This is a genomic window from Falsiroseomonas sp. CW058, from assembly GCF_050563535.1.
In the GTDB taxonomy this organism is placed as follows: Bacteria; Pseudomonadota; Alphaproteobacteria; order Acetobacterales; family Acetobacteraceae; genus Falsiroseomonas.
Genome location: NZ_JBNXUO010000002.1, coordinates 54226 through 270154, shown reverse-complemented (window position 1 = coordinate 270154; position 215929 = coordinate 54226). Strand labels below are relative to the sequence as shown.

Annotated in this window: 226 protein-coding genes and 3 tRNA genes (2 of these 229 running past the window's edge); 102 read left to right on the top strand and 127 right to left on the bottom strand. The window is 72.9% G+C overall.

Annotation, left to right across the window (positions count from 1 at the left end; genetic code table 11):
* The 10 genes in view from accC to ACK8OX_RS03110 are tightly spaced (at most 32 nt apart) and all read left to right on the top strand, a layout consistent with a single transcriptional unit that may run on beyond the window.
* Positions 1–791, top strand: partial view of an acetyl-CoA carboxylase biotin carboxylase subunit gene (gene accC, locus ACK8OX_RS03155; RefSeq protein ID WP_430662466.1) — the 3' portion only. 553 nt of this gene lie to the left of the window's left edge; only the last 791 of its 1344 coding nucleotides appear in the window; its start codon lies beyond the left edge, outside the window; the stop codon is at positions 789–791.
* Complete coding sequence (pxpB, locus tag ACK8OX_RS03150; RefSeq protein ID WP_430662465.1) at positions 788–1444, top strand: 5-oxoprolinase subunit PxpB; 657 nt, start codon at positions 788–790, stop codon at positions 1442–1444. The genes accC and pxpB overlap by 4 nt, the downstream gene beginning before the upstream one ends.
* On the top strand, positions 1441–2430 hold the full coding sequence (locus ACK8OX_RS03145) for a biotin-dependent carboxyltransferase family protein (RefSeq protein WP_430662464.1): 990 nt from the start codon (positions 1441–1443) through the stop codon (positions 2428–2430). The genes pxpB and ACK8OX_RS03145 overlap by 4 nt, the downstream gene beginning before the upstream one ends.
* Complete coding sequence (locus tag ACK8OX_RS03140) at positions 2427–2834, top strand: acetyl-CoA carboxylase biotin carboxyl carrier protein (protein ID WP_430662463.1); 408 nt, start codon at positions 2427–2429, stop codon at positions 2832–2834. Before ACK8OX_RS03145 ends, ACK8OX_RS03140 begins: the two co-directional genes overlap by 4 nt.
* On the top strand, positions 2831–3670 hold the full coding sequence (locus ACK8OX_RS03135; protein WP_430662462.1) for a LamB/YcsF family protein: 840 nt from the start codon (positions 2831–2833) through the stop codon (positions 3668–3670). The genes ACK8OX_RS03140 and ACK8OX_RS03135 overlap by 4 nt, the downstream gene beginning before the upstream one ends.
* Before the next feature lie 19 nt (positions 3671–3689).
* Positions 3690–4433, top strand: coding sequence for an SDR family oxidoreductase (locus tag ACK8OX_RS03130; RefSeq protein WP_430662461.1), 744 nt, complete (start codon positions 3690–3692; stop codon positions 4431–4433).
* A 7-nt stretch (positions 4434–4440) separates the two neighbouring features.
* Complete coding sequence (locus ACK8OX_RS03125) at positions 4441–5145, top strand: amino acid ABC transporter permease (protein ID WP_430662460.1); 705 nt, start codon at positions 4441–4443, stop codon at positions 5143–5145.
* Positions 5142–5900 (top strand): amino acid ABC transporter permease, encoded by a 759-nt coding sequence (locus tag ACK8OX_RS03120; RefSeq protein WP_430662459.1) that lies wholly within the window; start codon positions 5142–5144, stop codon positions 5898–5900. The genes ACK8OX_RS03125 and ACK8OX_RS03120 overlap by 4 nt, the downstream gene beginning before the upstream one ends.
* 3 nt (positions 5901–5903) lie before the next feature.
* Positions 5904–6659 carry an amino acid ABC transporter ATP-binding protein gene (locus tag ACK8OX_RS03115; RefSeq protein ID WP_430662458.1) on the top strand — a complete coding sequence of 252 codons (756 nt, stop codon included), beginning with the start codon at positions 5904–5906 and terminating at the stop codon, positions 6657–6659.
* 32 nt (positions 6660–6691) lie between these two features.
* Positions 6692–7534, top strand: coding sequence for an ABC transporter substrate-binding protein (locus tag ACK8OX_RS03110; protein WP_430662457.1), 843 nt, complete (start codon positions 6692–6694; stop codon positions 7532–7534).
* A gap of 92 nt (positions 7535–7626) precedes the next feature.
* On the opposite strand, the gene ACK8OX_RS03105 is transcribed toward ACK8OX_RS03110, so the two are convergent.
* The 7 genes from ACK8OX_RS03105 to ACK8OX_RS03075 form a co-directional block, all read right to left on the bottom strand.
* Entirely contained in the window at positions 7627–7893 is a 267-nt protein-coding gene (locus ACK8OX_RS03105; RefSeq protein WP_430662456.1) for a hypothetical protein, read from the bottom strand.
* Positions 7890–9188: a DUF2254 domain-containing protein gene (locus ACK8OX_RS03100; RefSeq protein WP_430662455.1), complete on the bottom strand. Its 1299-nt coding sequence runs from the start codon at positions 9186–9188 to the stop codon at positions 7890–7892. The genes ACK8OX_RS03105 and ACK8OX_RS03100 overlap by 4 nt, the downstream gene beginning before the upstream one ends.
* A complete protein-coding gene (locus tag ACK8OX_RS03095) occupies positions 9185–10291 on the bottom strand; it encodes a YetF domain-containing protein (RefSeq protein WP_430662454.1) in 1107 nt (368 codons plus the stop codon). Before ACK8OX_RS03095 ends, ACK8OX_RS03100 begins: the two co-directional genes overlap by 4 nt.
* Positions 10292–10650: 359 nt before the next feature.
* Positions 10651–10727, bottom strand: a tRNA-Pro gene (locus ACK8OX_RS03090).
* Positions 10728–10788: 61 nt separating this feature from the next.
* A complete protein-coding gene (locus ACK8OX_RS03085) occupies positions 10789–11223 on the bottom strand; it encodes a MerR family transcriptional regulator (RefSeq protein ID WP_430662453.1) in 435 nt (144 codons plus the stop codon).
* Positions 11220–11609, bottom strand: a complete 390-nt coding sequence (locus tag ACK8OX_RS03080; protein ID WP_430662452.1) for an integration host factor subunit alpha — start codon at positions 11607–11609, stop codon at positions 11220–11222. The genes ACK8OX_RS03085 and ACK8OX_RS03080 overlap by 4 nt, the downstream gene beginning before the upstream one ends.
* 97 nt (positions 11610–11706) lie before the next feature.
* Positions 11707–12081 (bottom strand): YraN family protein, encoded by a 375-nt coding sequence (locus ACK8OX_RS03075; protein ID WP_430662451.1) that lies wholly within the window; start codon positions 12079–12081, stop codon positions 11707–11709.
* A gap of 37 nt (positions 12082–12118) precedes the next feature.
* Here ACK8OX_RS03075 and ggt (ACK8OX_RS03070) point away from each other — a divergent pair, with 37 nt between their 5' ends.
* Entirely contained in the window at positions 12119–13804 is a 1686-nt protein-coding gene (gene ggt, locus ACK8OX_RS03070; protein ID WP_430662450.1) for a gamma-glutamyltransferase, read from the top strand.
* 65 nt (positions 13805–13869) lie between these two features.
* Positions 13870–14343 carry a CreA family protein gene (locus tag ACK8OX_RS03065; RefSeq protein ID WP_430662449.1) on the top strand — a complete coding sequence of 158 codons (474 nt, stop codon included), beginning with the start codon at positions 13870–13872 and terminating at the stop codon, positions 14341–14343.
* A gap of 13 nt (positions 14344–14356) precedes the next feature.
* Here ACK8OX_RS03065 and ACK8OX_RS03060 read toward each other — a convergent pair whose 3' ends face one another.
* From ACK8OX_RS03060 to ACK8OX_RS03030, 7 genes are all read right to left on the bottom strand, one after another.
* A complete protein-coding gene (locus ACK8OX_RS03060) occupies positions 14357–15157 on the bottom strand; it encodes a M48 family metallopeptidase (RefSeq protein WP_430662448.1) in 801 nt (266 codons plus the stop codon).
* A gap of 29 nt (positions 15158–15186) precedes the next feature.
* The gene (locus ACK8OX_RS03055; RefSeq protein ID WP_430662447.1) at positions 15187–16242 is read right to left on the bottom strand and encodes an ABC transporter ATP-binding protein; all 1056 of its coding nucleotides are present in this window, start codon (positions 16240–16242) and stop codon (positions 15187–15189) included.
* Positions 16229–17272, bottom strand: a complete 1044-nt coding sequence (locus ACK8OX_RS03050) for an ABC transporter ATP-binding protein (RefSeq protein WP_430662446.1) — start codon at positions 17270–17272, stop codon at positions 16229–16231. Before ACK8OX_RS03050 ends, ACK8OX_RS03055 begins: the two co-directional genes overlap by 14 nt.
* A gap of 1 nt (position 17273) precedes the next feature.
* A complete protein-coding gene (locus tag ACK8OX_RS03045) occupies positions 17274–18188 on the bottom strand; it encodes an ABC transporter permease (protein WP_430662445.1) in 915 nt (304 codons plus the stop codon).
* 2 nt (positions 18189–18190) lie between these two features.
* On the bottom strand, positions 18191–19174 hold the full coding sequence (locus ACK8OX_RS03040) for an ABC transporter permease (RefSeq protein ID WP_430662444.1): 984 nt from the start codon (positions 19172–19174) through the stop codon (positions 18191–18193).
* A gap of 59 nt (positions 19175–19233) precedes the next feature.
* Positions 19234–20820, bottom strand: coding sequence for an ABC transporter substrate-binding protein (locus tag ACK8OX_RS03035; RefSeq protein ID WP_430662443.1), 1587 nt, complete (start codon positions 20818–20820; stop codon positions 19234–19236).
* Between the two features lie 96 nt (positions 20821–20916).
* The gene (locus ACK8OX_RS03030) at positions 20917–21990 is read right to left on the bottom strand and encodes an AI-2E family transporter (protein ID WP_430662442.1); all 1074 of its coding nucleotides are present in this window, start codon (positions 21988–21990) and stop codon (positions 20917–20919) included.
* A 116-nt stretch (positions 21991–22106) separates the two neighbouring features.
* On the opposite strand from ACK8OX_RS03030, the gene otnI reads away from it, so the two are divergent.
* The 3 genes from otnI (at position 22107) to ACK8OX_RS03015 (ending at position 24913) form a co-directional block, all read left to right on the top strand.
* Positions 22107–22883, top strand: a complete 777-nt coding sequence (otnI, locus tag ACK8OX_RS03025; protein WP_430662441.1) for a 2-oxo-tetronate isomerase — start codon at positions 22107–22109, stop codon at positions 22881–22883.
* Between the two features lie 11 nt (positions 22884–22894).
* Positions 22895–23785: a 2-hydroxy-3-oxopropionate reductase gene (locus ACK8OX_RS03020; RefSeq protein WP_430662440.1), complete on the top strand. Its 891-nt coding sequence runs from the start codon at positions 22895–22897 to the stop codon at positions 23783–23785.
* A gap of 255 nt (positions 23786–24040) precedes the next feature.
* On the top strand, positions 24041–24913 hold the full coding sequence (locus tag ACK8OX_RS03015) for a helix-turn-helix domain-containing protein (protein WP_430662439.1): 873 nt from the start codon (positions 24041–24043) through the stop codon (positions 24911–24913).
* A gap of 209 nt (positions 24914–25122) precedes the next feature.
* Here ACK8OX_RS03015 and ACK8OX_RS03010 read toward each other — a convergent pair whose 3' ends face one another.
* The 3 genes from ACK8OX_RS03010 to ACK8OX_RS03000 all read right to left on the bottom strand — a co-directional run bounded on the left by ACK8OX_RS03010 (position 25123) and on the right by ACK8OX_RS03000 (position 27859).
* Positions 25123–25674 carry a DUF2497 domain-containing protein gene (locus ACK8OX_RS03010; RefSeq protein WP_430662438.1) on the bottom strand — a complete coding sequence of 184 codons (552 nt, stop codon included), beginning with the start codon at positions 25672–25674 and terminating at the stop codon, positions 25123–25125.
* Positions 25675–25677: 3 nt separating this feature from the next.
* Complete coding sequence (locus ACK8OX_RS03005) at positions 25678–27087, bottom strand: TolC family outer membrane protein (protein WP_430662437.1); 1410 nt, start codon at positions 27085–27087, stop codon at positions 25678–25680.
* Positions 27088–27160: 73 nt separating this feature from the next.
* Entirely contained in the window at positions 27161–27859 is a 699-nt protein-coding gene (locus ACK8OX_RS03000; RefSeq protein ID WP_430662436.1) for a protein-L-isoaspartate O-methyltransferase family protein, read from the bottom strand.
* Positions 27860–27964: 105 nt separating this feature from the next.
* On the opposite strand from ACK8OX_RS03000, the gene ACK8OX_RS02995 reads away from it, so the two are divergent.
* The 3 genes from ACK8OX_RS02995 to ACK8OX_RS02985 all read left to right on the top strand — a co-directional run bounded on the left by ACK8OX_RS02995 (position 27965) and on the right by ACK8OX_RS02985 (position 28922).
* Positions 27965–28035 (top strand) — tRNA-Cys (locus tag ACK8OX_RS02995).
* 123 nt (positions 28036–28158) lie between these two features.
* A tRNA-Asn gene (locus ACK8OX_RS02990) sits at positions 28159–28233 on the top strand.
* Between the two features lie 59 nt (positions 28234–28292).
* Complete coding sequence (locus ACK8OX_RS02985; RefSeq protein ID WP_430662435.1) at positions 28293–28922, top strand: HAD hydrolase-like protein; 630 nt, start codon at positions 28293–28295, stop codon at positions 28920–28922.
* A gap of 13 nt (positions 28923–28935) precedes the next feature.
* Here ACK8OX_RS02985 and ACK8OX_RS02980 read toward each other — a convergent pair whose 3' ends face one another.
* The 3 genes from ACK8OX_RS02980 to phnF all read right to left on the bottom strand — a co-directional run bounded on the left by ACK8OX_RS02980 (position 28936) and on the right by phnF (position 31546).
* Entirely contained in the window at positions 28936–29547 is a 612-nt protein-coding gene (locus ACK8OX_RS02980; protein WP_430662434.1) for a hypothetical protein, read from the bottom strand.
* Positions 29548–29654: 107 nt separating this feature from the next.
* Entirely contained in the window at positions 29655–30794 is a 1140-nt protein-coding gene (locus ACK8OX_RS02975) for an alpha-D-ribose 1-methylphosphonate 5-triphosphate diphosphatase (protein WP_430662433.1), read from the bottom strand.
* Positions 30795–30799: 5 nt separating this feature from the next.
* The gene (gene phnF / locus ACK8OX_RS02970; RefSeq protein WP_430662432.1) at positions 30800–31546 is read right to left on the bottom strand and encodes a phosphonate metabolism transcriptional regulator PhnF; all 747 of its coding nucleotides are present in this window, start codon (positions 31544–31546) and stop codon (positions 30800–30802) included.
* Between the two features lie 95 nt (positions 31547–31641).
* Here phnF and phnG point away from each other — a divergent pair, with 95 nt between their 5' ends.
* From phnG to ACK8OX_RS02930, 8 genes are read left to right on the top strand one after another with little or no spacing between them, the layout of a single operon-like run.
* Positions 31642–32124, top strand: a complete 483-nt coding sequence (gene phnG, locus ACK8OX_RS02965; RefSeq protein WP_430662431.1) for a phosphonate C-P lyase system protein PhnG — start codon at positions 31642–31644, stop codon at positions 32122–32124.
* Positions 32121–32690, top strand: coding sequence for a phosphonate C-P lyase system protein PhnH (gene phnH / locus ACK8OX_RS02960; RefSeq protein WP_430662430.1), 570 nt, complete (start codon positions 32121–32123; stop codon positions 32688–32690). Before phnG ends, phnH begins: the two co-directional genes overlap by 4 nt.
* A 3-nt stretch (positions 32691–32693) precedes the next feature.
* Complete coding sequence (locus tag ACK8OX_RS02955; protein ID WP_430662429.1) at positions 32694–33797, top strand: carbon-phosphorus lyase complex subunit PhnI; 1104 nt, start codon at positions 32694–32696, stop codon at positions 33795–33797.
* Positions 33794–34645: an alpha-D-ribose 1-methylphosphonate 5-phosphate C-P-lyase PhnJ gene (locus ACK8OX_RS02950; RefSeq protein WP_430662428.1), complete on the top strand. Its 852-nt coding sequence runs from the start codon at positions 33794–33796 to the stop codon at positions 34643–34645. The genes ACK8OX_RS02955 and ACK8OX_RS02950 overlap by 4 nt, the downstream gene beginning before the upstream one ends.
* Positions 34642–35400 carry a phosphonate C-P lyase system protein PhnK gene (gene phnK / locus ACK8OX_RS02945; protein WP_430662427.1) on the top strand — a complete coding sequence of 253 codons (759 nt, stop codon included), beginning with the start codon at positions 34642–34644 and terminating at the stop codon, positions 35398–35400. Before ACK8OX_RS02950 ends, phnK begins: the two co-directional genes overlap by 4 nt.
* A complete protein-coding gene (gene phnL, locus ACK8OX_RS02940) occupies positions 35397–36095 on the top strand; it encodes a phosphonate C-P lyase system protein PhnL (RefSeq protein ID WP_430662426.1) in 699 nt (232 codons plus the stop codon). The genes phnK and phnL overlap by 4 nt, the downstream gene beginning before the upstream one ends.
* The gene (locus ACK8OX_RS02935; RefSeq protein ID WP_430662425.1) at positions 36092–37234 is read left to right on the top strand and encodes an alpha-D-ribose 1-methylphosphonate 5-triphosphate diphosphatase; all 1143 of its coding nucleotides are present in this window, start codon (positions 36092–36094) and stop codon (positions 37232–37234) included. Before phnL ends, ACK8OX_RS02935 begins: the two co-directional genes overlap by 4 nt.
* A gap of 31 nt (positions 37235–37265) precedes the next feature.
* Positions 37266–37937, top strand: coding sequence for a DUF1045 domain-containing protein (locus ACK8OX_RS02930; RefSeq protein ID WP_430662424.1), 672 nt, complete (start codon positions 37266–37268; stop codon positions 37935–37937).
* Here ACK8OX_RS02930 and phnN read toward each other — a convergent pair.
* Positions 37876–38454 carry a phosphonate metabolism protein/1,5-bisphosphokinase (PRPP-forming) PhnN gene (gene phnN / locus ACK8OX_RS02925; protein WP_430662423.1) on the bottom strand — a complete coding sequence of 193 codons (579 nt, stop codon included), beginning with the start codon at positions 38452–38454 and terminating at the stop codon, positions 37876–37878. The genes ACK8OX_RS02930 and phnN overlap by 62 nt on opposite strands.
* A 79-nt stretch (positions 38455–38533) precedes the next feature.
* Here phnN and ACK8OX_RS02920 point away from each other — a divergent pair, with 79 nt between their 5' ends.
* Together ACK8OX_RS02920 and ACK8OX_RS02915 are read left to right on the top strand one after the other, a co-directional pair.
* Positions 38534–40321, top strand: coding sequence for a gamma-glutamyltransferase family protein (locus ACK8OX_RS02920; RefSeq protein ID WP_430662422.1), 1788 nt, complete (start codon positions 38534–38536; stop codon positions 40319–40321).
* Positions 40322–40369: 48 nt separating this feature from the next.
* Positions 40370–40753 (top strand): hypothetical protein, encoded by a 384-nt coding sequence (locus ACK8OX_RS02915; RefSeq protein ID WP_430662421.1) that lies wholly within the window; start codon positions 40370–40372, stop codon positions 40751–40753.
* Positions 40754–40759: 6 nt separating this feature from the next.
* On the opposite strand, the gene ACK8OX_RS02910 is transcribed toward ACK8OX_RS02915, so the two are convergent.
* The 3 genes from ACK8OX_RS02910 to ACK8OX_RS02900 form a co-directional block, all read right to left on the bottom strand.
* The gene (locus tag ACK8OX_RS02910) at positions 40760–42442 is read right to left on the bottom strand and encodes a thiamine pyrophosphate-dependent enzyme (protein ID WP_430662420.1); all 1683 of its coding nucleotides are present in this window, start codon (positions 42440–42442) and stop codon (positions 40760–40762) included.
* A gap of 69 nt (positions 42443–42511) precedes the next feature.
* Positions 42512–45691, bottom strand: a complete 3180-nt coding sequence (locus ACK8OX_RS02905; RefSeq protein ID WP_430662419.1) for an efflux RND transporter permease subunit — start codon at positions 45689–45691, stop codon at positions 42512–42514.
* A 26-nt stretch (positions 45692–45717) separates the two neighbouring features.
* Positions 45718–46839: an efflux RND transporter periplasmic adaptor subunit gene (locus ACK8OX_RS02900; protein ID WP_430662418.1), complete on the bottom strand. Its 1122-nt coding sequence runs from the start codon at positions 46837–46839 to the stop codon at positions 45718–45720.
* 302 nt (positions 46840–47141) lie between these two features.
* Between ACK8OX_RS02900 and ACK8OX_RS02895 the strand changes: the two genes are divergently transcribed.
* Together ACK8OX_RS02895 and ACK8OX_RS02890 are read left to right on the top strand one after the other, a co-directional pair.
* The gene (locus ACK8OX_RS02895; RefSeq protein ID WP_430662417.1) at positions 47142–47396 is read left to right on the top strand and encodes an Lrp/AsnC ligand binding domain-containing protein; all 255 of its coding nucleotides are present in this window, start codon (positions 47142–47144) and stop codon (positions 47394–47396) included.
* Positions 47397–47521: 125 nt separating this feature from the next.
* Complete coding sequence (locus ACK8OX_RS02890; RefSeq protein WP_430662416.1) at positions 47522–47791, top strand: hypothetical protein; 270 nt, start codon at positions 47522–47524, stop codon at positions 47789–47791.
* 38 nt (positions 47792–47829) lie between these two features.
* On the opposite strand, the gene ACK8OX_RS02885 is transcribed toward ACK8OX_RS02890, so the two are convergent.
* From ACK8OX_RS02885 to ACK8OX_RS02875, 3 genes are all read right to left on the bottom strand, one after another.
* Entirely contained in the window at positions 47830–49326 is a 1497-nt protein-coding gene (locus ACK8OX_RS02885; protein WP_430662415.1) for an amidase, read from the bottom strand.
* A 105-nt stretch (positions 49327–49431) separates the two neighbouring features.
* Positions 49432–51039 (bottom strand): gamma-glutamyltransferase, encoded by a 1608-nt coding sequence (gene ggt, locus ACK8OX_RS02880; protein ID WP_430662414.1) that lies wholly within the window; start codon positions 51037–51039, stop codon positions 49432–49434.
* 99 nt (positions 51040–51138) lie between these two features.
* A complete protein-coding gene (locus tag ACK8OX_RS02875) occupies positions 51139–51900 on the bottom strand; it encodes an SDR family NAD(P)-dependent oxidoreductase (RefSeq protein ID WP_430662413.1) in 762 nt (253 codons plus the stop codon).
* A 132-nt stretch (positions 51901–52032) separates the two neighbouring features.
* On the opposite strand from ACK8OX_RS02875, the gene ACK8OX_RS02870 reads away from it, so the two are divergent.
* Both ACK8OX_RS02870 and gpt read left to right on the top strand, forming a co-directional pair.
* Positions 52033–52371, top strand: coding sequence for a tRNA-binding protein (locus ACK8OX_RS02870; protein WP_430662412.1), 339 nt, complete (start codon positions 52033–52035; stop codon positions 52369–52371).
* Positions 52372–52388: 17 nt separating this feature from the next.
* Positions 52389–52877, top strand: coding sequence for a xanthine phosphoribosyltransferase (gene gpt / locus ACK8OX_RS02865; protein ID WP_430662513.1), 489 nt, complete (start codon positions 52389–52391; stop codon positions 52875–52877).
* Positions 52878–52904: 27 nt separating this feature from the next.
* Here gpt and ACK8OX_RS02860 read toward each other — a convergent pair whose 3' ends face one another.
* Positions 52905–53453 (bottom strand): DUF4142 domain-containing protein, encoded by a 549-nt coding sequence (locus ACK8OX_RS02860; RefSeq protein ID WP_430662411.1) that lies wholly within the window; start codon positions 53451–53453, stop codon positions 52905–52907.
* 95 nt (positions 53454–53548) lie between these two features.
* A complete protein-coding gene (locus tag ACK8OX_RS02855) occupies positions 53549–54859 on the bottom strand; it encodes a hemolysin family protein (protein WP_430662410.1) in 1311 nt (436 codons plus the stop codon).
* A 109-nt stretch (positions 54860–54968) separates the two neighbouring features.
* Here ACK8OX_RS02855 and ACK8OX_RS02850 point away from each other — a divergent pair, with 109 nt between their 5' ends.
* The 6 genes from ACK8OX_RS02850 (at position 54969) to ACK8OX_RS02825 (ending at position 59089) form a co-directional block, all read left to right on the top strand.
* A complete protein-coding gene (locus ACK8OX_RS02850) occupies positions 54969–55412 on the top strand; it encodes a DUF3429 domain-containing protein (protein WP_430662409.1) in 444 nt (147 codons plus the stop codon).
* 62 nt (positions 55413–55474) lie between these two features.
* Positions 55475–55771 (top strand): hypothetical protein, encoded by a 297-nt coding sequence (locus ACK8OX_RS02845; RefSeq protein WP_430662408.1) that lies wholly within the window; start codon positions 55475–55477, stop codon positions 55769–55771.
* A gap of 63 nt (positions 55772–55834) precedes the next feature.
* Positions 55835–56677, top strand: a complete 843-nt coding sequence (locus ACK8OX_RS02840; protein WP_430662407.1) for a MurR/RpiR family transcriptional regulator — start codon at positions 55835–55837, stop codon at positions 56675–56677.
* Positions 56678–56781: 104 nt separating this feature from the next.
* Positions 56782–57411, top strand: a complete 630-nt coding sequence (locus ACK8OX_RS02835; RefSeq protein ID WP_430662406.1) for a bifunctional 4-hydroxy-2-oxoglutarate aldolase/2-dehydro-3-deoxy-phosphogluconate aldolase — start codon at positions 56782–56784, stop codon at positions 57409–57411.
* 21 nt (positions 57412–57432) lie between these two features.
* Complete coding sequence (locus ACK8OX_RS02830) at positions 57433–58083, top strand: RraA family protein (protein WP_430662405.1); 651 nt, start codon at positions 57433–57435, stop codon at positions 58081–58083.
* Between the two features lie 70 nt (positions 58084–58153).
* Complete coding sequence (locus ACK8OX_RS02825; protein WP_430662404.1) at positions 58154–59089, top strand: sugar kinase; 936 nt, start codon at positions 58154–58156, stop codon at positions 59087–59089.
* Here the strand turns inward: ACK8OX_RS02825 and ACK8OX_RS02820 are convergent.
* Genes ACK8OX_RS02820 through ACK8OX_RS02785 form a run of 8 tightly spaced genes read right to left on the bottom strand, consistent with a single transcriptional unit; the run spans position 59052 to position 68595 of the window.
* Entirely contained in the window at positions 59052–59528 is a 477-nt protein-coding gene (locus tag ACK8OX_RS02820; protein ID WP_430662403.1) for a GNAT family N-acetyltransferase, read from the bottom strand. The genes ACK8OX_RS02825 and ACK8OX_RS02820 overlap by 38 nt on opposite strands.
* Positions 59529–61028: a M81 family metallopeptidase gene (locus tag ACK8OX_RS02815; RefSeq protein WP_430662402.1), complete on the bottom strand. Its 1500-nt coding sequence runs from the start codon at positions 61026–61028 to the stop codon at positions 59529–59531.
* Positions 61029–61030: 2 nt separating this feature from the next.
* Positions 61031–62269, bottom strand: coding sequence for an allantoate amidohydrolase (locus tag ACK8OX_RS02810; protein WP_430662401.1), 1239 nt, complete (start codon positions 62267–62269; stop codon positions 61031–61033).
* On the bottom strand, positions 62269–63567 hold the full coding sequence (locus tag ACK8OX_RS02805; RefSeq protein WP_430662400.1) for an ArgE/DapE family deacylase: 1299 nt from the start codon (positions 63565–63567) through the stop codon (positions 62269–62271). The genes ACK8OX_RS02810 and ACK8OX_RS02805 overlap by 1 nt, the downstream gene beginning before the upstream one ends.
* An 8-nt stretch (positions 63568–63575) precedes the next feature.
* Entirely contained in the window at positions 63576–65177 is a 1602-nt protein-coding gene (locus ACK8OX_RS02800) for an ABC transporter ATP-binding protein (protein WP_430662399.1), read from the bottom strand.
* Positions 65174–66019: an ABC transporter permease gene (locus ACK8OX_RS02795; RefSeq protein ID WP_430662398.1), complete on the bottom strand. Its 846-nt coding sequence runs from the start codon at positions 66017–66019 to the stop codon at positions 65174–65176. Before ACK8OX_RS02795 ends, ACK8OX_RS02800 begins: the two co-directional genes overlap by 4 nt.
* Complete coding sequence (locus ACK8OX_RS02790) at positions 66016–67002, bottom strand: ABC transporter permease (RefSeq protein ID WP_430662397.1); 987 nt, start codon at positions 67000–67002, stop codon at positions 66016–66018. Before ACK8OX_RS02790 ends, ACK8OX_RS02795 begins: the two co-directional genes overlap by 4 nt.
* A 3-nt stretch (positions 67003–67005) precedes the next feature.
* Positions 67006–68595: an ABC transporter substrate-binding protein gene (locus ACK8OX_RS02785; protein ID WP_430662396.1), complete on the bottom strand. Its 1590-nt coding sequence runs from the start codon at positions 68593–68595 to the stop codon at positions 67006–67008.
* A gap of 87 nt (positions 68596–68682) precedes the next feature.
* On the opposite strand from ACK8OX_RS02785, the gene ACK8OX_RS02780 reads away from it, so the two are divergent.
* Together ACK8OX_RS02780 and ACK8OX_RS02775 are read left to right on the top strand one after the other, a co-directional pair.
* Positions 68683–69714: a histone deacetylase family protein gene (locus tag ACK8OX_RS02780; protein ID WP_430662395.1), complete on the top strand. Its 1032-nt coding sequence runs from the start codon at positions 68683–68685 to the stop codon at positions 69712–69714.
* Between the two features lie 47 nt (positions 69715–69761).
* Positions 69762–71267: a YifB family Mg chelatase-like AAA ATPase gene (locus tag ACK8OX_RS02775; protein ID WP_430662394.1), complete on the top strand. Its 1506-nt coding sequence runs from the start codon at positions 69762–69764 to the stop codon at positions 71265–71267.
* A gap of 10 nt (positions 71268–71277) precedes the next feature.
* Here the strand turns inward: ACK8OX_RS02775 and ACK8OX_RS02770 are convergent, their stop codons facing one another.
* The 5 genes from ACK8OX_RS02770 to ACK8OX_RS02750 all read right to left on the bottom strand — a co-directional run bounded on the left by ACK8OX_RS02770 (position 71278) and on the right by ACK8OX_RS02750 (position 74819).
* Positions 71278–72321, bottom strand: coding sequence for a beta-ketoacyl-ACP synthase III (locus ACK8OX_RS02770; protein ID WP_430662393.1), 1044 nt, complete (start codon positions 72319–72321; stop codon positions 71278–71280).
* 23 nt (positions 72322–72344) lie between these two features.
* Positions 72345–73412, bottom strand: a complete 1068-nt coding sequence (gene plsX / locus ACK8OX_RS02765) for a phosphate acyltransferase PlsX (protein WP_430662392.1) — start codon at positions 73410–73412, stop codon at positions 72345–72347.
* Between the two features lie 55 nt (positions 73413–73467).
* On the bottom strand, positions 73468–73668 hold the full coding sequence (gene rpmF, locus ACK8OX_RS02760) for a 50S ribosomal protein L32 (RefSeq protein ID WP_430662391.1): 201 nt from the start codon (positions 73666–73668) through the stop codon (positions 73468–73470).
* 114 nt (positions 73669–73782) lie between these two features.
* On the bottom strand, positions 73783–74283 hold the full coding sequence (locus ACK8OX_RS02755; RefSeq protein ID WP_430662390.1) for a YceD family protein: 501 nt from the start codon (positions 74281–74283) through the stop codon (positions 73783–73785).
* The gene (locus ACK8OX_RS02750) at positions 74280–74819 is read right to left on the bottom strand and encodes a ubiquinol-cytochrome C chaperone family protein (RefSeq protein WP_430662389.1); all 540 of its coding nucleotides are present in this window, start codon (positions 74817–74819) and stop codon (positions 74280–74282) included. The genes ACK8OX_RS02755 and ACK8OX_RS02750 overlap by 4 nt, the downstream gene beginning before the upstream one ends.
* Before the next feature lie 94 nt (positions 74820–74913).
* Between ACK8OX_RS02750 and ACK8OX_RS02745 the strand changes: the two genes are divergently transcribed.
* On the top strand, positions 74914–75471 hold the full coding sequence (locus ACK8OX_RS02745) for an outer membrane protein assembly factor BamE (RefSeq protein ID WP_430662388.1): 558 nt from the start codon (positions 74914–74916) through the stop codon (positions 75469–75471).
* A 22-nt stretch (positions 75472–75493) separates the two neighbouring features.
* On the opposite strand, the gene ACK8OX_RS02740 is transcribed toward ACK8OX_RS02745, so the two are convergent.
* The 10 genes from ACK8OX_RS02740 to rpiB all read right to left on the bottom strand — a co-directional run bounded on the left by ACK8OX_RS02740 (position 75494) and on the right by rpiB (position 83768).
* Entirely contained in the window at positions 75494–76672 is a 1179-nt protein-coding gene (locus ACK8OX_RS02740; protein ID WP_430662387.1) for an MFS transporter, read from the bottom strand.
* The gene (thiL, locus tag ACK8OX_RS02735) at positions 76672–77631 is read right to left on the bottom strand and encodes a thiamine-phosphate kinase (RefSeq protein WP_430662386.1); all 960 of its coding nucleotides are present in this window, start codon (positions 77629–77631) and stop codon (positions 76672–76674) included. Before thiL ends, ACK8OX_RS02740 begins: the two co-directional genes overlap by 1 nt.
* Before the next feature lie 34 nt (positions 77632–77665).
* Positions 77666–78160 carry a transcription antitermination factor NusB gene (gene nusB, locus ACK8OX_RS02730; RefSeq protein WP_430662385.1) on the bottom strand — a complete coding sequence of 165 codons (495 nt, stop codon included), beginning with the start codon at positions 78158–78160 and terminating at the stop codon, positions 77666–77668.
* Positions 78157–78633, bottom strand: coding sequence for a 6,7-dimethyl-8-ribityllumazine synthase (gene ribH, locus ACK8OX_RS02725; protein WP_430662384.1), 477 nt, complete (start codon positions 78631–78633; stop codon positions 78157–78159). The genes nusB and ribH overlap by 4 nt, the downstream gene beginning before the upstream one ends.
* Positions 78630–79748, bottom strand: a complete 1119-nt coding sequence (gene ribB, locus ACK8OX_RS02720) for a 3,4-dihydroxy-2-butanone-4-phosphate synthase (RefSeq protein WP_430662512.1) — start codon at positions 79746–79748, stop codon at positions 78630–78632. Before ribB ends, ribH begins: the two co-directional genes overlap by 4 nt.
* Before the next feature lie 2 nt (positions 79749–79750).
* The gene (locus ACK8OX_RS02715) at positions 79751–80362 is read right to left on the bottom strand and encodes a riboflavin synthase (RefSeq protein WP_430662383.1); all 612 of its coding nucleotides are present in this window, start codon (positions 80360–80362) and stop codon (positions 79751–79753) included.
* A 3-nt stretch (positions 80363–80365) separates the two neighbouring features.
* The gene (ribD, locus tag ACK8OX_RS02710; RefSeq protein ID WP_430662382.1) at positions 80366–81463 is read right to left on the bottom strand and encodes a bifunctional diaminohydroxyphosphoribosylaminopyrimidine deaminase/5-amino-6-(5-phosphoribosylamino)uracil reductase RibD; all 1098 of its coding nucleotides are present in this window, start codon (positions 81461–81463) and stop codon (positions 80366–80368) included.
* 2 nt (positions 81464–81465) lie between these two features.
* Complete coding sequence (gene nrdR, locus ACK8OX_RS02705; RefSeq protein ID WP_430662381.1) at positions 81466–81918, bottom strand: transcriptional regulator NrdR; 453 nt, start codon at positions 81916–81918, stop codon at positions 81466–81468.
* Between the two features lie 90 nt (positions 81919–82008).
* A complete protein-coding gene (glyA, locus tag ACK8OX_RS02700) occupies positions 82009–83310 on the bottom strand; it encodes a serine hydroxymethyltransferase (protein WP_430662380.1) in 1302 nt (433 codons plus the stop codon).
* Positions 83307–83768, bottom strand: coding sequence for a ribose 5-phosphate isomerase B (rpiB, locus tag ACK8OX_RS02695; protein WP_430662379.1), 462 nt, complete (start codon positions 83766–83768; stop codon positions 83307–83309). The genes glyA and rpiB overlap by 4 nt, the downstream gene beginning before the upstream one ends.
* Positions 83769–83993: 225 nt before the next feature.
* On the opposite strand from rpiB, the gene ACK8OX_RS02690 reads away from it, so the two are divergent.
* From ACK8OX_RS02690 to ACK8OX_RS02680, 3 genes are read left to right on the top strand one after another with little or no spacing between them, the layout of a single operon-like run.
* The gene (locus ACK8OX_RS02690) at positions 83994–85310 is read left to right on the top strand and encodes an O-acetylhomoserine aminocarboxypropyltransferase/cysteine synthase family protein (RefSeq protein WP_430662378.1); all 1317 of its coding nucleotides are present in this window, start codon (positions 83994–83996) and stop codon (positions 85308–85310) included.
* Complete coding sequence (hemB, locus tag ACK8OX_RS02685; RefSeq protein ID WP_430662377.1) at positions 85307–86371, top strand: porphobilinogen synthase; 1065 nt, start codon at positions 85307–85309, stop codon at positions 86369–86371. The genes ACK8OX_RS02690 and hemB overlap by 4 nt, the downstream gene beginning before the upstream one ends.
* Positions 86371–86664 (top strand): hypothetical protein, encoded by a 294-nt coding sequence (locus ACK8OX_RS02680; RefSeq protein WP_430662376.1) that lies wholly within the window; start codon positions 86371–86373, stop codon positions 86662–86664. The genes hemB and ACK8OX_RS02680 overlap by 1 nt, the downstream gene beginning before the upstream one ends.
* 12 nt (positions 86665–86676) lie before the next feature.
* Here ACK8OX_RS02680 and wrbA read toward each other — a convergent pair whose 3' ends face one another.
* From wrbA to ACK8OX_RS02660, 4 genes are all read right to left on the bottom strand, one after another.
* Positions 86677–87315, bottom strand: a complete 639-nt coding sequence (gene wrbA / locus ACK8OX_RS02675; RefSeq protein ID WP_430662375.1) for an NAD(P)H:quinone oxidoreductase — start codon at positions 87313–87315, stop codon at positions 86677–86679.
* 59 nt (positions 87316–87374) lie between these two features.
* Positions 87375–88352, bottom strand: a complete 978-nt coding sequence (locus ACK8OX_RS02670; protein ID WP_430662374.1) for a Bug family tripartite tricarboxylate transporter substrate binding protein — start codon at positions 88350–88352, stop codon at positions 87375–87377.
* A gap of 86 nt (positions 88353–88438) precedes the next feature.
* Positions 88439–89278, bottom strand: coding sequence for an alpha/beta fold hydrolase (locus tag ACK8OX_RS02665; RefSeq protein WP_430662373.1), 840 nt, complete (start codon positions 89276–89278; stop codon positions 88439–88441).
* Positions 89279–89288: 10 nt separating this feature from the next.
* The gene (locus ACK8OX_RS02660) at positions 89289–90497 is read right to left on the bottom strand and encodes a CaiB/BaiF CoA transferase family protein (RefSeq protein ID WP_430662372.1); all 1209 of its coding nucleotides are present in this window, start codon (positions 90495–90497) and stop codon (positions 89289–89291) included.
* Between the two features lie 108 nt (positions 90498–90605).
* Between ACK8OX_RS02660 and ACK8OX_RS02655 the strand changes: the two genes are divergently transcribed.
* The 4 genes from ACK8OX_RS02655 (at position 90606) to ACK8OX_RS02640 (ending at position 96776) form a co-directional block, all read left to right on the top strand.
* Complete coding sequence (locus ACK8OX_RS02655; protein WP_430662371.1) at positions 90606–92117, top strand: aldehyde dehydrogenase family protein; 1512 nt, start codon at positions 90606–90608, stop codon at positions 92115–92117.
* 173 nt (positions 92118–92290) lie between these two features.
* Positions 92291–93493 carry a glycosyltransferase family 2 protein gene (locus tag ACK8OX_RS02650; protein WP_430662370.1) on the top strand — a complete coding sequence of 401 codons (1203 nt, stop codon included), beginning with the start codon at positions 92291–92293 and terminating at the stop codon, positions 93491–93493.
* Between the two features lie 47 nt (positions 93494–93540).
* A complete protein-coding gene (locus ACK8OX_RS02645; protein WP_430662369.1) occupies positions 93541–95985 on the top strand; it encodes a penicillin acylase family protein in 2445 nt (814 codons plus the stop codon).
* 5 nt (positions 95986–95990) lie between these two features.
* Positions 95991–96776: an arginyltransferase gene (locus ACK8OX_RS02640; RefSeq protein WP_430662368.1), complete on the top strand. Its 786-nt coding sequence runs from the start codon at positions 95991–95993 to the stop codon at positions 96774–96776.
* 29 nt (positions 96777–96805) lie between these two features.
* Here the strand turns inward: ACK8OX_RS02640 and ACK8OX_RS02635 are convergent, their stop codons facing one another.
* The 3 genes from ACK8OX_RS02635 to recO form a co-directional block, all read right to left on the bottom strand.
* Positions 96806–97018, bottom strand: coding sequence for a hypothetical protein (locus ACK8OX_RS02635; RefSeq protein ID WP_430662367.1), 213 nt, complete (start codon positions 97016–97018; stop codon positions 96806–96808).
* 140 nt (positions 97019–97158) lie between these two features.
* Positions 97159–99393: a DNA topoisomerase IV subunit A gene (gene parC, locus ACK8OX_RS02630; protein ID WP_430662366.1), complete on the bottom strand. Its 2235-nt coding sequence runs from the start codon at positions 99391–99393 to the stop codon at positions 97159–97161.
* 40 nt (positions 99394–99433) lie between these two features.
* Complete coding sequence (gene recO, locus ACK8OX_RS02625; RefSeq protein WP_430662365.1) at positions 99434–100180, bottom strand: DNA repair protein RecO; 747 nt, start codon at positions 100178–100180, stop codon at positions 99434–99436.
* Positions 100181–100349: 169 nt separating this feature from the next.
* Between recO and ACK8OX_RS02620 the strand changes: the two genes are divergently transcribed.
* On the top strand, positions 100350–100934 hold the full coding sequence (locus ACK8OX_RS02620; RefSeq protein WP_430662364.1) for a YcbK family protein: 585 nt from the start codon (positions 100350–100352) through the stop codon (positions 100932–100934).
* 18 nt (positions 100935–100952) lie between these two features.
* On the opposite strand, the gene era is transcribed toward ACK8OX_RS02620, so the two are convergent.
* The 7 genes from era to folK all read right to left on the bottom strand — a co-directional run bounded on the left by era (position 100953) and on the right by folK (position 107343).
* On the bottom strand, positions 100953–101897 hold the full coding sequence (era, locus tag ACK8OX_RS02615; RefSeq protein ID WP_430662363.1) for a GTPase Era: 945 nt from the start codon (positions 101895–101897) through the stop codon (positions 100953–100955).
* Positions 101894–102598: a ribonuclease III gene (rnc, locus tag ACK8OX_RS02610; RefSeq protein ID WP_430662511.1), complete on the bottom strand. Its 705-nt coding sequence runs from the start codon at positions 102596–102598 to the stop codon at positions 101894–101896. Before rnc ends, era begins: the two co-directional genes overlap by 4 nt.
* 83 nt (positions 102599–102681) lie before the next feature.
* On the bottom strand, positions 102682–103434 hold the full coding sequence (gene lepB / locus ACK8OX_RS02605; RefSeq protein WP_430662362.1) for a signal peptidase I: 753 nt from the start codon (positions 103432–103434) through the stop codon (positions 102682–102684).
* Positions 103435–103524: 90 nt separating this feature from the next.
* Positions 103525–103947: a holo-ACP synthase gene (gene acpS / locus ACK8OX_RS02600; protein WP_430662361.1), complete on the bottom strand. Its 423-nt coding sequence runs from the start codon at positions 103945–103947 to the stop codon at positions 103525–103527.
* A 37-nt stretch (positions 103948–103984) separates the two neighbouring features.
* Positions 103985–106231, bottom strand: a complete 2247-nt coding sequence (locus tag ACK8OX_RS02595) for a RelA/SpoT family protein (protein WP_430662360.1) — start codon at positions 106229–106231, stop codon at positions 103985–103987.
* 70 nt (positions 106232–106301) lie between these two features.
* A complete protein-coding gene (gene rpoZ / locus ACK8OX_RS02590; RefSeq protein ID WP_430662359.1) occupies positions 106302–106700 on the bottom strand; it encodes a DNA-directed RNA polymerase subunit omega in 399 nt (132 codons plus the stop codon).
* 133 nt (positions 106701–106833) lie between these two features.
* Positions 106834–107343: a 2-amino-4-hydroxy-6-hydroxymethyldihydropteridine diphosphokinase gene (folK, locus tag ACK8OX_RS02585; RefSeq protein ID WP_430662358.1), complete on the bottom strand. Its 510-nt coding sequence runs from the start codon at positions 107341–107343 to the stop codon at positions 106834–106836.
* A gap of 83 nt (positions 107344–107426) precedes the next feature.
* On the opposite strand from folK, the gene ACK8OX_RS02580 reads away from it, so the two are divergent.
* A complete protein-coding gene (locus ACK8OX_RS02580) occupies positions 107427–108053 on the top strand; it encodes an NYN domain-containing protein (protein ID WP_430662357.1) in 627 nt (208 codons plus the stop codon).
* A complete protein-coding gene (locus ACK8OX_RS02575; protein WP_430662356.1) occupies positions 108050–108697 on the top strand; it encodes a uracil-DNA glycosylase in 648 nt (215 codons plus the stop codon). Before ACK8OX_RS02580 ends, ACK8OX_RS02575 begins: the two co-directional genes overlap by 4 nt.
* Before the next feature lie 13 nt (positions 108698–108710).
* On the opposite strand, the gene ACK8OX_RS02570 is transcribed toward ACK8OX_RS02575, so the two are convergent.
* Both ACK8OX_RS02570 and ACK8OX_RS02565 read right to left on the bottom strand, forming a co-directional pair.
* A complete protein-coding gene (locus tag ACK8OX_RS02570; protein WP_430662355.1) occupies positions 108711–109274 on the bottom strand; it encodes a glutathione peroxidase in 564 nt (187 codons plus the stop codon).
* The gene (locus ACK8OX_RS02565) at positions 109267–109938 is read right to left on the bottom strand and encodes a sulfite oxidase-like oxidoreductase (RefSeq protein WP_430662354.1); all 672 of its coding nucleotides are present in this window, start codon (positions 109936–109938) and stop codon (positions 109267–109269) included. The genes ACK8OX_RS02570 and ACK8OX_RS02565 overlap by 8 nt, the downstream gene beginning before the upstream one ends.
* A gap of 142 nt (positions 109939–110080) precedes the next feature.
* Between ACK8OX_RS02565 and ACK8OX_RS02560 the strand changes: the two genes are divergently transcribed.
* Positions 110081–110791, top strand: a complete 711-nt coding sequence (locus ACK8OX_RS02560; RefSeq protein WP_430662353.1) for a type 1 glutamine amidotransferase domain-containing protein — start codon at positions 110081–110083, stop codon at positions 110789–110791.
* 34 nt (positions 110792–110825) lie between these two features.
* On the opposite strand, the gene smpB is transcribed toward ACK8OX_RS02560, so the two are convergent.
* A complete protein-coding gene (gene smpB, locus ACK8OX_RS02555) occupies positions 110826–111311 on the bottom strand; it encodes an SsrA-binding protein SmpB (RefSeq protein WP_430662352.1) in 486 nt (161 codons plus the stop codon).
* 3 nt (positions 111312–111314) lie between these two features.
* Positions 111315–112193, bottom strand: a complete 879-nt coding sequence (dapA, locus tag ACK8OX_RS02550) for a 4-hydroxy-tetrahydrodipicolinate synthase (RefSeq protein ID WP_430662351.1) — start codon at positions 112191–112193, stop codon at positions 111315–111317.
* A 125-nt stretch (positions 112194–112318) separates the two neighbouring features.
* On the opposite strand from dapA, the gene ACK8OX_RS02545 reads away from it, so the two are divergent.
* From ACK8OX_RS02545 to ACK8OX_RS02525, 5 genes are read left to right on the top strand one after another with little or no spacing between them, the layout of a single operon-like run.
* Positions 112319–114286, top strand: coding sequence for a transglycosylase SLT domain-containing protein (locus tag ACK8OX_RS02545; protein WP_430662350.1), 1968 nt, complete (start codon positions 112319–112321; stop codon positions 114284–114286).
* A complete protein-coding gene (locus tag ACK8OX_RS02540) occupies positions 114283–115125 on the top strand; it encodes an alpha/beta fold hydrolase (RefSeq protein ID WP_430662349.1) in 843 nt (280 codons plus the stop codon). Before ACK8OX_RS02545 ends, ACK8OX_RS02540 begins: the two co-directional genes overlap by 4 nt.
* Positions 115122–115568: a phosphatidylglycerophosphatase A family protein gene (locus ACK8OX_RS02535; RefSeq protein ID WP_430662348.1), complete on the top strand. Its 447-nt coding sequence runs from the start codon at positions 115122–115124 to the stop codon at positions 115566–115568. The genes ACK8OX_RS02540 and ACK8OX_RS02535 overlap by 4 nt, the downstream gene beginning before the upstream one ends.
* Positions 115569–115605: 37 nt before the next feature.
* Positions 115606–116097, top strand: coding sequence for a CinA family protein (locus tag ACK8OX_RS02530; protein WP_430662347.1), 492 nt, complete (start codon positions 115606–115608; stop codon positions 116095–116097).
* A gap of 9 nt (positions 116098–116106) precedes the next feature.
* Entirely contained in the window at positions 116107–117495 is a 1389-nt protein-coding gene (locus ACK8OX_RS02525; RefSeq protein WP_430662346.1) for a dipeptidase, read from the top strand.
* Here the strand turns inward: ACK8OX_RS02525 and ACK8OX_RS02520 are convergent.
* The 3 genes from ACK8OX_RS02520 to ACK8OX_RS02510 form a co-directional block, all read right to left on the bottom strand.
* Complete coding sequence (locus tag ACK8OX_RS02520) at positions 117492–117812, bottom strand: hypothetical protein (protein WP_430662345.1); 321 nt, start codon at positions 117810–117812, stop codon at positions 117492–117494. The genes ACK8OX_RS02525 and ACK8OX_RS02520 overlap by 4 nt on opposite strands.
* Positions 117813–117814: 2 nt before the next feature.
* On the bottom strand, positions 117815–117949 hold the full coding sequence (locus ACK8OX_RS02515; protein ID WP_430662344.1) for a hypothetical protein: 135 nt from the start codon (positions 117947–117949) through the stop codon (positions 117815–117817).
* A 194-nt stretch (positions 117950–118143) separates the two neighbouring features.
* Positions 118144–119301, bottom strand: a complete 1158-nt coding sequence (locus ACK8OX_RS02510) for a lactonase family protein (RefSeq protein ID WP_430662343.1) — start codon at positions 119299–119301, stop codon at positions 118144–118146.
* 137 nt (positions 119302–119438) lie between these two features.
* Here ACK8OX_RS02510 and ACK8OX_RS02505 point away from each other — a divergent pair, with 137 nt between their 5' ends.
* The 10 genes from ACK8OX_RS02505 to ACK8OX_RS02460 all read left to right on the top strand — a co-directional run bounded on the left by ACK8OX_RS02505 (position 119439) and on the right by ACK8OX_RS02460 (position 129302).
* Entirely contained in the window at positions 119439–120326 is an 888-nt protein-coding gene (locus tag ACK8OX_RS02505; RefSeq protein WP_430662342.1) for a 2-dehydro-3-deoxygalactonokinase, read from the top strand.
* Positions 120317–120937 carry a 2-dehydro-3-deoxy-6-phosphogalactonate aldolase gene (locus ACK8OX_RS02500; RefSeq protein ID WP_430662341.1) on the top strand — a complete coding sequence of 207 codons (621 nt, stop codon included), beginning with the start codon at positions 120317–120319 and terminating at the stop codon, positions 120935–120937. The genes ACK8OX_RS02505 and ACK8OX_RS02500 overlap by 10 nt, the downstream gene beginning before the upstream one ends.
* 71 nt (positions 120938–121008) lie before the next feature.
* Positions 121009–122070, top strand: a complete 1062-nt coding sequence (locus ACK8OX_RS02495; protein WP_430662340.1) for a TRAP transporter substrate-binding protein — start codon at positions 121009–121011, stop codon at positions 122068–122070.
* Positions 122071–122161: 91 nt separating this feature from the next.
* Complete coding sequence (locus ACK8OX_RS02490; protein ID WP_430662339.1) at positions 122162–122665, top strand: TRAP transporter small permease; 504 nt, start codon at positions 122162–122164, stop codon at positions 122663–122665.
* 2 nt (positions 122666–122667) lie between these two features.
* Positions 122668–123990: a TRAP transporter large permease gene (locus ACK8OX_RS02485; RefSeq protein ID WP_430662338.1), complete on the top strand. Its 1323-nt coding sequence runs from the start codon at positions 122668–122670 to the stop codon at positions 123988–123990.
* A gap of 50 nt (positions 123991–124040) precedes the next feature.
* Positions 124041–125249, top strand: a complete 1209-nt coding sequence (pcaF, locus tag ACK8OX_RS02480; protein WP_430662337.1) for a 3-oxoadipyl-CoA thiolase — start codon at positions 124041–124043, stop codon at positions 125247–125249.
* Between the two features lie 78 nt (positions 125250–125327).
* Complete coding sequence (locus ACK8OX_RS02475) at positions 125328–126491, top strand: alpha/beta fold hydrolase (RefSeq protein ID WP_430662336.1); 1164 nt, start codon at positions 125328–125330, stop codon at positions 126489–126491.
* A 46-nt stretch (positions 126492–126537) separates the two neighbouring features.
* Entirely contained in the window at positions 126538–127242 is a 705-nt protein-coding gene (gene pcaH / locus ACK8OX_RS02470) for a protocatechuate 3,4-dioxygenase subunit beta (RefSeq protein ID WP_430662335.1), read from the top strand.
* A 13-nt stretch (positions 127243–127255) separates the two neighbouring features.
* Positions 127256–127798 carry a protocatechuate 3,4-dioxygenase subunit alpha gene (pcaG, locus tag ACK8OX_RS02465; protein ID WP_430662334.1) on the top strand — a complete coding sequence of 181 codons (543 nt, stop codon included), beginning with the start codon at positions 127256–127258 and terminating at the stop codon, positions 127796–127798.
* 154 nt (positions 127799–127952) lie between these two features.
* Positions 127953–129302, top strand: coding sequence for a class-II fumarase/aspartase family protein (locus tag ACK8OX_RS02460; RefSeq protein ID WP_430662333.1), 1350 nt, complete (start codon positions 127953–127955; stop codon positions 129300–129302).
* 13 nt (positions 129303–129315) lie between these two features.
* Here the strand turns inward: ACK8OX_RS02460 and ACK8OX_RS02455 are convergent, their stop codons facing one another.
* Positions 129316–129681, bottom strand: a complete 366-nt coding sequence (locus ACK8OX_RS02455; RefSeq protein WP_430662332.1) for a response regulator — start codon at positions 129679–129681, stop codon at positions 129316–129318.
* Between the two features lie 159 nt (positions 129682–129840).
* Between ACK8OX_RS02455 and ACK8OX_RS02450 the strand changes: the two genes are divergently transcribed.
* The 7 genes from ACK8OX_RS02450 to ACK8OX_RS02420 all read left to right on the top strand — a co-directional run bounded on the left by ACK8OX_RS02450 (position 129841) and on the right by ACK8OX_RS02420 (position 135959).
* Positions 129841–130845, top strand: a complete 1005-nt coding sequence (locus tag ACK8OX_RS02450) for a tripartite tricarboxylate transporter substrate binding protein (RefSeq protein WP_430662331.1) — start codon at positions 129841–129843, stop codon at positions 130843–130845.
* A 45-nt stretch (positions 130846–130890) separates the two neighbouring features.
* Positions 130891–131874, top strand: a complete 984-nt coding sequence (locus ACK8OX_RS02445; RefSeq protein ID WP_430662330.1) for an NAD(P)/FAD-dependent oxidoreductase — start codon at positions 130891–130893, stop codon at positions 131872–131874.
* Complete coding sequence (locus tag ACK8OX_RS02440; RefSeq protein WP_430662329.1) at positions 131871–132431, top strand: pyridoxamine 5'-phosphate oxidase family protein; 561 nt, start codon at positions 131871–131873, stop codon at positions 132429–132431. The genes ACK8OX_RS02445 and ACK8OX_RS02440 overlap by 4 nt, the downstream gene beginning before the upstream one ends.
* A 10-nt stretch (positions 132432–132441) precedes the next feature.
* The gene (locus ACK8OX_RS02435) at positions 132442–132699 is read left to right on the top strand and encodes a DUF3253 domain-containing protein (protein ID WP_430662328.1); all 258 of its coding nucleotides are present in this window, start codon (positions 132442–132444) and stop codon (positions 132697–132699) included.
* A complete protein-coding gene (locus ACK8OX_RS02430) occupies positions 132696–133133 on the top strand; it encodes a DUF1499 domain-containing protein (RefSeq protein WP_430662327.1) in 438 nt (145 codons plus the stop codon). Before ACK8OX_RS02435 ends, ACK8OX_RS02430 begins: the two co-directional genes overlap by 4 nt.
* Before the next feature lie 169 nt (positions 133134–133302).
* Positions 133303–135033 (top strand): ABC transporter ATP-binding protein/permease, encoded by a 1731-nt coding sequence (locus ACK8OX_RS02425; protein ID WP_430662326.1) that lies wholly within the window; start codon positions 133303–133305, stop codon positions 135031–135033.
* A gap of 5 nt (positions 135034–135038) precedes the next feature.
* Entirely contained in the window at positions 135039–135959 is a 921-nt protein-coding gene (locus ACK8OX_RS02420) for an alpha/beta fold hydrolase (RefSeq protein WP_430662510.1), read from the top strand.
* 26 nt (positions 135960–135985) lie between these two features.
* Here the strand turns inward: ACK8OX_RS02420 and ACK8OX_RS02415 are convergent, their stop codons facing one another.
* The 5 genes from ACK8OX_RS02415 to ACK8OX_RS02395 form a co-directional block, all read right to left on the bottom strand.
* Positions 135986–136951, bottom strand: a complete 966-nt coding sequence (locus tag ACK8OX_RS02415) for a polysaccharide deacetylase family protein (RefSeq protein WP_430662325.1) — start codon at positions 136949–136951, stop codon at positions 135986–135988.
* Positions 136952–137011: 60 nt separating this feature from the next.
* A complete protein-coding gene (gene minE / locus ACK8OX_RS02410; protein ID WP_430662324.1) occupies positions 137012–137296 on the bottom strand; it encodes a cell division topological specificity factor MinE in 285 nt (94 codons plus the stop codon).
* Positions 137293–138111, bottom strand: a complete 819-nt coding sequence (gene minD / locus ACK8OX_RS02405) for a septum site-determining protein MinD (protein WP_430662323.1) — start codon at positions 138109–138111, stop codon at positions 137293–137295. The genes minE and minD overlap by 4 nt, the downstream gene beginning before the upstream one ends.
* Positions 138112–138164: 53 nt before the next feature.
* Positions 138165–138944, bottom strand: a complete 780-nt coding sequence (gene minC, locus ACK8OX_RS02400; RefSeq protein ID WP_430662322.1) for a septum site-determining protein MinC — start codon at positions 138942–138944, stop codon at positions 138165–138167.
* Positions 138945–139126: 182 nt separating this feature from the next.
* The gene (locus ACK8OX_RS02395) at positions 139127–140089 is read right to left on the bottom strand and encodes a Bug family tripartite tricarboxylate transporter substrate binding protein (RefSeq protein WP_430662321.1); all 963 of its coding nucleotides are present in this window, start codon (positions 140087–140089) and stop codon (positions 139127–139129) included.
* Between the two features lie 74 nt (positions 140090–140163).
* On the opposite strand from ACK8OX_RS02395, the gene ACK8OX_RS02390 reads away from it, so the two are divergent.
* The 3 genes from ACK8OX_RS02390 to ACK8OX_RS02380 all read left to right on the top strand — a co-directional run bounded on the left by ACK8OX_RS02390 (position 140164) and on the right by ACK8OX_RS02380 (position 142574).
* On the top strand, positions 140164–141066 hold the full coding sequence (locus ACK8OX_RS02390) for an ABC transporter substrate-binding protein (protein ID WP_430662320.1): 903 nt from the start codon (positions 140164–140166) through the stop codon (positions 141064–141066).
* The gene (locus ACK8OX_RS02385) at positions 141063–141509 is read left to right on the top strand and encodes an acyl-CoA thioesterase (RefSeq protein ID WP_430662319.1); all 447 of its coding nucleotides are present in this window, start codon (positions 141063–141065) and stop codon (positions 141507–141509) included. Before ACK8OX_RS02390 ends, ACK8OX_RS02385 begins: the two co-directional genes overlap by 4 nt.
* Positions 141510–141611: 102 nt before the next feature.
* Positions 141612–142574 (top strand): D-2-hydroxyacid dehydrogenase family protein, encoded by a 963-nt coding sequence (locus ACK8OX_RS02380; RefSeq protein ID WP_430662318.1) that lies wholly within the window; start codon positions 141612–141614, stop codon positions 142572–142574.
* A 43-nt stretch (positions 142575–142617) separates the two neighbouring features.
* Here ACK8OX_RS02380 and ACK8OX_RS02375 read toward each other — a convergent pair whose 3' ends face one another.
* The 5 genes from ACK8OX_RS02375 to ACK8OX_RS02355 all read right to left on the bottom strand — a co-directional run bounded on the left by ACK8OX_RS02375 (position 142618) and on the right by ACK8OX_RS02355 (position 147204).
* A complete protein-coding gene (locus ACK8OX_RS02375) occupies positions 142618–143817 on the bottom strand; it encodes a Zn-dependent hydrolase (protein WP_430662317.1) in 1200 nt (399 codons plus the stop codon).
* A gap of 2 nt (positions 143818–143819) precedes the next feature.
* Positions 143820–144587 carry an SDR family NAD(P)-dependent oxidoreductase gene (locus ACK8OX_RS02370; RefSeq protein WP_430662316.1) on the bottom strand — a complete coding sequence of 256 codons (768 nt, stop codon included), beginning with the start codon at positions 144585–144587 and terminating at the stop codon, positions 143820–143822.
* A gap of 47 nt (positions 144588–144634) precedes the next feature.
* On the bottom strand, positions 144635–145600 hold the full coding sequence (locus ACK8OX_RS02365; protein WP_430662315.1) for a 3-hydroxyacyl-CoA dehydrogenase family protein: 966 nt from the start codon (positions 145598–145600) through the stop codon (positions 144635–144637).
* A gap of 81 nt (positions 145601–145681) precedes the next feature.
* Positions 145682–146020: a hydroxyisourate hydrolase gene (gene uraH, locus ACK8OX_RS02360; RefSeq protein WP_430662314.1), complete on the bottom strand. Its 339-nt coding sequence runs from the start codon at positions 146018–146020 to the stop codon at positions 145682–145684.
* The gene (locus ACK8OX_RS02355) at positions 146017–147204 is read right to left on the bottom strand and encodes a urate hydroxylase PuuD (protein ID WP_430662313.1); all 1188 of its coding nucleotides are present in this window, start codon (positions 147202–147204) and stop codon (positions 146017–146019) included. The genes uraH and ACK8OX_RS02355 overlap by 4 nt, the downstream gene beginning before the upstream one ends.
* Before the next feature lie 190 nt (positions 147205–147394).
* Here ACK8OX_RS02355 and ACK8OX_RS02350 point away from each other — a divergent pair, with 190 nt between their 5' ends.
* Positions 147395–149050: a hypothetical protein gene (locus ACK8OX_RS02350; protein WP_430662312.1), complete on the top strand. Its 1656-nt coding sequence runs from the start codon at positions 147395–147397 to the stop codon at positions 149048–149050.
* A 66-nt stretch (positions 149051–149116) separates the two neighbouring features.
* Positions 149117–150385, top strand: a complete 1269-nt coding sequence (locus tag ACK8OX_RS02345; protein ID WP_430662311.1) for a M20 family metallo-hydrolase — start codon at positions 149117–149119, stop codon at positions 150383–150385.
* A gap of 45 nt (positions 150386–150430) precedes the next feature.
* Here ACK8OX_RS02345 and ACK8OX_RS02340 read toward each other — a convergent pair whose 3' ends face one another.
* The gene (locus tag ACK8OX_RS02340; protein WP_430662310.1) at positions 150431–151411 is read right to left on the bottom strand and encodes a TerC family protein; all 981 of its coding nucleotides are present in this window, start codon (positions 151409–151411) and stop codon (positions 150431–150433) included.
* Between the two features lie 195 nt (positions 151412–151606).
* Between ACK8OX_RS02340 and serA the strand changes: the two genes are divergently transcribed.
* A complete protein-coding gene (serA, locus tag ACK8OX_RS02335; protein WP_430662309.1) occupies positions 151607–152854 on the top strand; it encodes a phosphoglycerate dehydrogenase in 1248 nt (415 codons plus the stop codon).
* A 37-nt stretch (positions 152855–152891) separates the two neighbouring features.
* On the opposite strand, the gene ACK8OX_RS02330 is transcribed toward serA, so the two are convergent.
* Positions 152892–153959, bottom strand: coding sequence for a threonine aldolase family protein (locus ACK8OX_RS02330; protein WP_430662308.1), 1068 nt, complete (start codon positions 153957–153959; stop codon positions 152892–152894).
* Positions 153960–154107: 148 nt separating this feature from the next.
* Here ACK8OX_RS02330 and ACK8OX_RS02325 point away from each other — a divergent pair, with 148 nt between their 5' ends.
* A complete protein-coding gene (locus ACK8OX_RS02325; protein WP_430662307.1) occupies positions 154108–155460 on the top strand; it encodes an MmgE/PrpD family protein in 1353 nt (450 codons plus the stop codon).
* A gap of 16 nt (positions 155461–155476) precedes the next feature.
* Here the strand turns inward: ACK8OX_RS02325 and ACK8OX_RS02320 are convergent, their stop codons facing one another.
* The 12 genes from ACK8OX_RS02320 to alaS all read right to left on the bottom strand — a co-directional run bounded on the left by ACK8OX_RS02320 (position 155477) and on the right by alaS (position 169630).
* A complete protein-coding gene (locus tag ACK8OX_RS02320) occupies positions 155477–157261 on the bottom strand; it encodes a solute carrier family 23 protein (RefSeq protein ID WP_430662306.1) in 1785 nt (594 codons plus the stop codon).
* 164 nt (positions 157262–157425) lie between these two features.
* Entirely contained in the window at positions 157426–157902 is a 477-nt protein-coding gene (locus ACK8OX_RS02315) for a type II toxin-antitoxin system RatA family toxin (RefSeq protein ID WP_430662305.1), read from the bottom strand.
* A gap of 13 nt (positions 157903–157915) precedes the next feature.
* Positions 157916–158917, bottom strand: coding sequence for a lipoyl synthase (gene lipA, locus ACK8OX_RS02310; protein ID WP_430662304.1), 1002 nt, complete (start codon positions 158915–158917; stop codon positions 157916–157918).
* Positions 158918–158952: 35 nt separating this feature from the next.
* A complete protein-coding gene (lpdA, locus tag ACK8OX_RS02305; RefSeq protein ID WP_430662303.1) occupies positions 158953–160347 on the bottom strand; it encodes a dihydrolipoyl dehydrogenase in 1395 nt (464 codons plus the stop codon).
* Positions 160348–160352: 5 nt separating this feature from the next.
* Positions 160353–160838 (bottom strand): N-acetyltransferase family protein, encoded by a 486-nt coding sequence (locus tag ACK8OX_RS02300; RefSeq protein WP_430662302.1) that lies wholly within the window; start codon positions 160836–160838, stop codon positions 160353–160355.
* A complete protein-coding gene (locus ACK8OX_RS02295) occupies positions 160835–162163 on the bottom strand; it encodes a pyruvate dehydrogenase complex dihydrolipoamide acetyltransferase (RefSeq protein ID WP_430662301.1) in 1329 nt (442 codons plus the stop codon). The genes ACK8OX_RS02300 and ACK8OX_RS02295 overlap by 4 nt, the downstream gene beginning before the upstream one ends.
* A 12-nt stretch (positions 162164–162175) precedes the next feature.
* Positions 162176–163573 (bottom strand): pyruvate dehydrogenase complex E1 component subunit beta, encoded by a 1398-nt coding sequence (locus tag ACK8OX_RS02290; RefSeq protein ID WP_430662300.1) that lies wholly within the window; start codon positions 163571–163573, stop codon positions 162176–162178.
* Between the two features lies 1 nt (position 163574).
* Positions 163575–164597: a pyruvate dehydrogenase (acetyl-transferring) E1 component subunit alpha gene (gene pdhA / locus ACK8OX_RS02285; protein ID WP_430662299.1), complete on the bottom strand. Its 1023-nt coding sequence runs from the start codon at positions 164595–164597 to the stop codon at positions 163575–163577.
* A 316-nt stretch (positions 164598–164913) separates the two neighbouring features.
* A complete protein-coding gene (locus tag ACK8OX_RS02280; RefSeq protein WP_430662298.1) occupies positions 164914–165288 on the bottom strand; it encodes an FtsB family cell division protein in 375 nt (124 codons plus the stop codon).
* A 98-nt stretch (positions 165289–165386) separates the two neighbouring features.
* On the bottom strand, positions 165387–166472 hold the full coding sequence (locus tag ACK8OX_RS02275) for a P1 family peptidase (RefSeq protein WP_430662297.1): 1086 nt from the start codon (positions 166470–166472) through the stop codon (positions 165387–165389).
* Positions 166473–166478: 6 nt separating this feature from the next.
* Positions 166479–166958 (bottom strand): hypothetical protein, encoded by a 480-nt coding sequence (locus ACK8OX_RS02270; protein ID WP_430662296.1) that lies wholly within the window; start codon positions 166956–166958, stop codon positions 166479–166481.
* 23 nt (positions 166959–166981) lie between these two features.
* Entirely contained in the window at positions 166982–169630 is a 2649-nt protein-coding gene (alaS, locus tag ACK8OX_RS02265; RefSeq protein WP_430662295.1) for an alanine--tRNA ligase, read from the bottom strand.
* Positions 169631–169814: 184 nt separating this feature from the next.
* Here alaS and ACK8OX_RS02260 point away from each other — a divergent pair, with 184 nt between their 5' ends.
* A complete protein-coding gene (locus tag ACK8OX_RS02260) occupies positions 169815–170351 on the top strand; it encodes a ferritin-like domain-containing protein (protein WP_430662294.1) in 537 nt (178 codons plus the stop codon).
* A gap of 86 nt (positions 170352–170437) precedes the next feature.
* On the opposite strand, the gene ACK8OX_RS02255 is transcribed toward ACK8OX_RS02260, so the two are convergent.
* Positions 170438–172774 (bottom strand): bifunctional salicylyl-CoA 5-hydroxylase/oxidoreductase, encoded by a 2337-nt coding sequence (locus ACK8OX_RS02255; protein WP_430662293.1) that lies wholly within the window; start codon positions 172772–172774, stop codon positions 170438–170440.
* 124 nt (positions 172775–172898) lie between these two features.
* Between ACK8OX_RS02255 and ACK8OX_RS02250 the strand changes: the two genes are divergently transcribed.
* Genes ACK8OX_RS02250 through ACK8OX_RS02225 form a run of 6 tightly spaced genes read left to right on the top strand, consistent with a single transcriptional unit; the run spans position 172899 to position 178203 of the window.
* The gene (locus ACK8OX_RS02250; RefSeq protein ID WP_430662292.1) at positions 172899–173642 is read left to right on the top strand and encodes an SDR family NAD(P)-dependent oxidoreductase; all 744 of its coding nucleotides are present in this window, start codon (positions 172899–172901) and stop codon (positions 173640–173642) included.
* Positions 173642–174163, top strand: coding sequence for a MarR family winged helix-turn-helix transcriptional regulator (locus ACK8OX_RS02245; RefSeq protein ID WP_430662291.1), 522 nt, complete (start codon positions 173642–173644; stop codon positions 174161–174163). The genes ACK8OX_RS02250 and ACK8OX_RS02245 overlap by 1 nt, the downstream gene beginning before the upstream one ends.
* Positions 174160–174987 (top strand): enoyl-CoA hydratase family protein, encoded by an 828-nt coding sequence (locus ACK8OX_RS02240; protein WP_430662290.1) that lies wholly within the window; start codon positions 174160–174162, stop codon positions 174985–174987. Before ACK8OX_RS02245 ends, ACK8OX_RS02240 begins: the two co-directional genes overlap by 4 nt.
* Positions 174987–176153: an acyl-CoA dehydrogenase family protein gene (locus ACK8OX_RS02235; protein WP_430662289.1), complete on the top strand. Its 1167-nt coding sequence runs from the start codon at positions 174987–174989 to the stop codon at positions 176151–176153. The genes ACK8OX_RS02240 and ACK8OX_RS02235 overlap by 1 nt, the downstream gene beginning before the upstream one ends.
* A gap of 14 nt (positions 176154–176167) precedes the next feature.
* Positions 176168–177805, top strand: coding sequence for an AMP-binding protein (locus tag ACK8OX_RS02230; RefSeq protein WP_430662288.1), 1638 nt, complete (start codon positions 176168–176170; stop codon positions 177803–177805).
* The gene (locus ACK8OX_RS02225) at positions 177802–178203 is read left to right on the top strand and encodes a RidA family protein (RefSeq protein ID WP_430662287.1); all 402 of its coding nucleotides are present in this window, start codon (positions 177802–177804) and stop codon (positions 178201–178203) included. The genes ACK8OX_RS02230 and ACK8OX_RS02225 overlap by 4 nt, the downstream gene beginning before the upstream one ends.
* Here ACK8OX_RS02225 and ACK8OX_RS02220 read toward each other — a convergent pair.
* The 5 genes from ACK8OX_RS02220 to ACK8OX_RS02200 form a co-directional block, all read right to left on the bottom strand.
* Positions 178190–179689: a tripartite tricarboxylate transporter permease gene (locus tag ACK8OX_RS02220; protein WP_430662286.1), complete on the bottom strand. Its 1500-nt coding sequence runs from the start codon at positions 179687–179689 to the stop codon at positions 178190–178192. The genes ACK8OX_RS02225 and ACK8OX_RS02220 overlap by 14 nt on opposite strands.
* 4 nt (positions 179690–179693) lie before the next feature.
* Complete coding sequence (locus ACK8OX_RS02215) at positions 179694–180158, bottom strand: tripartite tricarboxylate transporter TctB family protein (RefSeq protein WP_430662285.1); 465 nt, start codon at positions 180156–180158, stop codon at positions 179694–179696.
* Between the two features lie 28 nt (positions 180159–180186).
* The gene (locus tag ACK8OX_RS02210) at positions 180187–181137 is read right to left on the bottom strand and encodes a tripartite tricarboxylate transporter substrate-binding protein (RefSeq protein ID WP_430662284.1); all 951 of its coding nucleotides are present in this window, start codon (positions 181135–181137) and stop codon (positions 180187–180189) included.
* A gap of 67 nt (positions 181138–181204) precedes the next feature.
* Positions 181205–181957 (bottom strand): SDR family oxidoreductase, encoded by a 753-nt coding sequence (locus ACK8OX_RS02205; RefSeq protein WP_430662283.1) that lies wholly within the window; start codon positions 181955–181957, stop codon positions 181205–181207.
* Between the two features lie 2 nt (positions 181958–181959).
* Entirely contained in the window at positions 181960–182205 is a 246-nt protein-coding gene (locus ACK8OX_RS02200) for a hypothetical protein (RefSeq protein ID WP_430662282.1), read from the bottom strand.
* A gap of 161 nt (positions 182206–182366) precedes the next feature.
* On the opposite strand from ACK8OX_RS02200, the gene ACK8OX_RS02195 reads away from it, so the two are divergent.
* Genes ACK8OX_RS02195 through ACK8OX_RS02175 form a run of 5 tightly spaced genes read left to right on the top strand, consistent with a single transcriptional unit; the run spans position 182367 to position 187337 of the window.
* Entirely contained in the window at positions 182367–183461 is a 1095-nt protein-coding gene (locus ACK8OX_RS02195) for an Ldh family oxidoreductase (RefSeq protein WP_430662281.1), read from the top strand.
* 33 nt (positions 183462–183494) lie between these two features.
* On the top strand, positions 183495–184463 hold the full coding sequence (locus ACK8OX_RS02190) for a Bug family tripartite tricarboxylate transporter substrate binding protein (RefSeq protein ID WP_430662280.1): 969 nt from the start codon (positions 183495–183497) through the stop codon (positions 184461–184463).
* Between the two features lie 19 nt (positions 184464–184482).
* Positions 184483–185382: an isocitrate lyase/PEP mutase family protein gene (locus ACK8OX_RS02185; RefSeq protein ID WP_430662279.1), complete on the top strand. Its 900-nt coding sequence runs from the start codon at positions 184483–184485 to the stop codon at positions 185380–185382.
* A complete protein-coding gene (locus ACK8OX_RS02180) occupies positions 185379–186098 on the top strand; it encodes a haloacid dehalogenase type II (RefSeq protein ID WP_430662278.1) in 720 nt (239 codons plus the stop codon). Before ACK8OX_RS02185 ends, ACK8OX_RS02180 begins: the two co-directional genes overlap by 4 nt.
* Positions 186099–186146: 48 nt before the next feature.
* Entirely contained in the window at positions 186147–187337 is a 1191-nt protein-coding gene (locus tag ACK8OX_RS02175) for a class I SAM-dependent methyltransferase (protein ID WP_430662277.1), read from the top strand.
* A gap of 6 nt (positions 187338–187343) precedes the next feature.
* On the opposite strand, the gene ACK8OX_RS02170 is transcribed toward ACK8OX_RS02175, so the two are convergent.
* Positions 187344–188339 carry a Bug family tripartite tricarboxylate transporter substrate binding protein gene (locus ACK8OX_RS02170; RefSeq protein WP_430662276.1) on the bottom strand — a complete coding sequence of 332 codons (996 nt, stop codon included), beginning with the start codon at positions 188337–188339 and terminating at the stop codon, positions 187344–187346.
* Between the two features lie 108 nt (positions 188340–188447).
* On the opposite strand from ACK8OX_RS02170, the gene ACK8OX_RS02165 reads away from it, so the two are divergent.
* From ACK8OX_RS02165 to ACK8OX_RS02145, 5 genes are all read left to right on the top strand, one after another.
* Positions 188448–189167: a DUF1028 domain-containing protein gene (locus ACK8OX_RS02165; RefSeq protein ID WP_430662275.1), complete on the top strand. Its 720-nt coding sequence runs from the start codon at positions 188448–188450 to the stop codon at positions 189165–189167.
* A 53-nt stretch (positions 189168–189220) separates the two neighbouring features.
* On the top strand, positions 189221–190414 hold the full coding sequence (locus ACK8OX_RS02160) for an MFS transporter (protein WP_430662274.1): 1194 nt from the start codon (positions 189221–189223) through the stop codon (positions 190412–190414).
* 29 nt (positions 190415–190443) lie between these two features.
* Positions 190444–191409 carry a Gfo/Idh/MocA family protein gene (locus ACK8OX_RS02155; RefSeq protein ID WP_430662273.1) on the top strand — a complete coding sequence of 322 codons (966 nt, stop codon included), beginning with the start codon at positions 190444–190446 and terminating at the stop codon, positions 191407–191409.
* On the top strand, positions 191406–192053 hold the full coding sequence (locus tag ACK8OX_RS02150) for a hypothetical protein (protein WP_430662272.1): 648 nt from the start codon (positions 191406–191408) through the stop codon (positions 192051–192053). Before ACK8OX_RS02155 ends, ACK8OX_RS02150 begins: the two co-directional genes overlap by 4 nt.
* Positions 192054–192151: 98 nt before the next feature.
* Positions 192152–192646 carry a hypothetical protein gene (locus ACK8OX_RS02145; RefSeq protein ID WP_430662271.1) on the top strand — a complete coding sequence of 165 codons (495 nt, stop codon included), beginning with the start codon at positions 192152–192154 and terminating at the stop codon, positions 192644–192646.
* Positions 192647–192661: 15 nt separating this feature from the next.
* Here the strand turns inward: ACK8OX_RS02145 and pobA are convergent, their stop codons facing one another.
* Positions 192662–193840 carry a 4-hydroxybenzoate 3-monooxygenase gene (pobA, locus tag ACK8OX_RS02140; protein WP_430662270.1) on the bottom strand — a complete coding sequence of 393 codons (1179 nt, stop codon included), beginning with the start codon at positions 193838–193840 and terminating at the stop codon, positions 192662–192664.
* A 157-nt stretch (positions 193841–193997) separates the two neighbouring features.
* Between pobA and ACK8OX_RS02135 the strand changes: the two genes are divergently transcribed.
* Positions 193998–194759 (top strand): SDR family NAD(P)-dependent oxidoreductase, encoded by a 762-nt coding sequence (locus tag ACK8OX_RS02135; RefSeq protein ID WP_430662269.1) that lies wholly within the window; start codon positions 193998–194000, stop codon positions 194757–194759.
* A gap of 19 nt (positions 194760–194778) precedes the next feature.
* Here ACK8OX_RS02135 and ACK8OX_RS02130 read toward each other — a convergent pair whose 3' ends face one another.
* The 4 genes from ACK8OX_RS02130 to ACK8OX_RS02115 all read right to left on the bottom strand — a co-directional run bounded on the left by ACK8OX_RS02130 (position 194779) and on the right by ACK8OX_RS02115 (position 197748).
* The gene (locus tag ACK8OX_RS02130; RefSeq protein WP_430662268.1) at positions 194779–195156 is read right to left on the bottom strand and encodes a YkvA family protein; all 378 of its coding nucleotides are present in this window, start codon (positions 195154–195156) and stop codon (positions 194779–194781) included.
* 11 nt (positions 195157–195167) lie between these two features.
* Positions 195168–195356, bottom strand: coding sequence for a (2Fe-2S)-binding protein (locus tag ACK8OX_RS02125; RefSeq protein WP_430662267.1), 189 nt, complete (start codon positions 195354–195356; stop codon positions 195168–195170).
* Positions 195357–195419: 63 nt separating this feature from the next.
* A complete protein-coding gene (gene recQ, locus ACK8OX_RS02120; RefSeq protein WP_430662266.1) occupies positions 195420–197249 on the bottom strand; it encodes a DNA helicase RecQ in 1830 nt (609 codons plus the stop codon).
* A gap of 91 nt (positions 197250–197340) precedes the next feature.
* Positions 197341–197748 (bottom strand): OmpA family protein, encoded by a 408-nt coding sequence (locus ACK8OX_RS02115; RefSeq protein ID WP_430662265.1) that lies wholly within the window; start codon positions 197746–197748, stop codon positions 197341–197343.
* A gap of 109 nt (positions 197749–197857) precedes the next feature.
* Here ACK8OX_RS02115 and ACK8OX_RS02110 point away from each other — a divergent pair, with 109 nt between their 5' ends.
* The gene (locus tag ACK8OX_RS02110) at positions 197858–198877 is read left to right on the top strand and encodes a hypothetical protein (RefSeq protein WP_430662264.1); all 1020 of its coding nucleotides are present in this window, start codon (positions 197858–197860) and stop codon (positions 198875–198877) included.
* On the opposite strand, the gene ACK8OX_RS02105 is transcribed toward ACK8OX_RS02110, so the two are convergent.
* From ACK8OX_RS02105 to ACK8OX_RS02025, 17 genes are all read right to left on the bottom strand, one after another.
* Positions 198847–199881: a 1-aminocyclopropane-1-carboxylate deaminase/D-cysteine desulfhydrase gene (locus ACK8OX_RS02105; RefSeq protein ID WP_430662263.1), complete on the bottom strand. Its 1035-nt coding sequence runs from the start codon at positions 199879–199881 to the stop codon at positions 198847–198849. The genes ACK8OX_RS02110 and ACK8OX_RS02105 overlap by 31 nt on opposite strands.
* A gap of 55 nt (positions 199882–199936) precedes the next feature.
* A complete protein-coding gene (gene phoB, locus ACK8OX_RS02100) occupies positions 199937–200650 on the bottom strand; it encodes a phosphate regulon transcriptional regulator PhoB (protein ID WP_430662262.1) in 714 nt (237 codons plus the stop codon).
* Between the two features lie 13 nt (positions 200651–200663).
* Positions 200664–201386: a phosphate signaling complex protein PhoU gene (phoU, locus tag ACK8OX_RS02095; RefSeq protein ID WP_430662261.1), complete on the bottom strand. Its 723-nt coding sequence runs from the start codon at positions 201384–201386 to the stop codon at positions 200664–200666.
* Between the two features lie 17 nt (positions 201387–201403).
* Positions 201404–202189: a phosphate ABC transporter ATP-binding protein PstB gene (pstB, locus tag ACK8OX_RS02090; RefSeq protein WP_430662509.1), complete on the bottom strand. Its 786-nt coding sequence runs from the start codon at positions 202187–202189 to the stop codon at positions 201404–201406.
* Positions 202190–202259: 70 nt separating this feature from the next.
* Positions 202260–203171 carry a phosphate ABC transporter permease PstA gene (gene pstA / locus ACK8OX_RS02085; protein ID WP_430662260.1) on the bottom strand — a complete coding sequence of 304 codons (912 nt, stop codon included), beginning with the start codon at positions 203169–203171 and terminating at the stop codon, positions 202260–202262.
* Positions 203172–203175: 4 nt separating this feature from the next.
* Entirely contained in the window at positions 203176–204162 is a 987-nt protein-coding gene (gene pstC / locus ACK8OX_RS02080; RefSeq protein ID WP_430662259.1) for a phosphate ABC transporter permease subunit PstC, read from the bottom strand.
* A gap of 68 nt (positions 204163–204230) precedes the next feature.
* A complete protein-coding gene (gene pstS / locus ACK8OX_RS02075; RefSeq protein ID WP_430662258.1) occupies positions 204231–205283 on the bottom strand; it encodes a phosphate ABC transporter substrate-binding protein PstS in 1053 nt (350 codons plus the stop codon).
* A 152-nt stretch (positions 205284–205435) separates the two neighbouring features.
* Positions 205436–205876, bottom strand: coding sequence for an ATP-binding protein (locus ACK8OX_RS02070; RefSeq protein WP_430662257.1), 441 nt, complete (start codon positions 205874–205876; stop codon positions 205436–205438).
* Positions 205869–206207: an STAS domain-containing protein gene (locus tag ACK8OX_RS02065; protein ID WP_430662256.1), complete on the bottom strand. Its 339-nt coding sequence runs from the start codon at positions 206205–206207 to the stop codon at positions 205869–205871. The genes ACK8OX_RS02070 and ACK8OX_RS02065 overlap by 8 nt, the downstream gene beginning before the upstream one ends.
* Positions 206208–206290: 83 nt before the next feature.
* Positions 206291–208216 (bottom strand): elongation factor G, encoded by a 1926-nt coding sequence (locus tag ACK8OX_RS02060; protein WP_430662255.1) that lies wholly within the window; start codon positions 208214–208216, stop codon positions 206291–206293.
* Positions 208217–208328: 112 nt separating this feature from the next.
* A complete protein-coding gene (locus ACK8OX_RS02055) occupies positions 208329–209255 on the bottom strand; it encodes a polysaccharide deacetylase family protein (RefSeq protein WP_430662254.1) in 927 nt (308 codons plus the stop codon).
* A complete protein-coding gene (locus tag ACK8OX_RS02050) occupies positions 209252–210142 on the bottom strand; it encodes a polysaccharide deacetylase family protein (RefSeq protein ID WP_430662253.1) in 891 nt (296 codons plus the stop codon). Before ACK8OX_RS02050 ends, ACK8OX_RS02055 begins: the two co-directional genes overlap by 4 nt.
* A complete protein-coding gene (locus ACK8OX_RS02045; RefSeq protein ID WP_430662252.1) occupies positions 210139–211593 on the bottom strand; it encodes an aldo/keto reductase in 1455 nt (484 codons plus the stop codon). The genes ACK8OX_RS02050 and ACK8OX_RS02045 overlap by 4 nt, the downstream gene beginning before the upstream one ends.
* The gene (locus ACK8OX_RS02040; protein ID WP_430662251.1) at positions 211593–212882 is read right to left on the bottom strand and encodes an ABC transporter substrate-binding protein; all 1290 of its coding nucleotides are present in this window, start codon (positions 212880–212882) and stop codon (positions 211593–211595) included. Before ACK8OX_RS02040 ends, ACK8OX_RS02045 begins: the two co-directional genes overlap by 1 nt.
* Positions 212883–212956: 74 nt before the next feature.
* Entirely contained in the window at positions 212957–213358 is a 402-nt protein-coding gene (locus tag ACK8OX_RS02035; RefSeq protein WP_430662250.1) for a hypothetical protein, read from the bottom strand.
* Complete coding sequence (locus tag ACK8OX_RS02030) at positions 213351–214388, bottom strand: aldo/keto reductase (protein WP_430662249.1); 1038 nt, start codon at positions 214386–214388, stop codon at positions 213351–213353. The genes ACK8OX_RS02035 and ACK8OX_RS02030 overlap by 8 nt, the downstream gene beginning before the upstream one ends.
* Positions 214385–214717 (bottom strand): TIGR04076 family protein, encoded by a 333-nt coding sequence (locus ACK8OX_RS02025; protein WP_430662248.1) that lies wholly within the window; start codon positions 214715–214717, stop codon positions 214385–214387. Before ACK8OX_RS02025 ends, ACK8OX_RS02030 begins: the two co-directional genes overlap by 4 nt.
* A 112-nt stretch (positions 214718–214829) precedes the next feature.
* On the opposite strand from ACK8OX_RS02025, the gene ACK8OX_RS02020 reads away from it, so the two are divergent.
* Both ACK8OX_RS02020 and ACK8OX_RS02015 read left to right on the top strand, forming a co-directional pair.
* Positions 214830–215624, top strand: coding sequence for an ABC transporter ATP-binding protein (locus tag ACK8OX_RS02020; RefSeq protein WP_430662247.1), 795 nt, complete (start codon positions 214830–214832; stop codon positions 215622–215624).
* A protein-coding gene (locus ACK8OX_RS02015) for an ABC transporter ATP-binding protein (protein ID WP_430662246.1) crosses the window boundary here: on the top strand, positions 215621–215929 show its start. 417 nt of this gene lie beyond the right edge of the window; only the first 309 of its 726 coding nucleotides appear in the window; the start codon lies at positions 215621–215623; its stop codon lies off the right edge, out of view. Before ACK8OX_RS02020 ends, ACK8OX_RS02015 begins: the two co-directional genes overlap by 4 nt.

Genomic DNA, 215929 nt, shown 5'->3' with positions numbered 1-215929 from the left:
CGCGCGAGGAGGCGCGGCGGGCCTTCGGCAACGGCACCGTCTATGTGGAGAAGTTCCTGGGCGGTCCACGCCATGTCGAGATCCAGGTGATCGCGGACACGCATGGCAACGCCTTCTGGCTCGGCAGCCGCGACTGCTCGCTGCAGCGCCGCCACCAGAAGGTCGTCGAGGAGGCGCCCGCGCCGGGGCTCGATGCCGCCCTGGTCGCCGCGGTCGGCGAACGCTGCGCCGAGGCCTGCCGCCGCATCGGCTATCGCGGCGTCGGCACCTTCGAGTTCCTCGTCGAGGACGGGGCCTTCCACTTCATCGAGATGAACACGCGCCTGCAGGTCGAGCATCCGGTCACCGAGATGACGGCGGGCCTCGACCTGGTGCAGTTGCAGCTCCGCGTCGCGATGGGGGAACGCCTGGCGCTCTCGCAGGCCGGCATCGCCTGCCGCGGTCACGCCATCGAGTGCCGGATCAATGCCGAGGATCCGGCAAGTTTCGCACCCTCGCCTGGCACGATCACGACCTGGTCCGTGCCGGGCGGACCCGGCATCCGCATCGATACGCACGCCTCGGCGGGCTACCGCATGCCGGCAAGCTACGACTCCCTGCTCGGAAAGCTGGTCGTGCATGGCGAGAGCCGCGCGGATGCACTGGCGCGTCTGCGCGCCGCGCTCGAGGAGATGCGGGTCGGCGGCATCATGACCAACCTCGACCTGCATCGCCGCATCGCGCGCGATCCCGGCTTCATCGCAGGGGGCGTGGACATCCACCACCTCGAACGGCTCATGGCGCCACGATGAGCGACGTCCCCACCGTCAGCCTCCTCGGCACCAGCGCGCTGCTGTTCGAGGCGCCGGGCGAGACCACGCTGGAGACGCAGCGCCGCATCTGGGCGCTGGCGCGCGAGGCCGCGGCCTGGCCCGAGGTGGACGAGGCCGTGCCGGGGATGAACAACCTGATGCTCGCCTTCGCGACGCCGCCGCGCAACTGCGCGCCGCTCGCCACGCGCCTGCAACAGGCCTGGGCGGCCGCCTCGCCGCTGCCGCTGGACGGGCGCCTCATCGAGTTGCCGGTGGTCTATGGCGGCGAGGGCGGCCCGCACATGGCCGATGTCGTCGCGCATACGGGTCTCCGCCCCGAGGAGGTGGCGGAGATCCACGCCGCGCCCACCTACCCGGTCTTCGCGCTCGGCAGCCACCCCGGCTACTGCTACCTCGGCGGCATGGATCCGCGGATCGCGACGCCGCGGCGCAGGACGCCGGTGCTGAGCATCCCGGGCGGGGCGGTGTCCATCGGCGGGTCGCAGACCGGCGTCTCGGCCTCCGCCGGGCCGAGCGGCTGGAACACGATCGGCTCCACCGACATGGCGTTCTTCGACGTGGACCGCACGCCGCCCACGCTGCTGCAACCCGGCGACAGCATCCGCTTCCGCATCATGCGGGTGGTCCGATGATCGAGATCCTCACCCCCGGCGCGCTCGCCACCGTGCAGGACCTCGGCCGACGCGGCGCGCTGGGCTGGGGCGTCGGCGTCTCCGGCGCCATGGACGGCATGGCGCTCGCCGCCGGCAACATCCTGCTCGGCAACGAGGAGGGCGCGGCGGCGGTCGAGATCCCCGTCTTCCCCTTCCGCCTGCGGTTCGAGGTCGCCGCGGGCTTCGCGGTGACGGGCGCGCATGTGGCGCTGTCGCTGAACGAGCGGCGACTGCTTCCCTGGTGGACCGCGCGGGCGGGGGCCGGCGACGTGCTGGAGATCGGCCCGCCCGAGGCGGCTTCCTGGCGGGCGAGCCGCGCCTATCTCTGCGTGGCTGGCGGGCTCGGCGTCGCCGCCGTGCTGGGCTCGCGTTCGACGCAGCTTCGTGGCGCCTTCGGCGGGCATGACGGGCGCCCGTTGCGCCAGGGCGACCGCCTGCCGCTCGGCACGCCGCCGGCCGGGGCGGTCCACGCAGATTGCGGGCTGGTGCCGCCGGCGCTGGCACTGCCGCTGGAGGCCGACGGCATCCCGGCGATCCGCGCGCTTCCCGCCGCCGAGCACGACCGTTTCACCGAGGCCGCGGTCGAGGCCTTCTGGAACGAGCCGTGGAAGGTGACGCCCCAGAGCGACCGCTACGGCTTCCGCCTTGCCGGGCCCACCCTCGCGCCCCGCGCGCCGATGGAACTGCGCTCGCACGGCATCGTGCCGGGCGTGGTCCAGGTGCCGCATGGCGGCCAGCCGATCGTGCAGATGCGCGACGCCCAGCCTTCCGGCGGCTATCCGAAGATCGCGACGGTGATCGAGGCCGACCTGTGGCGGCTCGGCCAGGCACCGATCGGCAGCCGCATCCGCTTCCTGCGGACGAACTGGGAAGCGGCGGTGGAGGCGCTGGACCAGACGCGGGACTGGCTCGCCGAGGCGCGCCGCCTGGTCGAGCTGCGCCGCATGCAGGAGCGCGCCGCATGAAGCTCGACGCCGCCCTGGTGGCGACCCTGTCGCGCTGGCTCGACGCGACCGACATCGACCGGCTGGAGCTTTCGGGGCCGGAAGGGGCGCTGGTCCTCGGCCGTGCGGGCGCCCCGCCGCCCGGGCCCGCCGCGCCCGCGGAAGCCGCTGCACCCGTCTCCTCGGCGTCGGTGGGCGTCTTCCTCGACCACCATCCCGGCGCCGAGCGGCCCTTCGTTGAGACCGGCGACGAGGTGGCGGAGGGCGATCCGCTCGGCTGCCTGCAGGTCGGCGCGCTGCTCATGCCGGTGCGCGCGCCGGTGGCCGGGATCGTCGCGGAGCGCATGGCGGCGCCCGGCACGCTCGTCGGCTACGGCACCCCGCTGTTCCGGCTGCAACCCCTGCCCTCCGGGGATCGTCCATGAAGCTCGACATCAACGCGGATCTCGGCGAGGGCTTCGGCCCTTGGGCCATGGGTGACGATGCGGCGCTGCTCGACCTCGTCACCTCCGGTAACCTCGCCTGCGGCTTCCATGCCGGCGACCCGCTCATCATGCGCCGCACCGTGGAGATGGCGAAGGCGCGCGGCGTGGACATCGGCGCGCATGTCGGCTTCCCGGACCGGCAGGGCTTCGGCCGCCGCCCGATGCGGGTCGAGATCCCCGAGCTCTCCGCGATGGTCGTCTACCAGCTCGGCGCGCTCGCCGGGATCGCGCGGTCGGCCGGCGCGCGCATGACACATATGAGCTTCCACGGCGCGCTCGGGAACATGGCGGCCGCGGACCGCGACCTGGCCCTTCCGCTGCTCGAGGCGGTGGCCGCCTTCGATGCCTCGCTGACGGTCCTCACCTCCTCCAGCGCCGCGATCGAGGGCGCGGCCGCGGCGCTCGGCCTGCGGACGGCCGTCAGCTTCCTCGCCGACCGCGCCTATGGCGATGACGGCCTGCTGGTCCCGCGGGGGCTGCCCGGCGCCGTCATCCACGACCGCGGGGAGGTGCTGGAGCGCGTGGCGCGGCTGCTGCGGGAGGGGTGCGTCATAACCGCGAGCGGCGCGCGCCTGCCGACCGAGGCGCGCTCGATCCTCGTCCATGGCGACACGCCGGGCGCGGTGGATCTGGCGCGCGCAATCCGGGCGGTGATCCTCGCCGAGGGCGGCGAGGCGGTGCCCCTGTCGCAGCTCGACACCGCGGACCATAAGAGTTCCTTATCCCACCAAACCGAAACCGTCTTGGCCGGCGCGCTCCAGCCTCGGGTAGCGTGACCGGGGAAAGAGGAAGCGCATGCCCTTCTCCGACTACAGGACAGCCCTTGTCACCGGCGCCTCCTCCGGCATCGGCGCGGCCGTCGTCCGCCGCTTCCGGCGCGAGGGCCTGGAGGTGCACGCGGTTGCGCGGAGCGGCGATGCGCTGGCGCGGCTCGCGGCGGAGACGGGCTGCATCGCCCACACCGCCGACGTCGCCGACCTTCCGGCGATCACCCGGCTCGTCGGCGCGATGGAGGTCGACGTGCTGGTGAACAACGCCGGCGTGGACCGCCCCCGCAAGTTCCTGGAGGCGGAGGCGGACGACATCGACCTGCTCGTCGACGTCAACCTGCGCGCGGTGCTGCATCTCTGCCGGCTCGTCGTACCCGGTATGGTCGCGCGCGACCGCGGCCATGTCGTGAACATCAGCTCCATCGCGGGAGCTTATAATTTCGGCGGCAACTCCACCTACCACGCAACCAAGGCGGCGGTGAGCATGCTGTCGCGCCAGCTCCGGATCGACGCCTTCGGCCGGCGCGTCCGCGTGACGGAGATCTGCCCCGGGCGGGTCGCGACCGACATCTTCGCCCATGTCCATGGCGACACGCCGGAGACGCGGGCGAAGTTCATCGACGGCTACGAGCTGCCCGAGGCGTCGGATGTCGCGGAGGCCATCGCCTTCGCCGTCGCGGCGCCCGTCGCGGTCAATATCGGCCACCTCGAGATCACGCCGACCCTGCAGGTGCCGGGCGGCCTCTCGACCGCCAGGCCGGGCGGCTGAGGCGCCGATGTCCGGATTCGACGTCATGGCGATCCTGGCGAACCCCGAGTTCGTCCGGATGCTCGTCCATGGCGTCCAGATGACCCTCGTCGTCTTCGCCGGGTCCTGGCTGCTGGCGATGAGCCTGGCGGCCACGCTGCTGGCGGTCCGCATGCTGCCCTCGCGCGCGGCGGAGGCGGGGGTTGCGGCCTATGTCTCGTACCACCGCAACGTGCCGACGCTGGTGCAGCTGATGTTCTGGTATTTCGGCATCGCGAGCCTGCTGCCGCCGGATGTCCAGTTCTGGCTTGCCGACCACAACAGCGAGGCGGTCTTCGCCGTCATCGCGCTGGGCCTGTGCCAGGCGGCCTATTTCAGCGAAGACCTCCGTTCCGGCCTCCGCGCCGTGCCGAAGGGGCAGTGGGAGGCGGCGCGCGCGCTCGGCCATTCCTTCGTCGGCGCGATGCGCTGGGTGCTGATGCCCCAGGCGGTGCGCAACGCCGGCCCGGCCATCGTCAACCACACCGTCTCGCTCTTCAAGAACAGCAGCCTCGCCATGGCGATCGGGGTGGCGGAGCTGACGCATGTGATCAAGGAGATCGAGAGCCGCACCTTCCGCGCCTTCGAGGCCTATCTGCTGGGCACGCTGATCTACCTTGCCTGCACGCTGCTGCTGATGGCTGCCGGCGCCTGGCTGGAGCGGCGCGGCCGGAACGCGGGGCCGGCGGCATGACGATGCTGTCCACCATCGCCGACATCGTTCGGGACAACTGGCTGCTGCTGCTGATCGGCCAGTATCCGAACGGGCCGCTCGGCGGCATCGCGGCGACGCTGATCCTCTCGGTCCTCGGCATCGCCTTCGCCTTCCCGCTCGGCGTGGCGATGGCGCTCGCCAGCCTGTCGCCCTGGCGGGCGCTGCGGCTTCCGGTCTTCGCGCTGGTCTACGTGGCGCGCGGAACGCCCCTGCTGCTCATCATCCTTTGGGTCTACTTCCTCCTCCCCCTCCTCATCGGCAACAGCGTGCCCGGCTTCGTGACCATGCTGGTCACGCTGGCGATCTACGAGGCGTCCTTCATCAGCGAGATCGTGCGCAGCGGCATCCAGGCGCTTCCGAAGGGCCAGATGGACGCGGCGCGCGCGCTGGGCCATGGCCATCTCGGCGCGATGCGCTGGGTGATCCTGCCGCAGGCGCTGTTCAACACGATCCCGAGCATCCTCAGCCAGTTCGTCTCCACCATCAAGGAAACGACGCTCGGCTACATCATCAACGTGCCCGAGCTGACCTTCGCAGCCAGCCAGATCAACAACCGGCTGATGACGAAGCCCTTCGAGATCTACGCGATCCTCGCCATCAGCTACTTCGTCGTCTGCTGGAGCCTCACCCGGCTCGCCGGCGAGCTGGAGCGGCGCATCGCGGCCAGACGCACGACCCAGCCGGCAGGGGCGGCGGCGCCCCCCCTGCTCGCACCACGCGCGGGAGAGTCCTGAGCGATGAGCGCTTCCCGACCCGAGATGATCGACTTCCGCGGCGTCAACAAGTTCTACGGCCAGCTTGCCGCCCTCGTCGACGTGACCGAGACGGTCGCCCGCGGCGAGGTGGTGGTGGTCTGCGGCCCGTCGGGCTCCGGCAAGTCCACGCTGATCCGCACCGTCAACCGGCTCGAGGACATCCATTCGGGCTCGATCGTCTTCGACGGCCAGGACGTGCATGCGAAGATGGGCAGCGCGCAGCTCAACCGGCTGCGCAGCCGCATCGGCTTCGTGTTCCAGAGCTTCAACCTGTTCCCGCACCTCTCCGCGCTGGAGAACGTCATGCTCTCTCCCATGCGCGTCAGCGGGATGGGGCGGGCGGAGGCGCGGGAGAAGGCGGCCGCCCTGCTCGACCGCGTCGGGCTGTCCGCCAGGCGCGACAACTTCCCCGGACAGCTTTCCGGCGGCCAGCAGCAGCGCGTCGCGATCGCCAGGGCGCTCGCGATGGAGCCGCCCGCCATGCTCTTCGACGAGCCGACCAGCGCGCTCGACCCCGAGATGGTGGGTGAGGTGCTGAACGTCATGCGCGGCCTCGCCCGCGACGGCATGACCATGATGTGCGTGACCCATGAGATGGGCTTCGCGCGCGACGTCGCCGACCGCGTCTGGTTCATGGACGAGGGCCGGATCGTCGAGACGGCCCCGCCGGAGGAATTCTTCGGCCGCGCCAGGCATCCCCGCGCGCAACGCTTCCTGTCGGAGCTGCGCGTGCGGTGAACGAGATCGGAACCAGGCAGAGGAGAACGGACATGAAGGCACGGAGATCAATTGTCGCGCTGGGCCTCGTCGCCCTCGGCTTCGCGGCCGCGCCGCAGGCCCAGGCCAACCAGCTGGCGGAGATCATGCAGCGGCGGGAGCTGCGCTGCGCCACCTTCGCGGACGTGCCGCCCTTCGCGGCGCCCGATCCGCGCACGCGCGAGATGGTCGGCCATGACGTCGACCTCTGCCGCGCCATCGCCCGTCGCTGGGGCGTCCAGGCCCGGATCACGCCGGTGTCCGTCGAGGCGCGCGTGCCGGAGGTCAGGCTGGGCCGCGTCGACCTGACGATCGCGAACCTCGCCTACACGCTGAGCCGCGCGGAGCAGATCCAGTTCAGCGATCCGTACTACCTCGCCAAGGAGATGCTGGCCGTCCGCGCCAACGATCCCGGCCGCAGCCGGGCCGACTATGCCGGCCGGCGCCTCGCCTCCACGCGGGGATCGACCTCGGAGCTGGCCATCCGCATGAACGGGTCCGAGCCGTTGACCTTCGCCGACACCGGCTCTGCCTTCATGGCCGTCCAGCAGAACCGCGCCTTCGGCATCGTGGCCAACACGATGACCATCACCAAGCTTGTCAACGACTCGCAGACCGCCGGTGTCCCGATGCGCATGATCGAGGAGCCGATGGCGTTCCAGCCGATCGGCGTCGGCATGAAGCGCGACGAGCCGCAGCTGCTCGCCCGCGTCAACGAGACCCTTGCCGAGATGGAGCGCGACGGGGAGCTGACGGCCATCTGGAACCGGTGGCTCGGCCCGGACACGGAGTTCAGGATGGTCCGCACCGACCGGGTGACGCCCTTCTCGCAGCTCCAGTTCACCCCGCTGCCCTAGACCATGATCCGCGTTGATTGAAGCGCGGATCAAGGTCCAGGCTCTTGTTTTCCCGCGTGATTCACGCCTCCGGCCGTTCCAGCCTGCGGCGATCACGCTCTAGGCTGCATCCGCCGCCGGGCATGACGCCCGGCGGCATGGATGGCGGCGCGCCCGACCTCGTCGCGCAGCAGGGTCGGCCGCCCCCCATGTCTGGCCATGGTCCGGGGTCGCGCCCTCAGTTCGCCGGGCCTGGCCGCGGCACATCCTCCCGCCCAAACGAAATCGAGCGCCCGTATCCACCAGCCATCCGTCGGGATCTCCGGCAGCAGGGTCGCGGCCAGCAGCAGCAGCGCCGCGGCCAGCGCGGCAGCGGTCATGCGGCCGCCCGCAGCACGGCCCCGTGCCGCTCCGCGATCGCCGCCGCGACGGAGGCATCCCCGCCTGCCGCCGAGGCCCGCGCCAGATCGGCATGGCGCAGCAGCGCGGCGCGGCGCGCCTCCCCGCGCTCGACCGCCGCCACCTCGGCCAGCACTTCGAGGAGGCGTATCGTCACGCCCGGGTCGTCCCTCGCGCCCTGCCGGAGGGGATGGAACATGGCGTCCAGCAACCCGGCATAGCTCGTCACCGGCCGTTCCAGCCGCAGCTTGCCATCGCGCAGGGTGCGGCCGTCCGGCAGGCGGCGCCCGGCCAGGTCGCACAGGGCGGCGCCCAGCCGGTCGAGCACGGCGATGGCGGTGAAGGGATCCTTCACGCCGGAGGAGAGCGCCCGCAGCCCGATCTCCACCAGTTGCCGCACCAGGAATTCGAGGTCCTGGCCGGGGCTGCGCGTGTCGCCGAGAACCGTCGCGCGTTCCAGCGCCTCCTCCGCCGCCCCGGCCCGCGCCGCTGGCCAGACGCGCCCGACCTCGGATCCGGGGAAGGCGAAGTCGCCCGGGCGCAGGCGGAGCCGGATCCTGGCGCCATGCTCGGCCGCCCACCCGGCCAGCGCGTCGTCGTCGAGCACGCGCAGGTATCCTCCGCCCGGCAGGCGCAGCGGTCCAGCGGCGCTCCCATCGGGCGGGTCGTCGGGCGGCGGCGCGGGATCATCCTCCCCGCCCCGCGGCAGCGCGCGGATCGCGGCCGCCAGATCGGCATGGACGAGGGCCACCACGCGGTCCACGCTGATCGCCATGGCGATGTGGTGGATGAACCACACCAGCACGCCGACGCAGGCGAAGGCCAGCAGCAGCGCCACCGAGACGCCGAGCTGCGGCACGAAGGCCCCCTCCTCCGCCTCATGCACCGAGCGCAGGGTGACGAGGGCATAGGCGAAGGTCGCAAGCAGCGCGCCGAGCGCGTAGCCGTTTCCGGGGTCGCGCGTGAAGTTGCGCAGCAGACGCGGCCCCATCTGGTTGGAGGCGAGGGTCAGCGCCGCAACCGTGATCGAGAAGGTGGTGCCCGCCACGCCGATGGTGGCCGAGGCGATGGCGCCCAGCACGTCGCGCGCGCCGGCCACGCCGCCCGCATAGACCCAGGCCGCGATCCAGCCCGGCATTTCCACCGCCCCGTCGGTCCGCACCAGCGTCTCGGCCGCGACGATGGCGACGGCCACCATCAGCGCCGGCCGCAGCCAGAAGGCGGCGAGCAGGTCCGCCCATTTCTGCCGAAGCCGGGGACCGGGGCCCGGGGTCACCGCCGGCCGTCCTCCGCAGCCGGGCGGGCACCGGCGGGGGGCAGGCCGGCATCGTCGTTCGCGACCTGCCAGCGCGGCGGCGGGTTCCCGACGCGCGGGCGCACGGGCCAGCCCTCCCGCTGGCGTGCGCGGTCGCCGTCGCTGGCCTCGGTCTGGTCGTGGAACAGCATCTGCTGCGTCGGATAGGGCAGGTCGATGCCGGCCCCCAGCAGGACCACCTTGCCGCGTTCCAGCACGCGGTCGACGACGTCGAGCGACTCGGCCCGCTGCGGCGGGTCGATCCACACCATCACGTCGAGCTGCACCGCGAAATCGCCGATCTCGGCCACGCGCACCTTCGGCGGCGGGTCGGCCAGCACGCCCTCGGCCCCGCGTGCGACATCGAGCAGCACGCGCCTGGCTTCGGCGATGTCGTCGCCCATGCCGATACCGAGCACGGAGAAAAGGTCCGCCGCGTTGATCGAGGGGAAGGCCACCGCCGCCCCCACCAGCACGCCAAGGCCGGTCACCAGCCCGCCGCCGATGCGCCCCAGCACGCGCGCAAGCCCCGGGCTTTCCGAGCGGAACCGCACGGCGCGCGCCACGCCTGCCCCCACGCCACGGGCCAGCAGCAGGAACAGCCCGAAGACGCCCAGCCCGAAGGCGAGCCCGGGCAGCAGCGCGAGCGTGCCCGTCGCAAGTGCATCCAGCCGGTCGATCGCAGCGCCAAGATCCATGCCAGCCATCCCTGCCCATCCGCTTGTCCGGGCAACGGCCGGGTCGCATGGCGGGTTGCCGCCCGCGCGCCAGCCGCCCCGTGGCAGAACCGACAGCGCCTGGTCCGCCCCGGCGATGACACTGAGGCTGCCATCCGTCTCCAGCACCACGGCGGCCGCGTCCTCCTGCCGAGCGACGCCGGAAGCGCGCAGCGCGGAGACCACCTCCTCCCGCGTGACGCGCTGGCCGCGCATCGCGCCTTCCAGGAAGCGGCCGCGGTGCAGCAGCAATGTCGGTTCGGATTTCACCAGCGCGCCGAAGCGCGCCGACCTCACCGACAGGAACGCCACGAGCCATTGCAGCCCGACCAGCACCGCGAAGCCGGCGGCGCCGTTGGCGAGCGGCACCGAGCTGTTCAGCAGGACCGTCGCGAGGGGGAGCCGAGTGCTGCTGTCACCACCAGATCGAAGGCGTTGAGCTTGGTCAGTGTCCGCCTGCCGGAGACGCGCAGCAGCACGACGAGCGCCAGGTAGGCGAGCGCGCCACCACCAGGATGCGGCCGAGCGACGACCAGGAATCGAAGAACATCGCGTGGATCTGGGGCCGCCGACCATGCCGGGCACACCGGGCGGGCCCTGCCGCGTGACCCTCCGGGCTGGCGGAACAACCAGGGCGGCGGGCCGGCCCGTCGTGCAAGCCGAACCAGCGCCTGCTTCGAGGACGAGGCCAGTCTCGGCCGTCACGCTCATCCGGGTCGGTCAGGAAATGGTCGGAGCGGCGGGATTTGAACCCACGACCCCCAGTCCCCCAGACTGATGCGCTACCAGGCTGCGCTACGCTCCGACGCCGGCGGCATAGCACCGCATGGGGGGCGCGCCAACCCTCCGGATGGGGGTGAATGCGGTCAGGCGCGGGCGGCGAGCGCCCGCAATTCATGCGCCAGACGCTCCAGCGCATCGAGCGCCTCGCGCAGCGCGTCCTCCGCGCCCTCCGCCTCGTCGCGTTCGGGATCGCCAAGGGGCAGTTCGGGGCTCGCGCCGGCTTCCTCGATCCCGCCCTCGCGCAACAGGCGCTGCACGCCCTTGATCGTGTAGCCCTGGGTGTAGAGCAGGTCGGAGATGCGCTTCAGCAGCGCGATGTCCTCCGGCCGGTAGTAGCGGCGGCCGCCGCCGCGCTTCAGGGGCTTCAACTGGGGGAACTTGGTCTCCCAGAAGCGCAGCACATGCTGCGGGATCTGAAGGTCGTCCGCCACTTCGCTGATCGTGCGGAAGGCGGTGGGTGCCTTGCGCGGACGTGGGCGGCCGCCGTCGCGTTCCACCTCCGCGGCCTCGTCGCTCATGCGTCGCGGCCCCGCCGGGGCGGCGCGTCGTCTCGGCCGCGGCGGGCTGGCGCAGCGGCAGCGGGGCGGGGCTGGTCGTCATCCTCCGGCCCGACATCCTGGCCGGGGTTGAGCCGGGCGCGCAGCACATGGGAAGGGCGGAAGGCCAGCACCTTGCGCGGCAGGATCGGCACTTCCACCCCCGTCTTGGGGTTGCGGCCGACGCGCTTGCCCTTCTGCCGCACCACGAAGGAGCCGAAGGCCGAGATCTTCACCGGCTCCCCCGCCGCAAGGGTCGCCGACATGCGTTCCAGCACCGTCTCGAGCAGGGCGGCGCTCTCGTTCCGCGACAGGCCGACCTGCGCGTAGATCGCTTCGGCCAGATGCGCCCGGGTGATCGTCTTCATGCCGCAACCGGCCTCTGCAAGCCCTTATCCTTGCTACAAAAGCTGTATCCGGCAGGGGCGTCAACCGCGACGTTGCGCGATGCGTGCCCCGGCCGGGTCATTCCTCCGGCCGGAACGCATCGGCGATGCGGCGCACCTGCCCCGCGCCGTCGACCAGCAGAACATCGAAGCGGATGCCGGCCGCGCCGCGGCCCGGATGCGCTGCCAGCCAGGCACCGGCGGCACCGACCAGCCGGCGCCGCTGCGCCGGGCGGAGCGCGAAGGCGGCCTCGGCCAGCGTGGGGCGGGCCTTCACCTCGACGAAGGCGAGCAGCCCCGCACGCTCGGCCACCAGGTCGATCTCCCCTGCCCCGGTCCGCACCCGGCGCGCGAGCACGGTCCAGCCCTCGGCCTCGAGCGCGGCGGCGGCCCGTGCCTCGGCCTGGCGGCCGCGACCCTCGGCGGCTTCGCGGATTTCGCGCGGGCGCTGCATGGCCTAGCCTTGTCGCATGACGGAACGGGGCGGTCGAATGCGGCGTCGCTTTCTCCTCCTGCTCGGCCTGCTGCTGCTGCCCGGCCCGCTCCGGGCGGATGCCGCGCGCCGGCACATGGTGGTCGCCCCCAACCCGCACGCCGCCGAAGCCGGGCGGCAGGTGCTGCGGGATGGCGGCAGCGCGCTCGATGCCGCGATCGCGGCGGCGGTGATGCTGACGCTGGTGGAGCCGCAGGCCTCCGGCATCGGCGGCGGCGGGCTGATGCTGACGCGGCGCGGGTCCGACGGCGCGATCGAGGCCTGGGACGGGCGCGAGACGGCGCCCGCTTCCGCCACGCCGCGCCTGTTCCTGCGCGCCGATGGCCAGCCCATGTCCTTCGCCGAGGCGATGGAGGGCGGGCGCGCGGTCGGCGTGCCGGGGCTTCTGCGGATGCTGGAGGCCGCGCATCGCGACCATGGCCGCCTTCCCTGGGCGCGGCTGCTGGAGCCGACGATCCGGCTTGCCGAAGCGGGATTCGCCGTCTCCCCGCGCCTTTCCGCGGCCATCGGCGCGACCGCCGCGGCGCTGCGGCGCGACCCCGGCGCGCGGGCCCATTTCCTGGACGAGGGCGGCAATCCCTGGCCGCCCGGGCACATGCTGCGCAACCCGATGCTCGCGGCCACGCTGCGCGCAGTGGCGGCGGAAGGGGCGGATGTTCTGCATCTCGGCCCCGTCGCGGCCGACATCGCGGTGGCGGTGCAGGGGCACCGCAACCCCGGCGGGATGACGGAGGCCGATCTCGCCGCCTACCAGCCGCGCCGGCGGGCGGTGCTGTGCGGGCCCTACCGGGGGTTCCGGGTCTGCGGCATGGGTCCCCCGACCTCCGGCGGGGTGGCGGTGGGGCAGATCCTCGGTCTGCTCGGCCATTTCGACCTGCGGGGCCTGCCGCCGGGCGGCCCCGACGCGGCGCATCTGCTGGGCGAGGCCGGGCGGCTGGCCTTCGCGGACCGCAACCTCTACCTCGCGGACGACGCCTTCGTGCGGGTGCCCGTCCGCGGCCTGCTCGATCCCGCCTACCTGACCGGGCGCGCGCAGCTGATCGACCGGGACCGCGCCATGGCCCCGCCGCGGGCCGGCAACCCGCCCTGGCAGGACGCGCTTCTGGCCCCCCAGGCCGAGGAGCACGAGGCCGGGACCAGCCATGTCGCGGTGCTCGATTCGGACGGCAACGCCGTGTCCCTGACGCCGACGATCGAGGCGGTGATGGGCGCGCGCATCATGGTCCGCGGCTTCCTGCTGAACAACCAGCTCACCGACTTCGCCTTCGCGCCGGACCAGGACGGCCGCCCGGTGGCCAACCGTGTGGAGCCGGGCAAGCGCCCGCGCTCCTCCACCGCACCGACCATCGTGCTGGATGCGGAGGACCGGACGGCGATGGTGCTGGGCTCGGCGGGCGGGGCCCGCATCATCTTCCACGTCGCGCAGGTGCTGGTGGCGATGATCGACTGGGGCATGATGCCCGCTGAGGCAGTGGCCCTGCCGCGGATCGGCGTCGTCGGCACCGGCCCGGTCGAGCTGGAGGCCGGGACGCCCGCCGCGGCCCTCGCCCCGGCGCTGGAAGCACGCGGCCACCGGACCGATGTGCGGGAGAACGGCTCGGGCCTCGCCGTCATCCGGGTCACGCCGGGGGGGCTGCTCGGCGCCGCCGATCCCCGGCGGGAAGGCGCGGCGCTCGGCGACTGAGCGGCTTGCAGCCGGAGCGCCCCGCATGGCGTTCTGGGCCCCAACCACCCGAGGAGAGACACGCCATGCCGAACCTGCCCCGCCTCGCCCTGCTGCTGCCGCTGCTGGTCGCCGCCCCCGCCGCGGCGCAGGACACGCGGGAGATCGGCCATGTGAACACGGCCATCACCAACCTGGGCCTGACGCGCAGCCACCGCGTGGTGGTGGAGCGGTTCGACGACCCGGAGGTGCGCGGCATCTCCTGCTACATCAGCCAGGCGCGGACGGGGGGCCTGTCCGGGATGCTCGGCGTGGCGGAGGACCCGGCGCGCTTCGCCATCACCTGCACCGCCACCGGCCCCGTGCAGGTGCAGCCCGGCGCCCAGCGGGGCGAACGCGGCGAGGTGGTCTATGAGAGCAGCACGAGCCTGTTCTTCAAGGAAACCCGCGTCCACCGCTTCGTGGACGAGGAACGCCAGGCGGTGGTCTACCTCGCCTGGTCCACGCGCCTGGTGGATGGCTCGCCTTACAATGCGGTGGCGGTGGTGCCGATCCGCTGACCGGCGCAGGCGGTCACGCCAGTCGCGGCATCGCCTCGCCGGGGGGCTGTGCGCCGATCTCGGCCACGGTGTTCCGCCAAGCCGCCAGGCGTTGCGGGCCGGTCGGGTGGGTGGAGATGAGGCCGGGCGCATCCGCGCGCCCCGCCGCCTGCGCCAGCCGCACCCAGACTCGACCGGCTTCCTCCAGCCCGTAGCCGGCGCGATGGACCATGAAGGCGGCAAGGTAGTCGGCCTCGCGTTCCTCCTCCTGCGAATAGGCCAGCCGCGCAGCGCCGCCCGCAAGCCGCCCACCTGCCTCCGACCCCAGCGGCCCGGCGAGGTAGCCGCCGACCAGCGACCCGATGACGGCGCCGAGCCGCATCCGCGTTCCCGCCCGGGCAAGGTGCCGCGCCAGGTGGTGGCCGTATTCATGCGCGACGACGGCGGCCAGCTCGGCGTCGTTCTCCACCACGCCCAGCAGACCGGACGTGACCGTGACGGCCGGGCCCTCGCTGGCGAAGGCGTTCACCTCGTCGGACCGCGCGAGCGCGACGGCGAAGCGGCAGGGGCCGTCGAGGTAGCGGCGGCACATCGGGTCCGACGCCTCGGCGACCCGGGCCGCGACGCGGCCGAGCATCGCCGCCTGCTCCGCCTCCGGCCGGTCATGGCGGCGCAGCGGCGGCGCGGCGCCGATGGCGCGCTGCGCGGCCGCAAGCTCCATCCCCGCCGGCTGCGGCAGCGCATGCTGCGCGCCGCAGCCGCACAGGAAGCCGGCGCCGGCCAGGACCAACCCCCGGCGGGCGACAGGCCGCCCAGCCACCAGCACGCCAGCCATCGCCCTGCCCTCCGCGGTGAAGCACCGCGTCAGGACGCCGCGAGAAGCTCCCCGGTTTCCGGCAGGCGCGGCCCGCCGTCGCGGCCTTCCTCCACCGCGTGGCAGGCCGCCAGAGTCTCCGGCGTGCCGCGGGCGGGGATCATCGCCGGGCGTTCGGCCCGGCAGCGGTCATTCGCCAGCGGGCAGCGCGGGTGGAAGGGGCAGCCCGAGGGCGGGTTGATGGGGCTCGGCACCTCGCCCCCCACCGGGATGCGCTGCCGCCCCGTCATCTCCAGGTCCGGGATCGCCTCCATCAGGGCGCGCGTGTAGGGGTGCCGCGGCGTGGTGAACAGCGTCTCGGCCGGCGCAAGCTCCACCAGGCGGCCGAGATACATCACGCCGATCCGGTCGCTGACCTGCCGCACCACGGCGAGGTTGTGGCTGATGAACAGGTAGGTCAGGCCGAGCCGCGCCTGCAGGTCCTTCATCAGGTTCAGGATCTGCGCCTGCACCGACACGTCGAGCGCGCTGGTCGGCTCGTCGCAGACCAGGAATTCCGGGTTGGAGGACAGCGCGCGCGCGATCGAGATGCGCTGCCGCTGCCCGCCCGAGAATTCGTGCGGGAACTTCTGCCCGTCGAGGGGGGAAAGCCCGACCTGCGTCAGCAACTCCCCCACCCGCGCGTCGATCGCGGCGCCGTCCTTCGTCAGCCCGAAGGCGCGGATCGGCTCGGCGATGATGTCGCGGACGCGCCAGCGCGGGTTGAGGCTGGCATAGGGGTCCTGGAAGATCATCTGCATCCGGCGGCGCTGCGTGCTGTCCGCGCGCGCCTCCGCCAGGTCGCGGCCGTCGAACAGCACCTTGCCCCGCGTCGGGCCGTAGAGCCCGACGACGAGCCGCGCGACGGTGGACTTGCCGCAGCCGGATTCGCCGACCAGCGACAGCGTGGTGCCCTTCGGGATGGCGAAGGACACGCCATCCACCGCGCGCAGCGTGCGCTTCGCCTCCCGCGCCAGCACGCGCTGGAGCAGCGGGCGGGACACGTCGAAGAAGCGCGCGACGTCCTGCGTCTCGAGCATCGGCTGCATCACGTCACGCATCGGCATGCGCCTTGTCGTCCCGCAGGTAGCGGTCGGAGGGATTGTCGCGCAGCAGCCGCGCCGACGGGTCGGCGTAGAGCCAGCAAGCCGCGCGCGTGTCGCCCGCATCCAGCAGGTCAGGCCGTTCCACCCGGCAGCGGTCGAAGACGCGCGGGCAGCGCGGGTTGTAGGCGCAGCCCTTCGGGATGGCGGAAAGCCGCGGCATCGCGCCGTCGATCTGCTGCATCCGTTCCAGCCGGTGGCTGATCGGCGGGATGGAGCCCATGAGGCCGGCGGAATAGGGGTGCGCGGGGTGCTTCACGACGCTCCGCACGCTGCCGATCTCCGCGATGCGGCCGGCATACATCACCGCGACCCGGTCGGCGGTCTCCGCGATGACGCCCATGTCGTGGGTGACGAGCATCATCGCCGTCCCCTTCTCCCGCGCGAGGCGCTTCAGCAGGGCGATAACCTGCGCCTGGATGCTGACGTCGAGCGCGGTGGTCGGCTCATCCGCCACGATCAGCTTCGGCTCGGCGCAGAGCGCGAGAGCGATGACGACGCGCTGGCGCATCCCGCCCGAGAATTCGTGCGGGTAGCTGTCGATGCGCTGCGCGGCGGCGGGGATGCCGACGAGTTCCAGCCACTCGATCGCCTTGGCACGCGCCTGGGCGGGGTTCAGCGGCAAGTGGGTGGTCATCGTCTCCACCAGCTGCCGGCCGATGGTGTAGAGCGGGTTCAGCGTGGTCAGCGGGTCCTGGAAGATCGCGCCGATCTGCCGCCCGCGGACGCTCCGCATCTCCTTGTAGGGCAGGTTGTCGATGCGCCGGCCGTCGAGCAGGATCTGCCCGCCCGCGATGCGGCCCGGCGGCTCCAGCAGGCCGATGATGGCGGCGCCGGTCATGGACTTGCCGGCACCAGATTCGCCCACCACGCCCAGCACCTCGCCGGGATGGATGTCGAAGGACACGTCGTCGAGCGCGACCAGCGTGCCGCGGCGCGTGGGGAACTCCACGCGGAGGTTCTTCACCTCGAGCAATGGTTGGGTATTGGACATTCTACCGCAGCTTCGGATTGAGGGCGTCGCGCAGCCAGTCGCCCAGGAGATTGACGGAGAGCACGAGGACGATCAGCGCAAGGCCGGGGAATATGGTGATCCACCACTCGCCGGAGAAGAGGAAGTCGTTGCCGATTCGGATCAAGGTGCCGAGCGAGGGCTGGGTCGGCGGCACGCCGACCCCGAGGAAGGACAGCGTCGCCTCCGTCAGGATCGCGAAGCCGAGCTGGAGCGTCGCGATGACCAGCACGGGGCCGAGGACGTTCGGCAGGACGTGGCTGACCATGATCCGCCCGCGGCCGAGCCCGATGACGCGGGCGGCCTGCACGTATTCCTTGTTGCGCTCCACCATGGTCGAGCCCCGCACGGTGCGCGCGAAGGACGGCCAGTTGGAGAAGCCGATGGCGAAGATCACGACGTAGAGCGCAAGCTGGTCATGCACGTCGCGCGGCAGGGCGGCGCGCACCATGCCGTCGATCAGCAGCGCGATCAGGATGGTGGGGAAGGTCAGCTTGATGTCGGCGATGCGCATCAGCAGCGAATCGACCGTGCCGCCAAGGTAGCCCGCTGCCAGCCCCGCCGCGATGCCGATGAAGACGGACATGACGACGGCGCAGAAGCCGACGAGCAGCGACACCCGCGCGCCGTACATGATGGCCGAGAGCACGTCGCGCCCCTGGTCGTCGGTGCCGAGGAGGTAGGTCGCCTCGCCCTCCGCCTCCCAGGCGGGCGGCTTGAAGGCGTCCATCAGCTGGAGCGAGGCGAGGTCGAAGGGGTTGTGGGGCGCGATCCAGGGCGCGAGCACCGCGCCGCCGATGCAGATCACGGCCACGATCGCCGAGGCGACGGTGATGGGCGACCGCGTGAAGGAATACCAGATGTCGCTGTCGAGGAAGCGTCGGATGGCCTGGGCCATGGTCAGTGCCCCCCCTTCCCGCCGCCGATCCGCAGCCTTGGGTCGACCGCGTAGTAGAGCAGGTCGACGATCAGGTTGATGGTCACGAACAGCGCCGCGATCAGCAGCAGGTAGGCCGCCATCACCGGGATGTCGGCCGCGCCCACGGACTGGATGAACAGCAGACCCATGCCCGGCCACTGGAACACCGTCTCCGTCACGATCGCGAAGGCGATGATGCCGCCGAGCTGGAGGCCGGCGATGGTGATGACCGGCACCAGCGTGTTCTTCAGCGCGTGTCCGAAATGCACCGCCCGGTTCGACAGGCCGCGCGCGCGGGCGAACTTGATGTAGTCCGTCCGCAGCACCTCCAGCATCTCGGCCCGCACCAGGCGCATGATCAGCGTCAGCTGGAACAGGCCGAGCGTCACGGCCGGCAGGATCAGCGCCTTGATGCCGCCCGCGGTCAGGTATCCCGTGCTCCACCAGCCCAGCCGCACCGTGTCCCCCCGCCCGAAGGACGGCAGCCAGCCCAGCCAGACGGAGAAGGTGAGGATCAGCAGGATGCCGATCAGGAAGGTGGGCAGCGACACGCCGATCAGGCTGAAGGTCAGGAAGAAGCGGCTCAGCCAGGAATTGCGGTAGAGCCCCGTGTAGACGCCCATCGGCACGCCGACCAGCAGCGCCAGGAAGGCCGCCGTCAGCGCCAGTTCCAGCGTCGCCGGCGCGCGTTCGGCGATGAGGTCGATCACCGGGCGGGACAGGCGGTAGGACAGGCCGAATTCCCCCTGCACGGCATTGCCGAGGAAGCGGAGGAACTGCACGAAGAAGGGCTGGTCCAGCCCGAGGTCGCGGATCAGCGCGGCGCGCTGCGCCTCGGTGTAGTCCTGGCCGAGCATGATGGCGACGGGATCGCCGACATAGGCGAACATCGCGAAGGACAGGAGCGCGACCGTCAGCATGACGGGCAGCGCCTGGAGGATGCGGGAGATGACGAAAGCGAACACGTTGTCTTCCTAAGCGCGCCGCGGCCCCGGGGTCTCCGGGGCCGCGGCCGGGTGTGGTCTCAGTTCACGACCATCCAGCGGAAATACGGCTGGTTGTTCGCCGCATGCGGGATGGTGACGTTGCTGCGCATGGCCCAGGGGATCATCTGGTGGTGCAGCGGGATGTGGGGCACGTCCTCGCGGTAGATGCGGAGCGCCTCGCGGATGGCGGCCTGCCGGCCATCGCCGGATTCGGTCTTCATCCGCGCCACCAGCTCGTCCATGCGCGGGTTGGAGTAGCGGCCGTAGTTCCAGATGCCGTCGCCCTGCGCGCCGTTCCGGGTCGCCAGCAGCGACTGGAAGGAATACAGCGCATCCAGCGTCGGCACGCCCCAGCCCAGCAGGTAGATGCTGGTGTCGTCGCGCTGGATCTGGGCGAAGAAGGGCGCGATGGGCTGCGCCCTCACCGTCGTCCGGATGCCGATGCGCGCCCACATCGCGGCGATCGCGGCGCAGATCTGCTCGTCGTTGATGTAGCGGTTGTTCGGGCAGTCGAGCGTGAGGCCGAAGCCGTTCGGATACCCTGCCTCGGCCAGCAGCGCGCGGGCGCGCGCGGGGTCATGGGGCAGGCGCACATCCTCCTCGGCGACGTAGCCGTTGACCTGGGGCGGGAAGAAGGTGCCGGTGACGATGCTCTGCCCGCGCATGGTGGTGCGGTGGATCGCCTGGATGTCGATGGCGTGGTACAGCGCCTGGCGCACGCGCAGGTCGCGGAAGGGGTTGCGGCCGCGCACATCGGCATACAGCAGCTCGTCGCGGAAGGTGTCCATCGCGAGGAAGATGGACCGCACCTCCGGCCCCTCCACCACCTTCACGCCCTGCGCGGACCGCAGGCGGTTCAGGTCCTGCAGCGGCGGGTCGAGCACGAAGTCCACCTCGCCCGACAGCAGCGCCGCGATGCGGGTCGCATCGGACGCGATGGGGCGGAAGACGATCTCGGTGACGTTGCCCGCCGTCTGGCCCGGCTCGGTCCAGCCGAACCAGTCCTCGTTGCGGCGCAGCACGGTGCGGACGTCGCCCTCGCGGCTCGCCAGGCGGAAGGCGCCGGTGCCGTTCGTGCTGCGGACGGTGTGCATCTCCTCCCGCGCGCGGGTGTTCTGCGGGCGGATGGCGTTGTGCCGCTCCGACCAGGAGCGGGACATCATGTACACCGAGGCGAACTTGTTCGGCAGGATCGGGTCGGCGACCTTCGTCACCACGTCCACCGTGAAGTCGTCCACCTTCTCGGCGTGATCGACGGTGTCGACGAAGATGCCGAAATTGGAGGTCGGCTGCAGGGCGCGGGTAATGGAGAAGACGACATCGTCCGCGGTGAAGGCTTCGCCCTCATGGAAGCGGACGCCCTGGCGCAGCACGAAACGCCAGCGCGTCGGCTCGACCTGCGTCCAGGACAGCGCAAGGCCAGGGCGCAGGGACAGGTCGGCGTTGCGGTGGATCAGCGGGTCGTAGATCTGCTGCAGAACCATCGTGACGGTGCCGATGTTCTGGCTGTGCGGGTCCATCGTGTTCGGGTCGCCCGACGCCGCCCAGCGCACGGTCCGCGCCTCTCCCATCCCGGCCGCCAGCGTGATCGCCGCGGCCAGCGCCGCGCCCCAGATCCTTCGCATCCCTCGATCTCCCTCTGGCACGGCAGGGGTCGTTCCGCCCATGTCCGCGCAGGAAAACTGCAATATCCCGACCACAGCGGGCGGGAAAGCCCGGATTCAGGTGGGGCGGCCGGGCACCTGCGGCTTTCCGCCCGCCGCCGCCCAGTCCTTGAGCAGCGTGAACCCCACGGCGAGCAGCACGGGGCCGAGGAACAGGCCGAGGAAGCCGAAGGCCAGCACGCCGCCGATGGCGCCGAGCAACGTCAGCAGCAGCGGCAGGTCCGCCCCGCGGCTGATCATCCAGGGCCGGATGAAGTTGTCGACGGAGGAGATGCCGAGCGCGCCATAGAGCACCATGAAGATGCCCCACCCCGTCTCGCCCTGGGTGAACAGCCAGATCGCGGCGGGAATCCAGACCAGCGGCGCCCCCACCGGCAGGATGGAGATGACCCCGGCCACCACGCCCAGCAGGACCGGCTGCGGCACGCCCGCGATCCAGAAGCCGATGGTGGTCATCGCCCCCTGCACCACCGCGGTGCCGAGAAGGCCGTAGACCACGCCGCGCGTGACGTCGCCGGTCAGCTGCATCAGCCGCCGCGCGGGCGGGCCGGCCAGGCGTTCCATCACCGCCTCGGCCTTGGCGGCCATGGCCGGGCCGTCGCGGTAGAAGAAGAAGGCGAGGAAGATGGCCAGCAGCAGCTCCGCCAGGCCGGACAGCACCGCCACCAGCAACGCCAGCGCATTCTGCGCGATGGTGCCGGCATAGGGGCGGATGGTGTCGAACAGCCCGGTGAAGGTCGCATCCCACCCCTGTAGCCATTCGCCGACATAGGCGCCGACGAATGGCAGGCCGGTCAGGAAGCCCGTCACCCCCGGCAGGCCGCCGACCAGCAGCCGCTCGAACCCGTCGCGCAGGCCCTCCACATCCTCCCGGCTGGTCGGCGCCGCGAACAGGATCGGCAGGCCGATCAGCAGGAATTCCAGCGTCACCATCACCAGCGCCGCCGCGGCGGGGCCGAGTCCCGTGCGTTCGCGCAGCATCCGGAAGGCCGGCCAGGTGGTGAAGACCAGGATCACCGCCCAGAGCAGGGCGGAGATGAAGGGGCGCAGCACCAGGAAGCAGCCGAAGCCCAGCAGCGCCAGCGCGAACAGCCCGATCAGCTTCGCCGGGTGGATGGGATCTCTCTCCATCGGACCGGCTTAGCGGGAATCGGGCGCCGTTGCACCTCCGCCGCCGTGCGGCGGGCTTGCCGGCCCCCGCCCCGCGGGGCATCACGACCGGCGCCAGAGGAGGGAGGTCCCGTCGCATGCCGCGCTTTGCCGCCAACCTGTCGATGATGTTCACCGAGCTTCCCTTCCTCGACCGCTTCGAAGCCGCCGCCAGGGCCGGCTTCGGGGCCGTGGAATTCCTGTTCCCCTACGATTTCCACGCCGCCGACATCGCCGCCCGGCTGAAGGGCGCGGGACTGCAGCAGGTGCTGTTCAACGCCCCGCCCGGCGACTGGACGAAGGGCGAGCGCGGCCAAGCGGCACTGCCCGGCCGCAAGGCGGAATTCCGCGACGGCTTCCGCCGGGCGCTCGACTACGCCGCCGCGCTGTCCTGCCCGCGGATCCATGTCATGTCCGGGCTCGCCCCCGCCGGCCTCGCGCATGACACGATGACCGCGACGCTGGCCGAGAACCTTGCCTGGGCCGCCGAACAGGCGGCGCCCGCCGGCGTCAGGCCGGTGATCGAGCCGATCAACCACCGCGACATCCCGGGCTTCTTCCTCAACACGACCGACCAGGCCGCCGCGATCATCGAGGCGGTGGGGGCGGACCGCGTGGGAATGCAGTTCGACCTCTACCACTGCCAGATCACCGAGGGCGACATCGTGAAGCGCGTCGAGCGGCACCTGCCGCTGATCGCCCACATGCAGGTCGCCGACAATCCCGGCCGCAACGAGCCCGGCACGGGTGAGGTCAACTGGCCCTTCGTCTTCCGCCGCATCGACGAACTCGGCTTCCGCGGCTGGATCGGCTGCGAATACCGCCCGGCCGGCGAGACGACCGCCGGCCTCACCTGGTTCGCCCCCTACAAGTAAGGACCGCAGACATGGCGAAGATCGGCTTCATCGGCCTCGGCATCATGGGCCGCCCCATGGCGGGGCACCTCAAGGCCGCGGGCCACGACGTGACGGTGGTGGAACGCCCCTCGCTCACCGACGCGGACCGCGCGGCCTTCGCCGTGGCGCCGACGGCGCAGGCGGTGGCGGCGGCGAACGACGTCGTCATCCTGATGGTGCCGGACACCCCCGATGTGGAAGCCGTGCTGTTCGGCGCAGGCGGCGTCGCCGCCGGCCTCCGCCCCGGCAGCCTGGTGATCGACATGTCGTCGGTCAGCCCGACCGCCACGAAGGCCTTCGCCGCGCGCATCAAGGCGCAGGGGGGCGAGTACCTGGACGCCCCCGTCTCGGGCGGCGAGGTGGGCGCGAAGAACGCGGCGCTGACGATCATGGTCGGCGGCGCCCCCGCCGCCTTCGAACGCGCGCTGCCGCTGTTCCAGGCGATGGGCAAGAACATCACCCTCGTCGGCGAGGAGAACGGCGCGGGCCAGACCTGCAAGGTCGCGAACCAGATCATCGTCGCCCTGACGATCGAGGCGGTGGGCGAGGCGCTGGTCTTCGCGTCCAAGGCCGGCGCGGACCCGGCCAAGGTGCGCCAGGCGCTGATGGGCGGGCTCGCCACCTCCCGCATCCTGGAACTGCATGGCGAGCGGATGATCAAGCGGACCTTCGCCCCGGGCTTCCGGATCGAACTGCACCAGAAGGACCTGAACCTGGCGCTCCAGGCCGGCCGGGAACTCGGCGTGGCGCTGCCCAACACCGCCTCCGCCGCGCAGCTTTTCGCGGCCTGCGCGGCCCAGGGCGGGGCGGCGCTGGACCATTCGGCGATGGTGAAGGCGCTGGAGACGATGGCGGCTCACAAGGTCGCACCGGACGCCTGACCGGCGGACGGTCCGGCGGCGCCGACGGCGCAGCGGCCGGTTGCCGCCGGACACGCGGCACCCGAGATGCGGGTGCCGTCCGTGCATCAATGCAACCCCTGCGAAAGACGTTGCGGCGGCGCCGGGGCGCCGCGCGTCATTTTCCGCGTTGCATCCCCCGAAAACGTCCCGCATTTTAGCCACCGCCGGCATGGCGTGAGATTCCGTCTCCGCCAGCGCGGTTGTATCTGATTCGGACGACCAACGGGGGATTGCATGCGATTCGCGGATATCGGGCAGCAGCTGCGCGCGTATCGCCTGGAATCCGGTCTCCGTGCCGAGGAGATCGCGGCCCGGCTCGGCGTCTCCCGCGCCGCCCTCTACCGCTACGAGAAGGGCGAGGTCATCAAGCTGGACACCATCCGGCGCCTGGCCGAGCTGCTGAAGATCTCCCCCCTCTCCCTCCTCGGCATCGGGGTCGAGTATTTCGCGCGCCCCCTCGCCTTCCAGGAACGGCTTCGCCAGGTGGAGGAGGGGGCCGACCAGATCCTGATGGTCGGCGGCGCCGTCTGCTACCAGACGACGAGCGACGCCTATGACGGCGCGATCGCCGAGGCCTGGACCGAAGGGGCCGATGCGGCGGCGGAGCGGCTGCAGGCCCGCGCCTCGGCCGACCAGGCGCTCGGCCTGCTCGCGGCGCGCAAGAAGCTGCACGCTGCGCGGCGGCCGACCATCATCGCCATCCTCGGCGAAGGCGCCCTGACGCGCCTGTTGCAGGGCGGCGTCGCCGCCGGCCTGCCCGTGCCCGAACGCACCCGCCAGCGTTGCCTCGCCGCCGCCCGGACCGAGGCGGAGGCGATCGCGGCGATGATGGAAAGCGTGCCGATCGGCGTGCAGCTCGGCCTCGCCTCGGGCGTCGAGCCGTCGGGCGGGTTCATGGTGCTGCGCGGGCGGGAGAGGGCGCATGTCGTCGCCTCACCCTTCGCCGCCGACACGCCGCCGAATGCCGGGCTCGGCGTCGCTTCCATCACCGCGGCGGACGAGGCGGTGGCCGCGCATCAGCGCGTCGCGGAATCGGCCTGGCGCGATGCGCTGAAGGGCGCGGCGGCGGCGGCACGGGTGCGGGACCTCATCAAGGCGGCGGGCTGACCGGCGGGCCCGCCCCGCCCGGGGCGGGCTGCCTTCCGGGCAGCGCCAGCGCGGTTACGCCCGGCATCACGTGCTGACCGATGCGGCCAGCGCAGCTGGCCGAGCGGCCGCCGCGGCAGGTGCCGCGCAGACCAGCCGGCGGATGCCGGCGCCCGGCGATTGAGGGCACAAAAAAGTATACGGTCGGTCGAGGCATTCGACCGATCGGATCAGACCGCGCGGTTGACCACCCGCTCGATCTCAGCCCGCACCAGCCGTTCCACCAGCGGCGGCAGGTGCTGGTCGAGCCAGGCCTTCAGCAGCGGCCGCAGTTCCTCCCGAACAACGTCCTCGATACTCGGGCCGCCACGATGCACCGGCGCCGACCGCTCCGCCGCGACGGTCCGGAGCAACTGGCCGAGCGCGGCCGTGGTGGCGGCCGCGACGGCGGGCGCGACGAGACCATCCGCCGGCAGGGCGGCCGCGGGCGGCGGCTCGGCCACAGGCGGCGCGGGCACGGGCGCGGGCGCGGGCTCCACCGGGGCGGTCTCGACCTCCATCCGGACGGTGACGGGCGGTGCGGGTGATGGCGTGGCGGGCGGGGCGACGAGCATCGCCTCGGTCAGTTCCAGGGGCTCCGCCGGCGGCGCCGGGGGTGAGGCGCCGTTCGGCGGCGCCGGCTGGGTCTCATCCTCGTTCAGGATGCGGCGGATGGACGCCAGGATGTCGTCCATCGCCGGATCGGCGCCGGGCTTCCCGCCGGCCTGCCCCGTCCCGCTCATCCCTCAGCGAGTCCGCTCGGCATAGTCGCCCCAGCCGACCCAGCGGTTCCGCACCTCCCGGTAATAGGCCTCCATGTCGTAGATCTGCACCGGCAGGTTCAGGTCGCGCGCCGTCAGGCGACCGACCGAGGACGCGACGCTGTGGGACGCCGTGATGACGTTCGCCAGCGCCCGCACGAGGCTGACGCGGGCATTCAGCAGTTCCTGCTCGGCGTTCAGCACGTCGAGCGTGGTGCGGCTGCCGACGATCGCCTCGCGCTGCACGCCGTCCAGCGCGATCTCTGCCGCGCGGATCTGGGCGCGCACGCTGTCCACCTGCGCGCGGGCAGCGGTCAGCGTCTCGAAGGCCTGGGTGGCCTGCTGCATGGCGGCGCGGCGCTGGTCCTCGACCACCTGCCGCGCCTGCTGCGCGGCCTGCCGGGCCTGGCGCACCTGCGCGTGCTCGCTGCCGCCCTGGTAGAGCGGCACGGTCAGGTTCGCGGTCACCTGACTGCCGTTCTGGCGCAGGCCGTCGCTGGTCTGGTTGTCGTTGCGGAACAGCGTGCCCGTCACGCTCACCTGCGGCAGCAGGGCGGAGAAGTTGACGTCGATCAGGTCCCGCGCCGCCGCCTCGTCGAACAGGGCGGCGACGACGTTCGGGTTGTTCTGCCCGGCCAGCGCCGCGGCGTCCCGCGCATTGCCCACCGGTGGCCGCAGCGGCTGCGGCGCGACCAGCCGCTCCGGCGGCTGCCCCACGAGGCGGGTGAAGGTCGCGCGGGAGGTCTGCAGCCGCCCTTCGGCATCGGCCCGCGCGGCGCGCGAGCCGGCAAGGCGGCTTTCGGCCTGCGCCACGTCGGTGCGGGTGATCTCGCCCACCCGGAAACGCTCGTTCGTCGCCTGGAGCTGGCGGGTCAGCACCTGCTCGTTGTTGATGTTGAGCCGCACTTCCTCCTGGTCGCGGATGACGGCGACATAGGCGTTCACCGTGTCCTGGAGGATCTGCTGTTCGGTCGCCAGCAGGCGCGCGCGCTGGCTCAGCACCTGGTTCTCCGCCCGGCGGGTGGAGGACTGGGTGCGGCCGCCGCGGTAGATCGGCTGCGTCACGCTCGCCTGCGTCGAGGTCACGTCACGCGACCGCCAGGCGGTGTTGGTCGGGAAGGCGGAGCCGAAGGCCTGGCCGTTGGTGGAGCCGGCGGACTGGCCGGCACTGCCGGTCACCTGCACGGTCGGGCGCCAGCCGGCCAGTGCCTGGGGCACGTTCTCGTCCACCGCGCGGAGCTGCGCGCGGGCGGCCTGAAGGCCGGGGTTGTTGGCATAGGCCAGCGCCAGCGCCTCCTGCAGCGTCTGGCCGGCGGCAGGCCGCGCCGCCGTGACGAGGGCCGGCGGGGCGAGCAGGAAGGCGGCCAGGGCGAGCGCGGTGCGGGACGGCATCATGGGCAACGAACTCCTGGGGCAGAGGCGGCCGGGCCGCCCGCCATCGGACTGGAACCGGCTTCCCCGCACGGGCTCAAAACACGAATCCGGGCGAACGGAGGAAGGCCGGCAGCGGCAGGGTGGCGCAATCGAAGGCGTCCGTCACGCTGAACGTTCCACCGATCCGCCGCCCGAGCACCGCGCGGGAGGAGAGCCCGCGCGAGGCTGCGGCCAGGACCGTGGCCAGCCGCCCGCCCTCGGCCAGCTGGGCGGCGATCCCCTCCGGCACTTCCGGCACCTCGCCCTCGATCAGGATCGCGTCATAGGGCGCGCCCGCGGCGTGGCCGGCCGCCAGGCCGCCATGCACGACCTGCACCGATCCCGGCGCGGCGAAGGCGGGCAGCAGGCTGCGCGCGGCCGCCGCGAGGGCCGCATCCTCCTCGAGCGCGACGACGCGCGCCCCGCAATGCGCCGCCACCGCCGAGGAATAGCCGCTGCCGGCACCGACGATCAGCAGCCGGTCCCCGTCGCGCAGCGCGAGGATCTGGAGCAGCTTGGCCAGCACCATCGGCTCCATCAGCGCGCGGCCACCGGGCAGGGGCACGTCCTCATCCGTGTAGGCGCGGGCCGCGAGGCCGGGGGGCAGGAAGCTCTCCCGCGGGATGTCGAGCATGGCGGACAGCAGCCGCGGGTCGGTGATCCGGTTCGGGCGCAGCTGCCCGTCCACCATGTGCCTGCGCGCCTGCGCCGTTCCGGCCGCCGTGTCGGGGTGCATCATCGCTGCCTCGTGCATGGGCGGGGTTATAGAAGCCGCGCCCGCCCGGGCCAAGCGGCCGGCCGCGCCGGGCGACGCCAAGCTTGACCGGCGCTGCGGCGTGCCGGATAGAGGCGCCGTCAGGGCCGCGTGGCAGAGTGGTGATGCACCGGACTGCAAATCCGTGAATGCCGGTTCGATTCCGGCCGCGGCCTGACCCCTTTCCTTTCCGCATCCGCCGCCCGGCACGGCCGCGAACCGACGCCACAGGCAGGTGAATTCCGGGAAGGGGCTTTTCGTCCCGCCGCGCCCCTGTTATAGGCCCGGCCCGCGGCTGATCCGGCGTGGCGCAGCGGTAGCGCAGCGGACTGTTAATCCGTTGGTCGTTGGTTCGAATCCAACCGCCGGAGCCATTCTTCCAGAACCCCCGCCGGCCCCGCGCCGGCGGGGGTTCGTCGTTCAGGGCCCGACCATGCCGACGCCTCGCCTCGTCATCCTCGATTTCGACGGCACGTTGGCCGACAGCTTCCCCTGGATGGTCGGCGCCCTGGCCGATGCGGCGCGGCGCTTTGGCTTCCGCAACCCCGACGCCGCCGCGATCGAGCAGCTGAGGGGCGAGCCGAACCGCAGCATCCTCAAGAGCCTCGGCGTGCCGGCCTGGAAGCTGCCCGCCATCGGGCTGCACATGCGGGCCCTCGCGGCCGCAGCGCCGCCGCCGCCGCTGTTCCCCGGCATCGAGGAGGCGCTGCACCGGCTGGCCGATGGCGGCGTCGTCCTCGCGCTGGCGAGTTCCAACGCCGAGGCGCAGATCCGCCGCACGCTGGGCCCGACGCTGGCCGCCCGCATCCCGCATCTCGCCTGCGAGGCGTCGCTGTTCGGCAAGGCGGCGCGCTTCCGCCGCATCCTGCGCGCGGCCGGCCTGCCGGCGGCGGGGGCCATCGCCATCGGCGACGAATCGCGCGACATCGAGGCCGCGCGGCAGGCGGGCATCGCGGCCGGCGCGGTCGCCTGGGGCTATGCCAGCCCCGGCCTGCTGCGCGCCCTGCGCCCGGATGCCTGGTTCGAGACGCCGGCCGACCTGGCGCGCCTGCTGCCCGGCTGACGTGCGCCGGGCATCAGATGCCGAAGCCCGAGGGGATGGGCAGCTTCTTGTTCACCGTCGCGGCGTTGAAGCCGGTCATCACATCCGTCTCGACCGGCACGAAGAGGTTGCCGGCGCCCTGGTGCGACCCGCCGGGGATGCCGCCATTTGCGACCTTCCAGGTGCACAGCGTCTTCCAGGCATTCAGCAGGCCCTTGAAGTCGTTCCACTTCACCGACACCGTGCTGTCGCCCTTCCGGATGATGCGCCAGCAAGCGAGGTTGACGATGGAGAAGCGCGCGGCCTCGCTGAAGAAGAAGGGGATGACGCGCATCGTGTCCTCGTTCGGCGCCCCGCCCAGCCCGTCGAGGAAGGCGGCGTCGAAGGTGCCGCGCGTGATCTTCAGCGTGGTCGTGCCGTAGGTCGGCACGGTGATCTGGAAGGTGCCGATCCGCACGACGTAGAGATCGGTCCCCCGCATCTCCAGCGTCAGTGTCTGACCGCCCGATGCGATGCGGATGAAGAAGTTTGGCGCCGCCGGCCCGATTCGCGGTCGCACCTCGTTCACGATGAATGTGTTGAACGCCCCTTCGGCATAGACCGCGGAAGCGGCCCCGTTCGGGTTGACCTGGAAGCTGTACGCCACGAACGCCTCTCCTCCGGATCCGCCTGTCAGGCGGGTCGGAGTGCAGCACAACTTGAAGCTGTATAACCAGAATAATTTCGCGTCGAAGATGGCTGACCGGCTGCGTCCTATGCCCGCAGTCGCGCGGCCGCGCCCGGGGCGATCCAGGCCAGGTCCCCCCCGGCGAAGGTCGCGACCGGCGCGCGCCGCGCCGGGTCCACCACCACCAGGTCGCCGCGCAGCCCCGGCGCGATCCGCCCGCGGTCGCGAAGCCCCGCCGCCTCGGCCGGATTCGCGCTGACCAGCGCCCAGGCCGCGCCGAGGTCCAGCGTGCCGCGGTCGGCCATCACGAAGGCCGCCTCCAGCATCGCCGGCCAGTAGTAGTCCGAGGCCAGCACGGTCACGAGCCCGCGTTCCGCCAGCGGCGCGGCGGAGGACCAGCCGAGATGGCTGCCGCCGCGCACCACGTTGGGCGCCCCCATGACCACATGCTCGCCCGCCGCGCGCGCGGCTTCCGCCACCGCCTCGGCCATCGGGAACTCGCAGATGGCGGCGCCGAGGGCGCGGAACTCCGCGCGCATCTCCGGGGTCTCGTCGTCATGGCTGAGAAGCGGGATGCCCGCGGCGCGCGCGGCATCCGACAGGCGCCGCCGTGCGGCCGGCACCTCGGCCCGGCGGGCGGCGACGCGCCCGGCCAGGGCCACGAACTCCGCCGTGCCCATCCCGGCGCGCTGCGCGTATTTCGACGCCTGCGCGGCATCGCCGAGCTTCCGCAGGATGCCCGGCGTGTGGTCGTTGTAGGCCAGCAGCTGCACCCGTCCGCGCGCGATGTCCCCCGCCACCTCGTCCAGCGCGTCGAGGTTGTCGGCCTCGAACCGGCAATGGATGCGCAGGTCGCAGCGCGTCAGCGGGCGTTCCGCCTCGACGGCGCCGAGCGTGGCGCGCCAGGCCTCGATCCCGCGCAGCCCCGGCTCCCAGGACAGGGTGACGCCGAGGAAGGCGGTGGTGATGCCGGCGGCCAGCAGCTGCGCCGCCGAATCGCGCAGCGCGAGCCGGGCGGGGAAGCCGATGCCCGGTCGCGGCTGCATCTGGCGCTCATGCGCGTCGCCATGGATGTCGACCAGCCCCGGCATGACCAGGAGCCCCGCGGCATCGAAGCGCGGCGCCCCCGGCGCGGCCTGCGCGATGCAGCCGTCGAGAAGCGCGACATCCGCGCGGGCGAGCCCGCCTTCGCCCAGGGCGAGGCCGCCCTCGATCCGCCATGCCATCAGGGTCAGGACTCCACCACCAGCTGCACCCGCCCCGATGCGTAGCGGGAGAAGGTCACGTCCACCACCTGGCCCGCGGGGTCGGTGTTCACCGCTTCCGCCACCAGCACCGGGCGGCTGCGCGACTGCTGCAGCAGCTCCGCCTCCTCCGGCGTCGGCAGGCGCGCGGTCACGCGCGTGACCCTGCGGCGGTAATCCGGCACGCCGCAGGCGGCGAGCGCGGCGGTGATGGAGGGATCCGCCGCCAGCAGCCCGGGCAGCCGCGCGAAGCGCGCCGCCGGGAAGTGGTGGGTGCCGATCACCACCGGGCGGCCATCCGCCAGCGCCAGCCGCTCCACCAGCACGACGGCGCGCCCGCGCCGAAGCCCGAGCTGCGCGGCAAGCGCGGCCTCGGCCGGGATCTCCGCGACGCGCAGGATGCGCCCGGCGGGTTCGCGGTTCTGCCTGCGGATGTTCTCGGAAAAGCGGGTGCGCGGGCCGAGCGGATAGTCCAGCACGTCCTCGGCCACGAAGCTGCCGCGCCCCTGCTCGATGCGGACCAGGCCCCTCGCCTCCAGTTCCTCCATCGCGCGGCGGACGGTGTGGCGGTTCACGGCGAAGCGCAGCGACAGCTCCGCCTCGGTCGGCAGGCGCGCGCCGGGGCGGTGCGTGCCGCCCGCGATCTCACGCTCGATCGCCTGGGCGATCTGGCGCCAGAGGGAGACACCCTCGCCCCGCGTCAGGCCGGGCGTGGGGGCGGGCCCATCCGTCATCGAATGTTCAACCTTGCGCACCGCGTCCACTGCCATTTTCGCGTTGACCCTACGCAGGCGGACGACTAGTCGTCTAGATAAATCGAGGACAGCAGATGACCGGTTCCGACGATCCCGCGGTGCGGGAGGGGGACGCGGCGGCCCCGACCGATCGCCGCCGCTGGATGGGCATCCTGGCGCGCGCGACCGGCGCCGAGATCGCCGCGCGGCTGGCCGCCCTGCCCGCCCCCCCGCCCCATGCCCGCCTGCGCGGGCCGGAAACCGGGCTCGTCATGGTGCGCGGCCGCGCGGGCGGCGACGGCGCGCCCTTCAACCTCGGCGAGATGACCGTCACGCGCTGCACCGTGCGGCTGGCGGAAGGCCCGGTCGGCCACGCCTATGTCGCCGGGCGGGATGCGCGGCAGGCCGAACTCGCCGCCCTGGTCGATGCGCTGATGCAGGATGCGGCGCGGCGCGCGGCGGTGGAATCGGCGGTGATCGCGCCGCTGGCCGCCGCACAGGCCGCACGGCGGGACGAGGTGGCGCGGCGCGCAGCGGCGACGAAGGTGCAGTTCTTCACGATGCAGCAGATGCGATGAACGCGACCACCCGCTTCCGCGGCTTCGCCGATCCCGTGCTGGACGGCCAGGCCTGCTTCCGCGCGGTGCTGGAGGCGATGTCGCGCCCCGGCCGCGTGCAGCGCATCGTCCCGCCGGCCGAATGCCCGCCCGGCCTTTCGCCCGCCGCCGCGGCCGTGCTGCTGACGCTGGTGGACGGCGACACCCGGCTCCGGCTCGGCGCCGGCGCCGAAGCCCTCGCCTGGGTGCGCTTCCATTGCGGCTGCCCGCTGGTGGCGGACGGCGCCGATTTCGTGCTGGACCCTACGGCCCCGCTGCTCTCCCTGCCCGCCGGCACGGAGGAGGAGCCGGAAGCGGGTGCGACGCTGATCCTCGACGTCGCGGCGCTGGAAGCCGGGCGCGGCTGGCGCCTGACCGGGCCCGGCATCCGGGACGCGCACCGCCTGCATGTCGCCGGCGCGCCGGCCGGCTTCGTCGCGGACTGGGCGCGCAACCGCGCCCGCCACCCGCGCGGCGTCGATGTCATCCTCTGCGCGGGCGACCGCATCGCGGCCCTGCCCCGCACCACGACGGTGGAGGACGCCTGAGCCATGTATGTCGCGACCAAGGGCGGCGAACGCGCGATCGGGGCGGCGCATGCCTGGCTGGACGCCGAGCGCCGCGGCGACCCGGCGGTGCCGGAACTGACGGCGGCCCAGGTGGAGCAGCAGCTCGGCCTCGCGGTGGACCGCGTGATGGCGGAGGGGTCGTGCCACGACCGCGGCCTCGCCGCGCTGGCGGTGAAGCAGGCGCGCGGCGACCTCATCGAGGCTGCCTTCCTGCTGCGCGCCTACCGCACCACCCTGCCCCGCTTCGGCGCGAGCGCGCCGGTGGATACCGGGGCGATGCTGATCCGCCGGCGCATCAGCGCCACCTACAAGGACCTGCCCGGCGGGCAGGTGCTCGGCCCCACCTTCGACTACACGCACCGGCTGCTGGACTTCCGCCTTGCCGCCGAGGGCCGCCCGCCGCCCCCCGCGCCCGAGGCGGAGCCCGACCCGGCGCCGAGCCCGCGCGTGACGGAGCTGCTGGCCGGCGACGGGCTGATGCAACGCGAGGCGCCTTCGGATGCGCCCCCCCCCGACCTCACGCGCGAACCCCTGGCCTTCCCCGCCGACCGGCCGACGCGCCTCCAGGCGCTGGCGCGCGGCGACGAGGGGTTCCTGCTCGGCCTCGGCTACTCGACCCAGCGCGGCTACGGCAACGCGCACCCCTTCGTGGGCGAGATCCGGGTGGGCGAGGCGACGGTGGAGTTCACGCCGCCCGAGCTCGGCTTCGCCATCGAGATCGGCGAGATCACCGTGACCGAATGCCAGATGGTGAACCAGTTCAAGGGCAGCCGGACCGAGCCGCCGCAGTTCACCCGCGGCTACGGCCTGGTCTTCGGCCATGGGGAGCGCAAGGCGATGTCGATGGCGCTGGTGGACCGCGCGCTGCGCGCCGAGGAGCTGGGCGAGGACGCGGCAGCACCGGCGCAGGCCCAGGAATTCGTGCTGTACCACTGCGACAACGTCGAGGCGACGGGCTTCGTCGAGCATCTGAAGCTGCCGCACTATGTCGACTTCCAGTCGGAGCTCGAGAATGTGCGCGCCATGCGCGCCGCGGCGGCCGGTCCGGGGGCGGAGACGCAGCCGCGGGCGGAGGCGGCGGAATGACCCCGGACCCCGGCTACAACTTCGCCTACCTGGACGAGAGCACGAAGCGGATGATCCGCCGCGCGATCCTGAAGGCGGTCGCCATCCCCGGCCACCAGATCCCCTTCGGCTCGCGCGAGATGCCGCTGCCCTATGGCTGGGGCACCGGGGGCATCCAGGTGACGGCCGCCATCCTCGGCCCGCGCGACGTGGTGAAGGTGATCGACCAGGGCGCCGACGACACCACCAACGCCGTCTCCATCCGCGCCTTCTTCCGCCGCACCGCCGGCGTCGCCACGACAGAGCGCACGGCCGAGGCGACCATCATCCAGACCCGCCACCGCATCCCCGAACGCCCGCTGACCGAGAACCAGGTCCTCGTCTACCAGGTGCCGATGCCGGAGCCGCTGTTCCGGCTGGAGCCGCGCGTGGCGGAGACGAAGCGGATGCACGCGCTGGCCGATTACGGGCTGATGCAGGTGCGCCTGTACGAGGACATCGCCCGCCACGGCCGCATCGCCACCAGCTACAACCACCCCGTCATGGTGGATGGCCGCTACCTCATGTCGCCCTCGCCCATCCCGGCCTTCGACAACCCGAAGATGGACCGCATGCCGGCGCTGCAGCTGTTCGGCGCGGGGCGGGAGAAGCGGATCTACGCCGTGCCGCCCTACACCGCCGTGCGCAGCCTGGACTTCGACGACCACCCCTTCCGGCCGATCCGCGCGCCGCATGCCTGCGCGCTCTGCGCCTCCCGCACGAGCTACCTCGACGAGGTGCTGACGGACGACCGCGGCGGGCGCATCTTCGTCTGCTCCGACACCGACTACTGCGCCGGGCGCCGCGCCGGGCCGGAGGCCGCGGCATGACCGCCCCCCTGCTCTCGGCGCGCGGCCTGGCGCTGCGCTTCGGCCGCGTCGCGGCACTCGATGGCGTCGCGCTCGACATCTGGCCGGGCGAGGTGGTGGCCATCGTCGGCGAATCCGGCAGCGGCAAGACCACGCTGCTGCGCGCCCTGTCCGGCCTGCTGCGGCCCGATGCGGGCGAGGTCGCCTATGACGGCCGCGACGTGCTGGCGATGGCGGAGGCGGAGCGTCGGCGGCTGATGCGCACCGACTGGGGCTTCGTCCACCAGAACCCGCGCGACGGGCTGCGCCTCGCGGTGTCCGCCGGCGGCAACATCGGCGAGAGGCTGATGGCCGTGGGCGCGCGCCACTACGGCGACATCCGCGCGCAGGCGACGGACTGGCTGCGGCGGGTCGAGATCGACCCGGCGCGGCTCGACGAATTGCCGCGCAACTTCTCGGGCGGGATGCAGCAGCGGCTGCAGATCGCCCGCACGCTGGTTACCGGACCGCGCTTGGTCTTCATGGACGAGCCGACCGGCGGGCTCGACGTCTCGGTCCAGGCGAGGCTGCTCGACCTCATCCGCGCGCTGGTCGCGGATCTCGGGCTGGCGGTGCTGATCGTGACGCATGACATCGCGGCGGCGCGGCTGCTGGCGCACCGGATGCTGGTGATGCGGGAGGGGCGCGTGGTGGAACAGGGCCTGACCGACCGCGTGCTGGACGACCCGCAGCACCCCTACACGCAGCTCCTCGTCTCCTCGGTGCTCGCGGCATGAGCTGGGCGCTGCGGGCCGAGGGGCTGGGCAAGGACTTCACCCTGCACCTCCAGGGCGGCGTCACACTGCCGGTGCTGCGCGGGCTCGACCTCTCCGTCGCGCCGGGCGAATGCGTCGCGCTGTCCGGCCCGTCCGGCGCGGGCAAGTCCACGCTGATGCGCTGCCTCTACGGCAACTACGGCGCCGGCGCGGGGCGCATCCTGCTGCGCCACCGTGGCGCCGTGGTGGACCTCGCCGCCGCCGATGCGCGGCTGGTGCGGGAGGTGCGGCGCGACACGCTCGGCCATGTCTCGCAGTTCCTGCGCGTCATCCCGCGCGTCCCCGCGGCCGAGATCGCGGCGGAGCCGCTGGTGCTGCGCGGGGTGCCGCGCGCCGAGGCGCTGCGCCGCGCGGGCGCGCTGCTCGCCCGGCTGAACCTGCCGGCGCGGCTGCACGGCCTGCCGCCGGCCACCTTCTCGGGCGGGGAACAGCAGCGGGTGAACCTTGCCCGCGGCTTCGCGGCCGAGTACCCCGTGCTGCTGCTGGACGAGCCGACGGCCAGCCTCGATGCCCGCAACCGCGAGGTGGTGATCGCCCTCGTCGCGGAGGCGAAGGCGCGGGGCGCCGCCGTCATCGGCATCTTCCACGATGCGGAGGTCCGCGACCGCGTGGCCGACCGCCTGTTCGACGTGTTGCCCTTCCAGGACGCCGCATGACCCCCGAGACCATCCTGACCAATGCCCTCCTCGTCCTGCCCGGGGAGGTGGTGGCGGGCACCGTCGTCCTTCGCGGCGCCGCCATCGCGGAGGTCCAGCCCGGCCGCAGCCACCTGCCGGGCGCCGAGGACCTGGGCGGCGACCACCTCATCCCCGGCATCGTGGACGTCCACACGGACAACCTCGAACGCCAGGTGCAGCCGCGCGCCACCGCGCGCTGGCCGTCGCGTTCCGCCATGCTCGCGCATGACACGCAGACGGCGGCGGCGGGCGTGACCACGGTGCTGGACGCGCTCTGCCTCGGCGATCTCGGCTTCGACGCGGGCCGCACCCAGACCTTCCTCGAAGGCGTCGCGGACCTGGATGTGCTGAGCCGCACGCATCTGCTGCGGAGCGAGCATTTCCTGCATCTCCGCTGCGAACTGCCGGCGGCGGACATGCCGGAACTGGTGGAGGGCGTGGCCGACCACCCGCTCGTGCGGATGGTCAGCCTGATGGACCACTCCCCCGGGGTCGGCCAGTACCGCGACATCCCGCGCTACCGCCTGATGCGCATGCGCCAGCACAACCAGACGGCGGAGCAGGTGGACCGCCGCATCGCGGAGCTGCTGGAACAGCGCGCCCGCCTGCGCGAGCCGCAGCGCCGCTGGCTGCTGGACCGCGTGGCGCACCGCAAGCTGCCGCTGGCCAGCCATGACGACGACACGCCGGAGGTGGTGCGCCGCAACGCCGCCGACGGCATCATGATCAGCGAATTCCCCGTCGCGCTCGACGCGGCGGAGGAGGCGAAGCGTCTGGGCGTCGGGGTGATCGCCGGGGCGCCGAACATCGTGCGCGGCGGCAGCCATTCCGGCAACGTCGCCGCGGCCGACCTGGTGCGGGCCGGCGCGGTGCAGGTACTGGCGAGCGACTACGTGCCGCCCGCCATGGTGGAAGCCGCGTGGCTGTCCGCCGGCACCGGCGACATCACCCTGCCGCAGGCGGTCGGGATGATCACCGACGGCGCGGCGCGGATGGTCGGCCTCGACGATCGCGGCCGGATCGAGGCGGGGCTGCGCGCCGACCTCGTGCAGGTTCATCCCTTCGAGGGGCATGCGGTGGTGCGGCGGGTCTGGCGCGCGGGGGAACGGGTGTCGTGACGCGCAGCACCTGCCACGGGCGGCGCCGCTGATGCGCGTCGCGCTCTACTGGGCCCCGCGGGTCGACGACCCGCTCCATGCACTCGGCTCCCGCTGGCTCGGCCGCGATGCGGAAACCGGGGCCACCCTGCCGCAGCCGGCCCTGCCCGGCCTCGACCTCGCCGCGATCACGGCCGATGCGCGCGGCTACGGGCTGCACGCCACGCTGAAGCCGCCCTTCCGCATCGCGACCTCCTGGGCGGCGATGCGGGCCGATGCGATGGCACTCGCGGCCCGCACCCGCCCCTTCGCGCTGCCGCCGCTGCGGCTGGCCGAGCATCACGGCTTCCTGGCGCTGCTGGAGTCGGAACGCTCGCCCGGCCTTCAGGCCTTCTGCGACGCTTGCGTCACCGCGCTCGACGCCCACCGCGTGCCGCCGACGGAGGAGGAGATCGCCCGACGCCGCCCCGACCGCCTGACGGACCGGCAGCGCGACCACCTGCGGCGCTGGGGCTACCAGTACGTCCTCGACGAGTGGTGGTTCCACGTCACGCTCACGCGGCGGCTGACGGAGGCGGAATGCGCAACGGTGCGGCCCGCGCTGGCCGCGCATCTGGGCGACACGCCCGCCCTGCCGCGCCGGGTGACGGAGCTGTGCCTGTTCACCCAGGCCGGTCCGGGCGCGCCTTTCCTGGTGGCCGAGCGCCTTCCGCTGCTCGGCTGAGCGCGGCGAGCACGCGACCCACCCCCTCCTCCACTCCCGCGTCGTTCACCACCGTCTCGACCTCGATTCCCGCGGGCAGCGCGGCCTCGCGCGAGAGGCGGCGGGCGACGTCCTCCGCCCCCTCGCGCCCCCGGGCGGCGAGCCGGGCGGCGAGCAGCGCGGCCGGCGCGGTCACCAGCAGCACGCGGGTCGGCCAGCGGGCGGCGGCTTCCGCCAGCACCGTGCGGGAGAGGTTGGCGATGACGACGCGGCCCTCGGCCAGCCGGTCCCCGACCTCACTCGGGATGCCGTAGAGCAGGCCATGCGCCTCCCACCACAGCGCGAAGGCGCCCGCGCCGCGTGCCGCCTCGAACTCCGGGCGGGTCATCGGGTGGTGGTCCTCGCCCCCGGCCTCGGCCGGGCGGGTGATGCAGCGCCGCGCGAAGACGAAGCGCGGGTCGCCTGCCAGGCGGCTGCGGGCCGCCGCCATCAGCGTGTCCTTCCCCGCCCCGGAAGGGCCGACCACAGGAACCAGCATCCCGCACCGCGATATTGACCGCGCGCCTTCTGCCTGCCCCTATCCGGCTTCTCAAGCGGACCAGCGGAAAAGACATCGGATGTTCACGACACGCCCCGAGATCGCCGGCACCTTCGGCGTGGTCGGCTCCACCCACTGGATCGCCAGCCAGGTCGCGATGGGCGTGCTGGAGCGCGGCGGCAACGCCTTCGACGCCGCGGCCGCCGCCGGCTTCACCCTGCAGGTGGCGGAGCCGCACCTGAACGGCCCGGGCGGCGACTGCCCCATCATCGTGCACGAGGCGAAGTCCGGCGCGCAGCACGTCATCTGCGGGCAGGGCGTGGCGCCCGCCGCGCTGACGGTGGCGCATGTGAAGGGCGAACTCGGGCTCGACCTCATCCCCGGCACGGGGCTGCTGCCGGCGATGGTGCCGGGCGCCTTCGATGCCTGGGCGCTGATGCTGCGGGACCACGGCACCTGGTCGCTGCGCGACGTGTTGTCCTATGCGATCGGCTATGCGCGGCGCGGCATCCACTACGTGCCCCGCGTCGTGGCCACGCTGAATTCCGTCCGCCCGCTGTTCGAGAGCGAGTGGCCGACCTCCGCCGCCGTCTGGCTGCGCAACGGCGGGCCGCAGCCGGGCGGGCTCTATGCCAACCCCGCCCTGGCCGACACCTGGGAAAGGCTGCTGCGCGAGGCCGAGGCCGCCGGCCGCGACCGCATCGCGCAGATCGACGCCGCGCGCGGCGCCTGGTACGGCGGCTTCGTCGCCGAGGCGATCGACCGCTTCTTCCGCGGGAACGAGGTGCTGGACGCCTCCGGCCGGCGCCATCGCGGCGTGCTGACCGGCGACGACATGGCGCGCTGGCGCGCGGGGGTGGAGGCGCCGCTGCGGCGCGACTACCGCGGCACCACGGTGCTGAAATGCGGCGTCTGGAGCCAGGGGCCGACGATGCTGCAGACGCTGGCCCTGCTGGAGGGCTTCGATGTCGCCGGCATGGACCCGCTGGGCGAACGCTTCGTCCACACGGTGGTGGAATGCCTGAAGCTCGCCTTCGCCGACCGCGAGGCCTATTACGGCGACCCGGATTTCGTCGACGTGCCCATCCACCACCTGCTGGGCGCCGAGTACAACGACGCCCGCCGCCGCCTGGTCGGGGAGGAGGCGTCAATGGAGCTGCGCCCCGGCAGCCTGCCCGGCATGCCGGCACCCTGGGTGGACCACGACGCGGCGTCCCGGATCGACTGGCTGACCCGCGCGGCGGGCGCGGGGGAGCCGACGGTCGCGCGACTCGGCGTCTCCGGCGCCGACACCTGCCACATCGACGTGATCGACTGCCAGGGCAACATGGTCTCCGCCACGCCGTCGGGCGGATGGCTGCAATCCTCGCCCACCATCCCCGAACTCGGCTTCTGCCTCGGCACGCGGGGGCAGATGTTCTGGCTCGACGAATCGCTGCCGAACGGGCTGAAGCCGGGCAAGCGGCCACGCACGACCCTGTCGCCGGGCATGGCGTTGAAGGACGGGCGGCCCTGGATGAGCTTCGGCACGCCAGGCGGCGAACAGCAGGACCAGTGGCAGCCCATCATGTATGCCCGCATGGTCGACCACGCGCTGAACATCCAGCAGGCGATCGACGCGCCGTCCTTCCACACCGAACACTGGCCGAGCAGCTTCTGGCCCCGCCATGCCCGCCCGGGCAAGGTGGTGATCGAGGGGCGCTACCCGACCGAGGTGGCGGACGCGCTGCGCGCGCGCGGCCACCAGGTGGATGTCGGCGGGGAATGGTCGGAGGGCCGCCTTTCGGCCGCGCGGCAGGAAGCGGACGGGCAGTTGTTCGCCGGCGCCAACCCGCGCGGGATGCAGGGCTACGCGGTCGGCCGGTGACGGCGGCGTGAATTGACCCGGCCCGCGCCGCCCTCCAACCCTCGCGCCATGGCGTGCCGGAGGCTGTTCGCCCTTTCCATTCTGGCCTGGGCGGCCGGCTGCGCCGCGCGCGTGCCCCCGCCACCGGCAATGTCGGCGGCAAGCTCGGCCGCGGCCGCGCCGCCCGTCACCCTTGGCGAGAGGGTGCGGAGGGAGGCGTGGCTCACCCGGTTCTGGGAACAGCTGACCCCGACCCAGCGCGGCCGCGTGCTCGCCCGGATGCGGCGCGCCGAACCGCCGCTCGCGACCCGCGAGGAGGAGGCCGCGCCGGTCTGGGATGGGCTCGGCCTGCCGGAGCGCAACGCGCTGCTGTTCGGCCCGCGGCCACCGCGGCGGCCGCGCGGCACCGCCCCGGCCGCGGATGCTGCCGGGGGGGCCGCGACGGCCGGCTGACGCGGCCTACCGCTTCGCCGCCTGCGCGCGCAGTTCCGCGATGGTGGCGCGGTTCGTCACCTGCTCGGGGTTGGTCCGCACCTCGATGATGGCGGGCTTGCCGCTGGCCTTCGCGCGCTGGAAGGCGGGCAACATCTCCTCGGTGCGCTCCACCACCTCGCCATGTCCGCCGAAGCTCTCGATGAAGCGGGCGAAGTCCGGGTTGGTCAGCGCCGTGCCGGAGACGCGGCCGGGATAGGTGCGCTCCTGGTACATGCGGATCGTGCCGTACATCCCGTTGTTGAAGACCAGGATGATCGGCGCGGCGCCGTGGTGGAAGGCGGTGGCGAGTTCCTGCCCGGTCATCAGCGCGCCGCCGTCGCCGACAAAGCAGACGACGGTGCGGTCCGGATGGGTGATGGCGGCGCCGATCGCGGCCGGCACGCCATAGCCCATCGCGCCGTTGGTGGGGCCGAGGAAGTCCTGGCCTTCCGCCACATGCATGAAGCGCGTCGGCCAGGTGGCGAAGTTGCCGGCATCGGTGGTGAAGATGGTGTCCGCCGGTAGTGCCTCCTCCAGCGCCTGCAGCGCGACGGCGAGGTTCAGCGGCCCTTCGTAGCTGCCCGCGACGGCCTGCTTCTCCCGCGCGGCGCGCAGCGCGGCGCGCCAGCCTGCCCAGCGCGGTGCGGCGATGCGCGGCGTGGCCGCCGCGGCGGCCGCGAAGGCGTTGAGGTCCGAGGTGATGCCGAGCGCGACACGGTGGACGCGCCCGATCTCCGCCTGGTCCTGGTGGACCTGCACGATGGGCTGCCGCCCCGCCAGGTCGAACAGCGTGTAGCCCTGGCTCACCGGCTCGCCGAGGCGGGTGCCGAAGGCGAGGATCAGGTCCGCTTCCCGCGCCTTCGCCACCAGCCCGGCATCGGCGCCCACGCCGAGGTCGCCCGCGTAATGCGGGCTGGTGCCGTCGAACAGGCCCTGGCGGCGGAAGGACACGGCGACGGGGATGTCGTTGCCCACCAGGAAGTCGCGGATGGCCGCCCTGCCCTCCGCCGTCCAGCCGCTGCCGCCGAGGATGGCGAGCGGCCGTTCGGCGCGGGCCAGCATCTCCATCATCCGCGGCAGCGCGGCCGGGGCGGGATGCGCGGGCAGCACCGGCGAGGGGCCGATGTCCGGCACGGCCACGACGTGCTTCTGCATCTCCTCGCTCAGCGCGACCACCACGGGCCCCGGCCGGCCGCTGGTCGCGACGTCGAAGGCGTGGGCCATCAGTTCCGGGATGCGCGCCGCGTCGTCGATCTGCGTCACCCATTTCGCGATGGGGGAGAAGAAGCGGCGGTAGTCCACTTCCTGGAAGGTCTCGCGGTCCGTCTCCGACACCGGGATCTGCCCGACGAGCAGCACGAGCGGCGTGCTGTCCTGCATCGCCACATGCACGCCGATGGCGGCATGGCAGGCGCCGGGCCCGCGGGTGACGACGGCGACGCCGGGGCGGCCGGTCAGCTTGCCCTGGGCCTCGGCCATGTGGACCGCCCCCGCCTCGAACCGGCAGGTGACGAGCTGGATGCGGTTGCGCTGGTTGTAGAGCCCGTCGAGCAGGTCGAGGTAGCTCTCGCCCGGCACGGCGAAGACATGGGTGGCGCCGTTCGCCACCAGCGCATCGGCGAGCAGCTGCCCGCCGGTCCTGCCCTCGATGCCTGCCGCATCCGCCATCGCGCAACCTCCGTGCCTTGCGGCGGGCAGGATTAGCGCGATGCGGGCGGGCCGGCTACTCGCCCCCGGTCATTCCGCGGGGGCGGGATGGCCGCCCGAGCCACCATGCGGCTTCGCCGTGCCCTTCTCCAGCTCCGCCAGCCGCGCCGCGACCGCGCCGATCGGCTTCGTGAAGGGTGCGAGCAGGAGGTAGAGCGCGGGCACGGCATAAAGCGTGAGGACCGTGGAGAAGGTGACGCCGCCGACGATGACGATGCCGAGCGCCTGCCGGCTTTCCGCCCCCGCGCCGGTGGCCATGGCAAGCGGGAGGGCGCCGAAGACGGTGGCGATGGAGGTCATCAGGATGGGCCGCAGCCGCACCACCGACGCTTCCAGGACCGCATCCCGCACCGACAGCCCGCGGTCGCGCAGCTGGTTGGCGAATTCGACGACGAGGATGCCGTTCTTCGCCATCAGGCCGATCAGCAGGATCATGCCGATCTGGCTGAACACGTTCAGCGTCTGCCCCGTCACCAGCAGCGCCAGCATCCCGCCCGTGACCGCAAGCGGGGTGGACAGCAGGATGATGAGCGGGTGGACGAAGCTTTCGAACTGCGCCGCCAGCACCAGGAACACCACCAGCAGCGCCAGCGCGAAGGTGACGTAGAGCGCGCCGGAGCTTTCCTTGAATTCCAGGCTCTGGCCGCGGTAGCTGATCCGCGCCTCGGGCGGCAGGACCTCGCGCGCCACGCCTTCCATGTAGGCCAGCGCCTGGCCCAGCGTGTAGCCGGGCGCAAGCGATGCGCTGATGGTGATGGCGCGCACCCGGTCCTCCCGCGCCAGGCTCTGCGGCCGGGCGCGTTCGGTCAGGGTGACGAGGTTCGACAGCGGCATCAGCGCGCCCTGGGTCGAGCCCGCCCCCGCGATGAGGCCGAGCTGCCCGCCCGCGCTGGTGCGGACGAAGATGTTCTGCAGGTCGTAGGGGGTCGCGCGGTCCGTCTCGCGCGCCTGGATGAGGATCTTGTACTCCTCCCCGCCCTCTACATAGGTGCCGACCTCGCGCGAGCCGAGCATCGTCTCGATCGTGCGGCCGACGGCCTGGATGGAGACGCCGAGCTCGGCGGCCTTGCGGCGGTCGATGTCGACGCGGATCTCGGGCTTGGTCTCGCGGAAGTTGCTGTCGAGGTTGACGAGCTGCGGGTTCTGCCGCGCGCGGTCCAGGAAGCGGTCGCGCCACTGCACCAGCGTTCCGTAGTCCGGCCCGCCGATCACGAACTGCACCGGCGGCTGGAAGCCGCGCTGGCCGAGCGAGGGCGGGTTGAGCGCGAAGGCGCGCACGCCGGGGATGGCGATGAGCTGCGGCATCAGCTCCGCCGCGATCTGCTGCTGCTTCCTCTCCCGCTGGTCCCAGGGAGCAAGGCGCATGAAGATGTTCGCCACGTTGCTCTGCGCCGGCCGTTGGAAGCCGCCGATGGTGGCGAACTGCGCCGCGATCTCGCCCCGCTCGACATAGGGCTGGAGGATGCGTTCCACCCGCTGCACCTGTTCGCGCGTGTAGGCGAAGGACGCGCCTTCCGGGCCGGTGGTCGGGATGATGATGCTGGCGCGGTCCTCGACGGGTGCGAATTCCTTCGGCAGCGCCTGGAACAGGAGCACCGCGAGCCCGGTGAGCAGCCCCACCCCCGCCAGGGTGATGATCGGCGCCGCCAGCGCCGCGGAAAGCGACTTCCGCAGCAGCCAGTTGAGCCCGAGGAAGAAGGGTTCCGTCACGCGGACCAGCAGGTTCTCGCTCTCGTGCCCCTTCAGCAGCTTGGAGCACATCATCGGCGTCAGCGTCAGCGCGACGAGGCCCGAGCACACGACCGAGGCCGCGAGCGCGAACCCGAACTCGGTGAAGAGCCGCCCCGTGTTGCCGCCCATGAAGGACAGCGGCACGAAGACCGCCACCAGCACCAGCGTGGTCGCGATGACGGCGAAGGCGATCTCCCGCGCGCCGCGGATGGAGGCGAGCAGCGGCTCCTCCCCCTCCTCGATCCGGCGGTGGATGTTCTCCAGCACCACGATGGCGTCGTCCACCACCAGCCCGATGGCGAGCACCAGGCCGAGCAGCGTCAGCACGTTCAGCGAGAAGCCGAGGGCCGCGAGCGCGATGAAGGACGCGACGATGGAGACCGGGATCGCGACCGCGGGGATGATTGTGGCGCGCCAGGACCGCAGGAAGAAGAAGATCACCACGACGACGAGCAGCAGCGCGATCATCAGCGCGTGCTCCACCTCGTAGATGGACTGGGCGATGAAGGTGCTCTCGTCGTAGCCGATCACCACGTCGACCCCGTCGGGGATCGAGCCGCGGATGCGCTCCACCTCGGCCTTCACGCCCTCGGCGACGGACAGGGTGTTGGCGGTGGACTGGCGCAGGATGCCGAGCCCGACGGCCGGGCGGCCGTTGATGCGGTACTCGCCGCGCGTGTCCTCCGGCGCGACCTCCACCTGCGCCACGTCGCCTAGCAGGACGTGGCCGCTGGCCGTGCGGGAGAGGACGACGCGCTGGAACTGCTCGGGGCGGCTGATGCGGGTGTCGGTGCGGACCGTCAGCTCCCGCGCGCTGCTCTCGATCCGGCCGCCGGGCAGCTCGATGTTCTCGCGCTTGATCGCATCCTCGACGTCCTGCACCGTCAGGCCGCGGGCGGCGAGGGCCTGACGGTCCAGCCAGATGCGCATGGCGGGCTTGCGCTCGCCCAGCACCAGCACCTGGGCCACGCCCTCGACGATCGCGAGGCGGTCGACGAAGCGGCGCCGGGCAAGCTCCGTCAGCTCCATGCCCGAGAGCTGGTCGGACACCAGCGCCGCCCAGAGGATCGGGCGCGCGTCGCCGTCCACCTTCTGCACCACCGGCGTGTCCGCCTGTTCCGGCATCCGGGCGAGGGAGCGCGCCACGCGGTCGCGCACGTCGTTCGCGGCGGCGTCCACGTTCCGGGTCAGGCGGAACTCGATCGTCACCTGGCTGCGCTCGTCGCGCGACTGCGAGGTGATGAACTTGATGCCCTCGATCCCGGCAACCGCGGCCTCGATGATCTCGGTGATCTGGGTGTCGACCACGGCGGCCGAGGCGCCGCGATAGGTGGTGGTGACGGAGACGACCGGCGGGTCGATGGCCGGGTATTCGCGGATCGGCAGCCGCATCAGCGACGCGACGCCGAGCACGATCAGCATCAGGCTGATGACGGTCGCGAAGACCGGCCGCTTGATGGAGACGTCCGAGAGCATCATGGCCGGCTTCCCTGGCTATGCCGCGGTCACGAGGTCGGGCGGGTCAGCGTTTCCGTCACGCGCACGGGTGCGTCATTGCGCAGCCGCTGGATGCCGCGCACCACCACCAGGTCGGTGGCGGCGACGCCGGAGAGGACTTCGACCTCCCCCTGCAGGCGCTGGCCGATCCGGATCTCGACCCGGCGCGCGCGGTTGTCGCGGATGACGTAGACGAAGTTGCGGTCGCCGAGGGGGTCGAGCGCCTCCTCCGCGACCAGCAGCGCATCGTTGCGCTGCTGCAGCACCATCTCGACCGTCATGAACAGGCCGGGCTTCAGCGCCTCGTCCGCATTGTCGAATTCGCTGATGACCCGGACGGTGCGGGTGTTGGCGTCGATCCGGGTGTCCACCACCGCGACCGCGCCGGTGAACCGGCGGTCGCCGAAGGCGGCGCTGCGGGCCACCACCGGGCTGCCGGCCTGGAGCCGCGCAAGGAACACCTCCGGCACCGAGAACTCGACCCGCACGCGGGAGATGTCGTCGAGCGTGGTGACCACCGTGCCGGGCTGGACCAGCGCGCCGACGCTGACCTGCCGCAGGCCGACGCGGCCGGCAAAGGGCGCGGTCACGCGCAGTTCCTCGAGCCGGGCCTGGGCCGACCGCACGCGCCCTTCCGCCTGGCGCGCCGCGGCCTCCAGAGTGTCGAGCCGCTGGGCGGCGATGCTCTGGCCGGGCTGAAGCTGCCGCGCGCGGGCAAGCTGGCTGCGCGCGTCGTCGAGCTGGGCGCGCGCCTGATCCACATCGGCCCGCAGCGCCGCGGCGTCGAGGTCGAGCAGCACCTCCCCCTCCCGCACGCGCTGGCCTTCCTGGAAGCGGATCGACTGGACGATGCCGGTGACCTTGGCGGTGATCGTCACGGCATCCCGCGCGCGCACCGTGCCCACCGATTCCGCGCGGTCGACCACGGCACCCACCCGCACCGGCGCGACCGCGACCCCCACCGGCCCGCCGCCACCGCCCGAGCCCCGCTGCGCGGCGGTCGGAGCCGCGGCCTCGAGCCCGATGAGGGCGAGCGGGCGAGGCAGGCCGAACTGCTCGCCATAGACATGCCAGGCGGTGCCGATGCCGCCGAGCAGGGCCAATACGGCAAGCTGGGAAATGGTGCGCATGCGACCCCAGTTCTTTCCGTCCTGTTCTGACCCGTTTGTTGTCAACGGGCAAGCATGTTGAACCAATCCTCGCGATCCTGGACGCCCCGGCTTCCCGCCTCCGCGAGCCGAGCCTCCCGCAGGCATCCCGTCTCACCCGGCGGCATGAAGGCCAGCCCAGGAGCCACGCCACGAACCACCCATCCAGGCCATGCAAGCCGCATGCCGGCCCCGGCCCCACGCATCACGGGCGACCCGTCGCCCTTTCCCGCATCGTCCGGCCGCGCCAATGTGGGGTCGGCATGTCGACGGGATGAGATGGGATGCGGGCGATCTTCGTGATGATCAAATGCGAGATGGGGCAGGCCTACCGAGTCGCCAGGGAGATGGCGGACAGCATCGCCGAATTGTCCGAGATGCACTCCATCAGCGGCCAGTACGACCTTCTCGGCAAGTTCTACCTGGAGTCGGACCAGGATATCGGCCTGTTCGTGGTGGAACGGGTGCAGAGCGTGCCCGGCGTGAAGGACACCTACACCCTGCAGACCTTCAACGCCTTCGGAGGCGGCCGGGGCTGAGCGGACGGGGCGGGGGCGGAGGGGCGGCGCCACGCGGGTGCCGCAATCCCGCCGCGCCTGCCCCAGCCCCGCCCTTCGCCCGCCTTGCGGCAGGGCCATGTTGGGAAGCACAGGAGGATCCCCCCATGCGCGCCCTTCCCGTCCTCGCCCTCTCCGCCGCCGTGATGCTCGGCGCCTGCCAGAACCCGGACGGCTCGCTCAACGTGCCGGCCACGGCGGCGCTCGGCGTCGGCGCGGCGATCGCCGGCGTCGCCATCGCCTCCGCGGCCAATGACCGTCCGCGGCACGGCCATTACCGCTACGACCAGCGGCCGTCCTACGGCTACCGGCAGCCGGCCTATGGCTATTATGGCCGGCCCCATTACGGCCAGGGCTACGGCTACCGCCGCTGGTAGGACCCCCGCCCCGCCTTGCCGGCGGGGCGGCGGGCTTTTCAGTCCCAGGTCTTGAAGCCGGGCATGGCGGAGATGGGCGGTGCCGCCTTCAGCCTCGCCAGGTCCGGCACCGGGCGGGCCAGCCTCGCGTCGCCCGCCACCGCGCGCTCGATCGCGGTGGCCACGGCCAGCACCAGCGCATCCCCCCCGCGCGGCCCGACGATCTGCAGCCCGAAGGGCATCCCCGCGCGGTCGAGGCCGAGCGGGATGCTGATGGCAGGGTGGCCGACCAGCGTCACGGCATAGGCCAGTGCCAGCCAGTGGAAATAGGTCCGCGTCGGCGTCCCGTCGATCTCGGCGGGATACAGCTCGCTCCAGGGGCGCGGGCTGATGGTGATGGCGGGGCTCAGGATGATGTCGTGGCTGGCGAAGAAGCCCTGCCAGTTGCGGTAGATGCGGGTCTGCTCGCTCGCCGCCCGGGCGTAGTCGGCCAGGCCGTAGCGCAGCCCTTCCTCGACATTGGCGCGCACATTGGGGCCGACATCCGCCGGGCGGGTGCGGCACTTCTCGGCATGGCTCGCGATGAAGCCGGTGGCGCGCAGGATCTCGAAGCTCTCATCCGTGCCGGCGCAGTCGGGGCTGGCCTGCGCGATGCGGCCGAACAGGGGCTCGAGCGCGGTGATGCGGTCGGCGAAGACGTCGCGGATGTGGCGCTCGGTCGGCGCGAAGCCGAAATCGGGCGTCGCCGCCACCCGCAGGGCGGCCAGGTCCACCTCCATCGGCGGGAACAGGTCGCGGTCGCCGCCGCGCACGCGACGCCCCGGCAGGGTATAGGCCAGCGGGTCGGCCGCATCGTCATCCGCCATGGCGGAGAGCAGCAGCGCGCAATCCGCCGCGTTGCGCGCCATGGGGCCGAGCACCGGCAGCGGCGACCAGCCATGGCCCCGCCGCTCGCTCGGCACCAGCCCCGGCGAGGGGCGGAAGCCGACGATGCCGTTGAAGGCCGCGGGGTTGCGGAGCGACCCGCCGGTGTCGCTGCCCGACGCGATGGGCACCATCCCCGTCGCCAGCGCCACCGCCGACCCGCCCGAGGACCCGGCTGCCGACCGCGCCGGGTCGAAGGGGTTGCCGGTCGCGCCGTACACCACGTTGCGGGTGTTGGCGCCCGCGCCGAATTCCGGCGTGTTGGTCTTGCCCAGCACGACGGCGCCCGCGGCCCGCAGGTTGGCCACCATCGCCTCGTCCCGGTCGGGCACATGGTCGGCGAAGATCGGGCTGCCCCAGGTGGTGCGCAGCCCCTTCGTCTCCTCCAGGTCCTTGATGCCGATGGGCAGTCCGTGCAGCGGGCCGAGCCGGTCGCCCCGCATCACCGCGGCCTCGGCCTCCTTCGCGGTCGCGCGCGCCCGCTCCTCGTCCAGCGCGACGACCGCGTTGACCGCGTGGTTCACAGCGGCGACGCGGCCGAGGCAGCTGTCCAGCAGTTCCACCGGGCTGAGCTTGCGCGTGCCGATCAGGCGTCGCGCCTCGATGGCGGTGAGGTCGCAGGGTTCGGTCACGCGACGGGTTCCTTCTCGGTGAGGGCCAGCATCCCGGCGTCGAAGCAGGCAAGGACGATGTCGAGCATCGCGATGGCGGCGGGGAAGGCGCGCGGCGGCACGGCCTCAGTAGCCCATCGCGCAGCCGTCCTTGCGCGGGTCGGACCCGCCGACGAGGCAGCCGCGCTCCCGGTCGATCAGGATGGCCTGGCCGCCGCCATGCGGCTTGTCGATCAACTCGCACTGGTGGCCGAGCCGGTTCAGCCGGTCGATCATCGCGGCGGGGATGCCCTTCTCCACCTGCACCTTGCCCTCGCGCGGGAACAGGCGCGGCGCGTCCAGCGCCTCCTGCACGTCGAGGCCGTATTCGAAGTGGTTGGCCAGGAAGGTGGTCTGGCCCATCGGCTGGTAGTGCCCGCCCATCACGCCATAGGGCATCAGCGCCTGCCCGTCCTTCATCACCATGCCGGGGATGATGGTGTGCATCGGGCGCTTGTCGGGGGCGATGCAGTTCGGGTGGCCTTCCTCCAGCCGGAAGCCGAAGCCGCGGTTCTGCAGCATCACGCCCGCCTCCGGCGCGTAGATGCCGCTGCCGAAGCCCTCGAACAGGCTGTTGATGAAGCTGCACGCATTGCCGTCGCGGTCGACGACGGAGAGGTAGACGGTGTCCTTGTGCCGCGTCCAGTCGGCCTCGCCCGCGGGCGGCATCTCCGGCATCGCGCGATCGTCGCGGATGAGCTTCGCCAGCTTCTCGAGATAGGCGTCCGATGTGAGGCGGGCGACCGGCACCTCCACCTGGGACGGATCGGCGAGGAAGGCGTCGCGGTCGCGATAGGCCAGGCGCGCGGCCTCGATGTGGCGATGGAACCGCTCGGGCGACAGGAAGCCGCCCTCGGCGGTGCCGAGGCGCTCGATCAACCCGAGGATCATCAGCACCAGCAGGCCCGACCCGTTGGGCGGGCACTGGAACACCTCCATGTCGCGCCAGGCGCGGCTGATCGGATCGACGAACTCGGCCACTGTCGCGCCGCGGGCGAAGTCCTCCTCGGCATGGGTTCCGCCGGCCTCGCGCAGGGTGCGGACCATGTCGGCGGCGATCGCGCCTTCGTAGAAGGCCTTCGCGCCGCCCTTGCCGATGGCGCGCAGCGTGCGGCCCAGCGCCGGGTTCACGAAGCGGTCGCCAAGGCCGTAGGCCGCGCCGTCCTTCAGGAACAGCGCCGCCGCCGGCGCGTGCTTCGACAGCTTGCCGACCGACCCTTCCCAGTCCGACGCCACGCGGGCCGAGAGGTGGAACCCCTCCTCCGCGTAGCGGATGGCCGGCTGCAGGATCTCGTCGAGCGACTTGCGCCCATGCGCCGCGTTCAGCGCCGCCCAGGCCGAGATCGCGCCGGGCACGGTGACGGAATGCGCCGAGGTCGGGGACATCGCGGTCAGCCCCGCCGCGCGCAGCGCCTCCGGCGTCGCGCCACGCGGCGCACGGCCGGAGCCGTTGAGCGCGACCACCTTCCCCGTGCCCGCGGGGGCGTAGAGGCAGAAGCAGTCCCCGCCGATGCCGGTGGATTGCGGCTCCACCACGCCGAGCACGGCGCAGGCCGCGATGGCGGCGTCGAGCGCGTTGCCGCCCGCGCGCAGGATGTCGAGCGCGGCGAGCGTCGCCTGCGGCATGGAGGTCGCGGCCATGCCGTTGGCGGCGTAGACGGCGCTGCGGCCGGGGGCGTGGAAGTCGCGCTTCATTCCTGTGGTTCCGTTCTCGACATCGGTTCGACGAGCGGCATCGGCCGGCCGCGCCGCCCGCGCATCCGCAGGGGGGGGGACCGACCGGGGCGGCCCGCATCAGTGCGTCAGGTAGCCGCCGTCCACGACGAGGCTGAGGCCGTTCACCATCCGGCTTGCGGGGGAGGCGAGGAACAGGATGGGACCCATGATGTCCTCCACCTCCATGATGCGGCCGAGCGGCATGCCGCGGACGATGCGGGCCCTGAACTGCGGGTCGTCCAGCACCGGCCGGGTCAGCGGCGTCTCGACGAAGCCGGGGGCGACCGCGTTCACCCGGATGCCCTTGGGGCCAAGCTCGAAGGCCATCGCCTTCGTCATGCCCTCCACCGCGTGCTTGGTGGCGGAATAGACACTGCGGTTGGCGCCCGCGACATGGCCGTTGATGGAGCTGAGGTTGATGATGGACCCGCCCCTGCCGGCCGCCACCATCCCCCCCGCGACCGCCTGCGCCACGGTGAACATCGCGCGGATGTTGAGGTCGAGCAGCGTGTCCAGGGAGGCGTCCTGCACTTCCAGGAAGCCTTCCCGGATGTTGGTGCCGGCATTGTTCACCAGCACGTCGAAGGGGCCTTCGGCCGCGACGGTGGCGCGCACCGCCGCCCGGTCGGTGACGTCGAGCGCGCGGGCGCGGGCGCGGTGGCCGGCGGCGGCGAGTTCGGCCACCACCTCCTCCATCTCCGCCAGGCTGCGGGCGGCCAGCACCACCTCCGCCCCGGCCGCAGCCAGGGCGACGGCACCGGCGCGGCCGATGCCCTTGCTCGCACCCGTCACCAGGGCGCGCTGGCCATCCAGGCGGAATGAGGGGGTCTCGGGCAGCATGGACGGTCCCTGTCGGCGGTTGTCGCTTCGGCGATCGTTCCATGCGCCGGCCCGGCCGGCGGCGCAAGGGGCGCCCCGGCCCGGTGCGCCGCGACCCCTTCCCCGCCCCGCCGCCGCGCGCTAAAGCGCCGCATGGACCAGATCGACACCGCCGATTTCGACAAGGTCGATGTGCGCGCCGGCACGGTCGTGGATGCGCAGGCCTTCCCGGAAGCCCGCAAGCCGGCGATCAAGCTGTGGGTCGATTTCGGCCCCGGCCTCGGCGTGCGGCAGAGCTCCGCCCAGCTCACCGCCCACTACACGCCGGACCGGCTGATCGGGCGGCAGGTGGTCGCCGTAGTGAACTTCCCGCCTCGCCGCATCGCCGGCTTCGAAAGCCAGGTCCTCGTGCTCGGCCTGCCGGACGAGAACGGGGCGGTCGTGCTGCTCCGCCCCGACATCAAGGTGCCGGACGGCGGGAGGATGTTCTGATGGAGGGGACTTCGGGGATGGCGCCGCGCTACTACACGGTGACCTGGGACCAGCTGCACCGCGACGCCAAGGCGCTGGCCTGGCGGCTGGTGGAGAAGCGGCCCTGGAAGGGCATGGTCGCCATCACGCGCGGCGGGCTGATCCCCTGCGCCATCATCTCGCGCGAGCTGGAATGCCGCCTGATCGAGACGGTGTCCGTCGTCACCTATGACGAGGAGTCGCGCGGCCACCCGCAGGTGGTGAAGCCGCCCGCCGCCGCGCTGGAAAGCCTGGGCGAGGGCTGGCTGCTGGTCGACGACCTGGTCGACACCGGGACCACCGCGAAGGTGGTGCGCGCGATGCTGCCCAAGGCCCATTTCGCGACCGTCTATGCGAAGCCCGCCGGCAAGCCGACGGTCGACACCTTCATCACCGAGGTGTCCCAGGACACCTGGATCCTGTTCCCCTGGGACACCGAGCCGCAGTTCATCGCACCCATCGCGAAGAGCCACGCGAACGGGTCGTAGCCCGCCGCGCCTGGCCGGGGTGCGGCGTCAGCCGCGCATCGTTCCGCTCAGCCCTTCCAGCATCGCCAGGTGGCTCTTGATGCCCGGCACGGCGAGCGTCGCAATGATCTCCTCCTCCCGGTTCGCGGGGGTGGAGGCGATGGCCTGGTGGAGGCGCAGCAGTTCCTGGTGGCCGGCCATCTGGGCGCGGACATAGGCGCGGTCGAACTCGGCGCCGCGCAGGCCCTGGATCTGCTGCATCAGCTGGCGCTTCTGGTCGTCCATCATCTCCGGCGTCGGCACCTGCAGGCCGACATGGCGGCGCACATTGGTGAAGGTCGTCTGCTCCTCCGCCTCGAGCGTGGCGAACAGCTTCACCGCCGCATTCTCCGCCGACCGCTCGGCGAGCTGGCTGCTGGCCAGCGCGAAGGCCATGCCGCCGAGCGCCTGCATCCTCTGCTGGTCCGCCGCGGCGGACTGGCGGGGCGTGGCGGACTGGTTCGGCGCCTGCGCCCGTTCGGCACCAGGCGACTGCGCCAGGGTGGGGCGGAGCAGGAAGGGCACGGCAAGCGTGCCGAGGGCGATGCGTCGGATCATGAAGGCTTCTCCCGGGCCATCCGGGCGGGGGCCCGGCGGCCGGAGGAGAAAGCCCGCGCCCGCCCGTGGTTGCCGACCTTTCCGCGGGCGTCCGGCTACACCGGCGGGACGTCCGGCACCTCCTCCCGCACCGCCAGCACCTTGTCCACGCGGCGGCCGTCCATGTCGATGATCTCGAACCGCCAGCCCGCCCAGGCGATGCGGTCACCCTCCCGCGGGACGCGCTGCAGCAGCGCGAGCATGAGGCCGGCGACCGTGTGGTAGGTCCCCTCCCGCGGGAGGTCGGGCAGTTCCAGCCGCGCCTTCAGCTCGTCGCTGGCCATCATCCCGTCGAGCAGCAGGCTGCCGTCGTGTCGGCGCACGGCCGGGCGGTGCGCGGCGGCGGGGGCGGGGCCGAGTTCCCCCACGATCGCCTCCAGCAGGTCGGAGGCGGTGACCACGCCCTCGAAGCTGCCGTATTCGTCGAGAACCAGCGCCATCCCGATCGGGTCGCCGCGCATCCGTTCCAGCGCGTCGAGGGCGGAGAGCGTGTCGGGCAGGACCAGCGGCTGGCGCAGCGCGCGGGCAAGGGAGAGGGGCTGACCCTCCAGGATCTGGTCCAGCAGGTCCTTCGCCGCCACCACCCCCACGACGTTGTCGATGCGGCCGTCCGCCACCACGAACCGCGTGACGCCGGAGGCGCGGAGCCGCGCCGCCACATCCTCGGCCGGCGCCGTCCGGTCCAGCCATTCCAGTTCCGGCCGGGGGGTCATCAGGGCGCGGACGGGCTTGTCGGCCAGGCGCAGCACGCGCTCGATCATGTGCCGCTCCTCCGTCTCGATCGCGCCGGAGGTCGCGCCTTCCGCCACCACCGCCTTCACCTCCTCCTCCGTCACGGAGGTGTCGGACGGCGCGTGGCGGCCGAAGATGCGCAGCACGAGCGAGGAGGAGGTGGAGAGCACCCAGATCACCGGCGCCGTCACGCGCGACAGCCAGCCGAGCGGGCGGGAGACGACGACAGCGATCCCCTCCGGGTGTCGAAGCGCCAGCTGCTTCGGCACCAGCTCCCCGAGGATGAGGGAGAGATAGGTGATAAGCAGCACCACGAGGGCAAAGGCGATCTGTTCGGCGAAGGGCGCGAGGCCCGGAATCAGCGCGATCCCGTCGTCCAGCAGCGCGGCCAGGCGCGCGCCGCCGAAGGCGCCGGCCAGCACGCCGACCATCGTGATGCCGACCTGCACGGTCGGCAGGAATCGCTGCGGGTCGTCGGCCAGCGCAAGCGCCGCCGCCGCCCCTTCGCTGCCGCGGCGCTGCATCGCCATCAGCCGGGCCCGCCTGGCGGAGACGATGGCCAGCTCGCTCATCGCGAAGGCCCCGTTCAGCAACACCAGCAGCAGGATCAGCAGCAGTTCCAGGCCGATGGCCATAGCAGGCGGGTCCCTCCGGACGGTCAGGGCGTGATGTAGCGGCCCGCGGCCGCGGGGCAAACGCCCCTTGGGCCTTGCGTTGCCGCGACGCGCGCGAAGATGTGGGGGCATGGACGCCACCCTTTCCCCCTCGGCACGCTGGCTCGGCCCCGCCGGGCTCATCCCCTTCGTCGCGCTGGCGGCCGGCGCCTGGCTTGGCGCGCGCGGGGCGGCGCCGGCGCTGGCCGCCTATGGGGCGACCATCCTCGCCTTCCTCGGCGCGGTGCATTGGGGCCTGGCGATGCGCGCGCCGCCGGCGGAACGGCGGGCGGACCTGCCGCGCCTGGGCCTGGGCGTCGTGCCGGCACTGGTGGCCTGGGTGGCGCTGCTGCTGCCGACGGCGCAGGCCCTCGCCCTGCTGGCCGCGGCCATCCTGGCGACCGCGCTGGTCGAGACGGTCGGCGCCCGCTCCGGCCTGGTGCCGCGGGACTACCTGAGGTTGCGCTGGGCGCTGTCCTGCGCGGCGGCGGCCTGCCTCCTGGCGGGTGCGGCGGCTGCACGCCTGGGTCTTTGACGCTTGTCTCTTTTTCGGAACGTATGATAAGACTCCGTTAACAGCCACGCGGAGTCCCCCCGATGACGGTGTCCGACCAGGCCCCTTCCAGCGCCGCGGTGATCGCCTTCCCCGTCACGGGCGAATCCCGGCTGCGCGTCGCGCTGCGCAACCTGGACACCGCGCTGGCCGAGCAGCGGCAGGCCGTGGCGGCCTTCCGGCGGGAGCTGTCGGCCCTCGGCGGCGCCGTGTCGCAGCTGGAGGACAGCGCGACGGAACTGCGGGACCGGCTGGCGGATGCCGCGCAGGACACCGCGCGCGCCCAGGACGCCGCCGCGCGCCTTGCCCGCACCGCCGAGGAGATGCAGCGGCTCTGCTGACCCGCGTCGGGCCGCGCGCCCTGCCCGCCGCCATGTCGTGACGCGACGGGCCGGGAGGAGCGGATGCGGGAGCGCATCGCGGAGGCGCTGGACCGGCTGAGCCCGGCGGAGCGCAAGGTTGCCGAGCTGGTCGCCGCCGACCCGCACGCAGCCATGGGCGCGACGGTCGCCTCGCTCGCCAAGGCCGCGGGTGTCTCAGAACCCACCGTCGTCCGCTTCTGCCGCTCCCTCGGCCTCGACGGCTTCGCCGAGCTGCGCCTGTCCCTCGCCCGCGCCGAGGGCGGCGCGCCGGCCGCGCCGCGCCCCCTCCGCCGGATCGGCCCTGGCACCCCCCTGCCCGAAGCCCCGGCCGCCGTCTTCGACGCCGCCATCGCCGCACTGTCCGGGGCGCGCGACGCGCTCGACCCCGCCGTGATGGAACGGGCGGCGCTGGCACTGGTCCGTTCCTCGCGCGTCGAGATCTGGGGCTACGGCGCCTCGGCGGCGGTGGCGGGGGACCTGGCGCACAAGCTGTTCCGCGTCTGCCGCAGCGTCGTGGCGCGCAGCGACCCGCAGATGCAGGCGATGGCGGCCGCGACGCTGGACGGAGACGCGGTGGCGCTCTGCCTCTCCCGCAGCGGCCTGTCGCGCGGGATCGTGGAGGCGGCGGGGCTGGCCGCCGCGGCGGGGGCCACGGTGGTCGCCATCACCCGCCCGGCCTCGCCGCTCGCCGCCGCCGCCACGCTGGTGATCCCCTGCGAGGTCGAGGAGGATGGCGGGCTGCACGCGCCGATGGTCTCGCGACTCGTGCATCTCGTCCTCGGCGACGCGCTGGCGGTCGCGGCCGCGCTGCTTTCGCCCCCGGCGGCGGAGGAGCGGCTGGCCAGGATGCAGGCGGCGCTCCGCCCGCGGCCGCGGGATGGCTGAGCCGGTGCCGTCATCCCCAGCACCCGCGCGGCGTGGTATCCAGTGCGCCGGTGGCCGGCACTGCGCAGGGCCGCCGCACCAGGTGAACCGCCGGACGTGACATCGTGACCCATCCGCTGATCCCCCGCCTGCGCGCCGCCCGCGTGATCCCCGTGGTCCGGACCACCCGCGCCGACCTTGCCGCCCGCGCGGTGGAATGGCTGCGCGGCGCCGGCATCACCGTGTTCGAGATCACGATGACGGTGCCGGACGCGCCGGCGCTGATCCGCGGGCTCGCCGACGACCCCGCGCTGCTGGTCGGCGCCGGCACGGTGCCGGATCGCGCGGCGGCGGAAGCGTGCCTCGAAGCGGGTGCGCGCTTCCTCGTCGCGCCCTGGGTCGACCCGGCCATCGCCGCCGCGGCCCGCGCGGGCGGCGCCTGCGCGATGCTCGGCGCGATGACGCCGACCGAGGTGCGCGCGGCGCTGGCGGCGGGCGCCGACGTGGTGAAGCTGTTCCCCGCGGCCTCCGCCGGCGGGCCCGCCCATCTCCGGGCGCTGCGCGCCGTCTTCCCCGACACCGCCTTCTGCCCGACCGGCGGCGTCGATGCGCGCAACGCGCCGGACTACCTGGCGGCCGGCGCCGCCTTTGTCGGCATCGGCGGCAGGCTGGTGGACGAAGCCCTGCTGGAGCGCGGCGACCGCGCCGCCGTCGAGGCCGCGGCACGCGACGTGCTCGGCCTCATGCAAGCCTGACCTGTCCGAGAGGGAACAAGAATGCTCACCCCCGAGATCATCGACGGCTTCCGCTCCGTCGCGATCGCCAGCGTGGCGGATGCGATCGACAAGGTGGCCGGCCGGCGGGGCTACCTGCACCATGCCGTCAAGAACCGCATCAACGAGAAGCGGATGGTCGGCCCCGCGCTGACGGCGCTGCACGCGAAGACCGACGAATTCCTGCCCCCCGCCATGGCCCTCGACCTCATCGAGGAGGGCGCGCCTGGCAGCGTCATCGTCATCGGCGTGCTGGGCGACAACGACCTCGCCTTCTGGGGCGGCATCATGACCGCGGGCGCCTTCGCGCGGGGCCATGCGGGCGCGCTGCTCGGCGGCGGACTGCGCGACGTGCAGGAGATCCGGCGCGACTACGACCTGCCGGTCTTCGCCCCCCATGTCTCGCCGGGCACCAGCCTCGGCCGCACCGCGACCATCGCGAAGGACATCCCCGTGGAGGTCGGCGGCATCCTGGTCCATCCCGGCGACCTGGTGGTGGGCGACGTCGACGGCGTCTGCATCATCCGCCCGCAGCACGCCGCCGAGGTGCTGCGCATGGCGCAGGAGATCGACGCGCGCGAGGCCGAGCAGGCGCGGCTGATCGTGGAGGCGAAGTCGCTGAAGCAGGGCCTCGCCAAGTACGGCCGCATTTGACAGCGCGCGCCCGCCTTGGCACTCCGCCAGGGCGGGCGCTGCCGCGCGCCTCCTCAATCCGGATGGGACGATGGCCGAGATCCTCTGCATGGGCGAGCCGATGCTGGAATTCAACCAGCAGCCGCCCGGCGCCGATGGCCGGCGCCTCTACCTCGAAGGGCATGGGGGGGACACGTCGAACGCGGCCATCGCGGCGGCGCGCAGCGGCGCGGACGTGGCGATGCTGACCTCGGTCGGCCAGGACGCGGCGGGCGACAGCTTCCGCGCGCTCTGGCAGATGGAAGGGGTCGACACCTCCCTGCTGCGGCAGGACCCGGATGCGCCGACAGGCATCTACTTCGTCACGCATGACGACCGCGGCCACCACTTCACCTTCTACCGCAAGGGCAGCGCCGCGTCGCGCTACCGCCCCGCCGACGTGCCGGAGGAAGCGGTGCGCGCGGCCAATGTGCTGCACCTGTCGGGCATCACGCTCGGCATCTCCGACACCTCCTGCGACGCCGCCTTCCACGCCATCGAGGTCGCGCGCGACGCCAAGGTGACCGTGTCGGTCGACACCAACCTGCGGCTGCGGCTGTGGCCGCTGCGCCGCGCTTCGGCCTGCATCCACACCGCCGTCGGCATGGCCGACATCGTCTTCCCCTCGATCGAGGATGCGCGGGCGCTGACCGGGCTGGAGAAGCCGGACGACATCCTCGACTTCTACCTGAGGCTCTGCCCGCTGGTGCTGCTGAAGCTGGGCCGCGACGGGCTGATGGTGGCGAACCGGGAAGGCCGCGGGCTGATCCCGGGCCATGCGGTGCAGGCGGTGGACGCGACCGGCGCGGGCGACACGCTGGCCGGCGCCTTCCTGGCCCGCGCCGTGGCGGGCGACGGCACCTGGGACGCGGCGCGCTACGCCAACGCAGCCGCCGCGCTGTCCACCCGCGGCTACGGCGCGGTCGCGCCCATCCCGACCGCGGCCGAGGTCAAGGCGTTCCTGGCGCAGCAGGCCGCAGCGGCATGACATGCGTGGCGGAGGCCTCGCCCACCGCCCGCAGGAAGCCGCAGGATTCGTGGAAGGGAAAGGCGGCCGGCGGTGCGCGCACGCGCAGCCGCGCCCAGCCCCCCGCCCGCGCTTCCGCCACGATGGCCCGCACCAGCGCCCGCCCCACCCCCTGCCGGCGCGAGCTGCGCCGGACATAGAGCCGCCGCAGCCGCGCCGCGCCTTCCCCCTTCGCATAGGGGTCGCGCGTCAGCCCGCCGAGGCCGAGCAGCGCATCGCCCGCAAAGGCGCCGAACAGCGCCTCCCCCGGGCCGGCGAAGCGCATCGCGCCGCTCTCCCAGTCCTGCCGCAGCACCTCCAGCAGGCGCTGCCCGTCCGCCGTGGCATCGGCCGCCAGTTCCTCGAAGCCCGGGGGCAGGGCGGCGAGGCGCGCGACGCGGATGGGGAAGCGCAGTCGCATTCACGTCCGGCGGTTGTCGCCGGGCCGCAGCCGCAGGCCGGGGCGCAGGTGGCGGAAGGGCAGCGCCGCGGGGTCCGCCACCACCGGTCCCGGCGCCGCAACCACGAGCACGGCCGAGGCGATGGGCTGGAAGTCCGCACGGAAATGCACGCTCGACTTCAGGGCCAGGATGCGCTGGGCCGCGGGCTCGATGCCGACGTGGCGGAACAGCGCCTGGTCATAGGCCTGCATCTTGCGCGAGGTGACGATCACACGGATGCCGGGCTGCGGGCTGACCAGCGCGGTCGGGCCGAGATCGGCGAAATTGCCCTTCGCCATCGGCCCGGTGCAGACGAAGCGCCCATCGGTGACGCGCAGCACCCGCGCGGTGACCGCCAGCGGCGCGCCGTCCGACCTGCCGCCGAGCGTGAGCTGGACCTGCGCCCCCTCCCCCGCCGCATGGCAGGCGGCGGCGCTCGCCTCGTCGTTGATCAGCGCCAGCACCGCGCCTTCCGCCCCCTGGCGCATCAGCTCCGCCAGCAGCCCCGTGGTGTCGCCATGGCCGCCACCGCCGGGATTGTCCTGCGTGTCCGCCAGCACCACCGGCCGCGCGGCGTTGGCGGCAAGGGTCAGCGCCTTCGCCACCCCCTCCCCGGCCGGCAGGATCGGCTGAGCGAAGGCGGGCTCGCGCGCCTTCAGGTCCTGCACCATCGCATCCGCCGCGGCCTCGGCGCGGCCGGCATCCTCGGCGAAGGCGGCGACGGCGCAGCCGCAATCGGCGAAGTCGGCATAGGGGAAGCCGAAGCAGAGCGCGAGTTCCGCGACCTCCATGCGGGAGGCGAGCGCCGCGCGCGCCGCCATCGCATCCGCCATCGGCGGCACCAGCGTGCACTGGCTGGTGATGGGGATGAGGTAGTCGAGCTGCCGGAACGCCTTGGCGAAGGGCCGGCCGAGCGCGATGCGGCGCAGCAGCAGCGCCACGGCGCGGGCGCCGGCGTCCCGCATGTCCACATGCGGATAGGTGCGGAAGGGCGCGAGGGCATCGGCGTGGCGGACCATCGCCGCGGTCAGGTTGCAATGCGGGTCGAGGCTGGCGGCGATCGGGACATCGGGGCCCAGGATGGCGCGCGCGCGGCGCAGCAGTTCCCCTTCCGCATCCGGGAACCCGTCGGCCACCATCGCGCCGTGCAGGTCGAGATAGAGGCCGTCGAGCGGCCCCGCCTCCATCGCCGCCTGGAGGTCGGCGAGGATCAGCGCGGCCAGGCGTTCGAAGGCTTCCGCGGTGACCGGGCCGGCGGGGTTGGCGAAGCCCCAGGACAATGGGGCGATGGCCGCGCCCGCGGCTTCCAGCGCGCGGATCGCGCCGGCGGCGGGCACGGCCGTGTCGCGCAGCCCCGCGACGAGGCCGGCCGGGCGCTGCACCGGGGGCCAGCCGCCCGGCGCCAGGAAATCGGCCCAGCCGGTCGGCAGCGGCGCGAAGGAATGGCTCTCATGGAGGAAGCCGCCCACGGCGATGCGCATGGTCAGCCCTTCGCGACGCCGGCGGCCGCGAGCACGGCATCCGCCAGCACCAGCAGCCCCGCCTCCGCCCAGCGCGGCGTGATGCTCTCCGCCTCGTTGTGGCTGATGCCGCCGTGGCAGGGGACGAAGATCATCACGGCCGGCAGATTCCGCGCGACATAGACCGCGTCATGCCCGATCGCCGTCGGCATCTCCTGGTAGGGGATGCCGCGGGCCGCGGCCGCCGCGCGCAGATGCGCGACCAGCGCGGGATCGAAGGGCGTGGCGGGCGAGATCCAGAAATCCGCGATGTCGAGCGCGACCCCGCGGCGCGCGGAGATCGCCGCCGCCTCGGCCCGCAGCGTGGCCGCGAGCGCGGCCAGCTGGTCCTCGTGGTCGTGGCGGGTGTCGAGGCTGAACCAGACCCGGCCGGGCACCACGTTGCGGCTGTCGGGATGCACGGTCAGCCGCCCGACGGTGGCGCGCGCGCCGGCATCCAGCGCCGTGCGCTCGATCATCGCCATCGCCTCGGCGGCCGCCATCATCGCGTCGCGCCGCCCCGCCATGCGGCTGCCGCCATGCGCCTCCTCGCCGGTGCAGGTCACCTCGAACCAGTGCTGCGCCAGCGCATGGGTGACGATGCCGAGTTCGAGCCCCGCCGCCTCCAGCTGCGGGCCCTGTTCGATGTGCAGCTCGAAATAGGCGCCGAGGGATTGCAGCGCGGCGGGGTCGGCGTGCCCGGCCCAGCCGATGCGCGCGAGTTCCCCCCCGAAGACGGCGCCGCCGGCGTCGGTCTTGGCCAGCACCTCGGCTTCCGGGAAGATGCCCATCGCCGCGCCGCTGCCCATCATCGGGGGCGAGAAGCGCGCGCCTTCCTCGTTGGTCCAATTCACCAGGGCGACGGGCGCCTCCGTCTCGATCCCGGCCTCGTCCAGGGCGCGCAGGATCTCGAGCCCCGCGAGGACGCCGAGCACGCCGTCGAACTTGCCGCCCGTCGGCTGGGTGTCGAGGTGGCTGCCGATGGCGACGGCCCCTCGCGACGGGTCGCGCCCCGGCCTGGTGAGGACCATGTTGCCGACCCGGTCGAGCGAGAGCGTCGCCCCCGCCGCCTCCGCCCGGCGTCGCAGAAGGTGGCGCGCCTGGCTGTCGAGATCGGTCAGCGTCTGACGGTTGCAGCCGCCCTTCGCGGTCGCGCCGATGGCCGCGAACTCCATCAGGCTGTCCCAGAGCCGCGCGCCCGAGACGGGGAGGTTGGAGGCCATCACACCCGCTCCACCCCGCACCACTCTGCCATCGTCAGCGCGATGGCGCGGGTGATGTCGTGCATCGAATCGAGCCCCACGCTTTCGTCGATGCCGTGGATCTCCTGCGCGTCCGGCCCGAAGCAGGCGACGGGCGTGCCCTGGTAGAGCTGGAAGAAGCGGCCATCCGTCAGGCCGGTTGCGGGGTACATCCGCAGGTCGTGGCCCGCCACCTCGGCGAAGTTGCGCTGCGACAGCTTCACGATGGGGGCGGTGATGTCGAAGACGCAGGGATCGGCGTGGAAGCCCTTGTACTCCACCTTCACCTTCGCCCCCTTCATCGCCGGGTCGCCGCGCGCGGCATCCACGATGCGGTCGATGTCGGCACGCACGCGGTCCGCGGTGTTGCCCATCATCACCCCGACGCGAAGCCCGAGTCGCGCGCGCGTGGCGACGGAGCTGTTCCACTCGCCCCCCTCGAAGGTGCCGAGGTTGACGTTGACCGGATGGTTCACGCCGCGGAAGCTGGCATGGACATGCTCGGCGCGGTTCATCTCCCGCTCATAGTCCTGGAAGCGCGCCCAGACGGCCATCGCCGCCTCCACCGCATTCACCCCCGCCTGCTTGTCCCGCACATGCGCGGGCCGGCCGGTGACGGTGACGAAGGCCCAGACCACGCCCACTTCCGCGGTGTAGAGCGCGGGCAGGCCGGGGCCGGGTTCGGGGATGATCACGGCATCCGCCTTCGGCATCGCCACCATGCAGGCCAGCGCGCCGTTGCCGCTGCACTCCTCCTCGATCACCGACTGCATCTGCACCTCGCCCGCCGGCTGCAGCCCGGCGGCCCGCAGCGCGCGGAAGGCGGTGACGTAGCTGACGATGCCGGCCTTCATGTCGCCCGCGCCGCGGCCGTACATGCGCCCGTTGCGGATCGCGGGCTCGAAGGGGGGCGTGGTCCATTCGTCCTCGGCGCCTTCCGGCACCACGTCCACATGGCCCTGCAGCACCAGGCTGCGCCCGCCGCCCCGCGCCGGGCGATGGACGGCGACGACGTTGTCCCGCCCCTCATACGGGATCAGCGGGGGCGAGAAGCCGGGGTGGCCGGCCAGCGCCGCCGGGTCGGTCGGCACGCGGCGCGGCGACAGGCCCAGCCCTTCGTAGATGCGGGCCATCTCCTCCAGCGCCGACTGTTCCTTGCCGAGCGTGGAGCGGCAGCGCACCAGCCCTTCCAGCATCCGCACCCCGTCGTCGCGGAGCGCGTCGCAGGCGTCGAGGATGGCGCGGCGGGCGCCGGGGTCGAGGGCGATGGCATCGGTCATGGGGGTGCTCACGTGAAGACGGGCGGGGTCCAGCCCCGGCCGGGGATGCTGTCGAGCAGCTGCTGCGTGTAGGCGTGGCGCGGGCGGGCGAAGACCTCCCCGGTCGGTCCCTGCTCCACGATGGCGCCGCGCTGCATCACGGCGATGCGGTCGCAGACCTGCGCCGCGACGCGCAGGTCATGCGTGATGAACAGCATCGTGAGGCCGAGCCGCGCGCGGATCTCCGCCAGCAGGTCCAGCACCTGCGCCTGGACGGAAACGTCGAGCGCGCTGACCGGCTCGTCCGCGATCAGCAGCTCGGGCTCCATCGCCAGCGCGCGGGCGATGCCGATGCGCTGGCGCTGGCCGCCGCTGAACTCGTGCGGGTAGCGGTCCATCGCGCCGGGGTCGAGCTGCACCAGGCGCAGCAGCTCCGCGGCACGGGCCAGTGCGGCCGCGCGCGGGGTGCCGTGGGTGACCGGGCCTTCCGCGATGATGTCGCCCACGCGCCGGCGCGGGTTGAGCGAGGCGAAGGGGTCCTGGAAGACCATCTGGATGCGCTTGCGATACGGCTTCCAGGCGCTGCGCGACAGCGGGCGCAGGTCGTCGCCATGGAAGCGGATCTCGCCCGTCTCCGGCTCCACCAGCTTCACGACGCAGCGCGCGAGCGTGGACTTGCCGCTGCCCGATTCGCCGACGAGGCCGAGCGTCTCGCCGCGGCGGAGCGTGAAGTCGGCGTCGTGGACGGCGCGCACCAGCGCCTTCGCGCCGAACCAGCCGCCGCGCCGGTAGGTCTTGGCGACGCCCTTCGCCTCCAGCACCGTCGCGCCGGTGACGGCGGCGCGCGGGCCGGGCGCGCCATGGGGCACGGCGGCGATCAGCCCGCGCGTGTAGGGATGGCGCGGGCGGTTCAGCACCTCCTCCGCCGCGCCCTGTTCCACGATGCGGCCGTGCTGCATCACCGCCACGCGGTCCGCCACTTCCGCCACCACGCCGAAGTCATGGGTGATGAACATCACGCCCGTCCCGCGGCGCGACTGGATGTCCCGGATCAGGCGCAGGATCTGCATCTGCGTGGTGACGTCGAGAGCGGTGGTCGGCTCGTCGGCAATCAGCAGCCGCGGCTCCAGCGCCAGCGCCATGGCGATCATCACCCGCTGCCGCTGCCCGCCAGACAGCCGGAAGGGATGCGCGCGGGCGATGGCCGCGGGGTCGGGCAGGTTCACCGCGGCCAGCAGTTCGGGCACGCGGTCCTTCGCGCGGCGCCCTTCGCCGTGAACCGCCAGCGCCTCGGCGATCTGGTCGCCCACCCGCATCAGCGGGTTCAGCGCGGTCATCGGTTCCTGGAAGATCATCGCCATGCGGCTGCCGCGCAGCTGGCGAAGCTGTTCGGCCGACTGCGCCGTCAGGTTCGTGCCGTCGAAGGTGATGCGCCCGCCGCGGCGGGGCAGCGCCTTCGGCAGCAGCCCCATCACCGCATTGGCGGTGATCGACTTGCCCGACCCCGATTCGCCGACGACGCAGAGGATCTCCCCCGCATCCACATGCAGCGTGATGTCCTCCACCGCATGCGCCCGGTCGCCGCCCGGCGGTAGCGCGACGGTCAGCCCCTCGACCCGGAGGAGGCTCACCGCACGCCCCCGCGCTGCCGCGCAAGCCGCGGGTTCAGCGCGTCCGACAGCCCCTCCCCCACCAGGTTCAGCGCCAGCACGGTCAGGAAGATGGCGACGCCCGGGAAGACGCTCATCCACCAGGCGAGGCGGATGACGCTACGCCCCGACCCGATCAGGAAGCCCCAGGTCATCAGGTTCGGGTCGCCGAGGCCGAGGAAGGACAAGGCGCTCTCCAGCAGGATGGCGGTGGCGATCATCAGCGACGACAGCACGATGATGGGCGACAGGGCGTTCGGCAGGATGTCCCCCGCGACGATGGCGAGCCGCGATTTCCCCAGCACCTCCGCCGCCTGCACGAATTCGCGCGAGCGGAGCGAGAGGAACTCCGCCCGCACCACCCGCGCCACCGGCGGCCAGGACACGACGGCGATGGCGAAGACCACGCTGCCGATCGACGGCGTGAAGATCGCGACGAGCAGGATCGCCAGCACGAAGCTCGGGATCGTCTGGAAGAACTCGGTGAAGCGCATCACGATGTCATCCGCGACGCCGCCGAGATAGCCCGCCGCGGCGCCGAGCGTCACGCCGACCGCCAGCGCCGCCACGGTCGAGACGGCGCCGACGAGGAGCGAGACGCGCGCCCCGTGGGCGATGCCCGCCGCCACGTCCCGCCCGAGGCTGTCGGAGCCGAGCAGCATGCCCATCTCGCCCGGCGGCATGAAGGGGGCCGCCACCATGTCCCACGGGCTGCCCGGGAACAGCAGCGGCGCGCCGGCCGCCAGCGCCAGCACCAGCACCAGGATGACGAGGCCGACCACCGCGCCCTTGTTGCGCGCGAAGCGCCGCCAGAAGTCCCTCAACCGCTGACCTCCACGCGCGGATCGACCACGGCGTAGAGCAGGTCGGTCAGCAGGTTGAACAGCACGACCATCACCGAGGTCGCGAGGAAGACGCCCATCAGCACCGGGTAGTCGCGCGCCAGCAGCGCCTCGAAGGCCAGCCGCCCGATGCCGGGCCATGCGAAGACCGTCTCCACCAGGATGGACCCGCCGATCAGCTGCCCCGCTTGGATGCCGGCGAAGGTGATGACCGGCAGCAGCGCGTTCCGCAGGACGTGGCGGCGCACCACCTGCCCTTCCGGCACGCCCTTGGCGCGCGCGGTCTTCACGAAGTCCTGGTCCGCCACCTCCAGCATCGTCGCCCGCGTCAGCCGCGCGTAGACGGCCATGTAGAACAGGCCGAGCGTCAGCGCCGGCAGCAGCAGGTGCCGCCCGATGTCGAGCAGGAAGGCCGCGCCCGCCAGGTTGGCGCCCACGCTCATCATCCCGAAGCTCGGCAGCCATTCCAGCCAGACGCTGAAGACCAGCACCAGCATCAGCCCCACCCAGAACAGCGGCGTGGCGTAGAAGGTGAGCGCGAGCACGGTGATGACGCTGTCCGCCCAGCTGCCCACCCGCCGCGCCGCGAGCGTGCCGAGCGTGACGCCGAGCACGACCGCGAAGGCGAAGGCCGCGCCGGTCAGCAGCAGCGTCGCCGGCAGCCGTTCCAGCACCAGCCCCGCCACCGGCTGCTGCTGCCGGTGGGAAAAGCCGAGGTCCAGCTGCAGCACGCCCTTCACGTAGAGCCAGAGCTGGACATGCAGCGGCTGGTCAAGCCCGAACTGCGCGCGCAGCTGTTCCATGAAGCGCGCATCCGCCGCGCCGGACTGCCCGGCGATGACGCTGGCCGGGTCGCCCGGCGCGGCGTGGATCAGCAGGAAGTTGCAGACCACGATCGCAAGCACGACCAGCAGCGCCTTCACCCCCCGCCGCAGCAGGAATCCCGGCAGGCGCGAGGGGTCCATCGGCTACTGCGCCAGGAACATGTCGTCGAAGCTGCCATTCGGCCCGGTGCCGCTGGTGATGACGTTGTTCAGCCGCCGGTCGTGGATGCTGGGGAAGGACATCTCCATTAGCCAGATCTGCGGCATCTCCTCGGCCAGCAGCTTCTGCACCTCGCTGAAGGCGGCGCGGCGCTCGGCCTCCACCCCGCTCTCGCGCGCGGCCTGGAACAGCGCATCGACCCGCGGGTTGGAATAGCCGCCGGTGTTGGTGAACAGGACGCGCTGGATGTTGCTGCTGACATAGGTGCGCTCGACCCCCAGCGTCGGGTCGCCGAACTGGTAGAGGAAGTTGATCGAGGTCTCGTATTCCCAGTTGCCGACGCGGCGCGCCCAGGCGCCGGCATCCGTGCTCTCCAGCTCCACCGCGATGCCGACCTGGCGCAGCGACTGGCGGATGTATTCGGCAAGCCTGACCCACACCTCGCCATAGGGCAGCACCAGGTGCTTGATCGTGGCGCGCACGCCCTGCGCGTTGGGCCGCAGCCCGGCGGCATCGAGCAGCTGCATCGCGGCCCGCGGGTCATGCGCCGGCAGCGCGACGGAGGGGTCGTGGAAGCGCGTGGCGGAGGCGATGGGGCTGGTCGCCGGCTTGCCGACACCGAACCACAGGCGCTGCGCGATGAAGTTGCGGTCGATGGCATGCGCGATGGCGCGCCGCACGCGCGGGTCGCCGAGAGGCGCGACGCGGTGGTTCACCTCGATCCAGGCCAGCGGCGCGAAGTATTCCCACCCATCGGTCCGCACGTTGAGGTTAGGCCGCTGGCGCAGCTGCGGCACGTCGAAGGGCTCGACATCGCCCGAGGTGGTCAGCTGCACCTGCCCCGTCTCGAGCGCGAGGCGCCGGCTCTGGCTGTCGGGCACGATGCGCCAGATGATGGCGTCGAGATAGGGCTGCCCCGGCTTCCAGTAGCCGTCGAAGCGGTCCATGCGGATGAAGTTGCCGCGCTGCCATTCGGTGAAGCGGAAGGGCCCGGTGCCGACCGGCCGCTGCACCGCCGGCGCGGTGCGGTAGTCCTGCCCGTCGAACAGGTGCTTCGGGACGATGGCGCAGGCGGTCGCGTCGAACATCAGCAGGAAGGGCTGGAAAGGGCGCCGCAGCACGAGCCGCACGGTGTGCGGGTCCGGCGCCTCCGCCGTCTCGATCAGCTGGAAGATGCCGCGCGCGCGGGGCGACACCTCCATGTGGAACTTCATGACGGAGAAGATGACGTCGTCCGCCGTCATCGGCCTTCCGTCGTGGAAGCGCACATTCTCCTGCAGGCGGAAGACGTATTCGCGCCCGTCCTGGCTGACCGTCCAGCTCCGCGCCAGCTCGGGCTGCGGCTCCAGCGTCTGGCTGAAGCGCAGCAGTCCCTGGAACATCTTCGGCGCCGCGATCAGCGTCGGGCCCTGGTTGTTCACGCCGATCTGCAGCACCGGCGGTTCCGGCTGCAGGATGGTGGTCAGCGTGCCGCCGCGGCGCGGCTGGATCCCCTGCGCCAGCGCGTCCCCGACGCGCATCAGCACGGGTGCGGCGGCGGTGGCGGCCATCAGGCCACGGCGGGTGACGCGCATCGGTCTCAGCCTCCCAGGCGGATGCGGGACGCTAGACCGCGCCGGGGCGCATGGACAAGGCCGCGCGGGCGCCACTAACGTCCCCGCATGAAGGCCTTCTCCGACCCTGCCCAGGAATTGCACAGCCCGCGCTTCTTCCTGATGCGCGGCCGCCTGCATCCGAACTACGAGGTGCCGGCCCGCGCCGCCTCGCTCGCCGCCGGCCTCGCGCGGGCGGGGATCGCGCCGCAGCGCCCGGCGCCGGCTCCGCGGGCCGCGCTGGAGGCGGTGCATTCGGCGGCCTTCCTCGACTTCCTGCGCGACGCGCCGGCGCAATGGGCGGCGCTGCCCGATGCGGGGGCGGAGATGGTGGCGAACATCCATCCCGCGCCGGAGATGCTGGCGCAGGGCGGCTTCGCGGGCTCGCACCCGGTCGCGCAGCTCGGCCAGTTCACCGCCGACACCGCCTGCCCGATCGGCCCCGGCACCTGGCAGGCAGCCCTCGGCGCCGCCGCCTGCGCACTGGCCGCCGCCGGGGAGGCCGCGGCCGGGCGCAGCGCCTATGCGCTCTGCCGCCCGCCCGGCCACCACGCCTATGCGGCGCGGGCCGGAGGGCATTGCTACCTGAACAACGCCGCCATCGCGGCGGAGGCGCTGCGGCGGGCGGGCGCCGCGCGTGTCGCCGTGCTCGACATCGACAGCCACCACGGCAACGGCACCCAGGGCATCTTCTGGGAACGCGGCGACGTGATGACCATCAGCGTCCATGCCGACCCGGACCGCTACTACCCCTGGTATGTGGGCCGCGGCGGGGAAACGGGGGCGGGCGCGGGCGGCGGCTGCAACCTGAACCTGCCCCTGCCCTTCGGCACCGGCGATGCCGGCTGGCTCGATTCGATCGCCATCGGCCTGGCGGAGATCCGCGAATACGGCGCGGATGCGCTCGTCCTCTCGCTCGGCTTCGACGCCTCGAAGGACGAGCCGCTGGCCGCGCTGAACGTGACGGAGGACGGATTCGCCCGCGCCGGCGCGGCCATCGCCGCGGCGAAGCTGCCCACGGCCATCATCCAGGAAGGCGGCTACAACGTCGACCTGCTGGGGACGCTGCTGGCCCGCTTCCTCGATGGCTGGGGCGACTGAATCAACCCGGGGTTGCTTTCACGCCAGGAACGGACAAGGCTCGGCCCGTGTCCGCCATCGCCCGCGTCCAGACCTTCGCCTTCGCCGGGATCGAGGCCGTGCCGGTGGAGGTGCAGGTCCAGATCGCGCCGGGCCTGCCGGCCTTCCTCGTCGTCGGCCTGCCGGACAAGGCGGTGGGCGAATCGCGCGAGAGGGTGCGCGCCGCGCTGACTGCCATCGGCCTGTCGCTGCCGCCGAAGCGGGTCATCATCAACCTCGCCCCCGCCGACCTGACGAAGGAGGGCAGCCATTTCGACCTTCCCATCGCGCTCGGCGTGCTTGCCGCGATGGATGTGCTGCCGCGCGACGAGCTGGCGGATTTCGCCGCGCTCGGTGAATTGGCGCTGGACGGCACGCTGGCCCCGGTGGCCGGCGTGCTGCCCGCCGCCATCGCGGCCGGCGCGCGGGAACTCGGCCTGGTCTGCCCGGCGCGGCAGGGGCCGGAGGCGGCCTGGGCCGGACAGGTGCAGGTCCTGGCCCCGCCCGACCTGCCCTCCCTCATCAACCATTTCCGCGGCACCCAGTTGCTGGAGGCGCCGGGCGTGCCGGCGCTGGAGCCCGAACCCTGGCGCGGCGGCGACATGGCGGAGGTGCGCGGCCAGGAATCCGCCAAGCGCGCGCTGGAGATCGCGGCCGCCGGCGGCCACAACCTGCTGATGATGGGCCCGCCCGGTGCGGGCAAGTCCATGCTGGCGGCGCGGATGCCCGGCCTGCTGCCCGACCTGACCCCGGCCGAGGCGCTGGAGGTCAGCCTGGTCCACTCCGTCGCCGGGATGCTGACCGACGGCCGGCTGCTGCGCCGCCCGCCCTTCCGCGAGCCGCACCATTCGGCTTCCGTCGCCGCGCTCGTCGGCGGCGGGCTGCGCGCGCGGCCGGGGGAGATCAGCCTCGCCCATCTCGGCGTGCTGTTCCTCGACGAATGGCCGGAATTCCCCCGCCCCGCGCTGGAGGCGCTGCGCCAGCCGATGGAGACCGGGCGCACCACGATCAGCCGCGCGAACGCGCATGTCACCTACCCCGCGCGCTTCCAGTGCGTGGCCGCGATGAATCCGTGCCGCTGCGGCCATCTCGGCGATCCGGCGCGTGAATGCGCGCGCGCGCCGGGCTGCGGCCAGGACTACCAGATGCGGCTGTCGGGGCCGCTGCTGGACCGCATGGACCTGACGATCGAGGTGCAGCCCATCGCCGCCACGGAACTGGCCCGCGCCCCGGCCGGAGAGCCGACGGCGGCCGTCGCGGCGCGTGTCGCCGCCGCGCGGGACCGCTGCCGGGCCCGCGGCGGTGCCCGCTGCAACGCGGAAGCGGAGTGGGCCGAGCTTCAGCCCGGCGTCGCGCCGGACGCGGTGGCGCTGCTGGAGACGGCGGCAGGCCGGCTGCGCCTGTCCACCCGCGGCCAGGTGCGGGCGCTGCGGGTGGCGCGCAGCATCGCGGACCTGGCCGGCGCCGCGCACGTCGCCCGCACGCATGTCGCGGAGGCGCTGGCCTTCCGCCACCGGCTGCCCGGCCGCGGCTGACCGGCGAGGTTCAGAAGCGCGCCAGCGCCGCGCCCCAGGTCAGCCCGCCACCGATGGCTTCCATCAGCACCAGGTCGCCAGGCTTGATCCGCCCGTCGCGCGCGGCTTCCGCGAGCGCGAGCGGGATCGACGCGGCGGAGGTGTTGGCGTGCCGGTCCACCGTGACCACCACGCGGTCGAGCCCGAGGCCGAGCTTCTTGCCCATGGCCTCGATGATGCGGATGTTCGCCTGGTGCGGCACCAGCCAGGCCACGTCGTCATGGCCGAGCCCGTTGGCGGCCAGCGCCTCGTCCACGGCGGAGGAGAGCTTGGCGACCGCATGGCGGAACACCTCGCGTCCCGCCATCCGGACCACGCCCGTCCCGCCGGTGGACCCAGCGCCGCCATCGACGTTCAGGATGTCGCCGAAGCGGCCATCGGCGTGCAGATGGGTGGACAGCAGCCCGCGGCCGCCAGCCTCGGCCTCCGGCACGGCGCGCAGGAACACCGCGCCCGCGCCGTCGCCGAACAGCACGCAGGTGCCGCGGTCGGTCCAGTCCAGGATGCGCGAATAGATCTCGGTCCCGATCACCAGCGCGCCGCGCGCCTGGCCGCTGCGGATCAGCGCATCGGCGACGCCGAGGGCATAGACGAAGCCCGTGCAGGCCGCCGCAAGGTCGAAGGCGAAGCCCTTCCCGATGCCGAGCCTGCCCTGCACGCGCGCGGCGGTCGAGGGGAAGGCGCTGTCCGGGGTGGCGGTCGCGACGATGACGGCATCCACCTCCCCCACCTCCGCGCCGGCCTGGGCGAGGGCCGCGAGCGCGGCCTTCGCCGCCATGTCGGATGCCGTCTCTCCCTCCGCCGCGATGTGGCGGCGGCGGATGCCGGTGCGCTCCACGATCCAGGCGTCGGAGGTCTCGAGCCCCTTCCACGCGGCCAGCTCGTCATTCGTCAGCGAACGTTCGGGAAGATAACCGCCGGTGCCGGCGATGACGGCGCGGAGCGCCGGCGGGCGGGCCGCGCCGAGGAGGGGGGACGAGGTCGCGCCGGACGCGCGGGGATCTGTCGCGCGCATCGCGCGGGTCTCCACAGGAATGCCTAGCGCGCGCCGGCGGCGAGCCGGGGCGGCGTCTCGGACAGCTTCGCCAGCCCGTCGCGGATCGTGTCGTTGAAGCGGTGGGTCACCATGTCCATCGCGACGTCGACGGCATGGGCGAAGCCCAGCGCATCCGTGCCGCCATGGCTCTTCACCACCACGCCGTTCAGCCCGATCAGCACCGCGCCGTTGTAGCGGCGGGGATCCATCCATTCCCGCAGCCGGTCCAGCGCGGGGCGCGCCAGCAGGTAGCCGACGCGCGCGGGGATGGAGCTGGTGAAGACCTGGCGCAGCAGGTCGCGCATCAGCTTCAGCGCGCCTTCCCCGGTTTTCAGCGCGACATTGCCGGTGAAGCCGTCGGTGACGATCACGTCCACCGTGCCCGCCGCGATGTCGTGGCCTTCGACGAAGCCGCGGAAATTCGCGCCGATATGCGAATCCCGCAGCGTCTCCGCCGCGAGCCGCACGCGCTCGTCGCCCTTCAGCTCCTCCGACCCCACGTTCAGCAGGCCGAGCGTCGGGTTGGTCAGGCCGAGCACGGCGCGGGCGAAGGCGTCGCCCATCACGGCGAACTCCACCAGGTTGCGCGCGTCGCACTGCACATTGGCGCCGAGGTCGAGCATCACCACGTCGCCGCGCGCCGAGGGACCGATGGCGGCCAGCGCCGGCCGGTCGATCTCGGGCAGGGTCTTCACGACGATCTTGGCCAGCGCCATCAGCGCGCCGGTGTTACCGGCCGAGACGACGCCCGCCGCTTCCCGGCTGGCCACCGCATCGATGGCGACGCGCATGGACGACCCGCGGACGCGCAGCGCCGCCGTCGGCTTCATGTCGCCCGCGATCGCCTCCGGCGCGTGGCGCAGGCTGCACACCTTGGCCGCGCGCGGCCGCAGCGCGAGCAGCGCGCCGAGACGCGCCTCGTCGCCCACCAGCAGGAAGCGCGCATGCGGATGGCGCTCGGCGGCAAGCTCCAGGCCGTCGAGGACGGACTCCGGCGCATGGTCGCCGCCCATCGCATCGATCGCCAGCGAGAACGGGCCCGCTTCCGCGGGCCGCGAAGGTGCCGGCATCGTCAACCCCGCAGCCACGGCATGGCGTGCATGTCCCCCAGGGGGATCGGCGGGATCAGACGCGGACGACGCCCCGGGCCTTGTCCGCGGCCATCACCTCGCGCCCGTCATAGTGCCCGCAATGCGAGCAGATATGGTGCGGCCGCTTCAGCTCGCCGCAGTTCGAGCATTCGAGATGCGCGGACGGCTTCAGCGCCTCATGGCTCCGGCGCATCCCGCGGCGGGACGGCGAAACCTTCTTCTTCGGAACGGCCATGGTGCCGAGCCTTTCTCGTGAACAGTCTCAGGATCGAAGGAGCCGCGGGCATTACCACCGCCCCCAAGGGGGCGCAAGCATCGCGCCGCGGAAGTGTCATTCCCGGCGCGCGGTTCAGCCGCGCTTCAGCCTGGCCAGCGCGGCGAAGGGGTTGGGCTTCGCCGCCGGGGCGTCCAGCGGGTCATCCGGCAACTCGATCTCGGCGCCCGGGGCGCGCGGATAGGGATCGAGCGCGAGGGCAAGCTGTTCCGCCACCGCCTCGCCGAGGTCCACGACCCCGCCCTCGCTCTCGATCTCGTCGGGGCTGTCGGGGTCGTCGTCCGTCGGGGGCGTGCCGTCGGGCAGGATGCGGAGCGCGAGGGGCACGTCCACCTCCTGCGCCACCGGCTCCAGCGTGGCCACGCAGGCCTGCTCGACGGCAGCGCGCAGCCGTCCCTGCACGCGGACCACGCCGCTCGATTCGGGCAGCAGGTCGAGTTCCGCGCGCAGCGCGCCGACGCCGAGGATGCCGAACCGCGCCGCAAGCGCGCTGCATTCCCCGGCCGTCGCCTCCAGCACGATGTGCCGGCGTTCCGGGCCCAGCCGGTGCGGGCGGGAGAATTCCGGGCGGGTCACGCGGCGCCCCCGGCGAAGCGCACGCGCCCCTCGACAAGGGCCGAGAAGGGCTGGGCCGCGAGGACGGCATCGGCGGCGATGGCATGCGCGGCCAGCCCGGCGGCGGCGGCGCCCGGCGCCTCGCCCCGCCAGACATTGCGCGCCAGCGCCTCGGCCAGCGCCGCGGCATCGCCCGAATCGAGCGCGGCCTCATAGGCGGCGGCGCGGCCGTGGAAGGCTTCCCACATCCGCTTCACCCGCTTGCCCACCGCCAAGTCGCCCACCCCCATCTCCCGCAGGTTGACGTCCATGTCGGCGAACATCGCATCGAAGACGGCCTGGGCGAGGTCCTTGCCCCGCGGATCCGGATCGCGCCGGACCCGGCGGATCAGCAGCGCCGCATGCAGCGAGACGAGGTCGAAGCGGCCGTCGAGCGTGTCGGGCACGCCGAAGGTGCCGAACAGTCCGGGGTCCCGCGCGGCGGCCACCGCTGCGGCATAGAGCGAAAAGCCCGCCCGCTCATGCGGCTTGCGGCTGAAGAGGCCGAGCAGGCCCATCCCTGTGCTCCCTGGTCGATGCGGCGGCCCGATGGCCGCCCGCCTGCCCCGCCCTCCCGTTGACCGCGGGGCGAGGCAATGGCACTCAGCCCACATGGAGCGCCCCCGCCACCCGGTCAACGTATCGCCCCTGCGCGGGGCCGCCCTGGCCGCGTCGCTGCTGGCGCTCGGCGCCTGTTCGTGGCTGCCGACGATGCCGTCCCTTCCCGGCACGGACCTGTTCGACAGCCCGCGCGTGATGCGCGGCCATGCGGTGGACGCCGAGGACCTGGCGCAGGTCACGGTCGGCGTCTCCTCGCGCAGCGACGTCGCCTCCCTCCTTGGTTCCCCGACCGCGACGGGCACCTTCGACGAGGACAGCTGGTACTACATCAGCGCCGTCACCCGCCAGCGCCCGGGCCGCGCGCTCGCGATCGACGACCAGCAGGTGGTGGCCATCCGCTTCGACGCCCGCGGGACGGTGACGGAGGTGCGGCGCCTCGGCCCCGAGGCCGGGCAGCAGGTCCGCTTCGTCCAGCGCGAGACCGCGTCGCCGGGCACGGAACGGACCCTGCTGCAGCAGCTGTTCGGCAATATCGGCCGCCTCGGCCCAGGCCTCGGCGCCGGGCAGCAGGGCGGCCCCGGCGCGCCGAGCCCCTCCGGCACGCGCTGAGCGCCGGGGCGGGGCCGGCCGGTCAGGCCGCCCGCGCCGCCGGGCGCCGCAGGGTCAGCGCCATCGCGACCAGCAGCGCGGGCAGCAGCAGCAGGTTCAGCGCATTCCAGCCGAAGCCGGCATGGACGGCGCCAGACCCCAGCGCGGTGCAGGCCACCGTCCCGAAGACGATGAAGTCGTTCGCGGTCTGCGCCCGCACCCTCTCCTCCGGCGCATGCGCTTCCGACAGCAGGGTCGTCGCGCCGACGAACATGAAGTTCCACCCGACGCCGAGCAGGACGAGCGCGAGGGTGAAGTTCCAGAACGCCTCCCCCGTCAGCGCCACCGCAACGCATGCCGCGTTCAGCGCCGCGCCGGCGGCGATGATGTTGCGCACCCCGAACCGTGCGATCAGGCGCCCGGTGACGAAGCCTGGCGCGAACATCGATACCGCATGCGCCTGGATGACGGTGGCGCTCGCGGTCACGGCGAAGCCGCAGGCCATCATCTCGAGCGGGGTGGAGGTCATCACGAGGTTCATCGTGCCGTAGGCGATGGCCCCGGTGATGGCGGCCGTCAGGAAGGCCGGGCGGCGGACGATCTCCATCACCGGCGTCGGGCTCGCCTGCCGCGGCGGCGCTGGCGGCAGCCGCACCAGGGCCAGCAGCACGGCGCAGGCCACCGGCAGCGTCGCCAGGATCAGGTAGGTGCCGAGGAACAGGAAGGGCGGTGCCAGGTCCTTGCTGTGCTTCACCAGTTCCGGCCCGAAGATGGCAGACAGGATGCCCCCCGTCATCACCAGCGCGATGGCGCGCGGGCGGTAGGCGGGGGCCGCCACCTCGGCCGCCGCGAAGCGGTAGTGCTGGGCGATGCCGAAGCCGAGCCCCGCCGGCACCGCGCCCGCGAGGTACAGCCAGAAGTCGTGCTGCCAGATGCCCGCCGCGAAGACCAGGCTGCCGAGCGTGGAGGCGGCGGCGCCCAGCAGGAAGCCCGTTCGCCGGCCGAGTCGCGCGAAGATGATGCCGGCCGGGATGGAGGCCGCCATGGTGGCCGCCATCTGGACCCCCATCGGCATGGTCGCCAGCGACTTGTCGGCCGCCAGGCTGTAGCCGACCAGCGCCCCCATCGCGACCTGCCCCACCACCGAGGCATTCATCAGCGCCTGACAGAAGAACAGCAGCCAGACATCGACCTTCATCCGCCGCTCGGCGACGCTCTGCATCAGAAGTGGCTCCATCCGCCCTGCGGCAGCGCCAGCGGCGCGCCTGCCTCGTCGAGTATCGTCACGCCCTCGCCGGGCACGAAGCGGCCGATCCGCGTGGCCGCCACCCCGGCCCGCCGCGCGGCGTCCAGGATGCGGGGCGCATCGGCCGGCGCCGCCGCGAACAGCAATTCATAATCGTCGCCGCCTGACAGGATGCGCGCCAGCAGCGCCGCATCCGCCGCCAGCGCCGCGCGCGCCGGCGCGGAGAGCGGCACGGATGCCGCCTCCAGCAACGCGCCGCAGCCCCCCGCCCGCGCCAGGTGGCCGAGATCCTGCGCCAGCCCGTCCGAGACATCCATCGCCGCATGGGCGATGCCGGCAAGGGCGGCACCGAGCGCCAGCCGCGGCTCCGGCAGGCGGTAGCGGCGGGCGAGATGCGCGTCCTCCGCCAGCCGCCCGGTGAGCGCGAGCAGGCCGAGCGCGCCGTCGCCGATGGTCCCGGACACCCAGACCTCGTCCCCCGGCCGCGCCCCCCGGCGCCGGAGCGCCGCGCCGGGCGCGACGGTGCCGAGGATGGTGAGCGAGAAGCTCGCCGGCCCGGTGGTGGAGACGGTGTCGCCGCCGAGCACGGACAGCCCGAACTCCCGCTGGTCCTCGGCGAGGCCGGCGGCGAAGGCGGCGATCCAGGCATCGTCGGTGCCGCGCGGGAAGGCGCAGGTCATCAGGTAGCCGAGCGGCGCCGCGCCCATCGCCGCGAGGTCGGACAGGTTCACCCGCAGCAGCTTGCGCCCGATCGTCCCGGGCGGGTCGTCGGGCAGGAAATGCACCCCCGCCACCATCGCATCCGCCGCGAGCACGAGCTGCCGGCCCGCGGGCGGGTCCAGCAGCGCGGCATCGTCCGAGAGGTCGAGCGCCCCCTGCCCGGCCAGCGGCAGGAAGTGGCGGGCGATGAGGGCGAATTCGGGGGGCAGCGTCATGCGGCGCGGGCGCCGGCCATCCCCCCGGCCTTCGTCACGGCTTCGCGAACTCCTCCGCCCGCAGGCTCCGGGCCAGCGAATCCAGCACGCCGTTCGCGAAACGCGGCTCGTCGCCCAGGAAGAAGCCATGGGCGATGTCGAGGTATTCGTTGATGACCACCTTCGCCGGGGGCTCGCCCGGTACCGAAAGCTCGCTCGCCGCCGCGCGCAGCAGGGCGCGCAGCACGGGGTCGAGCTTCTCAAGCGGCCAGTCCTTCGCCAGCGCGCCCGCCAGCGTCGCGTCGATCTCCTCGATCCGCTTGGCCGTGGTGCGGACGATGCGGGCGAACAGCTTCGCATCGGCATCGGGCACGCGGCCCTCGGCCACGCCTTCCTCCGCGTCGTTCGGGCCGAGGCGGTGGCGCACGAACTGCTCGATCACCGCTTCCGGGTTCTCGCCGGCCTGTTCGGACTGGAACAGGGCCTGCACGGCGGCGAGCCGCGCGCCGGTGCGGGGGCGGCCCTTCTGCATCGGGGCGCGGCCGCTCATGCCGCCCACCGCCGCGCCAGCCCGACCTGCGCCACCAGCGCATGGGCCGCTTCCGCGCCCTTGTTCATCCGGTCGTCGCGGGACCGCGCCACCGCCTGCTCCAGCCGGTCCACGGTCAGCAGCCCGAAGCCGAGCGCGGCGCCGGTCTCGGCGGAGATGGCCATGACGCCCTGGCAGACGGCGTCGCAGATGAAGTCGTAGTGGTCGGTCTCGCCCCGGACCACGCAGCCCAGCAGCAGGAAGCCGTCCCAGCCGCCGCGGCGCAGCGCCATGCGCAGCGCCGCCGGCAGTTCATAGGCGCCGGCGACCTCGGCGACCTCCAGCTCGGCGCCGGTCGCCGCCAGCACGCGGCGCGCGCCGGCCAGCATGCCGCCGACGACCTCGGCATAGTAGGGCGCCTGGATGACCAGCACGCGGGGCGGCGGCCCGTCGAGCCGGGGGGCCGCGCGCTCGGGGGAATCTTTCGTACTCACGTCATGTCCTTCGGGATCGGCCGGGTCTCGACCACGGTCAGGCCATAGCCTTCGAGACCCACCACGGGGCGCGGGTTGTCCGACAGACGGATGATCTCGCGCAAGCCCAGATCGGCCAGGATCTGGGCGCCGATGCCGTAATCGCGGATCTCGGGCGCGGTGCCGCGCCGTTCGCGGCCGGCGCGGATCTGCTGCGACAGGCCGTCCATCCGCCAGTCGCGCAGCAGCACCACCGCGCCGCGCCCTTCCGCCGCGATGGCGCGCATGGCGTTGTGCAGCCCATGCTGGGCGCGGCCGCCCACCATGTCGTGCAGCATGGAGGCGGCGTGCATCCGCACCAGCGTCGGGCCGCGCCCGGTGAGGTCCCCCTTCACCAGCGCCAGGTGTTCCCCGCCATCCAGCGAGGAGGCATAGGTGATGGCGCGCCAGTTGCCGCCCACCCCCTCCACCATCCCTTCCTCGACCCGCTTCACCAGCCGTTCCGTCCGGCGCCGGTGCCCGATCAGGTCCGCGATGGTGCCGAGCTTCAGGCCGTGGTGCTGGGCGAAGGCGACCAGGTCCGGCATCCGCGCCATCGACCCGTCATCGTTCATGATCTCGCAGATCACCCCCGCCGGGTTCAGCCCGGCAAGGCGCGCGAGGTCCACCGCCGCCTCGGTGTGGCCGGCGCGGACGAGCGTGCCGCCGTCGCGCGCGACGAGGGGGAAGACATGGCCGGGCGTGACGATGTGCTCCCGCCCCAGCTCCGGGTTGATGGCGACGGCTACCGTGCGGGCGCGGTCGGCGGCGGAGATGCCGGTGGTGACGCCGTCCCGCGCCTCGATCGAGACGGTGAAGGCGGTGGCGTGGCGGGTGCCGTTCGACTGCGCCATCAGCGGCAGGCCGAGCTGCTCCACCCGGTGCCGCGCCATCGCCAGGCAGATCAGGCCACGAGCATGCTTCGCCATGAAGTTGATGGCGTCGGGCGTCGCGAACTGGGCGGGGATCACCAGGTCGCCCTCGTTCTCCCGGTCCTCGTCGTCCACCAGGATGAACATGCGGCCGCGGCGGGCTTCCTCGATCAGCTCCTCGGTCGGCGAGATGAACTCGGCGAAGCCGGTCTTCACGGTCTGCATGGTCATGCGCCGAATTCCCTCTGCCGCGCGACGTAGCGGGCCAGCATGTCGATCTCGAGATTCACCCGCGCGCCGGGCTGCAGCGTGCCGAAGGTCGTCACCGTGGCGGTGTGGGGGATGATGTTGACCCCGAAGACCTCGCGGTCAACCTCGTTCACCGTCAGCGACACGCCGTCGATCGCGATCGACCCCTTGGTGGCAATGAAGGGCGCCAGCGCCGCGGGCGCGCGGAAGCGCCAACGGACGGACCCGTTCTCCGCCGTGGCGGACAGCACCTCCCCCGTGCCGTCCACATGGCCGGCCACCAGGTGCCCGCCCAGCTCGTCGCCCATCCGCAGGCTGCGCTCCAGGTTCACCCGCGTGCCGGCCCGCCAGCCGCCCAGCGTCGTCTTCGACAGCGTCTCGGCCGAGGCATCGACCGCGAACCAGTCGCCGCCGAGCTGCACCGCCGTCAGGCACACCCCCGAACAGGCGATGGAGGCGCCGAGCGCGACCGGCACCGGCGCTGCGAGGAAGGCGGGCGAGGTGCCGATCACCAGCCGCAGGTCGTGCCCGCCCCCGATGGGCTGGACCTCCCGCACGGTGCCGAGGTCGGTGACGATGCCGGTGAACATCTCTCATTCCCTCGCGGGTTCGAATTCGGTGAGCCAGTCGTCCCCGAGCGGGCGGGCCGCGACACGGCGGAACTTGGGCATGGTGGCCAGCACCTCAACCGGCAGGGGATAGGCGGCAGGCATGCCATCGCCGCCCATCACGGCGGGGGCATGGAACCAGGCGAGGCGATCGACCAGCCCCTCCCGCAGCAGGGCGGCCGCGATCCCGGCGCCGCCCTCGGCCAGCACCCGTGTCACGCCGCGCTGGGCAAGGGCGGAAAGAAGGGGGCGAAGCTGCAGCCCCTCATCCCCCCGCGCCACCTTCGCCACCTCCACCCCCGCATCCTGATAGGGAGCGAGGGCGGCGGGGGGATGGCCGGGGACGGTGGCGAGAAGCGTCGGGTGGTCCCGCGCGGTGCGGACCAGCCTTGCGCCGGGCGGCGTGCGGAGCCGGGCATCGGCGATTACCCGCAGGGCGGGGGTCAGGGCCGCGCCCGCCAGCCGGCAGGTCAGGTCCGGGTCGTCGGCCAGCACCGTGCCGCTGCCGACCAGGATGGCGTCGTGGCGCGCGCGCATCGCATGCGCCTCCCGCCGGGCGGCGGGACCGGTGATCCAGCGGCTTTCCCCCGTCGCGGTCGCGATCCGGCCGTCGAGGGTGGTGGCGAGCTTGAGGGTGACGAGGGGCAGCCCTTCGCGGATGCGGCGGGCGAAGCCGGCATTGAGCGCCCGCGCCTCGGCTTCCAGCAGCCCCTCCTCGACCGCGATCCCGGCCTCTCGCAGACGGGCGAAGCCGCGGCCGTCCACACGGGGGTCGGGGTCGCGCATCGCCACCACCACGCGGGCGACGCCGGCCGCGATCAGGGCGTTGCAGCAGGGCGGCGTGCGGCCGAAATGGGAACAGGGCTCCAGAGTCACATAGGCGGTGGCGCCGCGCGCGGCTTCGCCCGCGCGGCGCAGCGCCTCGGTCTCGGCATGGGGGCGACCGCCGGGCTGGGTCCAGCCGCGGCCCACCACCCGGCCGTCGCGCACGATGACGCAGCCCACCGACGGGTTCGGCCATGTGTTGCCGAGGCCCCGCCGGGCCAGCGCCAGGGCGGTGCGCATCTGGGCGGCGTCGTCCAAGGTCAGGAACCTTCGATCTGTCCCAGGAAGGCCCGGAAGTCCTTCGCCTCGCGGAAATTCCGGTAGACGCTGGCGAAGCGGACATAGGCCACCTCGTCCACGTCGCGCAGCGTCTCCATCACCACCTCGCCGATGCGGCGGCTGGTGACCTCGCTGTCGGCCTCCACCTCCAGCCGGCGCTGGATGCCGTTCACGATGCGCTCGATCCGCTCCTCGTCGAAGGGCCGCTTGCGCAGCGCGACGCGGACGGACCGCGCCAGCTTATCCCGGTCGAAGGGTACGCGGCGGCCGTCGGTCTTCAGCACGATCAGCTCGCGCAGCTGCACGCGCTCGAAGGTGGTGAAGCGGTTGCCGCAGGCCGGGCAGGACCGCCGCCGCCGGATGGAGGCGCCGTCCTCGGCCGGGCGGCTGTCCTTCACCTGGGTGTCGTCGTTCCCGCAGAAGGGGCAGCGCATGTGTCTAGGCCCTCGGGTGCCGGGCGCGGCGCGGCGGGGCAGGCGGCCGTGCGGCGGCGTGCTGCCCCGCCCGCGCCGAGCCCCCGCGGCTCACGCGTAGATCGGGAAGCGCCGGCACAGGTCCAGCACGCGGGCCTTCACCGCGGTCTCGACCGCGCCGTTGCCGTCCGCGGCGTTGGCGCGGGCAAGGCCTTCCAGCACTTCCCCGATCATGCGGCCCACCTCGCGGAACTCCGCTTCGCCGAAGCCGCGCGTGGTGGCGGCGGGGCTGCCGAGGCGGACGCCGGAGGTCACCATCGGCTTCTCGGGGTCGAAGGGGATGGCGTTCTTGTTGCAGGTCAGGTGCGCGCGGTTCAGCGCGCCTTCCGCCGCCTTGCCGGTCAGGCGCTTCGGCCGCAGGTCCACCAGCACCAGGTGGTTGTCGGTGCCGCCGGTGACGAGGTCGAGGCCCTGGGCCTTCACCTCCTCGGCCAGGGCGCGGGCATTCGCCACCACCTGGCGCGAATAGGCGCGGAACTCGGGCTTCAGCGCCTCCCCGAAAGCCACCGCCTTGGCGGCGATCACATGCATCAGCGGCCCGCCCTGGAGGCCCGGGAAGACGGCGCTGTTGAACTTCTTCGCCAGCGCCTCGTCATCCGTCAGGATCATGCCGCCGCGCGGGCCGCGCAGCGTCTTGTGGGTGGTCGTCGTCGCCACATGCGCGTGCGGGAAGGGCGAGGCATGGGCGCCGCCCGCGACGAGGCCTGCGAAATGCGCCATGTCCACCATGAACAGCGCCCCCACCTCGTCCGCGATGGCGCGGAAGCCGGCGAAGTCCCATTCGCGGGCATAGGCCGACCCGCCGGCGATGATGAGCTTCGGCCGGTTCTCCAGCGCGATGCGCCGCACCTCCGCCATGTCGATGCGCTGGTCCTCGCGCCGCACCGTGTAGGGCACGGGCCGGAACCACTTGCCCGACAGGTTGGCGGGGGCCCCGTGCGTCAGGTGCCCGCCCGCCGCGAGGTCGAGGCCCATGAAGGCGTCGCCCGGCTGGAGGAGGGCGAGGAAGACCGCCTGGTTCGCCTGCGCGCCGCTGTGCGGCTGGACATTGGCGAAGCCGCAGCCGAACAGCTTCGTCGCGCGCGCCACCGCCAGGTTCTCGGCGATGTCCACGAATTCGCAGCCGCCGTAGTAGCGGCGGCCCGAATAGCCTTCCGCATACTTGTTCGTCAGCACGCTGCCCTGCGCTTCGAGCACCGCGCGGGAGACGATGTTCTCGCTCGCGATCAGCTCGATCCCGTCCTGCTGCCGGCCGAGCTCCAGGCCGATGGCGGCGGCGAGTTCCGGGTCGCTCTCGGCCAGGCCGGCCGAGAAGAAGCGCGCCGGGGTGACGGCGGGCGTGGTCTCGTTCATGGGCGGGGGCTCCAGTCCGGGGTCAGCTTGCGGACGCGGCGTTCGTGGCGGCCGCCGCCGAAGGGGGTGGCGAGGAAGGCGCGGAGCGCGTCGAGCGCGACCTCCACCCCCGTCATCCGGGCGCCGAGCGCGAGCACGTTGGCGTCGTTGTGCTCCCGCGTCAGCCGCGCGCCGGTCGCGTCATGCACCAGGGCGCAGCGGATGCCGGGGTGGCGGTTGGCGGCGATGGAGATGCCTATGCCCGTGCCGCAGACCAGCACGCCGAAGCGCGCCCGCCCGTCCAGCACCGCGGCGCAGACGGCATTCGCGAAATCGGGGTAGTCCACGCTTTCCGGCCCATGGGTGCCCATGTCGAGCGTGGGGTGGCCGGCGGCCTCCAGCGCCTCGCGCAGGGCCTGCTTCAGGGCCGGGCCGGCATGGTCGCAGCCGAGCGCGACGGGGGTGTCCTCGGGTCTCATGGCGCTGGGTTACCACTTCCTGTGTCCGGGCGGAACGCCGGCCCGCAATCCCTGGGGTCGCCGGCCGGGGCCACGGCTGCGCGGGGCAAGCCCGCCTCCCGCCCGGGTCGCGCGGGCCAAGCCTTTTCGCGGCGCGGGCGGGCGGCGGCAGGAACCTCGCGCCCCTTGGCCCGGCGGGGCGGGATATGCGACGACTCCCCCCGGCCAGACCCGGAGGGACCCCCCATGGCGGACAGCACGAACCCCGAGACCATCGCACTCCATGCCGGCTGGCGGGCGGATCCCACCACGGGCTCGGTCGCGGTGCCGATCCACCAGACCACCTCCTTCCAGTTCCAGGACACCGGCCATGCCGCGCGGCTCTTCGCGCTGCAGGAGATGGGGAACATCTACACCCGCATCATGAACCCGACGGTGGACGTGCTGGAGAAGCGCGTCGCCGCGCTGGAAGGCGGCGTCGCCGCGCTGGCGCTGGGCTCGGGCCAGGCGGCGACCACCTTCACGGTGATGAACCTGTGCGAGGCCGGGGACAACATCGTCTCCGCCACCGATCTCTACGGCGGCACCTGGAACCTGTTCGCGAACACGCTGAAGGGCTTCGGGATCGAGGTCCGCTTCGTGGACCCCGCCGATCCGCAGGCCTTCGTCCGCGCCACCGATGCCCGCACCCGCTGCTGGTACGCGGAAACCCTGCCGAACCCGAAGCTCCAGGTCTTCCCGGTCGCGGAAGTGGCCGCGCTCGGCCGCAAGCTCGGCGTGCCGCTGATCATGGACAACACGGCGGCGCCCATCCTGTGCCGTCCCCTCGCGCTCGGCGCGGCGGTGGTGATGCATTCGACCACGAAGTGGATCGGCGGCCACGGCACCAGCATCGGCGGCGTGGTGGTGGATGGCGGCAACTTCGACTGGGAAGCCCATGCGGAGCGCTTCCCCACGCTGAACAAGCCCGACCCCAGCTACCACGGCGCGGTCTGGACGCAGGCGGTGAAGCCGCTCGGCCCCGTCGCCTACATCATCCGCATGCGCACCTGCCTGCTGCGCGACCTCGGCGCGCCGATGGCGCCGATGAACGCCTTCCTCACCCTCCAGGGGCTGGAGACGCTGCCGCTGCGGATGGAGCGGCACTGCGCCAACGCCATCAAGGTGGCCGCCCACCTGGCCGGACACCCCGCGGTGGCGAAGGTAATCCATCCCAGCCTGCAGACCGGGGAAGCCAAGCGCCGCGCGGATGCCACGCTGAAGGGCGGCTACGGCAGCCTGATCGGCTTCGAGCTGAAGGCGGGCGCGGAAGCCGGGCGGCGCTTCATCGAGGCGCTGCGGATGTTCTACCACGTCGCCAACATCGGCGACGCGCGCAGCCTGGCGATCCACCCCGCGACGACCACGCACAGCCAGCTCAGCGCCGAGGAACAGGCGGCGTCCGGCGTCACGCCCGGCTATGTGCGGCTGTCGATCGGGATCGAGCACATCGACGACATCATCGCCGACCTCGACCAGGCGCTGGCTGCCGCCGGGGGCGGGATGAAGGCCGCCGCCGAATGACGGCGGAACCCCCCCGCGCCGCGCTGCATGCCAGCGCGGTGCCCGCCCCCGCGCAGCAGGGCGCCTTCCCGGCGATCCGGCCCCGCCGGAACCGGGTGGACGCCTTCACCCGCCGCCTGGTGGCGGAGAACCGGCTGTCCGTCGACGACCTGATCTGGCCTGTCTTCGTCATCGAGGGGACGGAGACGGAGACCGAGGTCGCCTCGATGCCCGGCGTGCGGCGCGTCACGCTCGACCGGCTCGCGCATCACGTCGCGCCGGCGGTGGCGGCGGGCATCCCCGCCGTCGCGCTGTTCCCCGCCACCCCGGCCGCGAAGAAGGACGCGGAGGGGACGGAGGCGAAGAACCCCGACAACCTGATGTGCCGCGCCGCGCGGCTGCTGAAGCACGAATACCCGCATCTCGGCCTGGTCGGCGACGTCGCGCTCGACCCCTACACCGACCATGGGCAGGACGGCGTGCTGCGCGAGGGGCCGGGCGGGCTCTACGTGGCCAACGACGAATCGCTCGAGGTGCTGACGGTGCAGGCGGCGATCCAGGCGGAGGCGGGCATCGACGTGATCGCGCCGTCCGACATGATGGATGGCCGCGTCGGCGCTATCCGCGCGGCGCTCGACGCGCGCGGGCTGATCCACACGCGCATCATGAGCTACGCCGCCAAATACGCATCGGCCTTCTACGGCCCGTTCCGCGATGCCGTGGGATCGGGCGGCGCGCTGAAGGGCGACAAGAAGACCTACCAGATGGACCCCGCCAATTCCGACGAGGCGATGCGGGAAGTCGCCCTCGACCTCGCGGAAGGGGCCGACATGGTGATGGTGAAGCCGGGGATGCCCTATCTCGACATCGTGCGCCGCGTGAAGGACCGCTTCGGCGTGCCGACCTTCGCGTACCAGGTCAGCGGCGAATACGCGATGATCATGGCGGCCGTCCGCAACGGCTGGCTGGACCGGGAGAAGGCGATGATGGAAAGCCTGCTCGGCTTCAAGCGCGCCGGCGCCGATGGCGTGCTGACCTATTTCGCGGTCGAGGCGGCGGAGGTCCTGCGCCGGCACCATTGATGGACGAGGTCGGGAAGATCAGGGCGCAGCGCGCCGAGGTGGAGGCCGCCCTCGTCTTCCGGCATGCGCCGGAGGGGGAGGGACGGATCCTCGCCTGGTGGCGGCTGCACGGGGCGCGGCGGGCGCGGCTTGCGGCGCTTCCGCCCGTGGAGGCCGCGAGGCTGCCCGCCCTGCCCCCGCCACCACCCGGCGCGCTCGGCCGATGGCAGGGGCTGCGGCTGCGGCTCGGCCTGCTGCGGCTGGAACGGGCGGCACCGCCCGCCCCGGTCGCGCGCGCCCTCGGCGGGGCGTGAGGCGAGGCGCGCCTAAAGCGGCCCCTCGTTGCTGGTCACCGCCTGGCGCCCGAGCTTCAGCGCCGCCGCCGTCTCCGCCACCACGCGGCCCTGGGTGCGCGCGATGTCCAGCTCGTTCGCGCTTGGCATCCGCGACCCGTCGCCCTTGGTGATGGTGGTCGCGCCATAGGGCGTGCCGCCGGTGATCTCCTCCATGGTCATCAGCTTCGCCTCGGAATAGGGCACGCCGACCACCACCATGCCGTAGTGCAGCAGGTTCACCAGGACCGAGATCGGCGTCGTCTCCTGCCCGCCATGCTGGGTCGCGGTTGAGGAGAAGGCGGCCCCCACCTTCCCTTCCAGCGCGCCCCTGGCCCAGAGCCCACCGGTCTGGTCGAGGAAGTTCGCCATCTGCGACGCCATCCGCCCGTAGCGCGTGCCGACGCCGACGATGATGGCGTCGTACTCCGGCAGCTCGGCCACGGTGGCGATCGGGGCGGGCTGGTCCATGCGGTAGCCCGACCGGCGGGCCACCTCCTCCGGCACCAGTTCCGGCACGCGCTTGATCACGACATCGGCGCCCGGGACGCCGCGCGCGCCTTCCGCCACGGCTTCCGCCATGCGCTCGATATGGCCGTAGGTCGAGTGGTAGAGCACGAGGATGCGGGGCATCTGATCTCCGGCGGGGCTGTTCCGCCGGAGAACGCGCCGCGCCGGGGGAGTTCCCTGCCCTACTCCACCTGCATCCGCAGCTCCCGCACCAGCGGCCGCACCGCGGCGACCTGGGCGTGGACGGAGGCGCCAAATTCCGCCGCGCTGTTGCCGCCCGGCTCGGCGCCCAGTTCGACGATGCGCGCGGCCAGCGGCGGGTGGCGAGCCGCGGCCGCGATCTCGTCATGCAGGCGTGCCAGCACCGGCTCCGGCGTGCGGGCAGGGGCGAAGAAGCCGTTCCAGCCCAGCAGTTCCGCATTCGGGAACCCCTGCTCCCGCACGGTCGGCACATCCGGCAGGGCGCGCGCCCGCTGCGCGGCCAGCGTCGCGACCGGGCGCAGCGCGCCGGCGCGGATATGCGGGAGGGAGGAGGAAAGCTGGTCGCCGCCGAAGGCGATGCGCCCGGCCAGCATGTCCTGCACCAGCGGCGCGGCGCCGCGGAAGGGGACGTGCTCCATCTGGAAGCCGCCGTCGCGCTTCAGCACCTCCCCGATCAGGTTGATGGTGCTGCCCGGGCCGGTGGAGCCGTAGAAGGCGGGCGGGTTCTGCGCCTTGGCCCAGGCCACCAGCTCGCGCAGGTCCCGCGCCGGCACCTGCGCCCCCACCAGCAGCATCATCGGCACGTTGGCGCCAAGGCTGATCGGCGCGAAGTCGCGCTCGATCGAATGCGGCGCGCGGCCGACGAATTCCAGCGCGGCGGTGGTGGTGGAGAAGGTGAGGTTGTGGAACAGCAGCACCTGCCCGTCGGCCGGCGCCTTCGCGACCACATCCGCCCCGATCGACCCGCCCGCGCCGCCCCGGTTCTCGACCACGACGGACACGCCCATCGTCTCCGTCAGGCGCTGGGCGTAGAGCCTGGCGAGGATGTCGGTGGTGCCGCCGGCCGGGAAGGGCACGACGATGCGGATGGGGCCGGCGGGCTGCCAGGCCTGGGCGCGGGCCAGGGCCGGGGCGCCGAGCGCGGCGGCGGCCAGGGCAAGGGTGCGGCGGGTGATCATGGCGGCCGGCATTCCTCCTCGGCGCGCCGCGTCGTGACCCGCGCGGCGCTTCTGCCCGGCAGGGTGCGGACCCGCCGGGCGCCGCGTCAAGCGGCGGAGAGGAAGCCCTCCACCAGCGTGATCTGGGCCGGGTCCATCAGCGCCGGCGCGTGGCCGATGCCGGGCAGCGTCACCAGCCGCACCGCCGGGCGCATCGCCATCTCGGCCGCGACCTCGGCCTCCAGCACGTCGCTGTCCGCGCCGCGCAGCAGCAGCGTGGGCACGGCGACGCGCGACCAGACGGCGGAAAGGTCCACTTCGCCGGTGGCGGAATTCTCGAAGGGGTCGGCGATCGCGGGGTCGTAATGCGGCGCGAGCCTGCCGTCCGGCAGCGTGCGGGCGCCGGTCTCGGCCAGGTGGCGCCACTGGGCGTCGGTCAGGCGGCCGAAAGGGGCGTGAACCTGGCGCAGATGGGCTTCCAACGCGGGCAGGTCGTCGAAGGCGAATTGCGTGCGGACATAGGCCGCGATGCGGCCCAGCGCGGCGGTCGGGATGCGGCTGCCGATGTCGTTCAGCACCAGCCGCCGGATCGGCTGCCCCTGCCCCGCCGCCACCATCATCCCGCAGATGCCGCCGAGCGAGGTGCCCACCCAGTCCACCGGCCCGTCGATGCGCGCCAGCAGATGCGCCAGCGCGATGACATAGGAGGGCGGCGAGTACAGCGCCGGCGGCGCCAGCCAGTCCGACCCGCCGCGCCCCGGCAGGTCCGGGCAGAACACCCGCCGCCCGCGCGCCGCCAGCGCCGCGGCCAGCGCATCGAAGTCCCGCCCGTTGCGGGTCAGCCCATGGACGCAGATGACGGGCGCACCCCCGGTCGGGCCCCATTCGGTCCAGGCCAGGCCGTGGAAGCCGCCGCCGAGGAGGTAGCGCAGATGCCCCCGCCGCATCCCGGCAGGGTCAGACAACGCCCTTCTCGCGCAGCGCCGCTACCTCGGCCTCGCTCAGCCCGAGAAGGCCGGACAGCACCTCCTCCGAATGCTCGCCGAGCGTCGGCGGGGGGATGCGGTAGTCGGGCGGGGTGGCCGACAGCCGCACCGGGTTGGCGATCACCTTGATGTCCTCGCCCGAGGCGTGCGGCAGGTGGACCACGCAGTTGCGCGCCTGCACATGCGGGTCCGCGAAGACGTCGGACAGCTTGTTGATCGGGCCGCAGCCGATCTTACGCTCCTCCAGCGCCGCCACCCATTCGGCGGTGGTGCGGGACTGCATCACCGGCGTCAGCGTGTCGGTGACCAGCTGCCGGTTCGCCACGCGTTCGGCATTGGTGGCGAAGCGCGGGTCCTCCAGCAGGTGTTCGCAGCCGAAGGACCGGCAGAAACGCTCCCAGGTCGGGTCGTTGCCGACGGACAGCACCATGTGACCGTCCTTAGTCGGGAAGACCTGGTAGGGCGCGATGTTCGGGTGCTGGTTGCCGAGCCGCGGCGGGTTCTCCCCCGTGGCCAGGTAGTTCATCCCCTGGTTCGCGAGCCATGCGACCGAGGTGTCGAGCATGCCGATGTCGATCTGCTGGCCCTGCCCGGTGCGTTCGCGGTGGCGCAGCGCGGCGAGGATGCCGATGCAGCCATAGAGCCCGGCGAACAGGTCCGCCACCGGCACGCCCACCTTCTGCGGCAGGCCGTCGGGCTCCCCGGTCAGGCTCATCACGCCGCCCATGCCCTGGATCAGCGCGTCATAGCCCGGGCGGGGCGCATAGGGGCCGGTCTGCCCGAAGCCGGTGATCGAGCAGTAGATCAGCCCCGAATACCTCGGCTTCAGCTGTTCGTAGCCGAGCCCGTATTTGGACAGCGCACCGACCTTGAAGTTCTCGACCAGGATGTCGCAGGTCTCGAGCAGGCGGTGGATGATGGCCTGCCCGTCCTCCTGCGCGATGTCGAGGGTGAGCGACTTCTTGTTCCTGTTGACCCCGAGGAAATAGGCGCTTTCCTTGGTGTTCAGCCAGAAGGGCGGCGCGAAGCCGCGTGTGTCGTCGCCGGATTCCGGACGCTCGATCTTGATGACCTCGGCACCCAGGTCGCCGAGCATCTGGGTGCAGGTCGGCCCCGCCAGGACCCGTGTCAGGTCGAGGACCCGCAAGCCCCGCAGCGGGCCACTCGGCGCCTTCTCCATCGCTTTCCAGCCCTCTCCCATCGGTCACCGCCCCACCATTGCCCAGGGGGGCTGGTCAACGCATTGTCGCGGCCGCTTATAAGGCCCCGATCCCGCGGGAGGAAACCCATGCTCGACCGTCCCCACCCCACGCCCGAGGCACCCACCACGGATTGCTTCGCCCTCGCCAAGGCCCTGTCCGGCGTCCACTTCATCGGCGGCCGCTACGTCCCCGCACGTTCCGGCAGGACCTTCCCCGTCATCAATCCCGCAACGGGCGCCGAGATCGGCCGCGCCGCGGAAGGTGATGCGTCCGACGTGGATGCTGCCGTCGCCTCCGCCGCCGAGGCGCAGAAGGCCTGGGCCAAGGTCCCGGCCCGCAAGCGCGGCGCCCTGGTCCATGCCTGCGCGACCGCGCTGAAGGCGCATGTCGAGGAACTCGGCCGCCTCATCGCGCTCGAGACCGGCAAGGCGCTGCGCACCGAGTCGCGCGTCGAGGCGAACGTCGTCGCCGACGTGTTCGAGTTCTTCGGCGGCCTCGGCAGCGAGCTGAAGGGCGAATCCGTCCCCTTCGCCCCCAACGTCCTGTCGGTGACGGTGCGCGAGCCGCTCGGCGTCGTCGGCGCCATCATCCCGTGGAACGTGCCCATGCTGCTGATGGCGCTGAAGGTCGCGCCGGCGCTGGTGGCGGGCAACACGGTGGTGGTGAAGTCGGCCGAGGAGGCGCCGCTTGCCGTGCTGCGCATCTGCGAGATCCTGAACCGCGTCCTGCCGCCCGGCGTCTTCAACATGGTATCGGGCTTCGGCCCGGAATGCGGCGCGCCGCTCGTCTCCCACCCCAAGGTGCGGAAGGTGACCTTCACCGGCTCGGTCGAGACGGGGAAGATCGTCTACAAGGCCGCGGCCGAGAAGCTGATCCCGGTGACGCTGGAACTCGGCGGCAAGTCGCCGATGATCGTCTTCGCCGACTGCGACTTCGACAAGACCGTCAGCGGCGCGCTCACCTCGATGCGCTTCACCCGGCAGGGGCAGTCCTGCACCGCCGCGTCGCGCATCTATGTCGAGCGCCCGATCTTCGACCGCTTCGTCACCGCCATGAAGACGGCGGTGGACGGGATGGTGATGGGCGACCCGCTGGACGAGGCGACCGACATCGGCACCATCATCAGCGACGGCCAGTTCGACAAGGTGAGGTCCTACATCGAGGAAGGCACCCGCACCCCGGGCGCCACCGCGCATGTGTGCAGTGCCATGCCGAAGGACCCGGCGCTGCGGAAGGGCCTGTTCATCCAGCCCGTGATCTTCACCGGCCTGACCGGCGAAAGCCGCCTGGTGCGCGAGGAGATCTTCGGCCCCGTCACCGTCATCCAGCCCTTCGACGACCCCGAGGCCGTGCTGGCTGAGGCGAATGACAGCGAGTACGGGCTGGCCGCCAGCCTCTGGACCAACAACCTGAAGGTGGGCCTCGACCTGGCGCACCGGCTGGAGGCGGGGCTGGTGCAGATCAACCAGAACCTCGTCGTGCAGGCCAACCTGTCCTACGGCGGCGTGAAGAGCAGCGGCCTCGGCAAGGAAGCCTCGCTCGAGGCGATGCTGGAGCACTTCACGCACAAGAAGACCATCATGGTGAACATGGCCTGACGGCCGGCTCGCGGCGAGGGGCCGGGTTCCGCCCCCGCCGCGCCAGCCGCGCGCCCAGGCGATGCGCGCGCGAATTGCCGGAAATCGCGCCTCTTTCTACCCTGGCGCGGCCCCCCATCTCTGCCGCGCCGGTGCCGTGCCGCGGCGGATGCGGCCGGCAAAAGGGGGGGTGCATGCGGGTCGATCGGGTCGCGGTGCGGGAACGAGGGGCGGCGGCAAGCCTCGCCCCCGTCGAGCTGACCATCCTGATGCCCTGCCTCGACGAGGCGGAGACGCTTGGAGCCTGCGTCCGCAAGGCGATGGACTACCTGGCCCGCAGCGGGATCGAGGGCGAGGTGCTGGTCGCCGACAACGGCAGCACCGACGGCAGCCAGGCCATCGCGGAGCGGCTCGGCGCACGCGTAGTGCCGGTGGCGGAGCGCGGCTACGGCGCCGCGCTGATCGCCGGCATCGACGCCGCGCGCGGCCGCTTCGTCATCATGGGCGACAGCGACGACAGCTACGACTTCGCCGCGCTCGACCCCTTCGTCGCGAAGCTGCGGGAAGGGTGGCAACTGGTGATGGGCAACCGCTTCCGGGGCGGCATCCGGCCCGGCGCCATGCCGCCGCTGCACCGCTACCTGGGCAATCCGGTGCTGTCGACCGTCGGGCGGGTGTTCTTCGGCAGCCCCGTCGGCGATTTCCACTGCGGGCTGCGCGGCTTCGACCGTGCGGCGGTGCTCGGGCTCGACCTGCGCGCGCCGGGGATGGAATTCGCATCCGAGATGGTGGTGAAGGCCACCGTGCAGGGGCTGCGGATCGCGGAGGTTCCCACGACGCTGTCGAAGGACGGGCGGTCCCGCCCGCCGCATCTGCGCTCCTGGCGGGATGGCTGGCGGCACCTGCGCTTCCTGCTGGTCTTCTGCCCGCGCTGGCTGTTCCTCTATCCCGGCGCGCTGCTGTTCCTGGCCGGGCTGGCGGCGATGGCGCTGCTGCTGCCAGGGCCGGCGCGCGTCGCGGGGGTGACATTCGACGTCCACACCCTGCTCTATGCCGCGGGCGCGGTGGTGATGGGCTTCCAGGCGGTGCAGTTCTGGACCTTCGCCCGCCTGCATGGCGCTCAGCAGGGGGTGGTTCCCGCCTCCCCCGCGCTGGAGCTGGTTCTGGCCCGCTTCGGGCTGGAACGGGCACTGCTGGCAGCCGGGGCGTTGGTGCTGCTGGGCCTCGGGCTCGGCGCCGGCACCGTGGCGATCTGGGGGGCGGAGCGGTTCGGGCCGCTTCCGGGGACCGGGGCGATGCGTCTCGCGATCGCCTCGGTCACCGCCATGCTGCTCGGGCTCCAGCTCGCCTTCGGCGCCTTCTTCGTCGCCGTGCTGGGGATGATGCGCAGCCGCTGAGCCGGGCTCGGCTTCCCTTTCCCGCGCGGCGGGTCCATCTCCCGCCGATGCGCGTCCTCCCCCGCCTGCTAGGCCGGCTGCTGGTCCTGGCCCTGGTGCTGTCCGTCCTCGCCTCCGCCCTCGCTGCGGCGCTGGTCTATTCCAGCGTGCCCGACGCGCGGGAGGAACTCGCGCTGCCCACCCTTTCGGCGCCGGTCGAGATCGTGCTCGACGCGGACGGCATCCCGCGCATCGCCGCAGCCTCCGAACGCGACGCGGCGGTGGCGCTGGGCTGGATGCATGCGCGGGATCGCATGTTCCAGATGGAAACCATGCGCCGCGGCGCCCAGGGCCGGCTGGCGGAGATCCTGGGTCCCCAGGCGCTGCGGCTCGACCGCTTCTCCCGCACCCTCGGCCTGGCGCAGCGGGCCGAGGCGGACCTGGCCGCGCTTCCGCCCGAGGCGCGGGACCTGCTGGAGGCCTATGCGGAGGGGGTGAACGCCCTGCTTGCCGCGCGCGGGCGGCTGGCCGGGCCGGAATTCATGGTGTTCGGCGAGCCGGAGCCCTGGAAGCCCGAACACTCCCTGCTCTGGGCCAAGGTCATGGGCCTCTGGCTGTCCGGCAACTGGCGGCGCGACCTGGAACGGTCGCGCCTTGCCGCGGCGCTGCCGCCCGGGCGGTTCGAGGTGCTGTACCCGGCCGACGACAGCCCTGGCCGGCCGGACCTGCGCGCGGCCGCACCGACCTCGGAGCCCACACATCTCGCCCGCCTGCTGGGTGCGGTGCCCGCCTTCGGCGTCGATGCGCCGCTGCCCGCCACCGCGTCGAATGCCTGGGTGGTGGCGCCCGCGCGCTCCGCCTCCGGCGCGCCGATCCTCGCCTCCGACCCGCATCTCGGCTTCCAGGCGCCGGTCCTGTGGTACCTCGCCCGCATCGAGCTGCCGGACGGGCGCTTCCGCGCCGGCGCCACCGCGCCGGGGGTGCCGGTGATGCTGATCGGCCGCAACGAGCGGCTGGCCTGGGGCTTCACCACCACCCATTCCGACACGCAGGACGTCTTCGTCGAGCGCCTGGCCGGCCCGGATGCCTACGAGACCCCGGACGGCCCCCGTCCCTTCGCCGTGCGGGAGGAACGCATCCGCATCCGCGGCGGCACCGAGGAGGTGCTGCGCGTGCGGGAAACGCGGCACGGCCCCGTCATCTCGGACCTCGATGCCGCGCCGGGCGGAGACACCGTGCTGGCCGTCGCCATGGCGAACCTGGCGCCGGCCGACAGCTCGGCCGACGCGCTGCTGGCGCTGAACCGCGCCCGGTCGCTGGCCGAGGCACGGGCCGCCGCCGCGCGGCTGTCGAGCCCGGCGCAGAACCTGGTGGTCGCCGACGCGGATGGCCGGATCGGGATGTATCTCGTCGGCCGCACCCCGGTCCGGGCCTCGGGCGACGGCAGCCTGCCGGCGCGGGGCTGGGACGGGGCGGGGGACTGGACGGGCTTCGTGCCCTTCGACGCGATGCCGCATGTCGAGGACCCGGCGGGCGGCGTGCTGGCCACGGCGAACAGCCGCCCCGCGCCGGCGGACCACCCGGTGTTCCTCGGCCGCGACTGGCCGGGCGACTGGCGGCTGCGGCGCATCGCGGAGCTGGTCGCGGCGCGGCCGCGGCACGACGCCGCCGGCTTCGTGGCGATGCAGGCCGACACCGTCTCGCTCCTCGCGCGGGAGGTGCTGCCGACCCTGCGGGCCGTCCAGCCGGGTGCCGCCGCCGCGCCCGCCCTGGCCCTGCTGCGGGGGTGGGATGGCGACATGCGGGCCGATGCGCCGCAGCCGCTGGTCTTCCACGCCTGGATGGCCGCCTTCCGCCGCCTGGCCCTGGCCGAGGCCGCCCTGCCGGAGGAAGCCGAGATCGGGCCGGAGGCGCTGCGCCGGATCCTGCACCCCGATGGCCGCGGCGCCGCCTTCTGCGGCGCGGGCGGCTGCGGCGCCCTGCTCGCCCGCGCGCTCGACGCCGCGGTGGCGGAACTGCGCGCGGCCCATGGCGGGGACCCGGCGTCCTGGCGCTGGGGCGCGGTCCACGTCGCCCGCTTCGACCACCCGGTGCTGCGCTTCGTCCCCGTGCTGCGCGACCTTGCCCGGCTGGAGGTGCCGACCGGCGGCGATGGGGAGACGATCTCCCGCGGGGGCTTCCGCGGCGCCGGGGACACGCCCTTCGCGCACCTGCACGGGGCCGGCTTCCGCGGCGTCTTCGACCTGGCGGACCCGGATGGCGCGCTGGTGATGATCGCCACCGGCCAGTCCGGCCACCCGCTGTCGGACCATTGGGGCGGGCTGCTGCAACGCTGGCGGGACGGCGACGTTGTGCGACTTGGGCGGCAGCCGGAGCGCGAGGGCGGCCGCATCCGCCTCCTCCCCTGCGCCAGCGGAGATGCCTGCTTGTCCCCCCGCCCCCTGTCGACCGACGCACCCCGTTCCCGGCCCAAGGTTGATTCGCTGCGGCACAACGCCGACACTGGCGGCTGAGGACCATGCTCCACCGCGCCGCACGCCGCCCGCAGTTCTTCTACACCACCGCCCCCCTGCCCTGCCCCTACCTGGCCGGGAGGACGGAGCGGAAGATCGTGACCGAATTGTCGGGCACCGATGCCGAACCCCTGCATGACCGCCTGTCGCGCGCGGGGTTCCGGCGCAGCCACAACATCGCCTATTCGCCCGTCTGCCCGGGCTGCCGCGCCTGCATCCCCATCCGCATCGTCGCCGGCGCCTTCCAGCCCGACCGGACGCAGCGGAAGATCATGCGCGCCAATGCCGACCTCTCCGCGGTCGAGATGCCGGCGCGTGCCAGCGCGGAGCAGTTCGCGCTGTTCCAACGATACCAGGGCGCCCGCCACGGCGACGGCGACATGGCGGCGATGGGCTTCTACGACTACCGCGCCATGGTGGAGGACACGCCCATCACCACCGGGATGGTGGAATTCCGGGACGAGCGCGGAAAGCTGGTCGGCGCCTGCCTGACCGACTGGCTGTCGGACGGGCTGTCGGCCGTCTATTCCTTCTTTGAGCCGGAGGAGGCGAAGCGCAGCCTCGGCACCTATGCGATCCTGTGGCTGGTGTCGCGCGCACGCAGCCTGTCGCTGCCCTATGTCTACCTTGGCTACTGGGTGCCGCAGAGCCAGAAGATGTCCTACAAGTCCCGCTTCCGGCCGAGCGAGACGCTGTCGGGCGGCATCTGGCGGGTGCTGCCCGAGGACGGCGCCGGGGCCGAGGCGATGGCCGAGACGGACGGGCAGGACAAGATCAGCGTCACCGGCTGAGCCGACCCGCCTCCGTCAGCCCACCCGCGTCACGCCGCCGCGCCGCGCTCCGCGAGCACGGCATCGAGGCTGCGCGCCACCTCGTCACGCAGGGAGGCTTCGGAGGCGGCGACGACCGGTCGGAACAAGGCGACGAGCAGGGCCACCATCTCCTCCCGCGTGCGGGTCAGGCCCTGGGCGGCATCGGGCGCCGCGGCGGCGAGCGCATCGAGGAGGTCTAGGATAGGGCGGCGCAGCCACATGGGAACCTCCTGCTCCGCCCGGACGGGCGGAAGGTTGCTGGCAGCGGCCTTCCTCGGGGCGGCGGGGCCGGCGGACGTGACGCGCCGCCGTGCCCATGAACCCAACCACGCCCGCGCGCCCGGCGCAAGCGGAAGGGGCGCTACACCCCGAAGCGGCGGTTCCGCGGGAAGCCCGTGGGCGGCATCTTGCCCGCCCCCGCCCGGCTGCCGCGCCAGGTGGCGAGGTCCGTCTCCACCCGAACGCCGCTGCCGTAGCGCCAGGCCAGCCCTTCCTTCCGGGCGAACACCTTCGCGTCCTTCAGCTCGCCGTCCTTCAGCGCGATCAGCTGCACGCCGCGGCCGCGCGTCATCTCCGGGATCTGGTCGAGCGGGAAGACCAGCAGGCGGTCATTCGCGGTGACCGCCACCGAATCACCCTCGACCGGCGTGCAGATGCAGGCTTCCTTCCCGGCCTCCGGCACCAGCACCTGCTTGCCGGTCCGCTTCTCCGCCAGCATCTCCTCGCCCTTCACGACGAAGCCCTTGCCGTCGGTCGAGGCGACGAGCCACTTCGCGCCGTCGGCATGGACGAACATCGCGACCACCGCGTCCTCGTTCGTCATCTCCACGATCAGCCGCACCGGCTGCCCGTCGCCGCGGCCGCGGGGGATGGCGTCCGCCTTCAGCGTGTAGGACCGGCCCGAGGTCGCGAACAGCACGATGCGGTCGGTGGTCTGCGCATGCACCCAGCCATGCAGCGCATCCCCTTCCTTGAAGCGCAGCTCCGCATCCTCGGGCAGGTGGCCCTTCTGGGCGCGGATCCAGCCCTTCTCCGACAGGATGACGGTGATCGGCTCCTTCTCGACGAAGGCGTTCTCGTCCACCGCGATGGCCGGCAGGACGCCGCCCACCTCGGTGCGGCGCCTGCCGAGCGCGGTCGCCTCGCCGAACTTCTCGCGCGTCGCCTCCAGCTCCCGCCCGATCGCCTCCCACCGCTTCGCCTCTGACTTCAGAAGCGCCTGCAGCCCCTTCTGCTCGGTGCTGAGCTTCCGGTGCTCCTTGCGGATCTCCATCTCCTCCAGCCGGCGCAGCGCACGCAGCCGCATGTCGAGGATGGCGTTCGCCTGCACCTCGGTCAGCGTGAAGGTGGCCATCAGCGCCTCCTTCGGCTTGTCCTCCTCGCGCACGATGCGGATGACCTCGTCGAGGTTGAGGTAGACGAGGAGGTAGCCGTCGAGGATCTCGAGCCGCCGCGCGATCGCCGCCAGCCGGTGCTCCGACCGCCGCACCAGCACGACATGGCGGTGGTCGAGCCAGGCGCGCAGCACCTCCTTCAGCCCCATGACGCGGGGCGTGCGGTCGGCGTCCAGCACGTTCATGTTCAGCGGGAAGCGGGTCTCGAGCGCGGAGGTGCGGAACAGCATCTCCATCATCAGCTTCGCATCGACCAGGCGCGTCTTCGGCTCCAGCACCAGCCGCACCACATCCGTGCTCTCGTCCCGCACGTCGCCCAGCAGCGGCAGCTTCTTCTCCTCCATCAGCTGCGCGATCTGCTCGATGAGGCGGGATTTCTGAACCTGGTAGGGGATTTCCGTGACCACCACCTGCCAGGTGCCGCCCTTCAGCGGCTCGACATGCCACTTCGCGCGGAGGCGGAAGCCGCCGCGGCCGGTGGCATAGGCTTCCCGGATGCTCTCGGCGCCTTCCACCAGCAGGCCGCCGGTCGGGAAGTCCGGTCCCTTCACATGCTGCAGCAGGTCGTCCGTGGTGGCATCCGGGTTGCGGATCAGCACCAGCGCCGCTCCGCAGAGTTCGCCCGCATTGTGCGGCGGGATGGAGGTCGCCATGCCCACCGCGATGCCCGCCGCGCCGTTCGCCAGCAGGTTCGGGAAGGCGGCCGGCAGGACCAGCGGCTCCTTCTCCTCGCCGTCATAGGTGGCGCGGAAGTCGACCGCGTTCTCCTCGATGCCCTCCAGCAGGGCCTGCGCGACCTCGGTCAGGCGGGCCTCGGTGTAGCGCATGGCGGCGGCGTTATCGCCGTCGATGTTGCCGAAATTGCCCTGGCCTTCGACCAGCGGGTAGCGCGCGGCGAAGTCCTGCGCCTGGCGGACCAGCGCCTCGTAGATCGAGCTGTCGCCATGCGGGTGGTACTTGCCCATCACGTCGCCGACGATGCGGGCGCATTTCTTGAAGCCCGCCGCCGGGTCCAGCTTCAGCTGGTGCATGGCGTAGAGCAGGCGGCGATGCACCGGCTTCAGCCCGTCGCGGACATCCGGCAGGGACCGGCTGACGATGGTGGACAGCGCATAGGCCAGGTAGCGTTCCGACAGCGCATCGGCGAGCTTCGTCTCGCGCGAGGCGCCGCCTTCGGGCAGTTGCTTGATGTCGTCCGGCATCGGGGGTCCCGGTATTCGCGGTTCGTTCTCGCCGGCCGGTCTACCCCATCTCGGCCGGCGGCGCCACCAGCGCCGCCACCCGGTCCACCAGCGCCTCCCGCGGCTGGGGCATGCCGCGATGGGTGCTGCCGAAGACGTCCCGGGCCAGGAAATGCCCGGTCAGCCGCAGGCCGGCCAGCCAGTCCGCCGGCTCCGAGGGGCCCTGCCCCAGCAGGAAGGTCGGCAGCGGCAGCAGCCGGTCCCGCCATTCCCCCGCCGCGCCGGCGGACACCGCCCGCCCGCTGCGGGGCGAGACGAAGGCGAGGTCCTCCGCCGTGCCCGTCACCGCGCAGCGCGTGAGGTCGAGCCCGTAGCCGAGATCGGCCAGCAGCTCCGCCTCCCACCGCACCAGCTCCGGCAGGGCGGCGGCGGCGCTGTCGGCCAGGCGGGCGACGATGCCGACCAGCCCGTGGAACAGGCGCGGATGCGGCTCGCGCTCCGGCAGGGCGGCATCGGCCACGGCGGTCGCGGCGCGCAGCACCGCCAGCGCCAGCGGGTCCTCCATGGCCAGCGCCGCCGCGGGATGCACCATCTCGGCCGAGACGGCGCCAAGCTGCTCGGCCAGCCGCGCGACCCAGCGCGCCTCCACCAGGTTGCCCGGCTGCCAGACCGGTGCCTGGGCGCGGGACGCGCCGCCCTTGGCCAGGCCGGCATGGCGTCCATGCGCTTCGGTCAGCAGCGTCACCAGCGCACCGGATTCGCCGTGCGGCCGCGCATCGAGCACGACGGCGGGGGCCTGCCATTCCATCCGCAAGCCCTTCCATATCGGCGCCGCGACGTCCAGCCGAGCGTGGAGGTTGTGCCGCCGCGCCAGCCCTCGCGCCGGGGGAGGATTCTGAACAAGTCGTGCATGGCACGCGGTGCCGATTGCGTGAGGCACCGCCCCCGGGACCGCCGGATGCGTCTAGGACGGGGGCATGCAACGACGCATCCTGCTCGGCGGCTTGTCGGCCGCCCTGCTGTCCCGTGCGGCGCAGGCCGGCGCGGGGCGGCGCCTCACGCTTCGCCATGCCCATACCGGCGCGCGCTTCGACGGCCCCTGGCACGATGGGGCGGCTCCCGACCCGGCCGCCATGGCGGAGCTTTCGGCCGTGCTGTCGGACAGCGCGGCCATCCAGCCCCTGCCCTTCGACGCCGCGGCGGTCGAGATCCTGTGGGAAGTCGCGCAGCGCGCGCGACTTGCGGGGGAACTGGTCGTGCGGTCCGGCTACCGGACGCCGGCGATCAACCGCGCCGTCCATGGCGCGGGGGACAGCCAGCACCTGCGGGCCGGCGCGATCGATGTCGAGGTGACGGCCGGGCGGATGGCGGCGGTCTCGGACGCGGCGCTGCGGCTCGGGCGCGGCGGGGTCGGGCTCTATCCGTTCCGCGGCTTCGTCCACCTGGACAGCGGCCCGGTGCGGCGCTGGAGCGACGACCGCGTGATGGAGGTGCGCCTGACGCCGCGCGAGGACCGCATCGGCCGCATCGCCGCCGCCTGGCGCGCCAGCGGCGGCTGGTAGGACCAGCCGCCCCCGCGCTCAGCCCACGTCGTCGAGGCCGAGCGCGCGGATCCGGCCGCCTTCCTCGTCCCAGCCCGAGCGTTCCTTGACGTTCAGGAACAGGTGGATGCGGCGTTCCAGCAGCGTCTCCAGCTCCTGCCGGGCGCGGCGGCCGATCTCCTTCACCTTGGCGCCGCCATCGCCGATCAGGATCGCCTTCTGGGTGGCCCGTCCGACATAGATCGTCACGTCGATCCGCGCGCTGCCGTCCTTGCGTTCCTGCCAGCTTTCCGTCTCCACCGTGGCGTGGTGGGGCACTTCCTCATGCGTCTGGCGCAGCACCTGCTCGCGCACGATCTCGGCCGCCAGCATGCGCTGCGGCAGGTCGGAAAGGTCGTCCTCGGGGAACAGGAAGGGGCCTTCCGGGACGCTCCTGGCCAGCACGTCGAGCACGCGGTCGAGCCCGCGGCCCTTGAGCGCGCTGACCATGAAGGTCTCGGCGGCCGGCAGGATCCCGTTCAGCTCCTGCGCGAGCGGCAACAGGCGGGGCGGGTCGATCAGGTCGGCCTTGTTCAGCAGCAGCATCACCGGCCGCCGGCCCTGCTTCAGGCGGTCGGCGATGGCGCGCACCTCGTCCGTCAGGCCCGCGCGGGCGTCGACGATGAACAGCGACAGGTCGGCATCCTGCGCGCCGCCCCAGGCCGCGGCCACCATCGCGCGGTCCAGCCGCCGGCGCGGCTTGAAGATGCCGGGCGTGTCCACCAGCACGACCTGGCTGCGGCCGTGCATCACCACCGCGCGGATGCGGAAGCGCGTGGTCTGCGGCTTGGGCGAGACGATGGTGACCTTGGTGCCCGCGAGCGCATTCACCAGCGTGGACTTGCCCGCATTGGGCGCACCCACCACCGCGACCAGGCCGCAGCGCGTCGGCCCCCCCGCCGCGCCAGGGGCGGGGGGCTCCGGGCCGCCCGGCGCGTCGCTCACGACGCCCCCAGCAGGCCGAGCAGCCGTTCCGCCGCTGCCTGTTCCGCCGCCCGCTTGCTCTCGCCCACGCCGTCCGCCTCCCGTCCCGCCGCCATCGCGCGCACCTCGAAGATGGGGGCGTGGGACGGGCCGGAGGAGGAGACCAGCACATATTCCGGCAGCCCCAGCCCGCGGCCGAGCGTCCATTCCTGCAGCCGCGTCTTCGCCGAGGAGGGCGGGCGCACCGCCGCGTCCAGCAGAGGCGCGAAGCGGCTGCGCACCAGCACCCGGGCGGGGTCGAGCCCGCCATCGAGGTAGAGCGCGCCGAGCAGCGCCTCCAGCGCATCGGCCAGCACGCTGCCCCGCATCACCACCCCGGCGCGCTTTTCCCCCGGCGGCACCCGCAATGCGGCGCCGAGTTCCATCGCCTCCGCCACCCGCGCCAGGCTCTCGGCCGAGACGAGCGCGCCCAGACGCTTGCCGAGCGCGCCTTCGCGTTCGTCCGGAAAGCGTTCCGACAGCCATTCGGCCACCAGCAGCGCCAGCACGCGGTCGCCGAGGAATTCCAGCCTTTCGTTGCTGTCCAGCATCTGCCGACGCGGATTGGCGGCGGAGCGGTGGGTCAGCGCCTCCTCCAGCAGTTCCGGGCGGGCGAAGCTGTGCGGCAGGGTCGCGGCGAAGGCGGCGATGGCGGCATCCCCGGCCTCCGCGGCCGCCTGCATCTCGTCCGCGCGGCGGGCGTTGCGGCGGCTGCGGCGCTGCCCGCGCGCGTCCCCCTGCGGGGCGGCGGGGCGCGGCACGGGGTTCAACGGACCGCGCTGAACAGGCGGGTCCAGCGGATCGCCATCGGCCATCCCCAGATCTCCCACCAGCGGGCGGAGCCGTCGACCGAGAAGAAGATGAATTCCGCCCGGCCCACCAGGTTCTCCACCGGGATGAAGCCGACATGGCTCTGCGCCCGGCTGTCGAGGCTGTTGTCGCGGTTGTCGCCCATGGCGAAGACGTGACCCGCCGGCACGAGGAATTCCGGCGTGTTGTCGAAGGGCTGGTCGTCCGAGATCTCGAGGATGTTGTGGGCGTGCGGCTCGATCCCCGGCTGCGGGGGGAGGAACTCTCGGAACTGGCGCACGACCATCCGCGGCCCGTCGCCATCGACCGTGTAGGGGCCGAGCAACTCGCGCCGGACCGGCTGGCCGTTCAGGTGCAGCACGCCGGCGCGGACCTGCAGGCGGTCGCCCGGCAGGCCGATGATGCGCTTGATGTAGTCGGTCGCGTTGTCCCGCGGCAGCTTGAAGACGGCGACGTCGCCGCGCTGCGGCAGGCTGCCGAAGATGCGCCCGTTGAACAGGTTCGGGCTGAACGGCATCGAGTGCCGCGAATAGCCGTAGGAGAATTTCGAGACGAACAGGTAGTCGCCCACCAGCAGCGTCGGGATCATGCTGCCGGAGGGGATGTTGAAGGGCTCGAACGCGATCGTGCGGATGCCGATGGCGATGAGCCCGGCATAGACGATCGTCTTGATGGATTCGAGCCAGCCGCCCGTCTTCTGTTTCGCCATGAGGGGGGTTTTCGCGGGCATCCTATCGGCCGGCCCGCTCACCGGGTCCGTCGCTGCGGGGCCGGATAGAGCGCGCCGCGGCCCGCCCTGTCAAGGAATGCCGCCCAGCCGGAGCGGCACCGCCGTCAGGATGACCATCGCCTGGGCATAGGGATACTCGTCGGTCATCGTCAGCGCGACATGCGCGCCATGCCCGCGGGGCGTGATCGCGGTGAGTCGCGCGGCCGCGCCACCCGTCATCCGCAGGGTCGGCTGGCCGGAGGAGAGGTTGACCACGCCGAGATCGCGCCAGAACACCCCCTCGCGGAAGCCGGTGCCGAGCGCCTTGGACGCCGCCTCCTTCGCCGCGAAACGCTTGGCGTAGGTGGCGGCCCGGATGCGTTCGGTGCGGCGTTCGGCCTTCGCGCGCTCGGCTGGGGTGAAGATGCGGTCGAGGAAGCGGTCGCCGTGCCGGGCGATGACCGACTCGATCCGCCGGATGTCGATCAGGTCGCTGCCGAGCCCGATGATCACGCGATTCCCCTTCGCCCCGGCGGGCCGCCCGCGACCCTCATCCCTTCGACCGCTCGGCCTGCGCCACGCCCTGCACGGCGCGCAGCGCGGCGAGGATGTTCGACAGGTGGCGCAGGTCCTTCACCTCCACATCGACCAGGATCTCCTGGAAGTCGGGGCCGCGATGGACGATGCGCAGGCTGTCGATCGCGCCGTCCTGGCTGGCGATCGCGTCCGTCACCGCCGACACGGCGCCGCGTTCCGAGGAGGTGACGATGTCGAGCCGGCCGATATGCGCCCCGCCCGCGCCGCCCTCGTAGTCCCAGTCCACGTCGAGGAAACGCTCCGGGCTGTCGGAGAAGCCCGACAGGTTGGCGCAGTCGGTCTTGTGGACCGTCACGCCCTTGCCGGTGGTGACGATGCCCACGATGCGGTCCCCCGGCAGCGGGTGGCAGCAGCCCGCGAAGTTCACCTGCATCCCGGCGACGAGGCCGGAGATGCCCATCGCCACGTCGCGCCGCCCGCCGCCCTTGCCCTGCACGGGCGGCACCACGCGCGGGCGCGACCGCGCGAGCGGCAGCGGGTCGGCGGCGCGCGGCGGCCCGCGAAGTTCGGGATACACCGCATGCACCACGTCCCGCGCCGAAAGCGCCCCGCCCGCCACGGCGATGCAGAGTTCCTCGAAGCCGGGCTGCTTCAGCGCCTTCAGCGCCGGCTCCACCGCCTTTTCCGAAAACTCGACGCCTTCCTGGCGGAAGGCCTTGGCGATGGCGGCGCGGCCCTCGGCCTGCTGCTGCTTGCGCTGTTCGGCGTGGATGACGCGGCGGATGCGCGCGCGCGCCTTGCCGGTGACGACGAAGCGTTCCCATTGCGGGTTCGGCGTGCCGGCGCGCGCGGTGATGATCTCCACCTGGTCGCCGTTCTCGAGCGGCGTGCGCAGCGGCTTGATCTGGCCGTTGATCTTCGCACCGACGCACTGGTCGCCCACCTGGCTGTGGACCTGGTAGGCGAAATCCACCGGCGTCGCGCCCCGCGGCAGGGCGATCAGGTCGCCCTTCGGAGTGAAGCAGAACACCTCGTCGCGGTGGAGCTCGAGCTTCGTGGCGTCCAGGAATTCCTGCGGCTCGGCAGCCTGTTCCAGGATCTCCAGCAGTTCCTTCACCCAGCCGAACTTCTGCCGGTCCTTCGCCGCCTCTCCGCCCTGCTTGTAGATCCAATGCGCGGCCACGCCGTATTCCGCGACCTCGTGCATCTCCCGCGTGCGGATCTGCACCTCGATCTTGGCGTTGCGCTTCTCCGGCACGGTGACGCCGGTGTGGATGGACTGGTAGCCGTTGGGCTTCGGGGTCGAGATGTAGTCCTTGAACCGCCCCGGGACCACGCGATAGGCGGAATGGATGGTGCCGAGCGCGGCGTAGCAGGCGGCCTTGTCCGGGACGATCACGCGGAAGGCCATGATGTCCGAGAGCTGCTCGAACTCCACCTTCTTCCCGTGCATCTTGAGCCAGATCGAATAGGGCGACTTCTCCCGCCCCGTCAGCTCCAGCACCTCCACCCCGGCCTCGTGCATCACGCGCGCGATGTCGTCCTTGATCTCCTCGATCAGGTCGGCGCCCTGGCCGTACAGGAACGCCCTGCGCGCGGCGATGGTCTGGAAGGCGTCGGGATCCAGCTCGCGGAAGGACAGGGTCTCGAGCTCGGTCTTCAGCGCGTCCATGCCGATGCGCTCGGCAAGGGGGGCGAAGATGTCCATCGTCTCCCGCGCGGTCTTCCGGCGGCGGGCTTCCTGCGGGACGAAGTGCAGGGTCCGCATGTTGTGCAGCCGGTCCGCGAGCTTGACGAGCAGGACACGGATGTCCTCGGACATGGCGAGGACGAGCTTGCGGAAGTTCTCCGCCTGCTTCGTGCGCTCCGACTGGAGCTCGAGGCGCGTCAGCTTCGTGACGCCGTCCACCAGGCGCGCCACTTCCTTGCCGAAGCGGCGCTCGATGTCGGCAAGGCCGACCTTCGTGTCCTCCGCCACGTCGTGCAGCAGCGCGGTGACGATGGAGGCGCTGTCCAGACGGTATTCCGCCAGGATGCGCGCCACCGCGACGGGGTGGGTGATGTAGGGGTCGCCGTTGTCGCGCAGCTGCCCGGCATGGGCGGCCGCGGCGGCGGCATAGGCCCGTTCGATCGCCGCGCCGTCGGCGCGCGGGTCATAGGCACCGACGAGCGCCGCGAGGTCCTGGCCTGTCGCGTCGCCCACGCCGGTGGCGAGGCCATCGGGCGCGTGGAGCGGGGCGGGATCGAGGGGCGCGCTCAACCCCGGCCCGCCCGTGCCGGGAAGGCCGCGCAGGGCGTCGCGGGCCGCGGCCCGCGTCGCCTTCGGGCGATCAGCGCTTGCCGCCGCCGAGTTCGGCGGCGATCGCGGCCTCGATGTCGTCGGCCGAAAGGTCCTCGAGCCCGGCGCCGTCGCCGATCGGCTCCTCGTTCACGTCCATCACGCCGAAGATGTTCTCGTCCGTCGCGATGAGGTCGAGAACCTCCTCCTCGGCCGGCTCCGGCTCCGGGGCGCGCTGGAGGGACTTGATGAGGTCGGCCTCGAGCGCGGGCAGCTCCACAGTGTCGTCCGCGATCTCGCGCAGCGCCACGACGGGGTTCTTGTCGTTGTCGCGCTCGACCGTCAGCTCCTCGCCGCGGCTGATGTTGCGGGCGCGCTGCGCCGCGTAGAGCACCAGCTCGAAGCGGTTGGGCACCTTGAGGATGCAGTCCTCGACCGTGACGCGTGCCATGCCGGCTCCAATCCCGTGACCCCGGGTGTCGAGGGGGCTGCCCCGGCGCGCAGCCGCGCGGGCGGACCCCTCCCCACCTTTGGTGAACCTCCGATCTAGCCATCCCGGCCGGGAGATGCAAGCGCCGCAGCTCCTATCCCGCCACCCGGATCCCCGCCAGGTCGACCTCCGCAAGCAGCGCGGCCGCGCTGCGCCCCAACCCGGGATGCACCCAGCCCGGCGCCACGTCGCAGAGCGGCGCGAGCACGAAGGCGCGGGCGTGCATGCGGGGATGCGGCAGGACCGGATCGGGTGTGTCGCGCCGGACCGCCCCGATTCCGACAAGATCGAGGTCCAGCGTCCGCGGCGCATCACGATAGGGACGAACGCGACCGAAGATGGTCTCGATGGCCTGGAGATCTCGCAACAGCCGTGCCGGATCGGGGGCTCCGCAACCCCTGCGCGCCTCCAGCAGCGCCACCCCGTTCACATAGTCCGGAACCCCGGACACGGCCGGGACGGGTGCCGTTGAGTACCAGCGGGACAGCGCGCGCAAACGCACTCCCGGTATCCCGTCGAGCCGCGCCGCCGCGGCCCGGCAGGTCTCCAGCGCAGGGCGCCCGTCCGGGCCGGGCAGGTTGGCGCCGAGCGCGACCAGGATCACGAGATCGCGCCCATCGCCTCGGCATCGTGACGTTCCGGCCCCGGGCCTCTATGTTCCCCGCCATTGAAGTGAAAGATCACGCCGTGCATTTCGACCCCCAGGACCGCCTCGGCATCTTCATCGACGGCGCACATCTCTACGCCGCGTCGCGCAACCTCGGCTTCGACGTGGACTACCGCAACCTGCTCAACGTCTTCCGCCGGCAGGCGCGGCTGATCCGCGCCTCCTACTACACGGCGCTGCTGGAGAACGACGAGTACTCGCCGCTCCGCCCGTTGGTCGACTGGCTGGGCTACAACGGCTACTGCGTGGTGACCAAGCCCGCGCGGGAATTCACCGATGCCGCCGGCCGCCGCCGCGTCCGCGGCCATATCGAGGTGGAGATGGCGGTGGATGTGCTGACCCTCGCCCCGCGGCTCGACCATGCCGTGATCTTCGCCGGGGACGGCGACCTGCGACGCCTGGTCGAGGCGGCGCAGCAGCAGGGCATCCGCGTCACCGTGCTGTCCACCATCCGCACCCAGCCCGGGATGATCGGGGACGAGCTGCGCCGGCAGGCCGACCAGTTCATCGACCTCGCCGACCTCGCGCCCGAGATCACCCGCCGCCAGGTGGAGCCCCGCCCCCGCCCCGCGCCGATCCGCGCGCCGGACCGCCCGCGCGCCACCCCGGCCGAACCCTTCCGCGACACGGTGGACGTGCCGGAGTGACGGCGGCCGCACCGGCGGAGGAGCCCGGGCGCGACTGCCCGCTCTGCCCGCGGCTGGTCGAGTACCGCCTGGCGAACCGGGCGACATGGCCGGGCTGGCACAATGCCCCGGTGCCCTGCTGGGGGCCGCGCGACTCGCGCATCATGGTGCTGGGCATGGCGCCGGGGGTGAAAGGCGCGAACCGCACCGGCCGCCCCTTCACCGGCGACCATGCCGGCAAGCTTCTTTATGCGACGCTGCTGAAATACGGTCTCGCGCGCGGGGAATACCGCGAGGACCCGATGGACGGGATGGAGCTGACCGGGGTGCGGATCGTCAACGCCGTCCGCTGCGTCCCGCCCCAGAACCTGCCCACCCCCGCCGAGGTCGCGACCTGCAACCGCTTCTTCGTGGCGGAACGAGACGCCATGCCGGTGCTGCGGGCGGTCCTCGCGCTCGGCCTCGTCGCCCACAACGCGCTGCTGCGCAGCCTTCGCATCCCGGCGGCGCGGCACAAATTCGCCCATGGCGCGCTGCACGACCTGCCTGGCGGCCTGCTGCTGGCCGACAGCTACCATGTCAGCCGCTACAACACCCAGACCGGCCGCCTCACGACGGAGATGTTCGAAGGGGTGGTGGAGGAGCTGCTGCGCCGGACCGCCTGATGCGATCGGTCGCTCACGCCAGGGGCCGGCCGTCCAGCGCCGCTTCGACCGCGCGCGTCATCGGCGTGCTGTCCGGCTCCGTCGCGGTGGGAAAGGCGCGCACCGAACGGCCGTCGCGGGCCACCAGGTATTTGTGGAAGTTCCAGCGCGGCGGCCCGCCCGCCCGCGCGGCAAGCCACGCGAAGAACGGATGCGCCCCCTGCCCGGACACCCGCGTCAGCCCCGCCATGGGGAAGGTGATGCCGTACATCGTGTCGCAAAAGTCGCGGATGCGCGCGGCCTCCGTGCTCTCCTGCCGGAAGTCGTTGGACGGCACGCCGATCACCGCGAAGCCGCGCGGGGCGAAGCGGTCATGCAGGCGTTGCAGCGCGGCGTATTGCGGGGTGAAGCCGCAGAAGCTCGCGGTGTTCACCACCAGCAGCGCGCGGCCGCGATGCTCGGCCAGCGGCAGGCTCCCGCCCTCCAGCGCGTCGAGGGTGAAGTCGAAGGCGGTGCGGGCCGGGCCCGAGGCCATGGCCGGCGCGGCCGCTGCCGCAAGCGACGCCGCGAGCACCGCGCGCCGGGCGATGTCAGCCATAGCGTTCCTCCATCCAGGGATCGCCGCGGTTGTGGTAGCCCCGCACCTCCCAGAAGCCGGGCCGGTCCTCGCGCAGCAGCTCGATGCGGGTGACCCATTTCGGACTTTTCCAGAAATAGAGATGCGGCACCACCAGCCGCACCGGCCCGCCATGCTGGCGCTCGAGCGGCCGGCCCTCCCAGGAATGGGCGAACAGGTTCTCCTCCCGCGCGAAGTCCTCCATCGCGAGGTTGGTGGTGTAGCCGTCATAGCTGGTGAGGGAGACGAACCGCGCCTCGTCCTTCGGACGGGCCATCGCCAGCAGGTCCCGCACTGGCACGCCCTGCCATCGGTTGTCGTAGCGGCTCCATTGCGTCACGCAGTGGATGTCGTTCACGCGGTCCGCCTGCGGCAGGGCGCGGAATTCGTCGAGGGTGAGGCGGAGCGGCGCCATCACCAGCCCCTCGACCCGCAGGCGCCAGTTGGCCGGGTTCACGTCCGGCTGCACGCCGAGATCCAGCACCGGCCAGTCCTGCACCAGGCGCTGCCCGGGCGGCAGGCGGTCCCGGTCGGGGGTGCTGGTGGCGCCGGTCAGAAGCCGCCCGTCGCGCGCCCAGGCCTGCTTCGTCTCCACCAGCTTCTGCCGGACCTGGCCGGTCAGCGGCACGTCCTCGTCCTCGGCCATGGGATCTCCCTCAGGCGCGATAGGTGCGGAGCCGGGGGCGGGATGCAAGGGCCGCGGCCGGCCGGCGGAGCATTCGGGCGCCTCGCGCGTTGGGGCGCGCGACCGGGCCGGCATCCCGCCGCCCGCAGCGGAGCCGCGTCCCATGCCGAAGGTCCTCATCGTCCTGACCAGCCACGCCGCGCTCGGCACCACCGGCCGGCGCACCGGCTACCACTGGGAGGAGCTGGCCGTCCCCTACTGGGCCTTCCGGGATGCCGGGATGGAGGTGCTGCTGTCCACCCTCAACGGCGGCTCGCCCGTCGCGGACCCGACCAGCCTGGCGGAGGACCAGGCGGACAACCCGCCCGCGGTGCGCCGCTTCATGGCGGATGCGGCGGCGATGATCGCCATGCGCAACACCAGCCCGGTCGGCGCGCATCGCAGCGCGGCGCTGGCCGGCATCTTCCTGCCCGGCGGGCATGGCACGATGTGGGACCTGCCGCGCAGCGGGCAACTCGCCAACCTCGTCGGCGCGATGTTCGATGCCGGCAAGGCGGTGGGCGCCGTCTGCCACGGCCCGGCGGGGCTGGTCGCGGCGCGGCGCGCCGATGGCCGCCCGGTGGTGGAGGGCCGGCGCGTCAACGGCTTCACGGATGCCGAGGAGGAGGCGGTCGGCCTGACGGACGTGATGCCCTTCCTGCTCGAGACGCGGCTGCGCGAACTCGGCGGCCGGTTCGAGGGCAGCGCCCCCTTCACGCCCCATGCCGTGCGCGACGGCAACCTGGTGACCGGCCAGAACCCCATGTCCTCCGCGCGGGTGGCGGAGCTGATGCTGGAGGCGATGGGCGTGGCGGCGGTGCCGAAGGCCGCGTGACGGGCGCAGAGCGGGCCGGGGGAAGGCCGCGCGCCTATCCCCGGTTCCGCATCAGCCGCGCCTTGTCGCGCGCCCAGTCGCGGTCCGCGATGGCGGCGCGCTTGTCGTGCTTCTTCTTGCCCTCGGCGATGCCGAGCAGGACCTTGGCGCGGCCACGTTCGTTGAAGTGGATCTGCAGCGGCACCAGCGTGATGCCCTCGCGCGTGATGCTGCCGGTCAGCTCCCGCACCTGCTTCCGGTGCAGCAGCAGCTTGCGCGGGCGCCGCGGCTCGAACCGGGCGACGAAGCTGCCGGCCTGCCATTCGGGGATGTAGCAGTTGAACAGCCACATCTCCCCGTCGCGCTCGCCGGCCCAGGCCTCGGCCAGCGTGGCGCGGCCGGCGCGGAGCGACTTCACCTCGGGCCCGACCAGCATCAGCCCGGCCTCGACCGTGTCGCCGATCTTGTAGTCGAAGCGCGCCTTGCGGTTCTGCGAGGCGATGCCGTGGCTGATCAGGCCCTTCTTGCGGGGTTCCGCCATGCGCTAGTTCAGCAGCCCCGCGCCCTGCATCGCGGCGCGGACGCGCGCGCCCGTCGCCTCCCCGATGGGCGCGAGCGGCAGGCGGCAGGCATCGGTGCCGCGGCCGAGCAGGCTGGCCGCGAACTTCACCGGCCCGGGCGAGGTCTCGCTGAACAGCGCGTCATGCACCGGCGTCAGCCGGTCCTGGATCGCGATCGCCTCCTTCAGCCGTCCGGCCGCCCAGGCGTCGTGCATGGCGCGGCAGAGGCGGGGCGCGATGTTGGCGGTGACGCTGATGCAGCCATGCCCGCCGGCCGCGAGGTAGGGGAGCACGGTGTGGTCCTCCCCCGAGAGCTGGATGAAGTCCGCCCCGCAGGCGAGGCGCGTGTGAACCGGGCGCTCCAGCTTCGCCGTCGCGTCCTTCACGCCGACGATGTTCGGGTGCTTCGCAAGCCGCGCCATGGTCTCGACCGTCATGTCGATCACGCTGCGGCCGGGGATGTTGTAGATGAAGACTGGCAGGTCCACCGCATCCGCGATCGCCATGTAGTGGCGGTACAGGCCTTCCTGCGTCGGCTTGTTGTAGTAGGGCGTGACCACCAGCGCGGCATCCGCCCCCGCCTGCTTCGCATGGCGCGTCAGGTCGATCGCCTCCGCCGTGGAATTGCTGCCGGTGCCGGCCATCACCGGCACGCGGCCACGCGCCGCGGCGATGCAGTGCTCCACCACCAGGTGGTGCTCCTCGTGGCTCAGCGTCGGGCTTTCGCCGGTGGTGCCGACCGGGATGAGGCCCTGCGTGCCCTCGGCGACCTGCCACTCGACGAAGTCGGTGAAGGCCTTGAGGTCCAGCGAGCCGTCGGCCTGCATCGGCGTGATCAGCGCCACCAGCGATCCGCTGAACATGTCGGGGTATCCGTGACGTGGGGATGGGGGACGCAACCTAATGATCCGCCCCGGCGCGGACAAGGTCGCGGCCCGCGGGCCGTCCCTGTCGCGGCCCGCGGCCGGATCGGCTAATGCTCGGGCCCATGCGCCGCGCCCTGCTCGCCCTGCCCCTCCTGCTCCTCCCCCTCGCCGCCGGTGCCCAGCCATGGGCGAGCGAGGGCGCGCGGCTCGCCGGGCGGCAGGCGCTGGCGGCGGCTCAGCAGAACCGCTTCCTGGAAGCGGACAGCGTCGCCCTCGCGGCCGATCCGCTGGCGCGCAAGCTCGTCACCTGGCTGCGGGTGCAGGCGCGCAGCTCCGGCGCGACCGGCGCCGAGATCGCCGCCTGGATCGAGGCCAACCCGGACTGGCCCCTGCCCGAGACAATCGCCCGCCGCGCGGAGGAGGCGCTGGCCGCCGAGCCCGACGACGCGACGGTGCTGCGCCATTTCAACCGCGTCGCGCCCCGCACGCCGGACGCCGCGCAGCGCCATGCCGATGCCCTGTCCCGCGCCGGGCGCGGGGCGGAAGCCGCGGCGGTGCTGCGCGAGGCCTGGCGGAGCGGCCCCGCTGCCGACCCGATGGCCGAGGCCGCCTTCGCCGACCGCAACGCCGCGCTGCTCGGCCCCGACGACCACTGGCGCCGCTTCGACCGGCTGCTGTGGGAGAACGGGGCCGCCGCGGCCGCGCGCCTGCTGCCCAGGCTCGACCCCACCCGCCGCGCGGTGGCCGAGGCGCGGCTTTCCTTCCGCGCGGACCGCGCGACCGCGGTGCCCGATGCCCGCGACATCGGCCTGGTGCACGACCGCGCCCGCGCATTGCGCCGCCGCGATGCGGATGCCGAGGCCGCGGCGGTCTGGAGCGCGGGGGAGACGTTGCAGCGCGACCTGCCGCCCGAGGCCGCGCGCGCCGTCTGGACCGAGCGGCAGGTGCTGGCGCGCAAGCTGCTGCGGCTCGGCGATGCCGCCACCGCCTACCGGATCGCTGCGAACCACGGGCAGGCCGAGCCCGGCGAGCCGCGGCAGGAGGGGGAGTTCCTGGCCGGCTTCATCGCGCTGCGCCGCCTGGGCGACGCCGCCCTGGCGGAACGCCACTTCGCCCGCGTCGCGGAGGGCAGCCGCAGCGTCATCACCCGCGCCCGCGCCGCCTACTGGGAAGGGCTGGCGCTGGCCGCGCGCGGGCAGGACGGCGCGGCGAGGGCCCGGTTCGCCACTGCCGCCGCCTTCCCCACCGCCTTCTACGGGCAGCTCGCCAGCCTGGCGCTGGGCGAGACGCCGGCGCAGCTGGCCGCGAGGATCAACGCCGCCGCCCTGCCGGAGCCCCCGGCCGAGGTGGTGAACCGCTTCGGCGCGCGGGAACTGGCGCGCGCCGTCGTCACGCTCGCCGATCTCGGCCAGTCCGACCGGGCGCGGGTCTTCCTGCTGCGGATGGAGGACCTCTCGCCCGATGCCGCCGACCGTTGGCTGATCGCGCGGCTCGCGGTCTTCATCGGGCGGCGCGACCATGCGGTCTGGGTCGCGCGGCGGTCGGGGGCGGATGGCGTGGTGCTGCTGGAGGATGGCTGGCCCACCCCCTTCCCCACCCCGGCCGATGGCGCGGAGCCCGCGCTGGTGAACGCCATCACCCGGCAGGAGAGCAACTTCGAGCTTGCGGCCATCTCCCCGGCCAATGCGCGCGGGCCGATGCAGCTTCTGCCGACGACCGCGCAGGCCGTCGCGCGGCGGCTCGGCATCCCGCACAGCACCGCGATGCTGACGGCGGATGCCGCGCACAACCTCCGCCTCGGCAGCGCCTACATCAACGACATGCTGACGCGCTACGGCGGCGCCATGCCGCTCGCGGCCGGCGCCTACAATGCGGGGCCGGGGCGGGTGGACGAATGGCTCGGCACCTATGGCGACCCGCGCGTGCCGGGGGGGATTCACATCCTGGACTGGATCGAGACGATCCCCTTCGGCGAGACGCGGAACTACGTGCAGCGGGTGGTGGAGAATGTCGTCGTCTACCGCGCGCGGGACCCCGCGACGGCCGGCCTGCCGCACCCGCTGGCCGCGCTGATGGAGGGCCGGCGGTGAGCGTGGTGCGCCACCTCAGCGCACGGGACGGGCTGCGGCTCGCGGCGCTCGACCGTCCGGGGCCGGAGGGGCGGACGCCGATCCTGTGCCTGCCGGGCCTGACGCGGACGGCGCAGGATTTCGCGGCGCTCGCGGCGCGACATGCGGGCGTGCGGCGCGTGCTGGCGCTGGACCATGCCGGGCACGGCGGCAGCGCGCGGCCGGAGGAGGTCTCGCGCTACGGCATCCCGCACTCGCTGCGCGACGTCACGGATGCGATGGCGGCGCTGCACTGCCCGCGCGCCGTGATCGTCGGCACCAGCTATGGCGGCATCCTGGCGATGGTGCTGGCGGTGCTGCGGCCGACCGCCATCGCGGGGGTGGTGCTGAACGATGTGGGGCCGGTGCTGGAGGATGTCGGGCTCGGCCATGTCGAGGCCTTCGTCGGGCGCGATCCCGCGCTGCCGGGGTTGGAAGCCGCGGCCGCGCATCTGCGCGCGGTGCTGCCGCCGCTGACGCTGGACGAGGCCGGGTGGCTGCATTTCGCCGCGCTGACCTATGCCGCCGGGCCCGACGGCCTGTTCCACCCGCGCTGGGACATCCGCATTGCGGAGGTGCTGCGCGGCGGCGGCGGCCGCATGCCCGAACTCTGGCCCGCCTTCGGCGCGCTGGCGCATGTGCCGGTGATGCTGGTGCGGGGCGAGTTGTCCGACCTGCTCTCCCCCGCCACCGCGCAGCGGATGCGGCGGGAGAGGCCGGATATGGAATTCATCAACGTCCCCGCCACCGGCCATTGCCCGACGCTGGAGGAAGCGGTGGTGGTGCCCGCGCTGGACCGCTTCCTCGACGCCATCCGATGACGCCGGCGATGCTGGTCGCGACGCTCGGCGGCGCGGGGCTGATGAAGCCGGCTCCCGGGACCTGGGGCAGCGCGGTGGTGCTGCCGCTGGCGCTGGCCGGGCCGGTAGGCTGCCTGGCGCTGGCCGCGCTGTTCACCGCCGCCGGCGCCTGGGCCGCGCGGGAGGTGCTGCGCGACCGGGCCGAGGACCCCGGCTGGTTCGTGGCGGACGAGGCGGCGGGAATGCTGCTCGCGCTCGCCGCGCTGCCGGCGGCGACGCTGCCGGGCGTGCTCGCCGCCTTCGCGCTGTTCCGCCTGTTCGACATCGTGAAGCCCTGGCCGGTTTCCTGGGCCGATGCACGCGGCGGGGCGCTGGGGGTGATGCTGGACGACCTGCTGGCCGGGGCGATGGCGGCGGCGGTGCTGCTCGGCGCCGCGTGGCTCTGGCCGGGGGCGCTTGGCTAGGGCAGGCTGGGCGGTCCCGGAGGACCGCCGCCGCCCCATGCTCCCGCCGTCCACGCTCGATGCCGCCGCCGCCCTGCTGGGCGACCTCCAGGCCCGCGGCCTCACCCTCGCCACCGCGGAATCCTGCACGGGCGGGCTGATCGCCGCCGCGCTGACCGCCATCCCCGGATCCTCCGCGACGGTGCTGGCGGGCTACGTCACCTATTCCAACGACGCCAAGGCACGGATGCTCGGCGTGCCGGCGGCGATGCTGGAAGCGCATGGCGCGGTCAGCGAACCGGTGGCACGCGCCATGGCCGAAGGCGCGCGCGGCGATGCGGGTGCCGACCTCGCCGTCTCCTGCACCGGCATCGCGGGGCCGGGGGGCGGCAGCGTAAGAAAGCCGGTCGGGCTGGTCTTCATCGGCTGCGCGCGGCGTGGCAGGGAGGGGCTGGTCGAACGCCATGTCTTCCCCGGCGACCGGGCGGAGGTGCGCGCAGCCACGGTGGCCGCCGCCTTCCGGCTGGTCCGCCGCACCCTTTCGGAGTAGCCCGCCCCCATGGACACCACGCAGAAGCTGCTGAACCTGATCGACGCCGACCACGACACCGCCGTGGGGCGGCTGGTGGACTGGCTCCGCATCCCCTCCGTCAGCGCCAACCCCGCCCATGCCGCCGATTGCGTCCGCGCCGCCGAATGGGTGCGCGACCAGCTGGTCGGCCTCGGCTTCGAGGCGTCGCTGCGGCAGACGCCGAAGCACCCGGTCGTCGTTGCGCATCATCCCGGGCCGGGCAACGGCGCGCCGCACCTCCTCTACTACGGCCACTACGACGTGCAGCCCGCGGACCCGCTGGAGCTCTGGACCTCCCCGCCCTTCGAGCCGGTGCTGGTGGACGGCCCGCATGGCAAGCGGCTGGTCGCGCGCGGCGCGGTGGACGACAAGGGCCAGACCCTGATGTGGATCGAGGCGCTGCGCGCCTGGCGGCAGGTGGCCGGCGGCCCGCCCTGCGCCATCACCGCGGTGATCGAGGGCGAGGAGGAGATCGGCTCCCCCAACCTCGCGGCCTTCCTGGCCGACAACAAGGCGGAACTCGCCGCGGATGTCGCGGTCATCAGCGACACCGGCATGTGGGACGTGGAGACGCCGGCGCTTTCCACACGCCTGCGCGGCATGTGCTACGTCCAGCTCGACCTGCAGGCGGCGAACCGCGACCTGCATTCGGGCATGTATGGCGGCAGCGCGCTGAACCCGCTGAACCTCATCACGCGGATCCTGGGCGAGCTGCACGACGCCCAGGGCCGCATCCAGCTGCCCGGCTTCTACGAGGGCGTGGCCGAGACCTCGGCCGAGCAGCGCGCGGCGTGGCAGAAGCTCGGCTTCAGCGAGCACGACTTCCTGGGCGGCATCGGGCTGTCCGTGCCGGTGGGCGAGCGCGACCGCGGCCCGCTGGAGCGGCTCTGGGCACGGCCGACCGCCGACATCAACGGCATCTGGGGCGGCTACCAGGGCCCCGGCAGCAAGACCGTGATCCCGGCCGAGGCGCATGCGAAGGTGTCCTTCCGCCTCGTCCCCGGCCAGGACCACGCAGCGGTGTTCGAGGCCTTCAAGGCCTTCGTCCGCGCCCGCCTGCCGGCCGATGCGAAGGCGACCTTCCAGGTCTTCAGCTCCTCCCCCGGCATCGAGGTGCCGGGGGAGAGCCGCTTCATCCGCGCCGCCCAGGCCGCGCTGGCCGAGGAATACGGCCGGCCCGCCGCGATGATCGGCTGCGGCGGGTCCATCCCCGTCGTGTCGGACCTGAAGTCCATCCTCGGCCTCGACACCGTGCTGATGGGCTTCGGGCTGGAGGATGACCAGGTTCACAGCCCGAACGAGAAGTTCGACATGCGCTGCTTCCACGGCGGCACCCGCAGCCATGCGCGGCTGCTGGCGAAGCTGGCGGGGGGCTAACGCCTCCCCGTCAGCCGGTCGAACACCATGCGGTCCTTGTTGTCCTGCATCAGCATGGTGAAGCCGGGGATGGTGTCGAGGCCGAGGCCGCGGGGCAGCCCGGTCTCGGCATCGGGCTCCACCGCGCCATAGGCGGCGCCCGACACCTTCTCCCACTTCCCCGCGGGCTTCTTCACCTCGACATTCACCACCGTCGCCTTGAAGACCATCCGGACGATGGCCTCCTTCGGGTTGCGGGGCTTCACCAGGCTGGGGTGGCCGCCCATCATCTGCCAGCCATTGGCCAGCGCCCAGGCCTGCAGCTCGTCGCGGTCCACGCTCAGCCGGCCGTCTTGGGCGTGGGCTTCTTCCCGCTCGGCACCTGCGTGAAGGGCGAGGGCGGCGGCGCCTCCGGCTTCTTCGCGGCCTTGGGCTTCTTCGCCTCTCGCCCGCTGCGCTTCTGTCCCTTGGCCATGGCCGTCTCCTTGCTGTCCGTATCGGGGCGGCACCATGCGCCCGGCGCCGCCCGCATGCACGCCGGAATCGGCGCGCCTGGACCGGCGTTGCCCTGACTGTCGTCAGGCCAATGCCGGTCCAGCCCCCTTTGGCCCGGCGATTCACGCCCTTCGTATGCCCGCCTGCGGCGTGCACACTGGGGACGATCGCGGGCTAGCGCTCCGCCGTGCGGATCGCAGCCCCGCCGCCGGGCAGCGCCACCGCCGGGCCGCGTTCGCTCAGCGCGCCATCGGGCGCGACGGCGAAGGCCTGCATGTTGTGCTCGACCATGTTGGTCACGAACAGCGTCCGCCCGTCAGGGCTGAAGGCCGCGCCCTGCGACCAGCTGCCGATCCGCCCTTCCCCCGCCGGGGCCAGGCGCATCCCCTCCACCCGGAAGGTCCGCACCAGGCCGGGGCCGCGGAACGGCCAGGATTCGGCGCGGTTGCTGCCGTTCACCAGCACGACGGCGAGCATCGTCCCGGCCGGGCTGACCATCAGCCCTTCCGGCGACTGGCCGACGGTCGCGGTGTGGACCACGCGCCAGCGTTCCGGCGGGCCCGACAGGTCGATCAGGCTCACCGTGTCCTCGTCGCCGAAGTTGCGGCCGAGATTGGCGACCGCCGCCCACCGCCCGTCCGGCGCCACCACCACCGAATAGGGCCGCGTGCCGGCCGAGAAGCTGCGGTCCAGCCGCCGCACCGCCTCCCCCTCGATCGCCAGCACGCCGAGATGGTGGTCGCCGTCGCGCGTCAGCAGCGCGTGGCGCCCGTCCGGCGTGAACTGCACATGCGACACGCCGGAATTCGCCGCCGCCACCTCCACCTTCCCCACCGCCTCCAGCCGGGCCTCGCGGATGCGGAAGACGGAGACGCTCCCCTCCTCCCGGTTCGCCACCAGCGCCAGCGTGCCGGCGCGGTTGACGGAAAGGCCGGCCGGGCCGCGCCCGGTCTCCAGCGTCTGCACAACGGCGGGGGGCGTCGCGCGCAGGTCGATGACGGACAGCCGGTTGTCGGGCACGGTGCGCGTGCCGTCCTGCGGGTCGATCCGCTGGTTGGCGGTGACCAGCACCAGCCTCTCATCCGGCGTCAGCGCGACGGACAGCGGCGGGCCGACCACCGAGGCGGGGGCCGCGACCTCCGCCACCGGCCGCGGCGGGAAGACCGAGATGTCGAAGACGCTGACGCTGTCGGGCGGCGGATCGGCGGCGATCACCACCTGGCCGCCGATCAGCCTTGCCTTCGCGTCATTCGCCGTGACCAGCAGTTGCGCCGGCGCGGGGCCGGCCAGCGCCAGCAGCGCCGCCCCCGCCAGCAGGGTCGTCCTCACCATCGCCCGTTCCTCCCGAAGCGTCCGTTGCCCGGACGCGCGAAGTCTCGGCCGTCAAGGGCGCGCGATGCAAGCGGCGCGGGGGTTGCACGCCGCGCGCCCGCGGCCCATCCCAGTCGGTGACTGGATCGGGGAGCCGAATGATCGGGGTCGATTGGGGCACCAGCAGCCTCCGCGCCTATCGCCTGGCGGCCGACGGCACGGTCCTGGAACGGCTGGACCGGCCGGGCGGCATCCTGACCGTGCCGCCGGGCGGCTTCCCCGACGCGCTGCGCGACGCGATCGGCCCCTGGCTGGCCGATGGGGAGGGCCGGGTCCTGCTCTGCGGCATGGTGGGCAGCCGGCAGGGCTGGGTGGAGGCGCCCTACCTGCAATGCCCCGCCGGGCCCGAGGAGATCGCCGCCGCCACCATCCCCATCCCCTGCGACGACGCGGAGGTCCGGCTGGTCCCGGGCCTGACCACCACCGACCGCGACGGAGTGCCCGACGTGATGCGGGGCGAGGAGACGAAGCTCGTCGCGCTGGCGATGCGGCTGGGCAAGGCGCCGGCGCTGATCTGCATGCCCGGCACCCACAGCAAGTGGGCGCGGCTGGAGGAAGGGCGTGTCGCCCGCTTCACCACCCACATGACGGGCGAGGTCTTCGCCGCCCTGTCGCAGCACACGATCCTGGCGCGCACCAGCACCGACGGGCCCGACCGGCCGGAGGCCTTCGCCCGCGGCGTGGCCCGCGCCCGGCAGGGCGGCGGCCTGCTGCACCACCTGTTCGGCGTCCGCGCGCTGCACCTGATGGGCGCGCTGGAACAGGCGGAGACGCGCAGCTTCCTCTCCGGCCTGCTGATCGGCCACGAGGTGATCGCGGCCGCCACCGAGACGCGGGTGAAGCAGGTGGAACTGCTGGGCGCGGCGGGGCTTGCCGCGCTCTACGCGCAGGCGCTGGAGAGTTGCGGCGTCACCGTCCGCAGCCACGACCCGGACCTCGTGGCCGGCGGGCTGCACCACATCGCACGGAGCCTCCGATGGGTCTGAAGGACTGGCTGGCGCGCCGCCCCCTGGTTGCCATCCTGCGCGGCATCCGGCCGGATGAGGCCGTAGCGGTGGGCGAGGCGCTGGTCGAGGCCGGCATACCGGTGATCGAGGTGCCGCTGAACTCGCCCGAGCCGGTCGAGAGCATCCGCCGCCTGGCCGCGCGCTTCGGGGATGCCGCGCTGATCGGCGCGGGCACCGTGCTCGACCCCGCCGATTGCGCGCGGATCGCGGCGGCGGGCGGCAGGCTCGTCGTCACGCCCCATGCCGACCCGGAAGTGGTGCGCGCGGCGAAGGCGGCGGGGCAGATCGCGGTGCCCGGCTTCTTCACGGCGGCCGAGGCCTTCGCGCTTCTGAAGGCCGGCGCGGACGGGCTGAAGCTGTTCCCGGCCGAAGGCGCCTCCCCCGCCGTGGTGAAGGCGCTGCTGGCGGTGCTGCCTAAGGGCACGCCGATCCTGCCGGTCGGCGGAATCGAGGCGGGCAACATGGCGCCCTGGCGCGCCGCCGGCGCGGCGGGCTTCGGCATCGGCGGCGCAATCTACCGCCCCGGGGACACGCCGGCGGTGGTGGCGGCGAAGGCGGCCGGGCTGGTCGCGGGCCTGTCCGGCGCTTGAAGAACCCGGCGCGTCCATCTATTCCGGGAACAACGCGCGAAAGCGCATGTCCAGGGAGGCCGGACACGTCCATGACCGAACGCCTGATCGCGCGCCGCGCGCTGCTGCTCGCCGGGGCCGCGGGCCTGGCTGCCCCCGCCCTCGTCCGCCCGGCCGCGGCGCAGGAACTGACGCTGCGGCTGCACCACTTCCTGCCCGCGGTGTCGAATGTCCACCGCCACTTCCTCACCCCCTGGGCGCAGAAGATCCAGGCGGAAAGCCAGGGGCGGCTGCGCATCCAGATCTTCCCGGCCATGCAGCTCGGCGGGGCGCCGCCGCAGCTGTTCGACCAGGCGCGCGACGGCGTGGTGGACATCATCTGGACGCTGCCCGGCAACACCCCCGGCCGCTTCCCGAGAATCGAGGTGTTCGAACTTCCCTTCGTCGCCGATGTCCGTGCGGCGCCGAACGCCAAGGCCTGCTGGGACTTCTACACGACCCACCTCCGCGACGAATTCCGCGAGGTCCACCCCATCACCGTCTGGGCGCATGACGGCGGCGTGATCCATGCGAACCGCGAGGTCCGCCGCATGGAGGACCTGCGCGGGCTGAAGCTGCGCTTCCCGACCCGCCAGGCGGGCGAGGCGCTGCGCGCCCTCGGTGCCGCGCCGATCGGCCTGCCCGTGCCGCAGGTGCCCGAAGCGGTCAGCCAGCGCGTGATCGACGGCGCGGTGGTCCCGTGGGAGGTCGTGCCCTCCATCCGGCTGGCGGAGCTGGTGCGCCACCACACGGAGATCCCGGGCAGCCCGACCTTCTACTCCACCACCTTCATCCTGGCGATGAACCGCGCCCGCTACGACGCGATGCCGGCCGAGCTGCGTGCGGTGCTGGACGCCAATTCCGGGATGGTGGCGGCCGAGATGGCGGCCAAGGTCTGGGACGAGCAGGGCCCGATCGTGCGCGAGCAGGTGGCCCGGCGCCGCGAGAACCAGATCATCCAGCTCGACCCGGCCGAGAAGGAACGCTGGATCGCCGCCTGCCGCCCGGTGATCGACAGCTGGGTGGCCTCCTCGCGGGAGCGCAACTTCGATGGCGCCGCGCTGCTGGCCGATGCGCGCCGGCTGATTGCCAGGCATGGCGGCGCGCAGGGCTGACGCGCCTGTTCGCTGACCGGACGGCCCCGCCGCCGCCCGCCGGGCCGCGGGCGGGCGCCGCGCCGCGCCGCGCCGCCCTGGAGAGCCGACCGTGACCGAGCCGCAGCCGCCCGGTCCCCCGGCGGGCGCCATACCGGGCATCGCCCGCGCGCTTGCCTTCATGGGCGGCGCGTCGCTGCTGGTCGGCGCCCTGGTCACCACCGTCTCCGTCCTGCTGCGCTGGACGACGGACCAGCCGATCCGCGGCGACTTCGAGATCGTCTCGATCGCCTCGGGCCTCGGCGTCATCGGCTTCATCGCTTACGGCACGCTGATGCGGACGAACATCCTGGTGGACAGCTTCACCACCTGGCTGCCGGCGCGGATGAATGGCTGGATCGACGCCTTCTGGATGCTGGTCTGGGCCGCGCTCGGCCTCTGGATCGCGGAACGGCTGCTGCTCGGCTCGCTCGACACCTGGCGGAGCGGGACGCGCACCATCGGGCTGCTGGCGATTCCCTACTGGTGGGCGGTCGGGATCGGCGGGCTGTGCTTCGCCGCCACCGCGCTTGCCGCGCTGTGGTGGGTGCCGCGGCTGCTGCGGGGGGGGCGGTAGGGATGGCGCCGGAATTCGCGCTGGCCGCCACCGGCTTCGCGGTGCTGCTCGGCCTCATCGTGCTGCGGGCGCCGGTGGGGGTGGCGATGCTGCTGGTGGGGATGGGCGGCTATGTCCACATCCTCGACTGGACCGCTCTTGGCAACTACCTCAAGACCACGCCATACCACCTGTTCTCGAACTACACGCTGTCGGTCATTCCGCTGTTCATCCTGATGGGCGCGCTGGCGGAACGCGGCGGGCTGGCGCGGGACCTGTTCTCGGCCGCGAATGCGCTGATCGGGCGCAAGCCCGGCGGCATGGCGATGGGCGTGATCGGCGCCTGCGCCTGCTTCGGCGCGGTCTGCGGGAGTTCGGTGGCCACCACCGCCACCTTCGGCCGCGCGGCGCTGCCGGAACTGCGGCGGTACGGCTACGATCCCGGGTTTTCCACGGGCACCATCGCGGTGGGCGGCACGCTCGGCATCCTCATCCCGCCCAGCGTCATCCTGGTGGTCTACGCCATCAGCACCGAGCAGAACATCGCCAAGCTGTTCATGGCGGCGCTGGTCCCCGGGCTGATCGCCACCGCGCTCTACATACTCGCCATCGCCATCGTGGTGCGGCTGCGGCCGGGCTACGGGCCGCCGGGCGCCGTGCCGTCGGCTGCGGAGAAGCGGGACGCCTTCCTCAACGTCATCCCCGTGCTGCTGATCGCGGTGGTGGTGGTGGGCGGCATCTATGGCGGCGTCTTCACGCCGACGGAAAGCGCGGCGGTCGGCTGCATCGCGACGCTGGCCGTGGGCGTGCTGCGCGGCACGCTGAAGGCGCGCCACATCCGCGAAAGCCTGTTCGCCACGGCCGAGACCACGGCGATGATCTTCGTCATCCTGCTGGGCGCCGAGATCTTCAACGCCTTCCTGGCGCTGTCCCAGGCGCCGGACCTGCTGGCGGTCTGGATCACCGAACAGGACTTCCCGCCCCATGGCGTGCTGGTGATCCTGCTGGTGGCCTACATCATCCTCGGCGCGGTGATGGACGAACTGGCGATGATCCTGCTGACCCTGCCCGTCTTCTTCCCCGTGGTCACCGCGCTCGACTTCGGGCTGACGGCGGAGGAGACGGCGATCTGGTTCGGCATCCTGGTCCTCGTGGTGGTGGGCATCGGGCTGACCGCGCCGCCCATCGGGCTGAACGTCTTCGTCGTCTCCGGCCTGGCGCGGGACGTGCCGATCGCGCGCATCTACCGCGGCGTGCTGCCCTTCCTGGCGATGGACGTGGTCCGGCTCGGCCTCTGCGTCGCCTTCCCCTCCCTCTCGCTCTGGCTGGTGCGGCTGCTCAGTTGACGGCCGGCCGCGCGGGAGGCACCACCGCGCGATCCCCGAGGGAGGACACCATGCCCGACGCCTTCATCTGCGACGCCGCCCGCACCGCCATCGGCCGCTATGCCGGCGGGCTGAAGGACGTCCGTGCCGACGACCTCGGCGCGGTGCCCATCAAGGCGCTGATGGAGCGCAACCCCGGCCTCGACTGGGCCGCGGTCGAGGACGTGATCTACGGCTGCGCCAACCAGGCCGGGGAGGACAACCGCAACGTCGCGCGCATGGCCTCCCTGCTGGCGGGCCTGCCGGACAGCATCGCGGGCGCCACCATCAACCGGCTCTGCGGGTCCGGCATGGACGCGGTGGGCATCGCGGCGCGGGCCATCAAGGCGGGCGAGGCCGACCTGATGCTGGCCGGCGGGGTCGAGAGCATGACGCGCGCGCCCTTCGTGATGGGCAAGTCCGCCGAGGCCTTCGGCCGCACCGCCGAGATCTACGACACCACCATCGGCTGGCGCTTCGTGAACCCGAAGATGAAGGCCGCCCACGGCATCGATTCGATGCCGGAGACGGCGGAGAACGTGGCGCAGGACTTCCAGGTCTCCCGCGCCGACCAGGACGCCTTCGCCTTCCGCAGCCAGCAGCGCGCCGGCCGTGCCATCGCCGCCGGGCGCTTCCGGGAGGAGATCGTCCCGGTCGTCATCCCGAAGCGGAAGGGCGACCCGACGGTGGTGGACACCGACGAGCATCCCCGCCCCGACACAACGCTCGAGGCGCTGGCGAAGCTCGGCACGCCCTTCCGCAAGGAAGGCGGCACAGTCACCGCGGGCAACGCCTCGGGTGTCAATGACGGCGCCTGCGCCATGCTGGTGGCGAGCGAGGCGGCCGCGCGCAGGCATGGCCTGACCCCGCGCGCCCGCGTGGTGGCCGCGGCGACGGCCGGAGTCGCGCCGCGCATCATGGGCTTCGGCCCCGCCCCCGCCACCCGCAAGGTGCTGGAGAAGGCGGGGCTCAAGCTGTCCGACATCGCGGTGATCGAGCTGAACGAGGCCTTCGCCGCGCAGGCCCTGGCCGTGACGCGCGACCTCGGCCTGCCCGACGACGCGGAGCATGTGAACCCGAATGGCGGCGCCATCGCGCTCGGCCACCCGCTCGGCATGTCGGGCGCGCGGCTGGTGCAGACGGCGGTGGCGGAGCTGCACCACCGCGGCGCCCGCTACGCGCTGGTGACGATGTGCATCGGCGTCGGCCAGGGCATCGCGATGGTCCTGGAACGCGTCTGACGGCCTGTGCCGCGGGCCCGGCGGATGACGCCCCGCCGGGCCCCTGCTACACAAGTCGTTGAAATTCCGGAGGACAGAATGTTCCTGCACCTGGGCGATATCGTGGCCCACGCCATCGTCGAAGGTCCGCCCGGCGCGGAGGCGGGCGGCGCCCCGGTGCTGATGCTGCATTCCATCGGGACCAGCCTTCACCTGTTCGACCCGCAGGCGGCGGCGCTGTCGAAGCATCGCCGCGTGATCCGGATGGACCTGCGCGGGCACGGCATGTCGGGGGTGACGGAAGGCCCCTACTCCATGGCCCTGCACGCGCGGGATGCGCTCGCGCTGCTGGACTCGCTCGGCGTGAGGCAGGCCCATGTCGTCGGCCTGTCCATCGGCGGGCGGATCGCGATGCAGATGGCCGCGATGGCACCCGACCGTGTCGCCTCGCTCGTGCTGATGGACACGGCGCTGGAATTCCCCCCGCCCGAGGCTTGGCAGGAGCGGATCGAGGCGGTGCTGCGGCACGGCTCCGGCGTGCTGGCCGATGTGGTGATGCCCCGCTGGGTGGTGGACCCTTCCACCGCCTCGGCCAAGGGCCTGCGGCAGATGCTCGAACGCACGGACCGGCACGGCTATGCCGGGGCCGCCGCCGCGCTGCGCGACGCGCGGGCGGCCGAGGTCGAGGGCCGGATCGCCTGCCCGACCACGGTCGTCGTCGGCGACCGCGACATCGCGACGCCGGTGGCGATGGCGGAAGCGGTGCGCGACGCGGTGCCCGGCGCGCGCCTCGTCGTGCTGCGCGAGGCCGCCCACCTGCCGACGCTGGAGAAGCCCGCGGAGGTGACGGCGGTGCTGGAGGACCATCTGCACCGCCTCGCCCCGCCGCATGGGGCTGAAGGCGGGCTCGCCATCCGCCGCGCCGTGCTGGGGGAGGCGCATGTCGCCCGCGCCCAGGGCAACGTCACCCCGCTCGACGCCGCCTTCCAGGACTGGATCACCGCGAATGTCTGGGGCGGCGTCTGGACCCGCCCGGGCCTGACGCACCACCAGCGCAGCATGCTGGTGCTGGCCATCACCTCCGCGCTCGGCCGCCACGAGGAGTTCGAGCTGCATGTGCGCGCCACCGCCCGCACCGGCGTGACGGTGGAGGAGATCGCGGAAGTGCTGCTCCAGGTCGGCGCCTATGCGGGGGTGCCGGCGGCCAATTCCGCGATCAGGATCGCGAAGCAGGTGCTGCGGGAGGATGGCCGCCTGTCCTGACGGCCGCCGCGCGTGGAACCATGAGGAAGGCCCGAGGAGAGCCATCGTGAGCGACCCCGTCCCCTATCGCCGGCCCGACCCGGCGACGCAGCCCCCCTATGACGCGCCGGACTACGGCAGCACGCGCCTGCGCCACCCGACGCAGCCGCTGGTCGTCGTGCCGCACACGCTGACGGAGGTGAGCGCGCCGCGCTTCGCCGCCGACCGCTTCCCGGTCCTGGCCGACATGAGCCAGGTCGGCGGCCGCGCCGCGCTCGGCGAGCGGATCATCGTGGCGGGCCGCGTGGCGGACGAGGATGGCCGCCCCCAGCCGGGCGTGATGATCGAGGTGTGGCAGGCCAATGCGGCCGGCCGCTACCACCACCCGCGCGACCAGCACGATGCGCCGCTCGACCCGAATTTCGAGGGCCGGGCGCGGATCTTTACCGATGCCGAAGGGCGGTATTCCTTCACCAGCATCAAGCCTGGCGCCTATCCCTGGCGGAACCACTGGAACGCCTGGCGGCCGATCCACATCCATTTCGGGCTGCACGGGGCGGGCTTCGCGCAGCGCATGATCACGCAGATGTATTTCCCCGGCGACCCGCTGCTGGAGCTCGACCCCGTTTTCCACGCCACCCCGGACGAGGCCGCGCGCAACCGCCTGGTGTCGAAGTTCGACCTGCAGGTCACCAGGCCGGAATGGGCGCTGGGCTACCGCTTCGACATCGTGCTGCGCGGCCGCGACGCCACGCCCTTCGAGACCGCGTGAGGACGCGCGAGAGATGACCGCAGCCACCGCGCACCAGACCGCCGGCCCCTACTGGCACATGATCGACTTCCCCGAATGGGCCGACCTCCTCCGCCCCGGCAGCGGGAACGAGGCCGTGGCCGGGGAACGCATCACACTGGCCGGCCGCATCACCGACGGCGAAGGCGCGCCGCTGGTCGATGGACTGGTCGAGATCTGGCAGGCCGGCCCGGACGGCCGCTACGACGGCGCCTTCCACGGCTTCGGCCGCTGCGCGACCGACGCGGCGGGCGAATTCCGCTTCGCGACGCTGAAGCCCGGCGCCGTGCCGGGCCGCGGCAACGCGATGCAGGCCCCGCATGTCGCCATCGCGATCTTCGCCCGCGGGCTGATGAGGCACCTCGTCACCCGCGCCTATTTCGCCGGCGGGGCCCTGAACGCGACCGACCCCGTTCTGGGCCTGGTGGAGGACCCGGCCCGGCGGAAGACGCTGATCGCGCAGCCGGCCGGCGACGGCACCTGGCGGCTCGACATCCGCCTCCAGGGCGAGGGGGAGACGGTCTTCCTCGACGTCTGATACAGACCGGCGTGAATGCTGGCGCATTCCCGCTCCCTCAAACGCCGGGCGGCCGCATCCGCGCCCTCCGCTTCGCAGCACCTGCCGCGGCCTCCATCCGGCGGCTCGCCCGGCGTGAGGAACTGCTGCCACGCCGCCTACGGAGCATCCAGCCATGACCGTGAACCCCGCCGACGCGCCCGTCTTCGGCGCCGTCTACGGCTCAGACGCGATGCGCGCCATCCTGTCGGAACGCGCCTCGCTCGCCGCCATGCTGGCCTTCGAGGCGGCGCTGGCACGGGCCGAGGCGCGGCTCGGCATCATCCCGGCCGGGGCGGCGGCGGCCATCGCGGCGGCAGCCGACCCCGACCGCCTCGACCTGCCGGTGCTGGCGCGGGCGACGGCGGCGATGGGCTTCCCGACGGTCGGGCTGGTGAAGCAGCTCTCGGCGCTGGCGGGGGCCGAGGCGGGGCGCTGGACGCATTGGGGCGCGACGACGCAGGACGTGCTCGACACCGCGCTGGTGCTGCAGCTGCGCGAGGCCGTGGCGCTGCTCGCCACGGACCTGGACCGGCTGGTGGCGGCGCTCGCGGCGCTCGCCCGCGCGCATCGCGGGACCGTCATGGCCGGGCGCACCCACGCGCAGCAGGCGCTGCCGATCACCTTCGGCTACAAGGTCGCGCTCTGGCTCGACCCCGTGCTGACCATGCGGGAGAGGCTGGCGCAGCTCCGCCCGCGGCTGCTGAAGCTCCAGTTCGGCGGCGCGGTCGGCACGCTCGCCTCGCTTGGCGCGGACGGCCCCCGGGTGGCGGCGGAGCTGGCGCGGGAACTCGACCTCGCCCTGCCCGCCATCGCCTGGCATGTCGCGCGCGATTCCATCGCCGAGCTCGGCTGCTGGTGCGGGATGCTGGGCGGCACGCTCGCCAAGCCCGCTACCGACATCCTGCTGCTGATGCAGTCGGAGGTGGCGGAAGCGGCGGAACCCGCGGCGCCGGGCAAGGGCGGCAGTTCCACCATGCCGCAGAAGCGCAACCCGATCGGCTGCGAATACGTGATCGCCCAGGCGCGGGGCGCGCAGGCGCTGGTGCCGCAGCTTCTCAACGCGATGGTGCATGAGCATGAGCGCGGCGCCGGCCCGATGCAGCTGGAACAGCTCGCCCTCGGGCAGGTCCTGCTGCTGACCCACGGCGCGCTGGCCACCCTGCTGCCGATCGCGGAGGGGCTGGAGGTGGATGCCGCGCGGATGCGCCGCAACCTCGACGATGGCGGCGGCCTCATCATGTCGGAAGCGGTGATGATGGGCCTCGCCCCGCGGCTCGGCCGGGGCGTGGCGCATGAGGTGGTACACCACGCGGTCCAGGCGGCGCTCGCCGGCGGTATCCACCTGCGCGACGCCCTGGCGCGGGACGGCCGGGTCACGGCGGCGCTGGACGGGGATGCGATCGCGCGGCTGACGGACCCCGCCGGCTATCTCGGCGCCGCGGGGGAGTTCTGCGACGCGGTGCTGGCGCGGGCCGGGCTGTAGCCCGCCCCGATACTCAGCAGAGCCGCCCGATCGCGCCTTCCAGCGTCGTGCAGGCATGCGCGATGGTGAAGGGCTTCGGCAGGAAGGGCGCGCCCGGCACCGCCCGCCCCGGCTCCGCCTGGCGGTGCCGGCCGGAGGTGTAGACGATGGGCAGGTCCGGCCGCAGCATCCGCGCCGCGTAGGCGAGCGAGAAGCCGTCCGCACCGGGCAGGTTGATGTCGGTCAGCAGGACGCAGATGTCCGGCCGGCTGGCCAGCATCTCCAGCCCCGTCTCGGCATCCTCCACCTCGATCACCTCGAAGCCGGCATCGGCCAGCCCCTCGACCAGGGTGCCCCGCACCAGGGGGTCGTCTTCGACCAGCAGCAGAAGTCGCGACATGCCGTCCATCTTTGCCCTGCATGGAACTGCCTTGCGTCTGTAGCGCAGCCGACGCCGAATCCGTCCCGTACCGCCCTGCCACGACCGCGTGATCCGCATGCCCTGGCGCACGATGTGTCCTCCGTGCAGCATCCGGGAACCAAGGGAGGGAGAAACGCCATGCCGGGAACCGGCCGACGCGCATTGCTGGCCGCCGCCATCCTGCCTGCGGCCGCGCCGCGGGCACGGGCGCAAGCACCCTACCCCGACCGGCCGGTCGTGCTCGTCGCGCCCTTCGCGGCGGGCGGCGCGGCGGACATCGCGGCGCGCACCCTGGCCGCCCATGCGCCGCGCGTCATGGCGCGGGTCCTGCCGCGCGGGGCGGAGCCGGCGGTGGTGGTGGAGAACCGCCCCGGCGCCTCCGGCGCGGTCGGGACGCTGCATGTCCAGCGCGCGCGGCCGGACGGCCTCACCCTGCTGCTGGCCCGAGTCGGCTCCGCCGCCGTCGTGCCGGCGCTGGAGCCGCGCGCGCCCTATGCCTGGGACGAGTTCACCATGCTCGGCCTGCTGGACGAGAACCCCTATGTCGTCTGCGTCCGCGCGGAAGCCCCGTGGCGCAGCCTGCGGGAGTTGGTGGAGGCGGTGCGCGGCGCGCCGGGCCGGCTGGAATTCGCCACCTCCGGCCCGCAGACCATCCTCGATCTCGGCGTGCGGCACATGCTGGTCTCCTCCGGCATCGCGCATGACGCGGCGCTCGCCGTCCCCTTCCGCGGCGGGGGCGAGGCGCTGACGGCGCTGCTGGCCGGCCAGGTCGCCTTCGTCGGCAACAACCTGGCCGACATGGCGGGCGCCATCGCCGGCGGGCAGGTTCGCGCGCTCGCCGTCAGCGGCGCGGCGCGCCTGCCCTCCCTCCCCGGCGTCCCGACGGCGGCGGAGGCGGGCTTCCCCGCCTTGGGGGAGATGGCGGGCTGGAACGCGCTGTTCGGCCCGCCCGGCCTGCCGGAGCCGGTGGTGGAGGCCTGGACCCGCACCCTCGCGGCGCTGGCGGGCGATCCGGGCTGGACCGAGGCGACGCGCCGTCTCGGCTCCGTCCCGCGCATCCTAGACGCCGCGGCGACGCGCGCGCATGTGGCGGCGCAGGTGGCGCTGTTCCGCGATCTCGGCCGGCGGCTCGGGCTGGTCTGACGGCGGGCCCTTGCGGTGGCGCACGGGTCGGCCATACAGGCGTCCATGCCCTTCACCTCCGTTGCCATCGTGGGCGCCGGCCTTGCCGGCCTGGCCTGCGCCCGGACCCTCGCCGCCCACGGCGTCGCCGCCCGCCTGTTCGACAAGGGGCGGGCGCCGGGCGGGCGCCTCGCCACCCGGCGGATCGAGTTGGATGGCCGCAGCTTCGGCTTCGACCACGGCGCGCAGTACCTGACCGCCCGCGGCGCCGTCTTCGCCTCCGCGCTGGACGCCGCCGGGGCGAAGCCCTGGATCGACGAGACGCGCCGCGTCGGCGTGCCGCGGATGTCCGCCATCCCGCGCGCCCTGGCCGATGGGCTCGACCTCGCAACCGCGCGGCATGTCGCGGAAATCGCGGGAGAGCCCGGGGCCTGGCGGCTGCGCCACCTCGATGCCGCGCTGGTGCGGCCGGGCCGCCCGGTCCCGCCCGATGCGGCGGTGGCGGAAGACGGGCCTTTCGATGCGGTGGTGCTGGCCGTGCCGGCGCCGCAGGCGGTCCCGCTCCTCGCCGGACCCGCGACGCGCCTGGCGGAGGTGATCGGCGCCGTGCGGCTTGCCCCATGCTGGACGCTGATGGCGGCCTTCCCGGACCGCCTGCCCCTGCCCGACACGCTGCGCCTGACCGGCGGGCCGATCGGCTGGGCCGCGCGCGACAGCTCGAAGCCCGGCCGCGACGCCTCAGCCGAGTGCTGGGTGGTGCAGGCGGGGCCCGAATGGACGCGCGAACACCTGGAACGGCCGGCGGCCGAGGTCGCGGCGCTGCTGCTCGACGCGCTCGGCAAGCTGGCCGGTGGGGCGGTGCCGGCGCCGCTCTGCGCCGCCGCACATCGCTGGCGCCACGCGCTGGTGGAGACGCCGCTCGGCGCGCCCTGCCTCTGGGACCCCGCGCTGCGGATCGGCGCCTGCGGCGACTGGTGCATCGCGCCGCGGGCCGAAGCCGCGGCCGACAGCGGCGCGGCGCTGGCCGCGGCGATGCACGCGGCGCCGTGAGGACGCTGCCCGACGCGCTGGCGGAGGCCTTCCGCCACCTTGCCCGCGGCGTGACCGACCGGCGCCATCCCTTCCATACGCCGACCCTCGCCACCATCGGCACGGACGGCGCCCCGCGGGCGCGCACGCTGGTGCTGCGCGGCTTCGACGCGGCTGCGCGGACCCTGCGGCTGCACACCGACCTGCGCAGCGGCAAGGCCGCGGAACTCGCCGCCGATCCGCGCTGCGCGCTGCATCTCTACGATGCGGCCGGGGGGGTGCAGATCCGCCTGGCCGGCCGCGCGACGCTGCACCGCGACGATGCGGTGGCGGACGCGGCCTGGGCCGGCAGCCGCGTGATGAGCCGCGCGGTCTACGCGGTGGAACCGGGGCCCGGTACCCCGATCGCCGCGCCCCTGCCCGCGCCGTCCGATGCCGGGGCAGGACGGACCCGATTCGCGGTCATCACGGTACGGTTCGATTCGCTGGATTGGCTCGAACTCGCCGCCACCGGGCATCGGCGTGCCCGCTTCGACTGGACGACGGGCGCGCCGGAGGCCACATGGCTGGTGCCCTGAGGAGCCGCGCATGACCGACCAGGACGCCATCGGCGCCGAGATCCTCCGCCAGACCGCCGCGCGTGGCGCGGGCCGCAGCATCTGCCCGAGCGAAGTCGCCCGCGCGCTGGAGCCGGCGGAGGAGGCGTGGCGCCGCCTGATGGGCCCGGTCCGCGCCGCCGCCATCCGCCTCGCGCAGGAAGGACGGGTCGAGGTGCTGCGAAAGGGCAAGCCTGTGGACCCGGCGCAGGAGGTGCGCGGCGTGATCCGCCTGCGCGCCCCGGCATGAGCACGCTGGCGATGATGCTGGGCCGCGGCCCGGCCGGCCTGCCGCCCGCGGCGCCGCTGGACTTCCCGGCGCTGGTCCTGCCGCCCTCGCCCAATGCCTGCCTGGCCGCGCCGCCCGGCGCCACGACCCAGCCGCATGAGGCGGTGCCCCTGCTGCCCGTCTCGCCCGAGACCGCCTGGGCCGCGCTGCGTCGCCTGGGCGGCGGCTTCGAACGGGTGTGGACCCTCGGCGAATGGCCGGAACTGCACCAGCTGCAATGGGTGGCGCGCACGCGCTTCGCGAACTTCCCCGACCTCGTCAACGCGCAGGTCGTGCCGCTGGAGGGGGGTGCGGGGCTGTGGCTGTACTCCCGCAGCCTGATCGGCTGGTCCGATCTCGGCGTGAACCGCCGGCGCGTCCTGGAATGGGTCGGCGCGCTGCGGGCGGCGCTCTAGCGCCTGATCCGCGGAGGCGGAATCGCCGGAGCGGTGAGTAAGCCGCTTGAACAAGCAGCGGGACCATGATCCGCGCTTCTTTCAGCGCGGAGCGTGGTCCAGGCGGGGGGCGGGGTGCAGTCCGCGCCCGCCCGGTGCAGGATCGCGCGGCCAGGCTCGGGACATCCTCATGCGACGCATCGGCTCCTTCCTGCGTGACGCCTGGGCGCTGACGCGCCCCTACTGGACCGGCGACGAGCGGGGGCGCGGGCTGCTGCTGCTCGGCACCGTCGTGGTGCTGAACCTGTCGCTCGTCGGCATGACGGTGCTGCTGAGCTACTGGCAGCGCGCCTTCTACAACACGCTCGAGACGCGCGACGCGGCCACCTTCTGGCGCCTGCTGTTCCTCGGCGGCGATGCGGAGGGCACCTGGTATCCGGGCTTCAGCCTCATCGCCGCCGCCTACATCCTGATCGCCGTCTACCAGCTCTACCTGCGCCAGGCGCTGCAGATCCGCTGGCGGCGGTGGATGACGGAACGCTACCTGGACCAGTGGCTGGCCGACCGCGCCTATTATCGCATCGCGCTGACCGACCAGCAGACCGACAACCCCGACCAGCGCATCGCCGACGACATCCGCATGTTCGTGGACGGCACGCTCGGCCTCGGGCTCGGGCTGATGAACAGCGTGGTGACGCTGTTCTCCTTCATCTTCGTGCTGTGGACGCTGAGCGGCCCGCTGGAGGTGCTGGGGGTCAGCATCCCGGGCTACATGGTCTGGGCGGCCATCCTGTACTCCGTGCTCGGCACCTGGCTCGCCCACCTCATCGGGCGGCCGCTGATCCGGCTGAACTTCCTCCAGCAGCGGGTGGAGGCCGATTTCCGCTATGCCCTGGTCCGCCTGCGCGACAACGTGGAGGGCATCGCGCTGCATGGCGGTGAGGCGGACGAGAAGCGCGCGCTGAAGGACCGCTTCCGCACGCTGATGGAGAACTGGTGGGGCATCATGGTCGCCACCAAGCGCCTTACCTTCTTCACCTCCGGCTTCGCGCAGGTGGCCACCGTCTTCCCGATGGCGGTGGCCGCGCCGGCCTATTTCTCCGGCCGCATCCAGCTCGGCGGGCTGACCCAGACCGGCTTCGCCTTCAGCGAGGTGCAGGGCGCGCTGTCCTGGTTCGTCAACAACTACCGCGAGCTGACGGAATGGCGCGCGACCGTGCTGCGCCTCGACGGCTTCCAGCGCGCCATCGCCGCCGCGCGCGCTGCCCGCGGCGGGGTCGAGGCTGCGGAAGGCACGGGCGATGCGGTGGTGATGGAGGACGTCACCCTCGCCCTGCCCGGCGGGCGCGTGCTGGTCTCCGGTGCCTCGCTCCGGCTCGCGCGCGGCGAGGCGGTGCTGCTGACCGGCGCGTCGGGCAGCGGCAAGTCCACGCTGTTCCGCGCGCTCGCCGGGATCTGGCCCTTCGGCTCGGGGCGCACGCGCATCCCCGCCGGGGCGCGGGCGCTGTTCCTGCCGCAGCGCCCCTACCTGCCGCTCGGCACGCTGCGCAGCGCCGTCTGCTACCCGCAGGACGAAGGCGGCGTGCCCGACGCCGCCGTGCGCGAGGCGCTGGCGGCCGTCGGCCTGGCGCACCTGGCCGAGCGGCTGGACGAGGAGGATGCCTGGGACCGGCGCCTTTCGGGCGGCGAGCAGCAGCGCCTGGCCTTCGCCCGCGCGCTGCTGGCCAAGCCCGACTTCCTGTTCCTGGACGAGGCGACGGCCAGCCTCGACCCCGCCGCGGAGGAGGCTCTCTACACCCTCGCGCGGGAAAGGCTGCGCGGCACCGCCATCCTGTCCATCGCGCACCGCCCCGCCGTCGCGCGCTTCCACGACCGCGGGCTGCGCGTGGCCGATGGGCGGCTGCACGACGTGCCGGCGTGACGCGCATGCTCGGCTGGACCGGCGCGCTGGCCGCCGCCGCGCTGCTCGGCCTGGCCTGGTGGCTCTGGACGCCGGACCGCCCGCGGGCCGAACTGGAGGCACGCTACGCCGCCCCGCCGAGCACCTTCCGCGAGGTGGCGGGCCTGCGCCTGCACATGCGCGACAGCGGGCCGCGCGATGCGCCGGCGGTGCTGCTGCTGCACGGCTTCGGCGCCTCGCTCCATGCCTGGGACGACTGGGCGGCGCTGCTGGAGGCGGAGCGGCGCGTGCTGCGGATCGACCTGCCGGGCTTCGGCCTGACCGGCCCCGACCCGACGGGCGACTATTCGGACCTGCGTGCGGTGGCGGTCATCGAAGCCCTGCTCGACGGACTCGGGCTCGGGCAGGTGGACCTTGTCGGAAGCTCGATGGGCGGGCGCATCGCCTGGCGATTCGCGGCGGAACGGCCGGCGCGCGTGCGGCGGCTCGTGCTCATGGCGCCCGATGGCTATGCGAGCCACGGCATCGAATACGGCCGGCGGGCGGAGGTGCCGCTCCTGATGCGCCTGCTGCCCCATGTGCTGCCGGCGCCGCTGTTTCGCCGTACGCTGGCCGCCGCCTATGCCGACCCCGCGGCGATGACGGAGGAGCGGCTTGCGCGGTACCGCGCCATGACGCTCGCGCCCGGCGTGCGCCGCGCCATCCTGGACCGCACGGCCGGGCATGTGCTGGACCCGCCGGAGCCCTTCCTGCGCCGCATCGCCGCGCCGGTGCTGCTGCTGTGGGGCGAGTCGGACCGCATGGTCCCGGCCACCAACGCCGCCGACTACCTGCGCGAGTTGCCCGATGCCCGGCTGGTGACGCTGCCGGGCCTAGGCCATGTGCCGATGGAGGAGGACCCGGCGCGGTCGCTGGCGCCGGTGCGGGATTTCCTTTCGGGCCGGTGAGGGGCGGCGCCCTGCCGCACGGCCCTTCACCCCGGGATCAGCGGCGCATCCACCGGCGTCAACGCGCGGCCGGGGCCGAGGGCCCATTCGGCGATCTCGTCGCGCCGCGCGAACCACACGCCGGGATGCTTGCCGGCCCAATGCAGGAACCGCTCCACGCTCGGCAGCACCGCGGGGCGGCCGGCGACGAAGTCGTGCAGGGGCACGCTCATCATCCGCCGGCGCGCCTGCGCCTCCTCGTACAGCACCTCGAATTCCTGGGTCAGCATCCGTTCGTAGTCGTCGAGGCTGCGCTGCTGGTTCTGGAAGAAGTTCAGGTCGTTGACGTGGCCCATGTAGGGCACCAGGCAGAAGTCGCGGTCGCCGTTGACCTTCTGGATCCAGGGCTCGTCGCGCGACCGGTCGTCGATCGAGTAGGAAAGGCCGAGTTCCTGCAGCAGGTCGTTGGTGCTCACGCTGCCCTGCAGCCCCTGCGCGTTGAACCCCCTGGGCCACAGCCCGGTGGCGGTCCGCAGCGCCTCGAACCCCTCGCGCAGGAATTCCCGTTCCTGGTCCTTCGGCAGGTGGAACTGCGGCGCGTGGCGGATGGCGCGTCCGCCGGCCTCGTGCCCGCGGGCCACGATCTCCCGCGCGAGGTCGGGGTGGCGGCGGATGCTCTCGCCGATCATGAAGGAGGAGACGCGGATGCGGCGGCGGTCGAACAGGTCGAGCAGCCGGGGGACGCCTTCCTTCGCGCCATAGGTCCGGCCCTGGATGGCGGGCAGGTTGGGGAAGCGCGTGCCGGCCTGGGGCGTGCCCGGCGGGCCGTTCTGCCACATGGCGGGCTGGCCGCCATCGGCCTCGAACATCATGCAGACGCCGATGGCCAGGCGGGCGCCGCCCGGCCAGAAGGCCGTGTTGGGGCGCCGCGCGGGCTGCGCCCCCAAAACCGCGGGCAGGCCGAGCAGCCCGACCGCCGCCCCCAGCGCCGCGCGCCGCGCAAGTCCCGCCATCCGTCCCGCTCCCGCCCCGTTCGCGGAAGGGATGGGGTGGCGGGCGGCGCGGCGCAAGGTTCAGCTTGCCTTGCGCATCCCGGGCGGGGCGGGCAGGTCGATCTCGATCGCGAGCGTCGACATGTCCCCCCCGCGGTCGAGCGAGACATTCACCTTGCCCGGGTCGATGGCGACGTATTTCGCCACCACCATCACGATCTCCTGCTGGAGCTTCGGCAGGAAATCCTCCCGCGTGCGGCCGATGCGCTCATGCGCGAGGACGATCTGGAGGCGTTCCTTCGCCTGGCTCGCGGTGGCGGGCGGCTCGGCCTTGCGGGCGCGAAAGAGGTCGGCAATCCAGCTCATGCGGCCCTCCCCCCGAACAGGCGCGAGAACAGGCCCTTCTTCTGGGCCTCGAGGAAGCGGTGCTCGATCTTCTCGCCGAGGAAGCGGCCGACCGCGTCCTTGTACGCCTGACCGGCCACGCTTTCCTGGTCCATGATCACCGGGTTGCCGGTGTTGGACGCCTTCAGCACGCTCTCGCTCTCCGGGATGACGCCGAGCAGCGGGATCGCCAGGATCTCCCGGATGTCGTCGAGCTTCAGCATCTCGCCCTTCTCGACGCGGGCGGGGTCGTAGCGGGTGACGAGCAGGTGTTCCTTCACCGGCTCCCGCTTCTCCTCCGCGCGCTTCGACTTGGACTGCAGCACGCCGAGGATGCGGTCGCTGTCGCGCACCGAGGAGACCTCGGGGTTGGTCACCACGATCGCCTGGTCGGCGAAGTAGAGCGCCATCAGCGCCCCCTTCTCGATCCCGGCGGGGCTGTCGCACACGATGTAGTCGTGGTCCTTCGACAGTTCCTCGATGATCTTCTGCACGCCTTCCTTGCTCAGCGCGTCCTTGTCGCGCGTCTGGCTGGCGGGGAGGATCGAGAGCGTGTCCACGCGCTTGTCCTTGATCAGCGCCTGGTTCAGCCGGGCCTCGCCCTGGATGACGTTGACGATGTCGAACACGACGCGCCGCTCGACGCCCATGATGAGGTCGAGGTTGCGGAGGCCGACGTCGAAGTCGATCACCACGGTCTTCTTGCCGCGCTGCGCGAGCCCGGTTGCGAAGGCGGCAGAGGATGTGGTCTTGCCCACGCCCCCCTTGCCCGATGTGACGACGACGACTTCCGCCATGTGGAATCCCCTGCCTGCCCCTGGACGCCGGTCGGCCGGGCGCGTTCCGCGCCTCAGCCGAGCGGGTCGAACCTCATGTGTTCGCCGACGAGCCGGGCCATCACGCCCTTCCCGATCGGCGCATCCCCCAGGCCTTCGCGCACCGCGTAGTAGCCCGCGATGGAGACGAGTTCCGGGTCGAAATGCGTCGCGAAGACGCGCGCCTCCGCATGGGCCTGCCCGCCGGCGATGGCGCGGCCGAGCAGGCGGCCATAGACATGGATGTTGCCGTCCGCGATCACCTCGGCGCCGCGGTTCACGGTGCCCACCACGATCAGGTCCGACCCCTGCGCCCAGATGCGCGTGCCGGCGCGGACGGGCTGGTCCACCACCATGGTCGGCCGGGCGATGCCTTCCGGCAGCGGGTCCGGCGCGGGGGGTGGCGGGGCGGCCGCGGCCTGGGGGGCGGCGGGCTCGGCCACCGGGGCGGCCTCCTCCTCTCCGCCGCGAGGCCCGCCGGCGCTCCGCAGCGGCGGCAGGCCGGCGCTCTGGGCGGCGACCTTCATCTCCGGCGTGCCGCCGGAGGTGCCGATCGGCACGATCTCGATGGCGCGCAGCCCCTCGACCAGGGCCGCGAAGTCCACCTCCTGCGGGCGGGCGGCGATGTCGTCGAGCCCGATGACGACCGGCGCGAAGCGCAGGAAGCCCGGCGCGCGGCGGAACTGGTCGCCCAGCGCCGGCACCACCGCTTCCGCCCGATGGTCGAGCAGCCGCAGGACCAGCAGGTTGAAATTGGCCCCGCGGAGCCGGAACGGCTCGAGGCGGGGGGCGGGGTGGCTGGACGCTGCGGACATCCTGGCGGCTGGGTCTCGGGCTGGGGGAAGGTTCCCTATAGCGGCCGGCCCTGCGCGGGCGAAGCCTTCTTCGGGCGACGTTTCGAAATCAATGAGGTTGGCGGGCGGAATTCACCCGGCGGGCGAGCCGCGACTCGGCCGCCCGCCCCCGGCACGGGGCGGGCGGACGGCCCCGCCACGCCTCAGCCGCCGCGGATGTTCAGCGCCCGGACCAGTTCGCTCCACTTCGCGACCTCGACGCGGAGATGGCGGGCCAGGGCCTCGGGCGAGGTGTCCTCGAACACGTCCACCCCAGCATCGGCAAGCCGCCGCAGCGTCGCCGGGTCGCGCACCGCCCGCGCCGCGGCCTCGGCGATCGGGCGGATCGCGGCCTCGGGCGTGCCGGCCGGGGCGTAGATCCCGTTCCAGGCGGAGCTGTCATAGCCCGGCACCCCGGCCTCGGAGAGCGTCGGCAGCGCGGGCAGCATGGTGCTGCGCTGCGCGCTGGTGACGGCAAGCCCCCTCACCCGCCCATCGGCCATCAGCGGCGCGAGCAGGGTCTGGCTGTCCATCATGAAGTCCACCCGCCCCGCGGTCAGGTCCGCGACCCCCTGCGGCGTGCCGCGATAGGGCACCACGGTGAAGGAGACGCCCGCCATCTTCCGCAGCAGTTCGGCCGAGAGATGGCTGGTGGCGCCGATTCCCGCCGTGCCGAAATTCGCCTCCCCGCCACGCGCGCGCAGCCAGGCGAGGAAGCCCGGCACGTCGGTCGCGGGCACCGAGGGATGCACCACCACCACGAAGGGCTGCCGCGTGGTCAGCGCCACGGGGGCGAAGCTCTCGATCGGGTCGAAGGCGAAGTTGGCGTAGAGCGCCTTCATCGCCGCATGGCCGACGCTGCCGACCATGATCGTGTTGCCGTCCGGCGCCGCCCGCGCCGCGGAGGCCGCGCCGATGGTGCTGCCCGCGCCGCCCTGGTTGTCGATCACCGTCGGCCGGCCGAGCGCGGGGCCCATGAATTCCATCAGGATGCGCGCCACCACGTCGGTCAGCCCGCCGACGGCGAAGGGCACGACGACGCGCAGCGGCCGCGGCTGGGCAAGCGCGGGCGAGGCCAGCGGCGTGGCGGCGAGCGCGCCGAGCAGCACGCGGCGTCGGATGGTCATTCGGAACTCCCCTTCTCCCGGTTCGCGCGACTTTGCTGCAAACTCCGCGCCAGACAAAGAGAGCGGAGCCCGGTGTGGCCACCATCATCCTGCAGGAGCCCTTCCGGGCGGTCTTCTACACGCCCTTCTACGCGGCCATCGCGCGCGGCGACTTCGCGCAGGCGGGGGTGGAGGTGAGCCTGGTCACGGTGGGCGAGCCCGACCGCGCCGTGGGCAACCTGCTCTCCGGCGCGGCGGACCTGGCCTGGAGCGGCCCGATGCGGGTCATCCGCGACCACGCGCAGGACCCCGCCAGCCCGCTGGTCAGCTTCGGCGCGGTGGTAATGGGCGACCCCTTCCTGCTGGTCGGGCGCGCGCCGCGCCCGGGCTTCGCGCTGCGCGACCTGCCGGGCCTCAGCCTCGGCGTGGTAAGCGAGGTGCCGACCCCGTGGTGGTGCCTCCGCCACGACCTGCGCGAGGCCGGGATCGACGCCGGCGCGATCCGCGCGGTCACCGGCCGCACCATGGCCGAGAACGCCGAGGCGGTGCTGGACGGCACGCTCGACGTCGCGCAGTTGTTCGAGCCCTTCGCGACCGGGGTGGAACGCCGCGGCGGGGTGGTGCTGCACGCCCAGGCCAGCCGCGGCCCGACCAGCTACACCGCCTTCTACGCCACGCGCGACCTGCTGGCGCGCAAGCGCGCGGGCATGGCCGGCATGGTGCGCGGCATCGCCGCCATGCAGCACTGGCTGAACGCCGCCCCCGCCGCCGAGGTCGCCGCCACCGTCGCCCCCTTCTTCGAGGGGATGGACCGCGGCGTGCTGGAAGCCGCCATCGCGCGCTACCTCGCGCTCGGCATCTGGGCGGCGACACCGCGCTTCCCGCGGACGGCCTTCGAGGTGCTGCAGGCCGCCATGCTCGGCGCCGGCGCCATCGCGCGCGCGCCGGGCTTCGAGGCCTGCGTGGACGAGGCGATCGTGGAGGAGGCGCTGGCATGACGAAGCGGCGCCCGACACGGTCGGAATACCGCTTCTTCCTGGAGATCCCGACCCGCTGGATGGACAACGACGTCTATCGGCACGTCAACAACGTGGTCTATTATTCCTGGTTCGACACGGTGGTGGCGCGCTTCCTGTTCGGCACCGGCGCCATCGACCTGACCGACAGCCCGGTGATCGGCGTGGTGGTGGAGACGCTGTGCCGCTACCATGCGCCGATCGCCTTCCCCGACCGGGTGACGGCGGGGCTGCGGGTGGAGCGCGTGGGCACCACCTCCATCCGCTTCGGCATCGCCATCTTCCGCGAGGACGAGGAGACGGCGAGCGCGGAGGGGCATTTCGTGCATGTCTATGTGGACCGCGCCACCCAGTCGCGCCCGACTCCGCTGCCCGATGCGCTGCGCGCCGCCGCCGCAGCGGTGCAGGCGGAGGCGCCCGGCTGAACCGGTGGCGCGCCCCCGACCGGCGCGCCGTGGCTGCTCCCCATTGACGGCGCCGGCGCCGCGGCCGCATTCCGCTTCCTCGTCCATCGGGGGAGACAGGACATGACCGCACTCACCAGGCTCGCCATCCTCGACGACTACCAGGGCGTCGTGCAGTCGATGGGCCCGTGGGGGCGCCTGCCCGGCTCCATCGCGGTGGAGGTGTTCCGCGACACGCCGAGGGACGCCGATGCGATCGCGGCGCGGCTTGCGCCTTTCGACGCGATCCTGGCGATGCGCGAACGCACCCCCTTCCCCGCCGCGCTGCTGAAGCGCCTGCCGAATCTTCGCCTGCTGATCACCACCGGCGAGCGCAACCGCAGCATCGACGTGGGGCAGGCGCAGGCGCAGGGCATCACCGTCTGCGGCACGCCGAGCAGCGGCGCGCCCACGGTGGACATCACCTGGGGCCTGATCCTGAACCTGCTGCGCGACATCCCGCGCCAGCAGGACAGCCTGCGCGCCGGCACCTGGCAGACCAGCGTCGGCACCGCGGCGGGCGGGCTCACGCTCGGCGTGGTCGGGCTCGGCAAGCTCGGCAGCGCGGTGGCGAAGGTGGGGCAGGCCTTCGGGATGAAGGTCATCGCCTGGAGCCAGAACCTGACCGCCGAGAAGGCGGCGGCCGCCGGCGCCACGCTGGTGACGAAGCAGGAGCTGTTCGCCACGGCCGATGTGGTGACGCTGCACCTCATCCTGTCCGACCGGTCGCGTGGCATCGTGGGTGCCGCGGAACTCGGCGCGATGAAGCGCAGCGCCTTCATCGTGAACACCAGCCGCGGCCCGCTGATCGACCAGCCGGCGCTGGTCGCCGCGCTGAAGGAGGGCCGCATCGCCGGCGCCGGGCTCGACGTGTTCGACGAGGAGCCGCTGCCGGCCGGCCACCCCCTGCTCGGCTGCCCGAACACGGTGCTGACGCCGCATCTCGGCTATGTCTCGACGCAGAACTACGCCGCCTACTTCAACGGCGCGGTCGAGGCGATCGAGGCCTACCTGGCCGGGACGCCCATCCGCCTGCTGGCGCCGTGAAGCGTCGGCCGGGCGCGGCTTCGCGGCCCGGCCGGCCCGCGCGCTACGTCGCCAGGTAGCGCGCGGCGCCCTCGGCCAGGACCTCGACGCCAAGCGCCAGGTCCTCCTCCCTCGTGTCCTCGGTCCAGTGGTGGCTGATGCCGGCGATGGAGGGGGTGAACAGCATCGCGGCCGGCATCACGCGCGCCAGGTACTGCGCGTCATGCCCGGCGCCCGACGGCATGGACTGCCATGCGCCCGGCGCCAGCGCCTCCGCCGCATCCGCCAGCGCCCGCTGCATCGCGGGGTCGCAGGGCGCGGGGGTGGAGAGGCTGACCGGTTCCAGCACGCAGGGGCACTTCTCCCGCCGGTTGCTCTCCTGCACCAGCGCGCGCAGCCGGTCCTCCATCCGCGCGATCACGGCCTCGTCCACGTCGCGGAGCTGGAACAGCACCTCCGCCCGGCCGGGGATGATCGAGGCGGCGCCGGGGTCGAGCGCGATGCGCCCCGTGGTCCAGGTGCTGCGCGGCCCGCAGACCAGCGGGAAGTGGCGGTCGATCTCCGCCAGCAGCCGCACCGCGGAAAGGCCGGCGTCGCGGCGTTCGGCCATGGTGGTGCCGCCGGCATGGTCCTGCTGGCCGGTGAAGACCAGGCGGTACTGGCGGATGGCGACGATGCCGGTCACCACGCCGACGCGCAGGCCCGCGGCCTCCAGCTGCGTGCCCTGCTCGATATGCAGTTCGAGGAAGCCCTTGTGGCGGCCGGGCTCCCACCGGATGCGCGGGCGGCCTTCCAGCCCGGCCTCGCGCAGCGCGTCGCGCAGCTTCCTGCCGTGGTAGCGGTTCTCCAGCCGGTCGATCTCCTCCTCCGGCAGCTGGCCGATGAAGCTGCGGCTGCCGATGAAGCCGCCGTAATGGCCTTCCTCGTCCGCCCAGGCCGCGACATCCACCGCCATCCCCGCCCGCGCCAGCGCCAGCCCGGCGACGACGCCGAGCGCGCCGTCCAGCCAGCCCGCGTGGTTCTGCGTCTCGATGTGGCTGCCGACCAGCAGGTGCGGCCCGGGGCCCGGATGGCGGCCGATCACGTTGCCGATGCCGTCCATCACCGGGTCGAGCCCGCATTCGCGCATGCGGTCCATCAGCCAGCGGCGGCTTTCCATGTCCTCCTTCGTGTAGGTCGGGCGGTGGACGCCGGTGCGGTATTCGCCGATCCGGCGCAGCTCGTGCAGGTCGCGCAGGAAGCGCGTGGTGTCGATCGCCGCCATGGTCAGACCGTCAGCCCCCCGTCCACCACCACCGTCTGCCCCGTCACCATCGCGGCGCCGGCCAGCAGGAAGACGATGACCTCCGCCAGGTCCTCCGGCGTGCAGCGGCGCTTCAGCAGCGCACCCTCGATCGAGCTCGCGCGCTGCTCGTCCGTCCATTCGATCATCCAGGTGGAATCCACCGCGCCGGGCGCGACGGCGTTCACCCGAGCATCGGGCGCCAGCGCGCGGGCGAGATTCCTGGTCAGGCTGATGACCCCCGCCTTGGTCGCGCCATAGGCCATGGAGGAACCCGGCGAGTTGATGCCGGCGATGGAGGCGATGTTCACCACCGCCCCGCGGCTTGCCTTCAGCGCCGGCGCCGCCGCCTTCGCGCAGCGGAAGACGCCGAGGAGGTTGACCTCCAGCACGGCCTGCCACAGCTCCTCCGTCAGCCGGTCCAGCTCGGCCGGCGGGATGGCGCGGCGCGTGCCCGGCGTGCCCGCGTTGTTCACCAGGTAGTCGAGCCGGCCGAGATCGGCCACCGCCTGCCCGACCATCCGCGCCGCATCCGCGGCGTCGCCCACATCGCCGGGCGCGGGCACGATCCGCGCGCCGGTCATGGCGTGGAGCTGCGCGCAGGCCTGCGGCCCGCGTTCATCCCCCGCCAGGAAGTTGACGGCCACCGCGGCGCCGCCGCGCGCCAGCATCGTGGCGGTCGCCAGCCCGATGCCGGACGCCCCGCCGGTGACGAGGGCCGCCCTGCCCCTGAGGTCGTAGGTGATGGTCATGTGATCCCTTCCGCCACGCATCCGCCCCGCCCCGCGGGTGGGCGGTGCTACTCCCTCGCCCTGGTCGAGCCCGCCATGGTGCCGATGCCCCGCAGCGCCTTCTTCAGCGCCATCAGCCGCCGGTCGCGCGCGGCGAACAGCTTTTCCGTGTCCTGGCCCCAGTCGTAGTAGCCCGCGCCCGCCATCACGCCCGTCCGCCCCTCGGCGATCAGCCGGTCGAGCGTGTCGCTGTTCGTGCGCGGGGGCGGGGGCTGGTAGGTGGCATTGCGCAGCGCGTGCTGCAGCAGCGGCAGGCCAGTGAAGTCCGCCTTGGCCATCACCGCCACGACAGGCATGCGCAGCGCCAGGCCGTGGACGATGGCGGTGTCGATCTCCTCGGCATCGGCCACGCCCTCGTCGATCAGGCGGTAGACCTCGGCGGCGATGGCGGACTGGATGCGGTTGGCGATGTAGCCGGGCACGAAGGTCTTCATCACCAGCGGCACCTTGCCCATCTCCGCCACCAGGTCGCGCGCCCAGGCGGTGATGGCCGGCTCGCAGCGCGGCCCGGCGACGATGTCCACCAGGTCCACCAGGTAGGGCGGCGTGTACCAGTGCATGATGAGCGACCGCGCCTGCCGCCCTTCCGGGATCAGCGGGAAGGGGTCGAGATAGGAGGTGTTGGAGGCGATCACGGCATCGGCCGGCGCCAGCCGGTCCACCTCCGCGTAGAGCGCCCGCTTCGCCTCCGGCTCCTCGACGATGGCCTCGACGACGAGGTCGGCGTCGCGCAGCGTCTCGGCCAGGGTCGGCAGGCGGGTCACCTGCCCGTGCAGCCATTCCGCCGTGCAGCCGGGCGTCGCCTCCCCCGCCTCGACCAGGCTGGCCAGCGCCGTCTCCATCAGCCCGCCCGCCCGGTCGAGCATCGCCATCGAGCTGTCGGTCAGCCGCACCTCGTGCCCGCCCAGCGCATAGACCAGCGCCAGCGCATGCCCCATCGTGCCGGCGCCCAGCACCGCGACCTTGATGGCCATTTCCATCCTCCCCAACCTGCGGAGCGAACCTGCCCCCGCGACGGCCCATCCGGCAAGACGCGCCGGCGCGACCGCGCCGGGTCAGGACCCGCGATAGGTCGCGTAGCTCCAGGGCGAGCAGAGCAGGGGGACGTGGTAGTGGCCCTGCCCCGCTTCCAGCCGCACCGCGATCGCCACCACGTCGAGGAAGCCGGCGCCGCCGAAATGCGCGCCGATGTGAAAGCGCAGCTCGTAGCGGCCGGGGGCGAAGCCCGCGGCATCCATCAGCGGCGCGTCGGTGCGGCCATCGGCGTTGGTGCGCCGGGCGGTCACCAGTGCCGGGGCCGGCCCGTCCATCCGCCACAGCTCCACCGCGACGCCCGCCGCGGGCGCGCCGGCGGCGGTGTCCAGCACATGTGTGGTCAGCGCGGAGGGCTTCATCGGTCCGGCGCCCCCGCCGCGATCCAGGCCAGCACCTTCGCGCGTTCCTCCGCCGTCATCTCCGTCATGTTGCCGGGCGGCATCGCCTCGGTCGCGACCTGCTGGCGCATCGCCTGCGCCCAGCGACGAAGCTGCGCGGGCTGTTCCAGCATGACGCCCTTCGGCGGCGCCGTGATCCCTTCCTGCGTGGGCCGCGCGGCGTGGCAGGAGGCGCAGCGCGCGGCGGCGATGGACTGCACCTCGGCGAAGGGGGGCACCTCCACCCCGGCGAGGTCGGGGCCGCGCTTCGGCTGCAGGGCGAGGACGAGGCCGACCACCACCGCGGTCGCCACCGCGGGCAGCACCACGCGGTTGCGGCCCAGCTGGCGCTGGACGAAATACTGCCGCACCAGCGCGCCCGCCAGCGCGACGGCCAGCAGCACCACCCAGTTCCACGGGCCCGACCAGGTCATCGGGTAGTGCGGGCTGATCATCAGGAACAGCACGGGCAGCGTCAGATAGGTGTTGTGGACGCTGCGCTGCTTGCCCCAGCGGCCGTATTTCGGGTCCGGCTCCTGCCCCGCCTGCATGGCGGCGACCATCTTCCGCTGCCCGGGGATGATGACCATGGCGACGTTGGCCACCATGATCGTCCCCGTCATCGCGCCGACCTGGAGGAAGGCGCCGCGGCCCGAGAAGACGTGGCAGGCGACGAAGGCGCTGGCCACCAGAAGCCCGACGCCGAAGGCCGACAGCTTCGCCTCGTCCTCGCCGAATTTCGACCGGCAGGCGAGGTCATAGACCACCCAGCCGCCCGCCAGCATCGCCGCGCTGATCGCCACCGCCGTCACCGGCGAGATGTCGAGCACGGCGGGGTCCACCAGGTAGGTGCCGGCCTGCCCCCAGTAGATCAGCACGAACAGCGAGAAGCCGCTGATCCAGGTCCAGTAGGCCTCCCACTTGAACCAGTGCAGCCGTTCCGGCAGCCGTTCCGGCGCCACCAGGTATTTCTGCTTGTGGTAGAAGCCGCCGCCATGGATCGACCACTGCTCCCCCTTCACCCGCGGGTTGCCGTCCCGCGGCGGGTCGAGCTGGTTGTCGAGGCCGATGAAGTAGAAGCTGGTGCCGATCCAGGCGATCCCGGTGATCAGGTGCAGCCAGCGGATCAGCAGGCTGGCCCAGTCGGAGAGGTAGGCGAGGTCCATCAGGTCCCGTTTCCTTCGGCGCCGGCGCGTCGCGCCCGGCACGCTTGGTAGCAACATTCGCGCCGCCCCCACAGGGCGGACGCGCCGGCAACATTCGCGCCGCCCCCACAGTGCGGGCGCGCCGGGCCCCGTGGTTGGACCCCTGCGCAACCTGCGATTAGGCTGGGGTCGCAAGCCCCGGAGCCCCGACATGCGCCCTCGCCTCGCCGGCCTCGCCTTCACCGCCACGCTCACCCTCGCCGGCGCCGCGGTCTGGGCGCAGGCCGAGGCGGACCGCCAGCTCGACGCCGCGATCGAGCGGCTGCGCGCCGCGCTCGGCCCGGATGCGCGCATCACCATCGGCTCGCGCCAGGTGGACCCGGTCACCGGCCGTGCGCGGCTCGGCAACGTCACCGTGAGCGAGGCGGGGCGCATCCTCTCGATCGGGGAGTTGTGGGTGCAGGAGCTGGCGGCCGGCCGGCTCGGCCGCGCCGAGGCCCGCGGCCTGCGGCTCGAGGAGAACAAGAACGAGGTGACCGAGGCCGGCCGGCTGCTGGTCGCGGGCCTGCCCCTGCCCCCGCCCGGCACCGCCCTCGACCCCGCCAGCATCGGCTTCGACACCTTCGAGCTGGAAGGGCTGGTCAGCAGCAAGCCGGGCCAGGGCAGCTTCCGCCTGGGCCGCATCGCCGCGCGGGGCTACGTGCCCGCCCGCGGCACCGCACCCGGCACCCTGGCCAGCGGCAATATCGAGGGGTTGCAGCTGGACAGCCTGACGCCGGACACGCCTTCGGTCCGGCTCGGCCGGATGGCGGCGACGGAGATCGCCTTCCCCGACCCGCAGGCGACCAACCCCGACCCGCGCGCCTTCCGCGCCGCCGCCCTGACGATCGAGGGGATGGCGATGACCGACCCGGCGCGGAACACCGACCTCGCCCTGCCCCGCGCCGCCCTGCGGGACTGGCTGCCGGGCCGGCGGACCGAGCTTTCCGTGGAGGGCCTGAACCTCGCGGCGGAGTTCGGGCAGCTCGGCCCGGGGCGGCTGCAGCTCGGCCGGCTCGCCGTCTCGGGGCTCGACGGGGCGAGCACGCTGGCGGCGGTGATGGACGGCGTCCAGCCGCCCGACCCGGCGCCTGGGGTGCCGCAGACCGTGGCGCTGGAGGGCCTGGTGATGGAGGCGGGCGGGTCGCCGCTGTTCAGCCTCGGCCGCGTGGCCGCCGAAGGCACGCTGGGCACGACCGGCCGCGCCACGGGCGCCGTGCTGGTCGAGGGCTTCCGCGCCAGCCTGCCGCGGGGCGCGGCGCCGCCGCTGGAAGGGATGGGCTTCCGCGAGATCGCCGGCGGGATGGAGCTGCGCGGCGAGGGGCCGCGCGCGGGCGGGCCGCTGTCCATCTCGCCCTGGCGGATCCAGTGGAACGACGCCGGTGCCCTGACGCTGCAGGCCGACCTCGACAACCTGCCGGCGGTGCCGGCCGGCGCGCCGCTCTCCACCGACCGCACGGCGGAGTACCTGAAGGCGCGGCTGGTGGGGCTGACGCTGCGCTGGCAGGACCAGGGGCTGTTCGGCCGCGCGCTGTCGCAGCAGGCCCGCCAGCAGCGCATCCCGGAGGCACGGCTGCGCGAGCAATGGGCACAGATGGCGCTGGCCATGCCGATCCCCGGCGCGCCGCCCGGCGCGGCGAAGGGTCCGGCCGCCGACCCCTTCGCGCCGATGCGCCAGGCGATCGCCGCCTTCATCCGCCAGCCCGGCGCCATCGAGGTGACGCTGCGCCCCACCACCCCGATCGCCTTTGGGGCGATGGCCGATCTCGGCGCGGCCGGGCCCGCGGGTGCGGCGCAGCGGCTTGGCCTCGCGGTGCGGGTGCCCTGACGCGGCGGCGGGCCGCCGCGCCGGGCGGCCGCACGGGACGACAACGGAAAGCGGGAGTTTGGCTGGATGGGGACCACGGTGGCACCGAACCTGCTCGGCGCGGTGAGCGAGGCGCGCCAATGGGACCGCCTGATGCAGATGGCGAAGCTCGGCGCCATTCCGGGCGACGGCGTGAACCGCGCCTGCCTGACGGAACTGGACCGCCAGGCGCGGCGGCTGCTGATCTCCTGGGCGAAGCCGCTCGGCCTCTCGGTCAGCGTCGATGCCATCGGCAACCTGTTCCTGCGGCATGAAGGCACGGAACGCGGGGCCGCGCCGGTGCTGACCGGCAGCCACATGGACAGCCAGCCCAGCGGCGGGCGCTTCGACGGGATCTGGGGCGTGGTCGCCGGGCTGGAGGCGGTGCAGGCGCTGCGGCAGGCCGGCATCGCCACCAGGCGGCCGATCGAGGTGGTGGCCTGGACCAACGAGGAAGGCGGGCGGTTCGCACCGGGCTGCATGGGCAGCATGGCCTATGCCGGCTACCGGCCACGCGATGCCTGGGACGGCGTGACCGATGCGGAGGGCCTGACCTTCGGCGCGGAACTCGCGAAGCTGCTGGCCTCCGAACGGGACATCCCGCGCCGGGGGCTTGGCGTGGTCGATGGCCCGGCGCCTTTCGCCTATGTCGAATGCCACATCGAACAGGGACCGCGGCTGGAAGCGGAGGGCTTCGACATCGGCGTGGTCACCGGCATCCAGGGCAGCCGCTGGTTCGTGGTCGAGGTGCATGGCAGGTCGGACCATGCCGGCACCACGCCGCTGTCGCTGCGGAAGGACGCCGTGCAGGACGCGATCCGCGCCATCACCGCGCTGAACGCGCTGATGCACGATCCCGCCGACCTGCTGCGCTTCACCGTGGCGCGGATCGAGGTGAGCCCGAACAGCTCCAACTCCGTGGCGGAGCGGGTGCGCTTCACCATCGACTTCCGCCACCCCGAGAAGGAGGTGCTGCTGGAGCGCGGCGACGCGATCGGGCGGACGGTCGCGGCGGCGATGACCACCTGCACCGCGACGGTGACCGAACGCTTCCACGCCCTTCCGGCCGCCTTCGCCCCCGACGTGCCGGATGCGGTGGAACGCGCGGCGCGGGCGCAGGGCCTGTCGACGCTGCGCATGTCCTCCGGCGCGTTCCACGATGCGCAGTTCATGGTGCCGCTCTGCCCGACCGGCATGATCTTCGTCCCCAGCCGCGGCGGGGTGAGCCATCACCCGAGCGAATACACCTCCCCCCCGCAGCTCGCCGCCGGGACCCGCACGCTCGCCGCGGTGCTGGAGGATCTGGCGAACCGCTGAGGCCCGGCGGGCGGGGATGCCCCGGCATCCCCGCCCGCCGGGCCGTCACCCGACCGGGCGCGCCCCGGCCGCATCCCGCGTGCGCAGCAGGGAGAAGACGACGCCGCCCGCGATCAGCGCCAGCGTGACGCCCAGCGACCAGGCGGGGTCCATCTTGCCGAAGATCTGGTTGGTGAAGATCTTGCCGCCGATGAACACCAGCACCAGGGCCAGCGCATATTTCAGGTAGCGGAAGCGGTGGACCATCGCCGCGAGCGCGAAGTACAGCGCGCGCAGCCCCAGGATGGCGAAGATGTTGCTGGTGTAGACGATGAACGGGTCGGTGGTGATGGCGAAGATCGCCGGCACGCTGTCCACCGCGAAGATCAGGTCCGCGATCTCCACCAGCACCAGCGCCAGCATCAGGGGCGTCAGGAACAGCGCCATCCGCCCCGTCCGCGGGTCCGGCAGGCGCACCGTGAACCGCTCCCCGTGCAACTCCTCCGTCACGTTGAAGCGGCGGCGCATGAAGCGCAGCACGGGGTTGTCCTCGATCCGGGGCATGCTGTCGGCGATGACCAGCATCTTGATGCCGGTCGCGACCAGGAAGGCGCCGAACAGGTACAGCACCCAGGAGAACTGGGCGACGATGGTGGCGCCCAGCCCGATCATCACCGCCCGCAGCACGATGACGCCGAGGATGCCCCAGAACAGCACGCGGTGCTGGTAGAGCCGCGGGATGGCGAAGTAGGTGAAGATCAGGCCGATGACGAAGACGTTGTCCATCGCCAGCGTCTTCTCCACCGCGAAGCCGGTGAAGTATTCCATCCCGGACTGCGGGCCGAGATACCACCACACCCAGCCGCCGAAGGCGCAGGCGATGGCGATGTAGAAGGCGCTCATCCAGAGCGATTCGGAGACGGGGATCTCCTTCGCCTTCCGGTGCAGGACACCGAGGTCGAGCACCAGCAGCGCCACCACGATGGCGATGAACGCCGCCCACATCCAGAGAGGCTTCGAGAGCCACTCGGCCAGCAACCACTCCATCGGAACCTCCAGATGCCGCCCCTTCCGGGGCGGCAGGTGAAGGATCCGACATCGCGGCGCGGCATTGCGCGGCCGCCAGCGGGGCCCGGATCCGGATGACATACAGGTAATCTTCGCCGCGCGCCCTTCAAGGCCCCCACCTTGCCGCGGCCGCCCTTCACGGGCAGAACCCGGCGCCTCCCCGGAAGCCCCGCCATGAACGACCGCATCTCCCTCCCCAAGGACCGCATCCGCATCCTGTTGCTGGAGGGAATCGCCCAGACCGCCGTCGACCTGCTGTCCGACGCCGACTACGTGACGGTGACGCGGGAGAAGCGGGCCCTGGAAGGGCAGGCGCTGATCGATGCGGTGAAGGGGGTCCACATCCTCGGCATCCGGTCCCGCACCGAGGTGACGGAGGAGGTGCTGGAGGCGGCGGACCGCCTGATCGCCATCGGCTGCTTCTGCATCGGCACCAACCAGGTGGACCTGACGGCGGCCGCACGCCGCGGCGTCGCGGTGTTCAACGCGCCCTTCAGCAACACGCGCAGCGTGGCGGAACTCACGCTGGCGGAAGCCGTGATGCTGATGCGCGGCATCGTCGACAAGTCGGTCGCCGCCCATGCCGGGGGCTGGGACAAGTCGGCTGCCAATTCATGGGAGATGCGGGGCAAGACGCTGGGCATCGTCGGCTACGGCAATATCGGCAGCCAGCTTTCGGTGCTGGCGGAAGCCTTCGGGATGCGCGTGCTCTACCACGACCACACCTCGAAGCTGCCGCACGGCAACGCCCAGCAGGCGGCGAGCTTGGCCGACCTGCTTGCGCGGTCCGACGTGGTGACGGTGCATGTGCCGGAAACGCCGGAGACGATCGGCATGATCGGCGCGGCGGAGCTTGCGCACATGAAGCCCTCCGCCGTCTTCATCAACAACGCCCGCGGCACCGTGGTGGATGTCCCGGCGCTGGCCGATGCCCTGCGCGAGGGGAGGATCCTCGGCGCCGCCGTCGATGTCTTCCCCGAGGAGCCGAAGCGCAACGGGGACCCCTTCGTGTCCCCGCTGCAGGGCCTGCCCAACGTGATCCTGACCCCGCATATCGGCGGCAGCACGGCGGAGGCGCAGGACCGCATCGGGCAGGAGGTGGCGCGCAAGCTGGTGGAGTACAGCGACACCGGCGCGACGATGGGCGCGGTGAACATGCCGAACGTGCAGCTGCCCGCCCGCCCGACCGGCGCGCGCTGGACGCACCTGCACCGCGATGCGCCGGGCATCCTCAGCCAGATCAACAGCAGCTTCGGCCGCCGCGGCCTGAACATCGCCGCGCAGTACTACCAGACCGATTCCGAGCTGGGCTACGTGGTGGTGGAAAGCGTCGAGGCGCGCGCAGCGGCCGAGGACATCCTGGCGGAACTGCGCGCGCTGCCCGGCACGGTGCGTGCGCGGCTGATCTACGAACGGGGGTAGCCCCCCTCCTCCGCGAGGGACGAAGGGGGTCGGGCCCTCAGCCCCGCGCCAGCACGGCGCGCATCACCTGCAGCGTCTCCTCGATCATCGCCGCCGTCACGTCGAGATGGGTGCAGGCCCGGACGCGCCCGCCCAGCATCGACAGCTGCACCCCTTCCGCCCGCATACGCCGCACCAGCTCCGCCGCCGGCAGGCCGGTGCCGGCGGGGTCGAAGAACACCAGGTTGGTGTCCGGCTCCTCCACCGCCATTCCCGGCATCTGCGCGAGCCCGCGGGCGAGCGCCTTCGCATTCGCATGGTCCTCGGCCAGCCGCTCCACATGGTGGTCCAGGGCATGCAGGCAGCCCGCGGCGCAGAGCCCCGCCTGGCGCATCGCGCCGCCGAGCCGCTGCTTCCAGCGCCAGGCCTCGTCGATGAAGTCCGCCGACCCGCACAGCACCGCGCCGAGCGGCGCGCCGAGGCCCTTGGTGAAGTCGAGCCACACGCTGTCGTAGCCCGCCGCCATCTCGGCCGCCGGCACGCCGGCGGCGACGCAGGCATTCATCAGCCGCGCCCCGTCCATGTGGGTGGCGAGCCCGTTCTCCCTCGCGATGGAGGCGATCTCGTCCAGCACCGCCTTCGGCCACACCGCGCCGCCGCCGATATTGGCGGTCTGCTCCACCTCCACCAGGCGCTGCGTCGGCGTGTGGCGGGACTTGCCGCGGATGGCGGCGCGCAGCGCGTCCGGCGCGTACATCCCGCGCGCGCCCTTCAGCGGCAGGATCTGGAAGCCGCCGAGCGCGGCATGGGCGCCGCCCTCGCTGGTCAGGATGTGCGCCGTCTCATGCGCGATGATCTCCTCGCCCGGGCGGCAATGCGTCAGCGTGGCGGCGACGTTGCACATGGTGCCGCTGGGCATGAAGACCGCGGCTTCCTTGCCCATCAGCGCGGCCATGCGCTCGCACAGCGCGTGCACGCCGGGGTCGTCGCCATGCTGCTCGTCGCCGACCTCCGCGCGCATCATCGCTTCCTTCATCGCGGGCGTCGGGCGCGTCTGCGTGTCGGAATAGAGGTTGATGCGGACGGGCGGGCTGCCGGCGGGGGGGCGTTCGGGGGCGTGGACCATGGGGCCTCGTGCTGCGGGTCTCGGAGGCGGGGGAACCTGCCAGGGAAGTGCCTGCGGCGCCACCTGCCGGCCGGGCAGTGTCGCCCCCGGCCACCAGACGCTAGACTTCCGTCCGCGCGCAACCGACTTGGATGAGGAAGGCGGAGAGATGGGCAACCCCCTGCTGGTGCTGGCCGGCCACGCCGCGGAATGGCGCGGCCGCGCCATCGACCCCGGGCTGGAGCGCCACGCGCGGCGCGCGCTGGTGGACTGGTTCGCCGCCCTGCTTGCCGGCTGCGACCGGCCGCCGGCCACGCTGCTGGCCCGCGCGACGGCGGAGGAGGGCGGCGGCCGCGCCATCTGCTACGTGGATGGCAGCCGCACCTCCATGCGCCGCGCCGCGCTGTTGAACGCGACGGCCAGCCACACGGTGGAGTTCGACGACATCTACCGCGACGCCGGCTACCATCCCGGCTGCCCCACCATCCCCGCCGCCCTGGCCGCCGCGCAGGCCCGCGGCGCCGACATGGCGGTGCTGCTGCGCGCGATCATCGCCGGCTACGAGGTGTCCTGCCGGATCGGGGTCGCCGTGCAGCCCAGCCACTACCGCTACTGGCACACCACCGGCACCGTCGGCACCTTCGGCGCGGCGGCAGCCGCAAGCGTGGTGCTGGGCAGCGACGCGGACCGCACGGCCCATGCGCTCGCCACCGCCGCGACGATGGCGGGCGGGTTGCAGCAGGCCTTCCGCGGCGCGGGCATGAGCAAGCCGGTCCATGCCGGCCACGCGGCCGATGCCGGCACCCTCGCCGCGCTCGGCGCCCATGCGGGCGTGACCGGCGCCCTCGACGTGCTGGACGGGCCGGTGGGCTTCGCCGCCGCCACCAGCGAAGACCGCGGCAAGTGGGACAAGGCTCTGGCGGGGCTGGGGCAGGACTTCGCCATCGCCAACATGACCTTCAAGAACCACGGCTGCTGCGGCCACATCTTCCCCGCCCTCGATGCCCTGCTGGCGCTGCGCGGGGAGGCCGGCTTCGGCATGGACGACGTGGCGCGGATCCATGTCGGCGGCTACGGCCCGACCAAGGAGGTCTGCGACCGCCCGGTGGCGCCGACCGAGCAGGAGGCCCGCTTCAGCCTGCAATACTGCGCCGCCGCGCTGCTGAAGCTTGGCGGCGTGCGGCTTGCGGCCTTCGCGCCGGAGCACCTGGCCGATCCCGCCATCCACGCCTTCATGTCGCGCGTGACGGTGGAGCTGGATCCCGAACTGCGCGACGCCTATCCGGGCCGGCGCGCGGCGAAGGTCCGCGTCACGCTGAGGGACGGGCGGGAGCTGTTCCGCCACCAGCCGACCCGCAAGGGCGACCCCGACCTGCCGCTTTCGGATGAGGAGCTGTCGGCGAAGTTCCGGGAACTTGTGGTGCCCTCCCTCGGCATGGCCGGGGCGGCGCGGCTGCTGGACGCGCTGTGGCATGGCGACCGGGTGCCGGGCGAGGTGCGGCTGCCCGAGCCCGTCGGCTGAGGGCCCGCCGCGCCCGTCAGGCCGCCGCGGCGAGGGTGAATTCCAGCACCCGCACCCCGCCCGGCGCCTCGCGCTGACGCACGCCTTCCGCCTGGCGCAGCGCCATCCACAGCATGAACCCCTCCTGCGCGGCATCGTCGCCAAGCAGGTCCTCGCTGCTCGGCGCGGGGCCGGCGGGCAGGTTGAGCGGCGCGCCGGCGAAGGCGACCTGGACGGCAAGCTCGTCATCCTCGCGCCGGGTGAGCCGCAGGTCGAGGCTCGGCAGGCCGTGCAGCGCCATCACCTCGGCCAGTTCCACCAGCGCCGCGTCCAGCCGCGCCGCCAGTTCCCGCCGCAGCCCCCAGCCGCCGGCGACGCGGGCGCAGAGATCCGCGATGTCCTGCGTCGAGGCGGGGCCAAGCGCGATCCGCACCGCCCAGCGCCGCCGCACCAGCGGCAGCGTCGCCATGTGCAGCGCCAGCGCCAGCGCCGCGCCGACCATGACCGGGGACCGCAGTGCGGGCGGCAGCGCCGCCAGCAGCACGGGCGGGGCGGCAAGGGTCAGCAGCACCGCGCACAGCGCCAGCCCCGCCACCAGCGTCCGCCGCGTGTCGAGCGCGCGCGCGGCGATGGTCTGGCAGCCGCCGGCCATCATGAAGCAGGCCATGTAGAGCAGCATCGCGGCGCGCACCGGCGCGGGGATGGAAACCAGCAGCGTCGCCGCCTTCGGGGAACAGGCCAGCAGGATCAGCAGCGCCGCCCCGCCCACCGCCACGGCGCGGCTCAGCACCCGCGCATGGATCGCGAAGACGGCCCCGGCGCTGGACACGCCCGGCGCCATCGCGCCCAGCATCCCCGCCAGCTGCACCGACAGCGCCGCGCCGAGCAGCCCGCGGCGGATCGGCCCGCCATCGGGGCGCCGCCAGGCGGCATCGCCGGCGCGCTGCATGGACACCAGCGCGCTCTGCCAGGACAGCAGGTTCGCCAGCACGCCCAGCAGGAAGGCGGGCAACAGCGCGAGGTCGAGGGTCGCACCCAGCGGCGGGTCCGGCACCGGCAACGCAAGCCAGGGCGCGGCGGCAAGCGTCGCGGCCGCGCCGGCCTCGCCCAGCCCGGCCAGCAGCGCCGCCACCGTCCCGGCCAGCGCCCCGAGCGGCAGGGCGAAGCGGGCCAGCGGACCGGGGGCAAGGGCCATCAGCCCGGTCGCCGCGAAGGTGGCCGCCGCGGTCGCGAGCAGCGCCGCGCCGCCGCCGCCCGTCGCATCGGGATCGAGCGCCTGCACCACGCGGGGCAGCAGGCTCGCGCCGATGGCGAAGGTGACGACGCCCGCGATCTCGGTCGGGATGGCGGTCAGGATGCGCCGGTCCAGCACCACGGCGAGCGCGGCGATGGCGCCCGAGGCGACGCAGAGCAGCGCCGCCTGGTCCAGCCCGCCGCCGGCATCCGCCACCAGGAGATAGGGCGCCAGCATCGAGGTGGTGGGGATCAGCGACAGCGCATAGCCCGATCCCACCGGCCCGCGCCGCGCCGCCTGCATCAGCGCGCCGAGGCCGAGCGACAACAGGGTAAGGCAGAGGAAGCGGCTCGCCTCCGCGCCAGCCAGGCCGAAGGCGTCCGCCACGACCAGGATGAGGATGCCGTAGACCGCCTGCGTGCCGACCTGTTGCAGCAGCGTCGGCAGCAGGCTTGCGGCGGGGGGCACCTCGTCGGCCGCGGCGATCAGGTGCGGCGGGCGGGCGACGGGCCGGTCCCGCCGCGCGAGCCAGGCGGTCAGCACGGTGCGCGGCCGGGTGGCTCCGGCCTCGGGCAGGTTCGCATCCATGAAGTGCCGGCGTCGCCCCTTTCCTCCCCGCGGGAGGCCGTACTTGACCCCGACGGGCGGGATGCGGGCGCGACGCCCGCCGCCTCAACGTACGCGCAAGCCCCGCCGCTCGGCAATCAGCCGGCGGGTTCGTTCCCACTTCATTCGGACCGGCCCCGCGCCCGTCAGGCCGGCGGGGCGGAAGGCGCGGGCGCCGCCGCGGGCGGGGCGCTGCGCCGGTAGAGGACCATCGCGCGCCGTTCGAAGGCGCGCACCATCAGGCGCACGGCCTCGTTGAAGACGGTGCCGATCACCGCCTGCAGCAGGCGCGACTTGAATTCGAAGTCCACGAAGAAGTCGACCTCCGTCCCCTGCGCCACCGGGCGGAAGCGCCAGTGGTTGTTGAGGTAGCGGAAGGGGCCCGTCAGGTAGCGGACATGGACGTGGTGCGGGCGTTCCAGCAGGACCTGGCTGCGGAAGGTCTCGCGGAACATCTTGAAGCCGATGGTCAGGTCCGCGACCAGCTCCGTCTCGGTCCGGCTGACGATCCGCGCGCCGACGCACCAGGGCAGGAATTCCGGGTAGCGGCGCACATCCGCCACCATGTCGAACAGCTGCTCCTCGCTGTAGGGCAGCACCCGCTTCTCGGCATGGGTCGGCATCCGCGCGGGCGCCTCAGGCCGCCCGCGGCCTGGGCTGCGTCCCGCCCGCGCCGCGCAGCCTTTCCTCCCGCGCGGCGCGGAGCGCGGCGAAGTCCCGGTCGGCGTGGTAGGAGCTGCGCGTCAGCGGCGTCGCGGAGACCAGCAGGAAGCCCTTGCCGCGGGCGGCGCGAGCATAGTCCTCGAATTCCTCCGGCGTCACGAAGCGGTCCACCGCGGCGTGCTTGACGGTGGGCTGGAGATACTGCCCGATGGTCAGGAAATCGACCTCCGCGCTGCGCAGGTCGTCCATCACCTGCAGCACCTCGATCCGCTTCTCGCCGAGGCCGACCATCAGGCCGGACTTGGTGAAGATGGTGGGATCGAGCCCCTTCACGCGGTCGAGCAGGCGCAGCGAATGGTAGTAGCGCGCCCCGGGCCGGATGGTGGGATACAGCGCGGGGACGGTCTCCAGGTTGTGGTTGAACACGTCCGGCCGCGCCGCCACCACCACCTCCAGCGCGCCGTCCTTGCGGAGGAAGTCGGGGGTCAGGACCTCGATCGTGGTCGCCGGGGCGGCGTCGCGGATGGCGCGGATCACCTGGGCGAAATGCTCCGCCCCGCCATCGGCCAGGTCGTCGCGGTCGACGCTGGTGACCACGACGTGCCGGAGGCCGAGCTTGGCCACCGCATCCGCCACCCGCCGGGGCTCGTCCGCGTCCAGCGCCTTCGGGATGCCGGTCGCGACGTTGCAGAAGGAACAGGCGCGCGTGCAGGTCTCGCCCATGATCATCATGGTGGCGTGGCGCTGGGACCAGCATTCCCCGATATTCGGGCAGGCCGCCTCCTCGCACACCGTGACGAGCCCGTTTTCGCGCATCAGGGCATGCGTCTCGCGGTAGACCGGGCTGGTGGGCGCCTTCACCCGGATCCAGGCGGGCTTGCGCTGGATCGGGTTGTCGGGCCGGTGGGCCTTCTCGGGGTGCCGGTCGGCACCCGCGCGGATGGCCCGGTGGTCGATCTCGAGGCGGGTGGACATGGGTCAGACTTGGCGCTGCCTGCGCCCCCCGTCAATCAGATGTGGATGACGCGCCCGTAAGCATCGAGCACGGCCTCATGCATCGTCTCGCTCACCGTCGGGTGCGGGAAGACGGTGTGCATCAGCTCGGCCTCGGTCGATTCCAGGGTGCGGGCGATGCCGTAGCCCTGGATCATCTCCGTCACCTCGGGCCCGGCCATGTGGGCGCCCAGCAATTCGCCGGTCTTGGCGTCGAACACGGTCTTCACCAGGCCCTCCGGCTCTCCCATCGCGATGGCCTTGCCGTTGCCGATGAAGGGGAAGCGGCCGACCCGGACCTCGTGGCCCAGCTCCTTCGCCTTTGCTTCCGTCAGCCCGACGCTTGCGACCTGCGGGCGGCAATAGGTGCAGCCGGGGATGTTCAGCACGTCCATCGGGTGCGGGTGCCGCCCCGCGATCGCCTCCACCGTGATGATCGCCTCGTGGCTCGCCTTGTGCGCCAGCCAGGGCGGGCCGGTGAGGTCGCCGATGGCGTAGACGCCGGGTTCCCCGGTGTTGCCGAAGGCATCGGTCAGGACATGGGTGCGGTCCACCTTCACCTTCGTCCCCTCGAGGCCGAGATCCTCGACATTGCCGACGATGCCGACGGCGGAGATCAGGCGGTCCGCCGTGACCTCCTGCACCACCCCGCCGGCCTCGATCACCGCGGTGACGGAATCGGCGCCCTTGCGGACGCCCTGCACCCGCGCGCCGGTGAGGATCTTCATCCCCTGCTTGACGAAGGACTTCTGGACGAAGGCGCTGATCTCCGCGTCCTCCACCGGCAGGATGCGGTCCACCACCTCCACCAGCGTCACCTGCGCACCCATGTTCTGGTAGAAGCTGGCGAATTCGCTGCCGATCGCGCCGGACCCGACGACGATGAGGGACTTCGGCATGGCCGCGGGCGTCATCGCCTCGCGGTAGGTCCAGATGAGCCTGCCGTCCGGTTCCATCCCCGGGATGACGCGCGCGCGCGCGCCGGTGGCGAGGGTGATGTGCTTCGCCGCGATCTCGGCCACCGGCTTGCCGTCCTTCGCGACGGAGACCCGGCCCGGCCCGGCCAGCCTGCCATGCCCGTCGAACACCGTGACCTTGTTCTTCTTCATCAGGTGCTTCACGCCGGCCGAAAGCTGGCCCGCCACGCCGCGCGACCGCTTGATGACCTTCGCGAAGTCGAAGCGGATGTTGTCGGCCGCGAAGCCGTACTGGTCGAGCGAGTGCAGCAGGTGGTTGATCTCGCTTGCCCGCAGCAGCGCCTTGGTCGGGATGCAGCCCCAGTTCAGGCAGATGCCGCCCAGGTTCTCGCGCTCCACCAGCGCGGTGCGCATGCCGAGCTGGCTGGCGCGGATCGCCGCCACGTAGCCACCAGGCCCGCCGCCCACCACCACCACGTCGAAGGTCTCGGCCATCGCCGTCACTCCTTGCCTGCGGCCAGCGCGTGCAGCGCCTCGCCGGTCAGTTGCTGCAACGTCCAGCCCTCGCGCGGCCTCGCGCCGATCGATCGGTAGAACGCGATGGAGGGCGCGTTCCAGTCGAGCACCGACCACTCCATCCGCCCGCAGCCCTGCCCGACGGCGCGCGCCGCGAGATGCGCGAAGATCGCGCGGCCGATCCCCCTGCCCCGGCTGTCCGGCTCGACGAAGACATCCTCGACATAGAGCGAGGGACGACCGAGGAAGGTCGAGTAGCTGTAGTACCAGACGGCGAAGCCCACCGGCCTGCCGTCCCATTCCGCGATCAGCGCCTCCGCCCGGCGGGGCTCGGCGAACAGGAAGCGGTCGATCTCCGCCTCGGTCGCCGCGACCTCATGCGCCAGGCGCTCGTACTCGGCGAGCGCGCGGATGAAGTGCAGGACCAGGCCGGCATCCCCCCGCCCGGCATCGCGAAGCCGCAGCGTCACAGCATCAGGCTCAGCGGCTCCTCGACGATCCGCTTGAAGGCCGCGATCCATTCAGCGGCCAGCGCGCCGTCCACCACGCGGTGATCGACCGACAGCGTGCAGGTCATCACGGTCGCGACCGCAAGCTGGCCGTCCTTCACCACCGGGCGCTGTTCGCCCGCGCTGACGGCCAGGATGCCGGCCTGCGGCGGGTTGATGATGGCGCTGAAGTCGCGCACGCCATACATGCCCATGTTGGAGATGGAGAAGCCGCCGCCCTGGAATTCCTCCGGCTTCAGCTTGCCGGCCTTGGCGCGCGCCGCCAGGTCCTTCATCTCGTTGCTGATCGCGGCGAGGCCCTTCTGGTCGGCCTTGCGGATGATGGGCGTGATCAGCCCATCCGGGATGCTGACGGCGACCGAGATGTCGACGTCGTGGTACTGCAGGATCGCGTCCTCGGTCCAGGTCGCGTTCACGTTCGGGAAGCGGCGCAGCGCGACGGCCGCCGCCTTGATGACCAGGTCGTTGACCGAGAGCTTGAAGGCCCCCGGCCCGTCCTTGGGCGAGGTCGCGTTGAGCTGCGCGCGCAGCTTCAGCAGCGCGTCGATCTCGATGTCCATCGAGACGTAGAAATGCGGGACGGTCTGCTTCGACTCCGACAGCCGCCGCGCGATGACCTTGCGCATCGTGCTGTTCGGCACGGCGGTGTGCGGCGCGGTGATGGCCGGCACGGGGGCGGCCGGCTTCGGCGCAGGCGCCGCGGCGGGGGTGGGTGCGGGCGCGGCAGCCACGGGCGCGGCCGCGGGCTTCGCCGCTGGCCCCCTGCTCAGCGCCGCCTCGATGTCGGCCTTCACGATGCGCCCGTTCGGCCCGCTGCCCGACAGCGACCCGAGGTCGATGCCCGCCTGCTGCGCCATGCGCCGCGCGAGCGGGGAGACGGCGATGCGCCCGCCCTCCTTCGGTGGCAGCGGCTGCGGGTTCAGCGACGCCTCGCCCCCCGGCGCGACGGACGGCGTCGTCGCCTGCACCGGCACGGGCGGTTCGGTCTTCGGGGTGGCGGGGGCGGGTGCCGGCTTGGCGGAAGGCGCGGCGCCGGCGCTCTCGCCCGGCTCGACCAGCACGGCGATCACGTCGTTCACCTTCACCCCCGCGGTGCCGGCGGCCACCACGATGCGGCCCAGCACGCCCTCATCCACCGCCTCGACCTCCATCGTGGCCTTGTCGGTCTCGATCTCGGCGATGATGTCGCCGGCCTTCACCGGCTCGCCTTCCTTCTTCAGCCAGCGCGCGAGCGTGCCCTCGGTCATGGTGGGGGAGAGCGCCGGCATCAGGATGTTCGTCGCCATCGTCCCGCCCCCTTACCGGTAGGTCACGCGCTTGACGGCATCCACCACCTGCTCGAGCCGCGGCAGCGCCAGCTTCTCGAGGTTGGCGGCGTAGGGCATCGGCACGTCCGCGCCGTGCACGCGAACCGGCGGCGCGTCGAGGTCGTCGAAGCAGGTCTCGAGGATCTGCATCGCCACCTCCGCCCCGATGCCGGCATAGGGCCAGCCCTCCTCCAGCGTCACGATGCGGTTCGTCTTGCGCACGCTGCGCGCCACCGTCTCGATGTCGAGCGGGCGCAGCGTGCGGAGGTTGACCACCTCCGCGCTGATCCCCTGCGCGGCGAGCTGTTCCGCCGCCTGCATCGCCATCCCCACCATGATGGAGAAGGCGACGATGGTGACGTCCGTGCCCTCGCGCTCGATCTTCGCCTTGCCGATCGGCAGCACGAAATCCTCGTCCGTCGGGCATTCGAAGCTGTGCCCGTAGAGGATCTCGTTCTCGAGGAAGATGACCGGGTTGGGGTCGCGGATCGCGGCCCGCAGCAGGCCCTTCGCATCCGCCGCCGACCAGGGCGCGATGACCTTCAGGCCCGGCAGGTGCGCGTACCAGCTGGCGTAGCACTGGCTGTGCTGCGCCGCCACGCGCGCCGCCGCGCCGTTCGGGCCGCGGAAGACGATCGGGCATCCGAGCTGCCCGCCGGACATGTAGAGCGTCTTCGCCGCCGAGTTCACGATCTGGTCGATCGCCTGCATCGAGAAATTGAAGGTCATGAACTCGACGATCGGCTTCAGCCCGGTGAAGGCGGCGCCGACCGCCATGCCGGTGAAGCCGTGCTCGGTGATGGGCATGTCCATCACGCGGCGCGGGCCGAACTCGTCGAGCAGGCCCTGGCTGATCTTGTAGGCGCCCTGGTACTGGCCGACTTCCTCGCCGATCAGGAACACGTCCTTGTCGGCGCGCATCTCGGCCGCCATCGCGTCGCGCAGCGCCTCGCGCACGGTCATGGTGCGGGTCGGGCCCCAGTCCTTCTCGGGCGCGGCGGGCTTCGGGCTGGCAGGGACGCTGGCGGCGCCCTCGGCCCGGTCCTGGCCGCGCGCGGCGACGGCGCCGTGATCCTCGGCCTTCGGCAGCGGGGCCGCCACCTCGCGCTGCGCCGGCGCCTTGTCGGCGGCCGGCGCGGGCGCCTCGCCGGCGCCGCCGTTCAGCTCCGCGATCGGCGTGTTCACCGCCACCGCCTCGGTGCCCTCGGGAACCAGGATGCGGGTGAGCGTCCCCTCGTCCACCGCCTCGACCTCCATCGTCGCCTTGTCCGTCTCGATCTCGGCGATGACGTCGCCGGCCTTGATCGCCTCGCCTTCCTTCTTCAGCCAGCGGGCGAGCTTGCCCTCCGTCATGGTGGGCGACAGCGCGGGCATCAGGATCTGCGTCATCTCAGCGCGCCTTCTCCAGCAGGACGTCGGTCCAGAGCTCGCTCTCGTCCGGCTCGGGCGAGGTCTGGGCGAATTCCGCGCTGTCCTGGACGATGGCCTTCACCTCGTCGTCGATCACCTTCAGCTCGGCCTCGGGCACGCCATAGGATTCCAGCAGCAGCCTGCGCGCCGTCTCGATGCAGTCGTTCTGCTCGCGCATCTTCTGCACCTCCTCCCGCGTCCGGTACTTCGCGGGGTCGGACATGGAGTGGCCGCGGTAGCGGTAGGTCTTCATCTCCAGCAGGTACGGGCCGTTTCCGGCGCGGCAATGCGCCACCGCGCGTTCGCCCGCCTCCTTCACCGCCACCACGTCCATGCCGTTCACCTGCTCCCCCGGGATGCCCCAGGGCGCGCCGTTCCTCGACAGGTCCTTGGAGGCGGAGGCGCGGTCCACGCTGGTGCCCATGCCGTATTTGTTGTTCTCGATGATGAAGATGCAGGGCAGCTTGAACAGCGCCGCCAGGTTCAGGCTCTCATAGACCTGGCCCTGGTTCGACGCGCCCTCGCCGAAATAGGTCAGCGCGACATGGCCGTCCTGGCGGTACCAGTTGGCGAAGGCGAGCCCGGCGCCGAGCGAGACCTGCGCGCCGACGATGCCATGCCCGCCGTAGAACCCCTTCTCGCGGCTGAACATGTGCATCGAGCCGCCCTTGCCCTTGGAGTAGCCGCCGATGCGCCCGGTCAGCTCCGCCATGACGCCGCGCGCCTCCATGCCGGTGGCCAGCATGTGCCCATGGTCGCGGTAGGAGGTGATGACCTGGTCGCCCGGCTGCAGGCAGAGCTGCATGCCCACCACCACCGCTTCCTGCCCGATGTAGAGATGGCAGAACCCGCCGATGAGACCCATGCCGTAGAGCTGGCCCGCCTTCTCCTCGAAGCGGCGGATCAGCAGCATGTCACGATAGGCGCGGGTGAGCTGCTCGCGGCTCAGCGTCGGCTCCTTCGCGCCCTTGCCGCGCGGCTTGCGGGTGGCGGTCTCGGCCATGCCTGCTCTCCCTCGGGGGTCGTATTTCCGGGCATCTAGACGGGTGCGTCCTGCCATGCAAGTTCGGCCCCGAGCCGGAAATGGCTTATTGTGCAATGCGGTAGTCGAATTAACCGCATTCTGGTTAACTGTCGTTGCGGGCCTCTTTGCGCTGCATGACGGCGTGCCGCAGCAACGCACGGAAGCCTGTCGGGATGCCTCGGGGCAGTCGCCAAAGCGGCGCCCCGACGACGCGCGGAAGGACCCCGCGCGCGCAGGATTCCGGAAGGACGGCGGGATTCGGGGGCGGTTCCGGCGCGGAGTTGCGCCGCGCCGGTCAGAACAGGCGGCGTTCCGGCCCGTAGGGCAGCACCATCTCGTCGCGGCCGACCATGTTCAGGAGTTGGCGCGCGCGCTCATCGAGCTGGTCGCGGTCAAGCCGGTCCCCGCGCAGCGCCTGCACGCGCCGCTCCATCGCGGCCAGCTCCGACTGCGCGCGGTCGCGCTCGGTCGCGGCTTCCGCGATCTGCTGCAGCCGCGCTTCCTTGGCGAGAAGCCCGCGTTCCCCGTGGACGGCGTGCCACAGGAAATAGAAGCAGGCCGCCAGGAACATCACCGGCAGCATCGCCGCACGCAGCTTCCGGCCCAGCCGCGCGCCGAAGCCCGCACGTTCGCCCGGGCCGTAGTCGACCACCCCTGAATCCAGCGTCACGATGTCGAGCCCCCCAGCTCGCGCAAGTGCCCCGAAGGAATCAGATGCGCCCCGCCCTGTCCAGCGCAAACCGCGCGAGGGGCGGATTCCGCGTCGCGCTATCGCCGCTGCGCCACGAGCGCCGCCACGCGGTCGAGCGGCAGCGCGCGCCCCACGGCCCGCCGCCCGCCGATACGGCTCTCGACCGTGGTGGCGGCGCAGAGCGCGTTGAGGACGGCCTCCTCCGTCGCCTCCGCCGCCGCGACGAAGAGCGGCGAGCAGCGGTCGTTCGGCCAGTCCGGCTGCGCGGAGTCGCCACGCCGCCACGCCGCGGCCCGCCGCACGCCCGGATGCGTCGAGAAGGCGAGCGCATAATCCCCCGACCCGTCCGAGAAGGCGGCCCCCGTCCGCGCGATCCCGGCCATCGCCCGCCGCGCCAGACGCGCCAGGTTGCGGTCGGACAGCGGCGCGTCGGTGGCCACCACCACCATCACCGACCCGTCCGCATCCGCCTGCTGCGCCACATGTTCCGCCAGGTAGTAGCGCCCGAGCAGCCGGCCCACCGGCAGCCCGTCCATCGCCAGCGCGCCGCCATAGTTCGCCTGAACCAGCGCCCCCACGACGAAGCCGCCGAGCGCCGGCGGCAGCAGGCGCGACGAGGTGCCAATGCCCCCCTTCCAGCCGAAGGCCATGGTGCCCGTCCCGGCGCCGACCGAGCCCTCCTCCACCGCGCCGGCGCGGGCGGCGTCGAGGGCTGCGCGCATGTGCAGCGACGTCACGCCGCGGGCGCGGATGTCGTTCAGCCTTCCGTCATTCGTCTCGCCCACCACCGCATTGACGCTGCGGACCGCCTCGTTGCCGGGCTGCGCCAGCGTCCAGTCAACCAGCGCCTCCATCGCGCGCCCGACGGCCAGCGTGTTGGTCAGCAGCACCGGCGTCTCCAGCTCGCCCAGTTCCTGCACCTGCGTCACGCCGGCCATCTTGCCGAAGCCGTTCATGGCGAAGACGCCCGCGGGAACGCGGTCGGCGAAGGGATTGCCGCCATGCGGCAGGATCGCCGTGACGCCGCTGCGCGTGCCCTCCCCCTCGGTCACGGTCACCTGGCCGACCAGCACGCCCGCGACATCGGTGATGGCGTTCAGCGCGCCCGGCGGGAACAGTCCCGGCGCGAAGCCCAGCGCGCGGGCGCGGCAGCGTTGTTCCATGACGGGTCAGCCCCTCTCGATCCGCTCGATCTCGGACCAGAACTCCTTGAACACCTCCTCCCGCAGGCGGCGGGCGGGGCCCGAGCCGCCGAGCCGGTCGGGATGGTAGAGCCGCGCGAAGGCCGCCTTCACCTCGCGGAAGCGCGGCTCCGCGCCGGTGGGCGACTGCGCGGCGCGGAGCTCGCCTTCGAGTTCGGCGACCCGCGCCTCCAGCCGTGCCACCCGCGCCAGCGCGGCATCCCGTTCCGCGGCGGTGCGGCGCAGTTCGTCGCGCAGGGAAGCGGCCACCCGGGCCGGACCCGGCGGCGGGCGTCCCGCCGCCGGGTCGCGTTGCGCGCCGGCGCGGGCGGAAGGGGCCGGGCTGTCCGGCCGGCCCTTCCGCCGTCCTCCGCGGCGGGCGGCGAGCACGGCCCGCAGCAGCACCAGCAGGATCACCCCGGCCGCGAAGAAGACGGCCAGTTCCGCGAGGGTGCCGGGGTCTCGCACCCGTCAGCCCGCCGCGGCGGCGTTCACCCCGCCAGCGCCGCCCGCATGGCCGCCAGCGCCTCGGCCGACTTCGCGGCATCCGGCCCGCCGGCCTGCGCCATCTCCGGCCGGCCACCGCCGCCCTTGCCGCCGACCGCCGCCGCGGCCGCGCGCACCAGCGCGACCGCATCGGCCTTGCCCTTCGCGCCCTCGGCCAGGCCGACGACGATGCTGGCCTTGCCGCCTTCCGTGCTGACCAGCGCCGCCACATCGGCGGTGCCGCCCTTCAGGATGGCTTCCGCCAGGCCCTTCAGGTCGCGGGCCGGCACCTCGCCCACGTCGCGCAGCGCGACGCGCAGGCCGGCGATGGTCTCGACCTCCGCCGCCGCGCCGCCGGTGGCGAGCTTCCTGCGGAGTTCCGCCACCTCGCGCTCCAGCTTGCGGCGCTCCTCGACCAGGGCGGCGACGCGGTCCGGAAGTTCCACCGGCCGCACCTTCAGCGCCGCCGCGGCATCGTTCAGCTGGCGGTCGCGTTCCTCGATCACCTTCAGCGCGGCCTCGCCCGTCACCGCCTCAACACGGCGCACGCCGGCGCTGACCGCGCCTTCGGAGACGATGCGGAACAGGCCGATGTCGCCGGTGCGGCGCACATGCGTGCCGCCGCAGAGTTCCAGCGAATAGACGCCGTGCTTCGCGACGGCGTTCTCGTCATGGCCCATGGAGACGACCCGCACCTCGTCGCCGTATTTCTCGCCGAACAGCGCCATCGCGCCGATCGCCACGGCGGCGTCGGGCGTCATCAGCCGCGTCACCACCTCGGCATTCTCGCGGATGCGGGCATTCACCTCCGCCTCGACCCAGGCGAGGTCGCCATCCGTCATCGGCGCGGGATGGGAGACGTCGAAGCGCAGCCGGTCCGGCGCGTTGAGCGAGCCCTTCTGCGCGACATGGGTGCCGAGCCTGCGGCGCAGCGCCTCGTGCAGCAGGTGGGTGGCCGAATGGTGCGCGCGGATGGTGGTGCGGCGCCCGTGGTCCACCTCGGCCTGCACCGGCAGGCCGGGCCTCGCCTCGCCATGCGCGACGGTGCCGAGATGGACGACCAGGTCGCCGAGCTTCTTCTGCGTGTCCCGCACCACGATGCGGCAGGCCTCGCCGGCCGAGATCAGGCCGGTGTCGCCCACCTGGCCGCCGCTTTCCGCGTAGAAGGGCGTCTGGTTCAGCACCACCGCCACCTCGGTCCCCGGGGCGGCCCGGTCCACCACCTTGCCGTCCACGACGAGGGCGCGGATCTCGCCTTCCGCCGTCTCGGTGGAGTAGCCGAGGAATTCCGTCGCGCCGACCTTCTCCTTCAGGTCGAACCACAGCGTCTCCGTCGCGGCCTCGCCGCTGCCGGCCCAGGCGGCGCGGGCGCGCTTCTTCTGTTCGGCCATCGCGGCCTCGAAGCCGGCGACGTCCACGGCCTTGCCCTCGCCCCGCAGCGCATCCTGCGTGAGGTCGAGCGGGAAGCCGTAGGTGTCGTAGAGCCGGAACGCGACCTCGCCCGGCAGGGTGCCGCGGTCGCCGAGCTTCCCGGCCTCCTCCGCGAGCAGACCGAGCCCGCGTTCCAGCAGGGAACGGAAGCGCGTCTCCTCCAGCCGCAGCGTCTCCGTCACCAGCGCCTCGGCGCGCAGTATCTCGGGGTAGGCGGCGCCCATCTGGCGGGTCAGCGCGGGCACCAGGCGGTGCAGCAGGGGCTCCCGCGCGCCCATCATGTGGGCGTGGCGCATGGCGCGGCGCAGGATGCGGCGCAGCACGTAGCCCCGCCCCTCGTTGGAGGGCAGCACGCCGTCGGCGATGAGGAAGGTGCCGGCGCGCAGATGGTCCGCGACCACGCGGTGGCTGACCTTCCAGCGCCCGTCCGGGTCCTGCCCCGTGGCCTCCGCGCTCGCCAGGATCAGGGCGCGGAGCGTGTCGGTGTCGTAGTTGTCGTGCCGGCCCTGCAGGATGGCGGCGAAGCGTTCCAGGCCCATGCCGGTGTCGATCGAGGGGCGCGGCAGCGGCACGCGGGTGCCGGGCGGGCCTTCCTCGTACTGCATGAAGACGAGATTCCAGATCTCGATGAAGCGGTCGCCATCCTGGTCGGCGCTGCCGGGCGGGCCGCCGGGGATGGCGTCGCCATGGTCGAAGAAGATCTCGGAACACGGACCGCAGGGGCCGGTGTCGCCCATGCGCCAGAAATTGTCGGAGGTCGGGATGCGGATGATGCGGCTGTCGGGCAGGCCGGCGACCTTCTTCCAGAAGACCGGCGCCTCCTCGTCCTCGGAATAGACGGTGACCAGCAGGCGGTCCTTCGGCAGGGCGAAGTCGCGGGTCAGCAGTTCCCAGGCATGGGCGATGGCCTGGTCCTTGAAGTAGTCGCCGAAGCTGAAATTGCCCAGCATCTCGAAGAAGGTGTGGTGGCGGGCGGTGTAGCCGACATTGTCGAGGTCGTTGTGCTTGCCGCCGGCACGGACGCATTTCTGCGCGGTCGTGGCGCGGCTGTAGGGCCGCTTCTCCTGCCCGGTGAAGACGTTCTTGAACTGCACCATGCCGGAATTGGCGAACATCAGCGTCGGGTCGTTGCGCGGCACCAGCGGGGAGCTGTCCACCACCTCGTGCCCGTTGCGCCGGAAATAGTCGAGGAAGGTGGCGCGGATGTCGTTGCTGCTGGTCATGGCCCGATCGCTGTCACGGTTGCCTCGGGGGCTTTCGCCCGGTCGCCCCTCCGCGGAAACCACGGAAAAGCCGCGTCGTCTACCGCGCGGGGCGCGCAACGTCGAGTGGCGGGCCGTCCCGCCCGGAACCCGCCCGCCGGGGCGCCGTTCGGGCCATAGGCGTTACACCCCGGAGGGACATCCCATGGCCGCTGACTTCAAGACCCTGATCGGCGAACTGATGCAGGACACCTACAGCGCCGAGACCCAGCTGATCGAGGCCCTGCCCGAGATGGCGGAAGCCGCATCCACCCCCCGCCTGAAGCAGGCCTTCGAGATGCACCTGCAGCAGACCGAGCGCCAGGTGGAGCGGCTGGAGCGCGCGGCGAAGCTGATGGGAATCGAGCTCGACGGCGAGGACTGCGAGGCGATGGAAGGCCTGATCGCCGAGGCCGAGGAGATCGTCGACGAGCATGACGAGGGCCCGATCCGCGACGCCGCGATGATCGTCGCCGCGCAGAAGGTGGAGCATTACGAGATCGCCGCCTACGGCTCTCTCTGCACCATGGCGAAGGCCGCCGGCATGACCGAGGTGGCGGAACTGCTCGGCCAGACCCTTGCCGAGGAGAAGGACACTGACGAGCAACTGACCCAGTTGGCCGAGAGCGAGGTCAACCCGGCGGCGATGCGCGGCATGGCCGCGAACGACCCGGCGGCCCGCCGCAAGGGCAGCGCGGCCTGATCGGAGGGCCCGCGACCCGCCACTCCCTCTTCCGCAGCGCGGAAGCGGGAGAGGTGTGGATGGATTGAGGGACGCCTCGCGGGTGGCTACTCGGCCGCCCGCGGCAGCCCTTCCCGCAGCGGGGCGTGGCTTCTCGGCCGCGCCTTCAGCTTCAGCTCCCGCAGGTCGGCCTGGTCGCGCGCCGCGTTGCGCATCAGCGCATCCTTGCCCCACAGGTATTGCGGCGGGCAGGCGATGTCCCTGACGCCGTATTGCGCTGCCGCGTGCAGCGTGAAGTTCGGGTTGGTGAGGTGCGGCCGCGCCAGGGCGACCAGGTCCGCGCGGCCCGCGGCGAGGATGGTGTTCACCTGGTCGGCGGTGGTGATGTTGCCGACGCACATCGTGGCCGTGCCGCCTTCGTTGCGGATCATGTCGGACCAGGGAAGCTGGTACATGCGCCCGTAGACCGGCGCGGCATCCGCCACCGTCTGCCCGGTGCTGACATCCACCAGGTCCACCCCCGCTGCGGCGAAGGCGCGGGCGATCGCCAGGCAGTCCTCCTCCGACAGCCCGCCCTCCACCCAGTCGGTCGCGGAGATGCGGACGGAGAGCGGCTTCGCGGCGGGCCAGGCCGCCCGCATCGCGCGGAAGACCTCCAGCGGGTAGCGCAGCCGGTTCTCCACCGCGCCGCCGTACTCGTCGCCGCGGCGGTTGGTCAGCGGCGAGAGGAAGCTGGCCAGCAGGTAGCCATGGGCGCAGTGCAGTTCCAGCATGTCGAAGCCGCAGCGGACGGCGCGGCGCGTCGCGGCCACGAATTCGTCGCGCACGCGGTCCATGTCGGCGCGAGTCATCTCCCGTGGCACCTGGCTCTGCGGGAAATACGGGATGGCGCTGGCCGAGATCACCGGCCAGGCGCCCGCGTCCAGCGGCTGGTCCATCCCCTCCCACATCAGCCGCGTCGCGCCCTTCCGCCCGGCATGGCCGAGTTGCAGGCAGATCCTCGCCTCCGACCGCGCATGGACGAAGCCCACGATGCGCGTCCAGGCCGCCTCCTGCGCGTCGTTCCACAGCCCCGTGCAGCCCGGCGTGATGCGCGCATCCGGCGCCGGGCAGGTCATCTCGGTGAAGACCAGCCCGGCGCCGCCCAGCGCGCGCGCGGCGTAATGCGCGAAGTGGAAGTCGCCGGGCAGGCCGTCCTCGGCGGAGTACATGCACATGGGCGAGACGACGACGCGGTTGGCCAGCCGCATGCCGCGCAGCGCGAAGGGCTGGAACATCGGCGGCTTCGCATCGTCGGCCGGCAGGCCGGCGGCGCGCGCCTCCTCGGCGAAGGCGCGCCGCGTCTCCGCCACGAAGCCGGGCGCGCGGAGGTCCAGGTTGTCCCAGGTGATCGCCTTGGACCGCGTCATCACGCCGAAGGCGAAGCGCGTGGGGGAGAAGTCCCAGAAGCGCCGCACATGCTCGAACCACACCAGGGAGACGTTGGCGGCATGCTGCGTCTTCTCGACATCCTCCCGCCGCGCGACCTCGTAGCGGGCGAGGCATGCGGCCACGTCGCCGCCGACGCGAAAGGCCGCGTGCAGCCCGATCGCGTCCTCCATCGCGAGCTTGGTGCCGGAGCCGATGGAGAAATGCGCGCTCGCCTTCGCGTCGCCCAGCAGGACGATGTTGCCCTTCACCCAGCGCCCGCACTTGATGGTCGGGAAGCGCCGCCAGGTGGAGCGGTTGGTGATCAGCCGGTGGCCCTGCAGCTCCTCGGCGAAGACGCCTTCCAGGAAGCGCGCGCTCGCCTCCTCGTCCATCGCATCGAGCCCGGCGCGGGCGAAGGTGTCGGGGTCCGTCTCCATCACCCAGGTGCTGGCGCCGGCCTCGTACTGGTAGCAATGGGCGATGAAGATGCCCTCGGGCCGTTCCTTGAAGAAGAAGGTGAATGCGTCGAAGGGCCGGGTGCTGCCCATCCAGGCGAAGCGGTTGGGGCGGAGGTCCACTTCCGGCGCGAAATGGTCGCGGAAACGCTCGCGGATCGGGGAATTGATGCCGTCGGCGGCGACGATCAGGTCGGCGTCGGGGAAGTCCTCGGGCGTCGCCTCGCGCCGGAATTCCAGTTCCACGCCGAGCGCGCGCGCGCGGTCCTGCAGCAGCAGCAGCAGCGTGCGGCGCGAACAGCCGCAGAAGCCGTTGCCGCCGATGCGGTGCACCGCCCCCTTGGCGTGGATCGCGATGTCGTCCCAGTAGGCGAAGCTGTCCGCGATGGCGCGGTAGGACGGCGCATCCGCCGTCTCGAAGGCGTCGAGCGTCGCGTCGCTGAACACCACGCCGAAGCCGAAGGTGTCGTCCGGCCGGTTGCGCTCCACCACGGTCACGCGGGAAGCCGGGAAGTCCCGCTTCATGAGGATGGCGAAATAGAGCCCCGCAGGGCCGCCGCCGATCACCGCGATGCGCATGCGCCGCACCCCCTGGGCTGGTCCGGTTAGTTTAGGCTTGAAGGATTGCCGCGGCAACCGGATTGCGCGGTTGCGTGCCCGCCGGACAATGCTTTAGGCTTCAAGCATCGTGGAGGATCGACGGGTGGCCCAACCACTCCCCCAGCCACTCCGGGGATGCAGCGCGCTGGTCACCGGCGGCGGCAGCGGCATCGGCGCCGCCTGCGCCGCGGCGCTCACCGCCTCCGGCGCGCGCGTGACCATCCTCGGCCGGCGCGAGGCGAAGCTGCGGGAGGTGGTGGCGCGCGGCGACGCGGCGGACCACATCGCCGCCGATGTCACCGCCCTGCCCGCCCTGCCCCGCTTCGCCATCCTGGTGAATGCCGCGGGCGCCGCGGACAGCGCGCCCTTCCTGAAGTCCGACCCCGCCCTTTTCGAACGGATGTGGCGCGTCAACGTGATGGGCGCCGTCGCAGCGACGCAGGCCTTGCTGCCGGGAATGCTGGATGCGCGCTTCGGCCGGGTGGTGCATGTCGCCTCCACCGCCGGGCTCAGGGGCTATCCCTATGTCACGGCCTATGTCGCGGCGAAGCACGCGCTGGTCGGGCTGGTGCGCGCGCTGGCGCAGGAGGTCGCGGCGAAGGGCGTCACAGTCAACGCCGTCTGCCCCGGCTTCACCGACACCGACCTGGTGGCCGGCAGCGTCGCCACCATCACCGCCCGGACCGGCCGGACGGAGGCCGAGGCCCGCGCCGAACTCGCCCGCCACAACCCACAGGGCCGGCTGGTGCAGCCGGCCGAGGTGGCGCAGGCGGTCGCGATGCTCTGCGATCCCACCGCCTCCGCCATCAACGGCCAGGCCATCGCCGTGGACGGGGGGGAGACGTGATGCCGGACGACGCGCATCCCCTCGCCGTGGATGCCGAGACGGCGCTGGCCCACGCGCCGCCGGGCCACAAGGACGAGTTGCGGCTGTGGCTGCGGCTTCTGACCCTAGCGACGCTGCTGGAAGGCGAGATCCGCGCCCGGCTGCGGCGCGACTTCGACACCACCCTGCCCCGATTCGACCTGATAGCGGCGCTGGACCGCGCCGGCGCAGGCATGACGCTGGGCGAGGTGTCGCGGCGGATGATGGTGAGCAACGGCAACGTCACCGGCCTTGCCGCGCGGCTCGAAGCGGAAGGCCTGGTGGAGCGCCGCGCCCGCCCGGGCGACCGCCGCGCCCAGCTCCTCCGGCTGACGGCCAGGGGCCGGCGCGAATTCGCCCGCCAGTCCGCCGCGCACGAGGCCTGGGTCGCGGAGCTGCTCGGCGGGCTGGACGGGGCCGAGCGCGCCGCGCTGTTCCGCCTGCTCGGCCGCGCCAAGCTGTCCGTCCGCGCCGCCCTCCTGCCCCAGGACACCGCCGCATGATCACCGCCATCGCCGGCCCGCTCTCGGCCTATCGCGCGCAGCATCTCCGGCTTTCGGTGGAGGGCGCGGTCGCGACCCTCACACTCGACCGGCCGGAGCGGAAGAACCCGCTGACCTTCGACAGCTACGCCGAGATGGCGGCCATCCTGCGCGCGGCCGCGCATGACGACGCGGTGCGGGCCTTCGTCGTCACCGGCGAGGGCGGGAACTTCTGCTCGGGCGGCGACGTGCACGAGATCATCGGCCCGCTGCTGGAACGCGACACGAAGGGGCTGATGCGGTTCACCTCTATGACCGGGGAGCTGGTGAAGGCCATGCGCGCCTGCCCGCAGCCGATCGTCGCCGCGGTGGATGGCGTGGCGGCGGGCGCGGGCGCCATCATCGCGATGGCGTCAGACATCCGGCTCGGCACCCCGCGTGCGAAGGTCGCCTTCCTGTTCAATCGCGTCGGGCTGGCGGGCTGCGACATGGGCGCCTGCGCCATCCTCCCCCGCATCATCGGCCAGGGGCGGGCGAGCGAGCTGCTGTATCTTGGCCGGTCGCTCGGCGGGGAGGAAGGGCTGGCCTGGGGCTTCTTCAACCGCCTGCACGAGCCTGACGCGCTGCAACCCGCCGCCGCCGCGATGGCGCGGGAGATCGCGGAAGGACCGTCCTTCGGGCACGCCATGACGAAGCGGATGCTGCAGATGGAATGGGCGATGAGCGTGGAGCAGGCGATCGAGGCGGAGGCGGTGGCCCAGGCGCTCTGCATGACCACCAACGACTTCCGCCGCGCCTACGACGCCTTCGCCGCGAAGCAGCGGCCGGTCTTCCGGGGCGACTGATGGCCGACGCATCCTTCCTCGACTGGCCCTTCCTCGAGGCCCGCCACCGCGCCTGGGCGGCGGAGGTCGAGGCCTGGGCCGCGACCCATGCCGAGGCCCTGTCGGACGAGGGCGACGTGGATGGCAGCACGCGGCGCCTGGCGCGCGCCATGGGGGAAGCCGGGCTGCTGCGCGTGCCCTGCCCGGAGGACGGGCGGCTCGACGTGCGGGGCCTCTGCCTGGCGCGGGACATCCTGGCGCGCCATTCGGGGCTGGCGGATTTCGCCTTCGCGATGCAGGGCCTCGGCACCGGCCCCGTCACGCTGTTCGGCACGCCCGAACAGCGCGCGCGCCTGCTGCCCGCTGCCCGCGCCGGCACCGCGCTCGCGGCCTTCGCGCTGAGCGAGCCGGAGGCGGGCAGCGATGTCGCCGCACTCGCCACCGTGGCGGAGCGCGACGGCAATGGCCATTACAGGCTCACCGGCCGCAAGACCTGGATCAGCAATGGCGGGATCGCGGCGAGCTATGTCGTCTTCGCCCGCACGGGCGAGGCGCCGGGCGCGAAGGGTCTCTCCGCCTTCCTCGTCCCCGCCGACACGCCGGGCCTCGCCATCGAGGCGCGGATCGACGTCACCGCCCCGCATCCGCTCGCAACCCTCGCCTTCGACGCGGCGCGCATCCCGGCCGGGGCGATGATCGGCATGCCGGGTGAGGGCTTCAAGGTCGCCATGGGCACGCTCGACGTCTTCCGCGCGACCGTGGGGGCCGCGGCGCTCGGCTTCGCGCGCCGTGCCTTCGACATGACGGTGGCGCATGCGGCGCGGCGCCGCCTGTTCGGCGCCACGCTGTTCGACCAGCAGATGAGCCAGGCCGCGATCGCCGACAGCGCGGTGGATGTCGAGGCATCCGCCCTGCTGGTCTACCGCGCCGCCTGGCTGAAGGATGCAGGCGCGCCGCGCGTCACACGGGAAGCCAGCATGGCCAAGCTGCACGCGACCGAGGCCGCGCAGCGTTGCGCCGACCGCAACGTGCAGATCCATGGCGGCCTCGGCGTGACGCGCGGCCACAAGGCCGAGGAACTCTACCGGGAGGTCCGCGCGCTGCGCGTCTACGAAGGCGCGTCCGAGATCCAGCGCGTGGTCATCGCCCGCGCGGAACGGGACCGCCTGGCAGCGGGCGCGGGATGAGGCGGGAGGCTGGGATGGACGGCACCGGAGGCGCGGCAACCGGCAGCGCGCATGTCGACGGCTTCTGCCGCGACAACCTTCCCCCGCGCGACCAGTGGCCGGACTTCCTGCTCGACCGGCCGGAATTCCGCTATCCTGCCCGGCTGAACTGCGCGGTCGAACTGCTGGACGCCAATCTGGACCGTGGCCGAGGCGACCATCCCGCCCTGGTGACGCCGGCCGAGGTGCTGACCTACCGGCAGCTCGTCGCGCGGGTGAACCGCATCGCGGGTGTGCTGGTGGACCGGCTCGGCCTGGTCCCCGGCAACCGGGTCCTGCTGCGCAGCGCCAACAATGCCTGGATGGCCGCCGCCTGCCTCGCCGTGCTGAAGGCGGGCGGCGTGGTGGTGGCGACCATGCCGCTGCTGCGCGCGGGCGAACTCGGCCAGGTGCTGCGGAAGGCGCGCATCTCCCACGCGCTCTGCGACGCGCGGCTGGTGGAGGACCTGCGCCGCGCCGATGCGCCGGACCTGCGGCACCTGGTCACCTGGGGCGACGGCACGCTGGAAGCGATGTGCGCGGAAGCATCCCCGCATTTCGCCGCCTGCGACACGGCGGCCGACGATGTCTGCCTCATCGGCTTCACCAGCGGCAGCACCGGGGAGCCCAAGGGGACGATGCATGTCCACCGCGACATGCTGGCGGTCTGCGACGGCTATTCCGCGCAGGTGCTGCGGCCGGAGCCATCCGACATCTTCATCGGCTCCCCTCCTCTCGCTTTCACCTTCGGCCTGGGCGGGCTGGTGCTGTTCCCCTTCCGCGCTGGCGCCACCGCGGTCCTGCTGGAGAAGGCCCCGCCCGAGGAACTCGCCGCCGCCATCGCGCGCCACCGCGCCACGGTCTGCTTCACCGCCCCGACCGCCTACCGCGCCATGGCCGGGCTCGCGGCGCGGCACGACCTGTCGAGCCTGCGGAAATGCGTCAGCGCCGGGGAGGCCCTGCCGAAGCCGGTCTTCGAGGCGTGGGAGGCCGCGACCGGCCTGAAGCTGATGGACGGCATTGGCGCGACCGAGATGCTGCACATCTTCATCGCCGCGCGGGAGGACCAGATCCGCCCCGGCGCCACCGGCCTGCCCGTGCCCGGCTACCGCGCGCGGGTGGTGGATGCGGAGGGGCGGGAAGTTCCGCGCGGCACGCCGGGGCGGCTTGCGGTGCAGGGCCCGACCGGCTGCCGCTACCTAGCGGATGCGCGGCAGGCCAGCTACGTGCAGCGGGGCTGGAACATCACCGGGGACACCTTCGTCCAGGATGCCGACGGTTACTTCTGGTACCAGGCCCGGAACGACGACATGATCGTCTCGGCCGGCTACAACATCGCCGGGCCGGAGGTGGAGGCGGCGCTGCTGACCCATCCCGCGGTGCGGGAATGCGGCGTGGTCGGCGCGCCGGATGCCGAACGCGGCATGGTTGTGCGCGCCTATGTCGTCCCCCGGGACGGTGTCGTCCCCGACGATGCGCTGGCCAGGGCGTTGCAGGACCATGTGAAGCGGGAGATCGCGCCCTACAAGTATCCGCGCAGCATCGTCTTCGTGCCCGCCCTGCCGCGAACCGAGACGGGCAAGCTGCAGCGTTTCGCGCTGCGCCGGCAGGCGGCGGGGGAGCCGCCGGCATGACGGCGCCACTGACGGCGCTGCTGCCGCCGGGCTGGCCGCCGCCGCGCGGCTATGCGAACGGCATGGTGGGGCGCGGCCGCATCGTGCTGGTCGGCGGCCAGATCGGCTGGGACGCCGAGGGCCGCTTCGCCGAGGGCCTGGTCGCGCAGGCCGCGCAGGCGCTGCGGAACATCCTCGACGTGGTGAGGGAGGCCGGCGGCGGGCCGGAGCATGTCGGCCGGCTGACCTGGTATGTCACCGACATGGCGGCCTACCGCGCCAGCCTCGCGCAGCTCGGCCCTGCCTATCGCGCGGTCATGGGCCGGCACTTCCCGGCCATGGCGCTGGTGCAGGTCGTCTCCCTCGTCGAGCCGGCGGCGCTGGTCGAGATCGAGGCGACGGCGATCATCCCGGAGTAGCCGGGCGGCCCGGGATGCGCCCGATCGCCCAGGCCAGCAGCGGCCAGCACAGCGCGCCGATGGTGAGCGCGGCGAGAACCGAGGCGACCGGCCTCTCGAAGAAAGGCAGCAGGCTGCTGTCGCTCTTGATGAGCGAGGTGACGAAGGTCTGTTCCAGCATCGAGCCCATGACGACGCCGAGCACCATCGCCGCCACCGGATAGCCGTTCCGCTCCATCACGAAGCCGATGCAGCCGAAGGCCGCCACCAGCACCACGGCGAACAGGTTCGCCCCCGTCGCGAAGGCGCCGACGCCGCAGAGCAGCAGGATCACCGGCATCACCGCCGCGCGCGGCGCGCGCAGGATGTGGCTCGCCCCCCGGATCATCAGGATGCCGAGCGGGATCATGATGATGTTGGCGACGATGAAGATGATGTAGAGCGCGTACATGCTGCTCGCCCGTTCGGTGAACAGCGTCGGGCCGGGGTTCAGCCCCTTCATGTAGAGCACGCCGATCGCGATCGCGGTGATGGTGTCCCCCGGGATGCCGAACAGCAGCGACGGCACCCAGCCCGAGGCGAGGGAGGCGTTGTTCGATGCCCCGGCCTCCACCAGGCCCTCCGGGTGGCCGGTGCCGAACTTCTCGGGTTCCTTGGAGAAGCGCTTGGACATGGCGTAGCTGACCCAGGCCGCCATGTCGGCCCCCGCGCCGGGCAGCACGCCGATGATGATGCCGACGATGTTGCCCCGCCACATCGGCCACTGGTACTTCTTCGTCAGCGCCCATTGCCCGGCCAGGATGGACCCGAAGCGCCGCGCCGGGATGGGCGGTGGCGGGGGCGACAGCATGGCGCGCATCACCTCGCTGACCGCGAAGACGCCGACCAGGGCCGGGATGGGCTCGATCCCGCCCAGCAGGTCGGTGATGCCGAAGGTGAAGCGCGGCGTGCCGGCCGGGTTCTCCATTCCCACGCAGGCCACCAGCAGCCCGATCAGCATGGACGCGATGGCCTTCACCGGGGATGACCGCGCGACCAGCGTCGCGCACATCAGCCCGAGCAGGGCGAGCCAGAAATACTCGAAGGAGGAGAAGTTGAGCGCCATCTCCGCCAGCAGCGGCGCCATCAGCACCAGTGAAAGCGTCCCCACGATGCCGCCGATCGCGCTGAACCACAGCCCGGCGCCCAGCGCCGTCTCCGCCTGGCCCTTGCGCGTCATCGCATAGGCCTCGTCGGTATAGGCGGCGGAGGCGGGGGTGCCGGGGATGCGCAGCAGCGCCCCCGGGATGTCGCCCGAGAAGATCGCCATGGCGCTGGCCGAGATGATGGTGGCCACCGCCGCGATGGGCGAGAGGTAGAAGGTGAAGGGCACCAGCAGCGCGGTCGCCATGGTGGCCGACAGGCCGGGCAGCGACCCCACCACCAGCCCGTAGACCGATGAGAGCAGGATCGCGACGACCACGTCGGTCTGCGCGACCAGGCGGAAGCCTTCGAGGAGGTCCGTCATCGCGTCACCACGGCGCCGCCAGCAGGCCATCGGGCAGCGGCACGCGCAGCAGCTTCGCGAAGACCGCATGGACCGCCAGCGGCCCGATCACCGCAAGCGGCAGCACCAGCCGCCAGCCCGCGCCCAGCGCCACCGCGGAGGCCGCGATGATCGCCGCCGCGGTCGGCAGGAACCCAAGGCCGTCCGCCGCCAGCACGTAGAACAGCAGCAGCGCCGGCGGCAGCAGCGCGCGCAGCCCGAACCAGCGCCCGCGCGGCGGGCCGTCCTCCTCCTCCGGCGCCTCGAAGGCATGGCCGATGCCGAAGGCGATCATCGCCCCGCACAGCACCAGCCCGCCGCCCACCACCATGGGGAAGACGGCGGGGCCCACATCCTGCCCCGGCACGCCCGGCAGGCGCGAACCCGCGACGGCGGCGGCGGCGCCGAGCGCGACCAGCAAGCCCCCCGAGACCCGGTCCGACAGCCTCATCCCGCCGATCCTTCCCTGCCCGCGCCGCTCAGTCCACCGTCGCGCCGCTGATCCGCACCGCCTCGCCCCACTTCACCGCCTCCTCCCGCAGGAAGGGGGCGAAGAGGTCCGGCCCCAGGCCGACGGCGGTGCTGCCATCGGCGGTCACGCGCGCACGCCAGGCGGCATCGGCCAGCGCCTCCCGCACGGCCGCGTCCACGCGGGAGACCACCGCGGGCGGCGTGCCCGCCGGCGCCATCACCGCGAACCAGGAGGTGAGGTCGAAGCCCGGCACCGCATCCGCCAGCGGCGGCACGTCGGGCAGGGCATGGTTGCGCGCGGCGGAGGTGACGGCCAGGGCCTTCAGCCGCCCCGCGCGCACCAGCTCCGTCGCGGTGGACAGCGTCGGGAAGCCCAGCTGCACCTGCCCGCTCATCACGTTGTTCACGATGTCGGGCGCCCCGCGGAAGGGCACATGCGTCGCCTGCACGCCCGCGCGCGCCTTGAACAGCTCCGCCGCCAGATGCGCGCCGGACCCGTTTCCGCCGCTCGCGTAGTTCTGGTCGGGCCGCGCGCGAAGGTCGGCGATCAGCGCCGCCGTGCTGTCCGGGCCACCGGGTGGGACGATCAGCAGATGCGGCATGGCGAAGGCCAGGTTCACCGGCACGAAGTCGCGGAACGCATCGAAGCCCAGCGGCCGGCGGGTCAGCGCCGGGTTGATGACCAGCGAATTGGTGCCGAGCAGCAGGGTGCTGCCGTCATTCGGGCTGCGGGCCGCGGCCTCGAACCCGATATTGCCGCCGGCGCCGCCCCGGTTCTCCACCACCACCGGCTGGCCGAGCAGGGGCGAGATGCGTTCCGCAAGCTGCCGCGCGATGACATCCGGCGCGCTGCCCGGGATGAAGGGGACCAGCAGCCGCACCGGCCGCGCCGGCTGCGCGCGCGCGCCGCCCGCCGCCAGCACCGCGCCCGCCGCCAGCACCCCGCGCCGCGCGATCATCTGTCCCGCTCCCTCATCCGTTGGGGACAGAGTGGCGGCCAACCGGGTGCGGCGGCAAGCGGGTCCCTCAGCGACCGCCGCCCACCGGGACCACGGCGCCGGTGACGTAGGACGCCGCATCCGACAGCAGCCAGAGCACGGCTTCCGCGATCTCCTCCGGCGTGCCCATCCGCCGCATCGGCACCTGCGGCACGATGCGCCCGACCCGCGCGGGGTCTCCCGTCGCGGCGTGGATGGCCGTGTCCACCATCCCCGGCGCCACCGCGTTGACGCGGATCCCCTCCGCGGCCAGTTCCTTCGACAGCCCGGCCACCATCGCATCCACCGCCGCCTTGCTCGCGGCGTAGTGGATGAATTTGAAGGGCGCCCCGAAGGCCGCCGCGCGTGAGGAGATGGCGCAGATCCCGCCCCCCTGCCCCCCGCGGGACCGCGCCATGCGGCGCGCCGCCTCCCGGCAGGCGGTGGCGACGCCGAGCAGGTTCACCCGGAACACCTCCGCCCAGAGCGCATCGGTGGAGGACAGGAAGTCCCCCGACGGGCCGGTGATGCCGGCATTCGGCACCAGCGCGTCGAGCCGGCCGAAGCGCGAATCGAGCGCGGCGAAGGCGCGCGCGGTGTCCGCCGGGTCGCCCGCATCGGCCCGCACCAGTTCCACCGCCGCGCCGGCGGTGCGGCATGCCGCCGCCGTCGCCCCGGCGGCGGCCGCGTCGCTGTGCCAGGTCAGAAGCAGGTCATGGCCGCGCGCCGCGGCCAGCCGCGCCACCGCCGCGCCGATCCCCCGCCCGGCGCCGGTGACCATCAGGACGGGTCGCGCGGACATCGTCAGAGCAGCAGGCTGATCAGCATCCAGGCCAGCAGCGCCGCACCCAGCACGAACAGCAGGCCCGATTTCACCGCCGCCCAGCGGTCCCCCGCCTGCCCTTCCCCGGGCAGTGCGGTGGTGGGTTCGGGCGTGTGGCCCTGCGTCCGGGCGAAGGGGTCGGGCTTGCGGTCCCAGGCTTCCGGGATCCGGTGGGCGGCAGGCGGATGGTCCGGCCGTGCCGCGTGAGGAGGCGAATCGCCGGTCATGCCCCGGTCTCCCTGGTCGCGCGGCGCAGCCTAGCGCGACTTCGCCGGCCGCACAGCGGTCCCGGCAACGACCCGCCCGCCCCGCCGGCGCCACGCGGCGATTGACGCGGCGGCCCGCCCGCGCCACCCCTGCCGGCGGATCACGGGGATGGGGTGCGGCGATGCGGGCGGCGGCGGACAGCGTGCGGGCGCAGATCATCGCAATCCTCCATGCCTGGGGCATGCCGGGGGACCTGGCGACGGAGACGGCGGAGGTGATGGTCGAGACCGACCTCGCCGGCGTCGACAGCCACGGCATCGGCATGCTGCCGAGCTACGAGAAGATGCGCCGGGACGGGCAGGTCAGGCTCGACGCCCGCCCGCATGTGGTGAGGGAGACGGGGGCGGTGGCGCTGGTGGATGGCGGCGCCGGGCTCGGCCACCCCGCCGCCGCCTTCGCGATGCGGCTCGCCATCGCCAAGGCGAAGCTGAACGGCGTGGGCGCCGTGGCGGTGCGCAACAGCCACCATTTCGGCGCGGCAGGCTGGTACGCGAAGCTGGCGACGGCGGAAGGCTGCGTCGGCCTCGTCACCTCCGGCACGCGGACCATGGCGATGGTGCCGACGCGCGGCGCCATGCCGGTGCTCGGCACCAACCCGATCGCCTTCGCCGCCCCGGCCGGGCGCCACCCGCCCGTCTCGCTCGACATGGCCACCACCACCGCGGCGGCGAACAAGGTTCGCGCCCATGCGCTGCGCGGCAAGCCCATCCCACCGGGCTGGGTGCTGGACGGCGCCGGGCGGCCGGTGACGGAAGGCGCCGCCGCCGTCGCACAGGTGTTCGAGTCGCCGGAAGGCGGCCTCTCCCCCCTCGGCGGCATCGCGGAGATGGCGAGCCACAAGGGCTATGGTCTGGCGCTGATGGCGCATGTCCTGGGGGCAACGCTCTCGGGCGGGTCCTTCTCGCCGATCCGGGTGCGGACGCAGGGGCCGTCCGACCCGGATAATATCGGCCACTTCATGCTGGCGCTCGACCCCGCCGCCTTCCGGCCGGCAGGCGAGTTCGAGCACGACCTGGACGCGGCGATCGAGGTGCTGCACGCCACCCCGCCGGCCGACCCCGCCCTTCCCGTGCTGGTGCCGGGCGAGCCGGAGGTGGCGGAGCGCGAGGCGCGGCTGGCCGACGGCATCCCGGTGCCGCCGAAGCTGGTGCAGGACATCCGCGACATCGCCGGCCGCGCCGGCGCGCCCTTCCTTCTGGCGCCCGCTTCGGCGTAGATGTCCGGACAAGACGCCAGGGGGAAACGCCAGATGCCTGTCACCCGCCGCCGCATGCTGGCCGCGGCCACGCTGCTGCCGCTGCCCGCCCTCGCCCAGGGCCGCGCCGAATGGCCGTCCCGCCCGATCCGGATCGTGGTGCCCTATCCCCCCGGCGGCGGGACGGACATCCTGGCCCGCGCGGTGGCAGAGACGCTGCGCCCCCACCTGCCGCAGCCCATCGTCGTGGAGAACCGCCCCGGCGCCAACGGCGTCGTCGGGTCCGAGCAGGTGGCGCGGGCCGAGCCGGACGGGCACCTGCTGCTGGTGGTCACCAGCACCCACACGCTGAACCGCTACGCGATGGCGACCGTGCCGTACCACCCGGTCACGGATTTCACGCCGGTCTCGCTGATGACGCGGCAGACGCTGGTGCTCGTCTCCGGCACGGTGCAGCCCTTCGCCACCTTCCCCGAGATGCTGGCCCAGGCCCGCGCCAATCCCGGCCGCCTGACCTACGGCGCGACCGAGGCGCTGACCTCCTTCGCGGGACAGGAACTGAACCGCCGCGCCGGCATCCAGATCGAGGAAGTGATGTATCGCGGCGGCGGCCTGGTGATGAACGACATCGTGGCGGGCCACCTGCCGTTGGGCTGGACCTCCACCGCCTCCGCCATGCCGCATCTCGCGACGGGGCGGGTGCGCACCCTCGCCGTGTCGCCGGCGACGCGCACGCCGCTGATGCCGGATGTGCCGACGGTCGCGGAAGCGGGCGTGCCCGGATACGACGTCTCCTCCTGGGTGGCGATGCTGGCGCCGCCGCGGATGCCGCGCGCGCTGGCCGAACGCATCCACGCCGCCGTCGCCGGCGCCTATGCCGAGCCCGCCCTGCAGGAGCGTTTCCGCACGCTCGGCCTGGAGCCGGACCTGCGCGGGCCGGAACCCTTCGCCGCCTTCCTCGCGGCCGACGACGCCCGCTGGGCGCAGGCCGCGGCGGCGGGCGCCGTGCGGAAATTCGAATAGGCATCGGGAGACGACGAGCATGGCCGATCCGCGGCTGAGGCAGGCGCTGGAGGCGGGCGAATTCATCCTCGCCCCCGGCGTGTTCGACATGATCTCCGCCCGCCTCGCGGACGGCATGGGGTTCAAGGCGCTCTACGCCACCGGCTTCGGCACGGTGGCGTCGCATCTCGGCGTGGCGGATGCCGGCATCGCCACCTACACCGACATGGTGTCCCGCATGGGCACCATCGCGCGCGGGGTCGCGACGCCGCTGATCGCGGACGCCGACACCGGCTATGGCGGGCTGCTGAACGTGCGCCACACGGTCGCGGGCTACGAGGCCGCGGGCGTCACCGCGATCCAGCTCGAGGATCAGGAGATGCCGAAGAAGTGCGGCCACACGCCCGGCCGCCGCGTCATACCCGCCGAGGAGATGGCGCTGAAGATCCGCGTCGCGGTGGAAACCCGGCGCAGCCCCGATTTCCTGGTCATCGCGCGCACGGATGCGCGCACCTCGCTCGGCCTCGAGGAGGCGATCCGCCGCGGCAGGATCTACGCCGAGGCCGGCGCCGACGTGATCTTCGTGGAAAGCCCGGAGACCGAGGCGGAGATGGCCGAGATCGGCCGCCGGATCGCGAAGCCCCTGTTCGCGAACATGGTCGAGGGCGGGCGCACGCCGATCCTGCCCGCGGAACGGCTGCACGCCATGGGCTACCGCATCGCGATCTATCCCGCTGTCGGCTTCCTGGCCGTCGCTGCCGCGCTGGAACGCGCCTATGGCCAGTTGAAGCGCGACGGCCATTCCAACAACCTCCCACCCGAGGCGTCCTACGGCTTCGGCCGGATGTGCGAGCTGATGGGCTTCCCGGACGTGTGGGAGTTCGACCGCAAATGGGCCGAGATCGCCGGCAACCTGCCGCCGCGCAAGGCCGCGGAGTGACCGCCCCGCCCCGCGCGCTGCTGTTCGACGTCTTCGGCACCGTCGTCGACTGGCGGAGCGGCATCGCGCGGGAGGCCGCGCCCTTCCTCGCCCGGCACGGGCTGCGCCTGGACCCGCACGCCTTCGCCGATGCCTGGCGCCGGCGCTACCAGCCGGCGATGGAGGCGGTGCGGAGCGGCGCGCGGCCCTTCACGCGGCTCGACACGCTCCACCGGGAGAACCTCGATGCGGTGCTGCGCGACCACGGGCTCGACCCCGCCGGCGTGCCGGCGGCGGAGCTTGATGCGCTGAACCATGCCTGGCACCGGCTGGACCCCTGGCCGGATGCGGTGGCGGGGCTGCTGCGGCTGAAGGCGCGCTTCGTCATCGCGCCGCTGTCGAACGGCAATGTCGCGCTGCTGCTGGACATGGCGAAGCGCGCCGGCCTGCCCTGGGACGCGATCCTGGGCGCGGAAGTCGCGCAGGCCTACAAGCCGCGGCCCGAGGCCTATCTGCGGACGGCGGAGATCCTCGGCCTGGCGCCCGCGGACTGCATGCTGGTGGCCGCGCACAACGACGACCTGGCGGCGGCGCGGCGCTGCGGATTCGGCACCGGCTTCGTGGCGCGCCCGGCGGAATATGGGCCCGGACAGGCGAAGGACCTCGCGCCCGAGCAGGACTGGGACGTGGTGGCGCGGGATTTCGGCGACCTCGCGGACCGGCTGGGCTGCGACTGAGGCAGGGCGCGGCTTGATCTGGCACGGCCCGGCCGCGAGATTGGCGCCATGTCCTTCCCGCACGACGACACGGCCTGGGCGGCGACCGCCGAGTTCCTGCGCGGCCGGCTCGGCCCCGCCGACCGGCTGCTGGCGCCCGACCCCTTCCGCTGGGTGATCCCCCGCGCGCAGCGTTTCCGGCAGGCGGCGGAGGCCGCGCCGGCCGACTTCGAATGGATCGCCACCCACAAGGGGGAGCTGGCGGAGATCCCGCGGGACTTCCTGGCGGCCCTGCCCGGTGGCGCCACGCCGGTCTTCGCCAACGAGGTCTTCGTCGTCTGGGCGCCCACCCCGCCCGCCGACCTGCCGAGCCTGGCGGAGGCCGACCATGTGCGGGCCTTCCACGCCAACCTCGCCGCCCTGCCGCCCGCGCCGCCCGCCCCCCTGCCCGCGCCGCCAGGCCGGGTGACGACGGTGCGCCTGCCGGGCGACGAGCCGGGCGATGCGCCGCCGGCGCTGCCGCCCCGCCCCCTGCCGCGCCCCCGCCACGACCCGCGCGATGCCGCGCCGCGCCCCTGGCTGTCCCCCGGCGGCCTGCCCGGCGTGATGCGCGAACGCGCCTTCCAGGAGGAGCTGGACCGGCTGGTGGCCGACAGCCTGGGCCCCGCGACGGGCGAGGCCCTGCTCGACATCGGCTGCGGCGGCGGGCGGCTCGGCACGCTGTTCGGCGCGGCAGCGCAGGTGACGGGCATCGACATCGACGACGCCGCGCTGGCGCGCGCCCGCACGCGCCACGCGATGCTGCCGCATTTCGCCTTCGCCCGGATGGACGCCGCGCAGCTCGGCTTCGCGGATGCGAGCTTCGACGCGGCGGTCATCCTGGACAGCCTGGAAGCCTTCGCCGAGCCCGCCCTGGCGCTGGCCGAGGCGGCGCGCGTGCTGGCGCGCGGCGGGCGGCTGATGGTCACCGCCACCAACCGCGAAAGCCTGCCGCTGCGCGCGCTGCGCCGGCTTGCGCTGCCGATGCCGAAGCGCGGCTTCTCCGTGCAGGAACTCACGGGGATGCTGCGCGCGGTGGGGTTGCACGTCATCCGCAGCGACGGGCTGCTGCTGTCGCCGGGCTGGGCGCTGCCAGGCATCGGCGGCGCGATGGGCCCGCTGGAGGAGGACCCGGAATTCGTCGAGGCGGCGCGGCTGCTCGGCCGCCGCGCCGGGCCCGACTACGCGATGGCCTTCAGCCTGGTGGCGCGGAAGGGGTAGCCGTGCCTATTCGGTGCGGATGCCGCCTTCGCGGATGATCGGCGTCCAGCGCGCGACCTCTCGCGCGATGTGGACGGCGAAGTCCTCCGGCGTGCCGCCCACCACGGTGCCGGCCTGGCCGTCGAAGATGCGCTGCTGCACGTCCGGCATGGCGGCGATGCGGCCGAACACCTCGTTGATGCGGCGCACCAGCGCCGGCTCCATCCCCGCCGGGCCGACGATGCCGTGCCAGACCGCGACCTCGAATCCCGGCAGCACGCTGGACACGGCTGGCACGCCCGGCAGCAGCGGCGTGCCGCCGCTGGTCCCGATGCCATAGGCCTTCGCGTTGCCCGCGCGGATCTGCTGGAGGCCCGAGGAGACGGTGGGGAAGCCGAACTGCGCGTCGCCGCGCACCAGCGCCGTCACCATCTCCGCCCCGCTTCGATAGGGGACATGGACCATGCGGATGCCGGCTTCCTTCAGGAACAGCGCCATGAACAGGTGGCTGCCATTGCCGTTGCCGGCCGAGGAATAGGTGAAGCCGTCGGGCCGCGCCCGCGCCTGCGCGATGATGTCGGCCATGTCGCGCGCCGCGACGGAGGGATGCGCCATCAGCACCGCGGGCAGGTTCACCAGGTGGATGATCGGCGTGAAGGCGGTGGGCGGGTCATAGGCGAGGGACGGGTTCAGTTCCTTCCCGATCGCGTTCGCGCCGATGTCGGCCATCATCAGCGTCAGCCCGTCCGGCCTTTCGCGCGCGACGGACAGGCCCGCGATGGCGCCGCCCGCGCCGGGGCGGTTCTCCACCACCAGGTTCTGCCCGCCCGTCACCTCGGAGAACTTCGCGGCCATGGTGCGCGACAGGGTGTCGATCGCGCCGCCCGGCCCGAAGGGCACCACCAGGCGGATCGGCCGGTCGGGCCAGGTGGACTGCGCGCGCGCCGCAACCGGCAGGAGAGCCGGCGCCGCCAGCGCCGCGAGTCGCGCGAGCGCGGCGCGGCGATGCATCCTGGTCCGCATGTATGTTTCCTTCCCTGTCGGCCTTCGGTCGAAAATGGCGGCGCTTCGTCTTGTGCGCAACGGATCATGGCCATGTAATGCGCGCAGCCGAAGGAATCGGGGACCCGCATGACCTGGTCGATCGTCGCGCATGATCCGGCGACCGGCGCCTTCGCCGTCGCGGTCACCACCTGCGCCTTCGCCGTCGGCGCGTCCTGCCCCTTCGTGCGCGCGGGGGTCGGCGCGGTCTCCACCCAGTCGATGACCAACCGCTACCTCGGCCCCGCGGTGCTGGACGGCATGGCGCGCGGCCTGTCGCCCGCCGCCGCGATCGAAGGCGCGCTGGCGGGCGACGAGGGGCGGGGGATGCGGCAGGTCCATGCGGTGGACCGCCACGGCCGTGCCGCCGCCTTCACCGGGCGCAACTGCGTGGAGTGGTGTGGCGACATCCCGACCAACGCCGCGTCCTTCGCGGGCAACATGCTGTCCGGCCCCGCCGTGCTGGCGGACACCTATGCCGCCTATGTCGCCCATTCCGGACTGCCGCTGCCCGAGCGGATGCTGGCCGCGCTCGATGCCGGGGAAGCGGCGGGCGGCGACCGTCGCGGGCGGCAATCCGCCGCGCTGGTCATGGTCACGACGGAGGACTTCCCGGACCTGTCGCTCCGCGTCGACGACCACCCGCAGCCGCTGGCGGAGCTGCGCCGGCTGTTCGGGCTCTGGCAGCGCCAGCGCGCCCCCTTCCTCGGCGAACAGCCCAGCCGGGCGCGTCCGTCCGGCACGACCGACATGGACGCGATCGAGGCACGCTGGGCGAAGGCCGGGCTGGACCTCCGCTTCCGGCGCTAGCCCGGGGGCCCCTTGCCCCGAGGGGCAGGCCGCCGCACCCTGCGCCCATCCCCATGCGCCAGTCCTGGATCGCCGCCCTCTCCGCGACGCTGCTGATGCAGACCGTCGGTTCCTTCGTCGGACAGGCCGTGCCGGTGGTGGCGCCGAGCATGACGGCCGCGCTCGGCATCGCGCCGCAGAGCATCGGCAACTTCTCCTCGCTCAACACCCTCGGCGCCATCCTGTTCCTGGTCTTCGGGACGCCGCTGGTCGCGCGCTTCGGCCCGGCGCGGATGCTGCAGATCGGCGGGCTGGTGGGGGCGGCGTCGCTGCTGCTGGCGGCGGCGGGGGTGGTGGGGCTGCTGCCGCTGGCGGCGCTGCTGATGGGGATCGGCTACGGCCCGACCGGGCCGGCGGGCAGCCGCATCCTCCAGGCCACCGCCCCGCCGCGCCATCGCGTGCTGATCTTCTCGGTCAAGCAGGCCGGCGCCCCGGCGGGGGGCGCGCTGGCCGGGCTGGTCGCGGCGCCGGTCGCCGCCACCTTCGGCTGGCAGGCGGCGCTGCTTTCGGGCGTGCTGGTCGCTCTGCTCGCCACGCTGCTGCTGCAGCCGCTGCGCGGCGCGCTGGATGCCGAGAGGAACGACGCCTTCCCCCTGCGCGAGGCGTTCCGGCTGAAGCGGCTCGCCGTGCCGCTGACCGCGCTGCGGATGCACCCGGTGCTGCCGCCGCTGACGCTGCAGGCCTTCGCCTTCGCCGCGCTGCAGGGCAGCCTGTTCTCCTTCACCGTCACCTGGCTGGTGGAGGCGCATGGCTACACGCTGACGGCGGCCGGCACGGCCTTCGCCGCGATGCAGGTGGCCGGCGTCGTCGGGCGGCTGGTCCTGGGCTGGGGCGCCGACCGGCTGGGCGACGCGACGCGCAGCCTGGCGCTGCACGGGCTGGTCGCGGCAGGGCTGGCCGCGCTGTGGGTGATGGCCGGCCCCGGCGCCGCCTGGCCGGTCACCCTGCTGCTCGCCGCGCTCTGCGGCTTCACCGCCGCATCCTGGAACGGCATCTTCCTGGCCGAGGTCGCGCGCGTGTCGCCGCCGGACCGCGTGGCGGAGGCGTCGTCGGGCGCGATCCTGCTCTGCTTCCTCGGCTACCTCTCGGCTCCGACCGCCTTTGCCTTCGCGGTGACGGCGACCGGAAGCTGGACGCTGCCCTTCCTGGTCGCCTGCGCCCTGCTCGCCGGCGTCTCGGCCTTTGTCGGGCTGTGGCGAAGGGGGTAGGAAGCGCGCCTCACCACCGGGAACCATCCATGTCCGTCACCCTCGGCCTCGTCGGCTTCGGCATCATGGGAGAACGCCTGCTGCGGGCGGCGCTGGCGCATGACCCGGCGGTGATCCGCCCCGTCGCGGTTTGGGACCCCTCGCCCGCCGCCGCCGCGAGGCTGGCGGAGGTCGCGCCCGGCCTGCCGATGCTGGGCAGCGCGGCGGAGGTGATCGCGCGGTGCGACGCGCTCTACGTCGCCTCGCCCCCCTCCTCCCACATCGCCCATGCCGAGGCCGCCTTCGCCGAGGGCCGCGCGGTGTTCCTGGAGAAGCCGCTGGCCGAGGACCTGGCGGCATCGCGCCGCTTCGTCGCGGCGGCCGAGGCCGCGGGCCGGCGCGCCGCGGTGAACTTCCCGATGGCGTCCTCGCCGGCCGTCAGGCAGTTGGCGGCGTGGCGGGGGGAGATCGGCGCCCCGCGGTCGCTGACGATCGAGGCGCGCTTCGGCACCTGGCCGCGGCAATGGCAGATGGGCGCGGCATCCTGGCTGGCGAAGCGCGCGGAAGGCGGCTTCACGCGGGAGGTGCTGTCCCACTTCCTGTTCCTGACCCGCCGGCAGCTCGGCCCGCTGGTGCTGGAGGAACGCGACGCGACCTTCCCCGCGGGCGATGGCGCGGAGGTCGCGATCCGCGCGCGGCTGACGGCCGGCGGCGTCCCGGTGGCGGTGACCGGCAGCGTCGGCACGACCGACCGCGACGAGACGAACCTGTGGCACCTGTCCTGCGAGCGGGGCGAGATCCGGCTGCGCGACTGGTCGGTGGCGGAGAGGCTGGCGGTCGATGTCGGCTGGCACCCGGCGCCCGACGCGCTGCCCAACGAACGCATGCGCCCCCTGGTGCTGCAGGGGCAGCTCGACAAGCTCGCGGCGCTGACGCGCGGCGCGCCGCAGGACCTCGCCACCCTGCGCGAGGCGCTGGAGGTGCAGGAGGTGGTGGAAGCCATCCTCGGCGGATGATCCGGCGCCGCGCGGCCCTGCTGCTGCCGCTCCTCCCCGCGCCCGCGGGCGCGGACGGCAGGCTGCTGCCCGTGCCGGCGGATTCGGCGGCGGGCGCGGCGCTGGTGGCGCGGCTGCGGGACGGCGGGCTGGTGCTGTTCTTCCGCCACGCCGACACGCGCGGCGAGCCCTGCGACCGCAGCTTCCGCGTCGGCGACCGCGCGGGCCAGCGCAACATCTCCGCGGACGGGATCGCGCAGTCGCGCCTGATCGGGCGGCGCCTGGCCGAGCTCGGCATCCCCGTGGGGCGGCCGGTACTGGCCGGGCCGGTCTTCCGCGCGCGCGACACCGCCGAGCACGCCTTCGGCGCAACTGCGGTCGAGGTGACGGACAGCCTCCTGGCGGACGACTTCTCCGGCCCCCGGCTGGGCTGGGTGCTGGCGGAGCACCGGCGCCTGTTCTCGGCGCCGGTGGCGCCGGGGACCAACCGCGTCCTGGTCGGCCACCGCACGCCCGCCATCATGGTCGCCGGCGAGGCCGTGGGCGGCCGCGCCTTCCCGGAAGGCGCGGCGCTGGTGATCGAGCCGCGCGGCGACGGCTTCCGCCCCCTCGGCATCCTGATGCCGGCCCCGATCGAGGGCGGCGGCTTCCACGGCTGCGGCTGAGCGCGGACGATCCGCGCGCGTATGCATCAGCCGCGAAACACGCGGCGACATGACCGCGACATGCCGTGCTGGCAGGAAGCGCGCAGGAGGATCCCGCCATGCGCCACGCCGCCCTTGCCCTGCTCGCCTTCGTCGCCGCCGCGCCGGCCTCCGCGCAGCAATACTGGCTGCCGAACGGCCCGGGCGGGACCACCTGGAACAACCCGCAGGGCTCGCTGACCGGCACGATCAACGAACACATGCTGCGTCGCCATGCCGACCAGCTTCGCTGGCAGCGCGAACGCGCGCAGCAGCCGCCCGGCGCCGCCCCGCGCGTGGCGGCGGGCGCGGGCATGGCCGCCGCGGACCCGAGCTTCCGCCTGAACAACACGGCCGGCCGCACCATCCGGGAGGTTTATGTCTCCGCCGCGACCGACGGCGCATGGGGCGCGGACCGGCTGGGCGCGGGGGTGCTGGGGCCCGGCCATGCGATCTACATCCGCCTGCCGGCGGGCCAGTGCGTGAACGACCTGCGCGTGGTCTTCATGGACGGGCAGGCGCAGGAACGGCGGCGGATGGACACCTGCGCGCTGACGGACGTGGACATCCGCTGACCGGCGCCCCGTGGCCTACACCTCGAAGGGCAGGCCCACGTAGTTCTCGGCCAGCGTCGTCATCGCCGCGGTCGAGGTGCAGACATAGTCGAGCTCGGCGACCTGCACGCGATGCTCGAAGGGGTCGGCGCCGTCGAAGCGGTGCAGCATGGACGTCATCCACCAGCTGAAGCGCTGCCCCTTCCAGATCCGGCGCAGGCAGATCTCGGCGTAGCGGTCCAGCAGCCCGGTGTCCTGCCGGCGGTAGAAGCGTTCCAGCCCGCGGGCGAGGACGCGGATGTCGGCGATCGCCAGGTTCATGCCCTTTGCGCCGGTCGGCGGCACGATATGCGCCGCGTCACCGGCCAGGAACAGGCGGCCGTGGCGCATCGTCTCGCAGACGAAGCTGCGCATCGGCGTCACGCCCTTCTGGAAGATCTCACCCTCCTCCAGCTCGCTCCCGCAGCCGAGCCGACGGTGCAGCTCGTCCCAGATGCGGGCATCAGGCCAGAGCGCCGGATCCTCGTCCGGCGCGCATTGCAGGTAGAGCCGACTGATGCTGTTCGAGCGCATGGTGGCCAGCGCGAAGCCGTCGCGGTGGCGGGCATAGATCAGCTCCTCCGACACCGGGCGGGAACGCGACAGGATGCCGAGCCAGGCGAAGGGATAGACCCGTTCGAAGACCGCCAGGTCCGGGATGGCGGGGCGGCAGATACCGTGGAAGCCGTCGCACCCGCCGATGAAGTCGCAGTCGAGCGACTGCGCCACGCCGTCCCGGGTGAAGGTGACGCGCGGGCTGCCGGAGGTCACGTCATGCACCGCGACGTCGGCGGCGTCGAAGATCACCGGCGGGTTGCCGCGCACCGTGCCGGCGGCCAGCCGCGCCGCGATCAGGTCCTTCACAACCTCCTGCTGGCCATAGATGGTGACGGTGCGGCCCGTCAGCTCGGTCAGCGGGATGCGGTGGCCGGTGCCGTCGTAGCGCAGTTCGATCCCGTGATGGGCCAGCCCCTCGCGCCGCAGGCGGTCGGCCACCCCGGCCTCGGCCAGCGTGTCGACGCTGCCCTGTTCCAGAAGGCCCGCGCGGACCCGTTCCTCGACGTAGCGGCGGGACCGGTTCTCGATGACGACGCTGTCGATCCCCGCCAGGTGCAGCAGGTGCGACAGCAGCAGGCCGGACGGACCCGCGCCGATGATGCCGACCTGGGTTCGCATTGACTGCCGCTCCTTCATCGGCCCCGGTGGCGCGGGGGCAATACCGCTGCCCAATGTGCCCATTCGCGCCCCAATGGCAACGGGGCGCCGCCCATGGGCTTGGCAAGCCGCGCGCGCGTGCCGAAGCTGCATGCCATCCAACGGGGGACGTGCGGGAATGACGCGCAAGGTGGCGGTGGTGACGGGCGGGGCGCGCGGCATCGGGCGCGCCTGCGCGCATGCTCTGGCGGAACGCGGCTGCGACCTGGTGCTGGTGGACCTGCTGGCGCCCGAGATGGCGCGCACGGCGGCAGAGCTGGAGGGGATGGGCGCGCGGGCGCTGACCTTCGAGGCCGATGTCGCCGACCATGCGCGCGCCCACGCCATCGCGGCCGAGATCGACGCGCGCTGGGGGCGCTGCGACGTGCTGGTGAACAACGCCGGCAGGTCGAACCCGCGCGGCATCCTCGACTGCCCGGAGGAGGAGTTCGACCGCACCATCGCGATCAACCTGAAAAGCTGCTTCAACTACATCCAGGCCTTCGTGCCGCTGATGCGCCGCACGGTGGCGGTCCATGGCGGCGGCGGGCGCATCGTGTCCATGTCGTCGCTCAATGCGCATACCGGCGGCGTGACCAGCGCCGTCAGCAAGTTCGCCTATGCCAGCGCCAAGGCCGGCATCCTCGGCATGACGCGGGCGCTGGCGAAGGAACTGGGGCCGGAGATCGCGGTGAACGCCGTCTGCCCCGGCGTGATCGAGACCGAGATCGGCAATTCCCTGACCCGGTCGCGCGGCGCGGAACTGGCGCGCAAGATCGCGCTGGGCCGCGTCGGCAAGCCGGCCGACGTGGCCCGCGTGGTGGGCTTCCTGGCCTGCGAACAGCCGAGCTTCATCACCGGCCAGCACATCGTGGTGGACGGCTTCCAGTGGGAGATCTGAGCGCGCCTCCGCCCCCGCGCTACACGGCGCGGCCGAGCAGTATCCAGCCGATCAGCGCCGCGGCCGCCACCCAGGCCAGCACGACCGCGACCGCCCCGGCGCGGCTGACCGGCCTCGCGGCAAGGCCCTCCGCCTGCGCCCGCAACTCGGCCCGGAGCGGCGGCGGGATCAGGCGCAGCGTCAGCCACACCAGTCCGGGCAGCAGGATCACCTCGTCCAGGAAGCCGATCACCGGGATCACGTCGGGGATGAGGTCGATGGGAGAGAAGGCATAGGCCGCGATGCCCGCGGCCAGCAGCTTGGCCGCCCAGGGCACCGCCGGATGCCGTGCGGCGAGCCAGAGCAGGATGGCATCCCGCTTCACCGCCCGCGCCCAGCCCTTCAGCCGCGCCAGCACGGGCGCGGATCTCAGGCCCGCATCTCGGCCCCGACCGGGGGCGTGGAGCGGATCAGGGCGAGGATGTCGCGAGTGCACTTGCCGCACTGCGCACGGTGGCCGGCGGCCGCGTAGACATCCTTCGGGCGACGGGCGCCGCAACAGATGGCGCGCCGCACCTCGTCATCCGTGATGCCGTTGCAGAGGCAGACCCAATCCACCGGCGCCATCCCCTTCCCGTCGGGGCAAGCTAGCGCGAGGCCGGCTTCAATTGCAACTGATTCTCAGTCCGACAGCACCTTCAGCACCGCCGCCCCGTAGCGGTCCAGCTTGGTCCGCCCGACGCCGGGGATGGTGCCCAGCTGGTCCAGGCTGCGGGGCCGGCTGGCCGCGATCTCGGCCAGGGTGCGGTCCTGGAAGATGACATAGGCCGGCACGGACTGGGCCTGGGCCTCGGCCTTCCGCCATTCGCGCAGGCGTTCGAACAGCGGGTCGCCGGGGGTCGCGGCCGCGCCGGTCCGCGCGCCGCGCGGGGCATGCCCGACCCGCGCCACCTCCTCCCGCAGCATCACCTTCTCCTCGCCCTTCAGGATCGGGCGCGCGCCGTCGGTCAGCACCAGCTCGCCATGGTTCTCCACCGCGACGTCGAGCGCGCCGCGCGCCACGAGCTGCCGGGCCACGGACCGGCAGAGCGCATCCGCCATGTCCTTGCCGACGCCGAAGGTGGGCAGCCGGTCATGCGCGAACTGCGCCACCTTGTCCGTCAGCCGCCCGCGCAGCACGTCCACCACATGCCCAACGCCGAAGCGCTGCCCGGTGCGGTAGACGGCCGAAAGCAGCTTCTGCGCGGCGACGGTGCCGTCGAACAGGCGCGGCGGGTCCTGGCAGACATCGCAGTTGCCGCAGCGATCCTCCGACGCATCCTCCCCGAAGCAGCGCAGCAGCAGCTGGCGGCGGCAGGTCGCGGCCTCCGCGATCGCGACCATGGCGTCGAGCCGCTGGCGCTCGATCCGCTTCTGGGCGGGGTCGGCGGGGCTCTCCTCGATCCGGTGGCGGGCCAGCGCGATGTCGCCCGCACCGTACAGCAGCAGGGCGCGCGCCGGCAGGCCGTCGCGCCCCGCGCGGCCGATCTCCTGGTACCAGCTCTCCGGGCTGCGCGGCAGGTCGAGATGGACCACCCAGCGCACATCCGGGCGGTCGATGCCCATGCCGAAGGCGATGGTCGCGCACATCACCACCGCATCGCCGCGCGCGAAGCGGCGATGCGCGTCGCGCTTGGCGCCGGCATCCATGCCGGCATGGAAGCACAGCGCATCGTGGCCGTCCGCGCGCAGCCATTCGGCGGTCTGCTCGGTCTTGACGCGGGTGCCGCAATAGACGATGCCGGCGCCGCCCACGCCCGCATGTTCCTTGAGGAAGGCGCGCAGCTGGCCGCGTTCCTGGTCGCGCGGGCTCGCCTCGATGCGGATGTTCGGGCGGTCGAAGCCGCCGCGGAACACCGGGTCCTCGTCGAGGCCGAGCTGGCGGCGGATGTCCTCCACCGTGCGCGGATCGGCGGTGGCGGTCAGCGCCAGGCGGGGCGTGCGGGCGAAGCGTTCGGACAGCACGCCGAGCCCGCGGTATTCCGGCCGGAAGTGGTGGCCCCACTGGCTGACGCAATGCGCCTCGTCCACCGCGAACAGCGCGATGGGCAGCCCTTCGAGGCGCGACAGCATCCCCTCCAGCGTCAGCCGCTCGGGCGAGACGTAGAGCAGCTTCAGCTCGCCCGCATGGAGGTCGGCCAGCACCTTGCGGGCCTCGCCCTCCGGGAGGTCCGAATGCAGCGCGGCGGCGGCGATGCCCTGCTGCCGCAGCGCCGCCACCTGGTCCTCCATCAGCGCGATGAGCGGCGAGACGACGATGCCCGTGCCGTCGCGGCACAGCGCGGGCACCTGGAAGCAGAGCGACTTGCCGCCGCCCGTCGGCATCAGCACGAGGCCCGACCCGCCCGCGGCGACGTGCCGCACCACCTCCTCCTGCCGCCCGCGAAAGCCGGGGTGGCCGAAGACGCGGCTCAGGACATCGACGGGATCGGGCTGAAGCGTCTCGATCGGGAATCGACCATCATCGGGCATGGCGTCCCATGCCATGCCGGGGCCGTGGCGTCAGCCGGCGATGCGCGGCCGTTCCGGTGCGCGTCGCCCCCTGGCGGGGCGGCGTCGCGGCTCAGGCCGGGCCGATATGGATCTCGACGCGGCGGCTCTCCACCTCGGCGGACTGGAAGGGGACCGCGCCGCGGCCCTGGATCTGGATGCGGCCGCGCGGCACGCCGAAGCGCGCGAGCTCGGCGGCGACATGCTCCGCCCGCGCGCGGGACAGGGCGACGCTCGGCGCATGGGTGGGGTCGGGGGCGACGAAGCCCATCACCCGCACGACCTGGCCGGGGTAGCGCGCGGCGACCTGCGCCGCATCCTGCACGACGGCCAGCGCCTGTTCACGCAGCGCGATGCTGTCATCCTCGAAGAAGACGACGCGGACGGGCTGCCGGGAAAGGTCCGCGCCGAGCGGGTCGGTGGCGGAGCAGGCGGCGAGCAGCGAGAGCGGCAGGGCGGCGAGGGCGGCGCGACGGCGCATGAGGGGACTCCCACGGGATTCTCGGGGCATTGGTCGCCCGCCGCGCCCCGAGCGTCAATGCGGACCGGTCGGCACCCGGCGTTAATCCCTTCCCGGCCAGTGTGCCGCCGTGCCCGACCTCGCCGCGAGCCCCCCGCCCACCCTGCCCGACGCCCGGAGCTTCGACCCGGTGCGGTTTCCGGGCGTGGCCGAGGGCGAGGCCTGGCCGCCCCCCCGGCTGGACTTCGCCTCGCCCGTGCTGCGCCAGCCGGGCCTCGCCTTCGAGCGTGACGCGGGCGGCACCGTCGCAGTGGTGCGGAGCTTCCGGCACCTGCGCCTGGTCACGGACATGGAAGCGGCGCACCGGCTGCTCGACATCGCGCCGGGCACGCGGGACTTCCGCCTGCTGCGGCTGGTGCCGGCCGCGCTCCGCTGCACGGAGCGCATCGCGCCGGGCGACCCTATCCCGGGCCCGCTGCTGGAGGAGGACCCGGAGCCGCCGGAGGAACACCACCTCCAGGCCGCGACCGCCGCGCTGGTCGAACGCCTGGCCGGCGCGGCGGGCGAGGAGGGGGTGGCCCTGGCCGAGGCGATGCGCCGCGTCCCGCCCGGCCCTGCGATGTTCGAGGCCGCGGTCGCGCGCTGCGTCACCGAAGGCGGCTTCCCCATGGGCACGATGGCGCCGCTCGCCCGCCGCCTGCAGAAGCTGGCGGACGCCCATGCCCGCACCCTCGCCGCCCGCGACTCCCAGCCCGACTACGCCGCGATGGAACGCATGGTCCGCCGCACGCGCGACGTGCTGGGCAGCGACCGCCGCTGGGCGACCGACCTGCTGACCCGCGCGCTGGGCGCGCTGCTGCCGGAGATCTCGCGCCCGCGGCTGACGGCCGAGGCGCTGGCGGCGGCGGCCGAGGCCGCGATGCGCCGCCCCCTGCCGCCGGAGGCGCCGACGCGCCTGGTCCGCGAACAGGAAGCCTATCGCGACCGCCTGCTGGACCTCGGCGTCTTCTGGCGCCGCCTTGCGGCCGCCTGGCTGACCGTGGACCCCGAGACCACCGACCGGCGGGAGATCGAGGCGCTGGCGCGCAACGCGATCCGCCGCCTGTCGCTCCGCGCGCTCTACCGCGTGGAGGGCCCGCCCGGCAGGTGACCGGCCCCGGCGGCGCCCAGTGACGCCGCAACCGCGCCGGCCTGCTGGAACAGCGTCGGCGTCCCGCCGGAATGCAGGAAGGCCGCCGACCCGCCGCGCGGCAGCAGCCCCCCCACGGCCGCCGCCAGCCCGGCCATGGCCTTGCCGGTATAGGCCGGGTCGAGCACCAGCGATTCGCTGGTGGCGGCGAGGGCGAGGGCGCGCATCCCCGCCTCGCTCGGCCGCGCATAGCCGGGCGCCGCCTGGTCGTCCGTGATCGTCACCGCATCCATCGCGCCGGCGGCATCCCAGCCCAGCAGCGCCCCCGCGCGCGCGACGACGCCTTCCACCCAGGGCCGGAGCCGGGCGGCCGGCTGCTGCACCGAGACGCCGAGGAGGCGCACCGGCATCCCGAACTGCGCGAAGCCGAGCGCGAGGCCCGCCAGCGTCAGCCCCGACCCGCAGGCCAGGGCCAGCACGTCCGGCGCGCTGCCCGCGGCCTCGAAATCCGCGGCCAGCTCCTCGGCCGCCAGCGCCCAGGCGGCGGCGGCGAGCGGCGCGGTGCGCCCTGGCAGCTGCACGAGATGCGGCACACCGCCCGCCGCGCGCACCGCCTCCGCCTCCGCCTCGAGCCGCAGCGCGATGGCGGGGTCCCACGGGTCGGTCGCGTCCGTCCAGGACAGCTCCGCCCCGAACAGCCGCATCAGCAGCAGGTTGCCTGTCTCCTCCCTCCCGCCCGCGGCGCGCAGCAGCAGCCGGCAGCGCAGGCCCACCCGCGCCGCGCAGCCCGCCAGGGCCCGGCAGAAATTCGACTGGCTGGCGGCGGTTGTCAGCACCGTGTCGGCGCCGGCCGCGCGGGCCTCCGCCAGGATCAGCTCGATGGAGCGGATCTTGTTGCCGCCGAGCGCGGGGCCGGCCAGGTCCTCCCGCTTCACATGCAGCCGCTTCAGCCCGAGCGCGGCGGCGAGCCGCGGCGCGGACTGGTAGGGGGTGGGGGTCGCGGCAAGCGGGATGCGGGGCGGCACGGGCCGAGCATAGCCGCCCGGTGCCGCGCGCCTATCCCTCGCGGCACGCTGCGCCTCAGCCCTCGGTGTCGAGGGAGTAGCCGGCGGAGCGGACGGTGCGGATCACGTCCTCCTCCCCCTCCCCGTTCACGGCCTTGCGGAGCCGGCGGATGTGGACATCCACCGTCCGCGGCTCGACATGGATGTCGCGCCCCCAGACCGCATCCAGCAGCTGTTCGCGCGTGAAGACGCGGCCGGGGTGCTGGAGGAAGAATTCCAGCAGGCGGTACTCGGTCGGGCCGAGATGAAGCGCGCGGCCGTTGCGGGTCACCCGGTGGGCGTCCTGGTCCATGGTGATGTCGCGCCAGGCGATGCGTCCCTTCACGGGGACGCTGCCCGACCGGCGCAGCAGCGCGCGGATGCGCGCGAGCAGGGCTTCCATTGCGAAGGGCTTGGCGATGTAGTCGTCCGCGCCGGTGTCGAGCGCGCGCACCGCGTCCTGGTCCTCGGTGCGGGCGGTCACCATGATGATCGGCAGGTCGCGCGTGGCGGGCTTGCGGCGGATCTGGCGGCAGACCTCGAGCCCGGACAGCGCCGGCAACATCCAGTCCAGCAGGATTAGGTCCGGCCGGGACTCGGCGACGCGCAGCAGCGCCTCCTGCCCGTCGGCGGCCTCCTCCACGCGGAAGCCCTGCTTCTCCAGGTTGTAGCGCAGCAGCGTCAGCAGCGGCGCCTCGTCCTCCACGACGAGGATGATCGGCCTGGCGAGGTTGCCCGTGGCGTCCGGCATCGGACCTCTCCCCTCATTCCGGCGGCCGGACGACGGCATAGGCGGAGGCGTCGGCCTTGGGCCGGTCCTCCGGCAGGCTGTCGCCGCGGACGGCGTAGTGGACCGTCTCGGCGATGTTGGTCGCGTGGTCGCCGATGCGTTCCAGGTTCTTGGCGATGAACAGCAGGTGGATGGCGGCCGTGATGTTGCGCGGGTCCTCCATCATGTGGGTCAGCATCTCGCGGAAGATGCCGTTGTAGACGTTGTCGATCGGCTCGTCCGACGCCCACACCCGCTGCGCCGCGTCGGCGTCGTCGTTCACCAGAGCATCGATCGCGAGCTTCAGGTTCTCCTGCACCAGCACCGACATGCGCTGGAAGCCGTTGAGGCTGCCGAGCGCGGGCTGCTGCGCCAGCACCACGCTGCGCTTCGCGCCGTTGCGCGCATAGTCGCCGATGCGTTCCAGGTCGTGGCTGACCTTCATGGCCGCCACGATGAAGCGCAGGTCGGACGCCATAGGTTGGCGGGTGGCGAGGATGCGGATGCAGAAGGCCTCGATCTCGCGCTCCAGCTGGTCGAGCTGGACGTCGCGCGCCACGACCTCGGCGGCAAGCGCGGCGTCGCGCCGCACCAGCGCCTGCGTCGCATCATGCACCTGGCGTTCGGCGATGCCGCCCATGCGCGCGACCATGTCGCGCAGGCGGCGCAGCTGCTCGTCGTAGGAGCGGACGATGTGGTCGGGCCGGTCCATCGGCATCCTTGCGTTCCCCCTGCTCAGCCGAAGCGGCCGGTGATGTATTCCTGCGTCCGCCTCTCCCGCGGGGCGGTGAACATGCGCGCGGCGGGCGCCACCTCCACCAGCTCGCCCAGGTAGAAGAAGGCGACCTGGTCGGCGCAGCGCGCGGCCTGCTGCATGTTGTGCGTGACGATGCAGATGGTGAAGTCGCGCTTCAGCTCGTCGATCAGCTCCTCGATCCGCAGCGTGCTGATGGGATCGAGCGCGCTGGTCGGCTCGTCGAACAGGATCACCTCGGGCCGCACCGCGATGGTGCGCGCGATGCAGAGCCGCTGCTGCTGCCCGCCGGAGAGGCCGAGCGCGCTGGACTGCAGGCGGTCCTTCACCTCGCCCCAGATGGCCGCGCGGGACAGCGCCCATTCCACCCGGTCGTCCATCTGCGACTTCGACAGCTTCTCGTGCAGGCGCACGCCGAAGGCGATGTTCTCGTGGATGGTCATCGGGAAGGGGGTCGGCTTCTGGAACACCATCCCCACCTTCGCGCGCAGCTCGTTCAGGTCCACCTCGGGCGCGATCATGTTGCGCCCGTCCATCAGCACCTCGCCCTCCGCCCGCTGGCCGGGATAGAGGCTGTACATCCGGTTCAGCACCCGCAGCAGCGTGGACTTGCCGCAGCCTGACGGCCCGATCATGCCGGTGACCTGGCGGTCCGGCAGTTCGAGGTTGATGCCCTTCAAGGCCTTGTTGGCGCCGTAGTAGAAATCGAGGTTGCGGACGGAGATGCGGGATGCCGCGTTGATCGCCGCGTCGGACCGCGCCTGCATCCCCCCGAAGGAGGCGGCATCCGCGGCGGCGGGTTCGGTCGTGGAGCCCATGGGACGGACCTTCTCGCTCTCAGTTCTTCCGGCGCAGCAGGAACCGCGCGGCGACGTTGATGGCCAGCACCCCGAGCGTGGTCAGGAGCGCGCCGGACCAGGCGATGGCGATCAGGTCCGGGAAGCCGGAATTGGCCTGCTGGTAGATCGCGATGGGCAGGCTGGCCATCGCCTGCGACAGGTCGGCCGTGACCACATTGTTCCCGAAGGAGGTCAGCAGCAGGGGCGCCGTCTCGCCCGCGATGCGGGCGACGGCGAGCAGCACGCCGGTGACGATGCCCGACGCCGCCGCCTTGTAGCAGACCAGCACGATCATCTTCCACTTCGGCGCGCCGAGCCCGATCACCGCCTCCCGCAGCGTGTTCGGGATGAGCTGGAGCATGTCCTCGGTGGTGCGGACCACCACGGGGATGACGATGATCGCCAGCGCCAGCGCCCCGGCCAGGCCCGAGAAGCCGCCCATCGGCAGCACGACGAGCTGGTAGATGAACAGCCCGACCAGGATCGAGGGCGCCGAGAGCAGCACGTCCGACACGAAGCGCACCGCGTTGCCGAGCGGCGAGGACCGGGCGTATTCGGCAAGGTAGGTGCCGACCAGCAGCCCGATCGGCGTGCCGAGCGCGGTCGCGATCGAGACCTGGACCAGCGTGCCGACGATGGCGTGCAGCAGCCCGCCGCGCGGCAGCGTGTCGTCGCCATAGGTCGTGGGTTCGAAGGCGCGGGTGAAGATCGCGCCATCCATCGCCTCCAGCCCGCGCCAGGCGAGGGTCGCCAGGATGGAGGCGAGGAAGAACAGGCCGACCGCGGTCGCGCCGATGCAGAACCAGCGCACCGCGGCATCCACCGCGCGGCGCCGGCGCGCCAGGGCGCGCGCCACCGCGGGATCCTTCGGTTGGAAGGCGGCCGCCCCGGCCTGGAGGGTCGTGCCCATCGCTTCAGCCCTTCAGCCGCGACCGCAGCATCCAGCGGCTCGCCGCCAGCACCACGAAGGAGATGACGAACAGCAGGAAGCCGAGCGCGAGCAGCGCCGATTGCTTCAGGCTGCCCATGAGGCTTTCCGGGAATTCCAGCGCGACGACGGAGGCGATGGTGGTCGAGGGATCGAACAGCGAGCCCGGCAGGCGGTTCGCGTTGCCGATCACGAAGGTCACCGCCATCGTCTCGCCCAGCGCGCGGCCGAGGCCGAGCATGATGCCGCCCACGACGGAGCTGCGGGTGTAGGGCAGCACCACCCCGCGCATCACCTCCCACCGCGTCGCGCCGAGCCCATAGGCGCTTTCCTTGTAGACCGGCGGCACCTGCTCGAACACGTCGCGCATGGTGGCGGCGATGAAGGGCAGGATCATGATCGCCAGCACGAGCGAGGCGGCGAAGACCGAGGTGCCGGCGTAGTTGCTGCTCTCGAACAGCCAGCCGACAAGCGGCAGCGCGGCCAGCGCCTCGCCGAAGGCCAGCTGGATGTGCAGCTGCACGAAGGGAACCAGCACGAACAGGCCCCACATGCCGTAGATGATGGAGGGGATCGCCGCCAGCAGCTCGATCGCGGTGCCGACCGGCCGCTTCAGCCAGCCGGGCGCGAGTTCGGTGAGGAAGAAGGCGATGCCGAAGGCCACCGGCACGGCAAGCGCGATGGCCAGCACGGCGGTCGCGACGGTGCCGAAGACCGCGACGAGCGCCCCGTACTCCTCGCGCCCCTCCACCGGGTTCCAGGCGGTGCTCCACAGAAAGGGCACGCCGAATTCCCGGAACACCGGCAGCCCGCCGACGAACAGCGTGACGATGATGGCGCCGAGGATGAGCAGCACCAGCAGCCCCGCCCCGCGGCAGAGCTGCTCGAATACCTTGTCGCCCAGGCTGCCGGCGCTGCGGCGCCGGACCGTTGCCTGCGCCACGGGGGCCGCCCCCGCCACGGAACTCTGCAACGCCTGCTCTCCCCGGTTGCGTGCGAGGCGGCGGGGCCGGGCGCGGTGCCAGGCCCCGCCGCGGGTTCTCAGCCGACCGGCCAGAGCGACTGGCCGTCCGGCGCCTTCACCTGCGGCCAGGCAGCGCGCACGGCGTCGTGCACGGCGGCGGGAAGCGGGATGTATTCCAGCCGCCGCGCCGCATCCGCGCCGTTGCGGAACGCCCAGTCGAAGAAGCGCATCGCGTTGCGGCTCGCCGCCACCTTGTCCGCCGCGGGGTTGACCGGCAGCAGGATGAAGGTGGGGGAGACGATCGGCCAGGTGTTTGCGCCGCCGAGGTCGATCAGGTCCGCCGCGAAGCCCGGCACGTTCCAGTTCGCCTGCTCGGCCGCGGCGATGAAGTTCGGCATCTCCGGCCGGACGAAGTTGCCGGCCTTGTTGCGGAGCTGCGTCGTGACCAGGCGGTTGACCGTGGCGTAGGCGTTCTCGGTGTAGCCGATGGCGCCCGGCGTGTTGCGGACGCTGTTCGACACGCCCTCGTTCCCGCGCTGGCCCTGGCCGACCGGCCATTGCACGCTGGTGCCCGCGCCGGGCCCGGACTTCCAGGCATCCGACATGCGCGCAAGGTAGGTGGTGAAGACGAAGGTCGTGCCGGAGCTGTCGGCGCGGTAGACCGGGCTGACCGGCAGGTTGGGGATGCGCAGGTCGCGGTTCAGCTCGGCGATGCGCGCGTCGTTCCAGCGGGTGATGCGGCCGAGATAGAGGTCGACCACGACCTCCGGCGTCAGCTTCAGGGCGTTGTCGGCCACCCCCGGCAGGTTCACGATGAGCACGACGGACCCCATCACGGTGGGGAACTGCAGCAGGTTCCTCTCCCGCAGCTGCGCCTCGGACAGGGGGGCGTCGGTGGCGCCGAAATCCACCGTGCGGTTGGTGATCTGGTTGATGCCGCCGCCGGAGCCGATCGACTGGTAGTTCAGCGTGACGCCGAGCGGCTCCCGCGCCGCCTGGCCCCAGCGTTCATAGACGGGCCGCGGGAAGGTCGCGCCCGCCCCGGTGACGGTGGCCTGCTGCGCGGCCGCCGGAAGGGCGGGAAGCACGAGGGCGGCACCGGTGCCGAGAAGAATGGTACGCCTGTTCACTGCGTCTCTCTCCGATCTGGGACGGCGGCCCGAGGGACTCGGTCGCGGCCCGTGACGCCGGGGTTCTAGGCGCGCTGCACGACCTCTGGATTGCAGTCCCGTGAAGCTTCGATGACGACAGGTCAGACAACCCAAGCGTGTTGTCGAGAGTTTCATCCCCCCGCAGACACAACCCTGAAGTGCAGTTCCGTCCGGTTCCAACCATTCGGCGTTCTGCCATAATGCAGGATCTCCGCCATCCGCCGCACCAGCGGCAGGCCAAGCCCGCCAAGCCGGTCGTCGTCGAGGGATGGCGGGGCGGCGGGGCTTGGTTCCTCCCGCGGGTCGAAGGGCTCGGCGGGATCCTCGATGGCAAGCGTGACGCCGCCGTCCGCAAGGCACAGCTCCACCAGCGCGGGCTCCGGCCCGGCGGGGTAGCGGCCATGCATGACCAGGTTGACGAGCAGTTCCTCGATGACCAGTCGCACGCGCCGGGCGGTCGCCAGGCCCACCCCCTGCCCGTCCAGCCAATCCGCGACCCGCTCCTGCGCCGCCTCCAGCGCCGCAAGGTCGGGTGCGACCGCAAGCCTCAGTCCGGCGCCGGGCTCAGGCAAGGTGCGCCAGCGCCTCCTCCTCCGTGCCGAACAGCGGCAGCACGGCGTCGAGCGACATGGCGCCCAGCACCTCCGCCACCATCGGCTGCGCCCCGAACAGCGCCACCCGGCCGCCGCGCCGCGTGACGACCCGCGCCACCGACAGCAGCAGCCGGATCCCGAGCGAGGAGAGGAAGTCGAGCCCCTGCATGTCCAGCACGGCGCTTCGCCCCGCCGCTGCGACCGCGGCGGTGAAGGGGGTTTCCACCCCGCCCACCGTCGCCGAATCCAGCCGGCCATGCAGCACGACCTTGTTGGCCGAAGGGCCGATCTCCACCACCTCGAACCGCACTGCGGAACCTCCTTCGGAACATGCCGGGCACATCTATACCCAGCACGCGCCCCGTCCCGTGACAATTCGGCGACGGCACAGGCTCACCGTCCCCGGCTTTCCGCCAGGTGGTCGAAGCGGTGGCGGTAGGTGCCGAGGCCCTGGGTCTGGCCGCGCAGTTCCAGGATCAGGTCGTGCAGCTCGGCGGCCGGGACCATCGCCTCCACCTCGTCCCATCCGGGCCGGCCGGGCTGCTCGGCATATCCCAGGATCTGGCCGCGCCGATTCGTCAGCAGCCGCTGCGCCGCCGGGGTGAAGGCGGCGGGGACGATGACGGCAACATGCTCCACCGGCTCCAGCAGCACCGGCTCGGCCTTGGCCAGCGCCTCCTGCAGGGCCATGCGGGTGGCGGTGGCGAAGGCCATGTCGGAACTGTCCACGGTGTGGAAGCCGCCATCCACCAGCGTCACCTCGATATCCACCACGGGATTGCCGAGCGGGCCCTTGCGCGCCGCCTCCTCCGCCGCCTCGCCGCAGGCGGGGATGAACTTGCGCGGGATGGCGCCGCCGACGATCTGGTCCACGAAGGCGAAGCCGGCGCCGCGCGGGCGGGGCGCCACTTCCAGCGTCACGTCGGCGAACTGCCCGTGCCCGCCGGTCTGGCGCTTCAGCCGCGCGTGCTGGCGGACCTTCTGGCGGATGGTCTCGCGGAAGGGCACGCCCGGGCGGCGCGCGGCGATCCGCATGCCCTGGCCCAGCCGTTCCAGCGCGGCGCGCAGGTGCTGCTCCCCCTGGCCCTTCAGCACCGTCTCCCCGGTTTCCGCCACATGCTCCACCGCCAGGGAGGGGTCCTCCTCCACCAGCCGCGCCAGGGCGGTGCCCAGCCGCACCTCGTCCTTGCGGTCCTCGGGCGCGATGGCCAACGCGTAGGTGGCGGCGGGCGGCGCGGGGAAGGGCAGCCGCGGCCCGCCCAGCGTGTCGCCCGTGACCACCCCCTCCAGCCGGCCGAGCGCGACCACGTCGCCGGCCACGGCTTCCGTCGCCTTCGTCGCCTCCCCGCCCGGAAAGCGCCAGAGCCCGCCGATGCGCTGCCCGCCGAGGCTCCCGCCGTCCCGCACCGCGCCGCGCCACAGCCGCACCTGCGAAAGCCGCCCGGCATGGCCGGCCTGCACGGTGCGGAAGACCTGCGCCACCGGCTCCGCCCCGGCGGGGATGCCGAGCCGCGCGGCGGTTTCCGCCACGTCCGGGGCGTCATGGCGCAGCGCCTTCCACAGCCGCCGCACCCCCGCCGCATGTTCCGCCGCCCCGAGCAGCACGGCCACCGCATGGCCGGCCGCTTCCTCGGCGTGCAGGGGGCGGTAGAGCGCGGCGGGGTCGGGGGCGCGGTCCTCGACGATGGCCTCCAGCAGCGCATCGTCGTGGTCGGCCAGCGCCTCGGCCAGGGCTGCGCGGGCCTCCGCCTCGCGCGAGCGCATGGCGTCGGGCACCGGCACCTCCTCGGAGGGTGCGCCGTCGCGGTAGCGCCAGGCGCGTTCGCTGACCAGGTCGACATAGCCGACGACGCGCCCATCCTCGCGCCAGGGCACCTGGCGCAGCAGCAGGCGCCGGGCGGAGTGGTCCTGCAGCGCGGCAACGATGTCCCGCACCCGGCCGCCGAGGACGTCCACCTTGTGGACCAGCAGGATGGTCGGCGTGCCGCTTTCCTCCAGCAGCCGCAGGAAGGGCGCAGCCATCGCCGCGCGTTCCGGCGCAGGATCGACGACGAGGACCGCGATGTCCGCCACCGCCAGCGCGCAGGCCGAGGCGTGCAGCAGCTCGATCGAGCCGGGACAGTCCAGGATGGTCCAGGGATCGCCCAGGAAGGCGCCCTGCCCGATGCGGATCTCGGTCCCCGGCACATGCGCCCGGCCGTTGCCGGTGCGGCGCGCCGGCTGCCCCGCGGCGGCGAGCATCGCCTCGAACAGGGCGGACTTGCCGCTGCCATAGGGGCCGGTCAAGGCAACGCACCGGGGGGGATGGGCATCGGTCATGCGCGGCGTCTCCCTGTCCTGCTGGGGGGAGGCCGGCGGGCCGGCGGCCCCTGCCCGACGATAGCGCAGGACGGGCGGGAGGCGAGCGGAAAGCGCGGCCGGGGCCGCCTCGTCACGCCCCTGCGAAGGGCGGCGCGGAGGAAGCCCCCCCGCCCAGCGCCGCCCGCGCATGCGCGGCCAGCGCCCCGCAGGTCGCGACATGCAGCCCCGCGCGCGACGCCAGGTCCCCGAGGCTCTCCGCCAGGTAGCGGATGCGGTGCGGGGCGCCGAGCATCCAGGGATGCACGCCGAGGCCGAGCACGCGGCCGCCGCGCGGCTCGGCCAGCAGGCGGTCCAGCGCGTCCCGCACCAGGGCCGGCCAGCGCGTGACCGGCACGCGGCGCAGCCACAGCGTCTGCACGTCGTCCCATTCGCCGGGCGGCGGCAGGGCCAGCAGGCCGGAGGCGTGGCGATATGGCTCGTCGTCATTCGCCCAGTCCATCGACCAGGCGAAGCCCGCTTCCGCCAGCAGCCGCGTGGTCGCCTCCGTCGCGCCATGGTCCTGGCCGAGCCAGCCGGTCGCCCCCGGCCAGATCGCGCCGAGGCCGTCGCGCGCCCGCAGGATGTGCGCGCGCTGCTCCGCCTCCTCCATGCGGGACGTCACCATGCGGCTGGCGGAGATGCCATGCGCCACCGGCTCGAACCCCCGGTCACGGCAGGCGGCGACGATCTCGGGGTGGCGCTGCGCCGCCATCAGGTTCACCGCGACGCTCGCTGGCAGCTTCAGCCGGTCCAGCAGGTCCAGGATGCGCCAGATGCCGATGCGGTTGCCGTATTCGCGGTAGGAATAGGCGGTCCAGTCCGGATGGCCGCTGTAGAAGGCGCCCCGGAAGCGCGGGTCGCGATGCGTGCCCGCGGGCGGGTCGATTTCCGTGTGTTCCAGGTGCAGCAGGATGTAGGCCGCGACGCGCTTCCCGCCCGGCCAGCGGAAATCAGGCCGCGCGGGCTGCGGCGCCCAGGGATGGAGCCGGTGGTCCGGGCCGGGCGGAAGCGCGGTCATCGCAGGGCCGCGTCGTGGTGGTGGGCGAGGTACCAGTCGCACATCTCCGCCCCCGTCGCGAACCACACGCCCTCATGCCGACGCATATGGGCCAGGACCTCGTCCAGGTGGCGGATGCGGTGCGGGCGGCCCATGATGTACGGGTGCAGCGCCACGCACATCACCCGCGGCTGCGCCTGCCCTTCCGCGTACAGCGTGTCGAACATGTCGATCGCGGTGCGGCGGAACTCCTCGCCCTCATTCGCCCCGGCGGCGATCATCACGCCGTCGTTCAGGTCCATCTGGTAGGGCAGCGACACCAGCCGGCCGCGCCGCACGCGCACCGGCACGGGCTGATCGTCGTGGTAGAAGTCGCAGATGTAGTCGATGCCCGCCTCCGCGACGAGGTCGGGCGTGTTGAAGGTGTTGGAGGCGGCGGGCGAGAACCAGCCGCGCAGCCGCCGACCCGTCATCCGCTTCCAGGCGGCGACGCTCGCCCCGATCTCGGCGCGCTCCTCCTCCTCCGTCAGGTCCCAGTGGTAGCGCGTGTTGTAGATGCCGTGGCTGAACACGTCCCAGTCCCGCGCCAGCATGGCGTCCAGCACCTCGGGGAACATCTCCCCCACCGCCATGGAGAAGGAGACGCTGCCGCGGATGCCGTGCGCGTCCATCACCTCCATCATCCGCCACACCGCGGCGCGGTTGCCGTAGTCCTTCAAGGAATAGGAAAGGATGTCGGGATGCGGCGTGCGCGGCCAGGGATCGCGCGGGCCGCGGCGGGCGGGCAGGAACTCGTAATGCTCGATGTTCGGGCAGACCCAGACCGCGAGCCGCGCACCGCCGGGCCAGGTGAGCTTCGGGCGGAAGGGCAGCGGCGCGTGGGGGAAGCGGGCCTCGGGGTCGATCACGCGACCACGGCCTCCGCCTCGATCTCCACCAGATAGGGCCCGACCAGGCGCGCCACCTCGACCAGGGTGTTGGCGGGGCGGGCCTCGGCGAAGACGCGGCCATGGACGCGGCCGACCGCTTCCCAGTCATTCGCGTCGCGCAGCCAGATGCGGGTCTGCACCACATCCTCCATAGTGCCGCCCAGCGCCTCGATCGCGGCGGCGATCTTGTCCAGGATGTAGACCGCCTGGCCATGCGCGTCGCCGGGGCAGACGACGCTGCCATCGGTGTGGGTGGCGGTGGTGCCGCTGACCAGGATGCGGTCGCCCACGCGCAGCGCGCGGCTGTAGCCGCATTCGCGTTCCCAGACGCTGCCGGAATCCACGCGCAGCCGGCCGGGGCGGAACTCCGTCGCGGCATAGGTCCTCGGCAGGTTGCCGAGATGGTGGCTCAGGTCGCCCGCGGCGGTCAGGTAGGGCGGCCTGCGGTATTCGTCGCCGCAGTCGCCGGGGATGGGCTGCGCACCCGCGAAGGCGTGGTCCAGCCGCGCGCGGTCCTCCGCGTCCAGCGCGAAGCCGAACAGGCGCAGGTTGTCGGCGCGGTGCTCGGCCTCGGTCAGCCGCACGCCGACGATCACGGCGCCCACCGCCGGGTGTTCCAGCACCCAGCGCGTCGCGACATTGGCGACCGAGACGCCGTGCCGGCGCGCGATCCCCGCCACCTCCCGCAGCAGGCCCTGGAAGGCCGCCCAGCCGCCCATCGCGCCGATGAAGCGGCGGTACTTCATCTTCGACCAGTCGGAGATGTCGGCCTCGGCCGGTTCGTCCCGCCCGAGCCAGCGTTCGGACAGGAAGCCGCCGCCCAGCGTCCCGTAGGCGAGCAGCCTCACGCCATGGGCCAGGCAAAGTTCGCTCATCCGCCCCGCCGCGCGGCGGTCGAGCAGGGAGAAGGAGAGCTGGTTGGTGACAACCGGAAGCCCCTGCTTCAGCGCGACGCGCAGGTGGTCGGTGTCGAAATTGGTGACACCGATGTGCCGCAGCGCGCCCTCCGCGCGCATCGCCGCCATCTCCCGCAGGGCATCGAGCCAGGCGGGGTGGTGGAAGCTCCACCAGTGGAACTGCATCAGGTCCGGCACGGCGCCGAGCCGCGCGATGCTGCGGCCCACGCCTTCGCGCACGATGTCGCGCGTCATCGGGCCGGGGGTGGGCACCCATTTCGTGAACAGGCCGGCCTGGCCGCCGTTGCGGCGGAACAGGCCGGCGATGTCCTCCGCCCCGCCATAGTGGTCGGCCATGTCGAAGCTGTCGAAGCCGGCCTCGGCGTAGTCGGCCAGCGCGGCGGCAGCGGCGGCGTGGTCGAGCCCCCGCCCCTCGCGTTCCTGGTCGGCCACCTGCCACAGGCCGGTTACGATGCGGCTGGCCTCCAGCCCCGGTGCGAGCAGGATGCGCGGCGGGCGCGGGCGGTGCGGCATCAGCGCGGCGCGATCTGGCGCTGCACGGCCTGCACTTCCTCCGTCGTCATCTGGCCGACGGTCGTGATCTCCCCGTTCTGGATCCGCCACTTGCGGAAGGGGCCGGTGATGTCGCCGTTCTGGTCGAACTCGACCGGGCCGATCACCCCGATGTAGCGGATGCGCTGGCCGGCGCGGATCAGTTCCAGTCCGCGGGCGAAGCCTTCAGGTCCCGCATGGACCTCGGTGCCGCCGGGCGCCGTCACGTCCCGGATCGCGTCGCGGATCGCCGCGGGTTCGAAGCGGCCGGCGCGCGCGACCGCGAGGCCGAGGATCGCCGCCGCGTCGAAGGCGCGGTCGGCCGCCGGCGCGCCGGCGCCGAAGCCGCCGGACATGGCGGGATAGGCGCGGGCGAAGAACTCGGTCGAGGGCGTGGAGACGGTGCCGGAGGAGGTGCCGAAGGCGTTGTTCAGGAAGCGCGGGCCGACATCGCGGATGAAGTCGGCGCTGTTCATGCCGTCGTTCAGCAGGAAGGTCTGCGCCCCGCCCTGCTGGATCCAGGTGCGCGCGATGGTGGTTCCGTCACCCGGATAGCTGACGAGGTACAGCGCCGGCGGGTCGCCCGCCAGGGCGCGCGTCACCTCCGGCGCGTAGCTCGCCTGGCCCTGGTTGTAGGGCGTGACGGTGGTGATCTGCCCGCCGAGCGCCGTGTAGGCGCGGCGGAACTCGTTCACCATGTTCACGCCGAAGTCGTTGTTGACGTGGATGATGGCCAGCCGCCGCAGCCCCTGGTCCATGGCGTAGCGCGCCGCCGCCGTGCCCTGCAGCGCGTCCGAGGTGATGGTGCGGAAGAACCACCCGCGCGTCTGCCCTTCCGCCGCCATGCGCGTCAGCGTGGGCGAGGAGGAGGCGGGCGAGATCTGCACCACCCCCGCCGGCCCCGTCACGCTGGTGACGATGGGGATGGACACGCTGCTGATGATGCCGCCGATGATCGCCGGCGTGCGCCGCAGGTCCACCAGCTGCCGCGCCTGGTCCACGGCCACGCTGCCCTGGGACTGCGCGTCGCGCAGTTCGAAGCCGAGCCGGCAGCCGGCGATCCCCTGCGCCCCGGCGGCGGCGTTCAGCTCGTTGAAGGCGAGCTCAACGGATTTCGCGGCCGCCTGGCCGAAGCGCCCGGCGGGCCCGGTCAGGGAAACCACCATGCCGACATTGTGGGTGCAGGACGGCGCCTGCGCCATGGCGGGCGCGGCGGCCAGGGCGGAGGCGGCGAGGGTCGCGGCGAGCGCCGCGCGGCGGACGATGCTCATGGAGGTCTCTCCGGCTCCCGGACGTGATGGATTTTCGGCAATGTCGCCGCGCCCGCGCGGCTTGTAAACCGGCCTCAGGCCGGCGGCGGGGTCACCCAGGTTTCCTGCACGAAGACCCAGCGCGGGCCGCCAGGCGCCAGGCGGAACAGCGCGGCCGCGCGGCGTGCGGTCTCGACCCCGCCCGTCAGCCATTGCCGCTCGACATAGTGCATCAGCAGCAGGGGCGGGGCGGCGTGCAGCACCGCCAGGTCTTCGACCGCGATGCGGAAGCCCGCGCCGCGCAGGCCGCGGCCGCGCGCCAGCATGTCCAGCACGCCGGCGCGGTCCAGCTTCCGGCCGTCCGGCATCACCATCGCGAAGCCGGGGTCGAAGGCGGCCTCGAAGCGCGCGGCGTCGCCCTGCCCGGCGCCGAGCCAGGATTCGAACAGCGCGTGCAGCGCGACGACCTCGGCCGCGCAGGCCTCGGCCTCAGTCACGGTTCAGCTCGTACTTCATGATGCGGCCATGCGGGCCGGCTCGGTCGCGTTCCAGCGCGTAGAAATCTCCGCCCGGGCCCGGATGCGCCGCCAGCACGGCATCGATGGCGGCGCGGTCGGCGGCATCCAGCGCAAACCGGAACACCGCCAGGTTGTCGGCCAGGTGCTCGGCGTAGCGGGCGCCGACGATGGCCCCCGCCACATGCGGCTGGTCCAGCACCCAGCGCGTGGCGACGGCGGTGATCGAGACGCCGTGCCGCCGCGCGATGCCGTCCAGCAGGCGCAGCAGCGCCTGGAAGGCGTCCCAGCCGCCGAATTCCTCGATGATGAGGCGGTACTTGGTCAGCGAACGGTTGGCCAGCGGCTGCGCCGGGTCCGGCTGGCCGAGCCAGCGCGCGGACAGGAATCCCCCCGCCACCGTGCCGTAGCAGAGGAACCGCATCCCGGACCTTGCCGCCAGCGCCGAAAGCGGCCCGGCCGCGCGGCGGTCCAGCAGCGAATACTGCACCTGCATCGACACCAGCGGCACCCCGGCGGCCAGCATCGCTTCCGCATGAGGCGTATCGAAGTTGGTGCCGCCGACCTGGCGGATCTTGCCCTTCTCCCGCAGCCTGGCCAGGTGCCCGGCCGCCGCGACGAAATCGCCCAGGGCGTAGTCCCACCAGTGGAACTGCACCAGGTCCAGCGCATCCGCCCGCAGCCGCGCGAGCGAACGGTCGATCGTGCGCTCCACCTCGGCGGCGGACAGGGTGGGAAGGGCCGAAAGGTCCGGGACGTATTTCGTGTGCACCTTCAGCCGCGCGCGGTCCGCGGGGCCGAGCGTGGCGCGGAAGGCGCCGATCATCTCCTCGACCCCGGTGTAGATGTCCGCGCAGTCGAAGGTGGTGACGCCGGCATCGAGGAAGGCGCGCATGTCGGCGATGGCGCGGCCGCGCTCCACCTCCCCATGTCCGCCGGCTAACTGCCAGCCGCCGCGGATCAGGCGGGAGATGGCGTAGCCCGGGGCAAGCCCGAAACCCTCCACGGTCATGGCGCGGGCACCGCGGTGGTGGCGGCGTGGCTGAAGCGGCGGAGTTGCGTGCGGGTGATGCGGAAGCGGCCGGGGCAGTTCGGGTCCGGGCAAGCGACCTCGGCATCCGTGCTCATCCAGTCCATCGGATGCGTCGGCCGCTGCTTCGCGGGCAGCAGCGGCAGCAGCGCGGCCAGCGAGTAGACCGAGAAGCCCTGCCCCGGCGGCAGGTGCAGCATCTCGCCGCGCAGCTCGAAATGGTCGCCGGGCACGGCGCCGCACCACAGCTTCGCGCCCTCGGGCGCCACCACCTCCACGCGGAGGTCCCAGAGGTCGAATCCGTCGTCCATCGCCAGCCTCCCGAAGGGTGCTATGTCATCCCCCTCGCGCCGGGGCGCAAGCCGGGGCTTGACCGCGCGCGGCGGCGCCGCTTGATGCCGACAGGACCGGGAGAGGCCGCGCATGCCCGTCGCGCAGCGACAGGAACAGACAACCGCGGGGCGGCAGGGCCTCCTCGTCGCGGAGCGGCTGACCAGGGCCTTCGGCGGGCCGCCGGTGGTGGATGGCGTGTCCTTCACCCTGGCGCGCGGCAGCATCACCGGGCTGATCGGGCCGAACGGCGCGGGCAAGACCACGCTGTTCAACCTCATCGCCGGCAGCCTCGCGCCCGGCGGCGGCACGCTGACGCTGGACGGCGCGCGCATCGACGGGCTGCGGCCGGACCAGGTCTTCGCCCGCGGCCTGGCGCGCACCTTCCAGATCCCGCGCCCCTTCCCCGCCATGACGGTGCTGGAGAACGTGATGCTGGCCCCGCCCGGCCAGGCGGGCGAACGCTTCTGGACCAACTGGCTGCGCCCCGCCGCCGTGGCGGCCGAGGAACGGCGCAACCGCGACCGGGCGATGCTCTGGCTGGATTTCGTCGGGCTCGCGAAGCTGTCCGCCCAGCCGGCCGGCGTGCTGTCGGGCGGGCAGCGCAAGCTGCTGGAACTCGCCCGCGTGCTGGTGGCCGAACCCCGGCTGATCCTGCTGGACGAGCCCGGCGCCGGCGTCTCGCCCCCCCTGCTCGCCCTCATCATGGAGAAGATCGCGGAGCTGAACGCGCGCGGCACCACCTTCCTTGTCATCGAGCACAACATGGACCTGGTGATGACGCTCTGCCGCCCCGTGCTGGTGCTGGCGCAGGGCAGGCTGCTGCTGGAGGGCAGCCCGGAGGAGGTGCGGCGCGACCCGCGCGTGGTGGAGGCGTATCTCGGATGACGCCGGCGCTTGCGGTCGAGGCGGTGGAGGGCGGCTACGAGCCCGGCCTGCCCATCCTGCGCGGCGCCTCGCTGCGCGTCGCCCCGGGCGAGATCGTGGCGCTGCTCGGCCCCAACGGCGCGGGGAAGTCCACGCTGGTGAAGGCGGCGGCGGGGCTGGTGCCGGTCTGGTCGGGGCGCGTCCTGCTGGACGGGCGCGACATCACCGGCATGCCCGCGCACCGCATGGTGCATGAGGGGCTGGGCTTCGTGCCGCAGACCGAGAACGTCTTCACCAACCTCTCGGTGCTGGAGAACCTGCAACTC

What these genes read in the sequence shown, in the direction of transcription:
- pxpB (WP_430662465.1), top strand. Translation starts at nt 788, where the DNA reads ATGAGCGACGTCCCCACCGTCAGCCTCCTCGGCACCAGCGCGCTGCTG.
- ACK8OX_RS03145 (WP_430662464.1), top strand. Translation starts at nt 1,441, where the DNA reads ATGATCGAGATCCTCACCCCCGGCGCGCTCGCCACCGTGCAGGACCTC.
- ACK8OX_RS03140 (WP_430662463.1), top strand. Translation starts at nt 2,427, where the DNA reads ATGAAGCTCGACGCCGCCCTGGTGGCGACCCTGTCGCGCTGGCTCGAC.
- ACK8OX_RS03135 (WP_430662462.1), top strand. Translation starts at nt 2,831, where the DNA reads ATGAAGCTCGACATCAACGCGGATCTCGGCGAGGGCTTCGGCCCTTGG.
- ACK8OX_RS03130 (WP_430662461.1), top strand. Translation starts at nt 3,690, where the DNA reads ATGCCCTTCTCCGACTACAGGACAGCCCTTGTCACCGGCGCCTCCTCC.
- ACK8OX_RS03125 (WP_430662460.1), top strand. Translation starts at nt 4,441, where the DNA reads ATGTCCGGATTCGACGTCATGGCGATCCTGGCGAACCCCGAGTTCGTC.
- ACK8OX_RS03120 (WP_430662459.1), top strand. Translation starts at nt 5,142, where the DNA reads ATGACGATGCTGTCCACCATCGCCGACATCGTTCGGGACAACTGGCTG.
- ACK8OX_RS03115 (WP_430662458.1), top strand. Translation starts at nt 5,904, where the DNA reads ATGAGCGCTTCCCGACCCGAGATGATCGACTTCCGCGGCGTCAACAAG.
- ACK8OX_RS03110 (WP_430662457.1), top strand. Translation starts at nt 6,692, where the DNA reads ATGAAGGCACGGAGATCAATTGTCGCGCTGGGCCTCGTCGCCCTCGGC.
- ACK8OX_RS03105 (WP_430662456.1), bottom strand. Translation starts at nt 7,893, where the DNA reads ATGACCGCTGCCGCGCTGGCCGCGGCGCTGCTGCTGCTGGCCGCGACC.
- ACK8OX_RS03085 (WP_430662453.1), bottom strand. Translation starts at nt 11,223, where the DNA reads ATGAGCGACGAGGCCGCGGAGGTGGAACGCGACGGCGGCCGCCCACGT.
- ACK8OX_RS03080 (WP_430662452.1), bottom strand. Translation starts at nt 11,609, where the DNA reads ATGAAGACGATCACCCGGGCGCATCTGGCCGAAGCGATCTACGCGCAG.
- ACK8OX_RS03075 (WP_430662451.1), bottom strand. Translation starts at nt 12,081, where the DNA reads ATGCAGCGCCCGCGCGAAATCCGCGAAGCCGCCGAGGGTCGCGGCCGC.
- ggt (WP_430662450.1), top strand. Translation starts at nt 12,119, where the DNA reads ATGCGGCGTCGCTTTCTCCTCCTGCTCGGCCTGCTGCTGCTGCCCGGC.
- ACK8OX_RS03065 (WP_430662449.1), top strand. Translation starts at nt 13,870, where the DNA reads ATGCCGAACCTGCCCCGCCTCGCCCTGCTGCTGCCGCTGCTGGTCGCC.
- ACK8OX_RS03060 (WP_430662448.1), bottom strand. Translation starts at nt 15,157, where the DNA reads ATGGCTGGCGTGCTGGTGGCTGGGCGGCCTGTCGCCCGCCGGGGGTTG.
- ACK8OX_RS03055 (WP_430662447.1), bottom strand. Translation starts at nt 16,242, where the DNA reads ATGCCGATGCGTGACGTGATGCAGCCGATGCTCGAGACGCAGGACGTC.
- ACK8OX_RS03050 (WP_430662446.1), bottom strand. Translation starts at nt 17,272, where the DNA reads ATGTCCAATACCCAACCATTGCTCGAGGTGAAGAACCTCCGCGTGGAG.
- ACK8OX_RS03045 (WP_430662445.1), bottom strand. Translation starts at nt 18,188, where the DNA reads ATGGCCCAGGCCATCCGACGCTTCCTCGACAGCGACATCTGGTATTCC.
- ACK8OX_RS03035 (WP_430662443.1), bottom strand. Translation starts at nt 20,820, where the DNA reads ATGCGAAGGATCTGGGGCGCGGCGCTGGCCGCGGCGATCACGCTGGCG.
- ACK8OX_RS03030 (WP_430662442.1), bottom strand. Translation starts at nt 21,990, where the DNA reads ATGGAGAGAGATCCCATCCACCCGGCGAAGCTGATCGGGCTGTTCGCG.
- otnI (WP_430662441.1), top strand. Translation starts at nt 22,107, where the DNA reads ATGCCGCGCTTTGCCGCCAACCTGTCGATGATGTTCACCGAGCTTCCC.
- ACK8OX_RS03020 (WP_430662440.1), top strand. Translation starts at nt 22,895, where the DNA reads ATGGCGAAGATCGGCTTCATCGGCCTCGGCATCATGGGCCGCCCCATG.
- ACK8OX_RS03015 (WP_430662439.1), top strand. Translation starts at nt 24,041, where the DNA reads ATGCGATTCGCGGATATCGGGCAGCAGCTGCGCGCGTATCGCCTGGAA.
- ACK8OX_RS03010 (WP_430662438.1), bottom strand. Translation starts at nt 25,674, where the DNA reads ATGAGCGGGACGGGGCAGGCCGGCGGGAAGCCCGGCGCCGATCCGGCG.
- ACK8OX_RS03005 (WP_430662437.1), bottom strand. Translation starts at nt 27,087, where the DNA reads ATGATGCCGTCCCGCACCGCGCTCGCCCTGGCCGCCTTCCTGCTCGCC.
- ACK8OX_RS03000 (WP_430662436.1), bottom strand. Translation starts at nt 27,859, where the DNA reads ATGCACGAGGCAGCGATGATGCACCCCGACACGGCGGCCGGAACGGCG.
- ACK8OX_RS02985 (WP_430662435.1), top strand. Translation starts at nt 28,293, where the DNA reads ATGCCGACGCCTCGCCTCGTCATCCTCGATTTCGACGGCACGTTGGCC.
- ACK8OX_RS02975 (WP_430662433.1), bottom strand. Translation starts at nt 30,794, where the DNA reads ATGGCATGGCGGATCGAGGGCGGCCTCGCCCTGGGCGAAGGCGGGCTC.
- phnF (WP_430662432.1), bottom strand. Translation starts at nt 31,546, where the DNA reads ATGACGGATGGGCCCGCCCCCACGCCCGGCCTGACGCGGGGCGAGGGT.
- phnG (WP_430662431.1), top strand. Translation starts at nt 31,642, where the DNA reads ATGACCGGTTCCGACGATCCCGCGGTGCGGGAGGGGGACGCGGCGGCC.
- phnH (WP_430662430.1), top strand. Translation starts at nt 32,121, where the DNA reads ATGAACGCGACCACCCGCTTCCGCGGCTTCGCCGATCCCGTGCTGGAC.
- ACK8OX_RS02955 (WP_430662429.1), top strand. Translation starts at nt 32,694, where the DNA reads ATGTATGTCGCGACCAAGGGCGGCGAACGCGCGATCGGGGCGGCGCAT.
- ACK8OX_RS02950 (WP_430662428.1), top strand. Translation starts at nt 33,794, where the DNA reads ATGACCCCGGACCCCGGCTACAACTTCGCCTACCTGGACGAGAGCACG.
- phnK (WP_430662427.1), top strand. Translation starts at nt 34,642, where the DNA reads ATGACCGCCCCCCTGCTCTCGGCGCGCGGCCTGGCGCTGCGCTTCGGC.
- phnL (WP_430662426.1), top strand. Translation starts at nt 35,397, where the DNA reads ATGAGCTGGGCGCTGCGGGCCGAGGGGCTGGGCAAGGACTTCACCCTG.
- ACK8OX_RS02935 (WP_430662425.1), top strand. Translation starts at nt 36,092, where the DNA reads ATGACCCCCGAGACCATCCTGACCAATGCCCTCCTCGTCCTGCCCGGG.
- ACK8OX_RS02930 (WP_430662424.1), top strand. Translation starts at nt 37,266, where the DNA reads ATGCGCGTCGCGCTCTACTGGGCCCCGCGGGTCGACGACCCGCTCCAT.
- phnN (WP_430662423.1), bottom strand. Translation starts at nt 38,454, where the DNA reads ATGCTGGTTCCTGTGGTCGGCCCTTCCGGGGCGGGGAAGGACACGCTG.
- ACK8OX_RS02920 (WP_430662422.1), top strand. Translation starts at nt 38,534, where the DNA reads ATGTTCACGACACGCCCCGAGATCGCCGGCACCTTCGGCGTGGTCGGC.
- ACK8OX_RS02915 (WP_430662421.1), top strand. Translation starts at nt 40,370, where the DNA reads ATGGCGTGCCGGAGGCTGTTCGCCCTTTCCATTCTGGCCTGGGCGGCC.
- ACK8OX_RS02910 (WP_430662420.1), bottom strand. Translation starts at nt 42,442, where the DNA reads ATGGCGGATGCGGCAGGCATCGAGGGCAGGACCGGCGGGCAGCTGCTC.
- ACK8OX_RS02905 (WP_430662419.1), bottom strand. Translation starts at nt 45,691, where the DNA reads ATGATGCTCTCGGACGTCTCCATCAAGCGGCCGGTCTTCGCGACCGTC.
- ACK8OX_RS02900 (WP_430662418.1), bottom strand. Translation starts at nt 46,839, where the DNA reads ATGCGCACCATTTCCCAGCTTGCCGTATTGGCCCTGCTCGGCGGCATC.
- ACK8OX_RS02895 (WP_430662417.1), top strand. Translation starts at nt 47,142, where the DNA reads ATGCGGGCGATCTTCGTGATGATCAAATGCGAGATGGGGCAGGCCTAC.
- ACK8OX_RS02890 (WP_430662416.1), top strand. Translation starts at nt 47,522, where the DNA reads ATGCGCGCCCTTCCCGTCCTCGCCCTCTCCGCCGCCGTGATGCTCGGC.
- ggt (WP_430662414.1), bottom strand. Translation starts at nt 51,039, where the DNA reads ATGAAGCGCGACTTCCACGCCCCCGGCCGCAGCGCCGTCTACGCCGCC.
- ACK8OX_RS02875 (WP_430662413.1), bottom strand. Translation starts at nt 51,900, where the DNA reads ATGCTGCCCGAGACCCCCTCATTCCGCCTGGATGGCCAGCGCGCCCTG.
- ACK8OX_RS02870 (WP_430662412.1), top strand. Translation starts at nt 52,033, where the DNA reads ATGGACCAGATCGACACCGCCGATTTCGACAAGGTCGATGTGCGCGCC.
- gpt (WP_430662513.1), top strand. Translation starts at nt 52,389, where the DNA reads ATGGCGCCGCGCTACTACACGGTGACCTGGGACCAGCTGCACCGCGAC.
- ACK8OX_RS02860 (WP_430662411.1), bottom strand. Translation starts at nt 53,453, where the DNA reads ATGATCCGACGCATCGCCCTCGGCACGCTTGCCGTGCCCTTCCTGCTC.
- ACK8OX_RS02855 (WP_430662410.1), bottom strand. Translation starts at nt 54,859, where the DNA reads ATGGCCATCGGCCTGGAACTGCTGCTGATCCTGCTGCTGGTGTTGCTG.
- ACK8OX_RS02850 (WP_430662409.1), top strand. Translation starts at nt 54,969, where the DNA reads ATGGACGCCACCCTTTCCCCCTCGGCACGCTGGCTCGGCCCCGCCGGG.
- ACK8OX_RS02845 (WP_430662408.1), top strand. Translation starts at nt 55,475, where the DNA reads ATGACGGTGTCCGACCAGGCCCCTTCCAGCGCCGCGGTGATCGCCTTC.
- ACK8OX_RS02840 (WP_430662407.1), top strand. Translation starts at nt 55,835, where the DNA reads ATGCGGGAGCGCATCGCGGAGGCGCTGGACCGGCTGAGCCCGGCGGAG.
- ACK8OX_RS02830 (WP_430662405.1), top strand. Translation starts at nt 57,433, where the DNA reads ATGCTCACCCCCGAGATCATCGACGGCTTCCGCTCCGTCGCGATCGCC.
- ACK8OX_RS02825 (WP_430662404.1), top strand. Translation starts at nt 58,154, where the DNA reads ATGGCCGAGATCCTCTGCATGGGCGAGCCGATGCTGGAATTCAACCAG.
- ACK8OX_RS02820 (WP_430662403.1), bottom strand. Translation starts at nt 59,528, where the DNA reads ATGCGACTGCGCTTCCCCATCCGCGTCGCGCGCCTCGCCGCCCTGCCC.
- ACK8OX_RS02815 (WP_430662402.1), bottom strand. Translation starts at nt 61,028, where the DNA reads ATGCGCATCGCCGTGGGCGGCTTCCTCCATGAGAGCCATTCCTTCGCG.
- ACK8OX_RS02810 (WP_430662401.1), bottom strand. Translation starts at nt 62,269, where the DNA reads ATGGCCTCCAACCTCCCCGTCTCGGGCGCGCGGCTCTGGGACAGCCTG.
- ACK8OX_RS02805 (WP_430662400.1), bottom strand. Translation starts at nt 63,567, where the DNA reads ATGACCGATGCCATCGCCCTCGACCCCGGCGCCCGCCGCGCCATCCTC.
- ACK8OX_RS02790 (WP_430662397.1), bottom strand. Translation starts at nt 67,002, where the DNA reads ATGGACCCCTCGCGCCTGCCGGGATTCCTGCTGCGGCGGGGGGTGAAG.
- ACK8OX_RS02785 (WP_430662396.1), bottom strand. Translation starts at nt 68,595, where the DNA reads ATGCGCGTCACCCGCCGTGGCCTGATGGCCGCCACCGCCGCCGCACCC.
- ACK8OX_RS02780 (WP_430662395.1), top strand. Translation starts at nt 68,683, where the DNA reads ATGAAGGCCTTCTCCGACCCTGCCCAGGAATTGCACAGCCCGCGCTTC.
- ACK8OX_RS02770 (WP_430662393.1), bottom strand. Translation starts at nt 72,321, where the DNA reads ATGCGCGCGACAGATCCCCGCGCGTCCGGCGCGACCTCGTCCCCCCTC.
- plsX (WP_430662392.1), bottom strand. Translation starts at nt 73,412, where the DNA reads ATGCCGGCACCTTCGCGGCCCGCGGAAGCGGGCCCGTTCTCGCTGGCG.
- rpmF (WP_430662391.1), bottom strand. Translation starts at nt 73,668, where the DNA reads ATGGCCGTTCCGAAGAAGAAGGTTTCGCCGTCCCGCCGCGGGATGCGC.
- ACK8OX_RS02750 (WP_430662389.1), bottom strand. Translation starts at nt 74,819, where the DNA reads ATGGGCCTGCTCGGCCTCTTCAGCCGCAAGCCGCATGAGCGGGCGGGC.
- ACK8OX_RS02745 (WP_430662388.1), top strand. Translation starts at nt 74,914, where the DNA reads ATGGAGCGCCCCCGCCACCCGGTCAACGTATCGCCCCTGCGCGGGGCC.
- ACK8OX_RS02740 (WP_430662387.1), bottom strand. Translation starts at nt 76,672, where the DNA reads ATGCAGAGCGTCGCCGAGCGGCGGATGAAGGTCGATGTCTGGCTGCTG.
- thiL (WP_430662386.1), bottom strand. Translation starts at nt 77,631, where the DNA reads ATGACGCTGCCCCCCGAATTCGCCCTCATCGCCCGCCACTTCCTGCCG.
- nusB (WP_430662385.1), bottom strand. Translation starts at nt 78,160, where the DNA reads ATGAGCGGCCGCGCCCCGATGCAGAAGGGCCGCCCCCGCACCGGCGCG.
- ribB (WP_430662512.1), bottom strand. Translation starts at nt 79,748, where the DNA reads ATGCAGACCGTGAAGACCGGCTTCGCCGAGTTCATCTCGCCGACCGAG.
- ACK8OX_RS02715 (WP_430662383.1), bottom strand. Translation starts at nt 80,362, where the DNA reads ATGTTCACCGGCATCGTCACCGACCTCGGCACCGTGCGGGAGGTCCAG.
- nrdR (WP_430662381.1), bottom strand. Translation starts at nt 81,918, where the DNA reads ATGCGCTGCCCCTTCTGCGGGAACGACGACACCCAGGTGAAGGACAGC.
- glyA (WP_430662380.1), bottom strand. Translation starts at nt 83,310, where the DNA reads ATGAACGAGACCACGCCCGCCGTCACCCCGGCGCGCTTCTTCTCGGCC.
- rpiB (WP_430662379.1), bottom strand. Translation starts at nt 83,768, where the DNA reads ATGAGACCCGAGGACACCCCCGTCGCGCTCGGCTGCGACCATGCCGGC.
- ACK8OX_RS02690 (WP_430662378.1), top strand. Translation starts at nt 83,994, where the DNA reads ATGGCGGACAGCACGAACCCCGAGACCATCGCACTCCATGCCGGCTGG.
- hemB (WP_430662377.1), top strand. Translation starts at nt 85,307, where the DNA reads ATGACGGCGGAACCCCCCCGCGCCGCGCTGCATGCCAGCGCGGTGCCC.
- ACK8OX_RS02680 (WP_430662376.1), top strand. Translation starts at nt 86,371, where the DNA reads ATGGACGAGGTCGGGAAGATCAGGGCGCAGCGCGCCGAGGTGGAGGCC.
- wrbA (WP_430662375.1), bottom strand. Translation starts at nt 87,315, where the DNA reads ATGCCCCGCATCCTCGTGCTCTACCACTCGACCTACGGCCATATCGAG.
- ACK8OX_RS02670 (WP_430662374.1), bottom strand. Translation starts at nt 88,352, where the DNA reads ATGATCACCCGCCGCACCCTTGCCCTGGCCGCCGCCGCGCTCGGCGCC.
- ACK8OX_RS02665 (WP_430662373.1), bottom strand. Translation starts at nt 89,278, where the DNA reads ATGCGGCGGGGGCATCTGCGCTACCTCCTCGGCGGCGGCTTCCACGGC.
- ACK8OX_RS02660 (WP_430662372.1), bottom strand. Translation starts at nt 90,497, where the DNA reads ATGGAGAAGGCGCCGAGTGGCCCGCTGCGGGGCTTGCGGGTCCTCGAC.
- ACK8OX_RS02655 (WP_430662371.1), top strand. Translation starts at nt 90,606, where the DNA reads ATGCTCGACCGTCCCCACCCCACGCCCGAGGCACCCACCACGGATTGC.
- ACK8OX_RS02650 (WP_430662370.1), top strand. Translation starts at nt 92,291, where the DNA reads ATGCGGGTCGATCGGGTCGCGGTGCGGGAACGAGGGGCGGCGGCAAGC.
- ACK8OX_RS02645 (WP_430662369.1), top strand. Translation starts at nt 93,541, where the DNA reads ATGCGCGTCCTCCCCCGCCTGCTAGGCCGGCTGCTGGTCCTGGCCCTG.
- ACK8OX_RS02640 (WP_430662368.1), top strand. Translation starts at nt 95,991, where the DNA reads ATGCTCCACCGCGCCGCACGCCGCCCGCAGTTCTTCTACACCACCGCC.
- ACK8OX_RS02635 (WP_430662367.1), bottom strand. Translation starts at nt 97,018, where the DNA reads ATGTGGCTGCGCCGCCCTATCCTAGACCTCCTCGATGCGCTCGCCGCC.
- parC (WP_430662366.1), bottom strand. Translation starts at nt 99,393, where the DNA reads ATGCCGGACGACATCAAGCAACTGCCCGAAGGCGGCGCCTCGCGCGAG.
- recO (WP_430662365.1), bottom strand. Translation starts at nt 100,180, where the DNA reads ATGGAATGGCAGGCCCCCGCCGTCGTGCTCGATGCGCGGCCGCACGGC.
- ACK8OX_RS02620 (WP_430662364.1), top strand. Translation starts at nt 100,350, where the DNA reads ATGCAACGACGCATCCTGCTCGGCGGCTTGTCGGCCGCCCTGCTGTCC.
- rnc (WP_430662511.1), bottom strand. Translation starts at nt 102,598, where the DNA reads ATGCAGGCGGCCGCGGAGGCCGGGGATGCCGCCATCGCCGCCTTCGCC.
- lepB (WP_430662362.1), bottom strand. Translation starts at nt 103,434, where the DNA reads ATGGCGAAACAGAAGACGGGCGGCTGGCTCGAATCCATCAAGACGATC.
- rpoZ (WP_430662359.1), bottom strand. Translation starts at nt 106,700, where the DNA reads ATGGCACGCGTCACGGTCGAGGACTGCATCCTCAAGGTGCCCAACCGC.
- ACK8OX_RS02570 (WP_430662355.1), bottom strand. Translation starts at nt 109,274, where the DNA reads ATGGCTGACATCGCCCGGCGCGCGGTGCTCGCGGCGTCGCTTGCGGCA.
- ACK8OX_RS02565 (WP_430662354.1), bottom strand. Translation starts at nt 109,938, where the DNA reads ATGGCCGAGGACGAGGACGTGCCGCTGACCGGCCAGGTCCGGCAGAAG.
- ACK8OX_RS02560 (WP_430662353.1), top strand. Translation starts at nt 110,081, where the DNA reads ATGCCGAAGGTCCTCATCGTCCTGACCAGCCACGCCGCGCTCGGCACC.
- smpB (WP_430662352.1), bottom strand. Translation starts at nt 111,311, where the DNA reads ATGGCGGAACCCCGCAAGAAGGGCCTGATCAGCCACGGCATCGCCTCG.
- dapA (WP_430662351.1), bottom strand. Translation starts at nt 112,193, where the DNA reads ATGTTCAGCGGATCGCTGGTGGCGCTGATCACGCCGATGCAGGCCGAC.
- ACK8OX_RS02545 (WP_430662350.1), top strand. Translation starts at nt 112,319, where the DNA reads ATGCGCCGCGCCCTGCTCGCCCTGCCCCTCCTGCTCCTCCCCCTCGCC.
- ACK8OX_RS02535 (WP_430662348.1), top strand. Translation starts at nt 115,122, where the DNA reads ATGACGCCGGCGATGCTGGTCGCGACGCTCGGCGGCGCGGGGCTGATG.
- ACK8OX_RS02530 (WP_430662347.1), top strand. Translation starts at nt 115,606, where the DNA reads ATGCTCCCGCCGTCCACGCTCGATGCCGCCGCCGCCCTGCTGGGCGAC.
- ACK8OX_RS02525 (WP_430662346.1), top strand. Translation starts at nt 116,107, where the DNA reads ATGGACACCACGCAGAAGCTGCTGAACCTGATCGACGCCGACCACGAC.
- ACK8OX_RS02515 (WP_430662344.1), bottom strand. Translation starts at nt 117,949, where the DNA reads ATGGCCAAGGGACAGAAGCGCAGCGGGCGAGAGGCGAAGAAGCCCAAG.
- ACK8OX_RS02510 (WP_430662343.1), bottom strand. Translation starts at nt 119,301, where the DNA reads ATGGTGAGGACGACCCTGCTGGCGGGGGCGGCGCTGCTGGCGCTGGCC.
- ACK8OX_RS02505 (WP_430662342.1), top strand. Translation starts at nt 119,439, where the DNA reads ATGATCGGGGTCGATTGGGGCACCAGCAGCCTCCGCGCCTATCGCCTG.
- ACK8OX_RS02500 (WP_430662341.1), top strand. Translation starts at nt 120,317, where the DNA reads ATGGGTCTGAAGGACTGGCTGGCGCGCCGCCCCCTGGTTGCCATCCTG.
- ACK8OX_RS02495 (WP_430662340.1), top strand. Translation starts at nt 121,009, where the DNA reads ATGACCGAACGCCTGATCGCGCGCCGCGCGCTGCTGCTCGCCGGGGCC.
- ACK8OX_RS02485 (WP_430662338.1), top strand. Translation starts at nt 122,668, where the DNA reads ATGGCGCCGGAATTCGCGCTGGCCGCCACCGGCTTCGCGGTGCTGCTC.
- pcaF (WP_430662337.1), top strand. Translation starts at nt 124,041, where the DNA reads ATGCCCGACGCCTTCATCTGCGACGCCGCCCGCACCGCCATCGGCCGC.
- ACK8OX_RS02475 (WP_430662336.1), top strand. Translation starts at nt 125,328, where the DNA reads ATGTTCCTGCACCTGGGCGATATCGTGGCCCACGCCATCGTCGAAGGT.
- pcaG (WP_430662334.1), top strand. Translation starts at nt 127,256, where the DNA reads ATGACCGCAGCCACCGCGCACCAGACCGCCGGCCCCTACTGGCACATG.
- ACK8OX_RS02460 (WP_430662333.1), top strand. Translation starts at nt 127,953, where the DNA reads ATGACCGTGAACCCCGCCGACGCGCCCGTCTTCGGCGCCGTCTACGGC.
- ACK8OX_RS02455 (WP_430662332.1), bottom strand. Translation starts at nt 129,681, where the DNA reads ATGTCGCGACTTCTGCTGCTGGTCGAAGACGACCCCCTGGTGCGGGGC.
- ACK8OX_RS02450 (WP_430662331.1), top strand. Translation starts at nt 129,841, where the DNA reads ATGCCGGGAACCGGCCGACGCGCATTGCTGGCCGCCGCCATCCTGCCT.
- ACK8OX_RS02445 (WP_430662330.1), top strand. Translation starts at nt 130,891, where the DNA reads ATGCCCTTCACCTCCGTTGCCATCGTGGGCGCCGGCCTTGCCGGCCTG.
- ACK8OX_RS02435 (WP_430662328.1), top strand. Translation starts at nt 132,442, where the DNA reads ATGACCGACCAGGACGCCATCGGCGCCGAGATCCTCCGCCAGACCGCC.
- ACK8OX_RS02430 (WP_430662327.1), top strand. Translation starts at nt 132,696, where the DNA reads ATGAGCACGCTGGCGATGATGCTGGGCCGCGGCCCGGCCGGCCTGCCG.
- ACK8OX_RS02425 (WP_430662326.1), top strand. Translation starts at nt 133,303, where the DNA reads ATGCGACGCATCGGCTCCTTCCTGCGTGACGCCTGGGCGCTGACGCGC.
- ACK8OX_RS02420 (WP_430662510.1), top strand. Translation starts at nt 135,039, where the DNA reads ATGCTCGGCTGGACCGGCGCGCTGGCCGCCGCCGCGCTGCTCGGCCTG.
- ACK8OX_RS02415 (WP_430662325.1), bottom strand. Translation starts at nt 136,951, where the DNA reads ATGGCGGGACTTGCGCGGCGCGCGGCGCTGGGGGCGGCGGTCGGGCTG.
- minE (WP_430662324.1), bottom strand. Translation starts at nt 137,296, where the DNA reads ATGAGCTGGATTGCCGACCTCTTTCGCGCCCGCAAGGCCGAGCCGCCC.
- minD (WP_430662323.1), bottom strand. Translation starts at nt 138,111, where the DNA reads ATGGCGGAAGTCGTCGTCGTCACATCGGGCAAGGGGGGCGTGGGCAAG.
- minC (WP_430662322.1), bottom strand. Translation starts at nt 138,944, where the DNA reads ATGTCCGCAGCGTCCAGCCACCCCGCCCCCCGCCTCGAGCCGTTCCGG.
- ACK8OX_RS02395 (WP_430662321.1), bottom strand. Translation starts at nt 140,089, where the DNA reads ATGACCATCCGACGCCGCGTGCTGCTCGGCGCGCTCGCCGCCACGCCG.
- ACK8OX_RS02385 (WP_430662319.1), top strand. Translation starts at nt 141,063, where the DNA reads ATGACGAAGCGGCGCCCGACACGGTCGGAATACCGCTTCTTCCTGGAG.
- ACK8OX_RS02380 (WP_430662318.1), top strand. Translation starts at nt 141,612, where the DNA reads ATGACCGCACTCACCAGGCTCGCCATCCTCGACGACTACCAGGGCGTC.
- ACK8OX_RS02375 (WP_430662317.1), bottom strand. Translation starts at nt 143,817, where the DNA reads ATGGCGGCGATCGACACCACGCGCTTCCTGCGCGACCTGCACGAGCTG.
- ACK8OX_RS02370 (WP_430662316.1), bottom strand. Translation starts at nt 144,587, where the DNA reads ATGACCATCACCTACGACCTCAGGGGCAGGGCGGCCCTCGTCACCGGC.
- ACK8OX_RS02365 (WP_430662315.1), bottom strand. Translation starts at nt 145,600, where the DNA reads ATGGCCATCAAGGTCGCGGTGCTGGGCGCCGGCACGATGGGGCATGCG.
- uraH (WP_430662314.1), bottom strand. Translation starts at nt 146,020, where the DNA reads ATGAAGCCCTCCGCGCTGACCACACATGTGCTGGACACCGCCGCCGGC.
- ACK8OX_RS02355 (WP_430662313.1), bottom strand. Translation starts at nt 147,204, where the DNA reads ATGGACCTCGCCTACCTCTCCGACTGGGCCAGCCTGCTGATCCGCTGG.
- ACK8OX_RS02350 (WP_430662312.1), top strand. Translation starts at nt 147,395, where the DNA reads ATGCGCCCTCGCCTCGCCGGCCTCGCCTTCACCGCCACGCTCACCCTC.
- ACK8OX_RS02345 (WP_430662311.1), top strand. Translation starts at nt 149,117, where the DNA reads ATGGGGACCACGGTGGCACCGAACCTGCTCGGCGCGGTGAGCGAGGCG.
- ACK8OX_RS02340 (WP_430662310.1), bottom strand. Translation starts at nt 151,411, where the DNA reads ATGGAGTGGTTGCTGGCCGAGTGGCTCTCGAAGCCTCTCTGGATGTGG.
- serA (WP_430662309.1), top strand. Translation starts at nt 151,607, where the DNA reads ATGAACGACCGCATCTCCCTCCCCAAGGACCGCATCCGCATCCTGTTG.
- ACK8OX_RS02330 (WP_430662308.1), bottom strand. Translation starts at nt 153,959, where the DNA reads ATGGTCCACGCCCCCGAACGCCCCCCCGCCGGCAGCCCGCCCGTCCGC.
- ACK8OX_RS02325 (WP_430662307.1), top strand. Translation starts at nt 154,108, where the DNA reads ATGGGCAACCCCCTGCTGGTGCTGGCCGGCCACGCCGCGGAATGGCGC.
- ACK8OX_RS02320 (WP_430662306.1), bottom strand. Translation starts at nt 157,261, where the DNA reads ATGGATGCGAACCTGCCCGAGGCCGGAGCCACCCGGCCGCGCACCGTG.
- ACK8OX_RS02315 (WP_430662305.1), bottom strand. Translation starts at nt 157,902, where the DNA reads ATGCCGACCCATGCCGAGAAGCGGGTGCTGCCCTACAGCGAGGAGCAG.
- lipA (WP_430662304.1), bottom strand. Translation starts at nt 158,917, where the DNA reads ATGTCCACCCGCCTCGAGATCGACCACCGGGCCATCCGCGCGGGTGCC.
- lpdA (WP_430662303.1), bottom strand. Translation starts at nt 160,347, where the DNA reads ATGGCCGAGACCTTCGACGTGGTGGTGGTGGGCGGCGGGCCTGGTGGC.
- ACK8OX_RS02295 (WP_430662301.1), bottom strand. Translation starts at nt 162,163, where the DNA reads ATGGCGACGAACATCCTGATGCCGGCGCTCTCCCCCACCATGACCGAG.
- ACK8OX_RS02290 (WP_430662300.1), bottom strand. Translation starts at nt 163,573, where the DNA reads ATGACGCAGATCCTGATGCCCGCGCTGTCGCCCACCATGACGGAGGGC.
- pdhA (WP_430662299.1), bottom strand. Translation starts at nt 164,597, where the DNA reads ATGGCCGAGACCGCCACCCGCAAGCCGCGCGGCAAGGGCGCGAAGGAG.
- ACK8OX_RS02275 (WP_430662297.1), bottom strand. Translation starts at nt 166,472, where the DNA reads ATGGAACAACGCTGCCGCGCCCGCGCGCTGGGCTTCGCGCCGGGACTG.
- alaS (WP_430662295.1), bottom strand. Translation starts at nt 169,630, where the DNA reads ATGACCAGCAGCAACGACATCCGCGCCACCTTCCTCGACTATTTCCGG.
- ACK8OX_RS02260 (WP_430662294.1), top strand. Translation starts at nt 169,815, where the DNA reads ATGGCCGCTGACTTCAAGACCCTGATCGGCGAACTGATGCAGGACACC.
- ACK8OX_RS02255 (WP_430662293.1), bottom strand. Translation starts at nt 172,774, where the DNA reads ATGCGCATCGCGGTGATCGGCGGCGGCCCTGCGGGGCTCTATTTCGCC.
- ACK8OX_RS02245 (WP_430662291.1), top strand. Translation starts at nt 173,642, where the DNA reads ATGCCGGACGACGCGCATCCCCTCGCCGTGGATGCCGAGACGGCGCTG.
- ACK8OX_RS02240 (WP_430662290.1), top strand. Translation starts at nt 174,160, where the DNA reads ATGATCACCGCCATCGCCGGCCCGCTCTCGGCCTATCGCGCGCAGCAT.
- ACK8OX_RS02235 (WP_430662289.1), top strand. Translation starts at nt 174,987, where the DNA reads ATGGCCGACGCATCCTTCCTCGACTGGCCCTTCCTCGAGGCCCGCCAC.
- ACK8OX_RS02230 (WP_430662288.1), top strand. Translation starts at nt 176,168, where the DNA reads ATGGACGGCACCGGAGGCGCGGCAACCGGCAGCGCGCATGTCGACGGC.
- ACK8OX_RS02225 (WP_430662287.1), top strand. Translation starts at nt 177,802, where the DNA reads ATGACGGCGCCACTGACGGCGCTGCTGCCGCCGGGCTGGCCGCCGCCG.
- ACK8OX_RS02220 (WP_430662286.1), bottom strand. Translation starts at nt 179,689, where the DNA reads ATGACGGACCTCCTCGAAGGCTTCCGCCTGGTCGCGCAGACCGACGTG.
- ACK8OX_RS02215 (WP_430662285.1), bottom strand. Translation starts at nt 180,158, where the DNA reads ATGAGGCTGTCGGACCGGGTCTCGGGGGGCTTGCTGGTCGCGCTCGGC.
- ACK8OX_RS02210 (WP_430662284.1), bottom strand. Translation starts at nt 181,137, where the DNA reads ATGATCGCGCGGCGCGGGGTGCTGGCGGCGGGCGCGGTGCTGGCGGCG.
- ACK8OX_RS02205 (WP_430662283.1), bottom strand. Translation starts at nt 181,957, where the DNA reads ATGTCCGCGCGACCCGTCCTGATGGTCACCGGCGCCGGGCGGGGGATC.
- ACK8OX_RS02200 (WP_430662282.1), bottom strand. Translation starts at nt 182,205, where the DNA reads ATGACCGGCGATTCGCCTCCTCACGCGGCACGGCCGGACCATCCGCCT.
- ACK8OX_RS02195 (WP_430662281.1), top strand. Translation starts at nt 182,367, where the DNA reads ATGCGGGCGGCGGCGGACAGCGTGCGGGCGCAGATCATCGCAATCCTC.
- ACK8OX_RS02190 (WP_430662280.1), top strand. Translation starts at nt 183,495, where the DNA reads ATGCCTGTCACCCGCCGCCGCATGCTGGCCGCGGCCACGCTGCTGCCG.
- ACK8OX_RS02185 (WP_430662279.1), top strand. Translation starts at nt 184,483, where the DNA reads ATGGCCGATCCGCGGCTGAGGCAGGCGCTGGAGGCGGGCGAATTCATC.
- ACK8OX_RS02175 (WP_430662277.1), top strand. Translation starts at nt 186,147, where the DNA reads ATGTCCTTCCCGCACGACGACACGGCCTGGGCGGCGACCGCCGAGTTC.
- ACK8OX_RS02170 (WP_430662276.1), bottom strand. Translation starts at nt 188,339, where the DNA reads ATGCGGACCAGGATGCATCGCCGCGCCGCGCTCGCGCGACTCGCGGCG.
- ACK8OX_RS02165 (WP_430662275.1), top strand. Translation starts at nt 188,448, where the DNA reads ATGACCTGGTCGATCGTCGCGCATGATCCGGCGACCGGCGCCTTCGCC.
- ACK8OX_RS02160 (WP_430662274.1), top strand. Translation starts at nt 189,221, where the DNA reads ATGCGCCAGTCCTGGATCGCCGCCCTCTCCGCGACGCTGCTGATGCAG.
- ACK8OX_RS02155 (WP_430662273.1), top strand. Translation starts at nt 190,444, where the DNA reads ATGTCCGTCACCCTCGGCCTCGTCGGCTTCGGCATCATGGGAGAACGC.
- ACK8OX_RS02150 (WP_430662272.1), top strand. Translation starts at nt 191,406, where the DNA reads ATGATCCGGCGCCGCGCGGCCCTGCTGCTGCCGCTCCTCCCCGCGCCC.
- ACK8OX_RS02145 (WP_430662271.1), top strand. Translation starts at nt 192,152, where the DNA reads ATGCGCCACGCCGCCCTTGCCCTGCTCGCCTTCGTCGCCGCCGCGCCG.
- pobA (WP_430662270.1), bottom strand. Translation starts at nt 193,840, where the DNA reads ATGCGAACCCAGGTCGGCATCATCGGCGCGGGTCCGTCCGGCCTGCTG.
- ACK8OX_RS02135 (WP_430662269.1), top strand. Translation starts at nt 193,998, where the DNA reads ATGACGCGCAAGGTGGCGGTGGTGACGGGCGGGGCGCGCGGCATCGGG.
- recQ (WP_430662266.1), bottom strand. Translation starts at nt 197,249, where the DNA reads ATGCCCGATGATGGTCGATTCCCGATCGAGACGCTTCAGCCCGATCCC.
- ACK8OX_RS02115 (WP_430662265.1), bottom strand. Translation starts at nt 197,748, where the DNA reads ATGCGCCGTCGCGCCGCCCTCGCCGCCCTGCCGCTCTCGCTGCTCGCC.
- phoB (WP_430662262.1), bottom strand. Translation starts at nt 200,650, where the DNA reads ATGCCGGACGCCACGGGCAACCTCGCCAGGCCGATCATCCTCGTCGTG.
- phoU (WP_430662261.1), bottom strand. Translation starts at nt 201,386, where the DNA reads ATGCCGATGGACCGGCCCGACCACATCGTCCGCTCCTACGACGAGCAG.
- pstB (WP_430662509.1), bottom strand. Translation starts at nt 202,189, where the DNA reads ATGCAGGCGCGGTCCGACGCGGCGATCAACGCGGCATCCCGCATCTCC.
- pstA (WP_430662260.1), bottom strand. Translation starts at nt 203,171, where the DNA reads ATGGGCACGACCCTCCAGGCCGGGGCGGCCGCCTTCCAACCGAAGGAT.
- ACK8OX_RS02060 (WP_430662255.1), bottom strand. Translation starts at nt 208,216, where the DNA reads ATGACCGATGCCCATCCCCCCCGGTGCGTTGCCTTGACCGGCCCCTAT.
- ACK8OX_RS02055 (WP_430662254.1), bottom strand. Translation starts at nt 209,255, where the DNA reads ATGACCGCGCTTCCGCCCGGCCCGGACCACCGGCTCCATCCCTGGGCG.
- ACK8OX_RS02045 (WP_430662252.1), bottom strand. Translation starts at nt 211,593, where the DNA reads ATGCCGCACCGCCCGCGCCCGCCGCGCATCCTGCTCGCACCGGGGCTG.
- ACK8OX_RS02040 (WP_430662251.1), bottom strand. Translation starts at nt 212,882, where the DNA reads ATGAGCATCGTCCGCCGCGCGGCGCTCGCCGCGACCCTCGCCGCCTCC.
- ACK8OX_RS02030 (WP_430662249.1), bottom strand. Translation starts at nt 214,388, where the DNA reads ATGACCGTGGAGGGTTTCGGGCTTGCCCCGGGCTACGCCATCTCCCGC.
- ACK8OX_RS02025 (WP_430662248.1), bottom strand. Translation starts at nt 214,717, where the DNA reads ATGGACGACGGATTCGACCTCTGGGACCTCCGCGTGGAGGTGGTGGCG.
- ACK8OX_RS02020 (WP_430662247.1), top strand. Translation starts at nt 214,830, where the DNA reads ATGCCCGTCGCGCAGCGACAGGAACAGACAACCGCGGGGCGGCAGGGC.